Consider the following 182,579-nt stretch of genomic DNA (forward strand, 5'->3'; position numbering starts at 1 on the left):
TCTAGCTTACTCACTAAAGAATATATTTTTTCTCCTCAATAAGTTAGATAAATTGCTATAAATAAATCCAGTTCCGGCTTGATTAGATATTTTATCCTTTTAGTATTGCTTTTATCTTTTTCAGAAGGTTTTTCGCAATCGTTAAAAAACGGCTGCCTGTCTTCCACTGATTATAGATTTAGCCATTTAAGCGTGTCAGACGGCCTTTCACCCGGCTCTATAAATTCCTTCTTTAAGGATAGTAATGGATTTTTCTGGATTGGCACCTCTTCTGGCTTAAACCGGTATGATGGTTACGAAATAAGGACCTTTAATCCCAAAGCCGCAGATAATTCTCAGGTGTACCCTAAGAACTATGATAAGATTTTTGAAGATCCCCTGGGAAATATTTGGACACAGACTTTCTCGGGAATGAAAATTTTTAATACTGAAACTGAACAATTCTCTTATAGGCCGGCACAAATCTTAAAAAAACTGGGATTACCTGAGAAAGAGGTATTGTACATTAAAAAAGATTCGGAAGGAGATTTTTGGTTTATACTGGAAGGAGAAGAAATTTTTAAATATTCGTTACCAGGCCGGAAAGCTGAAGAAGTTCCGTTTTCTAATAATGAACCTGGTAATTCGGTAACGGATTTTCAGGAGGGAAACAACAACAATTTTTGGATAATTTACCAGGATGGAACAATTAAGAACCTGGATAAAAGAACAATGTCCATTACCGGGGAATATCCTCTTTTAGCCAAAAAATTTAATAACCAAATAAAAGATTACAGGTTAACCGTAGATCAGGATAACGACTTATGGATACACTTATTTGAAGATCATGGTGTATTTTATTATAAGCCTGAAATGGATAGCCTGCGTAATTTTAATAGTAGCACCAGCAAAATAAGGCTTAGCAGTGATTTAATTTCAGATATAGTAATGGATCCTGAAGGCAATTTATGGATAGCTACCGATCATGGTGGCATAACATTAATCAATAAAGAAAACTGGAACACTACCTATATTTCCAACAATCCTGAAATTGAAAATAGCCTGTCCCATAACAGTATCACCTCTCTTTATAAAGATGATGATGGAATTATATGGGCAGGAACTTTTAAAAGCGGTGTAGATTACTTCCATAAAAACAGCATCAGGTTTCAGCATCACGAAAATTTGTTTTCCCAATCAAACAGCCTTCCCTTTAACGATGTAAATGTTTTTGAAGAAGATCAGGATGGAAATATCTGGATAGGGACAAATGGAGGAGGACTTATCTTTTTAAACCGGAAAACGCATGAGTATAAACAATTTAAACATAAGGAAAAGGATTCTTCCAGCATTTCCAGCAACATTATTGTTAGCCTCTATCATGACCACAAAGGAGATCTTTGGGTGGGCACTTATTTGGGCGGTTTAAATAAATTAAACCACACAGAAGGCACAACAACCTTCACCAGGTTTACTCATAATGAAGAAAACCCATATAGCCTGGGTGGCAAAAGTGTATGGGAAATTTTTGAAGATTCCAGAGGAATACTCTGGATTGGTACACTTGTTTCAGGACTGGAAATATTTGACAGGGAAAGCGAAAGGTTTTATCATTCCGGCAATACTTCAATGATTCCCAACCTCCATAATAACAGCTACATATCCAGTATTACTGAAGATGTAAAAGGAAATATTTGGATTGGCGGAGTTAGCGGCATTGACATCTTTAATCCTGAAAACGGAAAAAGAGAGCATTTTGACTCCCACACTAACGGAAATAAGGCTCTCCCCACCGATTATATAATTTCTTTATTCCGGGGCAGTGATGACAATATGTGGATTGGGACCGAAAAAGGGCTAAGCCTTTATAATCCTGATCGAAAATCGTTTACTAATTTTTCTGAAGAAGAAGGCCTGCCAGGTAAAAATGTACTTGCAATAACCGAAGATAACCAGGAAGATTTATGGTTAAGCTCCTCATACGGACTTTTTCAAATGAAGAAAAAATATGCTTCAGAAGATTCTGTAAGGATAAAGCCCACTTTCAGCAAATATGATGACCAGGATGGGCTACAGGGGAATTTGTTTAATCAAAATGCACTTTTCAAAAACAGCCGTGGAGAAATTCTGGCTGGAGGTTTAAATGGTTTTAACCTCTTTAATCCTGAAGATTTTAACTTCAATGAGAATCCTCCTAAAGTGGTCTTCACTTCGTTGTACCTGTTCAACCAACGGGTGAGACCGGGTGAGAAAATAAATGATCGGGTGATTTTGAAAAAAGCCATAACCGAGACTCCTTCAATTACTTTAAACCATAATGAAAATTTATTCTCTCTGGAATTTGCTGCGCTGGATTTCTTCCAGCCTTCCAAAAATAATTATCAGTATAAACTGGAAGGATTCGATGAAGAATGGCAGGGATCGCGAAGCGATAACCGCCGGGTAACATATACAAATCTTGACCCGGGAGATTACACCTTTATGGTGCGGGCTTCTAATAATGATCAGGTGTGGAGTGATAGCCCCGCCACGCTCAATATTGAAATACTTCCACCATTTTACAAGACCACTTATGCCTACATCTTTTATGTATTGGTAATAGCTCTAATTCTGTTTATTTCCCGCCAAAGGATAATCCGGCGGCAGCAGGAAAAATTCAGAATAGAACAGGAAAAAAGAGAAGCTGCTCAATTGCACAAAATGGACTTAATGAAAATCAGGTTCTTTACCAATATAAGTCATGAATTTAAAACTCCGCTTTCACTCATTCTGGCTGTTATTGATAAACTAAAGTTTAAAGAAACTGCAAGTGAGAAAAAAGAGCAACTAGAAACTGTAAATAAAAATACCCAACGTCTTTTTAATCTGATTAACCAAATTCTTGATCTTGGAAACATAGAGAAGGAGAAGTTATTATTTACCTCACAGGGGAACCTGATTGAATTTCTGGAAAAAACTTTTAACTCCTTCCAAAGCCTGGCTGCAAGAAAAGATATTACTTACACCTTCAAAACAAATACCGATAACTTTTATACGGCCTTTGACCAGGATAAACTGGAAAAAATTCTCTTCAACCTGCTTTCTAATGCTTTTAAATTTACAGGCACAGAAGGAAAAATTTTAATGGATTGCCGCATCTGTGGAAATACTAAAAAGGATGAAAAAACACTTAAAATAAAAATAAAAGATTCCGGAATAGGAATTCCAGAAGAGGATCAAAAACATATTTTTGACAGGTTTTATAAGGTTGAAGGTACAAAAAGCAATTCTTCTTCTGGAAGCGGAATAGGACTGTCTCTTGTAAAAGAATTTGTAGAGTTGTATAAGGGAAAAATTGAAGTACAAAGTAAGCCTGAAGAGGGAACTATGTTTATCGTGAGTCTCCCGTTCCCTGTTTTAAAAGAAAATATTCCTGAAAAACCTGAAGATGAGGTATCTTCAAAAGAAAGAATTGTTGCACAGGAAAATAACCCCGCTGTTCTTATTATAGAAGATGACGTGGATTTTCTAAACTTTCTTACGGGTGAATTTAAAGCGTTTTACAATGTATTTATAGCCACCAATGGTGAGGAAGGCTGGAAAAAAACACTCTCTGTTAAACCAGACATTATTATTTCAGATTGGATCATGCCAAAAATGGATGGAATTTCATTATGTGAAAAGATAAGGAAAGACCCTCGTACCAGGCATATTCCTTTTATCCTGCTAACCGCAAATAAAAAAGATCAGGAAAAATTACAGGCATTAAAAATTGGTGTTAATGATTTTATTTCGAAACCATTTAATTTAGATGTTTTACTTTCCCGCACAGGTAATCTTATTGAGCAGCGCCGGGCATTTCAGCAGGCATACAGCAAAAAAATAAAGCTTGAGAAAGAACAGCAACCGGTGATCTCCCAGGATGATAAGTTTGTACAGCAGGCACTGCAAATTGTGGACAGGCATTTAGGTGATCCCGAATTCTCTGTGGAAAGTCTTGCATCACAACTTGGTGTAAGTCGTACCTATCTTTACAATAAACTGAAAACAAAAACTGAAAAGTCACCACAGGAATTTATTAAAGACACCCGTCTAAACCGGGGAAAACATTTGCTTGAAAACAGCAAGATGACCATTTCTGAAATAGCTTATGAAGTAGGGTTTAATAATCCGAAATATTTCACAAAGAATTTCAAGAAAAAATTCAAAAAACTCCCTTCAGAAATTAGAGCTGAAGTATCCTATTCCTAACTTCGGTAAGACAAATTTTTTAATACTTTATTCGTCTTCTTCAAGAGAAAGCACCAAATGATTTACTCAAAATTGCCATTTCCATCAATAGCCTTTGAAATTTACACTTATATAAAAACAACATAAAAAGAAGCCAACCTACCCCCTGCCTTCCGAAATCTGCTCTAAAAATTTAGAGACGTTAGAAGTTTGCTTAAAAGAATAAAATTGTTCCCAAACAAATGGAACTTTAATATACCTCCAATATTAAAACAGCTCAATCTCAACATTCATAAGGGTTCAACAATAGGCTTGTGAACAAAACATCCCTCTTAATGATAATTTGACACCCCTACTCAACAGGCTCGAGGTGGTACATTGCATCATCCTTTTAACATATTAAAGCCTGTATCTTGATATGTAAAATGGCAACAGCACTTTAACGTGTAGCTGAAAAAATATTACTAATAGAACATTCAAATTATTAAACATGTTAAAACTCTACCTCAAAATTTTTGAACTGGGAATAACTTTTTGTCATTCTTCCTGAACGCTCTTATTTGTAAGTTTTTCGCAAACGATTGAAACGGTGATAGTGATAAAATCTTAATATCATCAAGCAGAAAAATTAATTAAATACCTAATTCATTTATTATGAAAAGAGAATACAATTTTCATTCATCAATGTTCCTCTTCTGCCTGTCTCTCTTTCTGGGGCTAACATACTTCCAACCAGGTTTTGCACAGGAAGGTACCACTGTAAGTGGAACAATAACGTCTGCCGATGATGGTTTGCCCATCCCCGGTGTTAATGTGACGGTCCAGGGTACCTCTACCGGTACCACTACCGACTTTGACGGTAATTATCAAATACAGGTGGCTGCAGATGCGGTACTTGTTTTTAGCTACGTGGGTTTTGAAACTCAGGACATTCCGGTAAACAACCGCTCCCAAATAGATGTTGTATTAGAAGTGGATGCCGCCGAGCTAAGCGAAGTTGTAGTTATTGGGTATGGCACCCAGAAAAAGAAAGTTTCTACGGCTTCTACCTCTTTGGTAGAAAGCAAAGACCTGGTTCAGACAGCCAGTATAGATGCAACCAGCGCACTGCAGGGGCAAACTTCCGGGGTGAACATTACCTCTACTTCCGGTCAACCAGGTGCGGGTATGGTTGTAAATATACGTGGCGTAGGTACTGCAGGGAATAGTGCCCCCCTTTATGTAGTAGATGGTGTTGTAGTAGATGGCGGGATTGGCTACCTTGATCCTTCTATGATTGCAAGGGTAGATATTCTTAAAGATGCCTCTGCCGCTTCTATTTATGGTGCCCGGGCCGCAAACGGTGTAGTATTGGTTACTACTAAAAAAGGGGAAGAAGGTAAAATTAATGTAAACCTCAACAGCTATACAGGCTACCAATACACTGCTAACAGGCTGGACCTTTTGGACAGCCGGGAATATGCTACAATAATGAATGAAGCCAGGGTAAACTCCGGTTTTGCACCGCTTTATCCTTCAGAAGAAATAGCGTCACTTCCCAATACTAATTGGCAGGATGAACTTGTTAATGAAGGTGCCATTAAGCAAAATCATGCTTTAACACTTTCCGGAGGTTCTGAAAGGGCTACTTTTACAACGGGGCTTGCCTACTACGGGCAGGAGGGCCTTATTGGAAGCCAGATAGACCGCTCCGATTATGAGAGGATTACTTTTAACACCAATATTACTTATGAAGTAATAGAGGATGTTTTGGAAATTGGGGAAAATTTTTCCTTTGCGAACATTACAAGCAGCGGGGTTTCAGATCAGGGAATCTACAGCAATAATATAAGGGGCTTTTTAAATGCACCTCCAACAATGGGGGTTTATAATGAAGATGGAAGCTTCGCACGTTCTAATATAAGTTCTGATATTACAAACCCGTTAGGTGCTTTATATTACAATAATAATAACCTTAGTAAATCCAATCGTGCCGTAGGTAATATTTTTGCTGAAGCCGATGTAAATAATTTCACCTTCAGGACTAGTTTTGGTATCGATTTTAATGATGGCAGTTACCGCTCCTTTAACCCAATTTATGAGCTTTCGGCTAATGCCTTCAATGCTACTTCTTTAGTATCTCAAAATTCTAATAAAGATATTAGCTGGATTTGGGAAAACACCATTCAATACCAGACCACACTGGACGATCTGCATAACATCGATGTGTTACTAGGTACTTCTGCCAGAAAAGCTGTTTATGAATATGCAAATGCTTCTGGAACAGATTTGATATTTGACACTTTTGAACGTGCTTACCTGTCTAATACTACCAATCCCGAACAAAACAGGGTTTCCGGCGGGCGTACAGACTACAGCATCCAGTCTTATTTTGCAAGATTGCTATATGATTATGATAATAAATATCTTTTTACAGCAACGATTAGAAGGGACGGTTCTTCAGAATTTGGACCCAATAATAAATATGCCTATTTCCCTGCATTTTCTGCAGGTTGGAATATAGATAGCGAGGAATTCTTCCCCACAGATTCCTTTATTAACAGCTTTAAATTAAGGGCTAGCTGGGGGCAAAACGGAAACGATCAATTTAATCAACAGTTTGCATACCTGGCTACTATAAGCTCCTATAACAAAAATTACCATTTTGGCACCGGTGATGATGAAATGCCACTAGCCGTAGGTTCCAGTCCAGACAGGGTTGCAAATGCAGACCTGGTATGGGAAACTTCTGAACAGTGGGATATAGGTTTTGACGCAAGAATCTTTTCAGATATAACCCTAACCTTCGATTATTATAATAAAACTACCCGGGACTGGATAGTACAACCGGCTGTTCCATTAATTGCCGGAGCCCTGGCTCCGTTTACAAACGGTGGTGACATTCGTAATGAAGGGCTTGAGTTTAGCGCCAATTACAATACCACATTCGGCAAAGACTGGACTTTTTCCGTTAACGGAAATATCTCTCATAATAATAACGAGGTGCTTCGTATTGCCAATGCAAATGGTATTATTTATGGTGAAGCCAACCTTCTTTTCCAGGGAATAGATGAAATTAACCGTGTTCAGGAAGGCTTCCCCATTGGTTATTTCTATGGATTAAGAACAGATGGAATATTCCAAAATGAGGCAGAAGTTGCAGCCTATTCACAGGGTGGAAATTTGATCCAACCTAATGCCCAGCCGGGAGACGTTCGCTTTGTAGATTTAAACGGCGACGGAAGCATCAATCAGGATGATAAAACCATGATTGGGGATCCTAATCCTGATATTAACTATGGTTTTAATTTAGATGTTACTTACAAAGCTTTTGACTTTTCGGTATATACTTATGGTGTTGCAGGAAATCAAAACGTGTTTGCCGTTCGCTCTAATGAACGTCCTTTTAATAATTATACTACATCTGTTTTTGACCGTTGGACTACTGAAGGGTCCTCCAACACAGTTCCAAGAGTAACTTACGGGACCACTTCAAATGGAAACTATACGCGCTTCTCTGATCTTTATGTCCAGGATGCCGGATTCTTCAGGATAAAAACTGTAAATCTTGGTGTGGACCTTGCGCAATTGAGTGATGATCTGGATTTCTTTTCCACGTTTCGCCTTTATCTAACTGCAAATAACCTCTTTACTTTTACCGATTATGAAGGTATGGACCCTGAAATCGGTTTTGGTAATGTTAACCAATCATGGGCGAGAGGAATTGATGTTGGATACTATCCGCAACCAAGAACATTTTTGGTAGGCTTAAATGTTAACTTCTAATAAAAATCAAAGAATAATGAAAAATATAATTAAAATTTTCGCAGCTTCAGCACTACTTGCCGTAAGTGCCTGTTCTGACGATTTTATAGAAAATGAACCCTATACTGAAAGGGTGCCTGAAAATTTTTACCAGACTCCGGAAGATGCTTATGAAGGCTTGGTAGCAGTTTACGATGCCCTTCAAAGGGAAGGTTATGGTGGTTTCTTAATGAGTACGGAAATCGCTTCAGATAACTGTTACGGGGGCTTTGGTACAGCAGATAACCAGGTAGCGCTGGATTGGGACCGCTTTGAATTTGGCTCAGATTTGGAGATGAATGAACCTGTATGGAGAATATGCTACCTTGGAATCTATCGTGCCAATGTATTATTGGAAAACCTGGACCGTGTAGACTGGGGAGAAAATACAGACCTAAGAACAACTTACGAAGCAGAAGCACGTTTTTTAAGGGCTCATTTCCACTTTGAACTGGCCAGGATGTTTGGCGAAATTGTTCCCCTGGAAAGCACATTGACTCCGGAAGAATTTGAATCTCCAAGAGCTCCTGCTGAAGAAACCTATGCCCTTATCGCCAATGATTTTCTTTTTGCAGCTCAAAATCTTAGTGATGCCAACTATTCCCTTAACAGCAGCCCAAATTATGGAAGAGTTACTAAATGGGCGGCAGAAGCTTACCTGGCCAAAGCCTTCCTTTTTTATACTGACTATTATGAAACCGAAGATCTGGCTGGTGTAGTGAACAAACAGCAGGCAACCGAATATATTAATGATGTGGTTAACAATAGCGGGCATGAACTTTTACCGGAATACGGTTCACTATGGCTTGCTGCCGCAGCTGCCGATACTACAATAACCTATGCCGGGGAAGGCAACAGGGAAATGGTTTTTGCCATACGCTACAACAGCTCCGGGAACGGAGAATGGGCGCTTAATGAAGGTAACCGTTTTACGGTAAATATTGCTCCTCGTGGCAGCAACATTGGCCCTTATGCCTATGGTTGGGGTGGTGCAACGGTAACGCCAGACCTCTACAATGCATATCAGGCAGGAGATACCAGAAGAAATGCTACCATAATAGACTTTGCGGCAGAAGGCCTGGATTTTGATCCCGAAGACAGAGGCCAACGCCAGTATACCGGTTATGCCTGGAAGAAATATGCTCCTATTACTAATGAAGCTGGTGAGGCAGTGGTTGCCGCCGGTGGTGGCGATATTCAGATTGATAATTTTGAAGACTATGCTGTAATCAGGTTTTCTGAAGTACTCTTAATGGCCGCAGAACTTAATATGGGTACAGATGATGCATTTGCACAGCAGGCTTTAGACCGCGTTCGCGAAAGAGCATTTGGTGACGATACCCATGATATTGCGCTAACTAAAGAAAACATTATGATGGAACGTCGCCTTGAACTTGCCCTGGAAGGAAAACGTTATTTCGACCTTATCAGATGGAGTTTAGAAATAGCCGAACAGCAAATAGAAGAGACTGATTTAGGGGGAGAGTTCAATGTGGATTTCAGGCCTGAAACCCAGGGTTGGTTTCCCTTGCCACAATCTCAAATCCTACTATCTAACGGGGCTATAGAACAGAACCCGGGCTGGTAAAACATTATTAACTAAAAACAGTAATTATGAAAAATATAAAAATTGCAATTTTAGCAATCCTGGCCGTAGGATTCCATTCCTGCCAAACAGATGATGAAGATCTTCCTGAAGTACAGCTTAAGGCATCAGAACTTAATTTTGCCGTTATGCAGGAGCCGGGAAGTGATAATCAAATTATTTTACAAAATCATACTGCAGATGTTATTCCATACTGGCATTTTGAAGACAGTGAAGGAAATGACCTGGGACATTCCAATCAGGATACTACAAGTATGACTTTTCCGTTTGCGGGAAATTACTCCGTTTATTATACCGCATATACCCGGGGAGGTGCAGTAGAAGCTGAACCTGTGCAGGTCTCCGTTTCCAAAAACGATGAAGAATATTTCAGCGAAGAAGAATGGAATATGCTTACTAACGGTGTTGAAGGTAAAACTTGGGTATTAGATATGGCTAACCCTGTAGGATGGGCCGGTGTAGATTATCCCGAAGCAGGAGATAACTGGACCTGGTTTCCAGATTATGCCGGAAATGAATGGGTAATGGCGAATAAAAACTGGGGACAAATGACCTTTAATCTTGATGGCGGATACAATGTAAGTGTCACCCAAACCGCTCTTAATTCCAGTGAAGAAACCACAGAGACAGGTTCATTTTCTTATAATGTAGAAGATCATAACATCACCTTTAACGGAGGGGTAGAGCCATTATACGGAGGAGACTACTATGGAGATGTGAGCAACTGGACCTCGGTTAACGTAATAGAATTAAGTGAGAATTCCCTTCGTCTTGGAGTCTTAAGGGATCAGGATAGAGATGGAGAAGGACTTGCCCAAATCGTGTTTCATTATCGTCCTGCGGAAGAAGGAGAAGTAGAATAAATTTTTTAGATCTGCCGTCAGGAACTAAGGCCTGGCGGTAGTATTATTTACCTGCCACAAATAATATGACTCATATAAAAAAAATAAATTCTCTGCTGAAAACTCTTGTTTTATCCTGCATTATCGCAGGTTTTACTGCTTGTAACCATCAGGGCAAAAAAGAAGATTTCAGCTCCAGGAAAATTGCTTTTAATTCGGCATGGCAATTCTACCTGAAGGATCCTGCTCTGGATAAGGATAGCATTTCAGAAAATACCAATTGGAGAACACTGGATTTACCGCATGACTGGAGTATTGAAGGTGAATTTGATGAAGAAAATCCGGCAGGTGTAGGAGGTGGTGCTTTACCCGGTGGTTTAGGATGGTATAAAAAATCTTTTCATGTTAATGCTGAAGACAGCACAAAGCTAACCTTTATAACTTTTGACGGAGCTTACCGCAATAGTGATGTTTGGATCAACGGCCAACATTTAGGGAACCGCCCCAATGGTTATATTGGATTTCAATATAATCTCACTCCTTATTTAAATTACGGAGAAGAAGAAAATGAAATTCTTGTTAAGATTGATAATTCCAATCAGCCCAATTCCCGCTGGTATTCCGGTTCAGGAATATACAGGAATGTATGGCTGGAAACCACTAATAAACTTCATATTCCAAAATGGGGAACATTTATAAGTACTCCCCACGTTACTGCAGACAGTGCTTCGGCCAATATTGAATTAAATATTGCCAATGCTTACGGGCAGGCAAAAACCGCCACTGTGCAAACTTCATTTTTATTAGAAGGGAATGAAATTAATTCGGTTTCAGAAGAAATAGGAATCAGCGCTTCTTCCGAAGAAAAAATCATCCTAAAAACACATATAGAAAATCCGGAATTATGGTCTGTTGAAAATCCTAAAATGTATTCTGCAGTCACTAAAATTTCTGTAGATGGAGAAATTGTGGATCAATATAAAACTCCTTTTGGCATAAGAAGTTTCAAGTTCGATCTAAAGGAAGGATTTATACTGAACGGAAAACAGTTAAAAATCAAAGGGGTTTGCCTTCACCACGACCTTGGAGCGCTTGGCGCAGCTATTAATACCCGCGCCATAGAGCGCCAGCTGGAAATTATGAAAGAAATGGGGGTGAACGGAATACGTACCGCGCACAACCCTCCCGCCCCGGAATTGCTGGATTTATGTGACAAAATGGGCTTTATCGTGATGGATGAGGCTTTTGATATGTGGGAACAAAATAAATCAGAAAACGACTATGCCAATTATTGGGAAGAATGGCACGAAAAAGATCTTACCGATTTAATTGTACGGGACCGTAACCATCCCAGCATCTTTATGTGGAGCATCGGGAACGAAATTCCCGAGCAATGGAATGAGCGTGGCGCAGAAATAGGCCATGAATTGGCCAATATCGTTAAAAACCTGGACAGCACCCGTCCCGTAACCGCTGCGATGAATCCGCCAATAGCAGTAAATAGCGACGAGGATATTACCATCCAGTTTGAAGAAAACAGGGCGCAGCCAAATGCTTTGGCAGGTTCTGGCGCGCTGGATATTATTGGCTACAATTACGCGCACGAAACCTACCCTTATCATTTAAAAAATTTCCCGAATACGCCGTTTATCGCTACTGAAACCACTTCGGCTTTGGCAACACGTGGATATTATGAATTTCCTTCAGACACCACCAAAATCTGGCCGGTAAGCTGGGATAAGGTTTTTGAAGGTGGAAATCCGGATAATACGGTTTCAGCATTCGACCAGGTAAGGACACCCTGGGGCTCTTTGCATGAAGCCACTTGGAAAATGATTAAAAAACACGATTTCCTCTCCGGGTTTTATATCTGGACAGGGTTTGATTATATAGGTGAACCCACCCCATATATCTGGCCTTCAAGAAGTTCGTATTTTGGGATTGTGGATCTGGCTGGTTTTCCAAAAGATTCTTATTACATGTACAAAAGTGAGTGGACCAATGAAGATGTACTGCATATTTTGCCCCACTGGAACTGGGAAAAAGGGCAAACCGTAGATGTTTGGGCCTATTATAACAATGCCGATGAAGTGGAATTATTTCTGAATGGAGAATCCATGGGCACAAAAAGTAAAGAAGGCGATGACCTGCATGTGATGTGGCGTTTTCCTTTTGAAGTCGGAACTTTAAAAGCGGTTTCCCGAAAAGATGGAAAAGTTGTGCTTGAAAAAGAAGTAAAAACGGCCGGAAAACCTGCAAAAATGAAGCTTTCAGCAGATCGCCAAACAATAACAGCAGATAATAATGATCTTTCCTTTATTACCGTTACGATTACAGATAAAGAAGGAATTCTTGCCCCGCGGGCCGATAATCTTATAAAATTCAGCTTGGAAGGCGATGGAAAAATAGTGGGGGTGGCAAGCGGAGATCCTACAAATCACGAGTCTTTTAAAGGCAAAGAACATAGCGCCCTGAACGGGAAAGCCCTTGTAATTGTTCAGGCAGGCAAAAAATCGGGAAATTTAAAGCTTACAGCAACGGCTGAAGGGCTGGAAAGCGCAACTACAAGCATCACTACTAATTAATCTTATAATTCTAACCAATAATGAAAATTAAAAAATTGCAGATGATAAGCTCCCAAAACCTTCTCCGGCTTTCTCTTTGCCTCACCGTTGGGCTTTCGGGAATGGCGGCTGCAAACGCCCAAATTCAGAATGCCGATGTGCTTAACGCCCCGGTAGATGTTAGCCGGGATTTTGAAGATTATTCAAACACCTTTTATTTTGCTGATCAACTGGCTTCTTTTAATCCTGAAACAGGAAAAGGAACTGTAAAATACAAGCGCTACCAGTACCAAACCCGCCAGGCTTTTAACAATATGCTCATGAAGCCGGACACGGTTTCTGCCAATGAATTCCCGGCGACAGAATACGAGGCTTCCCCGGAACTTCCTTTCGAGATCCAGTTTGTTTCAGACAGGACCATTCGCATTAAAATGGCTTCCGGGCCCCAGTTTCACGGGCAGGAAGAATCACTGATGTTGGTGGACGGCACCGCCCCAAATCATCCTGAAGAATGGGAATCTTCAAAAATTGATGGCGGCTACAAATTTACCAGTGCCCATGGTTCCGTAGAAATTCAAACCAACCCATGGCACGTAAAAATCTATGATGAAAACGGGAAATTATTAACCGCTACACTCCATAATTCTGATGTTACCAATACGTATACTCCTGTTTTGCCATTTTCGTACGTGCGCAGAAACAGCGATTATTCCAGGAGCATGGCGCCTGTTTTTACGCTGGAGCCGGGCGAAAAAATCTTTGGTTGCGGGGAATCGTTTACCCAGTTCAACAAACGCGGCCAAAAAGTGGTATTATGGACAGACGATGCCAACGGCGTGCAGAATGAAACCATGTACAAACCGATTCCGTTCTATATGAGCAGCCGTGGCTATGGCGTTTTTATGCATACCTCCTCTCCTATTAGTGTTGATTTTGGAAAGACTTTTAACGCTGTCAATAAGATGATGCTGGGCGATGATGTTGCCGATTTGTTCATTTTTATTGGCGAGCCAAAAGATATTTTAGATCAATATACCAACCTTACCGGAAAGGCCGCCATGCCCCCGCTTTGGTCTTTTGGGTTCTGGATGAGCCGTATCACCTATTTTTCTGAAGAAGAAGGCCGTCAAGTGGCTGATAACCTTAGGAAATATAAAATTCCCAGCGATGTAATCCATTTTGATACCGGCTGGTTTGATGTAGACTGGAGAAATAATTATGAATTTGCCGCCGACCGCTTTGACAATGCTGAAAAAATGCTTTCAGATATGGAAGATCAGGGCTTCCATGTGAGTTTATGGCAATTACCGTATTTTACTCCTAAAAACACTCTTTTTGATGAAATTGTAGAAAACGAGCTTGCTGTAAAGGACTACAAAGGAAATATTCCCTACGAAGATGCCGTACTGGATTTTTCAAACCCCGAAACAGTCACCTGGTATCAAAATAAACTTAAAAACCTTTTTGATCTTGGCGTAGATGTTTTTAAAGTAGACTTTGGGGAGGCTGCACCTGCCAATGGCATTTACCATTCGGGACGCACCGGCTTTTACGAGCATAATCTTTACCCGCTACGCTACAACAAAGCGGTAGCTGAACTTACCAAAAAGGAAAAAGGCTACACGCTAATCTGGGCAAGAAGTACCTGGGCAGGTAGCCAGCGCTATCCTTTACATTGGGGTGGCGATGCCGCAACTACAAATACGGCTATGTCTGCCACACTTCGCGGCGGACTGTCATTGGGGCTTAGCGGCTTTAGCTTCTGGAGCCACGATGTAGGCGGATTTGTAACCAAATCTCCGGAAGATCTTTACCGAAGATGGACCCCCTTTGGAATGCTTTCTTCTCACGTTAGAAGCCACGGCGAACCGCCAACAGAGCCATGGTTGTACAGTGACAGCTTCCTGAAAGATTTTAGAAAGGCCGATAATATGCGTTATCAATTAATGCCTTATATCTATGCGCAGGCTAAGGAAAGTTCAGAAAAAGGCCTGCCTATGATGCGAGCCCTTTTTGTAGAATTCCCCGATGATGCCGGTTCCTGGTTAATAGATGATGAATATTTACTAGGCTCCAGCATTTTAGTAGCCCCACTATTTGAAGAGGTAACCCAAAGAGATGTTTACCTGCCGGAAGGCCAGTGGATAGATTACCAAACCGGAGAAGTATATGAGAGTGGCTGGCATACCATTGAAGCCGGGGAAATCCCGATTATCGCACTGGTAAAAACCGGTACTGTAATTCCTCATATTAGACTGGCCCAGTCTACCCAGGATATGGACTGGAGCAAACTGGAGTTAAAAGTTTATGCTGCGGAAGGCACAAATTCGGCTACCGGAAAAGTTTTTCTTCCGGAAGGCGATGCTTTGCAAACCATTAACCTGACCAGAAAAGGAAACAATTTTGAGTTAGGGCAAAATCCGCTGAACGGTAAAACCACTTTTAAAATAGAATTACAGAGATAACCATTGTTCATCATCAGGCTGAACTCGTTTCAGCTTCTAATCTGTAAGATCCTGAAACAAGTTCAGGATGACGAAATTCAACAGAAATAAAAAATATAATGATCAAGAAATTTATAGCCCTCCCGGCATTGTTAATTTCCCTCGTAGCTTGCAGTCAGCAAAGTGATTCCTATGAGATAGCTTCACCAGATGGCAGGAACAGGATAAACTTTAAATTAGAAAACAACAGTCCCATATATGCCGTAATGAATGGTGAAAAAGAAATCATTTCCCCTTCAAAAATGGGTTTTGTTTTTAAGAATAGTGATTCGCTGTACCAAAACTTCAAAATAACCGGCGTAGAAGAATCTTCTTATGATGAAACCTGGGAGCAGGTTTGGGGAGAAAAGCATGAAATAAGGAATAACTATAACCAGCTTTCTGTAAAACTTCAGGAAAAGGATAGTAAACAGCGCAAGCTGGAAGTACAATTTCGTGCTTTTGATGATGGGGTCGCTTTCCGCTATGTATTCCCGGAGCAGGGAATCAAAGACAGCATTTTTATTATGGACGAGCTTACCACCTTCAACTTAACAGAAGACGGTAAAGCCTGGTGGATTCCGGCTTATGATGAACAGCGCTATGAAAACCTCTTTACGGCTTCCGCGGTTAGCACGTTAGACACCGTGCACACCCCGCTTACTATTGAAAATGAAAACGGGCCGGCCATCAGTTTTCATGAGGCCAATCTTGAAGATTTTGCAAGTATGACTTTGGCGCATATTTCGGGAACCAAACTTAAAGCCGATTTGGTCCCATGGGCCGATGGCATAAAGGTTCGTACCACTAAATCTTTTACCACACCGTGGAGAACCATTCAAATTGGTGAAAAACCAACTGATCTTATTAGTTCTTACCTTATTCTGAATTTAAATGAACCTAATAAACTGGAGGATACCAGCTGGATCAAGACCTTTAAGTACATTGGAATCTGGTGGGGAATGCATATAGGGAAATTCACTTTTTGGGAAGGAGAAAACCAGGGAGCCACTACTGCAAATGCTAAAGACTACATTCAGTATGCCGATACATTAGGGATAGACCATCTCCTAATTGAAGGCTGGAACAAAGGCTGGACTCCTAACTGGTACCAGAATGCCATGCACCAGTTTAGCTTTACCAAAGAAGCCGATAATTTTGATTTAAAGGAAGTAACCGATTATGCTGCCGATCATGACGTTGAAATTGTAGGTTACCACGAAACCGGCTCTAACCTCATCAACTATCTTAAACAAATAGACAGTGCTTTTGCTTTGTATCAAAAGAGGGGCATCCATACTGTTAAAATAGGCCAGGTAGGCTCAAAGTTGAATATGAAAGAGTGGCACCAGGGGCAGTTTGGAGTGAATTATTACCGCTACGTACTAAAAAAAGCTGCAGAATACGGGCTGCAGGTGTATTTCCATGAGCCAATAAAAGATACCGGCGAGCGCCGTACTTATCCTAATATGATGGCCAGGGAAGGTGCACGAGGCCAGGAATATAATGCCTGGAGTGAGGGGAACCCTCCAAACTATACTACAATTTTACCATTTACACGGCTGTTGGCAGGTCCTATGGATTTTACCCCTGCAGTTTTTGATGTGGAAGTTTCGCAGGGTTACCCCGGGAAACGCGTTCATTCCACAAGAGCTAAACAAATGGCCCTTATGGTGGTGCTTTATTCTCCGCTTCAGATGCTTGCCGATCTTCCGGAATATTATGTGGGGCAACCGGAATTTAAATTCCTGGAAGATGTGCCTACAGACTGGGATGATACTAAAGTGCTGAATGGCGAAATCGGACAATTCATCACAACGGTTAGAAAAGACTTTAATTCTGAAGACTGGTTTTTGGGAAGCATTACCAATGAAGAGGCGCGGGATCTGGAAATTTCGCTGGATTTTTTAGAGAAAGGCGCCAGTTATGAAGCCCATATTTATGCCGATGCTGAAGGTACCGGTTACCAAAATAACCCGGCAGAAGTTAAAATCAGTAATAAAAAGGTAAAATCCGGTGATAGCCTCACTTTGCATTTAGGGGAAAGTGGTGGTGCGGCCATCAGGTTTAAAAAACTATAAATAATTGGTTGAGCCTATTCAGATTGGTCAGGCTGAACTTGTTTCAGCTTCTAATCGTTAGATCCTGAAACAAGTTCAGGATGACGATGCAAGGTTTTAAAGCACCTCAACCTGCTCAACTTAATTCTGAAACTATTCAGAAATACAGATTTTAAATAAGAACAATGATTAAACAACTAAAAATACTCATTTTTCTTTTAACTGCGCTTCCAACATTGGCGCAGCAGGATGATCAATATCCTTTCCAAAATCCGAAACTGGATATAGAGAAGCGTATTGATAATTTGCTGCTTGAAATGACCCTGGAAGAAAAAGTGCAGGCCTTAAGTACCAATCCCTCTGTTCCAAGACTTGGAGTAAAAGGCACCGGGCATGTGGAAGGCCTTCATGGACTCGCCCAGGGCGGCCCTGCAGATTGGGGTGGCGAAGAGCATATGCCAACCACCACTTTTCCGCAGGCTTATGGACTCGGCGAAACCTGGGATACGGAATTGCTTCAAAAAATAGCCAGAGCCGAAGCGGTGGAAACCAGGTATATTTTTCAGAAATATAACCGCGGCGGGTTAGTTGTTCGTGCTCCCAATGCCGATTTGGCACGGGATCCACGCTGGGGCCGTACTGAAGAAAGCTATGGGGAAGATCCTTTTTTAACCGGAAAGCTAACCGTTGCTTTTGTAAAAGGACTGCAGGGCGATAATGACCAATATTGGCGTACTGCTTCTTTAATGAAGCATTTCCTGGCCAATTCCAATGAAGACGGCCGCACCTACACCTCATCAGATTTTGATGAACGGCTTTGGAGAGAATATTATGCCGTGCCTTTTAAAATGGGAATCCAGCAGGGGGGCAGCCGCGCTTATATGGCGGCTTACAACAAGGTGAATGGCATCCCGGCTATGGTGCATCCTATGCTAAAAGAGATTACCCAGGATGAATGGGGACAGAACGGAATTATTTGTACCGATGGCGGGGCTTTTAAATTGTTGCTTTCAGACCATAAATATTACGAAACCAAATACAAAGGCGCTGCCGCCGCGATAAAGGCCGGGATCAACCAGTTTTTAGATGAATATAAAGAAGCAGTTTACGGTGCTTTGGCTGAGGCTTATATTACGGAAAAAGACCTTGATGAGGTAATACGCGGCAATTTTAGAGTAATGATCAAACTGGGAATACTGGATCCTTCAGCGAACAATCCTTATGCTGAAATCGGTAAAGGAAAAGGCACTATTGATCCCTGGAAAACCGAAGCCCATAAAGAACTTGCGCTGGAAGCCACCAGGAAATCTATTGTTTTGCTGAAGAATGAAAATGAGCTTTTGCCCCTTCAGAAGAATAAAATTAAAAGTATTGCCGTAATTGGCCCGCGCGCCGATGAGGTTTTACTGGACTGGTACAGTGGGACACCGCCTTACCGGGTTACTCCGCTTCAGGCTTTAAAAGAAAGAGCAGGCGATAATATTGAAATTCTGTATGCTGAAAACAATGCCGATGGGAAAGCGGCTGAAATTGCCAAAAAAGCTGATGTTGCTATTGTTTTAATCGGAAATCATCCTACCTGCGACGCGGGTTGGGCAGATTGCCCGGTGCCAAGTGAGGGAAAAGAATCGGTAGACCGGCAGTCCCTTAATTCAGAATATGAAGATTTGGTGAAACTTGTTTATCAGGCAAATTCAAAAACTATCGTTGGCCTTATCAGCAGTTTTCCTTACGCCATAAACTGGACGCAGGAAAATGTACCTGCAATTTTGCACATGGCGCAAAATAGCCAGGAGCTGGGAAATGGCCTTGCAGATGTAATATTTGGCGATTATAATCCCGCCGGACGTTTAACCCAAACCTGGGTTAAAAGCATTACCGATTTACCGCCGCTTATGGATTACAACATCCGCAACGGCAGTACTTATATGTATTTTGAAGAAGAACCACTTTACGCTTTCGGCCACGGCTTGAGCTTCACTGATTTTAAGTATGAAGACCTTCAAATTAGCAAAGAAAGTCTACAGAAAGGGGAAACTGCAAACATCAGCATTAAAATCACCAATATCGGAAAAAGAGATGGGGATGAAGTGGTTCAGCTTTATGTAAAACATTTGAATTCTTCAGTTAAAAGGCCAAGTAAGGAACTTAAAGGCTTTAAAAGAATCAATATTAAATCAGGAGAGACCAAAACGGTAAAAATTCCCCTTGATGCAAAAAACCTGGAATACTGGAATAAAGAAAAACAGGAATTTCAGCTTGAAAACGCTCAGATAGAAATACAGATTGGCGGGGCTTCAGATAATATTGCCCTGACCAAAACCCTGAATATCAAAAATTAAAATACTACCATGAAAAATAGAATTTTGTCTTTTTCGGCCGCAGTTATTCTTATTGCCTTTACAGCCTGTAAGGAAGAAACTAATACTTCTGAAAATGCAAATAATTCAGAAGAGAAATCAATTTATAAAGGTAATCCCGTCACTCACGAGTACGACACCAAAATTGATAGTCTTATAGCTGAAATGACTTTAGAAGAAAAAACGGGACTGCTGCACGGGAACACGATGTTTGCCACAGCGGCAGTAGAACGCCTGGGGATCCCGGAGCTAAAAATGACCGATGGGCCATTGGGCGTGCGTGAGGAAATTTCTAAAGATTCCTGGGCTCCTGTAGGAGGAGATGATGATTATGCTACTTACTATCCAGCCGGTGGCGGACTTTCGGCTACCTGGAACCCGGAACTTGCCTATACTTTTGGAAACAGTGTAGGGGAAGAATCCCGGGCCCGCGATAAAGATGTGCTTTTGTCTCCTGCTATAAATATTATAAGGACTCCGCTTGGAGGAAGAACTTACGAATATTTTACAGAGGATCCCTTTTTAAACAAGAAACTGGCAGTTCCCTTTGTAGTTGGGGTTCAGGATAATAATGTTGCGGCCTGTGTAAAACATTACGCCGCCAACAATCAAGAAACCCACCGGGATTATGTTAACGTAAAAATAGATGAGCGTGCGTTGCGGGAAATTTATTTACCGGCTTTTAGAGCAACTGTAGAAGAAGCCCACGCCTACAGCATGATGGGTGCTTATAATAAGTTTCGGGGAGAGTTCCTTTGTGAGAATAATTATATGCTGAATGAAGTACTAAAAGGTGAATGGGGATTTGAAGGTGTGGTTATTTCTGACTGGGCTGCGGTTCATAGTACAGTGGAATCTCTTAAAAGCGGACTGGATATAGAAATGGGAACGCCAAAGCCTTTTGATGAATTCTTCCTGGCCCAACCTTTAATCGATTCTGTAAAAGCAGGAAAAATTTCAGAAGCTGAAGTAGACGAACACGTAAAGCGCGTATTACGGGTAATGTACAGCCTTAACGGTGTAACCGGTGAGGATAGGAAAGAAGGAAGCCTGGCCACAGAGGCACATTATAAAGATGCCTATAACATTGCAGCCGAATCTGTAGTGTTGCTCAAAAATGCCAAAAATATACTGCCTTTAAAAACCGACAGCATAAAAACTATAGCCGTAATTGGAGCTAACGCAACCAAGAAGAATGCTTTGGGAGGTTTTGGTGCCGGTGTAAAAACCAAACGGGAGGTTACCCCATTGGAAGGCCTGAAAAACAGGTTACCAGAATCGGTTGAAATTAACTACGCGCAAGGTTACCAGGAGCGCTATTCAAAATCAGAAAAAGCAAAATTTGGCGATGTAACGCTTGAAGGGCCTGTAACTGTTAATGAACTGGATCCACAAATGCTGAAAGAAGCGGTAGATGCGGCTAAAAATGCCGATGCCGCAATTATTTTCGCAGGTTCCAACCGGGATTATGAGACAGAAGCTTCAGACAGGGCAAGCCTGGATCTGCCTTTTGGCCAGGAAGACCTTATTGAAAAAGTGCTGGAAGCAAACCCTAACACCATTGTGGTGATGATTGCCGGGGCACCCTTTGATATTCAAAATATCAATGAGAAAACATCAACTTTAGTATGGAGCTGGTTCAATGGTTCTGAAGGTGGTAATGCTTTGGCCGACGTGTTAATTGGCGATGTAAACCCATCAGGGAAACTGCCATGGACCATGCCAAAAGACTTGAAAGATTCGCCTGCGCACGCCACCAATAGTTTTCCGGGAGACAGCACTGTAACTTATGATGAAGGAATTTTAGTAGGTTACCGCTGGTTTGATACCAAAAACATCGAACCGCTGTACCCGTTTGGCTACGGACTTTCCTATACCAAATTCAATTTTTCTAATCCAAAGGTGAACAAACAGGAAGCCTACTCTTCCAATGAAACCATAAGTGTTTCAGTAGATGTTGAAAACACTGGGAAAGTGGCCGGAAAAGAAGTGGTTCAGCTTTATGTTTCAAAAGCAGATTCAGAAGTACAGCGGGCGGCAAAAGAACTTAAGGGCTTTAAAAAAACTATGGTTCCTGCCGGAGGATCAAAAACAGTAACTATAGAACTTCCTGTTAAGGAACTGTCTTATTACAACGTAGACAATAAAAGCTGGACAGTAGAGCCGGGAACTTATACACTAAAATTGGGTAATTCTTCAAGGGATATTATAAATGAAGTTACAGTTAACGTGGAATAACTTTCCACGGACAGGCTGATATGGACAGAACATTAACTTAAAAATCAACAATTATGAAAAACAACCACTTTAATGCCTTTGGCATATTGTTAATCCTCACCTTGATGTTGGGATTGGTATCATGTTCAGAAGATGATGAAATTGTGCCTTCACAAGACGTGGAATTCGGTGTTTCACCAACTTCCATGAGTTTTCCGGCATCGGGAGGAAACAGCATTATTAATGTAAACAACAACGGGGAATGGGATATTTCTACCGATGCCGACTGGCTAACATTTTCAAATCAATCGGCAACCCAAAGCAGCAAAATTACCCTTACTGCTATGGCTAATAGCGATACTACAGCAAGAACTGCCACCTTAATGGTAAATGGCATTGAAAACTCGCAGGAAATACAGGTAACCCAGGAAGGAGCCGAACCCGAACCTGTTGAACAGGAAATCACCTTTGCCATTCCGCCCGATAATACAGGAATAAGCGACCTTGGCAGTGCTGATTTTGCCGACCAGATGATCATTGGATGGAATCTAGGTAATTCCCTGGAAGCTGTAGGAGAAGAAGGGGAAACTTCCTGGAATAATCCCGTAGTTACTCAAAGACTAATAGATTCAGTTAAAGCCGCAGGTTTTAATGCGGTACGGATTCCTATTGCATGGAGCAAATTTTCAGATGAAGCTTCCTTTACAATAGAAGATGCCTGGATGAACCGTGTGGAAGAGGTTGTAAATTACGTAATTAGCAATGATATGTACGCCATTATAAACATCCATTGGGATGGCGGTTGGATGCAGCCTACGTACGAGGAAGAAGATTATGTAAACCAACGTTTGGATACCATGTGGACGCAAATAGCCACAAATTTCCGGGATTACGATGATCATCTCTTATTTGCCGGAACCAATGAAGTTTTGGTTGAAGGTGATTACGGAACCCCTACAGAAGAATACTATACCGTACAAAACGGCTTTAACCAAACCTTTGTTAACAGCGTTCGCTCTACCGGAGGGAAAAACGCCTACCGGTATTTGGTAGTACAGGGCTTCAATACAAATATTGACCATACGGTTAATTTCTTTGAAATGCCTGAAGATGTAGATATTGCTGAAAACAGGCTTATGGTGGAGGTTCATTATTACGACCCATACAATTTCGCTTTAAATGAAGATGATTCTGTTTGGCAATGGGGAAATGATGCCGAAGATGCTTCTCTTACTGCAGGTTGGGCTAATGAAGATCATGTAGACAACCAGTTTCAGAGAATGCAGACGAATTTTGTTGATGAAGGTGTTGGGGTGATTTTAGGAGAATATGGTGCTATTGCCCGTGATGTGGAAGGGCATGAAGTCTATCGCCTGGACTACCTGCAATATGTAACCCATTCTGCAGCCGAACATGGTATGGTGTCATTTTACTGGGACAATGGGGACATAGATGAAAACGGCTTTGGTATCTTTGATCGTTCTACAGGAGAAACTTTATATCCTGAGGTTGTGGAAACTATTATCAATGCGGCGCAATCTGCAGAATAAATTCTTAATACCGGTAATTTTTCAAAAATTCAGGAATTAAGACGTTCAAAAGTCTGATGAAGGGGGAGGTTTATTCTTTTTAGAGCACCTCCCCTTCATCTTACCTGATAATATTGCCAGCTTTCCATCATCTTATCTTTATTATTAAAAATGCTATATCCAAAAATTTGGGATATATTAAAGGCTAATATCGCTAGTTGCCAAAACTAATTAATACAATGCCCGGCTGATAAATTTAAAATTAGATGAAAAAAGAAATAACCATTACCAATGTTGAAGTACATGATGTACGCTTTCCCACCAGTAAAAGTTTTATAGGATCGGACGCGATGAACGCAGACCCCGATTATTCTGCTGCTTATGTTATTCTGAAAACAAATCATCCTGAGCTGGAAGGCCATGGACTTACTTTTACCATTGGGCGGGGCAATGAAATTTGCGCACAGGCTATTAAACCACTCGCACGATTAATAACTGGCAAAACCCTGCAATCTTTCACGGCTAATATGGGCGCTTTCTGGACTATGATCACCGGAGACAGTCAATTGCGCTGGCTGGGGCCTGATAAAGGAGTGATGCACCTTGCTACGGGTGCGGTTGTAAATGCCGTGTGGGATCTTTATGCAAAAGCTGAAGGAAAACCTTTGTGGAAACTGTTGGCAGATATGTCCCCGGAAGAACTGGTTTCCTGTATAGATTTTAAATACCTAACCGATGCCATTACGCCTGAAGAAGCCCTGGAGATGCTGAAGGAAAAGGAAAATGGTAAACAGGAACGTATAGATCATCTAGCTGAAAAAGGCTATCCTGCTTACACCACTTCGGCCGGGTGGCTGGGATATACAGACAATAAAATACGCCAACTTTGCCGCGAAGCAAAAGCCGAAGGCTGGAAACATATAAAAATGAAGGTAGGCTCCAACCTTAAAGATGACGTTCGCAGGGCTAAAATTATAAGAGAAGAAATTGGCAGTGACCTGAAGTTAATGATGGACGCCAACCAGAAATGGGATGTGGATGAGGCCGTTGAAAACATGAAAGTACTGGCTCAATTCGAGCCGTGGTGGATTGAAGAACCCACCAGTCCCGATGATATCCTGGGCCATGCCAAAATTGCCAAAAATGTTAATCCGGTTTTGGTGGCTACAGGTGAACATTGCCATAACCGTATCATGTTTAAACAATTTATGCAGAGCAATGCGCTGGGTATATGCCAGATAGACAGCTGCCGGGTGGGTGGCGTTAACGAGGTTCTGGCAATTTTGCTTATGGCAAATAAATTTGATATCCCGGTTTGCCCGCATGCCGGGGGTGTTGGATTATGTGAATATGTTCAACATTTGTCAATGATTGATTATATTGCTATCAGCGGAAAGCTTGAGAACAGGGTTATTGAGTATGTAGATCATCTGCATGAACATTTTGAGGATCCGGTAATAATTAAAAATGCCGCTTACCTCCTGCCCAAGAAACCAGGCTACAGTATTACCATGAAACCAGCTTCCCTGGAAGAATATGCTTTCCCCCATGGAACTGCATGGAAACAGATTCCGAAGAAATAATATTATCACAACACCATCAAGAAAATGGAAAAGTTCAGCTTAAAAAATAAAACAGCAGTAGTTACCGGCGGGGCCAGCGGAATTGGCAAAGCCATTACCGAAGCCTTTATTGCGCAGGGAGCTATTGTTCATATCCTTGAAATTAATTCGGAAGCCGGAGAAAATCTTGCTTCGGAATTAAACAAAAAGGAAAAAGTACTTTTTGTTCATTCCTGCGATATTACCAACCAGGAGAAAGTAAAATATGCTGTTGAAGAAATTGCAAATATTGATATTCTGGTGAACAACGCCGGAATTGCCCATGTTGGCAACATTGAAAAAACAGAAGAAGCCGATTTGGACCGGTTGTACAATGTGAATATTAAAGGTACGTACAACTGCCTTAAAGCCTGTATTCCTAAAATGAAGGAAAAGCAAAAAGGCACTATAATCAATATTGCCTCTATAGCATCCTCAGTCGCAGTGGCAGATCGTTTTGCGTATTCCATGACCAAAGGCGCGGTTTTAACCATGACTTATTCCATCGCAAAGGATTATATTTCTCACGGGATACGCTGCAATAGCATCTCCCCTGCCCGCGTTCATACGCCTTTTGTAGATGGTTTTATAAAAAATAATTATCCCGGCGAAGAAGAAAAAATGTTTGAAAAACTTTCGGCTACCCAGCCCATAGGCCGAATGGGAAAACCCGAAGAAGTTGCTAACCTGGCCGTATATCTCTGTTCAGACGAAGCCTCTTTTGTAACGGGAACAGATTTTCCCATAGACGGGGGATATATTAAACTGAATGGCAATTAACCAGAAAAACCAAAGCATGAAATTACTAAGATTCGGAAAAATAGATGAAGAAAAACCGGGAATTGAACTGGAAAATGGAAAACGAATAGATGTTTCCGGTTTTACGGAAGACTTTAATGAAAAATTCTTTGAATCCGGCGGAATCCAGAAGCTGGAAAACTGGCTAAAAGATAATGCTGCTGATTGCCCTAAAGTTTCTCAAGATACAAGATTAGGAAGTCCGTTTTCCCGTCCTTCAAAATTGATCTGCATCGGGCTCAATTATGCCAAACATGCGGAAGAAACAGGCGCGGAAGCACCAAAAGAACCGGTACTTTTCTTTAAGGCAACTTCAGCTATCGTAGGGCCTAACGATAATTTGATTATTCCGAAGAACAGCAAAAAAACCGATTGGGAAGTGGAGCTTGGGGTGGTAATTGGTAAAAAAACCTCTTACTGTTCTGAAGAAGATGCCCTGGATCACGTGGCCGGTTATGTGCTTCACAACGATTATAGCGAACGAGAATTCCAAATAGAAAGAGGCGGCCAATGGGTAAAAGGTAAAAGTTGTGACACCTTTGCTCCTCTTGGCCCATGGTTGGTTACTAAAGATGAAATCAACGATCCTAATAACCTGAACCTTTGGCTAAAATTGAACGGGGAAACCAAACAAAGCAGTAATACTTCAGATTTTGTATTTAATGTTTCTGAAGTAGTGAGCTATATCAGCCAGTTTATGACGTTGTTACCGGGAGATGTAATTTCCACCGGAACCCCTGCCGGAGTGGGAATGGGGTTAAAGCCGCAACGTTACCTTAAAGAAGGTGATGTAGTGGAATTGGGAATTGATGGCCTAGGCAGTTCTAAGCAGCACGTAAAAAACTATAAAGGATGATATTTGACGCTCATGTACATTTCTGGAATTACAATCCACAGCGCGATGTTTGGATAGATAAAAATATGGGCGCCATAACGAGAGATTTTTTGCCTGAAGATTATCTGGAAGCAATCAAAAATCATGAAGTTAACGGCTGCATTGCCGTACAGGCAGATCAATCTGAAGAAGAAACCGAATTTCTGTTAAAGCTCGCTGAAAAACATAAGTTCATAAAAGGAGTTGTGGGTTGGGTTGACCTTACTGCGGAAGATGTTGCCGAAAAACTTAAAAAATTCAGCCAAAACAAAAATCTAAAAGGAATAAGATATGTGCTTCAGGATAAGGAAAATGATTTTTGCCTGAACCAGACCTTTCTCAACGGCATTTCAAAACTTCAAAATTTTGATCTCACTTATGATATCCTTGTAGATCACCGGCAACTGAATTCGGTTATTCATTTGGTTGAAGATTTCCCGGAACAGCCATTTGTACTGGACCACCTTGGAAAACCGGATATCAAAAACATCAAATATCAGGACTGGAAGAAGAACATAGAACGTCTTGCAGAATTTCGGAATGTGCAATGCAAACTTTCAGGAATGGTCACTGAAGCCGACTGGCAAAGCTGGAAACCGGAAAATTTTAAACCTTATCTGGATACAGTTTTCACTTACTTCGGAACAGAAAGGGTCTTTTTTGGATCAGACTGGCCGGTATGCAAACTGGCAGGAGATTACCAGGCCGTGGTAAAACTGATGCAAGATTATACTTCACTATTTAGCAAATCAGAAAAAGAAGCGATTTTCTACAAAAACGCTCAAAAATTTTACAAGATCTAAATCCATGATAAAAAACTTTTCCCGGTTTATAGTACTTATGCTGCTATTAATTTCCTGTGCCGGTCAATCACAGAATTTAGCTTCTGAAAATCTTTTGTGGTACGAAAATCCGGCGCAAGACTGGAATCATGCCCTGCCTGTTGGGAATGGCCGTTTGGGAGCAATGGTTTTTGGCGATCCAATAAATGAAAGAATCCAGCTAAACGAAGACTCCATGTGGCCAGGCGGGCCAGATTGGGAGAACAGCAAAGGTACTCCTAAAGACCTGGCTGAAATACGCCGCCTGGTAAGGGAAGGAAAAGTACATTTAGCCGATAGCCTTCTTGTGGAGCGGTTTTCGTTTAAAGGAGTTGCCAGGTCCCATCAGACCATGGGCGATCTTTTTATTAACTATCAGAATCAAAACATTCAGGATTACAAACGCAGCCTGGACATTGCAAAAGCAGTAGCCAGCTCTTCCTGGATGGCGGGCGGTTATCAGGTTTTACAGGAAGTATTCTCCTCCGCGCCAGATGACGTGCTGATTGTAAGGATCAAAACCGAAAATCCTGAAGGTATCAATTTTAGCCTGAACATGAGCCGGCCAGACGATAACGGGCACCCTACGGTTTCAGTTTCTGCCACTAAGGATAATATTTTGAATATGCAGGGAATGGTCACCCAATACGGCGGTGCAAAAAATTCTGAACCTGTAGTAATAGATTACGGCGTAAAGTTCGAAACTATCCTGAAAGCTGATGTAAAGGAAGGATCGGTAACTTCCAAAAACGATACGCTCCATTTCAAAAATGTAAAAGAAGCCGTACTTTACGTTGTTTGCAGCACATCATTTTATCATGATGACTATGCTGCTAATAACGAAAAAACACTGGAAAAACTTCAGCATAAATCTTACAAAGAGTTGCTTTCTGCTCATATTAAAGATCATCAGCAGTATTTTAACCGCACTTCTTTAAATTTGGGAGAAAAGGAACCGGATACCCTTTCTACCGCAGAACGCCTGCAGCAGGTTAAAGATGGCAAAGCTGATCCTGCCCTGGTGGAAAAACTTTTCCAGTATGGCCGGTATTTGTTAATTTCCAGTTCCCGCCCCGGTACCAATCCCGCAAATTTACAGGGAATCTGGAATAAAGATATACAGGCGCCGTGGAATGCCGATTATCACCTAAACATCAACCTGCAAATGAATTACTGGCCGGCAGGGCCGGCAAATCTAAGCGAGCTGCAGGAACCGCTTTTTGACCTTATAGATCGTTTAATTGAAAGAGGAAAAATACTAGCCAAAGAACAATATGGAATGGATGGCACCGTAGCGCACCAAACCACAGATCTTTGGGCAACACCCTGGATGCGCGCCGAGCAGCCCTACTGGGGTTCCTGGATACACGGCGGCGGATGGATCGTTCAGCATTACTGGGAACACTACCGCTTCACGCAGGATACTACCTTTTTAAGGAAAAGAGCTTACCCCGCATTGAAAGCCTATGCTGAATTTTACGCAAATTGGCTTACAAAAGATGAACGCGATGGAACCCTGGTTTCCTATCCGGAAACTTCGCCTGAAAACTCTTATACCGCGGCAGATGGAGAGAGTGCCGCTGTATCAAGAGGTAATGCCATGGGTCACCAGATAATTGCTGAAGTTTTTGAAAACACCCTTGCCGCGGCTAAAATTTTAGGAATTTCAAATGATTTTACTGAAACCATAGAAAATAAACTGGGGAATCTGCATCCTGGAATAAAGGTTGGCTCAGATGGCAGGCTGCTGGAATGGGACCGGGAATATGAAGAACCCGAAAAAGGACATCGCCATATTTCCCACTTATACGCGTTGCACCCCGGCGACGATATTACCAGCGAAGATCCTGAATTATTTGAAGCAGCCCGGAAAACCATTGAATACCGCCTTGATCACGGCGGCGCCGGCCCCGGCTGGAGCCGTGCGTGGATCATAAATTTCTATGCCAGATTGTTAAATCCTGAAAAGGCCTATAACAATGTGCAGCTTTTTATGGAGCGGTCTATTTATCCAAATTTATTGGATATTCATCCTCCGTTTCAAATAGACGGTAATTTTGGTTTTACAGCCGGAGTTGCCGAAATGCTCCTTCAATCTCATGAAGGTTTTCTAAGAATTTTACCCGCACTTCCGCAGGAATGGCCGAATGGGAATATTAAAGGCCTGAAAGCCCGCGGCAATATTAAAGTTGAGATTATATGGAAAGATGGAAAACTGGAACAATTAAATTTAACTTCAGAAGAAGATAAAATCGTGCAGGTGAAATATGGGGAGAATATGATTGACGTTAAACTAACAGCGGGACAAGCAACTGTTTTAGATAAGAATTCAGAATTAATCAAGCTATAATATGGATTTAGGACTTCAGGAAAAAGTAATAATAGTTACAGGAGGTACAAAGGGAATTGGCGAGGCCATTTCAAAAGAAATTGCTGCGGAAGGCGGCATTCCTGTTTTTATTGGCCGAACCCCGGAAGACGGTGACAAATTGCTGAAAGAACTAGAGGCAAACAGTCAAAATGGTCATTTCATCCAGGCCGACCTAAACGATCCTGAAGCCTGTAAAAAAATAGTTGCTGAAACTGTTAAAAAATTCAGTAGTATCTATGGTTTGGTAAACAATGCCGGAACCAATGACGGGATTGGTTTGGAAAACGGTTCTCCTAAAAAATTTAAAAATTCCCTGAATTCTAACCTGAACCATTATTATGAAATGGCGCATTATTGCCTGGAACATTTAAAAATTTCTAAAGGAAGTATTGTGAACATTAGTTCCAAAACTGCTTTAACCGGCCAGGGAGGGACTTCAGGCTATGCTGCGGCGAAAGGCGCACAACTCGCGCTTACCCGCGAATGGGCATCAGAATTGTTGCCTTATCAAATTCGTGTAAATGCAATTATTCCCGCAGAAGTACAAACTCCACAATATAACAGCTGGATATCCACTTTTGACAATCCGGAAGAAAAATTAAAAAAGATAACTGATAAAATTCCACTAGGAAACAGGATGACCACCAGTGAAGAAATTGCCCATACTGCGGTTTTCCTGCTTTCCGAAAGATCCTCGCACACCACTGGCCAATTATTAGTAGTAGATGGTGGTTATACACACCTGGATCGTTCAATTACCTGAAAATTGGCAAAATATGACCTTAGTTTGTCAAAAGTGCTCTGCTCTAAAGTTTTCTTCAGGTAAAAAGGCAGAAAAACATCAGTGTTTTAAAATGGCAATTATCAGTTTCTGTTTTTAATCCTGGTATTAAAAAATACAGCTTTTTCACTTCTGTAAGGTTTCAGAAACCTTGTAGGTTTGATTTCTTTCTATACCTATAAGGTGTGAAAAACCTTGCAGGAAAATTATTCCTTATAGCCAGAAATTCCTTCCTGTAACCACTCATAATATTCGTCAGGATCTGGAGTGTAAGCAGCCGGTTCGCTCAGCTTTTTACCATTGGTGTTCAAAAGCACGTAAAATGGCTGCGCGTTTGCTTCAAATCTGCTAATCTGAAAGTCGCTCCATTTTTCTCCAACAGTGGTTATTTCCTTACCTGTAGTTTCTGAAGTATAAACTTCATCTTCAGGTAAATCCCGCTTATCATCTACATAAAGCGAAATCAGCACAATATCGTTCTTCAGGATATCCAGAACATGCTGTTTAGGCCATACGTTTTGCTCCATCTTCCGACAGTTTACGCAGGCCCAGCCGGTAAAATCCAACATTACGGGTTTGTTGACTTTTCTCGCGTAAGCCATTCCTTTTTCATAATCATTAAAAGCCAAAATATCATGCGGCGGAAGCAAATGCGCACCTTCGGGAATTTCGGCATTGGTATCAGAATTTGCCGTAATCGAATTTCGGCTATAGCCAACCCCATATGGGGATTCGCTGTATTCCAAAGGCGGCGGGAAAGCACTGATTAAGTTTAGCGGAGCACCCCACAACCCGGGAATCAGATAAATGGTAAAAGTAAGCACCAGAAGCCCCATCAGCATTCGGCCAACTGAAATATGTTCCAGGGGAGAATCGTGCGGCAGGCGTATTTTTCCGAATAAATAGAAAGCGAGCGTCCCGAAAATAGCAATCCAAATGGCTATAAAAACCTCCCTTTCCAGTAAATGCAACTGCAATACCAAATCTGCCTGGGAAAGGAATTTAAAGGCCAGCGCCAGTTCTAGGAAACCTAAAAATACTTTTACGGTATTCAACCAGCCACCACTGCGCGGCAAACTATTTAACCAGCCGGGAAAAGCTGCAAAAAGGGCAAAAGGTAAAGCTATTGCCAAAGAAAAGCCCAACATTCCTACAATAGGAGCGAGCCCGCCGGTAGAAGCCGCCTGCACCAGTAATGTACCTACAATTGGGCCGGTACATGAAAACGAGACAATTGCCAGGGCCAGGGCCATAAAGAAAATGCCAATTATCCCGCCACGGTCTGCCTGGGAATCTACTTTATTTGCCCAGGAATTAGGTAGCATAATATCGAAAGCGCCAAAAAAGGAAATGGCAAAGACCACCAGGATAATGAAAAATGCCAGATTGAACCATACGTTTGTAGCCAGCGCATTAAGAGAATCGGCGCCAAAAATAGCTGTAACGGCCGATCCCAGCAGGACGTAAATCACTACAATGGAAATTCCGTAGATAAGTGCATTGCGGATTCCTTTCGCCCGGTTTTGGCTTTGTTTGGTGAAATAACTTACCGTCATGGGAATCATAGGAAAAACACAGGGTGTAAGCAGCGCTGCGAATCCAGAAAGAAAAGCGACCAGAAAAATTCCCCATAAACCCTTTTCTCCTTCATTATCGGCTACAAAACCGGTTTCAACTTTATTGGTAACTTGGGCCTCTTCGTTTGAGACTTCAGTGGTATCGGGATTTTCTTGTCCAACAGCAGTGGAATTAAAAATATTAGGATCTGCGGAAGCTTCTATTCCTGATCCTGCAGGAACGCTAATGCTGAATTCCTGTACTTCAGGCGGCAGGCAACGTTCATCATCACATACCATAAATTCTACTGAAGCTTCTATTTCAGCCGTTTCCTTCAGCAGTTTTATAGTTTGCCGAAAGCTGGCCTCATTTTCAAAAAATTTAATGCGCATCCCAAATACTGGATCGTCTACCGTTTTTCCCTGCTCTTCTTCAGTCTGTCCGATGATTTCATATGCCTGGTTTTCTCCAAATGAGAAAGTTGTGGGAATAGGACCTCCTTCAGGTACATTTTGGGCATAAAGGTGCCATCCCTTTTCAATTTCCGCAGAAAATATAATTGTATATTCATTTTCAGCCCCGGAAACTTTTTCCACGGAAGAAGACCAGTCCACAGGATCATAAATCTGGGAAAAGCCCTGCAGGAAAATGAGGAGAAACAGGCTCAGAAGAAAATTCTTCATAACGTATTAATTTTGGAACTATTCAAAATTACCAAATCAATTTAGCAACTTCTGAAAAAAGAAAAGCCGAAAATTCACATTATCGGCTTTTAATATTTGTTCATTAAATTTTTATTCAAACAACCACTTATAGATATCGTTCCCGTTGGCATAAAGCACCAGACCAAAAATTAGTATAAATCCAACAAGCTGTGCTATTTCCATGAATTTATCATTAGGTTTTCTGCCGGTAACCATCTCGTATAACAGGAACATTACATGCCCGCCATCCAGAGCCGGGATTGGCAGGATGTTCATAAAAGCCAGTATTATGGAAATTAACGCGGTGGTATGCCAGAAGCCCTGCCAGTCCCATGTATCAGGGAAAAGTCCGCCAATAGCACCAAATCCGCCAAGCTGGCTCGCACCTTTTTTGGTAAAGACGTATTTAAACTGGTACACATAATCCCGAAGCGTCCAATATCCGTCTTCAAAACCTTCAGAAATACTTTCGGCTAAACCATACTCGCGTTTTGCAACTTCAAATCCACGTTTCTGGCGTACTCCTAAAAGCCCTTCCTCATCTGGGGTAACCATAGTACCCATTATTTCTCCATCCCTCTCGTAAACAATCTCAATCTCTTTATCCTTGTTTTCCTGAGTGATAGGTGATATTTCATGCCAATAACCAATTTCCTGCTTATTAATGGAAATAATACTGTCTCCTTTTTGCAGGCCGGCCAAACCGGCTGCCCTTTCAGCAACAACCGTATCCAGTACCGGACGTTGGATAGGAACAAAAGGCTGAAGTACACCGGACTCGAACATGGTGGTTCCAATTTCTTCCGGAAGAGTAAAGGTCTCTTCTTCTCCGTTTTGATGAAGAACAGTAATAGAGTTCACATCTCTCATAAAAAGATGCCTGTTAATATTCAGGCTGTTTTCGAATTCTTGCCCGTTTACTTCAAGAATACGATCTCCATCCTGAAAACCGAATTCCTTAAATTCATCGGCCACCGCAAATCCCTGCGGCATTTGTTCAGGCCCTACATAAGCAGTTCCCCAAACAAACAATATCATCATAAAAATAAGGAAACCAAGTACCAAATTTACGGTAACTCCTCCTAACATAATAATTAAACGCTGCCAGGCGGGTTTACTGCGGAATTCCCAGGGCTGCGGCGGCTGGGCCATTTGCTCCTTATCCATGCTTTCGTCTATCATTCCTGAAATCTTTACGTAACCACCAAGGGGCAGCCACCCGATTCCATAGACAGTATCGCCGATTTTCTTCTTGAAAAGGGCAAATTTCACATCAAAAAACAGGAAAAATTTCTCTACTCTTGTTTTAAATATCTTGGCGGGGATGTAATGCCCGAATTCGTGTAATACAATAAGCAACGATAAACTCAGCAAAAGTTGTATTGCCTTAACTGCAAATGGATCCATTCTCTAATCTTCAAAATTTTAATCGCACAAAAGTAACTTTTTATAAACTCCTAAAAAAGTTTATAAAGCCCGGCGGGAGACAAATTTGAAATTTTAATAATCTAAATGCGACAGTTTGAACGCCAGCCTTTAATTTTGCACCAAATACATAATTATGCTCAATTTTTTTAAGCGCTACAGGATATTTTTTATTGTATTTTCCATTCTCTCGGCTGTTATCCTTTACAGCATTTATTCCCTGCTGAAGCCGGAAAAAAAATTACAGGTATATCAACCGGATATGGTTAATGCGGAATTAGTGGATACCACCGTTCAATACGTGAGGAAATATCATAAAATTGCCGATTTTAAACTGGTAAATCAAAACGGAGATACTATCACCCAGGATTTCTATAAAGATAAAATATATGTAGCCGATTTCTTTTTTACCACCTGCCTTACCATCTGCCCCATTATGACTGATCATATGCTTAAAATTCAGAAGAAAATAAAGGATGATCCTGAAGTTTTTCTGCTCTCCCATACTGTTTTCCCCAAGACAGACAGTGTTTCGGTTTTAAAAAAATATGCTGAAGAAAAAGGCGTTATTGATGAAAAATGGAACCTGGTTACCGGCGATAAAAAACAAATTTACAACCTGGCCAGAAAGTCTTACCTCGCCACAAAAAGCACCGGAGATGGTGGCAAATATGATATGGTGCATACCGAAAATTTTGTGCTAATAGACAAAAATCAGCAAATAAGAGGTTTTTATGATGGCACAGATCCCGAAGCCATTGAAAATTTAATGGCAGATATTAAAGTACTAAAACAGGAATATAAGGACTAGGAGTTTTTGAGCCACAGGCTTTTCTACAAGTTTTATTTATCTTATTTTTGCGTTGTTTAAAATTAATCTAAATAAAATTTGAAGGTTACCGTAGCAGATCTCAAACGGGGGCAACGTGGAATAATCAAAGATTTTTCCGCAGATGTTGTCCCGCTCAAGCTCCTGGAGATGGGTTGCCTGCCGGGTAACGAAGTGGAGCTGGTGCAAATGGCTCCTTTTAAAGATCCCATGTACCTTAACGTGAACGGAAGCCATCTTGCCATAAGGAAAGAAACAGCACTAGAGATTGAAATTGAGTTAATTAAATAGCATGGCAAAGCAAATTAACGTTGCATTAATAGGAAACCCTAATACGGGGAAAACTTCGGTTTTTAACCAGCTTACAGGCTTAAATCAAAAAGTAGGAAATTATCCCGGTATTACGGTTGAAAAAAAAGAAGGGATCTGCAAACTCCCCCGAGGGCTAAGAGCACATATACTTGACCTGCCGGGAACCTATAGCCTTAATGCCTCTTCCCTGGATGAAAATGTGGTTATTGAATTACTGCTCAATAAAAACGATAAAGATTATCCCGATGTTGCCGTTGTGGTAAGCGATGTAGAAAACCTTAAGCGAAACCTTCTTCTTTTCACCCAAATTAAAGATCTTGGAATCCCCACCATTCTTGTAGTGAATATGGCAGACCGTATGGAGCGCAAAGGTATTTCTCTTGATACAGAAGTACTGGAAAACCGGCTGAAGACAAAGGTTGCCCTGGTTAGTGCCAGAAAAAGACAGGGTATAGACGAGCTGAAGGAAATGATTATCAATTACCGGCACATCACCACAGAACCCTGCGTAAATGCTTCGGTTATAGATCCCGAATATTTTGGAAGGCTTAGAAAAGCATTTCCAAACCAATCAATTTACAAACTTTGGCTGGTAATTACCCAGGATGTCAACTTTGGAAATATTAACCGGCAGGAGGTAAACAAAAACAGGGATTTTTCTACAAAATCGGCAAGCGATTTAAAAAGGCTTCAGCAAAAGGAAACCATACTACGCTACCAGTTTATAAACGGAACCCTTAAAGAGGCCATGACGGTAGATATAAATGCCGCCAAAGATTTAAGGACGAGACTGGACCGTATCCTCACCCACCAGGTTTGGGGCTATGTGGTATTTTTCGGAATTCTGCTGCTTATTTTTCAGGCTATCTACAACTGGTCCAGTTATCCTATGGACCTTATAGATGCCGGTTTTGCAAAACTTAGTGAATTTGCCAATAACGTAATGCCCCCCGGTGTTTTTACCGATCTTGTGACAGAAGGTATTATTCCCGGCCTTGGCGGTATAGTCATTTTTATTCCTCAAATTGCCTTTCTATTCCTGTTTATTTCAATTCTGGAAGAAACAGGTTATATGAGCAGGGTTGTTTTTCTTATGGACAGGCTCATGCGCAGGTTTGGGCTTAGCGGTAAGAGTGTTGTTCCCTTGGTTTCCGGTACCGCCTGTGCTATACCTGCTGTAATGGCCACCAGAAATATTGAAAACTGGAAAGAACGTCTTATCACTATCCTTGTAGTACCTTTTACCACCTGTTCGGCAAGGCTACCGGTTTATTTAATCATTATTGCTCTGGTAATTCCCGAAGGCACTTTTATGGGCTTTAATTACCAGGGGTTAACCTTAATGATGCTCTACCTCATTGGATTTGGAACCGCAATCCTTTCTGCCTGGATCCTCCATGGAATTCTGAAAATAAAAACAAGAACATATTTTGTAATTGAAATGCCCAATTACAAAGTACCAATGCTAAAGAACATTGGTATTAATGTAGTTGAAAAAACTAAATCTTTCGTTTTAGGTGCCGGTAAAATCATTTTGGCAATTTCCATTATTTTATGGGTGTTGGCCAGCTACGGCCCCGGAGAAAATTTTAGCAATGCTCAGGAAATTGTTGCTTCCGGCTATAATTCTGAAACTGATGTTCCTGCAGAGAAATTTGAGGAAGATGTGGCTTCCTTTAAGTTGAAACATTCCTATATAGGCATTATGGGAAGGGGTATAGAACCTGTGGTGGCCCCTCTGGGCTATGACTGGAAAATTGGGATCGCCATTATAAGTTCTTTTGCCGCAAGGGAGGTCTTTGTAGGCACACTTGCCACTATCTACAGTGTGGGAAGTGATGAGGAAGAAACCATAAAAAACAGGATGGCCGCGGAAGTAAACCCGATTTTGGGCGGGCCGTTATTTACCCTGGCCAGCGGAATTAGCCTGCTGCTATTTTATGCCTTTGCGATGCAGTGTATGAGTACACTTGCTATTGTAAAACGAGAAACCAATACATGGAAATGGCCAATGCTCCAGTTAATAATTATGAGCGTTTTTGCCTATTTTGTAGCTTTACTGGCATTTCAGCTCCTGAAATAATGTAAGGAAGACGTATTAAACCGACTTAAACAATATGGAATTACTACAACACATTTTAGTTTTTATAACCTTTACAATTGCGCTGGGATATCTTATCACCAAATTCATCTGGAAACCAGCCTTTCTTACTCCTTCTAAAGGAAATAACAACAAAGGAAAGTCCTGCGGAGTCTCAGATTGCGGTTGCCACTAATCTGGCCTATTTTCGCTAATTTTTAGCTGAAGGCTGTATTCTGAAGGCTCTATAGTATCATTTATTTCAGGATAGGGATATACCTTTAAACTTGAAAGGACATTATCTTTTCCGAAGAAATCATTAAAAGGAATATTTATTCCGGAGACTACGTGCTCTCCCAAAGATGTACCATCTTCAAAAAATTCCAGCAATAACTTTACTTCTCCAGCCCATATACAGCTAACCTGTTTAGGACAGCGAGAATCTGAAATTACTTTTTTAAATTTCACGCTACTTCCTCTAAAACTGAAAATTTCTCCCGGACATATGGTCTCCTCAATAGGGGAATATTCCGATTTTTTCTGTTGTGTATTCAGTAAGCTGAAACCAAATAACATAAATCCCATCAACAAATTTCTCATTTGTAACTTTTTGAAAAAGACGATAAAAAGCCTTAGCTGTTACAAAAACTGGATATTTTAAAGAGCATAAAAGATCTTTTTAGATGCTTAAAATGAGTCCTGTTTTTCAACAGACGGTTTCAGGATGAGAGGGTTTATTTTTTTATAAAATATGAATAATCAAAACAAAATTATCCTAGGCCAACATCGAGCGTCATCATTATCATAAATCCGCCAATAAAGCCAAGGGTGGAAATATCGGTGAAATTTTCCTGCTGCGATTCGGGCACTACTTCTTCCACTACAACAAACATCATCGCCCCCGCTGCAAAACATAAGGCATAAGGCAAAACTGGCTGAAAAGCCATAACCGCCCAGGCACCCAAAACAGCGGCAACAGGCTCTACAATTGCAGAAAGCTGTCCAAAATGGAAGCTTTTCCACCTGCTTAGTCCCTGCCCTCTTAAAGGCATGGCAACAGCAAAACCTTCAGGAAAGTTTTGTAGTCCTATCCCAATGGCCAATGCCACCGCACCACCAATGCTTGCACCTTCAATACCTGCCGCAACACCACCAAAAAGTACACCTATGGCCAAACCTTCAGGAATGTTATGCAACGTGATGGCAAGAGTCAATAATACAGATTTATGCCACTGGGTTTTTACTCCTTCTTTTTCACTCATCTGAAAATTGACGTGCAAATGTGGCAAAATCTTGTCCAATCCAAATATGAACAATGCTCCCGACCCAAAACCTACCACCGCAGGGATTACCTTTACAAAACCTTCACCGGGACTCATTGCTATTCCAGGAGCAAGCAGGCTCCAGAAACTTGCCGCCACCATTACGCCTCCTGTAAATCCCAGCATTCCGTCAAAAATCTTCCGGTTCATCTTTTTAAAAAAGAATACCAGGGAGGCTCCCAAAGCAGTCAGCCCCCATGTAAAAAGAGTAGCTAAAAGAGCGGCCAGTACGGGATCCAGTCTCTCAAAAAAAGTAATTATATTTTCCATTTTGTTATAGTGTCTTTATATATAAGTTCATGGCTACCGCCTGTGAAATTCGCAGTTGTTGTTCATTAATATTTATTAGCATACTATTATCAAAAGATTCTTTTTCTATCACCTGCATTTCTTTTCCCAAAACAATTTTATTTTTATCGAGATACCGTAAAAAATCCGGAGAAGAATCTTTTACCCCAATGCAAATTCCGCTTTTACCTTTTTCAAGTTCTGCCAGCAGCATCCTGTTAGAAACATTAAAATTGCCTTGTGCATCGGGAATAGGATCACCATGCGGGTCGCGCCGGGGATATTCCAGAAATCGATCAAGTTCAGTAATTAATTTTTCAGATTTTATATGTTCCAGTTCTTCGGCCACCTCGTGCACTTCATCCCAGTTAAAATTAAGTTTTTCCACCAGAAAATATTCCCACAGGCGGTGTTTTCGAATTACCTCAACCGCAGTTCTCTTGCCGGTTGCACTAAGCTTTACTCCCTGATATTTTTTGTAATTTACCAGGTTTTTTTCTGAAAGCTTCTTCACCATATCGGTAACCGAGGAGGCTTTGGTTTCCATTTCTTCCGCAAGGGCATTTGTGCTTACTCCACCCTGATAATTATGCTCCAGGTGGAATATGGCTTTTAAATAGTTTTCTTCTGAAAGGCTGAACATTCTTTTATTTTAGAGATCTAAAAATACATTTTAAAAATTAAAAAACCTATTTTTAGCCATATCTAAATTTTTAAATATATTTACCTAAATTCTTTTCAGAAGAAATTAGAATTTGAACTCTATGAAAAAACTATTTTACCTTTTAATTTTAGTTACTTCTATTTCCAGCGCACAGGAGCGCCAGGGGACTGTTTCGGGTACAGTTACGTCAAATGGTAAAGTTCTGCCTTTTGCAAGTATCTATATTAAAAATGGATCTATTGGTACTGATGCAGATATTAATGGTAACTATCAATTAGAAATTCCTGAAGGTACAATTACCCTTGTAGCCCAGGCCCAGGGCTATAGGTCCCAAAATAAAAAAATTGAGGTTATAGCAAACAGAAAGCAGACGATAAATTTTACTTTAGCTGAAGATGCACTAGGCTTAGATCAAGTGGTGGTAAGTGCCACACGAAACCGTATTAGCAAAAAGAATGCTCCCGTAATTGTTAATGTACTTAGCCCTAAATTGTTTGAGGCAACGCAGTCTATCTCCCTTGCCGACGGATTAAATTACCAGCCCGGGGTACGGGTAGAAACAAACTGCCAAAACTGCGGTTTTACTCAGGTTCGACTTAATGGTTTAGGTGGGGAATATACGCAGATATTATTAAACAGCCGTCCTGTTTTTAGTGCGCTAAACGGAGTTTACGGTCTGGAGCAAATACCTATTAGCACTATAGAACGTGTTGAAGTAGTACGCAGTGGCGGCTCTGCACTATTTGGTTCTAATGCAATTGCAGGTACGGTTAATGTTATTACCAAAGAACCTATAAACGACAGCTGGGAAGTAAGTTCCAACTTCGCTCTTATAGATGGAACAACGACCGATAGAAATGTGAACCTCAATGCATCAGTGGTAAGTGAAGATCTAGCCAGCGGTGTTACCGTATATGGAATATTTCGGGATCGAGATACCTATGATGCCAATGGTGATGGTTTTAGTGAAATTACAAAGCTCACCAACAACTCGCTTGGCACAAAAGTTTTTCTAAGACCCAGTGATAACAGCCGTATTAGTTTCGATTTTACTGGAATTAGAGAGTATAGACGTGGCGGGGAGCGTATTGATTTGGCACCACAATTCACAGATATTACTGAAGAACTGGATCACAATACCATCTTTACCGGGTTGGATTACGAACTATGGGATGATGAACGCAAAAATACTGGCTCTGCCTATATTTCTGTACAACACACCAATAGGGATAGTTATTATGGTGGTTTGAGTGGTGGCCGTACGCAAGCCGATTCTATTGCAGCCAACAGTGCTTTTGGCAACACTACAGATCTCGCCGTTGTTTCAGGAACAAAATATAGTCATAACTTTAACAATAATGATGTTTTTACTACCGGAGTTGAATATCAACTTAATAAAACAAATGATGCGACTGCCGGGTACAACCGCATTGTAGATCAGGAAGTAAATAGTATTGGCCTGTATGGACAATACGAGTGGAAACCCATTAACAATTTTACGGCGCTCGTTGGGGCACGCTTAGATCATGTAAAAGTCGATGGCTTTTACAGCATACAAGACATAGAACGTTCCTCACAAATTGATGAAACGGTATTGAGCCCACGTATAACTATTTTATATGATATAACAGATGATTTGCAATTTAGGGGTGGATATGCCCGTGGTTTTCGTGCGCCCCAGGCTTTTAATGAAGACCTACATATTTCATCTGTAGGCGGGGAACAGCAATTTGTAATTCTTTCTGAAGACCTGGAAAATGAATTTTCAAATGCTTATACCGCTTCGCTTAATTTTACTAAAGATTATAATAAGGTTCAAACCAGTTTCTTGGTAGAAGGTTTTTATACTTCCCTTAAAAATCCATTTACCATAGTGAGTACTGGAACTTCGCTTCCTAATGGCTCAATTTTAGAAGAATCTCGAAACGGTTCCGGTGCCTATGTTGCCGGAACAAATTTAGAATTTGGCGTATCGCCAAGTACGGCATTAATGTTTCAGGCCGGTGCAACAATTCAGCAATCAATTTACAAAGAAGATCAGGTGCTGTTTGAAGCCGATGGCAATGTTCCCGGTGAAGAAGACGTAATACTGGACGAATTTCTACGTTCGCCCAATGTCTACGGCTTTTTAAATTCCGACTGGTCCATAAATGATGCTTTAAATTTGGATGTTACAGGTAGTTATACAGGCACAATGATCGCTCCTAGAGTTATCAGTGAATCAGGGTTTATAGACCTCGTTGATACGGAAGCCTTTCTTGATATGACCACAAAAATCACCTATCATTTTGACCCAATTGAGAATTTTCACATGGAAATTAGCGGTGGTGTACAAAATTTATTTGATAGCTATCAGGATGATTTTGACCGTGGCCCATTCAGGGACTCAGATTATATTTATGGTCCCAACAGGCCAAGAACTGTATTTGTAGGATTAAAATTTGGGGACTTTTGAAGATGAATTTTATGAAAAAACAGTGTAATTATTTCTTCATTTTTACCTTGGTATTTTCCATTTCAAACGCACAAAACAGCGATGAAATAAATTGGAAAACCTGGCCTAAACTGGAACAGGCATTACAAAACGAGCCAAAGCCGGTTTTTATTTTTTTTCATGCCGAATGGTGTGCCTATTGTAAAAAGATTGAACGGGAAGTATTCACTAATAAAGAAGTAATAAAGAAAATAAATTCAGATTATTACGCTGTAGAAATGGATGTCGAAACTACCGATACTATAAGTTTTGATAACATTGAATTTATAAATAAACAGTCACTTATTCAGCGAAATGGAGTTCACCAACTGCCACTTTTATTGGCTTCTCGCAATGGCGTACCTTTTTCCCTACCGGCAACAGTTATTTTAGATAGGCAATTTGCCGTTAAAAAGCGGATTTTTGAATATTACACCTCAAAACAATTACTGAGTATCTTATAAATCCACACCTCGCTGTAATATAGGGGTATAATTTCAAAATTAGATCTTAAACTTTTTTAGTGATTAGTGTGGTTTTTAGTTCCGAGCGATACCACTTTCAAATTTGGAAGGCGGGATACTTTTTTAATATTACAGCATCCTTTTACATTCCGCGTTCTTTTTGAATCTGTTCATAAGCTTCCTGTACTTTTCTGAATTTTTCTTCGGCACCTTTACGATAAGCTTCGTCCATGTGGCCAAGCTTATCGGGATGATATTTTTTAGCCATGGTCCTGAAAGCCTTCTTTACTTCAGCATCACTCGCACTTTTCTCAATTTCAAGAATTTTATAAGCGCTTTCGGCAGATTTTTTAAAGAACATTGCTTTAATGCTTTCGAAATCCATGGAAGAAATCCTGAGATAGCCGGCAATCTCCTGGATAATTTTGGCCTCGGCAGGGCTTACAGTACCATCGGCCTGGGCAATTCCAAATAGAAAATGAGTAATTTGCAACCTGGTGGGATATTTGGTTCGATGTGAAAGGTATTGCGCAATGCGGTAAGCAGAAAGTTCGCGGTTTTTAATCACATCATTAAACGTCCGAAAAGTGGCGTTTGCCCTCTCCTTTCCATAAGCACTTATAAAATAGGAACGAACGTAATCCAGTTCCCGCTGCGAAACCTGCCCGTCTGCCTTTATTACAAGGGCACAGAGGGAAAGTAGATTAAGTTCGAAATCTCCCGGGGAAACTGTTTGTTTTTGTTGCTCACCAAAGAGGCCACTTAACAGGCCGCCCGATGAGCGGGTATAATTATCAAATAAAGTTCCTATTAAAAAACCGGCAATAGCTCCGGGAATCCTAAAGTACATCAGGCCCAGTATGGCCAGCAACCATTTAATCATGAGGCATTTTCTTTAACAGCAAAGATAACATTTTAAAGAAAGACTGGAGCAGGCAAATCTTTCAAATGGACCGAGAGCTTATAAATTCAACCTATTCACTTATAGGAATTTGAGATGTGCATTCGTAAAGAGAATTTGTATCTTTGTCTTTCAATTAAGTATAATAAAAAATTCAATATATGTATCCAGCAGATTTAGTAAAACCGATGCGTGAAGATTTAACCAATATCGGTTTTGAAGAATTACACACTGTAGAAGAGGTTGATGACGCAATGAAGAAAGAAGGAACTACGTTGGTAGTGGTGAATTCAGTTTGTGGTTGTGCCGCTGCTAATGCCCGTCCAGGAGCCAGAATTTCTTTACAGAACGCAAAGAAACCAGATAATCTATTCACCGTTTTTGCAGGTGTAGATAAAGAAGCTACAGATAAGGCCCGTGGTTATATGGTACCTTTCCCTCCATCATCTCCTTCTATGGCTTTATTTAAAGATGGAGAACTTGTCCATATGCTGGAACGCCATCACATAGAAGGCCGTCCTGCAGAAATGATCGCAGAAAATCTTGCAGGAGCTTATAACGAATTCTGCTAAGATTTTTAGTAAAAAGTATTAAAAGCCGTTCAGAATTAAATCTGAGCGGCTTTTTATCTTTCGGACTCAAATCTTTTTGCACTTTTACATTTTTATAAGAATAAATTATAGCAGATTTTAATATCCCCCACCACCTGAAAAAGTAATGTTTTAAGCACAAATTATGCATAGAAGCAGAAGACGGAATATGCACTTGCACTATGTAGTATTAAAAGCATATTTTTGTGCTTTTAAATTTTAAGATGAAAAACATACTTTCCTACCCGCTTTCGGTAATAAGTTATCTCTTCTTTTTTCTCACATTGGTTATTTTTCATGTGATCCAATGGATTTCGCTTAAGCTCGGCGGGTATAAAGCCCATAAGAAAAGCGTTGATTATTTTACCCTGGTGCTAATGCGCTGCCTGGACATTCTTGGTTCCCGCTTTAGCTTTGAAAATACGCACAATATTCCTGAAGACAAACCCTGCATTTTTGTTTCAAACCACCAGAGCCTATATGATATCCCGCTAATAACCTGGTACTTAAAAAAACATCACCCAAAATTTGTAAGTAAAAAAGAATTAGGTAAAGGAATTCCCGGCGTATCTTTTAATCTCAGGCACGGTGGCTCTGTACTTATAGATCGTAAAAATCCACGGGAATCCCTGGTGAAAATGGCCGAATTTGCCAAATACCTTAAAGAAACTAACCGTTCTGCAGTCATCTTTCCGGAAGGCACCAGGAGCCGTACAGGAAAACCTAAAAAATTTGCCGTACGAGGGCTGCAAATTCTTATCAGGCAAATGCCCGATGCAGTGATTGTACCACTCACCATCAATAACTCCTGGAAATTGTTCCGGTACGGAATGTTTCCTTTAGATCTTGGTATACATTTTAAACTCAAGGTTCATGAGCCCATTCCTGTTAATTCCAGTGATCCGGAAAGCCTTATTGCCTTAACCGAAAGAACCATTATTAAGGATATTGAATAACTTCTATAAAATAAAAATAAACCTCACAGATTTCAAAAACCTGTGAGGTTTTGAATATTAGCCAATGACTTTACAACAACTTGAAATCACCCAAAACACTATTGCTTTTGTAAAAGAGACCCTGAAAAATGCTGAAGGTGGACATGACTGGTTCCATATTCAAAGAGTTTATAACAATGCCAACATGATTGCAAAAGGCGAAAATGCCGATAATTATGTAGTGGCTTTGGGTGCTTTGTTACATGATATAGCCGACTCGAAATTTCATAATGGTGATGAAACCGTGGGCCCGAAACTTGCCAAAGATTTTCTACAATCTCAACAGGTTTCTGCTGAAGTGATAAATCACGTGATAAAAATTATCGAAAATATCTCTTTTAAAGGCGGAAACGTGAACAGGCAATTTAGCTCAATAGAGCTGGATATTGTCCAGGATGCCGATCGTTTGGATGCACTGGGAGCAATTGGTATAGCAAGGACTTTTAATTACGGCGGCTATAAAGGCCGCGGTTTATATGATCCTGAAATTAAGCCAAACCTCAACATGACTAAAGAGGAGTACAAAGCTTCCAACGCTCCAACCATCAATCATTTTTATGAAAAACTGTTATTGCTGAAAGACAGGATGAATACTGAAACCGCGAAGAAAATCGCTAATAAACGCCATGAATTTATGGAACTTTACCTGGATCAATTTTATAAAGAATGGCATGGTGAGGCCTGAAGTTTTATGCTTCAACCAAACATTTCCCTTAACTCCAGGGCATTTTTCGGCGCGTTGGCAGCAACATCATTATTAAAATAAACATACACTTCCCGCGCCCCACAATCTTTAATCTTTTTATACCATTCTTTTAATTCTGACTTTGAATAATGGTAATGATACCAATCCTTGCCCATTCCATGAAAACGTACATAAGCAGCCTTTTTGCGGGTAACAATCATGTCTCCTGGAAAACCGGAAGCTGAAATTGAGCAAAAACTTACGCTGTTTTTTCTTAGAATTTCATAAACTTCTTCATCAAACCAGGATTCATGCCGAAATTCGATTACATTCTTATTTGAGGTTTTGAGGGTTTTACAAAACTTAATAAGTTTTTCATCGTTGCGGTGCAGGTTTGGTGGCAATTGCCAAAGGAGACAGCTGAGCTTAGTCTTCATAACATCAGCCACCTCTTCAAAATTCTTTACGGGTTCTTCCACATCCTTCAATTTCTTCATTTGCGTGATATAACGGCTGCCCTTCAAGGTGAAGTTAAAACTCTTTGGAGCAGTTTTCTTCCATTTTTCAAGTGTTGTATACTTCGGAAACCTGTAAAAGGTATTGTTCACTTCCGCTGTATTGAACTTTTCCGCATAAAATTCCAGCCAGTTCTTTTGCGCCAGCTTTTCAGGATAAAATTTCCCGCGCCATTCTTTGTAATTCCAGCCTGAACATCCAATAAATACCTTCATCACTTTCTTTTATAACTATTACCTGGGTGTCATATCGAGCGGAGACAACCACCCCGGCCTACGGCCACCCCTCCTTGAAAAAAGGAGGGGAACGTTTAGCAATCCATATAACATCCTTGCTATTTACATACTTTCAAGTAGCCATTATTCACTTTTCCTTTTGACAATCGGGGCAGAAATAAGTGCTCCTGCCGGAAACTTTTATCATTTCCACCCTGCCTTTGCCATTAGGACAATCTTTTCCTTCTTTCCTGTGCCTGGAGAGGTAGTTGTCTGGTAACTTGGAACCTTCCGTTTTGGTTTTTATCACCCGGTTTAAAATTTTTCCCATTTCCATAAAAAGGCATTTCTTTTCTTTTTCTGAAAGATTTTCGGTTTTGGATTTTGGATGAATTCCGCATTGGTACAGCATCTCATCGGCATACAAATTTCCAATTCCGGCAATTACATGTTGGTCTGTTAAAGCTGCTTTTATGTTGCCCTTTTTATTCTGAAGCAGTTCCAGAAACTTATTTTCCTTAACATCAAGCGCATGATTTCCCAGCGAATGTTTCTTCTGAAAATCTTCCACTCCTTCCGCCATATAGATTTTTCCGAATTTTCGCGGACAAACAAATGACAGCCTCGAATCATCTTCAAAAACTGTAGTTAACTGCGCGTGCTTTGGAACCTCATCATGCTGATAATATTCCATCTTCCCGGTCATTCCAAAATGAAAAACCAGTTGTTGCCCGGAACTTATCTTCAGAAATAAATATTTTCCCAGCTGAGTGGTTTCTTCAAAACTGCTGTTCTTTAGTGCCTTTTCAAAATCTTTTTGCGCCGACTGAAATAGCTTTGCAGCTCCGGTTTCCACCTTTACAATTTTCTTGTGCAGCGCAGTGGCATCTACATATTTCTTCTGGTAAGCGACTTCGGGTAGTTCTGGCATAACTTTATATCTTGTTTTACCTGAAGTTACAGAATTATTTAAAGATCATACCCATGATTATAAGTAAACGCAACAGAAATACAGAATTTTAAAACAATTTCAATTGCCCATCCTTGAACTGCTCATGCAAATCATGATTAAGCGGCTGGCGATCGCGACCGCTCAAATATTTCTTGCGAGCGATTTTAAACTGCTGCTCCACCTGCTCGGCGAATTTTCCCTCACCTTTCATCCTGGTACCAAATCGGCTGTCGTTCAAACTGCCGCCATGAATATTCTCAATTTGATGCAAAACTTTATCTGCCCTGTCCGGCATAGTTTTCTTAATCCAATCGGTAAAAATCTGACCAATCGCACCATTCAGCTTCACAATCGTATAACCCACACTTTTCGCTCCTCTTTCTGAAATTTCCTTTACCAATGGCATAATTTCATGACTGTTTATAGCCGGAATAATAGGCGCCATCATCACGCTTACAGGAATGTTTTCTTCGGAAAGTTTTTCTACCGTCTCCAGCCTTTTTTTGATACTTGCCGTACGGGGTTCCAGGATCCTGCGCGTCTCTTCATGTAAAGAGGTGATGGAAAGGTTTATGTGCACCAGGTTATCTGCAGCGAGTTCTTTCAAAATATCGATGTCCCGCTGTATGAGGGCATTTTTGGTAATTATTCCCACCGGGTGGCGATATTTTAGAAAAGTCTGAAGCAGGTTTCTGGTGATTTTAAGCTTCTTTTCTATTGGTTGGTAACAATCCGTATTCCCGGAAAGTACAATGGTTTCAGCTTCCCACCTTTTACTGCTAATCTTCTTTTCCAGAAGCTCCACCGCATTGCGTTTTACAAGGATTTTCTGTTCAAAATCCAGGCCTGCACTAAAACCCCAGTATTCATGCGAATTGCGGGCATAACAATAAATACAGCCGTGTTCACATCCCTGGTAAGGATTTAAAGAATAGCCCATTCCCACATCGGGACTGTTTACCTTATTAATAATGGTCTTCGGAAAAGTATCAATCAGTGTGGTTTTTGAATTATGGGCCTCATCTCCTTCAGCAGCACAATAATTGAGAAAATCGTCCCTTGTTTCATGACTGTGTTCATGAAATCTGTTTGCTACATTAACCTGAGCTCCTCTTCCTTTAATAAATTCTCCTTCTGACATAAAACAAAAATAAGGAATATTTCCGTTAATATGGATATATTCCTTATTCTATTATTCTACTTCAGAAGTAATAAATGTAAACGGAAGTTTATTTTCCGGGGAAGTCTGCTTTTCTTTTTTTCAAAAAGGCAGAAGTTCCTTCTTCGAAATCTTCAGTGCCAAAGCACCGTCCAAATTCTTCAATTTCAGTTTCAAAACCATTTACCCCGGCTTCAAAATTGGCATTTATCGCCTTAATAGCAGAACTGATGGCGACAAGGGAATTTTTCATAATTTTTTCAGCAAGGTTTTCAGCAAAATTCAGCAATTCTGGCTGTTCTGTTACATGGTTCACCAGGTTATACTGAAGCGCCTGGTTGGCATCTATCATCCCCGCCGTCATAATCATTTCCATCGCACGGCCTTTCCCCACAATTTGCGGCAGGCGCTGTGTGCCACCATAACCGGGAATTACACCGAGAGAAACTTCGGGAAGGCCCATTTTTGCATTATCGCTGGCAATCCTAAAATGTGCCGCCAAAGCCAATTCCAGCCCGCCGCCAAGGGCAAAACCGTTAATGGCCGCAATGACGGGCTTGGGAAAATTGGCCACATAATCAAATAATTTCTGCTGACCTTCAGCGGCAAGTTGTTTTCCTTCTTCCGGAGAATAATCGGAGAATTCACTAATATCAGCTCCCGCTACAAAAGCTTTTTCGCCACTTCCTGTTAAAATCACTACTTTTGCTTCTTCATCTTCCTTTGCATCGGCAAAAGCTTCGTGCAATTCTGCAATGGTTTCTTTATTTAATGCGTTGAGTTTGGAAGGCCTGTCAATGGTAATTTGCAGAATCCCTTCGCCAATTTCTACGATGATATTGTTATAATCCATAATTAATTTTTTGTTGCTGATTGTCTATTTAGGAAACCTCACCTTAAAGATAGTGCCTTTATCGGGATTAGAAACAAAACTGATGCTCCCGTTATAAGTCTCCACAATATTTTTCACCATGGCAAGTCCAAGCCCCATCCCGCTGGATTTGGTAGTGAATTTGGGCTCAAAAATCTTTCCTTTATTTTCTTCGGAAATCCCTGAACCGTTATCACATATAGTTACGCAAACTTCTTCTTCCTCTTCTTCCACGCTTACCACAATCTTTGGATTTTCCTTTCCCTGAAGCGCCTGCACGGCATTTTTAACCAGATTGGTCACCACCCTTATAAGCTGTGTACGATCAAATTTGGCTAATATTTCTTCTTTTTCTGAAGTGAAAATTATATAATTTTCATTGAAAATATCAAGTGCCAGTTTTACAATTTTAGGCACATTAAGGGTTTCATTTTGCTGCGCCGGCATTTTTGCAAAATTTGAGAAAGCGGAAGCAATAGAACTCATTGTATCTATTTGGTTAATAAGCGTATCACTGTATTCCTTTACTTTCTGCTCAATTTCGGGATCATTTTTGTTAAATTGCCTGTCAAAACTTTGCACACTCAGCCTCATTGGCGTTAGCGGATTTTTAATCTCATGGGCCACCTGTTTTGCCATTTCCCGCCATGCCTGTTCCCGTTCTCCCGTAGCTAATTTCACCGCACTTTCTTCCAGCTCGTCAATCATACTGTTATAAGCTGAAACCAGGGCATAAATTTCTTCGGTGGCATTACTGAGCTCAATTTTCTGGTTTCGCTTATCCAGGCGAGTCTGGTTGATTTTTTCAGAAATAATTTTTAAAGATTTGGTGATATAACTGGAGAGAAAATAGGACATGATAATAGCCAGGAGGAGCATAAAAAGATAAATTTCCCCCATGCGCATCAGGAAGTTGTGAAGGTCCCGGTTTAGCACACTATCATCCTGCAGGTAGGGCAAATAAAGTATGGCCAGCGGTTTAAATTTATGATCGGTAATATAACTATAGGACGACTGGTACTTTTGCCCGTTGACTTCAGTTTTTTTGAGGACTCTTTTTTTTGAAGAAGCATCCAGTTCTTTAACAATTTCAGGATCAATCCGGGTATTGATAGTGTCACGAAAAAAAGATTCTTCAGATTTTACCAGGAGCCGGCCTTTAAGATCATAAATATTAATCTGCATTTCATGCACCGTTGCCATTTCATAGATCTTCTGGCGTTCCTTAAAAATAGAGGGGATATTCTCGGTATTTACGAGGTAAGTGGTACTGGCCAGCACAAACCTGATGTTTTCCTTGATTGCCTGCTCCTTTCGCTCCAGCCTTTCACGGTGGTAATTTTCGGCTTCCTGTTTATACTGATATACTGTGACACCAGCAATAAGAATAGACGCCCCCAAAACCAACAATATCATGGCGATGAAAATACGTGTACGTAAGGAAAGTTTTAAAAGCCTCATAAAAATTTCTTCCTGCTATTGAATCAATTATCACACCAGCCTAGGCATTGGGATTCTTTGTTCGTATTCTTTTGTACATTTTGATGCCCAGCATCAACATTCCTGCCAATACGAATATACCAATAACCCCGTAGATCCAGTTTACGGCATTGCGCAGGATCACCAGGAAAATTACGGCAAAAAGAATAAGAGTAGATCCCTCGTTCCAGAGCCGCATTTGGTTAGACGTCCACTTTACCACATCATTCTGAAGTTCCTTAAAAAGAAGATGAGATTTAAAATGGTAGGCATAAAGTAAAGCCACAAAACCCAGTTTTACCAGCATCCAGTCCTGCTCCAGCCATGCCGGCATGAGAATTAGTAGCCAGAAAGCAAACAGGCTTGCCAGAATTGCGGAAGGCCAGGTGATAATATACCAAAGCCTTTTTGTCATTATTTTAAACTGGTTAGAAAGTATGGATTTTTCCGGCTCGGGCTTGTCCATAGCTTCTATATGATAAATAAACAGTCTTGGAATATAAAAGAGCCCGGCAAACCAGGTAATTACAAAAATAAGGTGCAGGGATTTTATGTAATTATAATATTCTATCACGAATTAAGTTTTTTTGGAAGGATTCTGATGGGTGCTGAAAACCGCTAAAATAACAACTTCATTTTTCCTAAAGCTATAGACAATAACATAAGGAAATTTATTTAATTGGACTTCGCGGAAGCCGGTACTTCTAACCTGAAAATATTCAGGAAAACGGGAAATATATTTTAATTTTAATTCTATTTCATTCAGAAATTTTTCACCTAAACCATCTGACTTAGCTTCATACCATTCAACGCCTTCTACAATATCAGCTTTAGCTTCAGTAGTAACTAAGATTTCAAAAGCCATGTTCTTTTCTGATTTCGGCTATTACATTCTCCCAGGTTTCGGCTTTACTTCCACCTTTAAGATAAGATTGATAACGCTTTTCCAATATCATTATCTGGTTTTCTGTAAGATTCGAAATATCCTCTTCCTTAGAATAATATTGAGGAGCTTCCTTTACTTCAGAAGGAAAAGATTTTAATATCCCCTCCACTTCCTTCAGCAATTCTTCATTATTACAGTTAATGATACCCTGAAGAAGCTCAATTTTCAACTGGTTCATATTCATATCTTCCCGGCTTTGTTACAAATATAATTATAAAAGCCTTACCGCAGTTCCTGTTTTAGGAAGGCCTAAGATTCCTGCGGATTTCCCGGTTTAGGAAATAGCCGGTTACAATTGTTGAAAGTAAATCGGCAACGGGAAATGAAAGCCATACTCCGGTCTCACCATAAATCTGCGGCAGGATAAATACCAGTGGAATAAAAAAGAAGCCCTGCCGTGTTAGTGTAAGCAGAAATGCAGGAATCGCTTTTCCCGCCGCCTGGAAATATGCCGCGCCTATAAGCTGAAGGGCAACAATAGGTGTGGCCGCAAAAACAATACGCATGGCATTGGGGGTTTCGGCAATAATAGTTTTATTATCGGTAAAAATATAGACTATTTCTTCAGCAAAAAACATGATTCCGCTAAACACAAATATTGCAAGAATAACAGAATACAGAATAGCTGTATTAATGCTCTTTCTCACTCTCATATACTTTCGTGCGCCGTAATTGAATCCTGCAATTGGCAGAAACCCCTGGGTAATCCCCAAAACAGGAAAAAGCGCAAACATGAGCATCCTTCCCACAATGGCGTAAACAGTAACAGAATTTTCACCACCAAGTTCAAACAGGATATTGTTCATCAATAAATAAGTAATGCTCACTAATGCCTGCCTTGCCAGAGTAACAAAACCCAAAGAAGAAATTTCCTTCAAAACCGGCATATCAAAACCAAAATCAGCAAAGCTGATCTTCAATTCGGAATTACGGGAAAGGAAGAACCAAAGAATGTAAAAAAAGCAGCAAATATAAGAAGCAGTGGTAGCCCAGGCGGCTCCCATCATCCCCAAATCAAGACGATTAATAAGAACATAGTCCAGAATTAAGTTCCCTACAGAAGGAATAATCATGGCAAACATGGCGAACCGGGGTTTTCCTTCTGCCCTAATTACACTATTGCCCATCATGCATAAAGCCAGAAAAGGAACACCACATAAAACTATACGATAATATACCCTGGCAGGATCAAAAATATTTCCTTTCCCGCCAAAGGCAGGAATAAGTTCATTGGTGTAGAGCAATCCCAGTACAGCCATGCCCAGTGTGAGGCACAGGGTAAGACTTATCTGATTTCCGAAGGCTTTTAAAGCTTTTTGCCTGTTGCTGCTGCCCAATGCCCGGGAAATAATGGAAGAGCCTCCCACTCCTATGGCCATTCCAACGGCTGCCACAAAAAAAGCAATTGGTAAAACCACATTTATTGCTGCAATAGCGGTGGAGCCTATCCAGTTTCCAACAAAAATGGTATCAATAAGAATATTGAGAGACATTACCAGGATTCCCACCGAAGCCGGTGCAGCCTGCCGAATCAGTAATTTACCGATTGGCTCCTTTCCAAGTGCCGCTGAATTTTTGCCGGGCATTAAGCCTCCACCGGCTTTTGATGAGCCCATTCATCAATCCACCTGGAAAGTACATTTACCCAATCTTTACGATCATTTAAACAGGGAACAACTGTAAACTCCTCTCCTCCTACTTCATGAAAAATCTCTTTCCCCTCCATGGCTATTTCTTCTAAAGTTTCCAGACAGTCAGAGACAAAGGCGGGAGTTACTATCGCCAGGTTTTTCATGCCCTGCTTCCCAAAGCGTTCAATCGTCCTGTCTGTATAAGGTTGTAGCCACGGATCAAATCCCAGGCGGGACTGGAACGAAACACTATAAGTATTTTCTTTTAATTCCAAATATTCTGCAACAAGACGGGTGGTTTCAAAACATTGATGCCTGTAGCAAAACTGGTGCGCCGTAGAAGCTGTCTTACAACAGGAACCGTCAATTTTACAATGCGAATTGGTAATATCGCTCTTGCGGATATGCCTTTCAGGCACTCCATGATACGAAAACAACAGATGCTGAAAATTTACATCCTTCAGCTTTTCTGAAATGCTGTTGGCCAAAGTTCTAATATAATCGGGATGATTATAAAAAGGCGGAACGGTGGTAAATTTCATATTTGGAAAATGCTCCTTCCGAAGTTCTTCAGCTAAAACCAGAATAGTTTCTGTAGTTGCCATGGCAAATTGCGGATAAAGTGGAAAAAGCAGCACTTCATCTACACCTTTTTCATCCAATTCCTTAAGCCCGGACAAAATATTAGGTGTCCCATAACGCATGGCAAGGGCTATTGGCACTGAAGTAATATCATCAATTTTTTCCTGAAGCCTTTCAGAAAGAACAATTAAGGGGGAACCTTCGTCCCACCAGATTCGCTGGTAAGCTTCCGCAGATTTTTTAGGGCGGGTATTCAGGACAATTCCTTTAACTAAGATAGTCCTGGCCCAGTACGGCACGTCTATCACTCTTTCATCCATCAGGAATTCCCCAAGATATTTCTTTACATCTTTAGGGTTTGTACTATCGGGAGAACCCAAATTAACAAGGAGCACACCTTTACTCATAATTTTTCTTTTTCACTACAAAAATAAAGCTATAATTTAAGGAGCATGAAGAATAATCATTATACTTTTTTATTGCAGGATAGAAGCCGCACCTATTTTCCCATAGCGAACAAAATACTCTTTAACAGGTGTTGCCGGAATGCAGGATTGGCGTAGGATTCTTTTGTATGTCCACCACCGGTGTAGATAACCCTGCCTCCGGAATCCAGCTCCCTAAACCAGGCGATAGGATGAAAATTCCCATTTTCGCCTCCCTTATAAGAAGTTTCATCCAAAGAAAGCAACACTTCATTTTCAGGATTTAATTGTTTAAAATTATACCACTCATCCTCCCGCTGCCATACTTCCGGTAAATGTTCTACTGTGGGGTGGCTGGGCATTTCCACATGGATTTCTGCATTTTGAATTTGCGGATGGCTCACAAAATAGGCTCCGGCCAGTTCTCCATACCACTGCCAGTCATATTCAGTGTCGGTTGCTGCATGAATTCCGAAGAAACTGCCGCCACTTTCAATATATTTCTGAAAGGCTTCCTGCTCATTTTCAGTAAAAACATCTCCCGTGGTATTCAGGAAAATAATAACGTTGTACTTCTGAATATCCTTAAGAAAAGTTGCCGAATTTTCTGTAGTATCAACTTTAAACCCGTTTTCATCTCCCAGTTCCTGAATAGTTTTAATTCCGGTAGGAATGGAGGAATGCCTGAAGCCCTGAGTTTCTGAAAATACCAAAACCTGTTTTTCCTGTGCAACAATGGAAAATGAAATAAGGAAAACAGCAATAAATAAAGAATATAAAATTTTCAAAATAATTGTTTTAATTAGCTGAAGGTAGTGACATTATGTATTTTTTTGGCGTAGTGCCAAACTTTTTTTTGAACGCTGCTATAAAATGGCTCGAGGTGCTGTAACCCACCTTCAGCCCTACTTCATTTACATTATAATCACCGCTGTCCAGCAATTTTCGGGCAAATTCCATTTTATAATCAAATAAGAAACTGTAAACCGAATCCCCGTAAATCTGCTTAAAGCCTTCTTTTAATTTCTTCAGGCTCAGGTTAATTTCATCTGCAAGATCCTGTAAAGAAGGCGGTTCTGCCATTCGGGAAATCACAATATCCTTGGCTTTTCTAATTTTGAGGATATTTTCTTCGTCGCTTAAAAACGGACATTGCTCCACATCGGGATCTTCAGTCCTGTTGAAGTAAAGACTCAGCAATTCAAAAGCTTTACCTTTAAAATACAAATTTTTAATGCTGGGCGTTAAGTTGAAGTTCATCAATTGATTCAGCACAATTGCCATAGAAGGCGATACGGGCAAATCTTTATAATATTTCTTATCGCGGTTTTCAGCGCTTAAAAAAGTAATATAATCTGCTTCCTGAGAAAACAATGAATGAAATTTTTTAATCGAAATCACCAGGGAGATCAGCCAGGAATCGGCAGCAAGGGACAAATTTAAAGGCAGGTTGCGTTGTGGATTGTAGAGCAGAAGCGAATTTTCTTCTACCAGGGGCAGTTCATAATTGCTGTTATTGAACATAAATTTTCCATGTCCTTTAATACTGAAATGAAACTGAATGAAACTGCTATCTATTTCACGAACAAACTGTTGGGTCTCTTTAGTATCGTTCTGAAATTTCAGTACAAAAAAACCCTCCTCCACCTTTATCTCTTCTGTTAAACCTACAGCGGTATTTTTTTCTCCAGATTCCATGATTTTAAAAGATATATTTTAAATGAAATTAAACAACAAATATTCTATCCTTCCAATATACTATAAAAGTAAGGGTATTTCCAGTTTTGGTATCTTAAATCTTAATAATTATCCCGAATCGACATATTTAGTACCTGCAGCGTTACTTTTTCCTTTTTCTATGTCCTATTTTTGTCTGCTCATACCCTAAATAGGTAAATGGAAGATTATCATATTTCAAAAGGAAGACATTTTTACACCATAGGCCTTAGTTATAAAAAGGCCGATGCCGAGATTAGAGGGCACTTCAGCCTGAATGAAGAAGCTAAGGTGAGACTGCTCGAGCAGGCCCGGTATGAAGGCATAGACGGAATCATCGTGACTTCTACTTGTAACCGGACTGAAATTTACGGTTTTGCACAACATCCTTTTCAACTTATAAAATTGCTTTGCGAACACACTCACGGCACAGTAGAGGAATTCGAAAAGGTGGCTTATGTTCATAAAAACAAGAAGGCAATCTCTCATATGTTTCGCGTGGGGACAGGCCTTGACAGTCAGATCCTGGGTGATTTCGAGATTATTAGTCAGCTAAAACTGGCTTTTACCCGTTCCAAGAAAGTGGGCGTGGCCAATGCTTTTCTGGAAAGGCTGGTGAATGCCGTAATTCAGGCTAGCAAGCGTATAAAAAATGAAACTGAGATTTCCAGCGGCGCAACTTCGGTCTCTTTCGCTTCGGTTCAATATATCCTGAATAACATTGAAAATGTATCAGAAAAAAATATTCTTCTCTTCGGAACAGGAAAAATTGGAAGGAACACTTGTGAAAATCTGATAAAACACACGCGAAACGATCATATTACCCTAATAAACCGAACAAAAGATAAAGCTGAAAAAATTGCCGGAAAGTTTAACCTTGTGGTAAAAGATTATGCCGATTTGCAGGCAGAAATCAGGAAAGCTGATATTCTAATTGTGGCAACAGGTGCTCAAAATCCAACAATTTCAAAGGAATTGATTTACTGCAAAAAAGATCTGTTAGTACTGGATTTATCGATTCCGAAGAATGTTTCCGAAGATGTTCAGGAAATTAAAAATGTGAAACTGGTGCATTTGGACCAGTTATCAAAAATAACAGATAAAACTCTGGAGCGCAGGAAACAGTTTATTCCGCAGGCGGAAGTAATAATCAGGGAAGTTGAAACCGACTTCAACAAATGGCTGGAAACCCGAAAATTTGCCCCCACCATTAAGGCCTTAAAGAAAAAACTTAGAACGATGAAAGATGCCGAACTGGACTTTCAGCGTAAAAAAATAGCCGACTTTAATAACGAGCAAGCTGAAATTGTTAGCAATCGCATTATTCAGAAGATAATGAAGCATTTTGCCAATCATTTAAAGGAAGATTCCAATACTACCGATGAGAGCCTTGAACTTATCCAACGCGTATTTCAGCTTGAAGAGCTTCAAAAATGAACAAAATTATAAAAATTGGCACCAGGGATAGTGAACTTGCCCTTTGGCAGGCAAAAACTGTTCAAACTGCCCTGGAGAAACTTGGCCATGAGAGCGAACTGGTACCGGTAAAAGCTTCCGGGGACCTCAACCTGGATCAGCCTTTATATGAAATGGGCATTACGGGGATTTTCACCAAAACCCTGGATGTGGCCATGATTAAAGGTGAAATAGATATTGCCGTGCATTCGATGAAAGATGTGCCTACCGCACTACCTAAAGGCATAGTGGAAGCCGCGGTGATGAAAAGGGCAAATTTCAAAGATATTCTTGTTCATAAAGGCCTGGACTTTTTAAAATCTGAAGGCACTATCGCTACTGGAAGTCTTCGCCGTAAAGCACAATGGCTCCATAAATATTCCAAACATAAAGTTGTAGACCTCCGTGGGAACGTAAATACGCGCATGAAGAAACTTGAGGACAATAACTGGAATGGAGCAATTTTCGCCGCCGCCGGGCTGGAAAGAATTGATCTTAAGCCTGATAATTTCATCAACCTGGACTGGATGATACCCGCTCCCGCGCAGGGTGCCATGTTGGTGGTTGCTATGGAAAAAAATGATTTTTGCAGGGATGCTTTAAATGCGCTAAACCATAGAAAAACAGAAATTGCCGTTCATATAGAAAGGGAATTTCTTAAAAAACTCGAAGGTGGCTGTACTGCGCCCATTGGAGCGCTGGCTACTGTGGAGGATGAAATTGTGCATTTTAAAGGCTCACTTTTTAGCCTTGACGGAAGCCGGAAATACGAAGTAGAAAAAGAAGTTCCTATTAGTGAAATTCAGGGATTTGGCAGTAAATGTGCTGAAGAGATCCTGAACAACGGCGGCCGGGAACTGATGCTGGAGTTTAAAAAGGTGATGAAAAAGTAAAAAATGCCAACAATACTTTCCACAAAAGTACTCTCTCCATCCCAAAAACAACTTATTTTGAACAGCGGGATTGGTTTTGTGGAGTATGATGCTATTAAGATCGATTTTACAGATTTTGAAGTTCCATCCGTTGTAAATGCGATTATCACCAGCAAAAATGCGGCGAATGCAATCTTAAAAAAGAATATTTCAGTGCAAAATTGCTTCTGCGTAGGTGAAAAAACTTCTGGCCTTTTAAAAAGCAGCGGTTTTGATATTGCTGAAACTTCAGATTATGGCCGGGATCTCGCAAATATTATCATTGAAAAATATAGTGATGAAAACTTCACTTTTTTCTGCGGAAATAAAAGAAGAGATGAAATTCCTTCAGTTTTAAAAGAGCACAATATAGCTTTTAAAGAAATTGAAGTTTATAAAACCAGTCTCAATTTTCAGCAATTTCAGCAGGAATTTGACGGAGTGTTATTTTTTAGTCCGAGTGGTGTAAAAAGTTTTATAAAGGAGATCAAACTGAAGGATTCTGTTGCTTTTTGCATTGGCGAAACCACTGCTTCAGAAGCAAAAAAACATACCGAAAATATAGTTATTGCCACAACACCAGGTATTGAAAATGTAATCGTGCAGGTGGTGAAATATTTTAAAAGCCGATAAGGTAGAAAAACGGAATTAGTAAAATAGATTGAGAAAGAAAGATACACCTACAAGGTCAAAAAAGACCTTGCAGGATGCAGGTCTAAGAAAATTAAAGCTTAAAAACGGGGAAAAAATATAAACATGATCAAAAACGACTTATTACTCAAAGCATTAAAAGGCGAATCTGTAGAACGGCCACCGGTTTGGATGATGCGACAGGCAGGCAGGTATTTGCCTGATTTTATGAAGTTAAAAGAGAAATATGATTTCTTCACCCGCTGCCGCACTCCTGAACTCGCTACTGAAATTACCGTAATGCCCATCAGGCAAATTAGCCCGGATGCTGCTATTTTGTTTAGTGACATCCTGGTGATTCCACAGGCTATGAATATTGAGGTGGAAATGAAACCCGGTGTTGGCCCATGGTTGCCAAATCCTGTACGCTCCCTGGAAGATGTTCAAAAAGTGCGTGTTCCAAATGTCCATGAAGAGCTTCAGTATGTTTTTGACGCAATAAAAATGACCAAACAGGAACTTAATGATGAAGTGCCGCTGATTGGTTTTGCCGGTTCTCCCTGGACGATCTTGTGTTATACCGTGCAGGGACAGGGTTCCAAAAATTTTGACCTGGCCAAGAAATTCTGTTTCAGCAATCCTGCCGCGGCACACGCGCTGCTTCAGAAAATTACTGACACCACCATAGCTTATCTTAAAGCAAAAGTTGCGGCCGGAGTAGATGCCGTTCAACTTTTTGATTCCTGGGGCGGGATGCTTTCCCCTACAGATTATCAAACTTTTTCATGGCGTTATATGCAGCAAATAATAGACGCTCTTAAAGGCCAGGTTCCGGTGATTGCCTACGGAAAAGGCTGTTGGTTTGCATTAAAGGAAATGTCAGAATCCGGAGCTTCAGCATTGGGTGTAGACTGGACCTGCACCGCCAGAAATGCCCGTTATTTAAGCGGAGGAAGGATAACTTTACAGGGCAATTTTGACCCGGCCAGGTTGTATTCCCCTCCTGCCCAAATAAAGAAAATGGTGCACCAGATGATTGACGAATTTGGAAAGGACGCTTATATCGCCAATCTGGGACACGGGATCTTACCCGATATTCCTGTGGAAAATGCCCGGGCATTTGTAGATGCGGTTAAAGAATATAAATAGAGTATATGCTGCGGAAAGGCTTTAAAGACGAAGAAGAACAAAAACGTAACGAGGTTTTTGATGATTTGCTGGAATGGGAAATGGTGCCTGACTTTTGGGAAAAGGAGCAGCGGAAAAAATTAAACAACCGGCTGAAGGAAAAATTTGATCTTGACCTGCAAAAATTAGAAAAATCGGCACCAAAGGAAGTGGTTAAAATATTAAAAGAAAAGGAATTCAGCCCTTCAAACTTTGAAAAACTGGGAGATCTTTTTCTTAAATTAAGTGAAGTGGAACCGGTGGAACTTGAAAGTTCACTTGCACAAAAAGCCTTGGTACTCTACGAGTATTCCCAACAGGAAAGCAAAATATTTTCTTTCTCCCTTATTCAGAAAATAAACGAAGCTAAATCTTTAATTTAATGAAGGAAAAGTTCTATAATTATATTGAAAACCTGCAGGATTCTATTACTTCAAAAATTCAGGAGATAGATGGAAAAACTAGGTTTCAGGAGGACGTTTGGAAACGTGCTGAAGGTGGTGGCGGAAAAACAAGAGTGATAGAAAACGGCGCTGTTTTTGAAAAAGGCGGCGTAAATATTTCTGCAGTTCACGGGCCACTTGCTCCCGCCATGCAAAAATATTTCAGTGTTGGAGAGGTCGATTTTTTTGCCTGCGGGCTCAGCCTAGTTCTGCATCCAAAAAATCCTATGGTACCCACTGTACACGCAAACTGGCGCTATTTTGAAATGTACGATAAAGATGGAAATACCCTAGACCAGTGGTTTGGTGGCGGTCAGGATCTTACTCCATATTATCTTTTTGAAGAAGATGCGGGGCATTTTCATCAGATTTGTAAAAATGCCTGTGACAAAGCGAATCCTAAATTCTATCCGGAGTACAAGAAAAAATGTGATGAATATTTTTGGAATTCCCATCGTGATGAAGCCCGTGGAATCGGCGGACTATTCTTTGATTACTGCAAAGCTTCCGAAGAAATGAGCATCGAAGACTGGTATAATTTTGTGACCGGAGTTGGAAATAGCTTTCTTGAAGCTTATGTGCCTATTGTTGAAAAACGAAAGGATTTATCATATTCCCAGGAACAACGAAAATGGCAGGAAATACGCAGGGGACGATATGTGGAATTTAACCTGGTGCATGATAAGGGCACTTTATTCGGATTAAAAACCAACGGAAGGATTGAAAGTATTTTAATGAGCCTGCCGCCACACGTACAATGGATTTACGATCATCACCCGGAGCCGGGAAGCGAAGAGGAGAAACTGGTAAAAGTGCTGATGGAACCAAAGGAATGGGTGTAAATCGACTTTAGAAGTTAGACGCTAGAAGTTAGAATTACATGTCCCACAGCTTTTAAACAAATTCAAAAAACTTAAAGCCTGAAGCTTATAACTTACAACTATGTTAATACGAAACCGAAGACTAAGAACCGGAGAAGCCATAAGAAGCCTGGTAAGGGAAATCGCTATAACCCCTAATGATTTTATTGTTCCGCTTTTTGTGGTGGAAGGGAAAAATGTGAAGGAAGAAATTGCCTCTATGCCGAATTATTACAGGCTGAGCCTGGATTTGCTGGAAAAAGAGGTGATAGAATTGTGGAATCTGGGACTAAAATCTGTTCTTCTTTTTGTAAAAGTTCCTGAAACCTTAAAAGATAATGCGGGCACCGAAGCCTTAAATCCTGATGGCCTCATGCAACGGGCAGTGAAAACTGTAAAAAATGCCGTTCCTGAAATGCTGGTGATGACCGATGTTGCCCTGGATCCTTATTCCTCTTTCGGCCATGACGGGATTGTTTCTGAAGGGAAAATTCTAAATGATGATTCTGCCGCCGTATTAGCTGAAATGTCTCTTTCACATGCCAAGGCCGGCGCCGATTTTGTGGCGCCCAGCGATATGATGGATGGTCGCATTTTCGAGATGCGTAGTTTACTGGAAGATGAAGGTTTCTATGACACCGGAATTATGAGTTACAGCGCGAAATTTGCTTCGGCCTTCTACGGTCCGTTTCGTGATGCACTGGATTCCGCTCCCGTGGATGCACAGGATATTCCGAAGGATAAAAAAACCTACCAGATGGATCCCGCCAATCGTGATGAAGCGGTAAAGGAAACCCTTATAGACATCCAGGAAGGTGCAGATATTGTGATGGTAAAACCGGGACTATGCTATCTTGATATTGTTCGTGATATAAAAAATGCCGTAAATGTTCCCATAGCCGTTTACCAGGTTAGCGGGGAATATGCCATGATAAAAGCCGCTGCTGAAAAAGGCTGGCTGGACCATGATGCCGTAATGATGGAACAATTAACTGCCATTAAACGCGCCGGTGCCAATATGATCGCCACTTACTTTGCCAAAGATGCGGTGAAACTTATTTCCTGAAATAAAAACTAAAAAATCAAGGCTGTTAACAGGCAGAACCATCAAACTGGGAAAACTTCAGGATGATGAGATTCTTGCTGTTAACAGCTTTTTTTATATTGAAAAATTAAGACTCCGCCTGAACAACGGATTCACTTTCTGCGTACATTTGTATCGTGAAATTCAACAGGTTAAATAGTCTGCTTCCCTTTTTGCTGATATTGCTTTACAGCAATTTCAGTCATGCTACTATTACCCTGCCGCCGGCTTCTGAAGATCTTAATTCCCGGAATTATGATTATTTACAGGCCGATCAAAACCGTAGCGCTGTTTTTCCTGCAGAAAACTTACGGGAAGGCGGTTTTCAGTTTACTGAAGAATTTACTACGGGAGCAGTATCCCTTCTTCAGGAATATCATTATAGTTTACTTAGCGCTGCAATTTCAAACGAAGCTGATTCCTGGATTTACCAGCTCAATTTCCGCAATCTTCTTGAACTTCAAATTTTTCCATTCAATTTCTTTTGGTGAAATACGGGAACTAAACCCGTTTAAAATGACGTATGGCAATCTTGCAGGCAACCCGAAAACCTGAATCAGCTTTTTAAATCCAAAGCTGCAGTTTTCACTGCCCTGCAAATAAATTTCACTCTAAAAAAGTTAAAAAATGGACACACCATCATTAATAATAGGCAGCGTATTGCTGCTGCTATTCGTAGGCCCAATTCTGTACGCTATCTGGATGCAGAATCACAAAGAAAGAAAACAATTAAGAAAGTTAAATGAAATAGGTTCCGGGCAGAACCTGAAATTCGATTATACTGAAATTTCCAATTCACTGCTCCTGGGACTTGATGCCCAGACCAAAAAACTGGTAGTAATTGAGCCAGGCAATAATATGCAGTTTAATATCATAGATCTTAACAAGATTGGTAACAGCAAAATCCTTAAAAAGGCCGTCCCCAATCCCGACAGATCTAAAGGCCGTGAAAGAATTATTCAGATAAGTCTGGAACTATTGGAAAACCATGGAAAGAATAAAGCTACTGAAATTCTTTTTTATGATGAAGATGGAAATGATGGCGCCGATATGTCTACCAGGCTTTTTGTTGCTGAAAAATGGGATAAGCTAATCCATACCAGTCTTTCAGCATAAAATATTTTCAATTTTAAAGAAGGTAGATTCCCCGGCATCTATTCCTGTTAAAGTTTTTCCCCACTGCAACGTTATTTATATAGCTGCCATTCCTTTAAAGGGTGGCAGCTTTTATTTTATTATTTCTTTGGAACAATTGCATTGATAAATACTTAAATTAGTGGCTAAAATTATAAGATCCACTATGGGATTACTCCTCATTTTTGCAGTTCTGTCTATTTTCTTTTCCTTTATGTGTTCTATTTTGGAAGCTGCACTGCTAAGTTTTACACCATCCTATATCCAGATAAAAATTAAAGAGGGCAAATCCTACGCCCTCACATTATCAAATTATAAACAGGATATAGATAAGCCTCTTATCGCTATTCTTACCATTAATACGGTTGCCCACACAGTTGGAGCAATACTGGTTGGGGTACAGGCCGAAAAAACCTTTGGAGATGGTGGTAATGCTGTTGGTGTGGTTTCAGCAATTATGACCATTGCCATTCTTATCCTTTCTGAAATTATTCCGAAGACCATAGGCGCAACTTACTGGAAATCGCTGGGCAATTTTACAGCAAGAGCTCTAAAAATTATGCTTTTCCCGCTTAGATATACCGGTATTTTATGGCTCATGATGCTTACCACACGTTTAATTGGAAAATCTGCCCATGTACATTCCATGAGCAAGGAAGAATTTGCCGCGATTACCGATGCTGCGGAAGAGGAAGGCGTTTTTGAAGAAAGTGAAACTACAGTAATCAAAAACCTGCTGGTATTCAAATCGGTTAAAGCGAAAGATGTAATGACGCCTTTTTCGGTGGCGGTTACCGAAGATGAAACAACCACCATTGAAGTATTTCATGAAAACCATAAGAACCTGAAGTTTTCAAGAATTCCTGTTTACACCGGAAAATCTAATAATATTACCGGATTTATTCTGAAGGATGATGTACTGGAGGAAATGATTGATGAAAAAGGATCGGAACCGCTAAGCAGCCTGAAAAGGGAAATTTCAGTCACTAACTCCAATACTCCTATCCCCGAATTATTTGAAATTTTTGTCCAGAAGAGAACCCATATTTCCATGGTGGTAGATCAATTTGGCAATACCGTAGGGCTGGTTACCATGGAAGACATTATTGAAACGCTGCTGGGCCTTGAAATAATGGACGAGAGCGATAATATAGAAGATATGCAGGTGCTTGCCCGTAAAAATTGGGAAAAGCGCGCGAAACGGCTCGGACTCATGCAACAGAAAGCTCAGGAAAAAGACGGGGATGAAAACAGCAATTCTTAAAACTCCTCTCGGCTTAGCTGAAATTAAAGGCGATGAAGAGGGAATTTCAGAAATTAAAATCCTGGAAGAGCAAAAAGAAACTTCTGTAAATATTCCTGAAGTACTCGCTCCCGCCGTCCGTCAGTTAAATGAATATTTTGCAGGGCAACGCCAGCATTTTAGCCTGAAATTAAATCCTTCCGGAACCGAATTTCAGAAAAAAGTATGGAAGGCGCTACAGGCAATTTCTTTCGGAAAAACAATGTCTTACCTGGAATTATCGAAACAACTAGGTGATATAAAGGCCATCCGGGCGGTAGCTTCAGCAAATGGAAAGAATCCGCTTTGGATTGTGGTTCCCTGCCATCGGGTAATTGGAAGCAACGGTTCTTTAACAGGATACGCGGGTGGCATTCACAGGAAAAAATGGCTGCTGGAGCACGAAAATCCTCCTGTACAACAATCGCTGTTTTAGAATTTTAAAAGAATGAAAAAAGTACTGAAAACTGGAGGTTTTATCATTGCATTTATTCTGCTTGCAATTTTACTTCTTAATTTGCTGGGGTACGGTTATTTGCTTCGGGGAATCCAGGTGACTTATTTGCAGGGCCATAAAACCGCATATATTGATGATTATCCTGAATTTGAAAACAGGATAATTTCAGCTTCCTGTAAGCCCCAGGAGTGGCCCGAACATGAAATTTATAATAATGTTGAAGCCACTGAAGAATTGCAGGAATTAAATGAAGAATTAGGTACGGCCGCTTTCCTTATTATTAAAAATGACAGCATCTGGTTTGAAAAATACTACGGGGAATATGGGTCTGCTTCCAAAACAAACTCTTTTTCCATGGCCAAAAGTATTGTCTCGGCAATGCTGGGAAAAGCAATAATGGATGGTTATAAAAAACCTGTCGCAGCCTGTTTCCGATTTTTTCCCTCAGTTCGATTCCTCTTTAAAAGTTGGCGACCTTGCCTCTATGGCTTCCGGCCTAAACTGGAAAGAAGACTATTATAATCCCTTCGGAATGACTGCAAGGACTTATTTTGATGATAATATACGAGAACTTATCCTGGATCTGGAAGTGGTGGAAGAACCGGGAGAAGAATTTAAATACCTCAGCGGAAACATTCAGCTCCTGGGGATGGTCATCGAAAAAGCTACGGGAATGTCCCTTTCAAAATATTTGAGCCAAAGCTTCTGGCAACCTATGGGAATGAAGGATGATGCTTTATGGCAACTGGACAGCCGGCAAAGCGGTATGGAAAAAGCATATTGCTGCATCGCATCCAATGCCAGAGATTTTGCCAGATTTGGCAAGCTTTATAAAAACTATGGCGATTGGAACGGAAGGCAGGTATTGGATTCAGGTTTTGTAGCCAGATCTATTCATCCCCGGTTTAAAGATAGTCCGCAGTACGGCTACGGCTTCTGGCTTAGCAATTACAGGAATAAAGAGATTTTCTATATGCGCGGTATTCGTGGCCAGTATGTTATTGTTATTCCTGAAGATGACCTAATTATTGTACGACTTGGGCAGGATTTAATAAGAAAAGAAGAAGATGCTGTACATTCCCCAGATTTCTTTATGTATATTGATGAAGTATATCAAATGCTGAAGCGTGCTGGAAAAAATTAATCTGGAACATATTCTTTTCCTGGACATTGAAACTGTTCCGGAAGAAGAATCTTTCCTGAATTTACCTGAAGAAAAGCAATTGCTTTGGGAAGAAAAAACCCGCTATCAATGCAGGGAAGAATTTACGGCAGCAGAATTTTATGAGCGCGCGGGCATCTGGGCAGAATTCGGAAAAATTATATGTATTTCTGTCGGGCATTTTAAGCTGAAAGAGAGCAAAAGAAGTTTTAGGACCACTACTTTTCATGGAAATGAAAAACAACTGCTTCAGGATTTTTCAGCATTATTAAATTCCCACTTCAACAAGCCGGAGCATATGCTGTGTGCCCATAATGGTAAGGAATTCGACTTCCCTTATATCGCCAGGAGAATGATTATAAATGATATTCCCATACCTCAAAAGCTGCATCTTTCAGGAAAAAAACCCTGGGAAGTACCTCATCTGGATACTCTGGAACTGTGGAAATTCGGGGATTATAAGCATTTTACTTCACTAAAACTGCTTACAAACATTCTGGAAATCCCTTCCCCTAAAAACGATATAAATGGAAGTGAAGTTAGAAAGTGTTATTATAACAATGAAATACCGCGGATAATTACATACTGCGAAAAAGATGTAATAGCCATTGCCCAAATTGTGCTGAAATTCCGCCGTGAAAGCTTACTTTCTGCTGAAGAAATTATAAGTGTATAATCTCCTCATATTTAGCAAAACAACTTAAGCAAAACAACCAAAAAAGGCAGTGGCCGATGCCGGTTGGCATGAGTATTTTTCACAGGTGAATGCGAGAGGACAAATTATTCCGCTTAATGAAACATTGAATTCTTAATTACACTTAAACCCCATACCACCGCTATTAATGGTTAAAAGTTTCTCATGGTTAAGCGCGGTATTCTGAACATGCACATGCTTACAGGAAAAAATTGAATTCAAATCTCCACATGTAGATCACCAGAAACACGTTACGTTAGATCCTGAAATAAGTTCAGGATGACTAAAACAGGCCTTTTGATATCTTCGGCTATTTTATAATTTAAAGCTGCATTTCGGGAATTTCTCCCTCAACTATCAGTTTACCTTCCGTGGCTTTTTGTATTTCTTCCACAGAAACTCCCGGAGCTCTTTCCAGCAATTTAAAACCTTCTTTAGTTACTTCTATTACCGCCAGGTTGGTCACAATTTTGGTTACACAGCCCACACCGGTGAGCGGAAGGCTGCAACGTTTCAGCAATTTAGATTCTCCTGCCCTGTTGGTATGCATCATGGCTACAATAATATTTTCTGCGGAAGCCACTAAATCCATAGCCCCGCCCATACCTTTTACCATTTTCCCCGGAATTTTCCAATTGGCAATATCTCCGTTTTCGGCTACTTCCATAGCGCCCAGAATGGTTAAATCTACATGTTGCCCCCGTATCATCCCGAAGCTGATAGCGGAATCAAAAAAACTTGCACCGGGCAGTGCGGTAATGGTTTGTTTCCCGGCATTAATCAGATCTGCATCCTCGGTACCTTCAACAGGAAAAGGCCCCATGCCCAATATTCCGTTTTCACTCTGGAATTCCACTTCAATATCATCCCTCACATAATTGGCTACCAGGGTAGGAATCCCTATCCCAAGATTTACATAATATCCGTCCTTAACTTCCTTTGCGATTCGCTTTGCGATTCCTTCTTTATCTAACATGTTCTTTTTCTAATTAGGAGATTTGAAAATGTGTCAATTTGCTGATTTCTTTTTACTACTGGAAATTATTTTAGATAGAATGGGAGTGATAGATTTCAACTGGTCGAACAATAACTGATTTGGGCCAGGGTAATATTCAGATTTTTCGCAGAGCAGCAGCCAGTACAAAACTTCGTCAGCTTCTTTTGCACCTATTTTGCACTTATGAATAAAATCTGCTCTACTTTCAGCATTTTGTGCTTCATGTACATTAGCACCAATAGAAGTTCCACTTCTAAAAACCTGGGAAGCCATTTCATATTTATTACGTTCTCTCAACTTTTCGGAAAACTCAAAACTTACTTTTAAAATAATATTTTCCTTAGCTGGATTCATCTTCACATTAACACATTAATTAATTTTCACATTACGAACGTACCGTCCTCTTCTCTATCCTCTTTTCATAATTTTTTCCTTCAAAAATACGTTGCACGAAAATTCCCGGAATATGAATCTGATTAGGATCCAGCTCGCCCGGTTCTACCAGTTCTTCTACTTCAGCAACAGTTACTGTAGCCGCGCCGCACATTAGCGGATTAAAATTTCTGGCTGTTCCCTTAAAAATAAGATTTCCGGCTTTATCGCCTTTCCAGGCTTTCACAAAGGCAAAATCTGCCTTGAATGCCATTTCCAAAACATAATGTTTACCATCAAATTCACGGGTTTCCTTGCCTTCGGCTACTTCGGTTCCGTAACCAGCGGGAGTATAAATAGCGGGATAACCTTGTTGCGCAGCCTGGCACCTGGCAGCCAGTGTTCCTTGCGGGATAAGCTCTACTTCAAGCTCTTCGCTAAGCATCTGCCGCTCGAATTCGGCATTCTCCCCTACATAGGAAGATACCATTTTATCAATTTGTTTTTTATGAAGTAAAAGTCCGAGTCCAAAATTGTCCACCCCGGCATTGTTGGAGATACATGTAAGATTTTTAACATTGAGGCGCACCAGTTCAGAAATGGAATTTTCAGGAATCCCGCTAAGGCCAAATCCGCCCAGCATAAAAGTCATTCCGTCTTTAACTCCATTTAAAGCCTCCTGTACATTTTCTACAGTCTTTCGAATCATTTTCAGAAATTTTATCCTGAAAAATACAAAAATTAAAGAGCTGTTACAATGCTATAAAGCTCATTAATTGAATTTTCTTTAAAAAGATGCTGTAAAATCTAAAAGATCCTAAAAATCCAATTCGTCCGGAACTGTGGTATCAGAATTTTCCGTTTCCTGATATTCGCTACAATCCACAGCTATAGAAAGATCTTCCGGCCGCTTAAATTCTTCTTTAGAAACCTTCAATTCATCATCTTCGTAAACTTTTTTCATATACATTCCCCATATTGGCAGGGCCATAGTAGCTCCCTGTCCGTAAGTAATTGTAGGGAAATGTACAGAGCGGTCTTCTGCCCCAACCCAAACTCCGGTAGCCAAATCGGGTACCATACCCATAAACCAGCCATCACTCTGGTTTTGCGTGGTACCGGTTTTTCCGGCAATAGGATTTTTAAAATCATAAGGATAGCCGGTTACCGCACGTTTGTAATGATCAAGATTAGCGGCATAAGTTCCCCTTAGCCTAACACCTGAACCAGATTGAGTAACGCCTTCCATTAGCTTAACAGTCACAAAAGCTGCTTCTTTGCTTAACACATCACGGGTTTGAGGCACATTTTGATAAAGTACCGTACCGTTTTTATCTTCAATCCTGGTAACAATTACCGGCTTTACATAAACCCCTTCATTAGCGAACGTACTGTAAGCCGAAACCATTTCGAAAAGGCTTAAATCTGCTGTCCCCAGCGCAATAGAAGGCACGGCAGGAATATTTCGTGTGTCAATGCCTAACTTATCAATAAGGTCAATCACAGGTCGTGGACCGGTTTTATCAATAAGCCTTGCAGTAACCGTGTTTACCGAATTAGCAAGGGCATCTTTTAATGTCATCATACCTACATAACTTTCGGCATCGTTACCGGCATTTTTAGGTGACCAGTCTTTCAACAACCCATATCTTCCGGCTTCAATCGTAAAGCGGTTTTTTGGAAGCCTATCACAGGGAGATAATTTTAACTGGTCTATGGCCGTAGCATAAACAAATGGTTTAAAGGTAGAACCTACCTGGCGTTTCCCCTGTTTAACGTGATCGTATTTAAAGTGTTTAAAATCTGTACCGCCAACCCAGGCTTTTACTTCGCCACTTTGCGGCCTCATAGACATCATTCCCGCCTGCAGGTAAGATTTATAATATAAAATAGAATCCCGCGGCGTCATTACCGTATCTTTAGTATGATTAGGACTGGCCCAGCTAAACACACGCATTTTCCTTTCCTTTTCAAAGGAGCTCCTGATTTTTTCTTCAGACATCTCTTTAGCCTTCATCTCTTTCCAGCGGGCAGAGCGCTTCATGGCACTTTCTACAATCTGATCTACTTCACTTTCTTCCACATCGCGAAAGGGAGCTGTTGGATTATTTTTGTTTTGCCTGGTGAATTCCTTCTGTAGGTGCGCAATATGTTTTTCCACTGCTTCTTCAGCATACTCCTGCATTTTAGAATCTATGCTGGTGTAAACCTTTAATCCATCCCGGAAAATATTATATTCTGAACCATCAGGTTTCGGATTTTCATCTATCCATTCTCCTAAAAACTTTTGAACATAAGCCCTAAAGTAAGTCGCCATCCCTTCATCATGGCCTTCAGGAGAGAAATTAAGTTTTAGAGGCAGGGATTGGAGGGAATCTTTTTTGGCGGGTGTTAAATATCCGTTTTTTTCCATCTGCTTAAGTACCTGATTTCTCCTTGTTAAAGAATTGTCTTTAAATTCTTCTTTTGCCGGATTATAAAGAATCGGGTTTTTGAGCATGGCTACCAGTACCGCTGCTTCTTCAGTTTTAAGATTTTGGGGCTCCTTTCCAAAGTAAATACGCGAAGCCGAACGAATTCCCACCGCCTGGTATAAGAAGTCATACTTATTAAGGTACATGGTAATAATTTCCTGTTTGGTGTACTGCCTTTCCAGCCTTACTGCAATTACCCATTCTTTCATTTTCTGAAAAACCCTTTCAATTTTACTTTCGGGCACATCAGAAAATAAAAGTTTTGACAATTGCTGAGTAATGGTACTCGCACCACCTTTAGAACCCAGGTAGGCGATGGCCCTTAAAGTACCACGGGCATCGATGCCGGAATGGTGATAATAGCGTTCATCTTCTGTAGCCACAAGCGCCTGAACAAGGTTTTCAGGTAAATCATCATATTTTACAGGAGTACGGTTTTCGTTGTAGTATTTGCCAAGGGTTTCTCCATCGGAAGAAAAAACTTCTGTAGCCAGATTAGTTTCAGGATTTTCCAGTTCTTCAAAAGTGGGCATTTTTCCAAATGCTCCCCATCCTGCCATTAGAAAAAGGATCACCACCACAAGTAATCCTACTCCAAAGAGGGTCCAAAAACCAATTATATAAGACCCTTTACTCTTTTTTGGTACTGCTTTCTTTTTTTTAGACGTCGCCATTAAATTTTACTATTGCTGTGCGCTATTCTCTATGCGAAAGCCCACATGGGTAATACCTTCTAAATTTTCTATGCCTTCAACTTCACCATTTTTTCTCATGGCCTGTTTTATGCGCACTTTATATTCTCCGGGTTCAGGGAAACTTACATTTTCCTTATACCAAAGTTTACTTTCCTTAACGTCACCAAAACCCGTACCAAGCCATGTCCCATCCGGTGCAGCCATTTCATACTCCAGGGTATCGCTAATCACCTTACCGTGCGGAAACTGAATTTGGGTTATTAAAAACAAATTACTGTACCTGTAATTATTGTTATTCCTGATATTTATAAACAAATTGTAAGTCTTCAGGGAATCCAGTTCTCCAGGGTTAAACGTAATAATGGAATCTTTATTCCACGTAGAAACAGATTTATATTCATCAAAAACACGATCTGAATCACAGGATTGTAAACCCATAGAAGTAACTATAAGCAACAATAGAAAAAAAGCTTTACGCATTTTTTGAAGGTTTACCTTTCTTCTTTTTCCTCTTTTTATTTCTTCTTTTTCCCTGAGAGCCTTTAGGTTTATCAAACCTGGTAAGACTATCCTGCCCCACTACATTGTTGAAATCGGGCTTTTTGGTTTCTTCCATTTGCAGCACTGCTTCAAATTCTTCAAGGCTGCCTACAGATTCTTTTTTCCTGTTGGATGCTATGATTTTATTGGCTTGTTCTGCGGTGAGCTTATGCCAGTTCATCCATTCGCCTTCATAAGCATACCAAAGTACGCCCTGAAAAATATCAATTTTCTGGCATACAGCAGTTCCTTTTTTGGTGTACAGTTTGGTATCTGTTCTCGGAAAAGATTTTAGTGCCTCCAGGTAAGTATCCAGTTCATAATTCAGGCAACATTTAAGCTTTCCACATTGGCCCGCCAGCTTCTGCGGATTAAGCGAAAGCTGTTGATATCTTGCTGCGGAAGTGCTTACCGACCTGAAATCTGTTAGCCAGGTAGAACAGCAGAGTTCTCTTCCGCAGGAACCAATTCCGCCAAGTCTTGAAGCTTCCTGGCGTAGCCCGATTTGCCGCATTTCAATACGCGTATTAAACTCGCGCGCGAATTCTTTTATTAATTCTCTGAAATCCACACGATCATCGGCAGTATAATAAAAAGTAGCCTTTGATGCGTCTCCCTGAAATTCAATATCACTTATTTTCATGCTCAGGTTTAGCCTGATGGCAATTTCGCGGGCACGGACCTTCATTTTTTCTTCCCTGTCCCTTGCCTCCTGCCATATATCAATGTCTTTTTGGGAAGCCTTGCGATAAACTTTTAAAACCTCATCACTCTGGGGGGAGACCTTCTTTTTTCTCATTTGCACCCTTACCAGCTCCCCGGCAAGGCTTACCATTCCCACATCGTGACCGGGATTTGCCTCTGTAGCCACAACATCTCCCATACTCAGGCTTAAATTTTCAGTATTTCGGAAAAAATGCTTTCTCCCGTTTTTAAAGCGGACTTCTACAAAATTAAAAGGTTCAGTGCCGTTGGGAAGAGACATATTGGAAAGCCAGTCAAAAACGGTTAATTTATTACAACCATCTGTTCCACAGGTTCCATTGTTTTTACATCCTTTTGGCTGACCGTCTTTACCGGTCGAGCAACTAGTGCAGGCCATAAACTATATATATTGAAACTCCTGCAAGGGCAACTGCCCTGCGGAGTCTTTGGGTTCATAAAAAAATCTACAGTAAAGATACCAATATTAATTGGCTCTACCGTTTATAGAACGGGAAGTTAGACTTTATATTTTAAAACTTCAGACCGTCCTTTTTTGAAAATCTTATTGCTGTTGCCTTTACCCTTTCTAAGCGCCTTCTGTTCCTCATAAGATAATGAATTTATTTTCATGCAGTCTTCAGAACAGCAATTATTCATCTCCATAGCGCATTCTTTACACTGAATAAACAGCAAATGGCAGGCTTCGTTGGCACAATTTACATGCGTATCACATGCTTTCCCGCATTGATGGCAGTGGGCAATAATGTCTTCGGAAATCCTCTCGGAACGCCTATGGTCAAAAACAAAATTTTTACCTAAAAACTTATTTTCAAGATTTTGATTTTCCACCTGCCGCGCATATTCAATAATGCCGCCTTCCAGCTGAAAAACCTTTTTAAAGCCCTTATGTTTATAATAGGCACTGGCTTTTTCACATCTAATTCCTCCGGTACAATACATTACCAGGTTTTTATCTTCCTTGTAATCTTTTAAATCTTCTTCAATAATAGGCAAAGAATCCCTGAAGGTATCCACATCTGGTGTAATTGCACCCTTAAAATGGCCAATTTCGCTTTCGTAGTGGTTGCGCATATCTACCAAAACAGTATCGGGATCGTCCAAAAGTGCATTAAATTTTTCAGCATCTACGTGAATCCCGCGGTTGGTTACATCGAAACTGGCATCATTCAAACCATCGGATACAATTTTTCTGCGCACTTTTACCTTCAGCTTTAAAAATGCCTTGGCATCATGCTCTATGGCAATATTCAGTCTCACATTTTCCAGGAAATAAATTTCGTCCAGAAACTTTTTAAAAGCATCAAAATTCTTTGCGGGGATTGAGAGCTGGGCATTAATCCCCTCGTGCGCTACATAAATCCTCCCGAGAACATCTATCTGGTCCCAGGCGATGAACAAATGATTTCTGAATAATTCCGGATTTCCAATTTTAGCGTAGGCGTAGAAAGAGAGCGTCAACCGGTCTTCCCCGGCTTCTTCAATTAAAGCTTCCCTTTCTTTAGCACTTAATTTATTGTACAGTTGCATGCTATACTAATTATAAGATTTAAAGAAATTTATGCAAAGATAGGAAAAAGATAAACAGACTGCCAATATAGAAGAACACCTTAAAAAAGAGCCAGCACCGCTTTGCTCAAGAAAAATGAACAGGAATTAGTACAACCTGCTATAAATAATTCCTACTTTAAACTCCAGACTTTACCCCACTCTTTCACATCATAAAATTGTGATGCAGCAAAACTTATAGTATTTTAGCAGCAGTTAAAACAGAAAGAAATTATGAGCAACGATAAAGAAAAAGATGCCAAATTAAAAGCACTGAAGCTAACCCTTGATAAAATGGATAAAACCTATGGCAAGGGCACGGTAATGAAGATGAGCGACCAGGCTATTGTAGATGTTGAGGCTATTTCTACCGGTTCCCTTGGCCTTGATTTGGCTTTGGGGGTTGGAGGTTATCCCAGAGGAAGAGTTGTTGAGATATACGGGCCGGAATCCTCAGGTAAAACTACACTTACGCTTCACGCCATTGCTGAAGCACAAAAGTCTGGCGGAATTGCCGCATTTATTGATGCCGAACATGCTTTTGACCGGTTCTATGCTGAAAAACTTGGTGTGGATATTGAAAATCTCATTATTTCCCAACCCGATAACGGGGAGCAGGCTTTGGAAATTACCGATAATCTTATCCGTTCAGGTGCTATTGATATTATTGTAATTGACTCTGTTGCGGCGCTAACTCCAAAAAGCGAAATAGAAGGAGAAATGGGAGACTCTAAAATGGGGCTTCATGCACGTTTAATGTCCCAGGCACTAAGAAAGCTTACATCTTCCATAAGCAAAACTAACTGTACGGTGATTTTTATTAACCAGTTAAGGGAGAAAATTGGGGTTATGTTTGGTAATCCCGAAACAACAACCGGTGGTAACGCGCTTAAATTTTATGCTTCAGTAAGACTGGACATCAGAAGGTCTACTCAAATTAAAGATAGTAACAGTAATGTAATGGGTAACAAAACCCGTGTAAAAGTGGTAAAGAATAAGGTAGCCCCGCCATTTAAAACTGCGGAATTTGATATTATGTATGGGGAAGGAGTTTCTAAAATCGGCGAAATAATTGATATAGGTGTTGATTATGAAATTGTAAAGAAAAGCGGTTCCTGGTTTAGTTATGAAGACACAAAATTAGGGCAGGGCCGGGATGCTGTAAAAACCATCCTGAAAGACAATCCGGACCTGATGGATGAGCTTGAAACCAAAATAAAAGAGGCGATAAAAGTCGCCAACGAATAGCACAAATTTAAAATCCCTTTTTCAAGGGATTTTTTTTTGATCTTAACGCAACCTTCTCTCATTCTTTGCATCTAAGAAGTACAAACTTTAAATAAAATATAAAAATGAAAAAACTTAGTTTATTACTGATCTTAGCTTTAACACTTGTAAGCTGTAATGATGATGATGGTGAAAATATTGATTTTGGTTTTGCTGAAATTACCGGAGAAGACCTTCCGGAATATTTTGAACTTACGGAAGAATATGAAATTAATGTGACCTATGAGCTTCCCGATGCATGCCATACATTTTATGGGTTTACCGGTAGCAATTTTGAAGATGAGGATGATGAAACAATTTATGTTTATGAAATTGTTGCCAACACCTCATACAATCCTAATGAGACAGAATGTGAGGAAGAAGATACAGATCTTTCTGAAACAAAAACTTTGGACGAAGATTTTAAGCTGCCTGCAGCATTCTCTTATGAAACTGTTCGATTTAAATTCCTCACCGGAGTATCTTCTTCAAATGAGGCAGAATTCATGACCGTTGATGTACCTGTTGGTGCTCCTGATGACGAAGATGAAGACGAGGATGAAGACGAAGACAGCGGGGATGATACAGATGACGATTCCAGCGACGAAAGCAGTAACTAATATCTAAAATTGGTGAGTCTAAAGAAGCTCATAAAAAACTGCAAAAAACAGGATATTAGGGCACAGGAAGAGCTATACCGGTTATATGCCGATAAGCTCTTTGGCCTGTGCCTTAAATATTCTTCAAATTACCATGAAGCCGAAGATAACCTTCAGGATGGCTTTCTCACCATTTTTGAAAAAATTGCCCAGTATAAAGATAAAGGTTCTTTTGAAGGCTGGATGAAAAGGATTGTTATAAATACCGCTCTCCAAAAACACAGAAAGACAAAATTTTTACAAATCATCAATGAAAATCAAATTGAAGAACCTATTGTAGAAGTTGATGATGACAGCCTTGAACAAAGTTTTTTATTACAAACTGTTCAGGAGTTACCAGAGCGTTACCGGCAGGTTTTCAACCTGTATGCTTTGGATGGACATTCCCATAAAGAAATAGCTTCAATGCTGGAAATTTCTGTAGGAACTTCCAAATCTAACCTGGCCAGGGCCAGAAATATTTTAAAGGAGAAGATTGAGAATCATCAAAACAACAATTCTGTGCAATCCCTATGACGGCTAAATTTTTAGTCATCGCAAATTGATGAAGATGAAAGAAAGAAAAAACATAGATAGGCTTTATCAGGAGAAATTCAAAGATTTTGAAGCTTCTCCCAGGGAGGAGGTATGGCAAAATATTTCAGCCAGACTTAAAAAGAAAGAGGAGAAGAAACCTCTAATTATTCCTTTATGGTACAAGCTGGGGGGAATAGCCGCCGCGCTTGCTGTAATTATGGGGCTTACCTATTTCCTTAACAATAACATCATTTTAAATACTGGCACAGAGGTGGTTTTTGAAATTGAAGATACCAACCGCCCGAAAATTAAATTTCCTGAAAATAATTCAACACTTCAGAAAGCTATAAAGCTCCTAGATTCTGTACAGGCTGAAAGTGAAAATATCAGAAATACTGAAAATGTCCAATACGCGGCCAATTTAGAAAATTCTTCCCGCGAAAAAGCTTCAGCTTCAGAACTATCAAATATTGACTCCAACAATACGGCTCAAGAAACAAATAACGAGGAGGAAAGCATTGCTTCCGAAAGCAGTCCGAACCCAACTTCCGAAGATAATAAATTTTCAAATCCTCAATCCCAAGAGAGCAATTCTTCAGCAATTGCAGAAAACGAAGAACAAGAAAATAAAGCTACAGAAGAACCTGCTTCAGAAAAAAATATACCGGACAATTTAGATGAAAATGCAGGAAATAATGCTCTTGCCGAGCTTGCAGATAAAAAGGAAGAGGAGAAAGAGTTAATCCCAAAGAACGAAAAAGGAAAAATAAGGTTAAGCACTTTTGCAGCTCCCATTTTCTACGATAATCTTGGCAGCGGCAATGCAATTTCTGCAGAATTCAGTAATAATAATTCTCAGTCCCAGGTAACAATGGCTTACGGACTGAATATTGCTTATCCCATAAATGAGAAATTGAGTATTAGAACAGGAATAAGTAAGGTAAATATTAATTATGATATTGAAGAAATTTCATATGCTCCTTCTGCTTTTGCTCGAAATATTGAAAGTATAGATTACAACACCAGTAATAATTTACAGATACAGGATGATAGTCCGGCAATAAGAATTCCCAACTCGGCGGAGTCTCCATCAGGTTTTAATAATTACTCTGCCGTCTCCCCTGCTTACGTTTCTGGACAAATCAATCAACAATATGGATTTCTTGAAGTACCGGTGGAGATTGAATATGCTCTTATTAACAAAAAATTCGACCTTAATATTATTGGCGGAGGCAGCAGTTTGTTTTTAGATCAGAATACGGTTAGTATTATGGCCAACAACCAGCGAACCGAATTAGGAGAAGCCAACAATATAAATAAGGTAAGTTTTAGTACCAACATTGGATTAGGCCTGGGCTATGAATTTCTTCCCGATTTTAAAATAAATGTGGAGCCGATTTTTAAATACCAGTTAAACACTTTTAAAGGCACCGAGGGAGTGCAGCCTTTCTTCTTCGGAATTTATTCCGGTTTTAGCTTTAAGTTCTAATGAATAGTTGGGTTCTGTAATTCCTGCAAGATAATTTCCCTTGTTTCCTCTCTTAATGCTCTTTTATCTCCAACAATTTTTCCTTTTGTGGGCAAAAAATGATGAATTTTCACCCGAAGTTTTCCCGGGCCTCCACTGAAAAATTTATATGAAAATCTTTTCTTACAATCATGAAAAGTAATAGGCACAACAGGAATTTGATGCTCTATAGCCAATCTGAAAGCACCATCTTTAAAGTTATCTAAAAAAATAGTATGATCATTAGGCACACCTCCTTCTGGGAAAATACATATGCTGTTCCCTTGCTTCAGCCTGCGCTGTGCCTCATTAAAAGCATACTGCCTGCTCCGCTGGCTTTTGCGATCTACAAGAATAGAAGTCTTTCGGTAGAAGTGTCCAAAAAGGGGGATTTTGGCCAACTCCACCTTTCCTATAAAAACAAAAGGATGTTTATTAACAATCAGCATCAACATAATATCCACTATGGAGGTATGATTGGCTATAATCATATAGCTTTTTCCTTTCTGCATTTTTTCAGCACACTTCACCTTTGGGTAAAAGCCCATCCCGTAAATTATACATTTTGCCCATATCCTTGCACAAACATAGAATTGAGGGTAAAAACGTTCAGCAGAAGCAACTACAAGAAGTACCGGCAACATAACCAAAATGGGCAGCCCTAACAGGATGTAGAACCAGATACGCCATAACAGTAATGCGAACTTTTTGAGTATGCCCATAGAAACCAAAAGTACTAAATTGAGTCGACTGAATTCTACAAAAAGGCTAACTTTGTAAAAAATTGAAAAAGGAAATGTCCAGAATACTTACAGGAGTACAAAGCACGGGAACACCACATTTAGGGAATTTATTAGGGGCTATTTTACCTGCCGTTAACATGGCCAATACCCCGGGAAATGAATCGTTCATTTTTATTGCCGATATGCATTCCCTTACTCAAATTAAAGATGCCGAAACTTTAAGGAACAACACCTATTCTGTAGCGGCAACCTGGTTAGCCTGTGGCCTGGACATTAATAAAAGTGTTTTTTACCGCCAGAGCGATATCCCGCAGGTAACAGAACTTACCTGGTATTTAAGTTGCTTTTTTCCATACCAGCGGCTAACCCTCGCCCATTCTTTTAAGGATAAGGCAGACCGGCTGGAAGACGTAAATGCGGGGCTTTTTAATTATCCAATGTTGATGGCGGCAGATATTTTGCTTTATGATGCCGAAATTGTACCGGTGGGAAAAGACCAGCTGCAGCATTTGGAAATCACGCGGGATGTGGCTTCCCGTATTCACTCCAAAATAGGAGAGATTTTTGTGCTTCCCGAAGCCAAAGTTGAAAAGAACACCATGTACGTGCCGGGAACAGACGGGGAGAAAATGAGCAAATCCAAGGGGAATTACATAAATATTTTTCAGACAGATAAAAAACTGAGAAAGCAGGTAATGGGTATACAAACAGACAGTACTCCGCTTGAAGAGCCAAAAGACCCTGAAACCTGTAATGTGTTTGGCTTATATAAACTTGTAGCCGGCGATGATCAAATTGCTGAAATGCGAAAAAATTACGAAGGTGGAAACTACGGTTACGGCCATGCCAAGCAGGCACTATTTGAAGTGCTTAAAGAAAAGTTCCAGGAGCCAAGGGAAAAATATGAACATTATATGAATAACCTGCCGGAACTGGATAAGGCTTTAAGCCACGGCGCCGAAAAAGCTTCTAAAGTAGCCAATTCTGTATTACAGCGGGTTAGGGAGAAAATGGGGTACTAGACTAATTCAAACAACTTTCCCGGCAAAGGTCTTATCACGCCTTTTAGCTCCATATTGAGCAAAACAGAAGCTGCTTTAAAAGTAGGAAAGCCGCAATTAAGGGCAATAATATCCAGTTCTGCTTTGCTACTGTTCCGCAAAAAACCTGCAATTACCTCTTCTTCCGGCTCCAGTTCTATAAATAATTGCTTTTGTACAGGTTTTTCTGAATCGGGAAGATCCCAGTTCAGCAAATAAACTAAATCTGCTGCTGAAGTAAGAACATGAGCATTTTGGGATTTGATAAGATTATTACAGCCTATACTATAATTATCTCCGGGACGGCCGGGAACTGCAAAGACTTCCCTGTTATAGGAATTTGCTATATCTGCTGTAACAAGCGAGCCACCTTTTTCAGCGCTTTCAATAACAATTGTAGCCTCGCTTAAACCGGCAATTATCCGGTTGCGTTTCAAGAAATTATTGCGGTCGAACTTATCGGTACTCCAGAAATCGGTAAAGAAGCCGCCATTGTTTTCTATCCCGGCCATATATTTTCGGTGTGCTTTAGGATAGATCTGATTTAAGCCGTGAGCCAGGCAACCTACGGTTTGAAGCCCGTACTTATTGGCCGCTTTTTGTGCAGTTATATCCACACCATAGGCATAGCCTGAAACAATAACCGGATTTAGAGGAACCAGTTCTTCTATTAATTCTTCGCAGAATGCACTACCATGACTGGTAATATTACGCGTTCCCACAATACTGATTATTTTTTGCCTTTCCAGATTAATATTTCCTTTTTGGAAAAGCAGAACAGGACCATCAAAACAATGCTTCAATTTTTCAGGATAATCCTGATCCTGAAAGTAGGAGACTTTTATATTGTTCCTTTCGATAAACTTCAGCTCATTTTCAGCTGCTTTAAAATGTGCAGAATTCTGAAGTTCGGCTATTCTTGCCTGGCCTACCCCCTCAAGCTTCAGTAAATTTTGCTTCTTTTCTTTAAAAACCGCTTCTGCAGAACCAAAATGTCTGATAAGTTTTTTAGCCGTACTATCCCCCAGATTTGGAACATGTTGCAGGGCCAGCACATAAAAAAGTTGGGAAAGATCCATCTTTTAAAATTACAGAAAAAAACATTTGTTAATAAAAATTCTTTAGGTAATTTTATCCAAAGGCTTGAACCCTTATTTTTGTACCGATGAACATAGCACAGCATATTCAGGATTTACTTTACCGTTACGAATGCGTAATTGTACCCGGTTTTGGGGCTTTTCTTTCCCAGAAACAACCAGCTTTTATAGACAGCAAAACCAGTACTTTTTATCCGCCCAAAAAGGTAGTCTCATTTAACAGGCAACTGGTTAAAAATGATGGTTTGCTCGCCAATTATCTGGCTGAAGCCGAGAATCTTTCCTACAGCAATGCAATTTATAAGATAAATGAATTTGTTGCTTCCCTGGAAAAATCCCTTGAGGAGGATAAACAGGCTGAACTGGAAAACATCGGTAAATTAAGCTTTTCTGAAGAAAATATTTTGCAATTCGAGCCTTACACAAATGTAAACTATCTAACCGATTCCTTTGGACTGGACTTTTTCCAAAGTGGCGTGGTAAACAGGGAAGTTTATAAAAAACAGGTGGAGGAGCTGGAAGAAAAAACACCATTCCTCTTTACTCCTGAAAAGAGAAAATCTGCATCTTATCTTAAATATGCCGCTATAGGTCTTATAGCGCTGGGAATATCAGGCTTTGCAGGATTAAACATTTACAGCAACCAGGTTTCTGAACATAATATTGCAGAACAGCAGGAAGCAGAAAGCCAACTTCAGCAGCAAATTCAGCAGGCAACCTTCATTATCGATAATCCGTTACCGGCAGTAACATTAAACGTTGAGAAACAGTCCGGCGATTATCATATTGTTGCAGGTGCTTTTCGTATGCCTGAAAATGCTGAAAAAAAGGTGGAGGAGCTTAAATCTGATGGATATAAGGCAAGACTGATTGGCGAAAATAAATATGGCCTTCATCAGGTAGTATACGCAAGCCTCCAGACACGAACGGAAGCTATAAATATGTTACGTGAGGTGAAGCATACAAACGAAAGTGCGTGGTTGCTGGTTCAGGAACTTTAATACTTCTTTAACCGCAAAAAGCCCTGATCACCCTTATTTTTGCCGAAAATACAGAATATGCAAGCTAAATCTCCGGCAGAATCCAGAACTACCCTTACTGATCTTGTTTTACCAAGTGAAACAAATCCACTAAATAACCTGTTTGGAGGAGAACTTCTTGCCCGAATGGACCGTGCCGCGAGTATTGCCGCACGCCGCCATAGCCGCAGAATTGTAGTAACCGCCTCTGTTAACCATGTTGCTTTTAATAAAGCTATTCCTTTAGGAAGCGTTGTTACCGTTGAAGCAGCTGTTTCCCGTGCCTTTAAGTCTTCTATGGAGATCTTTATTGATGTTTGGGTAGAAGATCGCGAAAGCGGTCGGCGCTCTAAAGCCAATGAAGCTATTTACACTTTTGTTGCCGTAGATGAAACCGGAACTCCTATTCAAATCCCACCTTTAGAACCGGAAACAGACCTGGAAAAAGAACGTTTTGAGGCTGCTTTAAGAAGAAAACAGTTAAGCCTGGTATTAGCAGGAAAACTGGCACCCAATGAAGCTACAGAGCTTAAGGCATTATTTGTTTAATCATCCCCCGGGATTTTGAAAATGTATTCTTAAGCCAAAGCCCAGTATCAAAAGACTGTGTTTATTAAAATAATCTTCCAGTTCCCGGGGAGCTTTAATATCCATCCTGTCCCATCTCGTTGCAGCTTTAACATATACTGCCATTGTCCTGTCAAACCGAAAAGCTAATTCAGATTGTAACCACGTAGCATCTCCTTCTTCGGTAAATTTATCTTCGGGGGCGCGATTGGTATAATATACAACTCCAAGGCCGGCTGTGGTATGAAGGCTCAATTCCCTGTTAAAGGCATGGTAATAGCCCACATTTATTCCTAAAAGGTTTGTGGTGGTACCACTTATGTTTCCAGTATTCTCCCTGTTTTCCACCCTTCCGCCAAAAACACTGTAATGGGTTCCAAGCGTAAGCTCAGGAATAACAAACCAATTAAAATCCAGAGCAAAGCCCCCGTATGTATTGTACTCTCCCCAAAATGAATCGTTAATACTAACCGGCCGGAAAAATTCAGCATGAAAAAATACGGTTTCCGGATCTTCAGCTATATATTGATTCGCCGGAAGAGTATCGTTTTGAGCAAAACAAAAAGCATATATAAAAATGCCAGTTATTGTTAGTTTAATATTCAAACTCATAGGAGGAATTTGTAATATTAACCGGTATCAACCATTCATTCCAATCTTCATCTTCAGCAAATTTATATTCAAGCACAATTTGTGAGCCTCCGGTAGTTTCAATATTAGTGTTTATTTCTTCTTCATCGGGAAATTTACGAAAATTTGCTTCTGAAGTATTCGCAAGAAACCTGGAAGACCTAAATTCTTCAAATGTATCGAGTTTAAAAAATTTATGTGTCTTTTCGTATTTCAGCTTAAGAAAAAGAGTGTCATTTCTACCGGAGATATTATCTGTTTCTATGGTAAAATTCACAACAGGCTCCAGGAATATTTCACCCAGATCCATATCAATTTCTTGGGAACTTAGAGAATCTATAAAACTCAGGCTGGAATAATGCTCATTATAAAGTTCTGTATCAGGATGATTAATATTAACAGAAAAAAAGCTGTTAGAGCTATTCAGGCTAACAAACGAAAAGATACCGGTATTTAAGGATTTTCCGGTTCCCAAAATAGCTTTGGAATTTATATAAGGCTCTAAATGTTCTGATCCTGCGGATATAACTGAAATATCAGGAACAGCATTTTCAGACCTGTTCAGGAGTTTTCCATTAACCCCTAAACGAATATATTCCTCTATCCTTACTTCATGCCTGTAACATGATGTAAGAAAAAATCCGGCTATGCATATAAAAAGTGCCTTTTTCATCTGGCAACCAAATAAAAGTTGTTCTTGAAAGATACACAAAAACATAAAAGGTTGCGTCTAAGAATTTTACATTTGATAAATCCAGTCGGCTGGATTCATTTTCTGGGTATTCTTAAAAATCAGAAAATGAAGGGTGGTTTTGCCGGTAGTTCGGTTAGTGGCTACTTCTCCTATTTCCTGCTCGGTGCTCACCACGTCTCCCCTTTTCACATAAACCTCATCAAGATTATCATATATGGTAATATAATCCCCGTGTCTTACCATTACCGCTTTGTTTGCACCTTTAAGAAGCTGAACTTCACTTACCGTTCCATTAAATACCGCCCGTGCCTTTCCTCCGGGATCGGTATCGATATTCACCCCGTTATTATTGATAATTGCAGTTTGTACAATAGGATGGCGATGTTGTCCAAAAGACATGGTGACCACTCCAGATCGTACCGGCCAGGGAAGTTTGCCTTTATTGTTGGCAAAATCGGCGGCAAGGGCCTTTGCTGCAGGGGTAAGTTCAAATACATCACGAGAAGTAGATCCGCTTTCTTCATTGGCCTTGGCAATAGACGCCCGCACCATTTCTTCAATTTGTTGATCTATACGATTAATTTCCTGCTGGCGCTCTTTAATTTGGGCTGCAAACTGTCCTTCTTTCTCATTAATTGTAGCCATTAATGCCTGCTGGGCTTTCCTGTTTTCCTCCAGTTGCTGTCTCGTATTCCTGTTTTCGGCAATCAGCTTTTCCTTTTCTTGCTTCTGATTAGCGAGATTCTTGTTAAGACGCTGTAAATCTTCCGTACGGGAGCGTATTTGCTCTCCCTGCTCTTTCCTGTAGTTTGTGTACTGCTTCATATACTGAAGCCTTTTATAAGCCTGTAAAAAGTTTTCTGATGACAATAAAAACATTATCCGGCTTTGTTGGGATTTACTTTTATAAGATTTTTGAATCATGCCCGCATAGTCGTCCTTCAATTGTTGTAATTCTTTCCGAAGAGCGGAAATTTTCTGAGAATTCTCATTGATTTCCTGCGTTAGCAAATTTGCCTGCTGATCGGTAACATTTATAAGATTTTCAGTCTGTTTTATTTGCTGATTAAGATCTTCCACCTGGGTAAGGACAGACTTTTCTTTCTGTTTGTTACTGGAGCGCAATTCATTAATCTTCCTGATCTCATTGCGCAATTCCAACCGCTTTTTTTCCAGCGTCTCACGATTGGTTTGAGCGTATAAACCATGGCTTAGACCGAAAGTGATAAAGAGCAGAAAAATATGCGTAAATTTCTTCATTCTCATCTTACACTGATTTCATCATAACCGGAAGGAATATCAAATGGAAAACTTACTTCCTGATTAAATTCTACAGAGCGATAGGTAATATCAATATTAGTAGATTCGCCGCCTTCGTTGGCAATAATCTTAATATTATCAGGAAAAATTCTGCCATCAATTGTTTGATAGTCGGAGTAGGTAATAGTTACGCTGCGGTTTTCTGAAGTCTGGGCCAATTGCTGGGCTGTTGCTTTATAATTTGTAGGATCAATTAAAAACATTCTTTCTACAGCGCTAACTTCTTCAGGTAGAAACTGATACCCCCTTGCCGATTGCTCCATCCGGTAAGGCTCTTCCCTAAGATTATAAATAGTCTGGCCTATTAAAAGATTCTGAAGTTTTTGAAAGTCAAGCGGTGTACCAAGCCATTCACTTACAAGGCTAAAATCACCATCAAAATAACTTTTGCTGATCTTTTCATAATAACTCACCGAGGTTGGAGTAATATAAACTTTAGCTACAGGAAAACCCAGAACCGTGGCACTCATCCAGATGGCTTTATCCTTTTCCATCCTGAAACTTAAATTTACAGACTGGGTTCTATCTTCAGTTTGATAGACTGCCCGTAATTTACCTGAGGCAGTCTTAAAATCTGCTTCATTATCATAATGCCGGGCGATTACATTGGCTGCTTTGGCATTTTTTGTGGCAATTTCTTTTGTCGCACGGCCTCCTCCACAGGAAACCAGGATTAACGTTAGACAAATAAGGGCTATATTATTTTTAAACATCAGTTTATTTCTTTTAATGTTAATTTTGCTTTCCTGGAAAATTCTGCAGCTTTTTCTTCATTTTCCAGGCCTGCATTTGCCAGAGCCAGTTGAGCATAAAAATCAGACTCAATCTTTTTATCGTCGATTAAAAAATCAAGGCCAAAAGTAAGAATTTCCTCTGCTTCATTAAACTGCTTTAACGCATTTAAAGCTACGCCACGTAGCAGATATAGTATAGGCTGTGCAGGAAAAATTTCTAAAGCTTCTTCACTTAATCCGGCCGCTGCTTCAAATTTGCTAAATTCAAGCTGTAACAAAAGGGCACTCCTGGTAAGTTCAAAATCATCCGGATTTTGTAATAAAGCTTTTTCAAAGAACCCCATGGCTTCCTGTTTGCTGCCGTTTTTAAGGTAGTACTGGCCCAATTCCCGGTACAATTCCGGACGCTCTTCCGCTTCAGAAAGCAACTCTGCCATTTCCATTAAATCTTGCTCATATTGCGGATTTTCGCCTGCAAACAGTAAAAAATCATTTAAAACCTTATACTTGGAATCTGGGTCAATTTCTTCACTGCGGAAGACCTTCTTCATTGAATTTACGGCAGCTTCAGTTTCGCCTTTATCAAGATAGAATTTGTACAAAGCCAGATGAACCAGTGTTGAGGCGGGATTGGTTTTGAGCAATTCCTGGGCGATTTTAAAGGCTTCCTCGTCATTCCCATCCTGACTGTGCACGTAAATAAGATTAAGGTAATTCTGCTCATTTTCAGGATCGGTTGAGATTTCCTCTTGCAGGTTACTTATTTGTGCTTCGGTGTTATTTGTTAAAGCATAAATTTGCCTGCGCATTTTTTCTCTGTAGGAGCTACTTCCCAATTTTCTATCCAGCTCGTCTATAAGTTGTAAAGCTTCGTCATATCGCCCACTGAGCATATACAGGTTTGCCAGATCTTCATTATAAGAATTCTCCAGCGGAATAAGTTCTTTTACAACTAAAACCGCTTCTTCATAATTCTTGCCAAGCATGTATGTATCATAAAGTCCAGCAAGAATTGCTTCCTTTTGTGGAGCAAGTTCCAGTGCTTTTCTAAAATTTTCTTCCGCTAAATTAAAATTTTCAAGAGCCTTATAATTTTTGGCCATTTCAAAGAAAATAACCGGGTTCTGCGGCTGGAGCCTTTCACATTCCTCCAGCGCCGTGATGGCCTTTTCATAATTTTCTATACCTTTTTGCTTAAGCGCTTCAAAAAAGTACTCCTGAAATTCATCGGTCACATTGCCTAAATCATCCTGATTTACCTCCTGTAGAAAACCCTCATTTTCCTGGGCATTAGCCGCAGAAAAGAAAAAGGCGCCTATAATAGCAAATATCAGGATTGGTCTTTTCATTTATTATTAAATTCAGGCCATACTAGACCGGTACTACTAAAAATCCCACAGGTTTGGAAACCTGTGGGATTTAGGTTTAATTATTCTAAAACGGAGTAATCTCCTATACTAATTTCTTTAAACTCACCATTAAACCGGGCAAAGTTACCAATCATGGCGTTATCCAGTTTGGCATTTTTAACTTCAGCAAAAGTTTGAATAAGGGTGTTTTTTATTTCTGAATTTTCAATTTTTGTGCCGTTTCCTACAGAAACATTAGGACCAATTTTAGCATTTTTAAGCTCGACATTTTCCCCGATATAGCAGGGTTCGGTGATTTCAGAATCCACAATTTTCACGGAATCAGACATCAGCTTTTCACCATCCTGATGCAAAAAGTTTAACATCCTGCCATTGGTTTCCACAGTCACATTTTTATTTCCACAGTCCATCCATTCATCTACCTTACCTGGAACAAACCTAAGCCCTTTTTGCTTCATGGCTTCTATGCCGTCATTAATTTGATATTCCCCACCGCGGATGATATTATTGTCTAACACTCCCTGTAATTCATTTTTAAGCACGGCAACATCCTTAAAATAATAAATTCCAATAACCGCAAGATCTGAAACCTGTTCCTGCGGCTTTTCAACAAGATCTGTTATTTCCCTGTTTTCGTTAAGTTTCACTACGCCGTAAGCACTTGGATTCTCCACCTGTTTTACCCATATTACGCCATCGGCCTCCTTATCTAACGTAAAGTCGGCTTTAAAAAGTGTATCGGCATACGCTATTACGGCAGGGCCGTTAAGAGAATCTTTCGCACACATAATAGCATGGCCTGTTCCTAATGGTTTATCCTGATAATAAATGCTGCTTTTTGCACCCAGACTTTCCGCAATTTTATTCAGATCGGTTTCAACTTTTTCACCAAAATCCTCTCCAATAATAAAAGCAACTTCATCTATTTTCTCGTCCAGCACCTTTGCAATATCTTCCACCAGCCGGTGTACAATTGGTTTTCCTGCTATAGGAATTAATGGTTTTGGAACGGTTAAAGTGTGAGGACGGAGTCTTGAGCCACGCCCTGCCATTGGTACAATAATTTTCATTTGTAAATATTTAATTACTTTGTTTATTTCAAAAATCCTCTGTTTCTAAGATCTTTATGAATTGCTTTAATATCTTCAGGAATTTCGGCTTGTAGCAGCCAGTTAACATCCAGCCCGTTATTAATAGCTGCTTTCATTATATATGGATTTTCGCCCATCAAATTACCCAGTTCCCTGAGCCCTTCTTCAAATTCCAGCATATAATCTGTATGTAATTTATCTATTAGCAGCATTATCTTAAAAACCCTGCTTATTACGGCAGTACAGAATTTTCTTGCTTTTCCGGGAGTGGCTGAAAGAATGTTGGGATTGTTGTTTTTCAAAACCTCAGTAAGCATAAGCAAATTTAGGCTGGCCTCGCCAAATTTGTCTTTGGTAATTTTTACATGCTCGGTTATCTCGCCACTTAAATAGCGCACATCCATATTTAAATATCCAACAGAATAAAATGTTTCCTGCATTCGCTTTGCCCTTTCAATAATTCTTTTTTCCAAATCTTCACGTTGCTCCTCGATACTTTTAGTACTTACCAGCTCAAAGTGCAAGCGATTGGCCAGCATTAGGTCCTTTTTTAAAAGGCGCAGGATTAATTTATCTTTCTCCTTATCGGGTAAATGACTAATAGCTTCTTTAAACTCTGGATCGAAGGTCATATCTTGTAAATTTCTTAATAGTACTTATTGATTTCCGGTACTACCAAAACCTCCCTCGCCTCTAGAAGTTTCCCCAAGGAGATCAACCTCTTCCCAGGAAATATGCTCATGTTTGGCAATTACCAGCTGTGCCACGCGTTCCCCGTTTGCAATGGAGAATTCTTCATTGGAAAGATTTACAAGAATCACTCCAATCTCACCGCGGTAATCGGCATCTATGGTGCCGGGTGCATTAAGTACAGTAATTCCTTTTTTTGCAGCCAGGCCACTTCTTGGCCTCACCTGTGCTTCGTATCCCACCGGAAGTTCAATAAAAAGTCCTGTTTTTACAATTGCCCTTTCCAGAGGTTTTAAAACAATTTCTTCTGAAATGTTTGCCCTCAGGTCCATTCCCGCCGAAGCTTCGGTTTCATAATGCGGTAATTTATGAGCAGATTTATTGATGATTTTTATAGTCATTGCTTCATTATTCGTTTTAAATCTTTGCGCTCATTAATAAATGTAATGAGCAGGAACAAAACTACAAAAGCAGAACCAGCCAGATAGTTTTCCCTGAGGAATTTAAAGGAAATTATAGAAAAACCTACAGATAGAATCAGGTAAAAAGCTATTTTTTTTAGATCATAGGGCACTGGATAATATTTCCTGCCCAAAAAGTAGGAAATTAACATCATACTTCCATAAGCAGCCAGGGTTGCCCATGCAGCTGCCATAAAGCCAATAACAGGAATTAGGAGAACATTAAAAAGGATGGTAACTGCAGCACCAAAAAGCGATATGTACATTCCCATTCTTGTTTTATCTGTTAATTTATACCAGACGGACAGGTTGTGGTAGATTCCCATAAACAAATTTGCAAGAAGAATCACAGGAACAATGGCAATAGTAAACCAGTACTCCTCATCCCTGATCACAAGCCTTTTAAAAAAATCTATATATACCACCAGCACCACAAAAATAAGACTGCCGGCAATAACAAAATAATTTAAGATTGTTGCGTAAGTTTCCCTTGCGTTTTCGTTTTTAGAATGATTAAAGAAAAAAGGCTCTGCCCCCATTCTAAAGGCCTGAATAAAGATCATCATAAAAACGGCCAGTTTATAGCAGCCGGCATATGCTCCCATAACTTCATCTGAAATCATTTCTTTTAGCAACAGCTTGTCAAGGTTCTCATTAACAACAAAGGCAATTCCCGCTACCATCACCGGCCAGCCATATTTCCACATTTTTGAAAGCAATTTAAAACTATAATCAATTTTTGTTCTGAAAAAGTATGGCAGGAGAAAAATAAAAGTGATTGCACTGGCAGCCAGATTTGCGATAAAGATGTATCCAACTTTATCTGCCTCTGAATAATTTGACAGTACAATATCTGGAGAAAACTGAGGGAATTCTGATATAAACCAGAAAAAATAGAAGTTAAGGATTACTACAACCGAAATATTCAGGACCTTCACTAAAGCAAATTTTACCGGACGATTTGTAGCCCTCAAATAAGCGAAAGGAATTACCACCAAAGTATCCAGGGCTAAAATTCCCAGCAGGTAATTAAAATAAACAGGTTGAAGATCCACCAGTGCAGTTACCCAACCCCGAAAAATAAAAACCAGAATAAAGAAAGCTACTGTGGTAAAAGTTAAAGTAAGAAAAGAAGTGGAAAAAACCTTTTCCTTCTCTCTGGAATGGCTGAAAAACCTGAAAAAGGAGGTTTCCATACCATAGGTAAGGATCACATTAAAAAATGTTGCCCAAACATAAAAGGTGGTGTTAACAGAATAACCTGCAGGTCCCAGATATTCTGTGTGAAGCGGCACAAGAATAAAATTCATGAGTCGTGGTAACACCGTAGCAAAACCGTAAATTAAAGTATCTTGAAAAAAGCGTTTTAACGTACTCAACGGGTGGATTAATTTTTACAAATATCCTAATAAATAAGAACTTACACCACCTAATTCCTACTGGTAATTCCGGTAATTTTATAATATTTGGTTTCTCCATCGTTCTGCTTAAAGACCAATAGGGCTTCATCCTTAGCGAGGCTTACAGGACTTTTTTCCGGCTTTTGGGGCGGCTTGTTCCCATATTCTACCTTAGGATCGCTGCTCATGACTATAGATGGATCTTTTGTGTTGAATCTGGCCACATATTCTCCAACTGTTTCTTCATTCTGCTTTAAGGGAGAATTCATTCCACGAAAATAAACACTCTCCAGCGAAATACGATTATCCTGAATAGCCACAATGGGAATATGTAATACTAAAGCCGCATCTTTAGAAGTGGTGTAGGCATCTTTTAACTGAACGGGAACTTTTTCCTGAAGCTTCTTGTTGCTCCCGCAATTGATGAAGAGGCTAAAAATAAATATACTGCTGAAAAGGATGTATGAATGCTTCATGATATTGGACTTTATTGATTTTTAAAGTTATGAAATCAAAACAGGTGCCAAAGAAAAACCCACAGGTTCACTGCGGGTTTTAAATTATTTAGCCAATTATCAATTTTCTTTCCTCTATTGCTTCAGATGCTTTTAAGTGGCTGGGATAATTCAGGTGCAAAAAGAGGGATTTTTACCCTTCCGTCATTCCTTCGGAATGCCACCTTCCCTTAAAAAAGGGAAAGAACTCTTGTTCCCCTGGTTTCCCCATTAAAATATCTGGATTTGACTCAGCTATCGCTCCGTCTAATTGCTCAATGCCTCCAAACGGATTGAATTTGACTCCGCTAACGCTCCGTCTAATTACTCAATGCCTCCGAACGGATTGAATTTGACTCCGCTAACGCTCCGTCTAATTGCTCAATGCCTCGGCACCTCCAACAATTTCTAATATCTCGTTGGTAATTGAAGCCTGACGTGCCTTATTATAGGTTAGTTTAAGATCATCCCTAAGCTCTGTGGCATTTTCAGTTGCTTTGTGCATAGCCGTCATACGTGCTCCGTGTTCTGAAGCAAACGAGTCACGAAGTGCTTTATAAAGCTGCATTTTAAGGGATTTGGGAATTAGGTCTTTTACTATTTCAATTTTGGAAGGTTCAAAAATATAGTCCAGTTGTTTGCTGTCTTCAGTTTCAAACTTAGGAATGGGCAGGAACTGTTCATCAGTCACTATTTGGGTGGCCGCATTCTTAAACTGATTATAAACAATTTCAATCTTGTCATAATTTCCATCAAGGAACAACTGCATTAATTCTTCGGCAATTTCAGCTACATTGTCAAAGCTTAAATCATCATAAATGTCATTATTGTTCTTATAAATAGTGAAATTTTTGGTAAGAATATCATTGGCTTTTTTTCCGATAGTATAAAATTCAACATTTTTACCGGAATAATTATCATTAGCCCTTTGCCTTACAGCTTTTATGATGTTGGTATTGAAAGCACCGGCCAAACCTCTGTTGGAAGAAATAGCTACAATCAGCACATTTTTGACTTCCCTTTCTTCAGCAAATTTACTGCTGGAATCATCATCCAGGCTGGCACTTAAATCCTGTAGAAGTTGCGTTAACTTTTCAGCATACGGGCGCATAGCTTCAATAGCATCCTGTGCCTTGCTCAACTTTGCAGCAGAAACCATTTTCATGGCACTGGTAATTTGCATGGTTGAAGAAACCGAAGTAATCCTGCTACGTAATTCTTTTAAGTTTGCCATTCTTTATTAGTATTGAGTATTGAGTATTTAGATTTTACACCAAATACTCAATACCTGCAATTATTATCATTTAAAAATGAGATTTGAGATTCTAATATCTCATCTCTCAATACTCAATACTAGCTCTTATATTTCCCTGAAAGCTCTTTTGCTACTGAAGCAAGAGTATCGGTAACTTCATCTGTAAGCTTTCCGGATTTTAAAGTATCCAGAGTATCTCTGTGCTTGGCATTAAGATATTCAAGATAATCCTTTTCAAATTCTTTCACTTTGTCAACAGGAACGTCCCTCAACAGATTTTTAGATCCAGCAAAGATGATGGCAATCTGATTTTCTACCGGGTAAGGATCATTTTGTCCCTGTTTAAGGATTTCCACGTTTCGCTTACCTTTTTGAATCACGCTTAAAGTAGCAGGGTCAAGATCTGAACCAAATTTTGCAAAGGCTTCCAGTTCACGAAACTGTGCCTGGTCAAGCTTTAAAGTACCTGCAACTTTCTTCATTGATTTAATCTGGGCATTACCCCCAACACGGGATACGGAAATACCCACATTAATCGCAGGTCGAACCCCAGAGTTGAATAAATCTGAAGTCAGGAAGATCTGCCCGTCGGTAATCGAAATTACGTTGGTTGGAATATATGCCGAAACGTCTCCCGCCTGTGTTTCAATAAGAGGAAGGGCGGTTAAGGAACCTCCACCTTTTACTTTATCTTTCAATACATCAGGAAGATCATTCATCTGGCCGGCAATATTATCGTCGTTAATAACTTTTGCCGCACGCTCCAATAATCTTGAGTGAAGGAAGAAAACGTCTCCAGGATATGCCTCACGACCCGGGGGACGACGAAGCAAAAGAGAAACCTCACGGTAAGCCACCGCCTGTTTAGACAAATCATCATACACAATAAGTGCAGGACGACCTGTGTCCCTGAAATATTCTCCAATCGCAGCACCCGCAAAAGGAGCATAAATTTGCATTGGAGCAGGATCTGAAGCATTTGCTGCCACAATTGTGGTATAAGCCAGAGCACCTTTATCTTCCAGTACTTTTGCAATACCAGCAACGGTAGAAGCTTTCTGCCCGATAGCTACATATATACAATAAACCGGCTCCCCGGCATCATAAAATTCTTTTTGATTTAAAATAGTATCAATACAAACAGTGGTTTTACCTGTTTGACGGTCACCAATTACAAGCTCACGCTGTCCCCTCCCTACAGGAACCATCGCATCTATAGACTTGATTCCGGTTTGAAGTGGCTCGGTTACCGGCTCACGGTAAATTACACCGGGAGCTTTACGCTCTAAAGGCATTTCAAAAGTTTCTCCTTCAATAGCACCTTTTCCATCAATAGGATTTCCAAGAGTGTCTACCACACGTCCAACAATACCTTCTCCAACATTAATAGAGGCGATACGCTGCGTTCTTTTCACTACGGAGCCTTCTTTAACCTGCTTATAGGAGCCTAAAAGTACAACCCCAACATTATCTTCCTCAAGGTTTAGAACAATACCTTCCAATCCGCCTTCGAACTGAACCAATTCACCATATTGTGCATTGGACAGGCCGTAAACATTTGCGATACCGTCACCTACAGTGAGTACGGTTCCAACTTCGTCTAAAGAGGCTTCAGCCTCAAAACCTGATAATTGCCTTTTTAATATTGCTGATACTTCAGCAGGATTTACTTCTGCCATAATTACTTATTATATAATAACACCTTAGTGCGTAAATTTCCTAAATTTTTGAAACGAATGTGTTGTCTTTAAATTCTCTTTTCAGGTTGTTAAGGTTTCTGGCAATACTTGCATCGTATTGCAAATCCCCAACCCTTAATATAAATCCACCTATAATACTATCATCAATTACATTTTTGATTATCGCACCAGCACCTGTTAGTTCCTTTATTTTCTTCTGAATTTTATCTTCCAGTTCTTTGGTTATCGGAACTGCTGTGGTTACTATGGCTTGCTGCATCCCGCTGGTACCGTAATATATCTTTAAATACTCTTTTGCAACAGGATTTAAAATGTTAATTCGGTTATTTTCAAGCAGGATATCAAAACTCCCAAGAGTTACAGCATTGCTACTTTTGAAGATTTCCTTCAAGGCACTTTTCTTCATGCTGTTCTTAACCACGGGACTGTTTAGCAAATGCTTTAAGTCATCACTCCCAGTAATGGTTTTTACTATGGAATCCATATCATTTTTAACCTCTTCAGCTACATTATTGTCCCGTGCCAGAGAAATTATTGCTTTTGCATAACGTTGTGCTGCCCTTGTTCCCTTCATGCTTAAACTAGTTTAAGGTAACATCACCAAGCATATCATCTATCATTTGGTGTTGTTTTTCTTTAGTGGACAATTCCTTACGAACTACTTTTTCTGCAATTTCTATAGATAGGCTGGCCACCTGATTTTTAATATCAGCCATTGCCGCTCTCTTCTCCATTTCTATGCTTTCTTTGGCCTGGGCAACTATTTGATCAGCTTTTTGCTGAGCCTCGTCGTTGGCGTCGCTCAAAATCTTTTCTTTTAACTGGCGTGCTTCTTTTAGTATACCATCCCTTTCAGCACGGGCTTCCTTTAAAAGCTTTTCGTTATCAGCCTTAAGGTTTTGCATTTCCTTCTTGGCCTCTTCGGCTGAAGATAATGCTTTATTAATTGACTCTTCCCTGTTTTTAACAGCACCAAGAATAGGATTCCATGCAAATTTTGCCATCAGGAAAATCAACACAAGAAAAACTATTGTCTGCCAGAAAAACAAACCAAATTCAGGAGTAATTAAATCCATATAATTAATTAATAATAGTTACAACATCATTTAAAAAGCACCTTCGCAACCAACCGTTGCGAAGGGCTCCTTTACCGTAATTATCTTAGTACACCAAGCAAAGAGGCAACCACCCCAAAAAGGGCAACACCTTCTACAAGTGCAGCAGCAATAATCATAGCTGTTTGAATTTTTCCAGAAGCTTCTGGCTGACGGGCGATAGCATCCATGGCAGAACCACCGATTTTACCAACTCCAATAGCCGCTCCCACAACTGCCAAACCAGCACCTAAAGCTGCAAGACCTACATACAATAATTCCATAGTTGAAAAATTTAAAAATTAAAATTAATGATGTTCATGTTCCTCTACTGCCATTCCAATAAAGAGGGCCGACAATATCGTAAAAATAAACGCTTGAAGGAATGCTACAAGCAATTCCAGTACTGTTATAAATAGTGCAAAAGGAACAGAAACTCCTGCAACCCCCGCATTTTCTAATATAAATATTAATGAAATTAAGCTCAATATAATAATGTGTCCTGCAGTAATGTTCGCAAAAAGACGAATCATCAAAGCAATTGGCTTAATTATCACGCCGGCACCTTCAACCACTGCCAGGATAGGCTTTACCCAGGTTGGAATCCCCGGCATCCAGAAGGTATGCTTCCAGTATGCTTTATTTCCATTTATAATAATTAGACCCAGCGTAAATAACCCAAGCGAAACGGTTACGGCAATATTACCGGTAACGTTAGCGGCGCCAGGCAAAAGACCTAACAGATTAGTAATCCAGATAAAGAAGAATATAGTTAGCAAAAACGGCATAAACTTCATATACTTCTTCTCTCCTATTTGCGGGATGGCAATTTCATCTCTTACAAAAAGAACCAGTGTTTCCAGAATATTGTTAAATCCTTTTGGAGCATGGGTGTTCTTACGGTGATGACTGGCAAGGCTCCGGAAAAACAACAACATCAAAATAACGGTTATAAACATAGCCGCCACATTTTTGGTAATCGAAATATCCCAAGGCTTACTGGCGTTAACAGGATTATGCTCCGCATCAAACTCTACAGCTTCAGCACCTTCCTCAAGCCGGTAGATTTTTTCATGCAAATTCACAAATTGCATCCCATTTTTTTCAACAACATGATGTCCTTCAGTATCGTGATGAAATTCACTGGACATAAAACTCACCAATCCATTTTCTGTCCATAGAATAACGGGTAGCGGAATAGTAAAGGAATTTTCACCTTCACCAAAGAAATGCCATCCATGTGCATCACCAATATGGTGCATAATCATTTCTGTGGCATCAAATTCTTCTTCAGCTTCTTCAAGAGATTCGTGCTCCTGTGCAAAGGTAAAAAAAGGAAGTATGGCAAAAGCCAGTGCAAAATACACTTTAATCAATAAAGATTTGTGTGCTGTCATAGTACCTGTTCAACTTAAAATTACGGCCTCTAAATTTCGCTGCAAAGGTATACTTTTAATTTTTATGTGAAAGCACCCTGTTCATTTTTTTGACATTATCGCAATTTTTGATAATGTTATTGATATTCAGCCAATTATTTAGGATTTATAAGTTTAACGGCAAAAACGGTTTCAAAAGCCAGAAACAAAAAATAAGGAATAAAAAATGCCAGTACATTGGCAAATGCTGCGTCTACTTTTGCCAGAAGCATGGGCAGAAGAAAAAGCACAGCCGCCAACATTTTTAAAAGCCCGGCACCCATAAAGGCAAATCCGGTTTTATCCTGAAAATTTTTATGTATAAATAACAGCAGCCCATATATGAACAATGTGGAAAAAAGGTGAAAAGCATATATTGAAAAAACGCTATAATACATTTCTTTCTCCACCAGATAGTTTATTATAAGGTACTGGCAGAGAAGGAGTATAAAAGTGAACGGAAGCAAAAATTTTAAAAACAGGAGTAGTTTTATTTTCATCTATTTATCCTTATCCAAATTACTTATCCCGCGGTAAACTTGATATAACGCAATAAATACCCCCAGTAAGGAAATTCCTATGGTAAATGCTGAATATTTATTGGGGAATTTCTCGTCCAGCCAAATGCCCAAAAAAACTCCTGCCGCGATGATAATTCCCATCTGGAAGGCAATATTGATAAATTCCAGATATTTATGCTGATTGTCTTTCATCTTTTAATAATTACCGCTTCAAATTTTGAACCCTTCAGGCATTACATAAATCCGGACTAATCAAACTGATCCAGGTAATTTTGAAGGTTTTTCCTGATTTGTACAATTCTGTAATTTTCATCTGAAATTGCTATAGGCTCACGCTCTACTCTATAATCTTCATTCTTCTGAAGCAACTCCGCAAAGCCCAGGGTGGTCATTTTATTCCGAAGGCCATGAACGGTTACAAAGCTGATTGCCGGATCATAAACATCTACAGAAGTTGATAACCGCCCGTATTCGAGATCTTCCAGGGCTTTATCTATTGTCTCCTGTAGTCCCTGCATTTTTTCCTGTTCTCCTGCTCCAAAAGAATATAGTAATTTAAAACTGGATTGGGAACTGTTTTCAGTAACAAAGTTTAATTTTTCAAGTTGGGGTATCGCAGTATTATACAGCCCCTGGGCTTTCTTCCCTTCTTCCGTCTGGGGATAATCCAATGCAAGTTCATTTAATGCACTCTTATACTCGGCCAGGCCATATAGCCGTCCTGTAGCCATTGCTTTTAAAAGTTCAAATTTGGGTACAATTTCATCCCCGGTGTATAGAGTGATAAGCTCGTTGCTCTTTTCAATAACTTCGGAATATTTCTGATTTTCGAATAATTTGTACACCTCATCATAAGCATCATCCGGAGAATTACCATCTTCAGAGAGACTCTGCGGATTTTCAATATAGGCAGCATATCTTGATTCCGGATAATTCTGAAGTATATCCTGCCTTACAGCCTCCATTTCCCGTATCCTGTTTGTGGCCTGATAAGCTTTGTACAGATTGTATTTTGCCGGCAGCACAAGTCTTTCTTCAGGAGCATTTTCGAGTAGAATTTCAAGTCTTTCCGCAGCAAGCCCAAATTCTCCGTATTTCTCACTGTAAATTATTCCCAATTGATAATAAGCAAAATCCCGGTCTCTTGTAAGACTGTCTAAAGTGTACCTGTCATTAGGAATCTGGCTGATGTAGGTCATCGCATCAAACCGTGGATCGGTTTTTATATCTATCTCCAGAAATTCATTCTGTACCTGCTCTACCCCGACATTTCCATTATTTTCACCCCATCGCCAGTTATCAGCCAGTGGCCTTCTTCCCCATGCTCTAAGGAATTCCCGTGCGCCATTGGAAATCCTGGCAGGATTATAAAAATAAAATGTGTTTACGGTACCGGCTGCCGTTTCAGCAACAGGAATAGCGGGTCCAAAATTATTTTGGGATAACGCGAGGTCATTCTGCCCGGCCAGCACTTCCTGGGTATAGGTTTCTTTTAATTTGTTTGTATAATTTGTAAAATAAGCAATACGCTCTTCCTGGGGCATGTTGGCCAATCTGAGAATACTGTCATTTTCCTGAGCTATATTCTCATATTGGATAATATCTTCCAGATTATCCCTTTTTTTACTGATGCTTCTAAATTCCCGCAAACGTGGAGACATATTTGCCAATGTACTATCAAAATAAAGGCTGGCCGCGCGATAGTTGGAATTATCAAAATTTATATTGGCAAGAATTTCATAGTTGATGGACTTTAGGTATTTATCACTGGAGGGTGCCCGCAGGGATCTGTTATAGTATTCTGTGGCAATTTCAGTAGAATCAAGCTTACTGTAATATTCCCCAATCTGAAAATAGATTTTATCCAGGAACGGCCGGTTTTCCCTGTTTTCTTCCAGTTCGGCAAGCATTTCCCGCAATTGATGATTATTGCCCTGGTTATAATCAAAATTCCGTGCCTTTTGAATATATGCATTAATCATATAAACTCGCGGAGATTTGCGGTTAAGGTCAATAACCTCATCAAAAGCAGCATTGGCGAGCTGCGGCTTATTTAATTGGTTGTGTAACTGGCCCAGGATAAAATAATATCTTCCTTTTTCATTACTCTCCCCGGTTAATTCTGCAGCACGACTTAACGGTGCCGTTGCGCTGTCTAAATGGCGAAGATTGATATAAGCTTGTGCAAGCGTTGCATTGGCATCGGCAAAATCCTGTTCCGTTAGATCGTAGTTATCTAAAATCTTCTTAAGATTGGTTATGGCAAGCCGGTTGTTCTCCAGCCGCATATTTGTTTTTTCCCTCCAGATTTGGGCATGGTTTATATTATCACTTCCCGGATATTTATGCAGTATATAATTAAAGGCTTCCAGCGCAGGAATAAATCGCTGATCAAAATATCGCGCCTTCCCCAGAAGAAGGTACGCCTCGTCAATTTGTGGGTTTTGTTCTTTGCCTTTTATTAGCATAGAATGCCGCTGAATGGCTTTTACCGCTTTTTCTTCAGCATAGCCAAAGTTCTGATTTCGGACGCTGTCTGGCAAGGTGATATTTTCATCAATTTGCATTCTTTCAATGGGAAGAATGTCCCAGTAATTATCTCCGTAATTACTGTTAAGTTCTTCCTGCCCCTGCACCAGCGCAAGATTGCCATTGTAAAGCGTATTATATTCAGTAGTCATCGCATGCCAGTTACGGCTAAGAAAAGTATTTTTCTTTCGTGAACAGCCAAAACCCAGGCACACGATAATAATGAAGAAAAGAATTCTTGTAAATGTATTCAAAATCAGCGATTCTTAGTATCATGAATAACTCAAAAACAGGTACTTTAGTGTGCAAAAGTAAGGTTCTTTTTAGAAACACAAAGATATCGCTCCCGGTTTCAGTCTGCAGGATGTTCTGTCTCAAGCTGATCGCCCGAGAAATATGACTCCAGTTCAGCTAAAGTAGCTTCTGAAGTTTGTATATCTTTTACAATCAGCCCCTTGTCCAAAACCACAATTCTCCCGCAAACTTCTGTTACGTGAATAAGATCGTGGCTGGATATTAAAACAGTAGTCCCCGAAACTTCTGAAAGCTCCTTCAGAATCTTCTTTAAACGAATTTGAGTAGTGGGATCCAAATTCGCAAATGGTTCATCAAGAATTACCACTTCAGGATTACCAATAAGAGCTGCAATTATTCCTACTTTCTTCTGGTTTCCTTTGGAAAGGTCCCGTAAATATTTCTTTCTTCCAATAATTTCTCCATTAAAGAATTCTTCAAATTGCGTCACAAAATTGTCAATATCGGCTTTGTTCCGGCCGCGCAATTCCCCAACAAAATAAAAATATTCCTCGGGTGTAAGATATCCAATAAGAAAACTTTCATCAATAAAAGAGGAAGTAAAAGGTTTCCATTCTTCGCTCTGGCTTACTGTAATTTCTTTATTAAAAATGTTTCCGGAAGTTGGCTCGATGAGATCCAGAAGGAGGCTGAAAAATGTTGTTTTTCCCGCGCCGTTGTTTCCCACAAGTCCAAAATTTTGTCCTGAAGGAATTTCCAGGTGTTCTATATCCAGGACTTTTGTGCCGTTATATACTTTCGAAAGATTGGTTGCTGTTATCATTGTTTCTTAATTTAATCACCGCTTTGTTTAAATCCGCTTATCATTTGATATTTGCGCTTTTTGTACATCCTTACCAGGAACTCCAGGATTTTTTCTCTAAGAAATATTCCTGTTATTCCCAAAACGGCCAAGGCAATTAATGCTGCATCATAATTAAACCATTTATAAAAACCATAAAAGAACAATACCGGTAACGCAATAAGCGGAAGGCTAACCAGCCACTGGCTGGCTCCCATGCCCTGGTAGTTCATAAAAGGGGTTTTATCAAGGTCTATTCTTTTCTTGTTGAAGGAGCCGGCATATAATAATAATGGAATATTCACCCCAATATTGTAAAGCGCGCAAACCATGTTCAGCAGTAAAATTTTCCACCCAAAATAAACATAGGGAGTAGAAAGTATAGCCAAAACCACTACACTAAAAGTGATTAGCCCTGCTTTTGAAGCCAGGTATTGCTTAATCGGAATATTTTGTGTCATGATCATTGGATAGTAAGAAGCGTCCCAGGCAGGGATGAATTGTCCAAAATTAATCATGAAGATTCCTGTAATAAAGATTCCGACGAAAACAAAGAAAGCAGGCATTTCCTGATAAGAATCGTTTGGATAAAAGATCAGGCCATACAAGAGAAAAAAGAACGAAAGATAAATAGTGGTTTTAGGACGCTTATTTCTCCAGATCAATTTTAAATCCTGCTGAAGGAACGGGGCTATACTGCCAAACTTCCTGGTCCATACAAAGTCTTTGGTATCTGCAGTTGTCGCTTTTCCTTTTAAGCCGGCATCCAGATAGAATTTCTTTTCCAGGTTTACCTGATTCCATTTATACAGAAGAAAAAGTAAAATCACTGGTACAACCGCCAGGTACGGATGCAGCACCATATAATCCAGAATGTTTCCAAACCATTGGGTGATGCTGAAAATTTCAAAATATTCCAACCCAACCAGAACGGCCACCACCAAAACCAATGGCAAAAGTGCCTTTAAATTATCTGTAAACTTTTTCTTGATGATGAAATTTGTAAAATTCACGCAGAGGGTAAGCGCAAACATGGCCAGCATCCACGCCAGTATTTCCAATGTTGGATAATCTCCCTCCACGATACAAAATATTCCGAAGGGAATAATTAGAAACAGCGGTAGTACATTATAAAAAGAATATAATGATTTAGCGAGCACAAAGTTTACCACTTTCCGCTTCTTAAGGGGAAGAATAAGCAATGGTTTTATATTGGTGACCGGAAGGGTTTGAAGAAAAAAGCGGTAAAGAAATTCCAGCCCAAGCCACAGCAGCACAAACTTATTTACCACCTCCAGCGGATCCTGTTCAGGATAAAATTTTTGAATACCCGGGTAAAGTGCTATTCCAAATACCAGAAAAATGGCTGCAAAATAAAGCGCCAGGAAGATCAGCAAAATACGGAGTCCCAGGCTTTTTCCAAAACTGGCAGACCTGAAGAAAGATTTCCATTCAAGAGATAAGAAGAGCCTAAACATAATTTGGTTAGTGTTTAATCTACAAGTAGCGAAATTTAGCGATTTGTTACACTTTTAAAATGCTCATACTTTGTATTTTTGCAAACAAATTATTTTTTGATGAGTAAATTTTATCCTCTAAAAGTAAAAGAAGTTATTCGTGAGACCCCCCGGGCGGTTAGTATATCTTTTGAAATCCCACAGGATTTAAAGGAGGAATTCAGCTTTAATGCAGGGCAGTATATCACCATTAAAACTTCTGTAGAAAATGAAGAACTGAGAAGGGCCTATTCTCTTTGTTCCGCACCAGGCAGTGGGGAATTTATGGTAACTGTTAAAGAAGTTGAAGGTGGAAAATTCTCGGCAATTGCGAATAATAAATTACAGGCCGGAGATGTACTGGACGTGCACCCGCCGGAAGGGAAGTTTGTTTTAACTCCTGAAAAAGGTATAAATAATTATGCAGCTTTTGCGGCAGGCAGCGGGATTACTCCGGTACTTTCCATAATAAAAACGGTTTTAAATGAAGAGTCAGAAAGTCGTTTTGTGCTAACTTACGGGAATAAATCTCCTGAAGACACTATTTTCTTCAAAGAACTTCTGGAGCTTCAGGTAGAACATCCTGAACGGCTTTTTATTGAATTTGTGTATAGCCGCTCAAGAGAAGAAAATGCCCATTTTGGAAGAATTGAAAAAAGCACCGTTAATTATGTACTGAAAAACCGGTTTAAAGACCATTCCTTTAAATCTTATTTTCTGTGCGGTCCTGAAGAAATGATCAACCAGGTTACTGAAATCCTGAAGGAAAACGGTGTGCCTGATGAAAAAGTTTTATTTGAATTGTTCTCCAGCAAAGATACAGGGGAGGTAGAAGCCGATCTTGAAGGGCAAACACAGCTTACGGTTTTTGTTGATGATGAAGAAACTACCTTTACCATGGAGCAGGCGCATACAGTGCTTGATGCTGCATTGGAAAATGATCTTGACGTTCCTTATTCCTGCCAGGGCGGGATTTGCAGCAGCTGTATTGCACGGGTAACTGAAGGCAGTGCCAAAATGAGGAAAAATCAAATTCTTACCGATGATGAACTGGAAGAAGGATTAATCCTTACCTGCCAGGCACAACCCACAACTCCCACCTTAAAAGTGGATTATGACGATGTTTAGCCTGAAACCATAAAATCGACAAATACCAAGGTAAGATTGCCGCGCTTCGTTACACTCCGCCCGCCAAAATAAGTAGCATTAATTTTATTCAGGGGTTATATGAGATAATGGACTAAGAAAGTACCTCGACCAGTTTTCTTACTATACTCTCAGGACTTATACTGCGCATTACATTTTCATAAGCTTCGGGAACAGTTTTGCCGTAAATAGAAGTTGGTATTAGCGGGTATTTTTCCAAATCTGGCACAATAGAATTTTCCACAGGCTGATTGAAAGGCACAAATCCCGCGTATGGATGTGTTAAACCCCAAATGCTAATTACCGGCACCTCATACATTGCTGCCATGTGGCCATTCCCGCTATCCATAGACAGCATAGCATCCAGGTTTGATATTAGTGCGAGTTCTTCTTTAAAAGAAAATTTTCCCGCTACGGAATGAACACCCGGAAATTTTTGCTCCCATTCCTGTAATTTTGGAAGTTCTGAAGCGCCTCCTCCAAAAAGAAATATTTTGATATTTGCCTTTTTTTGAAGCTGACTTAGAACTTCTTCCATTAAATCTGAAGGGTAACTTTTGGAAGCATGTTGCGCAAAAGGAGCTATCCCCAGCCATTTTTTATCATGGATTCCGGTAAAGGATTTTATTTCTTCAGAAAGCAGCAGAGGTTGCCTAAATTCATGATTTTTGAGGTTAACAGGATAACCTAAAGCTTCAAAAACATCGGCGTATCGTTGGTGAGTGGATTTAAGCTGACGAAAAATTTTGTTTTCCGTCCGGGTAAGGGCTTTTTTATCACTCCGGCCCTTATCAATTTGCTTTACAGGAATTCCGAAGAGGTAAAAAACAGAGTTTAAAACATTGCTGCGAAGCACGTCGTGCAGATCGGCAACCATATCAATTTCCTCATCACGCAGTTCTTTTGCCAGCCTGCCCAGGCCAATTACTCCGCTATGAACACCGTTTACATCAGCTTCATAAACAGAAACATTAGGAATTCCGTCAAACATGGGCTCAAAAAAACCCCGGGTTAAAATGGTAATTTTTAACTGTGGATGCGTTTTGACCAAAGTGCGAATTACAGGAACCGCCATGGCCACATCTCCCATAGCCGATAACCGGATAACCAGGATATGCGGGGATTTTACCTGCAGATCACTTCCTTTATTTACCGACGCCCGCTTCATAATTTCCGGATTTTAATTTCTCCCGATTTATTTTTTCCGTAGAACAGGATTTAGCTCTTCATCATTATACATTTTCATTTGCTTATACACTTTCATGTATTTATCACCGTTGGCTATATCTTCAAGTAACTGGTTTATTGCTGAAGATAGATCTACCCGCTGCTCGAGAAGAACATCCAGTTTGCCCCTGCACTTCATCATATGTTCCTGGGTGGCATCCTTCCGGTTAGCTTCCTCTTGCATATGAAAAATTTTAAGTGCCAGAATAGAAAGGCGGTCTATAGCCCAGGCAGGACTTTCAGAATTAATAGTAGCATTGGCCTTAGGCTCCACATCTTTAAAAGCTTCCAGAAAATAACTGTCAATAAATTCCACAGTATCAGTCCTGTCCTGGTTGGAAGCATCTATTTTCCTTTTAAGTTGAAGTGCTTCGGAAGGATTAATATTGGTATCGCGAATAATATCCTCATAATGCCATTGTACTGTATCTATCCAGCATTTGCGGTAAAGAAGGTGTTCAATTAAATCCTCCTTCCGGTCATAAGGATTTTCAAAAGGCTGGTCTACAGTATCTTTTTCATGATATTTTTCAATCACTTCCTGGAAAATTTTATTGGCTTTATCTGAAAACATTTAGATTTTGAATTTACTATTTCACTTATTTGCTAAGCCGCAAAGGTATTATAATATTACAAGAGTTACACTTATCACCTGCTTACAAAGCAGTTTTTCATCGTAAAACTTAATCCAAAAAAGGAACCGCCAGGGGCATCAGAATGAGCAAAACAAGCAGGACTTCTTTAAAAATCCGGTCTTTTCTACTATCAAAGTAATTAGAAGCAATAATACTAAGAGGAACAAAAAAGAAGATAAATTCACTGCCATCTTTTTGATGAGAAAGTACAGCCACACAAATAGCCACGGCCATACTAAAAAGCACCAGATTTAAAACAGGTCGCCTGGTAATACTGGCTTGCTGGACTACAGATAAATAAGAAATAAGCGTCCAAAGGAAGAGTGCCAGAATAATACTTGAAGGAACAAGGAGCGCCAGCTCCTGATAATGGCTAAAATTAAGATTTACAGGCTGAAACCAATCTGAAAAGGTGTATAAGTTGTCATATACCAGCAGGTGCAAACATTCTGTCAATGAAAGTACAGCCAAAAAAGCAATTATTGGAATTAGCAGATTTTTTACATAAGAAGCATAAAATATTATTCCCACAAATACAACTGCCAAAAACAGGATACACCAGAAATAGTAGAGCGAAGCTATACAAATCCAGAAGGTGGCATCAAAAATCTTTTGTTGTACAACTTTTCTCGACTTTAGGCTTATAATTCTTCTGAAGGCCAGCAGAACGAATAAATTAGCAATAATAGCCTGGTCATTTTGAAGCAACGCAAAGAAGGAACTGCTGAAAATTGCAAAAAGAAGAATCTTATATGCGCTTCTTTTAGTGAGTTCATTTTTTTTGGCGATAAAATTGAGCACTAATACACTCAGGACAAAACATAATAACACGGCCAGTTTTTCAAAAAATGGCAGCAGTTGAAAGCCTGAAAACCATTCCTGAAAGTTGGCTAAAACAAAAAATGTTGTCATAAAAATCACAACTGCAATAATATTTACGGGAGTTGATTTACCAAAAAAGCTTGTTAGCATTGCCGTTTTTATTATTTTTGTACTTTTAAAATCAAAGTTATGATGATAAGAGACTTGTTTGAAGGAATCGAAAGCCTGTTTGTTGATATTCTTTTTGCGCCACTGGACTTTTTACGTGACCTGGAACTGGATTCCTGGTTCCTTGCCAATCTCCTCAACTTTATTTTCGTAATTGTTGGTTTTGCCGCTTTCCTTTACTGGATGAAGCAGTTAAAAACCTACAATGACAATAATGAAGAGAACAGAGACCCGAAAGCACATTCGTTCTTAGGATAGATCAAATCCTAAGTCTTTTCTATAATACATCTTATCAAAATGTAGTTGCTCTGCATTTTGGTAAGATTTTTTTAGTGCATTTTTGTAATCCTCATCCAGGGAAGTAATGGCTATTACACGGCCACCGCTGGTTAATGTTGTACCATTTTCATTCTTTGTCCCGGCATGGAACACCAGGGAATCTTCTACTTTTTCCAGCCCATTGATTTCTTTCCCTTTTTCATAAGCTTCAGGATAACCACCGGAAACAAGCATTACCGTAGCCGCTGCCCTGGAATCAATTTCTAAATTTACTTCATCCAGCCTGGATTCATACGTCTTTTCAAGAACCTCCACCAGGTCCGACTTTATTCTTGGCAACACCACTTCTGTTTCAGGATCGCCCATTCTCACATTATATTCAATAACATAAGGCTCATTTTCAACTTTAATAAGTCCTATAAAAATAAATCCCTTGTAATTAATATCCTCTTCCTTAAGACCATTTACGGTAGGTTTAACGATACGATCTTCCACCTTCTGCATAAATTCCGCATCTGCAAAAGGAACCGGGGAAATGGCACCCATACCACCCGTGTTTAAACCTGTGTCTCCTTCACCAATACGTTTATAATCTTTGGCGGTAGGCAAAATTTTATAATTTTTACCATCAGTTAAAACAAAAACGCTTAATTCAATCCCGTCCAGAAATTCTTCAATGACCACTTTTTTACTGGCCGCACCAAATTTGTTGCCGGAGAGCATTTTTTCAAGTTCTGCTTTGGCCTCATTCAGGCTATTTAGGATAAGTACTCCCTTTCCTGCGGCAAGCCCGTCTGCTTTTAAAACATAAGGTGCATCTAAAGTTTCAAGAAAATTTTTTCCGGCTTCCAGACTCTCTTCAGTAAAACTTTCATAAGCAGCGGTTGGAATTTTATACATCAGCATAAATTCCTTTGCCCGTTCTTTGCTCCCTTCCAGCAAAGCCCCACGTTTTGAAGGGCCAATAAGTTTTATATCATTAAGTTGTTTATCCTGTGCAAAAAAGTCTGCAATCCCTTCAACCAGAGGGTCTTCCGGACCTACCACCAGCATTTCAATTTCTTTCTCCAGTACAAATTTTTTAATCGCTTCAAAATCGGTAACTTTCATAGCTACGTTTTCAGCAATTTTTCCCGTACCAGCATTGCCCGGCGCAACAAATAATTCATCACATTTAGGGCTTTTTGAAATCATATGAGCAAAAGTATGTTCACGGCCACCGGCACCTAGAATTAAAATTTTCATCTGGAAATATTTTAGTTATGGAGTCAAAAATAATTGTTTGTAAATTGAAGCACCAACAATTTCACATAAAAAAGAAAATTAAGATTGGAATGGTTCAGGCTTTCTTTGCAGCTTAACAATTTTCCCATTAACCGGGCTGAAAAATTGTTACGCCAAATCCAGGATATTCCTGAGAATAAGTATCAGGAATATCTTGATGGCAGGCTCGATTCCATTTTCAAATTTCATTTGGAAAATAATCCTTTTTACGGCAGGTTTTGTAGAACCGGAAATTGTGAAAAATGGAGCGATGTGCCGGTAATGAAAAAAGCAGATCTTCAGCAGCCACTCAAAAACAGGTTAACCAAAGGTTTTAACAACCGCAAAAAAACTTATGTGGGGAAAACCTCAGGAAGCAGCGGCCAGCCTTTTATTTTTGCCAAAGACCGGTTTGCACACGCACTTACCTGGGCCGGGTTTAACAACCGTTATCAATGGCACGGCATAAATTTGAATAAATCTTTACAGGCCAGGTTTTACGGGATTCCGCTGGATTTCTACGGAAATTTTCAGGAGCGCGTGAAAGACCGTATCAGTTTAAGGCGCCGTTTTAATATTTTTGACCTCAGCGACAAAAAAATGGAGCATTTCCTTAAGCGTTTTGAAGGCTCACCTTTTGAATATATTAATGGCTACACCAGCGCTATCCTGATGTTTGCCAAATTTCTGCGGAACAAAAATGTAATCCTGAAAGATATATGTCCCTCTTTAAAGAGCTGTATTGTTACTTCTGAAAGGTTGTTTGAAAACGATAAAATTTTAATGGAACATGCTTTGGGCGTGCCTGTGATAAATGAATATGGAGCCAGTGAGGTTGGCCTGATAGCTTTTGAAAGTTCTCAAAACGAGTGGATCCTGAATTCTGAAGACCTTTATGTGGAAATCCTGGATGAGGAAAACAACATTCTTCCGGCCGGACAGGAGGGACGGGTGGTGGTAACTTCGCTTTACAATAAGGCACATCCCATAATTCGGTATGATATAGGCGACACCGGAATTTTTTCTAAAGAAGGGAATTTGAAGCGGCCAAAACTGCAAAAACTTATAGGGCGAACTAATGATCTTGCACATTTAGCCGATGGAAAAGTGGTACCGGGCCTGACATTTTATTATGTTACCAAAACAATTATAGCCGACAGCGGGAGCATAAAAGAATTTATAATTATTCAAAAAGCCCTGGATACCTTTAAAATTGAATATGTGAGCGACCGCGAATTTACTGAAGAACAGGTACAAAAGATTCTTGCTGCAATTCAAAAATATGTAGGTAAAAATCTCAACGTCAGTTTTGAAAGAAAAACACTGCTCATACGCAGTAAAAGCGGAAAACTTAAACAATTCACCTCCCTTATTTAATCCGCTTTATTTGCCGGTTCTTAATCATAAATTGTTCACGCAGGAACACCACCATAGATTTAAGGCTTTTCCAGAGCCCAAAATCAAGCACTTTATGATAAATATTAAAGTTATAGGCCAGCATTTCCAGTTTATTTCCTGAAATGCTGTTTCTCCTTATCCTGTATAATGCCAGCGGTTCCTGTATTCCTTTTGCTATCCCGGCCCTTCTTACCGCTTCCAGCCATAATGCCCAATCCTGCCTTTTACGGATTTCAGGAGTGTAAATTTTACCAATTTTCGAAACATTATAAACCCCTGTAAGGTTTCCGATGTAATTTGCTTTTAGCAGTTTTTGAAAGGTAAGGTATGGTAAGGCTTCAACGATCTCTTTTTTTTGACCATTTTCATAGATACGTTTATAACTGGAAAAGCAAACACTAACATTGTTATTAATCATAAAATTCAGCTGTTTTTCCAGCTTATCTGGCTTCCACAGGTCATCTGCATCTAAAAAAGAAATAAAGTCGCCCTCAGCGGCCTTAATTCCCCTATTCCGACTATAGCCTGCTCCTCTGTTCTCCTTATTTTTTATTATTCTAATCCTGCAATCTGCCCGGGCAAGGTTTTCAATTTGTGACAGGGTGAAATCTTTGGAATTATCATCAATTACAAAAAGTTCCCATTTGGTGTAGGTTTGTTCCTGTACAGATGCAATGGCTTCAGTAATAAATTCTGCCGCATTGTAGGCGGGCATAATGACAGAAACCAATACGGAATGTTTCATAAATTTTCTTTCTCCCGTTTGGACGCTATTTCCAAATCATAAAGGCCTTTTAAACTCTCCTTCCAGTGCGGCATTTCATAATTAAGATTATTCCTTAACTTGGTTTTATCCAGCACACTATACGCTGGTCTTTCTGCCACGGTTTTATAATCATTGCTTTTTTCAAGTTTTACAGCTTCAGTATTTCCTGAAATTTTTAAAATTTCTTCCGCAAAATCATACCACGTAGCTTCGCCTTTATTGCTGAAATGATAAACTCCAACCTCATCATTTTCCGAAGCGATTAATTTCATAACAAGCTTTGCCAGGTCATTGGCATTGGTTGGAGTTCCTTTTTGAGCGGTGGTGATTTTAAGATGTGCCCCTTCTTTTGCCTTGTTGAGAATAGTACGGAAAAAATTATGGCCAAATTCTGAATACAGCCAGGAAGTTCTGAAAATAAAATATTTATCGGCTACATTCCTTATATTTTCTTCTCCTTTCAATTTTGAAGCCCCGTAGTTATTTATAGGGTCTGTTTTGTCCTTTTCAGAATAGGGCGAATTTGCCTTTCCGTTAAAAACATAATCTGTGGAAAAATGAAAAAACATTGTTCCTGAAGCCTGACAAATTTCTGCCAGATTCTTCACCGCTTCAGCATTTACCTGAAAAGCTTTCTGTTGTTCAGATTCAGCTTTTTCAACATTGGTATAAGCGGCGCAATTAATACAAAAATCAAAATATTTTGCTCCAAAAAGCTGGTGAAGTTCACATTTCTTGGTAATATCAACTTCTGAAGAAGTAGTGAAAAAAAAGTCAAATTGTGGATAATCAGAAGATAATTTTTCAAAACATCTCCCTAACTGTCCTGAAGCCCCGGTGACAAGAATTGTTTTCATGCAAAAAGTTTTTGAAAAGTTGGCTGTTGTAAATCTTTATCGGAAATAATCATTTCTTCTTCAGGAAATTCCCAGTCAATAGCTAAATCGGGATCATTATAAATAATTCCCGATTCTGCTTCCGGATTATAGTACCTGTCACATTTATAAGCAAAGACCGAAGTTTCCGATAATGTCAAAAACCCATGGCCAAACCCTCTTGGAACATAAAGCTGACAGAGATTTTTATCATCCAGAACTGCTTTATATTTATGTTTAAAAGTAGGCGAACCGGGACGTAGATCTACCACCACATCAATCACTTTACCGTAGATAACGCGCACAATCTTGGCCTGGGCGAATTTGCCGGTCTGGAAATGAAGGCCTCTTAAAACGCCCCGCCCGGAAACTGACTGATTATCCTGAACAAATTCATCTTTTACACCGGTAATTTCAGCAAAAGTTTTCCGATTATAACTCTCCAGAAAGATTCCCCGCTTATCTTCAAAAACAGAGGGCTTTAAAAGGTAACAGTCTTTTAAGGGTGTTTCTTCTGCCTGCATAAAAATGGTTTATGAATTAAAAATTTGTTCCAGGATCTTTTCTGTAATGAGGTAAGTTGGTTTTACTCCCGTGGTACCCAATCCACCTGAAGCCAGTGTACTACCTGTTTCTAAAGGATTATCTGAGGCGTAATAGGCATATCTCACCTTTACATCTTCGTCTATATTACCGCGTAACTTTGCTGCTGCCTGTATCGCTTTTTGATAATGCGCCCCTTCCATCTCCAGCCCACTCACATTCCAAGTGGAATCATGAAAAAATCTTAGAATATCCTTATTCTGAAGAGACGTTCCCAATACTGTGATCATACTGCCGTCTACAACACTAATTCCATTTCCTTCAAGGTCTTCTTTGGAAAGTTCATTTTTAAAAGGATAATTATCTGCCGTACCTTCAAAAAGATGTGCCGTAGGAATCATAATATCACCTTTGGCGCCTTCCAGAATTCCTGCTTTTCCCATTATAGAAATGGATTTCACATTCATTTGAATCTCATTTTCTTCAAAATTGTAAGGCTTTAAAAGCTCATCCATAGTTTCATATGCCTGTTCTCCAAAAGCATAATCCATTACCAAAATTACCGGTTTTTCATCTTCAGGTTTTTCAGCAAAACCTTCTATTTTGTAACCATTTTCAATTTTGGCAGTGTCAAACACCTGAACGTCTATATTTGTACCGCTTTCATCTTCAATAAACTTCATGCCTTTGCTAAGTGCAACCTTGGCTACTTTAGTTCTTAATGCTCCATTGCCACTGTCACTCAAATCTTCATAAATCCCCAGCGCCGATTTCTTTTTCATTTCAGCTTTCAGGGCAACCGGTGTGTACAATGTATTCATCACGCTGTGCATATTGGCACTGATAATATGGATTGGCCGGTGAGTAAGATTTTCGCTAAGCAAATATTGCTTTATTTTATCTGCCCATATTTCCCCGTGAATATGCTGGCCAAGGCGTTCCCGAAGCACCTGGCTAAAGGTGATAATGCGTTTGTTGTTTTCAACTATTTCAGAAATGGCAAGTTTTCCAAGCCAGTAAATAAGGCTTAAAAAGCGCTCCTGATTTTCAGGAATGGTAAATTTTGGATAAATACCGGTCACCTCATTAAAAGTCCTTCCAAGAATATTGGCTGTATGAGTGAGCGCAACTTCTCTTTCGGCCTGAGTTAATTCCTCTTTTTGAAGAACAGCTTTTTCCAGTTTTTGCCAGTCGCGAGTCACATTACCTTCCTCATCAATTACCACGCGCCGCATGATTTTGTGCGATTCGATAAATAAAAAAGTAAGGTGGGTTAAAATATCATAAATTTCAGAACGCCCGCGGGTGATTTCAATGTTCATTTGCTCCTCATCAATCCGGTAGCAGTTCCTTCGTCTTTTGGGCGGAATAATTGGCTTAAAGTGGGAATTACCGTAGCCTTCGTCACTGGTAAGATTTATAAAACGACATTCTTCAATTCCCTTTGGAAGGCGGTCTATCACATATAGGAGTCCGCTTAATTCGGCCTTATCATCGGCCACAGAACCATAAATTTCGGGGCGCAAGATAAGCAGGGCTTCCCTTAAAGTTTCTCCGGAAACCCCCATAGGTTTATAAAAGCCGCGGTTAAAAAGATGGCGCATGGTTATATACATGCGCTCAATGGCACTGGAACTTTCCTGCGCCCGGGTGCGGCCCTGTATTTTTAAATTAGGCATATTGGTCAATTAATTTTTAATCAGTTTTTGCAGTTTACCGGCAATACTTCTGTCGTTAGAGAGACGCGGAAGTTTATTCTGCCCGCCAAGTTTTCCTTCAGATTTCATGTATTGCTGAAACTTCTCCTGCGGAACTTTGGTGATCTTCAAAGGTTGAAGAATTTTTCCTTCAATCAAATCAAAATAATAAGAATTTTGTTTTTGCATGGCTTTATCCAGAATAGTGATAAAGGACTGCATGTCCTGTGGCTCTTTTTCAAATTCTATGAACCACTCATGATAAGGAAGCTGTTCTCCTTCAGGATTTATTTGCGGGGCAACTGTAAATTCACTTATTCGGGTTCCGGTTTGAAGTAAGGCTTCCTGCATGGCTTCTTCCACCTCTTTTGCAATCACGTGCTCACCAAATGCTGAAATATAATGTTTAATTCTACCGCTCACTATCACCCTGTAAGGTTTTAATGAAGTAAACTGAATAGTGTCACCTACATTATATGCCCAGAGGCCGGCGGTTGTTGAGACGATCATTACATAATTTATTCCCTTCTTGACTTCGCCAATAGTAAGGCGGGCAGGGTTCTCATCAAAAAACTCATCGGCTTTTATAAATTCGTAGAACATACCGGAATTAATCTGCAGCAACATGCCTTTTTCCTTCTGCTTGTCCTGAAAGGCAAAAAAGCCTTCGGATGCAGGGAAAAGTTCTATGCTGTCTACTTTTCTGCCAATAAGGTTTTCAAATTTTGCGCGGTAGGGTTCAAAATTCACTCCGCCGTAAATAAACAGGTTAAAATTTGGAAAAAGATCACCTACTTTTTTCCCTGTTTTCTTCTGCAGGCGTTCAAAATACATTTGCACCCAGGAAGGAATCCCGCTAATCACGGTCATACTTTCATTTCGGGTTTCCTCTATAATAGCGTCCACTTTGGTTTCCCAATCTTCAATGCAATTGGTTTCCCAACTGGGCAGCCGGTTTTTCTGAAGATAACCGGGTACATAATGAGCAACAATGCCCGAAAGCCGGCCAAGTTTTACCCCTTTCTTTTCCTCCATTTCGGGGCTGCCCTGTAAAAAAATCATTTTTCCGTCTACAAAGGAAGCGTTTCCGGTTTCTGCGATGTAACATAAAATAGCATTCCGGGCAGCTTCAATATGCGTTGGCATGGAGTCTTTTGTAATGGGGATATATTTGGCGCCACTTGTGGTACCGCTGGTTTTAGCATAATACAAGGGCCTGCCCGGCCAAAGTACACTTTCTTCCCCGGCCAGCATCCTTTCTACATAGGGTTTTAATTCTTCATAATCCCGTACCGGAACATTATCGGCAAATTCACTGTAGGTCTTAATCCTGGGGAAATTATGATCTCTTCCAAAAGAGGTGTATTTTCCTTTGGCAATAATCTGCTGAAAAACCTTCATTTGAGTGTCTTCAGGATTGGAAGACCATTTCCTGATTTTACGCTGAATTTGTTTGGCAAATACTTTTGCTCCAAGAGATTTTAACGACATAATTTAATTGAAATCTATATATTCTGTAGGATCCACGGGGGTTCCTTCATTCCAAAGTTCAAAATGTAAATGCGGGCCGGTGGTAAACTCACCTGTAGAACCGGCAGTTGCAATCACCTCTCCTGCTCTAACCACATCTCCCTGTTCTTTAGTAAGAGATGCATTGTGCTTATATACGGAAAGAAGATCGTAACCATGTTTTACAATTATCACATAACCTGTTTCAGCGGTCCATTCTGAAAAAATTACGCGCCCATCTGCTACTGATTTGATAGGAGAATTTTTTGCGACCACCACATCTACGGCAAAATGCCTGTCTTCAGCATTAAATCCTTCTGAAATTGATCCTTTTACAGGAGGTATCAATGAAAAATTGATATTTTCAGTAGCACTGGGCAAGATATTGTATTTATCTTCCTGGGCCACTTCTTCCCTCAACAGCGAATCTGCACGGGAGGGAGTGACTTCCTCAAAATATTCATCATATTCGGAAGGTGGCAAAACAGAATCCCGGTTAAGAGTATTGGTTTCCAGATCTCCGGTTAAAACGCCTTTTATAGAACCAAGGTACTGGTTGTTCAGTTTTATTATATTCTGAAGGGAATCTGAAGTGTAGGCTAGATTGGCTGCTTTCTCCTTAAGCTCTGCCGATGAATATCCCGGAATGTATTCTTTTAACGGAGTAAATGCTATGATGTAAGTGGTGGCAGCAATTAATAAAATAGCACTTAGCGTGATGGTTACAAATACATTTAGCTTTGTTAGCTTGAAAGAAAGCTTTTCTTCAAAGGTGTCTTCATTAAGAATTACCAGCCTGTATTTATGTAAAAGCTTCCGCGCGAATTTATTTTTGTTCTTATCTGCCATTTTTCACATTAGTAATACAAAGATAGGGTAAATTTTAAGGGAGCATGAAGCCTCTAATTTAAAGGTAGGTTTACTTAATCTCTGTTTTTAACACGTAACCTCTTCTGTTTCATCGTTAAAAACAGGTGGATACAAGTTAAATTTATATATTTTATTTCTTCTTAACGCTTATATTGCTTTATTCTTGTTAAGTTTGTAATATTAAAATACATAGACATGACTGCATTCATATTACCATTAATGATAGGAGCACCACAAATTATATTGATTGTGATTGTGGTATTACTTCTATTTGGAGGACGAAAAATTCCGGAATTGATGAGAGGACTGGGAAGTGGAATAAAAGAGTTTAAAGATGCTTCCAAGGATGACGAGGAGGCACACCGAAACCCGGATGCCAACAAAATTCCTGAAGACAGAAAATAGTAAATTTCTAAATACATTAAAAACCCCAACCTTTATCAGGTTGGGGTTTATTTTTTATTCAATTTTGGCCGATTGTAGAATTGCATCCAATTCAAACATATTGTCACGCTTAGACATAGAAGGATAGAATAGAAATCCTTCCAGAATAACATACCGGTTATTTTCTTTATCCCTTACTGCATAGTTTACAAAAGGACCGGCCATAAAAGCATTTTTCACGTCCCATGTGCCGCGGGTTTCATAGGCAAAATTTCCGTCAATCTCTGTTTCAAATAAATACGGCGCATATGCTTCTTCTGTTTGCATATAACTGCCTTCCATAGGACCGGGAATATACTTTTCTCCTATGGAATCACGCATCCGGATGATATTTCCAATTACATTGGTGTCTTTATCTATAGTAGAAAGAGGCACTTCGTAGATTAGAATCTCCATTAAACCTTTAGGAATTTCTTTCCGGATCCAGATAAAATCCTCTTCTTCCATGGCGTAACGATAGGCCGTTGGAAACCTTAGAGAAACCCCCAACTCTTCTTCCAGTTTTTCGTCGCCTTTAAGAGATTTTCCAATTCTTCGCTGCTTTTCCTTTAATTCTGTTCTTTTTAAAAGGCTGATAATACTATCAGAATTTTGTCTAACAACTTCTTTTAATTCTTCATTATTTTGACCGCGAACAATAACCCCTGTCTGAGGACTGGCATATTCTTCCCTTATAACCTGAAAACCTTTTTGTTTGCCTTTTTCAACTAAAAAAAACAAACGGTTTCTGCGAACAAAGCCTGAAAAGGTTTGAGGTGGAATCTGGCTAAGCGAAAAAAGCGGCTCATCCTGCGGTAATCCGTCTACAGGGGCGGCCAGTTCATCTCTTACCACCTCCCCTACTTCACCTTCCCACAGATTATTATCCATAATTACAGTTACCTGATTGATATTCCCGGAAGAATCGGCTAATATTCTTTCATTTTCTTCAGAATTATTTTTACAAGAAATAAAAAGAATGAAGCTGAAGAGGAGAATTAATTTACTTTTCATTTTTTTTGTTTTGGTTTAGAATCTATCCTTTGGAAACTTTAAGTTTCATGCCAGGCCGGAGGTTGTTACCACTCACTTCATTCCAAACTCTCAAATTCTGTACCGTAACTCCCGGAAATTTCTTTGAGATGCTCCAAAGTGAATCTCCATTCTTAACTGTATAGGTTTTAGGATTGTTATTGTTACTGGAATTTCCTTTCCTGTCATTCTCTGCCACCGCATTCCTTCTTGGGTGGATGGTTAGATATTGTCCTATACGCAAAGTATTACTTCTTAAATTATTCCATCTTTTAATTTCACTAACACCAACCCCATATTTTTCAGCAATCCTGCCAAGATAATCTCCGCTTCTAACCCTGTACCTGATCCTGTCTTCTGCCTTAACATATTTTGGAAGTCCCTCTTTTTTCTCTGTAAGCTCGTTTTCCACATATTGATAAATAGCCGCTTCATTTGCTACAAAAATCCCTGTGGAAGGCCTAGGCAGTCTTAGAGTATAGTTCTCTCCTTTTACAAAGGGAATTATATCCAGTTTATAACTCGGGTTTAAAAATTGCAGCATTTCTTTATCTACACCCGTTATTTTGGAAATATGCTCAAAATCAAGCATTTTCTTAACCCTGACTGTATCGGTTTCAAAATATGCAACATCAGGCCGGTTGGGTTGAAAATTATGTTCCTCTGCATATTCAAAAAGATAAAGAGTGGCCAGGAATGCCGGCACATAGCCTGCGGTTTCTCTTGGCAAATATCTTCTTAAATCCCAATAATCAACTGAGCCTCCACTTCTTCGAATTGCTTTTGAAACATTTCCGGGGCCCGAGTTATAAGAAGCCAGTACTAGATCCCAGTCTCCAAATGTTTTATAAAGTGCCGCCAGATATCGTGCAGCAGCTTCAGTAGATTTTACGGGATCCATACGCTCGTCTACATAGGAACTTACATCAAGATCGTGCATTTTACCTGTGGCAAACATAAATTGCCATAATCCTGTAGCCCCAACCCGGGAGCGTGCCCTTGGATTTAAAGCCGATTCTACTATAGCAAGGTATTTGATTTCCAGCGGAATATTATACTTATCCAGTTCCTGTTCAAAAAGCGGAAAATAATAGTCGCTAAGCGCCATAAGCCGTTCCATAGCTTTTTTATTGCGCTTGAGATAAGATTTAATAACACTTTCAAGAATAGGATTATACTCAATGTTGAAAGGGGTGCGGGAATTAAGATCTTTAAGCCGTGCCTTTAGCGTATCTGTAGGCAAATCTTTATAGACTACTTCAGAATAATCCTGTTCCAGAATACCTTGATGGATAGTCTCAAAAAGATCGGAATTCAGCAATTCAGATTTCCAGATGGAATCAATTGTTCTTGCCCGCGGCAAATCTTTTAAAGCTACAACCGAAGAATCCCGAACTACAGCCGAGATCGGGATTCTGTTTTTAAATTCGGGGTCAGGTTCTGCAAGTTTTATTTCAGTATCACGGGATTTCTGAAAAATCTGGACTCTGAAATTCGCTTTCTCTACCTGTTTTTTGGATTTTTTCTCCTGGGCAGAGCCGGAGAGCGCCAAAAGAGAAAAAACCACTAAAATTCCCCTTTTTATCATGATATGTATTTTCAAGGTTGACCTATGCTAACGCAAAATTCATTCCTTTTATTTTCCGATGGCTTCAATTCCCGGAAGGGATTTACCTTCCAGCATTTCAAGCATGGCACCGCCTCCCGTAGAAACATAGCTTACTTTATCTTCCAGTCCAAATTTCTTAACAGCAGCAACCGAATCTCCGCCGCCTACAAGAGAAAACGCTCCTTTAGAAGTAGCATCTGCAATAGCTTCTCCAAGTTGAATAGTTCCTTTTGCAAAAGTATCCATCTCAAAAACCCCCAAAGGACCATTCCAAAGGATAATTTTTGATTCTGAGATTACTTTTGAGAAGTTTTTTATTGTTTCAGGCCCTACATCAAGCCCCATCCATCCTGCGGGAATACTATCGACTTTCTCCGTTTGCATACTGGCCTGTTCAGAAAAGCTATCGGCAATAAGGGAATCTACAGGTAAATGGACCTGCACTCCTTTTTGTTTGGCTTTTTCCAGAATTTCAAGAGCAAGCTTTTGCTTATCTTCTTCAACAAGTGAAGCACCAATATTTCCTCCCTGTGCTTTTATGAATGTATATGTCATCCCACCACCAATAATTAAATGGTCAATCCTATCAAGAATATTTTCGATAACAGTGATTTTTGAAGAAACCTTTGCGCCACCGAGTACAGCAGTTACAGGCTTTTCTTCACTGTGAAGAACCTTATTAAGACTTTTAATTTCTTTGGCAAGAAGATAGCCAAAACATTTTTCTTTAAAGTATTTCGCAACAATTGTTGTAGATGCGTGAGCGCGGTGGGCAGTTCCAAAAGCATCATTCACATAAATATCGCCAAGTGTGGACAACTGTTTGGCAAATCCTTTATCTCCCTCTTTCTCTTCTTCATGAAACCTGAGATTTTCGAGTAAAAGAATTTCACCGGATTTAAGTTCATCGGCTGCTTTTTTCACATCCTGCCCTACGCAATCTTCAATAAATTTTGGCTCCACTCCCAAAATTTCAGCTACTTTTCCAACAATATTGCGAAGAGAGAATTTTTCCTCTTTTCCTTTTGGTCTTCCCAGGTGCGACATTAAAACGACACTTCCACCGTCTTCAAGTATTTTCTGAATAGTGGGTTTTGCAGCTTCAATTCTTGTCGCGTCGGAAACTTCCAGATCCTCAGTAAGTGGAACATTAAAGTCTACCCTAATTAATGCCTGCTTATCTTTAAAATTGTAATCGTCTAATGTTTTCATCAAGAAATTATTTTTTTGGCCAAACCTTCAGAAAAGCTGTAAGCGGCCTGTTGTTAATGGTCCCTTCAGGACAGGTTCATTACAAATATAATTTTTTCCTGAGATATAAAAGTGTATATAAATTATATATTTGCTTATGCTTTTTTCAGATATAATAGGTTTACCGCACCTTAAAAACCACCTCACCACCACTGCCAAACGGAACAGGATTCCGCACGCACAGCTTTTTGTAGGAAAAAGCGGCAGCGGTACTTTACCTATGGCTATTGCATATGCGCAATACATTTTATGTGAAAATAAAAATGATGAAAATATTAATGGAAACGCTTCCTGTAATTTAAAATTTTCAAGCCTGTCTCATCCCGATTTGCATTTTGCTTTTCCTGTGGCCACAAATAATAAAATCAAGAGCCACCCCGTTTCTTCCAATTTTCTGCCCGAATGGAGAAAATTTATTCTTTCCAATCCTTACGGCAGGCTACTGGACTGGTATCACGAAATAGGAATAGAAAAAAAACAAGGTCAAATAGGGGTAGATGAAGCCCAGGATATCGTAAAATCCCTTTCATTGAAATCTTACGAAGGCGGTTTTAAGGTAATGCTTATCTGGATGGCAGAAAAAATGAATACAGCGGCTGCCAATAAACTGCTGAAGCTTATAGAGGAGCCACCAAACAAAACTTTGTTTCTTCTTATTACTGAAGATGAAGAGCAAATTATTCAAACTATTCGTTCCCGTTGCCAAACGCTCCATTTCCCCCCGCTTACGGAAGCTGATATTGCCGAAGCTCTTGTAAAAAATGAAAACTGTGATGAAAATGAAGCTTTACAACTCGCTCATCAGGCTAACGGGAGCTATACCAATGCACTGCATCTTTTCCAAAAAAGTTCCGGAGATGAACAATTTGAAGAATGGTTTATACAATGGGTAAGGACTGCTTTTAAAGCCAAAGGGAACAAAGCCACTGTTTTAGAATTAATTTCCTGGAGCGAAGAGGTTGCCGGCATGGGAAGGGAGCTTCAAAAAAGTTTTCTTCAGTATTGTATCGATTTTTTTCGCCAGGCTTTAATGCTGAATTATAAAGCTGATAAACTGGTTTATCTTTCCCCCCGAACATCAGGCTTTAAAATTGAAAAATTTGCACCCTTTGTGCACGGAGGAAATATTATGCAGATTACAAAAGCTCTTGAAGAGGCAATTTATCATATTGAAAGAAATGGAAATGCTAAAATTATCCTCACAGATCTCTCTATTAAACTAACCCGGTTTTTACATAAAAAAGCAGCCTGATATGGAAAATCTCAGCACCTACCCTACTGAAATTTTAATCCTCCTCTTTATTCTTATTACATTTCTCCAGTCAGGAATAGATAAGGCCACAGACTGGAATGGAAACAACGCATGGTTAAAAGAACATTTTTCTAAAACATTTCTCGCTGGAATGGTGCCTGCAATGGTGGGAACTATTCTTATTCTTGAAATTATAACCGGGTTACTGGCCGCGGGAGGTATACTGGGTTTGATTGCCTATGAAGACTCCAGCCTAGCGCTATATACCTGCATACTGGCAGCAATAGTACTACTTATGCTCCTGTTTGGGCAAAGGGTGGCTAAAGATTATGCAGGTGCATTTACCCTTACCGGCTACTTTATTGTGGCTATATTTGGTGTTTTTCTCCTTTCTTAACATTGCAACTTCTGGTATAAGCTTATTTAAAAGGTGTAAAATATAAAACCAGAAGGAAATGTGGAGTATTTTCTGAAAATGAAAAAAGCTGCCTCAAAATTAATGAGACAGCCCTCTTATCTTATACTTTAAAACTGCACTTATTAATTTGTGCTATATTCTGCATTAAGTTTTTCAAGAATCTCTTCAGTAAGATCTTTTCCATCTTTAGCATACATTATACTGGCAGATTCATTAGAACCAAAGATATAAGTATAGTTATTTTCCTGACCATAATCCTTTACGTAATCCTTAACCTTGGTTACGATAGAATCAATTACGGCATCACTCTGCTCTCTTAACTGGCCGCCCTGCATTTGCTGTTGCTGCTGAAGCATTTGCTGCTTTTGCATAAGCTCCTGCTCCTTTTCCTGACGGTCACTCTGGCTCATAGAATTCATTTCGGCCTGGTAAGCCTGTACTTCCTGCTGAAAAGCTCTTGCAGCAGAATCCAGTTGTGCCCGTACAGAATCTGATTTTGAAGTAAATTCTGCTTCCACTTCCTGCATTTCTTTATACTCCTGAATCAGCTTTGTGGTATCAACATATGCTGTTTTTTCTTTGTTGCATGAAGTAAACAAAACTCCAAATACTAAAACCGCTAAAAAATTTTTCATTGTTCTTGAAATTATTATTTCCGCAAATGTAATAAAGTTAAATTACATAAAGAATTTTTCCATTTCATTAAGTTATACCAGAGTATTATTGTAAATATTTATGAAATCAAATTATTATTATAATTAAATCTTATAGAAAATGACGTTAAATAAAGCATTTTAAGGCTCTTTAAATAAAAAGCCAGAGTATAAATCCATCCCATGCATTAAAATCTTTTCTGAAGAATCTAAAGCCCGTTTTTACTTTTTCTGAAGAAATATACCAGAGATGAGTACTCTGTTGATGTTTTAGCCTTAATATTAGATTTTAATCCGTTATAGAAAGCTTTAATGTAATTTGAAGAACCTGTTTTATTTTTTTCTGAAAGAAGGCTTACATAAAACGAATCGAAAATTAATGGCTTTTTGGATAATAATTCAAAACCTCCTGCAGTGAAAAGTGATTCTATTCCCTTTTGGGAAAAGTGAAAAAGATGACGTGGCACATCATAAGCAGCCCAGCATTCTTTATAATGTTGTGCATCAAAACTTTTAAAATTTGGAACTGCAATTACAAGTACTCCATCATCATCCAGTAATTCAGAAAGTTTTGCAATTCCCTCTTCCGGCTCTTTTATATGTTCGAGAACATGCCAAAGAGTAATCACATCATAATTTTTGATTTTCAGTTCCTGGTAATCTTTTACTAAAGAAACATCTTTTCGAATAGCCATTCCCCTGGCAGTTTCATTTGGCTCTGTTCCAAAAATTTCAAAATGGTGCTTTCTGGCAGTTATTAAAAAGTCTCCTGTTCCCGCACCAACATCAAGAATTTTCCCCGAAGTTTTGTAATTTTTAATCCAGGAAATTTTTTTTCCCATCATATAGTTTTTTACCTGCTGATATAGTTTTTCGGTAAAATTCTCTTTAGAATCGGTGTGGGAAATATATCTGTCACTTGAATAATAGAAAGGCAGATTTACAGGAACTGGTTTTGTTTCTAAAATTTCATGTTCCTTATGCCAGAAAAGATCAAACTCTTCTCCAGAAACAAGGTAGTCTTTACAGGAAAGAAAATGTCTTTGATTAGCCATTAAAAATAATTTGGATCCGGATGTTCTTCTGAAAATTTTAGGAATTCTTTTTCCATCTGTAATAGAGATTGGTACACCTTTTCCCTAAAAATAGAATTGCTGCTTAAATGGTCTTCACCAAAGGTATCGCTTATTCTTATGGAAATAAAAAACTTTATAGGGCCCTCCTGCGTTTCTACCTCCTTATCTTCACCTAAAAGATCGGTGAGATAAATAGTTTCCTGGCGGTCATGGGATAAATCTACACTTATCCAAAAAGTATAATCTACATCTGAAAGTAATTTAACTTCTGAAAGTACCAGATCATCATTATCGGGAAGACCAAAATAATTCCTAAGCCATTTCCTTGTTTTTTCCTTTCGCAGTTTACTCTGAAACTTGAAAACCCTTGTTCCATTTTTAGTATCAGGAGCAAAAACTTTAGAATGCTCCATATTGTCAACTTTATGGGTTATAATACAACCACAATGAATTAAAACAAATAAGACCAATAAAATTTTTTTCATTTAAACTAAAGTTCCACGTGGAACATTTTGGTTTATCGACCCATATACACCAACAAAACGGAAACATCATTTGGACTAACCCCACTTATTCTTGAAGCCTGAGAAACTGATGTTGGCTGAATTTTATTTAGTTTTTCTCTTGCTTCAAAAGACATTGATTTTATTTTGCTGTAGTCAAAGTTTTGAGGAATTCTTACTTCCTCAAGACGATTTAATTTATCTGCATTATTTTTTTCCTTTTCAATATATCCTGAATATTTTACCTGAATTTCAGTTTGCTCCAGCATTTCTAAATCAAGTTTATTTTCCTTTATATATTCTTCCACACCCGGAAATTGCCTTATATCATTCATACTGATATTGGGCCGCGAAAAGATTTTAAATATCTTATCACTTTGTTTCACTAAAGCAGAATTATTATCCTCCAGAATGGGATTGGAAAACTCCGGGGTCACGCTTTTATTCTTCAGAAAATCCACAAAACCAAGGGATTTATTCTTCTTCTCTTCCATTTTTCTCATCCTGTCTTCCGAAGCCAATCCAAGGTTATAAGATTTTTCAGTTAACCTAAAATCAGCATTATCCTGTCGCAGTAGTGTTCTGTACTCTGCCCGGGAAGTAAACATGCGATAAGGTTCCTCAGTTCCTTTGGTGATAAGATCGTCAATTAAAACACCCATATAAGCTTCATTCCGCTTCAGGATAAATTCATCTTTCCCCTGCACTTTTAAGGCAGCATTAATTCCAGCCATTAATCCCTGACAGGCGGCTTCTTCGTATCCGGTTGTTCCATTAATTTGCCCTGCAAAATAAAGGCCTTCCACAAGTTTGGTTTCAAGGCTGTGCTTTAATTGTGTAGGTGGAAAATAATCATATTCTATAGCATAACCCGGGCGGAAGAACTTCACGTTTTCAAATCCTGTTACAGACCGTAATGCTTTAAACTGAACATCCTCCGGCAAAGAAGTAGAAAAGCCATTTACATAAACCTCAACCGTGTTCCATCCTTCAGGCTCTACAAAAAGCTGATGCCTGTTCTTATCTGCAAACCTGTTTATCTTATCCTCTATAGATGGGCAATACCTTGGGCCAATACTTTTAATTCTGCCGTTAAACATTGGAGATCTGTCAAAGCCTTCCTTTAATATTTCATGCACTTCATTTGAGGTGTAGGTCATATAACAAGACCTTTGTTTTTGCAGGGGTTTGGTTTCATCGGAATATGAAAATTTTCCAGGAATATCATCCCCGGGTTGTTCGGTCATTTTAGAATAATCCAAAGATCGTCCATCTACCCGTGGTGGGGTTCCTGTTTTCATTCTTCCCACTTCAAAACCGGCTTCAATTAAGTCCTTAGTGATTCCTGTTGCAGCTCTTTCTCCAGCCCTTCCCCCTCCAAAGTTTTTATCGCCAATATGGATCAACCCGTTTAAAAAAGTACCATTTGTGCAAACAACGCTTATTCCTTTTATTTCTAAACCAAGTGAAGTTTTTACTCCGGTAATTCTTCCATCCTCAATTACGAGTCCTGCCACCATTTCCTGGTAAAAATCCAGGTTAGGAGTTTGTTCCAGTCTAATTCTCCAATCTTCAGAAAAACGCATCCTGTCACTCTGCACCCTGGGACTCCACATAGCCGGTCCTTTAGATTTATTCAGCATTTTAAACTGTATGGCACTGGTATCACTCACCAATCCGCTGTAACCTCCCATAGCATCAATTTCACGAAGAATCTGTCCTTTGGCAATTCCACCCATAGCAGGATTGCAGCTCATTTGTGCGATATTTTGTAAATTCATAGTAACAAGCAGGGTTTTACTACCCATATTTGCCGCGGCTGCCGCAGCTTCGCTCCCGGCATGTCCTGCACCAACAACTATTACATCATATACCTGTTCAAACATCTAAAACTTCATTTTAATTGTTATTGTTCCACGTGGAACAATTTCATTTTTTCGTTTTCTTTCTGTCGCATCAAAGCACTGTCACTTTCAGTTTTATCTATATATCCACAGAAGTGTAAAATACCATGAGCCATTACACGTATTAATTCCTCCTCAAATCCTACCTTATACTCCCGTGCATTTTCAGCAACACGTTCTGTACTAATAAAAATATCACCCTGAATCTGATTTCCCATGGAATCATCAAAACTGATAATATCGGTATAGGTATCGTGATTTAAATATTGAAGATTTATTTTATGCAGATATTTATCATCGCAAAAGATATAGCTAATCTCTCCGCACTTTTTATCCTCGGAAAGAATTACCCTTTTTATCCAGTTCTTAAAAGAAGCTTCTGAATCTAGTTTAAAGCTGTTTTCTGAATAAAAATTAATCTTCTCCTCCATCAAAATATTCCTTTACTTTTACTTTGTAAATTTGGCGCAAAGGTAATACTTGTCTGTTTAAAATTTCGGTAGCGTTGAAATAATCTTTGGCCCTGGATAACTCCTCTGCTTCTTCGTTAGAATATTCCTTTTGATTAGTTTCTGAAGTTCTGGAATTATCTTCTCCCTGTTGTAATTTTGCATCCTGAAATTTCATTAATTCATGCTGAAGGTTTATCATTTTTTCCAGATTTTTAGGATCAAATTTTTTATCCAGTAACTCCTCCTCCAACTCTTCCATTTTCTCTTTTACAGCTTGACCATTCTCTCCGGTTTCCTTTTCCTTCATTAGTCTTTCCAGTTGCTGCCTTAACTTTTGCTGTTCCTTATAAATTTCGTACAGATCCCCATTAAGTCCTTCTCCGGAACCATCTCCCTTTTTCCTTTCTCCCTCATTGCGCTCTTGCATTCCCTTTTGCATTTGTTCCTGTAATTTCCCCTGTTTTTTTATAATATCCATTAGCTGCGTTTCTTCCCCCGGACTTCCTTTACCCATTTTTGGATTGGCCATTTGCTGCATGGAAGATAATATCCTGCTTAACAAATAGGCGAGATTATTAGACCTTGTTACCACATATTGCTGACTAGCTACTCCCTGAGGAATTTCATTCTCTGATAATCGCTCTAAAGCCTTATTAATATCAAATTCAATATCGGTTAGATTTTCTGTGATTTCTTCATTAATCATTTGGTTTCGAAAAGCCAGGCTATACAAACTATCATCAATATGTTCAAAATGTTCTCTAAGCACATTCTGCTTTTTCAATTTACTGGCATAAACAGGGTTCTTTTGATCCAGTTCTCGAAATTGCTTCAGAAGATCTTCCTGTTCAAAGGAGAAGCTAAGAAGATTATCCAGGATTTGCCTTAGCGTTTCAATATCAGCATCCAATTGTTCGCCTTGTTGCTGCGCACTTTTCATTTTCATCTGCCGGCTCATTTCTTTCATTTTTTCAGCGGCATTTTTCTGTTTTTCCCCGGCCTTTATTGTTTCTCCTTTCTCCAAATTGTCTTCAGCTTCCTGCTGGTCCTTTTTTATACTCTCTTCATCTACCTCTTCCCTACCTAAATCTTTTGGAGACTTCATATTTTGATTTTCTTTTTCAAGCTCATTCAATTGCTTTTGAAAATCTTCAAATTCTTCAGATAACTCCTTTTGGTCATCTACATTGCTTTTTTCTTCCTTGCTTAAATCCTCCTGTTTTTCAGAGAGGTTCTCTAAGTCCCGGGCCAATTTCTGTTTCTTTTCCTCAACATAATATCGTTTGGTCAATTCTAATAGCTGTTCAAGGTTTCTTTTATCAGATTTACTTTTCCGGGACATCTTTTCAAGTTTTTCGCCAAGCTCTTCCCGGTTTATTTTTTCGGCTAATTTTTCAAGCTCCTCAAGCAAGGCTTCATTTTCCTTTAGGCGCTCTTCGTTCCTATCAATCCGCCTCTGCAGTTCTTCAGCACCGGAATCTTCTTTATTTTTATCAGGATTCTTAAAACTGTTTTTTAATTTCTCCGAATAATTACGCATCAGCTCGTTTTGTTCCTTCTGCCTTTTAATAAAATTATTCAATTTCTTTCGCTGATTATAGTCAAGGTTTTGATTCTCCTTCTGAATTCGGGAAATTTCTTCAAGTTCCCTCTCATTATTTCCCATATCTTCCAAACTATTGTTCATTTGATCTATGGAAATATTCTGCTGTTGTAAGTTATCTTCTGTTAATTCCTGTACTGACTTTTCCCTATAGGAAAATACCTCACTTTTACTATATTTAGCTCCATTTACTGCATCATTATCAAAAACCTGGAAGTAATACTCATAATTTTTACCTCTTTCAAACTGAAGGTTTCCAGGGAAAGTGAAAAGAAATTGATCCATTGCTCCACGGGAAATTTCCAGGGGTATTTTATTCATTTGATCCTTCTCCCCTTCCTGATAATAAATTAATAACAATTTTGATAATCCGTAATCATCAGAAACAGTGCCTTTAAAATATCTTGTTTGATTATTTACGCTATCAGTTTTTTGCTTTACATCAATACGGGGAAATTCATCTTTTTGAACCTGAAGTTTGTAAGAAAGTTTTTCATAATTTGAAACTTCATTATTAGAAGTTCCTATTTCATAATTAAGATTCGCATAAACAGGGCGGCTGTAAGTAAAAGTATTTCCGGAATTATTAATGGAAATTGTACTATCTGAAATATTAAAATTTATAGTGCTGGTTTGTGCAGTTTCAAGGTTCCAGCTTACCGTTGTGCCCTCAGGTATATGGGCATTCCCGGTTCCGCTTATTCTTTCATCCTTTTTTCCGGTATAACTTGGATAATCTAGCAGCATTGCAAAATTCAATAATTTAGGAACCCTGTTCACCTTTAGAACATAACTGCCGGAAATTACTTCATTGCTCTCCAGCCTGAATGATCTGTTTTCTTCTAAATTTTTAAAGACATAGGTGAATTTTCCAGGTTCAACATTCTTCATTAAATATTTATCCCCATTATAAATCACAGAAACTTCTGCAGGAATAACCTCTCCCAAAGTTTCAATTTTAAGCGTGAAATCCTTATTTTCATTAACTTTCAAGGAATCATTTTGCAAAATAAAAGCAAACGGTGCCGGTGGTTCGTATGATTTATTATAATGACTTACCCTATTATAACTTTCAGAAAAAAAGGAAGAATTACCTGTAAAAAATAATGCTGCTATTATAATTACTGGGAAGGCTGCAAATTTTAAATACTTTACGTTTCCGCGGAAGTTGACTGCCGCGGTAAAAGGAACAGGTTGTAAATTCTTAGCTTTTTGATCAATGCTCGCCAAAAGAAGATCTGACTGATTTTTATCATTTTGAAGTTGAAGTACATTCAGAAGCTTATCATTTACTTCCGGAAAGTGAAGGCCTATCAATCTGGAAGCTTCAACTTCATCTAAGCCCTTGGAGAGTTTCAATAGCTTTAAAAACGGTATCCCTATAAGCTTAACAAGAAGAAAAAATTCTACTGCCACAAACAACCAGAATAAAATTGCCCTTCCTGTATTACTTAACCAGAAATAATATTCAATTCCCAGCGTAAGCAAAAAATACAGAAGCCCAACTGCCACAAACAGAATAACACCACGAAGCAGCCGGTTTAAATAAAACTTACGGATAAAACCTTCAAGCTTTTTTTTAAGTATTTTAAAATTATTCATCTTCTCCATCATATCAGGCATAAAAATACAATAATTTAGATCAACCGGCTCAAACTTAATGTTCTAAGCTTCATCACCAAACTCGACGCATTAGATTTAGAATTGCTTCAATAAGGTTGTATCTTTGATCCAAAATTTGAAATTATGTCAGCTAAAGTGCGTGTACGTTTTGCTCCCAGCCCTACCGGCCCATTACATATAGGCGGAGTTAGAACAGCTTTATTTAATTATCTATTCGCAAAAAAACATAATGGTGATTTCGTATTGCGTATAGAAGATACAGATAAAAACCGCTATGTTGAAGGTGCCGAAGACTATATAATAGATGCCCTTAACTGGTGCGGGATTCATTTTGATGAAGGTCCCGGTAAAGGAGGCACTTACGGACCTTACCGCCAGAGTGAAAGAAAGAATATTTACAAAGAATATGCCGATATTTTGATCGAATCCGGCCAGGCATATTATGCATTTGATTCTGCCGAAGATCTTGATGAGCATAGAAAAGACCACGAAGCGAAAGGAAAAACTTTCATTTATAACTGGCATAACCGGGAGAAATTAATGAATTCCCTATCTCTTTCTGAAGAAGAAGTAAAAGAGAAAATTGAGGCTGAAAAGCCTTATGTTGTTCGCTTTAAATCTCCCGAAAAAGAAATTCTCCATATAAATGATGAAATACGGGGAGAAATGGAAATTGATACAAGCATTCTGGATGATAAAGTATTATATAAAAGTGACGGAATGCCAACCTACCATTTGGCAAATATTGTAGATGACCGGTTGATGCAAATTACACATGTTATTAGAGGTGAAGAATGGTTACCCTCCCTGGCACTTCATATAATGTTGTACCGCGCCTTTGGATGGGAGGCTCCAAAATTTGCCCATTTACCGTTAATATTAAAGCCCCAGGGAAAAGGAAAATTAAGCAAAAGGGATGGCGACAAATTAGGATTTCCTGTTTTTCCATTGGAATGGAAAGATCCAAAATCGGGAGATATTGCCAGCGGCTATCGTGAAGAGGGTTATTTTCCCCATGCTGTAACTAACATGCTCGCTTTTTTAGGCTGGAATCCGGGAACAGAAAGAGAATTCTTCAAAATAGATGAACTGGTACATGCATTTGAACTTTCGCGTGTGCACAAAGGTGGCGCAAAGTTTGATCCTGAAAAAACAAAATGGTTTCAACAACATTATTTCCAGGAAGCAGATAATTCTTATTTAACTTCAGCCTTCCAGAAACTATTACATAAAAAAGGAATTTCTGCAAAAGATGAGTATGTAGAAGAAGTTGTAGATTTGGTAAAAGAGCGTGGAGTTTTTGTAAAAGATCTTTGGGAACAGGCTTACTTCTTTTTTATATCTCCTACCTCCTATCACCCTAAGACAACTAAAAAGGCATGGAAAGCAGACACTCCTGCTTTAATGGAAGAACTGAAAGAAGAATTAAAGGAGGTAAATATCTGGACCTCTGAAAATCTTCAAAATGAAGTAAAAATCTGGATAGGGAAAAAAGAAGTTGGGTTTGGCAAAGTAATGCAACCTCTACGACTTGCTTTAGTGGGGGTTCTGCAAGGACCAGATTTGTATAAAATAGCAGAGTTAATAGGCAAAGAGGAGACTATTTCAAGAATAAACAAAGCTGTAGAAACAATCTAAAATATATAAAACCCTGAACATCTATTAATGTTCAGGGTTTTAAATTTATTTACACCTAAGATTGGTATTAACATTCCCTTTCCCGTTAATATTAAATATAAGTTCTTTTTAAGGCACTTTGGGCGCATAAGATGTAATACCATAATTATTCATTAAAAGTTCTTTAGATCAACTAGAATGGAATAGAAGTTAATAGTAAAATATTATCATCTAATGGAGTTAAATAAAAAAAGCCTTTGAAGTTTTCAAAGGCCTGAATTTATATTAACAAAGCAATGTTCTATTTAGAAGAAACAAGTTTTCGAAGACCAAAAATTTTGGAAGACGCTTTTAATATTAATGCACGCTGTACCACACTACCAAATAAACTACTAAATAAAGATGCAGGTGAGATATTCGATTTCACCTGATCAATACTAAGTTTAACTTCTTCCTTATCAATTTCAGTTTGAAGCTTTAAAATCTTTAAGTCTCTATCTATTTCCGCGAAGTTTGTATATCTTTTCTTCTTCATATAATTTACTTAGTTAAAGAAAGCTTCAGATGCTTTAGTCAGAATTAATTTACCTAATTTCTTTCTAAACAGCAATATGAGAATTATAAGAAACACATAAAATCCGGCTACTATCCAATAGCCTGCACTGGGAGTATCCATTGCTGCGCTAATAGCCACAGCAGCCGCAAAGGATAAAAATAACAATGCAAAAACTCCAAAGAAAAACAGAAGTAATGCATTTACCAATCCAATGGCACCCTTGATACCCTGCTTGAAGAATTTTAATTTGAAATATTCAGCATTGCTTTTGGAAAGCATCTGAACATTCTCATTCAATTCTTTTATACTGTTGCTCAGTTTCTCAAATGCCATATATTATACTATACTATCGCCTGGTTAGCTTTACCTTTAGATCCTCCTTGACCCTGTGTATCTTTTTCCTCATTTTTGGCATCTTTTTGAAGTTTGGCATTTTGCTTCCTAAGCTCCTCAAGTTTAGATTCCATAGCAGTTAGGATATCATCTGCCTTATAACTGGCTGAAGAAAGGGTTTCCTCAAGACGTGTTTCAAAATCAAATCTTGCTTTCTTGGCTTTTTCAGACAAGTTAGAGGATGTTTCTTTGTACTTCTTATTGAAATTCTTCTGAGCCCTATCTGATTCTTCCCTTATTTTCTTTCGGGTCTCCTCACCGCTTTCGGGTGCGTATAACATCCCAAGGCCTGCGCCAATTGCAGCTCCGGTTACCAACGCAAGTAAAGTACTTCCTGTATTTGCCATAATTGTATATAGTTTAAGTTTATAGTTCTAACAAAGATAACCTAAGACTGCTTCTACGGCTGTTAATAACCGGTTAATATGTTAAAATTCAATCTTAAAATACTCTTAAAAAGAGGAGTTATAAAGGAATAATTATTTACCAGCTTTTTTTGTCCAGGAATCCCGGAGTGTAACGGTGCGATTAAACACCTTCTTTTCATCGGTAGAATCTTTGTCTACACAAAAGTAACCAATCCGCTGAAACTGAACATGATTTAAAACCTCAGCATCTTTAAGGCCTGGTTCAAGAAACCCGGTAATCACCTTAAGCGAGTCCGGATTAATAACATCAACAAAATCCCTCTCTTTATCGGCATCGGGTACTTCTTCAGAGAAAAGACGGTCATATAGCCTTATTTCAGCTTGAAAAGCATGTTTTACAGAAACCCAGTGAAGCGTCCCTTTCACCTTCCGCAGTGATTCCTCAGTGCCGCTTCCACTTTTGCTTTTAGGATCGTACGTACAATGTACCTCTAAAATATTATCATTATCATCTTTGATAACCTCTTCCCCTTTGATGATGTAAGCATTTTTCAATCTTACTTCTTTTCCAAGGGTAAGACGGAAAAATTTCCGGTTAGCCGATTCTTTAAAATCTTCTCTTTCAATGTAAATTTCCCTGGAAAAAGGCACTTTTCTAAAGCCGGCATTTTCATCTTCCGGATTATTTTCTGCATCCAACCACTCCTCTTTACCCTCTTCATAGTTGGTAATAACAAGCTTCACAGGATCTAAAACTCCCATAACCCGGGGAGCTGTTTTATTTAAATCTTCCCTTACACAAAATTCCAGATGAGCAACATCAATTATATTTTCCCTCTTCCCTACTCCAATAGATTCCGCAAAATTACGAATGGAAGCCGGGGTATATCCTCTCCTTCTCAGTCCCGAAATAGTAGGCATCCTGGGATCGTCCCATGAAGTCACAATGCCTTTTTGCACCAACTGAAGAAGCTTCCTTTTGCTCACTACGGTATGGCTTAAATTTCTCCTGGCAAACTCCCTTTGTTTCGGTTTAAAATCATTAGGATTACTAATTTTTTCAATAAACCAGTTATAAAGTTCCCTATGCGGCAAAAATTCCAGTGTACAGAAAGAATGGGAAATACTTTCTATAAAATCACTTTCACCGTGGGCCCAATCGTACATAGGATAAATTTTCCATTCATCATTGGTTCTATGATGGCTTTTGTGAACGCAGCGGTACATTACCGGATCCCTCATAATCATGTTTGGGGATGCCATATTAATTTTTGCCCTAAGCACATGTGCTCCTTCAGGAGTCTCACCATTTTTCATTTTTTCAAAAAGCTCCACGTTTTCTTCTACCGAACGGTTTCGGTACGGACTTTCCTTTCCGGGTTCTGTAGGAGTTCCTTTTTGATCTGCTATTTCTTCTGAAGCCTGACTGTCTACATAAGCATCTCCGCTTGTAATTAACTCCACAGCCCAGTCATATAACTGCTGAAAATAATCTGAAGCATAGCATTCTTTTGCCCACTTAAACCCAAGCCACTCCACATCCCGCTTAATGGCATCTACATATTCACTTTCTTCCTTTATTGGGTTGGTATCATCAAACCGCAAATTAACAGGTGCGTTATACTTCTCCCCCAGCCCAAAATTAAGACAGATTGAAGAGGCATGGCCAATATGCAAATAGCCGTTTGGCTCGGGAGGAAACCTGAATTTCAATTCTTCTTTTCTGTAACCAGATTTCAGGTCTTCTTCTATAATTTGCTCAATAAAATTGAGTGATCTTTTTACTTCAGACATAACAGTTATTAAATAATGCGCAAAGTTATCAAAAATAAGGTGGCTATAAATATTTTCCCTGCTTATAAGAATAGTTAATTTTAAGCATTGGAGATTGATTCTCTTAACCTCAGAAACTATCTTTGCCAAAAACATAGCATTGGGAACAATAAAACTTAGAAATATAAGGATTTTTGCCTATCACGGCTGCCTGGACGAAGAAAGTAAAATTGGAAGTGATTATCGCGTGGATTTAAGTGTAAAAGGAGATTTATCTCATTCTTCCAAAACAGATTCACTGGCAGATACCATAGATTACGTCCATCTAAATAAAATAGTAAAGCAAGAAATGGCAATTCGCTCTAAACTTCTTGAAAATGTGGCAGAAAGGATTCTCAACAGAACGCTGGAAGAAATTATTTTGGTACAGAAAGTAAAGGTGGAAGTTTCAAAAATTAACCCTCCAATTGGAGGCAATGTTGCCATGGTAACTGTAAGCCGAACTAAATCCCGTTAATTTTTTGATTGCAGAGATTAAAATTTTATTACATTTGCAAACCGAAATGGCATCGTGGCCGAGTGGCTAGGCAGAGCTCTGCAAAAGCTTGTACAGCGGTTCGAATCCGCTCGATGCCTCAAAAGCTTCCTTGAGAAAGGGAGCTTTTTTTATACCCGAGGGATTTAAAATAATAACTCCAACAAATATTTACCAGAACATTTGATATCCAATTTAAACCTGCTGCAGATATTAAAGGTAGATAATTGGTGATAACTACTCAGTATTTTCTATTTCTCCAACACTGGTAATAGAACTTATATTTTCAATTTGTTCTTTAATTCCATTTACCTGATTAGGAAATACTCCCTGAAACATCAAAATACACCCAAAGATTATAAGCAGCACACTTATTCCCTTTTTCATCCGGTAAATCCTGGTTGGGGTCAATTTCCGGTTAAGCTTTTTGGCCAAAAGAATTTTTGCAATATCCACCAAGAGATAAGTTCCCAGGACCGATGCGAAGAAAATCACAATCCTGTTGGTTTCCATCCCCATCTTTGGTGTAAATACAATCACCAGGCCTAACCAGAAACCCAGCACTCCAACATTTATAAAATTCAGTAAAAAACCTTTGGCCGAAAGTCCCAGATAATCACTTTTACTTAACTTCCTTATTGCAGGAGTTTCCTCTTCTTCACGCTTAAAGACTTTTTTAGTCTGAATAAAACTCATCAGCCCATATGTGGTTAAAATAGCCCCTCCAAAAATAAAGAGTGCAGGATCATCCTTAATAGAATTAAGAAGTTTACTAGTGCTGAAATATGCTATAAAAAGAAAAACAATATCTGCCAGAATAACTCCCACATCTAAAGCAAAAGCTGCTCTAAATCCCTTAATAGCTGCCGTTTCCAACAATACAAAAAAGACAGGTCCAAACAGAAAGGCAAGAAAAAAGCCTAACGGTACACCCGCTAAGATATCCTGTAACATAGAGTTATTATGTACTGCAAAGGTAAAGTTTTAGTTTTTGCTGACCACTTTTCCGCCAAAAAGCGTTTGCTGATCTATTACTTCAGGGTTTCCATAAACATTTACCACACCGCCTGCACGGACTTTTGCAGCAACTTCTTTAGAAGCATTAACATCTGCAGCTCCACCCATACTTATTTCAACCGTGGTGTTACGGCTGCGAAGGGTTCCACCATAGAATTTGCCTCCGGCCCTTACAATCACATCCTGATGGCCTGAGGTTCCCTCTACGTCTATTTCTCCACCGGTTAAAGCTTTGGCCTTTAATTGGTTTACTTCTATAGTGGCATAAATTTCAGCTCCTTCCTGCGTTTCCAGTTCCAGGCTTCCCTGCTTCATAGGATTTTTTACCCTTATAGTGGCATTTTGAATGGCATTAAGCCTTTGCACATCTGTATAAAAAACTTTGATGTTTACATCTTCATTTTTCCAGATGTTATCAATGCTTTTTTTTATTTTAAGCACCCCATTATCATTATTAAAATCCACCTCTTCCCTATTCTTTCCGGTAACCACGGCTTTGTTAATATCGGCTTTAGCCAGTATTATTTCAAGACTATTATAAACTTTAATTTCTTCAAAATTTTCAAGATTATGAACAACCTCCTGGGCTCCTGCATAAGTACAGCAAAAGAGCATGAGGAGTAAAGCGTAATTTTTCATAGTAACATTATTTATTTTCATATTCTTCACGCGATCCTAACAAGGTGAGATCCAGATGGCGTTTAAGTAAATCGGCATTTTTTACCCGCACATAAACTTCATCTCCAAGTTGATAAGTTTTGCCCAATTTACGTCCTACAACAGCATAATGTTCTTCATCAAACTCATAATGATCATCCTTCATATCCCGAAGCCTAATCATTCCTTCACATTTATTTTCAATAATTTCAACAAAAATACCCCATTCAGTAACACCGGAAATCACGCCAAGAAAATCTTCGTTTTGATGATCCTGCATAAACTTAACCTGCATGTATTTAATAGAATCCCTTTCAGCATTGGTTGCCAGATTTTCCATCTCACTGCTGTGGTGGCATTTTTCATCAAATTCTTCTTCGTTTGCAGAGGGTTTATCATCTAAATAGCGCTGTAGCAAACGATGTACCATTACATCAGGATAACGACGTATTGGCGAAGTAAAATGCGTATAATAATCAAAAGAAAGTCCGTAATGCCCTATATTTCCAGTTCCATAATAGGCCTTACTCATGGTTCTAATCGCCAGGGTATCCACAAGATTTTGCTCTTTTTTACCCTGAACATCCTCCAATAAGGAATTAAGGGATGAAGAAACTGTTTTTTTATCCTTCAAATTCAGCTTGTGCCCAAACTTGGCTACTAAATTTTGAAGAGAAGCAAGCTTGGTATCATCAGGCTCATCATGACACCTATAAACAAAAGTTTTTTTCTGCTTTTGCTTTCCTATAAATTCAGCTACTTTTCTATTGGCCAGCAGCATAAATTCTTCAATTAATTTATTGGCTTCCTTAGCAGTTTTAAAGAATACTCCAATAGGCTCATTTTCTTCATCCAGCTGAAATTTAACCTCCACCTTGTCAAAAGAAATAGCACCTTCGCGCATTCGCCTTGATCTCATAATCCTGGCCAGATCGTTTAGCTGTAAAATAGCTTCCACAATACTGTCATCGGCCTTATAAGCTTTATCCTGAATAGAAACTTCTTCAGGGATTTCTCCTGCTTTTGTTTCTATAATATGCTGTGCTTCTTCATAGGCAAACCTGGCATCAGAATAAGTGACCGTTCTTCCAAACCAATGATTTTTTACATTCGCTTTTTTATCGATTTCAAATACTGCGGAAAATGTGTACTTTTCTTCATTAGGCCTGAGGGAACAGGCATTATTTGAAAGAATTTCCGGAAGCATGGGCACCACCCGGTCTACAAGATAAACTGAAGTAGCCCTTTCATAAGCCTCCTCGTCTAAAATGGTTTCTTTCTGAAGATAATGCGAAACATCGGCAATATGGATACCTACTTCAAAATTGCCATTTTCAAGCTTTGTAAAACTTAGTGCATCATCAAAATCCTTGGCATCTTTAGGATCTATGGTAAATGTAAGATCTTTACGCATGTCCCTTCTCTTTTTAATCTCCGATTCCTGTATGGAAGTGTCCAGCTGATTGGCAAATTCCTCCACCTCTTTTGGAAATTCGTAAGGCAAGCCATATTGAGCCAGGATCCCGTGGATTTCTGTATGATGTTCTCCCGGGGTACCAAGAACTTTAGTTATTTTTCCAAAAGGAGAATCGGCTTTCTCAGGCCATTCTTCAAATTCTACCACTACTTTGTCTCCATTTTTTGCATCAGCAGTCTTATTCCGCTGCACAAAAATATCAGTATACATTTTGGGATCATCAATTTTCACAAAACCAAAGTCATTTTTCAGATCAAGAATACCAACAAATTCAGATCGTTTTCTCTTAATTACTTTAGTTACTTCCCCTTCAGATTTTTTTCGTCTTCGTTTGTCGTAAATGTAAATTTCTACTTCGTCACCATGAAATGCAGTATTTAAGCAATTCGCGGGAATAAAAACATCATCCTCCAGTTCCTCAACCATCACATACCCAAAACCTTTGGTGGTCATATCCAGCTTACCATGATAATAACTGTTACTGGCTTCAATTTTAAATTTTCCGCGTTCAACCTGAAGAACTTGTTTTTTGGCTGCCAGTTGCGCCAGCTTTTTTGTAATCTCATTGCGACTACCGGGATCATCAACTCCCAGTATGGAAGCTATTTGTTTGTAATTATAAGTTTTACCTGAATTTTTTCGTAGAATATCTAATATTTTCCTGGATAAATTACCAAGATTTGGTTTGGAATTTTTTTTCTTCTTTTTCTTCATTTGAATGTATAAATGATAAAATTACAGCTTAAAAGTTACATTATACATCTTTGAATATAAAGTTTTAAATAAGGAAACTGCTTTCCTATTCTTTTATACGGCTGCATCAAACTCATTTTCAGAAAAGTGAACATCATGATTTGGGATAAAACAAATTTTTAAAACGTTATAAATAACTTAAAATTTTCTTAAATTTGTTTTTTTGTATAGTGCCCAATGTTTTAAAAAAACTTTTTATATGGGTTTGAGTAAATCTAATAAAATTTCCTTTTTATTCTTCTTTATCTTCCTTCTGGGAGTAATTGGATTTATAGCATATATAAATATTTCCCTCAATAAAAATTCTTATGCAGATCCTCTTTTTTCCACTGAACACGTGGAAGATATCTCTTTAACAATTCAGGATTAAATATTATCTTTAGTAGGCTGTATTACTGCCTCTATGAAGAACTTCGTTTGCATTGCAACATTTACCTACGTCTATGAATATCTTGTTATTCAACCAATTCTTAATCAGGAAAATATTCGTTATATTTTTGAAAATGAAACAATTATAGGGATTATTCCTTATTATTCAAATGCGTTTGGAGGCATTCGGCTTCTGGTTCATCCTAATGATATTACCGAAGCACAAACAATTCTGGATTCTTTTCAGGATCGTTCTTCCCATCTCAAAATTGTATAGTTGTTAACAGCTATATTATATTTATTCGTTTCTTCTATTTTAAAAAATTAAAAATGGATGTTATTATAGTGTGTTAATTTGTAGAACAAAAATGATCAGGAATATTTGGTATTTCAGTTATTAGCTTTTTATAATATCTTATCAACAGGTGTGGAGAAAGCTAACTTCCTGACTAGCATACCACGTTAAGGTTTACTTAACAAATTTAGGAAACAAGATGTTAAGATATATTCTTAATTCTTTTTATAATTTAAGTTGTTGACAATGCAATTTCTGCTGCTGATAACTTCCTGAAAAATCCTAAACTTATTTCTTGATTTTTAAGATTTGATTCTGGTATTGCAATTTATCTCCACTCCTGCAAATAAGATTATAACTTTATCATCAAGGTTTATCCACAGCTTACTGTCAATTACAATTACCTGTAAATAAAGGTATTCAATAAAGTAATTAACAATTGAAATGTTCGGAGTTAATAAGCCCTTTTTTTACCTTTGTTTTTCTAAATATTCAAATATGAAAATAGCAATTGGAAATGATCATGCCGGTACTACTTACAAGGAAAAAGTGGTACAATACCTTGAAAATAAAGGGATAAAAGTTATTAACTACGGTACCGATTCTGAAAAAAGCGTGGATTATCCCGATTTTGTTCATCCCGTTGCTGAAGATGTTAGTGATAAAAAAGTAGATTTTGGTATAATTATTTGCGGCAGTGGCAATGGTGCAAATATGACCGCTAATAAACATCAGGCAGTAAGATCTGCCCTTTGCTGGACTTCTGAGATTGCTGAATTGGCAAGGAGCCATAATAATGCTAATATATTAAGTGTGCCCGCAAGGTTTGTTTCTATTCAACAAACCGTAGATATGGTAGAAACTTTTTTAAACACCGAATTTGAAGGTGGGCGCCATCAAAATAGAATAGATAAAATACCGGCAAAAAGAAGCTGTTAACGCACTTTAAAAATTTTACCTGAATTCTTTGAGTGCAGGTATTTTGTGATTTGTTTTGAAGATAGAACAACTGAATGGAAATAGAAATAAAAAATTTTTCTGAACTTAATACTGAAGAACTATATGAGATATTACAATTACGTTCTGAAATTTTTGTGGTAGAACAGGATTGCGTGTACCAGGACATAGATGGAAAAGATCAGAAAGGACTTCATATTCTAGGGAAAAAAGGGGGAAAACTGGTCGCTTATACCCGGTGCTTTAACAAGGGTTTTTATTTTGAAGAAGCTGCTATAGGCCGTGTGCTTGTTAAAATTCAGGAACGTAAATATGGCTATGGGCATCAGATAATGCAGGCATCAATTAAAGCCATAAGGGAACTTTTTAAAACAGATAATATTAAATTATCTGCCCAGCAGTACCTGGTTAAGTTTTACGAAAGCCATGGGTTTTCAACAACCGGGGAAGGTTATCTTGAAGATGGAATTCCACACATAGCAATGGTGAAAACCGCCTGATTTAATGCAGGATCTCTGAGTATTCTGAAGGCTCATTTAAAATTTCCTCAGCTTTATTTATTTCGGGGTTATGAACAACATAATAATCATAAAGTCCTTCTTTATAAAAATAGCGTTTTATAATTTCATCGGTAATCAGGCTGGTTATCTCAGCTTTTTTCTCCTCCAGTTCCTGCTTTTTATGCTGTTCAATTTCAGTGGAAATATCTTTATAATTCTGAAGGATTTCATCTTCAAATCCTTCTTCCTGAGCAGTTAAAAGTACTTCTTCCAGTTCCTGCTCAGTGGTAGTTTTATACTGAAAATCAGTCTTATTCAGGAATTTTTTAAAGTCTTCATATTCTCCGTCATTTAAATTAAAGTTCTGCAATTCCGGTTTTTCATGAGAATAATAATATTGAGTGGCGAAATCAAAAATGGCATCCTCCACTAATAAAGCGTGTGTTATACCGGTGTATTCAGAAGTTTTTAGACGCACATCCGGTAAAATTCCGCCGCCGTCAAACACCTTTCTTCCGTTTCGGGTTTTAAATTCATTATAATCTTCTGTTCTGGTCCTTATGGCATTTCCTTCTTCGTCCCTGGTACGATAATCCAGTGCCTGTATACACCTTCCGCTTGGCGTATAATACCTGGAAATGGTTATTTTAAGCTGTGTCCCGTAAGCCAATTCCTTAGGCCGTTGTACGAGCCCTTTTCCAAAACTTCTTGCACCTACAACTACTCCCCTGTCTAAATCCTGAATTGCACCTGCAACTATTTCGCTGGCCGAAGCACTTCTGCCGTCTACAAGTACTACTAAAGGTATTTTTGTGTCTATAGGTTCCTTTTGAGTAAAATATTCCTGATTATATTTTTCAATAACCGATTTGGTGGTAACAATCAGCTCATCTTTTGGAACAAAAATATTACTCACATTAATAGCTTCGGAAAGTAAACCACCAGGATTTCCTCTAAGATCCAGAATAATCTTTTCGGCACCTTTATTTTTTAAATCTTTTAAAGCTCTCTCAGTTTCTGATGAGGCCCTGGAATTAAATCTTGAAAGTACAATATACCCACTTTTATTATCGAGTAAGGTATGGTAGGGAACAGCTTTAAGAGTAACAGATTCCCGGGTTAATGTAGTGGTTTTTATTTCTCCCTGCCTCCTAAAGGTGAATTCTACACTGGAATTATCGGCACCATTAAGAAGTTCTCCCGCATCTTCCTGAAAATCGACCACATTTAGATCTCCAATCTTTATAATCTCGTCTCCGGCTTTTAATCCGGCTTTATCGGCGGGATAATCTTTATAAGGTTCCAGGATAGTAATAGCATCCTTGCCCATTTTTACGGCAGCTCCAATTCCTGTGTATTCACCGGAATTATTGATTCTGGCCGCTTCCACATCCTGCTCGTTCCAGTAATTGGTATAGGGATCCAAATCCTGAAGCATCGCTTTAATGGCAGTATCCATAAGCTCGGCAGGATTAGTTTCATCAACATAATTCATGTTGATTTCCTTAAAAAGCGTGGTAAATATCTCAATTTGCTTGGCAATCGCGAAAAAATCTGATTTAAAGGAAACGGTACCAAAGAATATTCCCGCGCCTATTATCACCACTGCTATTTTTTTTGCTGAATTTCCCATTTTTCTTTCTCTTTAAATTTTTCCAGTAACTTCTCCATTTTTATAAAAAGTTCATCATAACGCAATTCTTTGGGAGAGGTGTAGATAAACATGAATACATAGGGAGAAGAAATTGTGCTGTTCACAAGATACTTATTTTTTCTATAAACCTCACGCAGCAAACGTTTTATCCTGTTTCGCTGTACAGCAGTTTTCATTATTCTTTTTGGAACCGAAACTCCTGCCTGTAGTTGTACTTTTTGCCCTTTGGGAAGTTTGATATAGATAAGGCGTATGGGAAAATTTTTTACCGACTTTCCCTCCTGAAAAAGCTGTTCTATAAGTTTCTTGCTTTTTAATTTCTCCTGTTTTCCGAAGTTTTCTTTCATGAGCCAAAAGTAATGATAGTATTATATATGGAATAACAGGATCCAGAATTGTGAGAGTACTGCCCCTACCAATCTAGGATAATAGAATTATTAAAATTATTAGCTAAAAATAGTTGTCGACTTTGCTCAACCTGGCGATAAATTGATAAATAAAAACCCTTTTCACGGCGGAAAAGGGTTTTCTAAAAGCTTCTTTCAAAAAGAAATTATCTTCCCTGCCCGGTTTCTTCTGCGGAATTTGTTCCTGAAGTAGCTGGAAATTTATTGTTGCTTCTGTCTATATCTGCCATTAATCCTGAATCATCTATAACTATAGATTGAATCTCAGATTTTGGAGCATCAATGGTTAAATTATATGTAGGTTGGGCCCAGGACCAGTCTTCTTTAACCGTTCTGTTTAAATCTCCTGAAGCAGTTTTTTCCCAGCGCATCATTTGCAAAGGCATATAGAACAATTCCTTCTCACCATCATTATAAGTTACCGTGACTTCAACAGGCATGGGCATATTGCCAATTCTTTGAAGATTAATTCGGGTAGAATCACCTTCAGCTTCAACAGATTCTACAGCGTAATCTATGGTGTTTGTTGTCCTGGTCCAGTCGGTTAAATACCAATCCAGCTCTGCTCCTGAAATTTTTTCAGCAATTCTTATAAAATCATTAGGAGTGGGATGTTTAAATTTCCATTGATCATAGTAGCGGTTAAGCGTTTTCTGAAGATTTTCTTTTCCTATTATGTAACCAAGCTGCGCAAGAAAAACTGCTCCCTTGGAATATGCTGCCGCACCGTAGGCAAAATTATAATTATAACGATCTGCATGTGTGGTTTGCGGCTGTTCCACCCCGCTTTGCACCAACTGGTTATAACCTCTGTAGGACCCGGAATGGGGATTCTCCTTTTCAGAATTCATTACCACATTCATAGCTTCGTCTGAAATGTAAGAGGTGAAACCTTCATCCATCCATTCATTTTTGGACTCATTGGTGGCCATTAAATGCTGGAACCAGGCATGTGCAAATTCATGAGCGGTTACACCAACCAGGCTTCCAAAGCTTCTTTCACCTGTAATAAGCGTTAGCATGGCATATTCCATACCACCGTCTCCACCCTGGACTATAGAATACTGATCCCATGGGTAAGGCCCAATGTGCTCGTTGTAAAACAACAAAATTTCTTCTGTTTTTGGCTGCAGATTTTTCCAATTTTCCTTTATTTCAGGATTATCCTTATAAAGAAAATGAAGAATTGTACCATCTTCTGCGGTTAATTTATCATGGATATATTCCGGATCTGCCGCCCAGGTAAAATCGTGTACCTGCGGTGCTACAAAATGCCAGGTTAGTTTATCTCCTCTTTTACGCTTTACATTAGTGCCTTCTTTTTCATAACCGTAACCAATTTCCTGCGGATTTTGAAGATATCCTGTACTTCCCAGGATGTAGTCTTTATCAATACTGATTTTTACATCAAAATCTCCCCAAACACCATGAAATTCACGTGCGATATAAGGATCGGCATGCCAGCCTTCAAAGTCATATTCAGCTAATTTTGGATACCACTGGCTCATAGAAAGTGCCACACCTTCAGCACTGTTTCTCCCTGAACGGCGGATTTGTAAAGGTACCTGCCCTTTAAATTCCATATTGAAAGTAGCTTTTTCGCCGGGCAGAACAGGATCGCTTAGCTTTACTTCAAGAACAGTCCCTACTTCTTCATAATCCAACGCCTGCCCATCCTGAGTTAAAGAACTTACTCTTAAATAACCAATTTCATCAGGCTGAAGTTTGGCTATCCGGCTTTCATATTCTGGATTTTCCCTGGTACCCAGGTTATTTACCATCCTGCCATCGGGATCGGCAATATTTTGCAGCCTCATGTCCATTTCACTTCCCGGTTGAAAAGCATTGAAATAAAGATGATAAAAAACTTTGTTCAACGTATCGGGGGAGTTATTGGTGTACACCAATTCCTGGGTCCCGGTATATTGATAATTTTCCACATTCATATCAACATCCATATCATATTTTACATGTTGTTGCCAGTAGGAGGAATTATTCTGGGCGTTAACCCAGCTCACTGCAAATACAGAAAGGCTTAAAAGTATTTTCTTCATTTAAATGATTTTTTTATTGAATTTTATTTTAAGAAGTATGAAAATTTTTGCTCTTACAATTCTATATCTCCATGTGAAACTTTATCGGCAAGGATCAAAGCATTGTATAAGTTGACCATTTTTCCTGAAGTGGAAAGTTCGCTAAAATTTTTAGTGCTTTGCCCCTGTTCTCCTACCATAACCATAGTTCCGGTTGAAAGTCCGCTGTTCATAATAATGCTTTTAACCTGGGCAGCACTTAATTTTGGATAATATGATCTTATCATGGCTGCAACCCCGGCTACTGCAGGAGAAGCCATAGAAGTTCCCTGAAGGAATTCATATTCGTTATTTGGAGTGGTAGACCAAATTTTACTTCCAGGCGCAAAAACATCTACATTCGTTTTCCCAAAATTTGAAAATCCGGATACCAGGCCGGATCCATATTCAAAATTTAATGCTCCAACCGTTAAAAAGCTATCACTTATTTCTTCGGGAGCTTCAGGATACTGATCATTGGGAAAAACACGGTTCTGGTCAAGATCAATACTTTCGTTACCTGCTGCATTCACTATTAAAACGTCATTTTCCGCAGCATATTTAAGGGCATCTATCACCCATTCCGGGTTTGGAGAAAAATATTTTCCAAAGCTGGTATTAATTACTTTTGCTCCGTTGTCTACGGCATAACGAATGGCCAGCGCAATATCTTTATCATATTCATCTCCATCGGGCACGGCGCGAACAGCCATAATTTTAACATTGTTGGCTACGCCATTGATACCAATACTATTATTTCTTTCCGCAGCGATAATACCGGCCACATGGGTTCCATGTGTTACATCCTCCTTATCTTCTGTTGGGCCGTCCACATCATTGTTGCCGTAATCGGTATCGGTAATATCGTATGGATCGTCCCCAACAACAGCTCTTCCGTCAAGTTCCAGGTTAAAATGTGACGAAAGCCGGTTTTCAAAATAATCTATGGTATCTGCCAATTCCTGAAGGGCATCAGGAATACTTTCATCTACATTATTCTGAATTTGACCCAGCATTCCTTTATACTGTGCCATTTGCTGGGTAGAAGCTTCCATTGCAGAAAGTTCATCTTTAGTATAATTTTCTTTTCCCAATCTATTGGAAACAGCGGCATGAGCAGCTACCAATTGTTCCTGTATTTGCTGGTACTGCTGAAGGTTTTGCTGAACTTCGCCCATCTCTTTTTGATACTCATCCTTGGCGCGCTGGTACATGATGAATTCTTCCCTGTCTGCAGTACTTATGGAACTGGCGGTTTTACCTTCGTATTTTGGCTTCAGGCGTTTGAATATCCTAACATACTCAAGATTTTCCTTTACGGCATCACCAAGAAAGTTCCAGCCATGAATATCATCTACATAACCATTGTTATCATCATCTTTATTATTGCCGGGAATTTCATCAGAATTCGTCCATATTACTGCGTCCAGGTCTTCATGTTCAATATCTACCCCACTGTCTATCACACCAACAATAACGGTTTTTCCTTTTTTGTTCTGAATAATCTCATTGTAGGCTTTGCGAACAGACATTCCGGGAATGGTATCCGTTTGAAGATCGGCGCCGCTCCAGTCTTTCAGCTGCACCTCGGTGAGCGGTTGCACTTTAAGGGGGATGGAATCTATTTTCTCAATAGGAGTAGAAACAAGCCGGGGAGCCGTACTACCACAAGCGGTTAACATTGCGGCCGCTGTTACGGTAAGCAGCGGCTTAAAAACTGGTATTCTCATATTCTATTTCTAATTAAAAACTTCGTTGAATGTAAATTTTTCGTTTAACCTCACTCCTTTTTCCGTATGCTTAACAGTTATAATTTCATTGTGGGCATCATGCTCCATGAACAAATAATAATCTTCATCTGCTGCCTTGTCCAGAAATATTTTTTTCTCCGGAAGCGTTAGCAAAGGTCTTGTGTCGAAACCCATTACGTACGGCAAAGGGATATGGCCCGCAGTGGGCAGCAAATCTGCCATAAAGACAAGGGTTTTATCTTTGTATTTAATATGCGGGATCATTTGCTTATCGGTGTGACCATCTACAAATAATACGCCAAAGCCAAAATAATCGGAATCAGTATAATTTTGCATGTCGCCGTTTCGCTCCAGAAAATGCAATTTTCCGCTTTCTTCCATGGGTAAAATATTTTCCTTTAAAAAAGAAGCTTTTTCACGTGCATTGGGTTGTGTGGCCCATAGCCAGTGATCTTCATTGCTCCAGAAACGTGCATTTTTAAAAGCAGGTTCATATCCGGTGTGGTCCTTATTCCATTTAATACTTCCGCCGCAATGGTCAAAATGAAGGTGTGTCAGAAAAACATCGGTAATATCGTCTCTGTGAAAGCCATGTTTTTTTAAAGATTTGTCTATGGAATGCTCTCCCCAGGGATAGTAAAAACCAAAAAATTTATCATCCTGCTTATCCCCCATTCCCGTATCTATAAGTATTAGTTTATCGCCGTCTTCAATAAGTAAACAGCGTGCGGCCATATCTATCATATTGTTAGAATCGGCTGGATTTGTGCGGGACCATAAAGATTTTGGAACCACTCCAAACATTGCTCCTCCATCAAGTTTAAAATTGCCGCTTTCGATAGGATATAATTTCATGTTGATTTTTTTTCTTATTCTTGAATAATCGATATGCAAAATAGAAAATCTAAACAGCACTAAAAGATAAATTGTAAGGTTTTAACAGCTTTATGACTATATAGCTGTTTTAAGGATAACTTCCTTTTTTATTACTTTTAGCTTTTTAAAAATCAAATAGAATAACATGGTAGAACTGGCAGGAATAATAATATTAGGAATAATGGCACAATGGGTGGCATGGAAGTTTAAAATTCCGGCTATTTTACCATTAATTCTTATTGGCCTGGCAGTAGGTCCTGTGGCAACACTTTTTACCGAAGATGGGCAAAAAATTATAGAGCCTATCTGGAACGGCGAATCGGGACTTTTTCCCGGTGAGAGTTTATTTTATTTCGTATCCCTGGCTATTGGGATAATCCTTTTTGAAGGTGGGTTGACCCTCCGTAAGGGAGAAATTTTAAATGTGGGACCGGTAATTGTAAAACTAATAACCATCGCAGTAGTGGTTACCTTTATTGGTGCGGGGATAGCAGCATATCTTATTTTTGACCTTTCATGGCAAATTTCATTCTTATTTGCAGCTTTAATCATTGTAACAGGACCTACCGTAATTACGCCTATTCTGCGAAATATTCCTTTAAAGAAAGATGTTTCGGCAATTCTTAAATGGGAAGGGATTTTAATAGACCCTATTGGTGCCCTTGTTGCCGTTTTGGTTTTTGAATTTATTTCTGCGGGTGAAGGCAGGGAGTATACGGCCACTGCAATGGTAGATTTTGGAAAAATTGTGCTTTTTGGCTTTACCTTCGGCTTTACTTTTGCTCACGCGCTGGCTTTTAGTATCAGAAAAAATATTGTTCCACATTATCTCATGAACGTTTTTACCCTTGCATCGGTATTGGGTGTGTTTGTGTTATCAGATCAGTTTGCACATGAAAGCGGACTTTTAGCCGTGGTGGTGATGGGTATGGTAATGGGAAATATGAAACTGCCAAATTTAAAGGAACTGCTTTATTTTAAGGAATCGCTAAGTGTTTTGCTTATTTCTATCTTATTTATACTGCTTGCCGCAAATATGAATATCCAGGACCTGTACTTAATGTTCAACATAAATGCATTAATTCTGTTTGCTGTTATAGTTTTTGTTATCCGGCCTCTGGGGGTATTTGTAAGTAGTATTAATTCTTCCCTTAAATTTAATGAGAAATTGTTTATTAGCTGGGTGGGACCGCGCGGAATTGTTGCTGCGGGTATTGCTTCCCTCTTCGGAATAAAACTTGCCAGCCAGGGCGTTGAAGGAGCAGAATATATCACTCCACTGGTATTTATGATTGTACTCGGAACTGTGCTTCTAAATGCAACAACTGCAAGACTTTTCGCCCAGCTGGTTGGTGTTTTTCTGAAAAACTCCTCCGGAATTCTAATTATTGGAGCCTCCTCCATGCCGCGTTTAATCGCTGCTTATCTGAAGAAAAACAATCGCCATGTGGTTTTGGTGGATAATAACGGAAGCAACATTAACAAAGCACGGGAAATGGGAATAGATGCCATACAGGAAAATGTTTATTCAGATGATTTGCTGAATAACATTGAACTTAACGATATTGGTTATTTAATGGCCATGACCAGTAGTAGTGAAGTCAATCAGAATGCCATAAAGAAATTTGGAAAACATTTTGGTGAAAATGGCTTTTTCAGGGTAGTTTCTCCTGAAGAAATGCAGGATCCAGAAAGAAATCCAAAAGAAGGATTATTTTCCCAAACCGATGATTATGTGAAATTGACTAATCTGGTAAGGAGATATCCCAGCATTAACGAAATTAACCTTAATTCCAAGGAGCATTATGAGGGCCTTATAGAGATTACAAAAACAGAGGGTGATATTATTCCGCTTTTTGTAAAAAATAATGAAGGAGACCTTAGCATAATCCCATCAAACAGTATGGATGTTGAGATTGATGAAGATTACAAACTGGTGTACCTGGGAAAAGAAATTGAAGTTTCAGAACCTTCAGAAGAGGTTGAACATGAGGAAAGCCTTAAGGATGAAGAAAAAGAAGATTGATATCAATCTTCTTTTTCCATCTCCTCAATTAATTCTTCAGTAATTTCGAGGTTATGGAAGACATTCTGAACATCATCATCTTCCTCAAATTTATCTACCAGCGCAAGTATTTTCTTAGCATCTTCCACCGGGAGTTCAGTAGTATTAAGAGGAATTCTTTGTACGTCTGAACTCTTTGATTCAATTTCCAGTTCTTCCAGCTTGGAAGACATTGATCCGAAGTCGGTAAATTCTGTATAAACAGTTATGTAATCTTCTTCCTTTTCAATAGTTGTGGCACCGCCTTCAATTAACTCAAGTTCCAGCTCTTCCATATCCCGTTCTATCTTTTCTTTTTCGAGTACAAAGACCCCCTTTTTATCGAATAAAAATTCCAGGGAACCATTGGTACCAAGACTTCCGCCATTTTTAGAAAATATAGATCTTACCGAAGCTACGGTGCGGTTTGTATTGTCTGTAGTACATTCAACAAAAATGGCAATTCCATGGGGTCCGTAGCCTTCAAAAGTTACCAGTTCATAATTATCGGCATCGGCACCACTGGCTTTTTTCACAGCACGTTCAATGGTGTCTTTGGGCATATTTACACCCTTTGCATTTTGAATGGCGTTTCTAAGTGCAGGATTAGACTCTGGATCTGGTCCTCCTCCGTCTTTTACGGCAACTGTAATATCTTTGATTGCCCTGGTAAATTGCTTTGCTCTTCGTTTATCCTGTGCTCCTTTACGGTGCTTGATATTTGCCCATTTGCTATGTCCGGCCATTGTCTCTAGTTTTTAGTCTATAGGCAGTAGACTGTAGAAAAGGCTACCGCTTGATTTGATGTCACTACAAATTTAAAAAATGAATTATGAGTTAAGAACTTATACAAACATGTATTCTTCAATTTAAAGTTTTTTATAGATCTAAATAAGTAGGAAATTGGAAAATTTGATTTTGAGGAACTTAAGGTTATTAAAAATCCTTAATATTAGTAGAATAAGATTTATGCGCAAATCAGGAAATTTCCAATGAAGTTTTATGGACTAAATTCACAATTTCGAAGAGCTGCCATCTATATCTCTTAAATATAACCTAAGGTTCAGGTAGTTAAAATCCTTAGATTCCGACATTATATTTAAATTTCTTTTAATTCAGTTAAAGATGCGTGGTGTGTGCAGAAATTGCAAAACGCAAATGTTATTTTTAACCTGAAGAATCACAAGACTTACAGAAAAGATCTGGCAGAATTGCTAAAATGATTGCTTCATTAATTAAATATCCTAGTAACAAAGGAGAAATCAATTTCTAAAGCCTAGATTATTAAAAGAGTTCGCTGTCTACAATTGTAGCTCTTAATCTTAGTTATTTTCTGAAAATACTACTAAAGTCTAAAGACTATAGTCTAACCACTAATTTTAGTCATTTAACTTCAAAACTGCCATAAAAGCTTCCTGGGGGATTTCCACATTTCCCACCTGGCGCATACGTTTCTTACCTTTTTTCTGTTTTTCCAGAAGTTTACGTTTTCGGGAAATATCACCTCCATAGCATTTTGCAGTAACGTCTTTACGCAATGCTTTTACCGTTTCACGCGCAATAATTTTAGCGCCTATGGCCGCCTGAATAGGAATATCAAACTGTTGTCTTGGAATAAGCTCCTTCAGTTTTTCACACATTTTCTTCCCAATATCATAAGCGTTATCTATATGTAACAATGCAGAAAGCGCATCTACGGTATTGCCGTTTAGCAGAACATCTACTTTTACAAGCTTAGACTCCCGCATTCCTATTGGGGAATAATCAAAAGAAGCATATCCTCGGGAAACTGTCTTTAGACGGTCATAGAAATCAAATACAATTTCTGCAAGCGGCATATCAAAACTTAATTCTACCCTTTCGGTGGTAAGGTAAGTCTGGTTAGTAATTTCTCCCCTTTTTTCAATACAAAGCGACATTACATTTCCCACATAATCTGCTTTTGTAATAATTGTAGCTTTTATAAAAGGCTCTTCAACACGGTTTAAAGTAGAAGGTTCAGGTAAATCTGAAGGGTTATTTACCAGTAGTACTTCATCGGGATTTTTGTTGGTGTAAGCGTGGTATGAAACGTTTGGAACCGTGGTAATTACAGTCATATCAAACTCGCGCTCCAGCCTTTCCTGAATAATTTCCAGGTGCAACATTCCCAGGAATCCACAACGGAAACCAAATCCTAAAGCTGCGGAACTTTCCGGGGTAAATACAAGGGAAGCATCATTTAACTGAAGCTTTTCCATAGAAGCCCTCAATTCTTCATAATCTTCTGTATCTACAGGGTAAATACCTGCAAAAACCATTGGTTTTACATCTTCAAAACCTGCAACCGCTTCAGTAGTGGGATTTTTAGCATCGGTAATAGTGTCACCAACCTTTACTTCCCGGGCATCTTTAATCCCCGTTATAAGATATCCAACATCGCCGGTTTTAATCTCTTCCCGGGGAAATTGTTTCAATCTTAAAGTCCCTACCTCATCTGCAGAATAATTTTTACCAGTAGCTACAAATTTGATGTTCTGGTTCTTCTTTATAGAACCGTTTATAACCCTAAAGTAAGTTTCCACACCCCTAAAAGGATTATAAACAGAATCGAAAATCAGCGCCCGCAAAGGAGCATCTATTTTGCCGCTTGGAGCCGGAACTTTTGTAATAATTGCAGCCAGAATTTCTTCAATTCCGAGTCCGGTTTTTGCACTGGCAGGAATAATATCAGAGTGATCGCAGCCTAAGAGATCAACAATATCATCACTAACTACTTCGGGATTTGCACTTGGTAAATCTACTTTATTCAATACCGGAATGATTTCAAGATCATTTTCCAGCGCCAGGTAAAGATTTGAAATTGTTTGTGCCTGTATACTCTGGGCGGCATCTACAACCAGCAATGCCCCTTCACAGGCAGCGATAGACCTTGAAACTTCATAAGAAAAATCCACATGGCCGGGAGTGTCAATTAAATTCAGCACATAATTTTCACCTTCATAAATATAGTCCATCTGGATGGCGTGACTTTTAATGGTGATCCCGCGTTCACGTTCAAGGTCCATACTGTCAAGGAGCTGTTCCTGCTTTTCACGATCGGTAACAGAGCCGGTAAAATCCAGCAGGCGATCGGCCAGGGTACTTTTACCGTGATCAATATGGGCGATAATACAAAAGTTACGTATGTGCTTCATGTGTCATTTTCGTAGCTGATTATACAAATAATCAACTTTATTTAATGTGAGCAAATATAGTTTATTTACAAGTTTTTAAAGAATTTTTCTATAGCCTCCTTAAATCTGGGAATCTTCTTCTAGAAGCTGAATAATACAACAGTAAATATTCTTTCATAAAATTTTTATAAAAGTATTTGGATATTATTAAATAATAATCATACTTTGTACATGTTGCTTCGGAATTTTACGAAAGATGTATTTCGAAAAAGCGGTCATCAACCAGAAGAAATAATGGAGAAAAATATTGTTGCTGTTGATATAGGTGCAACCAAAATTCACATTGGAATTGTGCGGGGTTCCCATATTGTGAAAGAAGTGAAATTCCCCACTAATGCCGGCACTTCAAAAGAAGATATTGTAAACAACCTGATTAGGGGAATAGAATCGCTGGAGGTAAAAGACTTTCAGGGAATTGGAATTGGCGTGCCGGGACTGGTGGATGAAAAGCAGGGAATTGTTTACGATCTTGTAAATATAGCTTCGTGGAAAGAGGTGCATTTAAAGAAATACCTGCAAGATCATTTTCATAAACCTGTTAGGATTACTAATGATGCCAATGTATTTGCATTGGGAGAAAAAATATTTGGGCAGGGTAGTAGATTTCAAAATATAGTTGGCATAACTATGGGAACTGGCTTTGGTACGGGAATAATAGCAAATAACCGGCTTTATTCCGGAAGTTTTTCCAGCGCCGGAGAACTGGGAAGCATTCCTTATCTGGACGCCACTATTGAAGATTATTGCAGCGGAAAATTTTTTAAAAATCAGTATCAGATTAGTGGAAAAGAAGTTTTTGAAAGGGCAGAAGAAGGAGATAAGCTTTGCAGGGATATTTTAAATGAATTTGGAAAGCAACTGGGGAATGCCGTAAAGATCCTTCTTTTTATACTTTCTCCTGAAGCTATTTTTCTTGGAGGATCGGTAAGCAGGTCTTTTAAATATTTTGAAGATGAACTTCAAAAATCTATTAGTACTTTTCCATTCAAAAAGGTATTGAACAAACTGGTGCTTCAACCTTCAGAAATGTCAAATGTGGCAATTTTGGGTGCTGCAGCCCTCATTGTTTCCGAACTATCTGAAGAAAAAATATCCGCTCCAAAAGTCAAAAAAGAAATTATATCCTAAAAATTAATTCTCAAAAATGGCAAATTCAGTCGCAACAGAAAATGGTAAGCCTTCCCAAACCAATGGAAATACCGGTCGCTCCATAATTATAATTGGAGCTTTATTTTTCATCTTCGGATTCGTTACCTGGCTCAATGCCCTATTGATCCCTTACCTCAAGATTGCCTGTGAGCTTACCACTTTTCAGTCTTACTTTGTGACTTTTGCTTTTTATATAGCCTACGTGGTCATGGCACCGGTTTCTACCAGAACGCTTAATTACTTCGGATTTAAAAAAGGAATGTCGGTTGCGCTTATTTTAATGGCTGTAGGCGCACTCCTATTCATTCCGGCTGCAATTACGCGGTTTTATCCGCTTTTCCTTACCGGGCTTTTCATTATGGGTAGCGGACTGGCAGTTTTACAGACCGCTTCCAATCCTTATGTGACTATTGTAGGCCCCGCTGAAAGTGCGGCGAAGCGGATAAGTATTATGGGAATTTGTAATAAGCTGGCAGGGGCGGCTGCTCCTATTATCATTGGTTTTTTTCTTCAGCTGGAAAAAGCTGAAGAACTTGCGGGAACCACCAATGAAGCTGCTCTTGATGAGATGGCGCTAAGAGTTATTCCTCCATACATAGGGATAATTGTTGTGCTGCTTATTCTGGCCTTTTGGGTGTACAAATCAAGCCTTCCGGAAGTTGAGGCAGAAGAAGATGATGAGAATGCTGTTAAGACGAAGAAAAAGGTTACAGATTATCCACACGCCATTCTTGGGGTAGTTACTCTTTTTATTTACGTAGGCGTTGAAGTAATTGCTGCCGATACTATTATTGATTATGGCATTTTTCAGGGATTTGACTTTGAAACAGCTAAAAGTTTTCCAACAGGTACGATGGTATCGATGATTGTGGGTTACCTCATAGGTATTGTAGCCATTCCTAAATATATAAAGCAAGAAGATGCCTTAAAAGTGTGTGCTCTTCTGGGAGTTGTTTTTACGCTTATTGCCATCTTCACTTCAGGATTTATATCTGTAGCTTTTATTGCCCTGCTGGGATTGGCAAATTCCCTTATGTGGCCCGCTATATGGCCTTTAGCTTTGGCAGATGTGGGAAAACTCACAAAAAAAGTTTCTTCCCTCCTTGTTATGGGGATCGCAGGGGGAGCTGTTATACCATTATCCTACGGAGGTTTGGCAGGAGTGTGGGACAAACAGGAAGCTTACTGGATTGTTGTGCCCCTATATTTATTTATCCTTTACTATGCCACCGCAGGCCATAAAATTAGGGCATAAAGCTCAAAAAAGAGAGGGTTATAATAATATCCGATTTTAAAGGTGCTCAAATGAAATTAAGAAACTTCATGGTGCTGTTTTATCAGATTTTAATCTTAATTCTAAATTTTAAACTATTTTAGATAATTTTATCCGCTGAATTGATCCTCAAAACAAATTGAGGAATGATATTATATTTTAAAATGGAAAAAAAATTTACCGATACCGAGGAAAATTCCAGGTATGATGATTTGGAGAAAATGAGCACCGAAGCCCTTTTAAATAATATAAATAAGGAAGATAAAACAGTTGCTGAAAGTGTTGAAAAACAAATTCCGGAAATGGAGGCCCTCGTGGATGAGGTTGCGTCCAAGATGAAGACTGGTGGCAGGCTTTTCTATATAGGCGCTGGAACTAGCGGAAGATTAGGTGTACTCGATGCATCGGAATGTCCGCCAACATTTGGAGTTTCAGATCATATGGTAATAGGTTTGATTGCCGGCGGGGATATCGCCCTAAGGAATGCAGTGGAAAATGCTGAAGATGATTTGGAGCAGGCCTGGAAAGATCTTCAGGAATATGATATTTCAGAAAATGACGTTTTAATAGGAATTGCGGCTTCTGGAAGCACCCCTTATGTAATAGGAGGTATAAAAAAAGCCCGGGAATATGGAATTTCTACCGGTTGTATAACCTGCAGCTCTAACAGTCCATTAGCAGAAGTTTCTGAATTTCCCATAGAAGTAATTACAGGTCCTGAATTTGTAACAGGAAGTACAAGAATGAAAGCCGGAACAGCGCAAAAAATGGTTTTGAATATGATTTCTACCAGCGTGATGATAAAATTGGGGAAGATAAAGGGCAATAAAATGGTAGATATGCAACTCTCCAATAAGAAGCTGGTTGGTCGTGGTACCCGAATGATTATGGAAGAATTAAATATTGATGAGGCTGAAGCCGCTCGATTACTTCAACAATACGGTAGTGTAAGAGAAGTTATTGCCCATTATCAACTTTAATAACAAGGATTTCCGACCGATTTAAAGCTCGGCAAAGTTGGGAGCTCGAAAAGGAACAGGATATTTAATTATCTGAATATCAATTTATTTTGCTAGCATTTATAAATTAGATTACCGGTTAGAAACCGGTATTGAGATCTTTTTATTCTATCATAATAAAGTTAAACCGTGTTTAGCATAATTTTCAAGATAATGTGAGTCAGGTTCTAATTCAGTGATCAAGGTATCTACGGCATTTATTTCACAAATTTTAAACCGGTTAGATGTATTTAATTTTTTGGAGATGGTAAGAGAGACCAATCTCTTGGAAGCTTTTATCATCGCCTTTTTCATTTGGGCAATCTCCCAGTCAATTTCTGTAATACCCTTCTCAATATCCATATAGCCGGTACCTAAGAAACAGATGTCTGCCGTAATTTCAGACAGCATATTTATTGAACTTCCTCCTATAGCCAGTTGCGAGCCCTGGGATAATTTTCCGCCAATAAGATGCACCTCAATGTTTTTTGATGCGTTGTTTAATAACTCAACAGCCATTGGCAGGCTGGGAGTGAAAAGTGTAAGTTCCATTTTTTTTGGAAGCAATTTTGCCAATTCCAGGTTTGTTGAACCGCCGCTAATCAGGATTACATCCCCGTGGTTTAAAAGGGAAATTCCTTTCCTGGCAATAATAGATTTATTCTCATATTCATAAATTTCCCTGCTTTGGTCTGAATGAATATTAAATCCATTTGAAACCGCTCCACCATGAACCTTTTTTAGATTATCAGATTTATCCAGTTCTATAAGATCTCTGCGCACTGTGTCCATGGAAACATTCAGTATATGAGCCAGGTCGCTTAAGAGTACCCTGTTGTGCATATGAACTTCATTTAATATTATTTGATGGCGTTCTGATTTCCTCATATAATTATTTTGATATTTCTCTAAGCTAATTATAATGTTAAATTTTTTTGATGCAATCCCACTTTAAGAGATCAATAATTATTTTTCAAAATAATAAAAATGCAATAAAAACCTGCAGTTTTAAATTTAGTAATAGTAATAATCGCATAATAAGGAATTATTTGCAGCTTTAAATTGCTTTTAATCAATTAATATAATAAGTTTGTTTGGATACTAATTGTTAACGGAATATTATGAAAAAAAAATTACGTAACTCAATTTTGTTAATTCTGTTATTGTTTTCGGTGCAGGTATGGGCACAGCAGCGGGAAATAGCAGGAACGGTGGTAGATGAAGAAGGTGTGCCTTTACCAGGTGTGAATGTATTAGTAAAAAATACTACCACAGGAACAGTTACCGATTTTGATGGAAATTTTAGGCTCGAGGTTCCAGATAAGGATAATACCATCCTGGTTTTTTCCTCTATAGGATTTGCTGAACAGGAAATCATGATTGGCGAAAAAAACAATTTCAACATTTCCATGGCAGTAGATACCGAAAGCCTTAATGAAGTAATTGTTACCTCTTTTGGTATCGAAAGAAATAAAAAATCCCTGGGATATGCCATTCAGGATATTAAAACTGAGGAACTCCAGGAAGGAAATCAAAAGAATATAGTTAGTGGGCTACAGGGTAAGGTAGCCGGGGTTTCTATTACTAATTCAGGTGGAGCTCCAGGTTCTTCTGCAAGTATTTATTTAAGAGGGGGTACCTCAATTACAGGAAATAACGAGCCATTATTTGTTATAGATGGTGTCCCAATGGATAATTCCACAGGTGCCAGCACCTCTGTTCCAAGTATTAACCGGGCTGCCGACTTAAATCCTGAAGACATAGAAAGCATTTCAGTCCTTAAAGGGCCTGCCGCTGCAGCATTATATGGGATTCAGGCTTCTAACGGAGCGATAGTGATTACCACCAAAAATGGAAAACCAGGAGTAAGCAGCATAACCTATTCAGGAACTTTTTCTGTTGATAATATTTTGGGAACACCAGATGTTCAGCAGGTATATGGCCAGGGCCAGCAGGTTTTAAGTACCGATGGGTTTAGTTATGTTACAGAATCTGAATTTAGCTGGGGTCCGGAGGTACCTTCAGGAGAGCAGGTTTATGACCATATTGATAATTTTTATCAAACCGCCTTTACCCAGGATCATAACGTAAGCTATTCCGGCGGTACTGAGAAAGGTACTATGTATCTTTCCATTGGTGATTTATCCCAGGATGGCGTTATAGAAGGTACGGGATATGATAAAACTTCCTTTAAAATAAATACATCCTCAAATGTTACAGATGATTTAACTGTAGGCGCATCTGCTAACTATATTGTAACAGAGATTGAAAATACGCGCCAGGGAAGTGTCTCCGGGAGTAGTTTTAATAGTTTATTATCTTACCCTGTAAATGTAGATATTACCGATTATTTAGATGCGGGTGGTTCTCAATCAACATTTTATAACAATCAGCAATTTGATAATCCATACTGGAGTTTAGCCAATAGCCCTAATAACAATAAAGTTAATCGTTTATTGGGTATTTTAAACGTGAGCTATAATTTCTTAGATGATTTTAATATCTCATATAAGCTTGGTACAGATTATTACAGAGAATTTAATAAAAGAGTTATAGGTGAAGGTTCTCTTATTGAAAATAGATCGGATGGTTATATTGACCAGTCTGAAAGAGAATTTAGGAGAACTACTTCCAATTTAATTTTGCGTTATACCAAAGACATAACAGAAGACTTTGGGGTAGAGGCCTTAATAGGGAATACGGTGGAAGACGAAAAAAATCATTATATTTTTACCTATGGTGACGGTTTTTTAGCACCCGGTATAATCTCTATAAATAATGTAGCCCAGGAAGATCAAAGTGTAACAGAAACAATCTTAAGAAGAAGAAACATAGGGGTTTTTGGAGAATTGAAATTAGCGTATCGTGACGCATTATTTTTAAATTTTACAGGTAGAAATGACTGGACTTCAACTTTACCAAAGTCAGATTGGTCTTTCTTCTACCCATCGGTTGGGGGATCTGCAATAATCACAGAATTATTTGAGCAAAATGGTAATGACATTACTTCAGATAATGGGTTATCTTATCTAAAATTAAGAGCAACATATGCTCAGGCTGGAAAAGATGCGCTAACACCTGGTTTATTACAAACCCTTATAAGTACCAATATTAACCCACTGGCAAGTTCTGCTTATAGTTTTAATGGGGTAGATGTTGGTAACCCGGAATTAAAACCTGAATTTACCGATACCTATGAAGTAGGTTTTGATGCCCGTTTTTTTCAGAATAGAATAAGCTTGGATTTTGGTCTTTACTATACTAAATCTACAGATCAGATATTACGGGATATTAGAGTACCTCCATCCTCGGGAACGTTTTATTCAACTTTAAATAATGATGGAGAGATTGAAAATAAAGGTCTTGAAGCCTTACTAACAGCCAGCATATTTCCAAGAGAAAATGAGTTCCAATGGGATATGACCTATAATCTTGGTATGAATAAGAATGAAGTTTTGGGCCTTCCGGGGCAGTTAGATGAGGTTTATTTATCTGATTCCTGGGCGTTTGGCAATAATGCTGCCGGTGCAGCCATTTTAGGGGGTTCTCTTTTTGGTTTAAGGGGTTACCGTGCCGTGAGAAATGATACCGGAGAACTGGTAATTGGATCCGACGGCTTTCCGCAGCTGGAAACTGTGGTATTTGAAGATGTAAACAGGTTGCCGGACTGGACCTTGGGAATTACCAATTCCTTCTCTTATAAAAACTTTAATCTTCGCTTTTTACTGGATCTTGTACAGGGACAGGATGCCTATAATGCTACTAAATCTGCTTTGGCTTATTATGGTTTGGCGGAAGAAACGCTTAACAGAAATTCTGAGGGCACACGGGTAGTGGAGGGCGTTATGGCAGATGGTAGCCCCAATACAACAGTAGTTTCAGAAATGGACTATTATCAACAATATTATTCCCAGGATGCGGAGAATTTTATAGAGGATGCTTCTTTCACCAGGCTTAGGTATGCAACCTTAACTTATAACCTGCCATCAAATTTATTAGATAGACTTAACATTGCTTCCGCTCAAATTTCAGTTACCGGTAGGAATTTATTTACCATAACCGATTATTCCGGGGTTGATCCTGAAGTAAATACTTTTGGTGCGGGAATTCAAGGAGCAGGTTCAGTAGGAATAGATAATCTGGGAACTCCAAATACCAGGGGATTTGATTTAGGATTAAGATTTAAATTTTAGAAATTATGAAGTATATATATAGATTCCTATGCCTTATAGGCATAATAGCAACCTTTAGTTGTGAAGACTATTTAGATGTAAATGATTCCGTAACCAATCCAACAAATACAGGTTTGGCGCCACAGTACCGTATTGAAGGAGCTATAGAAAACACCGTAGCTACCGCACAATATCGTGGAATCCGGGAGGTATTGGGAGTAGTACAATATGGTTCCCAAAATACCCCGGCATATTATTCAGAATCATGGAACACTTCTTTAACTACAGGTAGTTATTTTCTTTGGCAAAACGTATATGTTTATGCATTACCAAATACTGCAGATTTAATTTATTTAGGAGAAGAATATAATTCCCCGCATTATACCGCAGTGGGTAAAATCCTTAGGGCATACCTTTTTGGAATGGCTACAGATCAATATGGAGCTATTGTTACTTATGATAGTTATGATCCTGAAAGAACAATAGAATTGGAACCGGAATTTGTTTCTCAGCCTGAAGTTTATGAGCTGATATTTACACTTTTGGATGAAGCGCTTTCAGAACTGGATATGGAAAGTGAAATTTCATTAAATGCTGCAGAAGGGGATATTCTTTACAATGGAGATCTTGAGCAGTGGAAACGCTTTGCTTACTCCCTTAGAGCAAGATATTTAAATCATCTTATCAAAAAATCATCTGGCGAATTTGCTTACGATCCACAGGCCGTTATAGAAGCTGCAGAAAATGGGTTCATTTCCAATCAGGATAATGCCTTAATTACGTACGGGGGAGGAAATGCTTCTAACGATAATCAACCATTTAGTGTGAATGGTTATGGTTCCACCAGATTCGATTACTTCTCTGAATTTTTTGTAGAGCTTTTAAAAGATCCATTAAATACGGAGAGCGAATTTAGAGATCCAAGATTACCTGTTATAGTTCCTGAGGCTGTTAATGGTGGTTACCAGGGTGTTGTTACAGGTGCCGGGGTAGAGAATGAGGAAGAAGAAGGTGATAATTATTCCGTTGGTTACGGGGGTTTTTATACTTCTCCCGATTCGCCTACTTATATGATGACATATAGCGAAGTTAAATTTATTGAAGCTGAAGCAAGGTTTAGAAATGGAGATGTAGCAGGTGCATATGCGGCTTATAAAACAGGAGTGGAAGCAGATCTTGAAAAATTAAATGTCCCTTCTGAAGAGATTTCAGGCTATTTAAACCAGATAGATGAAGAAATTGGTCAATCAAATTTTGGACTTTCTCAAATATTTGTGCAAAAATATATCGCCAATATGCTAAACCCTGAAACCTGGGTAGATTTTAGAAGAATGGATTATAACGATGAAATTTATCCCGGCCTTGAACGTCCGGAAAATGTAAACGTAAGCCTTTTCCCGGGGGAAGACGACTGGCTGGAAGCCATGATGTATGAATATAATGAAGAGGATCGTAACTATGAAAATATGCCAGATAATGATCCAGCTACCAGGCTTACCACACCATTATGGTGGGATACTGAAGAATAAAAATTTTTGAAGCTTTAATAATCTGGAAAACCTGAATTTTTATATTGGGTTTTCCAGATTTTTCTTTAAATAATCGCAGGCATTTTTCGTTATTAAGTTTTTACTTATTTATCTCATGACTGGAAAAAGAAGCTATTACCTGTTGTTTCTAATTTGTTTTTTAAGTCTTAACAGCTGCAAAACCACTCAATCTACAGCACCTGTAAAGCAGCCGCCAGAGGTTGAAAAATCAAATGAAGTTTCACCGACAGAAGATAAACCATCCTCGGAAATTCCTTCTATAGAAAAAGAAGAAATTCAACCTGTTCCTGTTGCAAAAAAGGAAAAAGTAAATTTTCCGCAGGCAGATCGGGAATTTCGTGCTGCCTGGGTGGCTACTGTAGCCAATATTAACTGGCCCAGCCGCCCCGGGCTTAATTCAAAAGAACAACAACGGGAAGCAATCGGGCTTCTTGATTTTTTAAAGAATCATCATTTTAACGCGGTAATTTTACAGGTAAGGCCACAGGCAGATGCTTTATACCAAAGCGACCTGGAACCCTGGTCCTATTTTTTAACTGGAAAACAAGGCCAGGCTCCTGAACCATTCTACGATCCATTACATTTTTGGATAGAAGCAGCGCATGATCGCGGGCTGGAACTGCATGCCTGGTTAAACCCATACAGGGCGCATCACACTACCGGTAAAGAAATAAGTGAACAATCGGTTATTAAAACAAATCCGGAGCTGGTGGTGAAGCTTGAAAACGGCATGTGGTGGATGGATCCTTCAAAAGAGGGAACTAAAAAACGCACCACTAATGTGGTGATGGATCTTATAAAACGATATGATCTGGATGGAATTCATTTTGATGATTACTTCTATCCCTATGCTTCCTACAATAATGGTAAAGATTTTCCTGATGATGAGACCTGGAATATTTACCTGAAGCAGAGTGGAAAACTTTCCAGAGCGGACTGGAGGCGGGAGCACGTTAATTCTTTTGTAGAAAACCTTTATAATAAAATTAAAGCTGAAAAGCCTCGCGTGAAGTTCGGGTTAAGTCCGTTTGGAATCTGGCGCCCCGGTTATCCTGAATCCATTGCAGGTATGGACCAGTACAACGAACTATATGCAGATGCAAGATTATGGCTAAATAAGGGCTGGATAGATTATTATTCGCCACAGCTTTATTGGAGAATTAATAAGCTTCCCCAAAGTTTCCCCGTGCTACTAGGCTGGTGGTCTGCTGAAAACACCAGAAATAGGCATTTATGGCCGGGTATAAATGTGGGGCTAAGCGCAGAGGATAATAATCCTCACGAGACAATTAGCCAGATTATGATTACCCGCGGAATGTTACCTGAAAGTCCAGGGGTGCTGCACTGGAGTATTGCTCCGCTCATTAAAAACCCTTCTCTGGCGACAGGAATTTTAGAAGGTCCTTATCAAAAAGAAGCTTTGGTACCGACCACGCCCTGGCTGGATAATGAACCTCCAAAATCTCCTGTTAGCGTTTCTGAAATTGTAGGAGAAAAGTTAAAAATTACCTGGGTGCCTGCTAATCCTGAAAATATTTTCCGTTACGTGCTCTACTACAGGTATAATGATAACTGGAATTACAAAATTTTGAATAGAAAAGATAATATCCTTGAACTCCCGGCCTTCATCAGGAATAAAAATTCAGAAAAAATAAATATTAAGGCTGTTGCGGTAACAGCTGTTGACCGCATGGGAAATGAAAGTGACTTTCAGGAGGTATTAATTAAGAACGCAGCCTTTAAATAAACCTTATGTCACCATTATTGGTTTTTAGTATTATAGCGGGTTATTTCCTAATCTTACTGGTGATAAGTTATTTTACCTCCGGAAAAGCCGATAATGCGACTTTTTTTACTGCGAATAAAGAATCTCCCTGGTTTTTGGTGGCATTCGGCATGGTGGGAGCCACTCTTTCCGGCGTCACTTTTATCTCAGTTCCCGGAGAAGTTGGAAATTCAAACTGGACTTATCTTCAGTTCGTAATGGGGAATATGGTAGGTTATGGGGTTATTGCCCTAATTCTTATTCCTTTATTTTATAAGCTGAATTTGATCTCTATTTATGAATATCTTAGAAATAGGTTTGGTCAAAAAGCTTATTTAACAGGTTCTTCTTTTTTTATCATCTCTCAAACCATAGGAGCTTCTTTTCGTCTTTTCCTGGCAGCACTGGTGTTGCAAATTGCTTTTTTTGACACTTTTGAAATCCCCTTTTTTGTCACCGTACTCACCACCATTTTACTAATATGGCTATATACCTTCAGGGGAGGTATAAAAACTATTGTATGGACAGATACACTGCAAACTACCTTCCTTTTGCTGGCTGTGATTATTAGCATGTATATTATCTTAAATCATCTGGAACTTTCTATTCTCCAGATGGTAAAAGTAGTATCCGAAAGTAAAATGTCTGATATTTTTGAATGGAATTGGCGTTCAGATCGAAACTTTTTTAAAACTTTTCTGGCAGGAATTTTTATCACGATTGCCATGAATGGTCTGGATCAAAACGTGATGCAGAAAAACCTCACCATCAAAAGAACTAAAGATGCGCAAAAGAATATCCTCTGGTTCGCTATTACTTTTTTTATTGCCACAGTGCTTTTTCTCACTTTGGGGATTTTGCTATATAAATTTGCCTTTGACACAGGAATCACCATTCCCGATAGCACGGATGATCTTTATCCAATGCTCGCTTTAAACCACTTCGGAATAGCTGCCGGCATTGTTTTTCTTCTAGGTATTACTGCCGCTGCTTTTTCAAGTGCAGATTCGGCCTTAACCGCTTTAACCACTTCATTTTGTGTGGATATTTTAGACTTGCCTTCCAGAAAAGCTAAAGGACAACAAAAAACAAGGCTTGCAGTTCATCTTGGTTTTACCGCTCTTATGTTTTGCGTTATTATGGTTTTTAATCAGATTAATGATAGTAGTGTGGTAAATGCAGTTTTTAAAGTGGCGGGATTCACCTACGGGCCATTGCTTGGTCTTTTTAGCTTTGGTTTACTTTCCAAAAAGCAGGTAAAGGATAAATTTGTGCCGCTTATTTGTATAATTTCTCCTATTATTTGTGTTATTCTCGACCTGAATTCTGCAACCTGGTTCTACGGTTACAGTTTCGGATTTGAAATCTTGCTGGTAAATGCGCTGCTAACCTGTTTTGGACTGTTTATGATTAGAAAATCGACTATTTCAAAAAATAATTATGGAACTTAGAACATATGCTTTAGATCTCGAACTAAAAGATCCGTTCAGGATAAGCCATAGCTCACGTAATGTGCAACCAACGCTTATTGTGGAACTTAAACATGGCGAATTTACCGGGTATGGCGAAGCAGCGGCAACTTCCTATTATGGGATGAGCACCAAAGAGATGAGCAGGCAAGTAGAAAAAGTTATTCCTGTACTTTCTGAAAACATTCATAAAACCCCTGAAGAAATTTGGCAAATTACGGCTCCATATTTTAAAGATAACTCCTTTGCCCAATGTGCACTGGATATTGCGGTGCACGATCTCTACGGAAAAACCAAAAGCATGCCTCTTTATAAAATTTGGGGTCTGGAATTAATAAACCTTCCTGTTTCAAATTATACCATCGGCCTTGGTAGCGTAGAAGAAATGGTACAGAAAATGACGAATTTTCCATGGCCTTTATACAAAATAAAATTAGGCACTAACGAAGACGTTCAAATTGTAAAGGAACTGCGGAAGCACACCAATGCTGCATTCAGGGTAGATGCTAACTGCGCCTGGACAGCTGAAGAAACGATTAAAAATGCCGTTTTGCTGAAGGATTTAAATGTAGAATTTCTGGAACAGCCTTTGCCGAAAGATGATTTTGATGGTATGAAGAAGGTTTTTAAAGAATCGGTATTGCCGGTTATTGCCGATGAAAGCTGTATTGCTGAAGCCGATGTAAGAAAATGTGCGGGTTATTTTCACGCCATTAATATAAAACTAACCAAATGCGGAGGGCTTACCCCTGCCCGGAGGATGATTGCTGAAGCAAAATCCCTTGGATTAAAGGTTATGGTAGGTTGTATGACCGAGTCTACCGTGGGGATTTCGGCCATTGCGCATCTATTGCCTTTATTGGATTATGTAGATATGGACGGGGCTTTACTTCTTAAAAATGATATAGCCGAAGGGGTAAAATTAAAAGATGGAAAAGTACATTTTCCTGAAAGGAACGGTACCGGAGCAAAATTGATTAAATTTACATAAAATATACAATGAAGATGAAAAAGATATTGAAATTAGCCTTTTTGTCCCTGTTTTTATTGATGCTGGGCAGTTGTAATAATGGTGAAAATGAAAATTCTGAAGCCCCTAATAAGGCTGAAAATGTGATTGCTGAGGTTCGGCAGGAATATGCGCCGGATAAACGCGTAGCACTTTTTGATGTTCAGGCAGAAGAAAATAAGGAAGCTTTTATCTTAAAAGGAGAATCTAATCTTCCTGAAGCCGTTAAAAATTTAAAAGAAAAACTGAAGTCTCAAAACATCAATTATAGGGATAGTATTCAAATGCTTCCGGAAGAAGAGCTGGCTAACAGTAAAGGAATTATTAAAATTTCCGTGGCTAATCTAAGGGGAGATGCAAGGCATTCTGCCGAGCTGGTTACGCAAGCTACGCTTGGTATGCCGGTAAATGTTTATAAAAAAGACGGGAACTGGTACCTTATACAAACTCCAGATGATTACCTGGCATGGGTAGATGGCGGTGGAGTACAGATTTATTCCGAAGAAGAATATAAAAACTGGAAATTTTCAGAAAAACTAATTTACCTTCAGCCTTTTGGAAATTCTTTTGCTGAAGCAGATTCAGGTTCAGAGATAGTATCTGATCTTGTTGCGGGTGACATTCTGGAATTAACAGGTACCGAAAATGACTTTTTTAAAGTTGAATATCCTGATGGCAGAACGGCTTTTATTCAGCAAAATGAAGCGAAAGAATATGAAGAATGGTTAAATAGTTTGAATCCTGAAGGAGAAGATCTTATTGCGACTTCCAAAAAGCTGATGGGACTGCCATATTTATGGGGTGGAACTTCTCCTAAGGGAGTAGACTGTAGTGGATATACCAAAACCATTTATTTTTTAAACGGAATGGTGATACCACGTGATGCTTCCCAACAGGTGCATACGGGAAGACTCGTAGATTCCACTAGAAATTTTGAAAACCTGATTCCGGGAGATCTGCTTTTCTTCGGAAGACCGGCTACAGATTCCACTTCAGAAAGGGTGGTACACGTGGGTATGTGGATTGGGAACAACAGGTTTATTCATTCTTCGGGCAGTGTGCGTATTAGTAGTATGGATAAAAATGCTGAAGATTTTGACAAGGGTAATCATGACCGATATTTAAGAAGCAAACGTGTGCTAAACGAGGAAGGGGAGGGGCTTACCTATCTTCGGAAAAAAGATATTTTTACCACAGATGCTGCTTCTGCAGAAGCTTCAGAATAAATTACCTTTTGAAGATAAATCATTGGAGGGATTTTCTATAAAGATCGTATAGTACTTTAAGGTCATGTTCGCTTAGAATTCCATTTATATCTTCCTGGATGAAATGTAATTCAAAAGCCTGAATGGCCGAAGACAGATTTGAAGTATCGTATCCAATAATCTTCAGCGCATCCACATAATTAAAATCTGAAGGAATTACTGCAGGAAAAAGAAGACGGTCCAGAAATGGCAGTTTTTGAGTGAGTGAATTTAATTGTGTAATAAGCAATTGGTTCTGCGTATTGAAAAATGCTTCTTCCATCTGGAGATTTTCAACAATTTCCTTGCTATACCACATCCCATAACCTTCTTCTGCTAATTTTTCCCACGGAAAATAAACACTGGGATCTACCTTTCTGGAAGGTGCGATATCGGAATGGCCAATGAAATTCTCAGCGGGAATTTTATATTTCCTCTTCAGCATTTCCAGTACGTCCAGCAGACTTTTAATTTGAGCATCGCTGAAATCCTCAAAACCATTATTATCGAGTTCTATCCCAATAGAAGCAGAGTTAAGATCATTGGTAGTTCCCCAGCTGCCAGCGCCTCCATGCCATGCACGGTAATAATCATTCAGCATATGATATACTTCTCCATCCCGGCCAATCACATAATGGGAGCTAACCTGCGTGCGGGGCAGCGTAAAGGTTGTTAAAGTCTGTTCTACTGAATCCTGTGCAGTATGATGGATTACTACATAATTGGGCTTCCTGAGGTTAAAATTAGTGGTCCCAACCCAATTTTTTCCATACTGTATTTTGGATGTATCTGATAACTCCTCTTCAGGAGAAATCCGTAGTTCTTTAGCGTACGCCTTCGTTTGCTTCTTATAAACCCTGTTGGTTTTGGAGTAGGGATTGGAACTGCATGAAACCATAATACATATGGAGGCAAGCAGCAAGGAAGCGGTAAATATCTTATTCATATTATATATTATTTATAATCTCCCAGAATTCTTCTTGAGGCTTAGTTTACTAAAAAAGTGGAAATTTACTTTTGGGATTCCGCGAGGGGGAATTTCCATCTTACAAATGCTTCCATAGCTTCATAGTTGGCGAGCCCCAATTTATGATAATCTGCTGCTGTTTCCCGGTTCCTTTCCTGCGCCCTCACCCAAAATTCCCGCTCATCATCTCCCGGAAATACCGGACGGTCTTTTTGGGACTGATGCTGAAAAATGGCATTTTTCTTACGTTCCACTTCCTGAGGGGATAGCGGTACGGCCATTTCAATCTCATGGGTTTCAAATTCATGCCATGCGCCTCTGTACATCCACAGCCAGGTTTCTCTGGCCCATTCTTCAGTTTTACGCAGTTTTTCCATGGCTGCCACAACAATTTTAAAACATACCAGGTGCGTACCATGTGGATCTGCAAAATCTCCCGCAGCAAATATCTGGTGAGGTTTTATTTTCTGAAGGAGTTCAATGGTTAATTCCACGTCCTTATCGGTAACCGGATTTTTTACAGTTTTTCCGGTTTCGTAAAAAGGCAGCGCCATAAAATGGATATTTTTATCCTGAAGTCCGGCATAACGCGCTCCTGCAATGGCTTCGCTTTTTCTAATAAATGCCTTTACATTCCGCACCTCGGGAAGATCAATTTGATTTGGCTGTTTCTGCTTAATAAAATTTCGCATTTGCTCATAAACCCCTTCTGGTTTTAAAGTGTCTTCCCCAATGCTCTTATTAAAATCTATGGCAAATTCCATATATCTCAGCACATCAGTATCCCAAACTGCGGTGTTTCCTGAAGTCTGGTAAGCCACATGCACATCGTGTCCCTGGTCTACCAATCTTATAAAAGTCCCACCCATAGAAATTACGTCATCATCGGGGTGGGGAGAAAAAATTACAGACCTTTTTTTTGCGGGTTCAGCCCGTTCGGGACGCTGTGAATCATCAGCGTTGGGTTTTCCACCCGGCCAGCCGGTAATGGTATGCTGCAACTGATTAAAGACATCAATATTAATATTATAAGCAGGCCCTTTTTCCGTAGCAAGCTGGGCCATACCGTTATTGTTATAATCTTCGTCCGTTAATTTCAGAATAGGTTTGTTCACCGCACCAGATAACCAGATGACGGCTTTTTTAATAAGATGCTTGTCCCAGATACAATCCTTTACCAGCCATGGGGTATTGAAGCGGGTTAATTCTGAAGCCGCATCTTCATCCAGGACAAATTCGGTATTATCTGAAAGTTGCAGGTAAGTGGCAGGAACTTCGCCTGAAATTTCACCTTCCACTGCCTTTTTAATTATGGAAGCTTTTTTGGTGTTCCACGCCATCAGGATAATTTCACTGGCTTTAAAAATTGTCCCTATGCCCATAGTAATGGCCTTGGTGGGCACATTTTCCTTTCCGCCAAAATCCCGGGAAGCATCACGCCTTGTAAGATCATCAAGTGTTACCAGCCTGGTGCCGGAATTGGGGGCAGATCCCGGTTCATTAAACCCGATATGCCCTGTTCTACCAATTCCAAGAATCTGAAGGTCCAATCCTCCCAGTTCCCCTATTTTATTTTCATAAGCAATACAATAGTCAGCAATGTCCTCTTTATTTAAAGTTCCATCCGGTATATGTATATTTTCCTTTTTTATGTCTATATGATCAAAAAGGTTTTCATACATAAAAGTAACATAGCTCTGCCTGGAATCGGGTGTCATCGGGTAATATTCATCCAGGTTAAATGTCACCACATTGCTGAAGCTTAGCCCCTCTTCCCGGTGCATTCTAACCAGTTCAGCATAAACTTCTACGGGAGTAGCCCCGGTGGCAAGGCCAAGTACGGCAGTTTCTCCGTTTTTCTGCTTTCTTTTAATGAGATTAACAATACGGTTTGCTACATTTTTTGAAGCAATGTGCTGATCTTTATAAACGTTTACAGGAACTTTTTCAAAACGGGTTTCCTCAAGAAGGTTTAATCTTGCCATAGGGTTAGAGATAATTGAATTGTTTTATAATTATTTTTTGTTTTCTAGACAGTGTTTGCTGTATTAATCTGATTTTCAAAAATGTTTTTCATCACCGTGGCAACAGATCCCAACAGTACCGAATCGTCACCCAATGTAGACAGGGAAATTTCAGTTTTTTCCCTTAGTTGGGCCATACAATAAGTGTTGATGGATTGTTGAATAGGAGTGGTTATAAATTGTTTTGCATCTGCAAATTTTCCTTCCAGTATTACGAGCTCAGGATTAAAAAGCTGGATTAAAATGGCAATTCCTTTACCCAGGTTGATACCAACTTCAGATAGTATATTAATAGCAAACTGGTCTCCTTTATTAGCAGCATCAATAATAATTTGTGGCTGAATCCCCTCTATTTCCTTATCAGGCAGCCTGCTCAAGATAGAACTTGCACCTGCTTTAATTCCTTCTTTTGCCATACGGGACAGGGCAAGGCCGGAAGCTACTGTTTCCAGGCATCCCCGTTTTCCGCAGTGGCAGAGCAATCCATCATCAATAAGCGGGATATGCCCAAACTCCCCCGCAAAACCGGTTGAACCCTGGTGCATTTTTCCTTCTATTATAATTCCCAGCCCAATTCCCCAGTCCATAGAAATTACCAGGACATTCTTTTTATCGCTGGCGAGGCCAAAATTGAATTCGGCCAGACAGGCACTTTTTGCATCATTAAGAATGAAAACAGGCTTATCAAATTTTCTTTTAAGAGCTTGCTCAAGGGATTCCGATTGTTCTTCATTCAGGAAATAAGTAAAATTCTTACCTTCCCGGGAAGAAACCAAGCCGGGCATACTAATGCCAATTCCAAGCAAATATTCAGCATCTATTCCTGATTCCTTTATAAGATTGCCAGTGGTTTCAAAAAGATGATCTACGATGCTTTTTTCTTCTTCGATTTTGAAGGGAATATCCTCATACTCCACAATTTTATTGTTGAGGTTATCGAAAAGGGCCATCTTTATCTTAAACCTTTCTAATTGTACTCCAACAATATAGAATTTTTGTTCCCGAAGCGCGTATAGCTCGGGTTTGCGACCGCCCACAGATTTTCCGCGGCCATCTTTTTTAATCCATTCTTCCTCTATTAATTGGTTAAGAAGCCGAATAGAAGTAGGCGAACTGATGTTGAAATTTTCACAAATTTCAGTATTGGTTTGCGGACCTTGAAAATAGATATTCTGAAGAATTTTTATTTTTTGGAGATGTTTCTTTCGCTCGACATTACTGGAATTTACCAGATGCTCTTTTTCAGTCAATAATTCCAGGTTTTTCATATTTTTTAAAACAAAATGTTGTAATTAGATTTTGGAGCTAATAAAAGACTTTTTGCTGATTTAAAAATAGATTAAAAATATCTTTTCTCAAAAACTTATATAAAAATTTTACAAAAGATTATTTATTTATAATAAATTTATATTTTATAATATGTTGTCAATTCATTATTTGCTTCTATATTGATCCATTATTCTTTATTTCCTATTCATAAATTTACATGCGAATTTCATTAAATAATAAGCTAAATGTTACTTTGCAGATGATATCAAAAAGAATAAAACGAGTATTAATGAAGTGGCTGCCTCTTAGAAATACATATAACATTATCAATTTATCAGAATGAGAATAAAATCAGCTTTTGTAGTCGTTTTGGCTGCAGTTTTTTTTAACCTTCAGTTAAATGCCCAGGATACAACTTCGGTTCAACCTGAATTTCTTCAGTATCAAAACAGCAAATGGGTAGATTCAATTATGGAAAGCCTGACTCCCAATGAACGCATCGCCCAACTTATAATGGTGGCGGCATATTCCAACAGGGGAAGAGAGCATAAGCAGGAAATTCTCGAATTGATTAAAGAGCAAAAGATTGGCGGACTCATCTTTTTCCAGGGCGATCCTAAAACCCAGGTGGAATTGATGAATGATTATCAGCAGGCGGCGCAGGTTCCGCTTTTAGGAGCCATAGATGCGGAATGGGGGCTGGGGATGCGCCTTGATAACACCCTTAGCTTTCCCTATCAAATGGCACTGGGAGCCATTCAGGATGATAAGTTGATTTATGAGATGGGGCAGGAGGTGGCCCGGCAGATAAAAAGAACCGGGTTGCACCTGAACTTTGCACCGGTGGTAGACGTAAATAATAATCCAAATAATCCCGTTATCAACTACCGCTCTTTCGGCGAGGATAAATTTAATGTTACTGAAAAAGGCATTGCTTATATGAAGGGGATGCAGGATGCAGGGTTACTTACCACTGCAAAACATTTTCCCGGCCATGGCGATACCGATACCGATTCTCATTACGCCCTGCCGCAGATTAACCATCCGTTTGAAAGGTTGGATTCCTTGGAGATGTATCCATTTAAAAAATTAATAGAAGAAGGAATTGGCGGAGTAATGGTTGCACATTTAAACATTCCCGCGCTTGATTCCACCGGAGTGCCTTCAACTTTATCCAAAGAAATTATCACCGGAATTTTAAAAGAAAGGTTAGGTTTTGAAGGGCTAATTGTTACCGATGCCATGAATATGAAAGGCGTCACCAAGGGTAATGAACCGGGAGTGGTGGATAAAATGGCAGTTTTGGCCGGAAATGACTTGCTGGAATTTACTGAGGATGTACCCAAAGCGATTGCTGAAGTACGCAAAGCCATAGCGCAAGGCATAATTAGTCAGGCGGAAATTGATAAAAGATGCCGAAAGATTCTTGCCGTAAAACAATGGGTTGGACTGGATGATTATAAGCCGTTGCCGGTAAAGAATATCATGAAGCAGCTAAACACACCTAAGGCACTTACGCTGCAAAGAAAATTAGTGGAGGCTTCGCTCACCGTTCTTAAGAATGAGGGAAATTTACTGCCTTTAAAAAGACTGGATACTTTAAAAGTAGCTTCGGTTTCTATTGGAGCTAAAAATACAACCGAATTTCAGGAAGCTTTAAGGCTTTATAAAAAAGTCAGGCATTTCCAGTTACGCAGAGATGCCAAAACTTCAGAAATAAATAAAATAAAAGAAGAGCTGGAAAACTATAATCTTACCGTTGTTGGAATTCATGATGACAGTAAATATCCGCGGAATACGATGAAGCTTTCAGAAGAAGTCCGGGATTTTATAGGTGAACTTTCCGCAGAAAATAATACTATCATCAGCTTTTTTAAAAATCCGTATGCGCTTAATAAAATCGATAATATCGAGCAGGCGCCGGTATTGATTGAAACTTACCAGGATTCTGAAATTACTGAAGAACTGGCCGCCCAGCTTATTTTTGGCGGAATAGATGCCAACGGTAAACTACCGGTTAGGGTTGGGGAAAAATTTAAAGCCGGCCACGGGATTAATGTAAATGGAGGAATCCGATTTAAATATACCACTCCCGAAGATGCCGGGATGGATTCTAAAATATTATTAGGCCAGGTAGATTCTTTGATGAACGAGGCCATAAATGCCAAGGCAATTCCCGGAGGACAGATTTTTGTGGCCAGGGACGGGAAAGTGGTTTTGTACAAAGCCTACGGCCTTCATCGTTACAGCGATACCGTGAAAGTTGAACGTACAGATTTGTATGATTTGGCTTCGGTGACTAAAATTTCTTCAGCTTTACCGGCTTTAATGCAGTTGTACGATGAGGAACAATTCAGCCTTGAGGCAGGAATTGATGATTACCTGCCGTATTTCAGAAATTCCAATAAAGCAGAAATTCCATTTCGGCAAATTTTAACCCACCAGGCAAGGTTTAAGCCGTGGATCCCTTACTGGAAAAACACCCTTAGAAAAAACGGAAGCTATAAATGGAATACTTTTAAAAAGGATTCTTCAGCCAGGTTTCCTGTGAAGGTAGCCGATGATATGTGGTTGCATCGCAATTACAAGAAGAAGATTTTTAAGGCCATCAGGAAATCCCCGCTGGAAGAGGAGGCAAAATATAAGTATTCCGGTTTGGCCTTTTATCTGCTGCCATCTATAGTTGAAGAAATTACAGGCGAAGATTTCAGAAAGTTTATAGATGAGAATTTTTATGATAGGTTGGGTGCAACAACTTTAACTTATAAACCTTCAGAGAAATTTCCGGTGGAAAGGATTGTCCCTACAGAAAGTGATTTTTTGTTTCGGCATGTTTCAATTCATGGCAGCGTGCATGATGAAGGTGCGATTATGATGGGCGGAATTTCTGCTAATGCCGGACTTTTTGCCAACGCCAATGACCTGGCAAAACTGATGCAGATGTATTTAAACCGCGGTGTTTATGGCGGGGAGCGTTTTATTGAAGCCTCTACTTTAAATGAATTCTCCAGAACGCAGTTTCCTGATAATGACAATCGCCGTGCCATAGGTTTTGACAAACCTTCCCTGGAATATAAGGGAGAAGATAGCAACACAGCCAAAGATGCCAGCAAGGATAGTTTTGGCCATACCGGGTTTACCGGCATTTATGCATGGGTAGATCCTCAGGAAAACCTGCTCTACCTTTTTCTTTCTAACCGGGTGCTGCCTACCAGGGAAAACACCAGGCTGTATGCCTTGAATACCCGTACAAAAATTCAACAGGCTCTTTATGAGGCTATCATGAATTAAATTTTTATTTCTTTTTTCAAAAGCAGGTATTTTCAGAATTTCCTCTTAGGAATAGAGATTTCTCCACTATTATTGAAATATCTTTCACAGATTATCAATAATGCAAAATAACCTCTATTTCCGCAATATCGATTGAATAAAAGAATAGAAGTAATAAAAAATTCAACGTTTATTCAGGAAATATTATATTTGTTTGAATTTTATGAAATAAGAAGCCAGCTTTTATGTTCAAAAAACGTGTTGCCCCACTGTTTACCCTACTCCTTTTTATATTTAATCAAACTTATTCCCAGAGCGAGGTGAAAGGTGAACTGGTAAGCAATGATGAGCCGGTTGCATTTGCCAATGTTATCTTATTGGATGCTGAAGATTCTACCTCTGTCTATAAGGGTGCGGTTTCTGATGAAAATGGAGTTTATCTTTTAAACGGTATAGAAGATAACAGCTACTTAATGAAAGTTAGTTTTGTGGGCTATCAGGAATACCTGCAAACTATTGAGGTAAATGGAAATACCAGTTTAGAAACAATTGAGCTGGAAGAGGTCTCGTCTAATCTTGATGAAATAACGGTAAATGCCAGGAGGCCAAAAGTAACCCGTAGTATTGACCGCCTTACCTTTAATGTGGAAAATTCTACCTTATCCACAGGAAACACCTATGATATCCTAAAAAGAACCCCGGGCGTAATAATTAGTCAGGGAGAACTTTTGGTTAGGAACCGTCCTGCCACCGTCTATATTAATGACCGCAAGGTTTATCTTACCAGCCAGGAACTGCAACAATTGCTGGAAGGGTTTTCTGGCGACAATGTAAAGTCCGTAGAGGTTATTACTAACCCCCCGGCCAGATATGATGCCGAGGGTGGTGCTATTCTGAATATAAAAACCAGTAAAAACTTATCTATTGGCTATAAAGGAAGTGTAAATGCTTCAAATACTATTGCTATTGTTCCAAAATATAATGTTGGTACCAGCCAGTATTATAAGAATGACTGGCTGAATGCTTTTGCCAGTTACAATTTCAATTCCAGGTACGATTATAAAAATGATGAAAGCCGTATAGTTTTCTATGAGCTTGATGGCGAAGTAGACTCCCGCTGGTACAACGATTTTGAAAGAAATACCAGGACAATTTCCCACAGCCTTAATACCATTCTGGATTTCACCTTAAGTGATATTAGCTCCCTTAGCCTTAGCGCAAATATCCAGCTTACTCCAAAAACTGATTCTGATATAGACGGGCGTACAGAAATATATAATCCCCAAAATCAGCTGGACTCCCTTTACACTACGGACAGTAAGGTGGAAAATGATCAGGATAATATATTATTAAGTTCTACTTACACTACTTCTGTTGGTGAAAAAGGAGCTTCCCTTTCGGCCGTGGCCAATTATATACTTTATGATGATGACCAGGCGCAGGATCTTTTGACGCGGTATATTTCCGCAGAAGGAAATTTACTGAACGATAATTCTTTTAATACAATTTCCGGCCAAAAAAGTCATATTTACACAGGAAGAATAGATTTAAGCTCGCCCTGGGGAAGCACAAATGTGGAGACCGGATTAAAATATTCCGGAATTACATCAGATAGCGGACTCGATTTTTTCAATACCGATTCCGGAGCAGGACAATTTGTAGAAAATCTTTCCGATGAATTTAATTATGATGAAAATATTTATGCCGCTTATGCCAGTATTTCTAAAGATTGGGAACAATGGAGCATTAAAGGAGGCTTACGCGGAGAGTATACCGATATTGAAGGGATTTCAAATAATCTTGGGGCTGTTAATACCCAGGAATATTTTCAATTATTTCCAACCTTTTATTTGATGTATAATCAAAATGAAAATAATTCTTTCAGCATAGATTATAGCCGAAGGATTGTAAGGCCGCGTTTTGAAAGCCTTAATCCTTATTTGTACTTCTTAAATGAGAATATTTTTAACGAGGGAAATCCTAATTTAAGACCGGCTATTTCTAATAAAATTAACTTCAATTATACCTATAAAAATCAATTATCTTTCGATTTGTACTGGGACAGGGCAGATAATGCTACGGCCGTTCTTCCTTTTCAGAACAACGAGGAGCATCTCCTAAGGTCTGTAAATGCAAATATGAATTACGAGCAGCAGTTTAGCCTGGATGTAATGTACTACGGGTATCCTAAGGACTGGTGGTATATGTATTTTTACGGTTCTCTCTACTATATGGAAAATGAATTTATCGCGTATGAAAGCGGTAATATGGAAGTGACCAATGATGTAACAAGTACGTATCTACAAATGTTCAACCAGTTTACTTTATCTAAAAACGGTACCTTTATAGGAGAGCTTAGTGCCAGCTACAATCCTGATTTTATTGCCGGATCTTACAACTTTGAAGAGCCGCAATTTGGTATTGATATTGGTCTTAGGAAAAGCTTCTTTAATAACAGGTTGGTAGCAACCATAAATGCCGAAGATATTCTCAACACCATGAATATTCCACTCTCTTCAAAATATTTAAATCAGAATTATTCCTTTTTCGCCAAGCCGGAATCCAGGAAGATCAGGTTTGGTGTAATTTATAAGTTCGGGAACTTTAAACTGCGAGACAATAGCCGTTCTATTGATGCCGAAGAAAGTGTTCGTCTGGAGGAAGCGAGCGCTCTTTAATTTCTAATTGCCTGGAAACTTTAAAGTCGTTTTTAGATTCATAACTCGTAGTCGTAGCCCGTTGGATCTTTCTTCGGAAGATTAAGATCAGGTTTATTTGATTTTAGACAATTTTTTCAGTTTAGCGGGTTAAATGGTTTTTCTTAATTTAGCACTTTAAAAGAAAATTGTTGTGGCAAAAATTGGAGATATAGAAGTAGGAGAATTTCCGTTGTTGTTAGCGCCGATGGAAGATGTAAGCGATCCACCGTTTCGTGCACTTTGCAAAGAGCAGGGTGCAGATGTGGTTTATACCGAATTTATTTCTTCTGAAGGCCTTATTCGCGACGCGGCAAAGAGTGTGATGAAGCTTGATATTTATGAAAAAGAACGGCCTGTGGGAATTCAGATTTTTGGGGCCAATCTTGAGTCTATGCTGCAATCTGTTGAAATTGTGGAAAAATCCGGCCCTGATATTATTGATATTAACTTTGGTTGTCCCGTAAAGAAAGTGGTTTCCAAAGGTGCCGGAGCCGGTATTTTAAAAAATATAGACCTGATGGTTTCCCTGACTGAAGCCATGGTAAAACACACCAAGCTTCCGGTTACTGTAAAGACCCGGCTCGGCTGGGACAACGACTCCATTAAAATTGTAGAGGTGGCTGAAAGGCTTCAGGATGTAGGTTGCAAGGCTATTTCCATTCATGGCCGCACCAGGGTACAAATGTATAAAGGTGAAGCAGACTGGAATCCTATTGCTGAGGTAAAAAATAATCCGCGGATGCATATTCCTGTTTTTGGGAATGGCGATGTTGATTCCCCCGAAAAAGCAGTGGAAATGCGTGATAAATTTGGCCTGGATGGCGCTATGATAGGCCGCGCAAGCATAGGCTACCCATGGTTTTTTAGAGAAGTAAAACATTATTTTCAAACCGGTGAACATCTGGCACCGCCAACCTTACAGGAGCGTGTGGATGCGGCGAGAAGACATTTGCAAATGGCAATCGACTGGAAAGGAGATAAATTAGGTGTTTTTGAAACGCGCCGCCACTACACAAACTATTTTAAGGGAATCCCGCATTTTAAGGAATACCGTATGAAAATGGTGACCAGTGATGATGCAGCTGATGTTTTTACCGCTTTTGATGAGGTGGAAAAAGAATTTGCGGGTTACCAATTTGCTTAACGCGCCAGCGCTTTTTTGCTTCGGCCCGCTGCAATATAAGAGGCAATAAGGCCTAAAATTCCTATAGTTACAATCACAATCAGGATGTTTTCCGCAGTAATTGTTACCGGGTAGGGCAGGGTAGGAGTAATCATCACCAGATCATATTGCAGCTGAAGATAAATAAGCAGCAAAGAACATCCCAGGCCTATTATTCCGCCTATAAAGCACATCAGCATTCCCTGCAAAAAGAAAATGTTCTTAATCTGGTTTGGTGTGGCCCCAAGGCTAAACAGCGTTTTTACATTTTCCCGCTTATCCAGAATTACCATTATTATAGAACCTACCACGTTAAAAAGTGCAATAATAAGTACCAGGGTAAAAATAAGGTATACCGCCAGGTTCTCGGTATTCAGCATTTTATAAAGCACCTCATTAAGCTGTGCCCGGTTCTTTATTATAATTTCTTCAGAAAATACCTGCTTTATTCTCTCTGAAACAGCATCAGGTTCGGATCCCGGAGTTAACCGGAATTCCATCGCTGTATAAGTGCTGTCACTTAAATTCAATAAATTTTGAGCAAAACTGATGTTTGAAAATACATATTTGCTGTCCAACTCTTCATTTACGCTGTAAATTCCGCTTATAATCACCTGTTGCCGGTTAAAGGCATCGGTAGGATTAGTAATCTGGCCTTTACCTGGTTTGGGTACCAAAATATGCAGTAGTTCATTATAATTAAAAACACTTAGGCCCAGCAACCTGCTTATTTCCGCACCAACTACCACCTGGGGTTCACCTTTGGATAGCCAGGTACCATCATAAATTGCATTTTGAATGTTATTAACCTGCTGGTAATTCTCATCAACCCCTTTAATAAAGGCAGTATGATTTTTTGAGCGGTAATCCAGGAATATCCTTTCCTCTATTACTTTAGAAAACTGAGCCACACCTTCAATTTGGGCAATTTCGGCAGCCCGTTCTTCAGAAATTTGAATGGTTTTTCCATTGGCGGGGAGGACTTTTAGGTCGGGATCGAATTCATTGGTAAAAGAAAGGCTGAAATCCCGCAGGCCTGAAAATCCCGAGAGAACTATAAAAAGAGAAAAAGCACCGGCAAACACTCCAATCGCGGCGATAATGGTAATAATATTGATCGCGTTATTGCTGCTTTTGGTAAAAAGGTACCGCTTTGCGATGTAGAATGAAAATTTCAAATTAAGACTTTTTCCTTCTGTCCAGCAGGTCGGGATTGGAAATAGGATCTTCGTTTCCTTTCATAGAATCTTCAATTCCTTCTATATATTCCAGGGAATCATCAATATAAAAATTTAAATCGGGCATTTTACGCAGCTGATTTTTGGTACGCTGTGCCATTTCATGCTTAATTTTTGGCTTTACCGCCTCAATTTCTTTTAATATGTCGTTGGCGTTTTTCGACGGAAAAATACTTATGTAAGCCTTGGCAATGGAAAGATCTGTAGTGACCTTTACTTTGGAGACAGATATCAAAATCCCTGTTTTACCTGCCTCCCTTAGGTTGTTCTGAAGAATATCAGCTAAATCTCTCTGCAGTACGCCTCCTATTTTCTTTTGTCTGTTTGTTTCTTCCATAGTACAAAAATAGCATATTTAAAGATTATAGTATTTTTATCTATTTAAAATTGTAATACAGAAGCACAAAATGAAAAAGATTGAACATATAGGGATAGCCGTTAAAGACCTGGAAGAAGCTAATACAACATATGCCGCCCTGCTGGGAGCCGAAAATTATAAAACTGAAACCGTGGAAAGTGAAGGTGTTTCAACTTCATTTTTTAAAATTGGAGAGAGTAAAATCGAATTAGTGGCAGCTACAAATGAAAACAGTCCGGTCGCGAAATTTATCGCAAAAAGGGGGGAAGGTATTCATCACATGGCTTTTGCCGTAGACGATATTGAAGCTGAAATTAAACGACTGGAAGCTAAAGGCTTTCAATTGATTAGCAAAGAACCCAAAAAGGGCGCCGATAACAAACTGGTTGCTTTTTTACACCCGAAATCTTCGAATGGAGTATTGGTAGAATTATGCCAGGAAGCTCCAGCCCGGCCCTCTTAAGAGATAAAGGAGGTTTGATCTTACGTCATCCTGAACCTGTTTCAGGATCTCATGTTCAGAGGAGATATACTATTTTAAGAGACAGGGAAACTGGGACGAAAAATATATAAAGAAATTGTTTGTGAGGTAATATTCAATTATCTAAATTTGCGCTCCTATAATTCCTTCGGGAACGGGTCCTATAGCTCAGCTGGTTAGAGCACTTGACTCATAATCAAGGGGTCCCTGGTTCGAGCCCAGGTGGGACCACCAGCAAAATCAAGCCTTACAGAAATGTAAGGCTTTTTTGTTTCTTCTTGGGTACAACATATATACAACATTTAGCTAATTATTTTCTACCTATAGATTGATCCATTTATTTTGCACAATTAATTAAAGCGGCCTTTATAATAACAACTGATTTTTCTTCCTCTGGTTCAGTTCATCCTTCCCTTTTGCATAATGATCTTCAGGGGTCTTGGTAGCCTCGGCAAGGCTATCTTAGGTACACGAGGTAAAATTGAATAATCCGGCCATAGTTAAAAGT

Annotated in this window: 157 protein-coding genes, 2 tRNA genes and 1 pseudogene; 73 read left to right on the top strand and 87 right to left on the bottom strand. The window is 39.2% G+C overall.

What is annotated here, in order from left to right; translation table 11 throughout:
- Positions 1–192: 192 nt before the first annotated feature.
- From RM539_RS01505 to RM539_RS01580, 16 genes are all read left to right on the top strand, one after another.
- Entirely contained in the window at positions 193–4,209 is a 4,017-nt protein-coding gene (locus RM539_RS01505) for a hybrid sensor histidine kinase/response regulator transcription factor (protein WP_311501708.1), read from the top strand.
- A 633-nt stretch (positions 4,210–4,842) separates the two neighbouring features.
- Entirely contained in the window at positions 4,843–7,953 is a 3,111-nt protein-coding gene (locus tag RM539_RS01510) for a SusC/RagA family TonB-linked outer membrane protein (protein WP_311501709.1), read from the top strand.
- 16 nt (positions 7,954–7,969) lie between these two features.
- Positions 7,970–9,559 (top strand): RagB/SusD family nutrient uptake outer membrane protein, encoded by a 1,590-nt coding sequence (locus tag RM539_RS01515; protein ID WP_311501710.1) that lies wholly within the window; start codon positions 7,970–7,972, stop codon positions 9,557–9,559.
- A 26-nt stretch (positions 9,560–9,585) separates the two neighbouring features.
- A complete protein-coding gene (locus RM539_RS01520) occupies positions 9,586–10,440 on the top strand; it encodes a hypothetical protein (protein ID WP_311501711.1) in 855 nt (284 codons plus the stop codon).
- 65 nt (positions 10,441–10,505) lie between these two features.
- Entirely contained in the window at positions 10,506–13,004 is a 2,499-nt protein-coding gene (galB, locus tag RM539_RS01525; protein ID WP_311501712.1) for a beta-galactosidase GalB, read from the top strand.
- 101 nt (positions 13,005–13,105) lie between these two features.
- A complete protein-coding gene (locus RM539_RS01530; RefSeq protein ID WP_311501883.1) occupies positions 13,106–15,448 on the top strand; it encodes a glycoside hydrolase family 31 protein in 2,343 nt (780 codons plus the stop codon).
- A 98-nt stretch (positions 15,449–15,546) separates the two neighbouring features.
- Positions 15,547–17,547, top strand: a complete 2,001-nt coding sequence (locus tag RM539_RS01535) for a glycoside hydrolase family 97 protein (protein WP_311501713.1) — start codon at positions 15,547–15,549, stop codon at positions 17,545–17,547.
- 164 nt (positions 17,548–17,711) lie between these two features.
- A complete protein-coding gene (locus RM539_RS01540; RefSeq protein WP_311501714.1) occupies positions 17,712–19,868 on the top strand; it encodes a glycoside hydrolase family 3 C-terminal domain-containing protein in 2,157 nt (718 codons plus the stop codon).
- A 9-nt stretch (positions 19,869–19,877) separates the two neighbouring features.
- Positions 19,878–22,124 carry a glycoside hydrolase family 3 C-terminal domain-containing protein gene (locus RM539_RS01545; RefSeq protein ID WP_311501715.1) on the top strand — a complete coding sequence of 749 codons (2,247 nt, stop codon included), beginning with the start codon at positions 19,878–19,880 and terminating at the stop codon, positions 22,122–22,124.
- 53 nt (positions 22,125–22,177) lie between these two features.
- The gene (locus tag RM539_RS01550) at positions 22,178–23,653 is read left to right on the top strand and encodes a cellulase family glycosylhydrolase (protein WP_311501716.1); all 1,476 of its coding nucleotides are present in this window, start codon (positions 22,178–22,180) and stop codon (positions 23,651–23,653) included.
- Positions 23,654–23,898: 245 nt separating this feature from the next.
- Positions 23,899–25,215 (top strand): L-fuconate dehydratase, encoded by a 1,317-nt coding sequence (locus RM539_RS01555; RefSeq protein ID WP_311501717.1) that lies wholly within the window; start codon positions 23,899–23,901, stop codon positions 25,213–25,215.
- 24 nt (positions 25,216–25,239) lie between these two features.
- A complete protein-coding gene (locus RM539_RS01560; RefSeq protein WP_311501718.1) occupies positions 25,240–26,013 on the top strand; it encodes an SDR family NAD(P)-dependent oxidoreductase in 774 nt (257 codons plus the stop codon).
- Positions 26,014–26,029: 16 nt separating this feature from the next.
- On the top strand, positions 26,030–26,887 hold the full coding sequence (locus RM539_RS01565) for a fumarylacetoacetate hydrolase family protein (RefSeq protein ID WP_311501719.1): 858 nt from the start codon (positions 26,030–26,032) through the stop codon (positions 26,885–26,887).
- The gene (locus RM539_RS01570; RefSeq protein ID WP_311501720.1) at positions 26,884–27,708 is read left to right on the top strand and encodes an amidohydrolase family protein; all 825 of its coding nucleotides are present in this window, start codon (positions 26,884–26,886) and stop codon (positions 27,706–27,708) included. Before RM539_RS01565 ends, RM539_RS01570 begins: the two co-directional genes overlap by 4 nt.
- A 4-nt stretch (positions 27,709–27,712) precedes the next feature.
- Entirely contained in the window at positions 27,713–30,076 is a 2,364-nt protein-coding gene (locus RM539_RS01575; RefSeq protein WP_311501721.1) for a glycoside hydrolase family 95 protein, read from the top strand.
- A 1-nt stretch (position 30,077) separates the two neighbouring features.
- Positions 30,078–30,860: an L-fucose dehydrogenase gene (locus RM539_RS01580; protein WP_311501722.1), complete on the top strand. Its 783-nt coding sequence runs from the start codon at positions 30,078–30,080 to the stop codon at positions 30,858–30,860.
- A gap of 224 nt (positions 30,861–31,084) precedes the next feature.
- Here the strand turns inward: RM539_RS01580 and RM539_RS01585 are convergent, their stop codons facing one another.
- A complete protein-coding gene (locus tag RM539_RS01585) occupies positions 31,085–33,118 on the bottom strand; it encodes a protein-disulfide reductase DsbD family protein (RefSeq protein WP_311501723.1) in 2,034 nt (677 codons plus the stop codon).
- A 111-nt stretch (positions 33,119–33,229) separates the two neighbouring features.
- Positions 33,230–34,546, bottom strand: coding sequence for an RIP metalloprotease RseP (rseP, locus tag RM539_RS01590; protein ID WP_311501724.1), 1,317 nt, complete (start codon positions 34,544–34,546; stop codon positions 33,230–33,232).
- Between the two features lie 154 nt (positions 34,547–34,700).
- Here rseP and RM539_RS01595 point away from each other — a divergent pair, with 154 nt between their 5' ends.
- From RM539_RS01595 to RM539_RS01610, 4 genes are all read left to right on the top strand, one after another.
- Entirely contained in the window at positions 34,701–35,375 is a 675-nt protein-coding gene (locus tag RM539_RS01595; protein ID WP_311501725.1) for an SCO family protein, read from the top strand.
- A gap of 78 nt (positions 35,376–35,453) precedes the next feature.
- Positions 35,454–35,684 carry a FeoA family protein gene (locus RM539_RS01600; protein ID WP_311501726.1) on the top strand — a complete coding sequence of 77 codons (231 nt, stop codon included), beginning with the start codon at positions 35,454–35,456 and terminating at the stop codon, positions 35,682–35,684.
- Position 35,685: 1 nt separating this feature from the next.
- Complete coding sequence (gene feoB / locus RM539_RS01605) at positions 35,686–37,788, top strand: ferrous iron transport protein B (RefSeq protein WP_311501727.1); 2,103 nt, start codon at positions 35,686–35,688, stop codon at positions 37,786–37,788.
- 34 nt (positions 37,789–37,822) lie between these two features.
- The gene (locus RM539_RS01610; RefSeq protein ID WP_311501728.1) at positions 37,823–37,981 is read left to right on the top strand and encodes a hypothetical protein; all 159 of its coding nucleotides are present in this window, start codon (positions 37,823–37,825) and stop codon (positions 37,979–37,981) included.
- On the opposite strand, the gene RM539_RS01615 is transcribed toward RM539_RS01610, so the two are convergent.
- From RM539_RS01615 to RM539_RS01625, 3 genes are all read right to left on the bottom strand, one after another.
- Positions 37,978–38,385, bottom strand: a complete 408-nt coding sequence (locus RM539_RS01615; protein ID WP_311501729.1) for a hypothetical protein — start codon at positions 38,383–38,385, stop codon at positions 37,978–37,980. The two genes, RM539_RS01610 and RM539_RS01615, sit on opposite strands and share 4 nt — an antisense overlap.
- A gap of 170 nt (positions 38,386–38,555) precedes the next feature.
- Complete coding sequence (locus tag RM539_RS01620; RefSeq protein WP_311501730.1) at positions 38,556–39,377, bottom strand: ZIP family metal transporter; 822 nt, start codon at positions 39,375–39,377, stop codon at positions 38,556–38,558.
- Between the two features lie 4 nt (positions 39,378–39,381).
- Entirely contained in the window at positions 39,382–40,038 is a 657-nt protein-coding gene (locus RM539_RS01625; protein ID WP_311501731.1) for a metal-dependent transcriptional regulator, read from the bottom strand.
- A 121-nt stretch (positions 40,039–40,159) separates the two neighbouring features.
- Here RM539_RS01625 and RM539_RS01630 point away from each other — a divergent pair, with 121 nt between their 5' ends.
- Both RM539_RS01630 and RM539_RS01635 read left to right on the top strand, forming a co-directional pair.
- Positions 40,160–42,514 (top strand): TonB-dependent receptor, encoded by a 2,355-nt coding sequence (locus RM539_RS01630; RefSeq protein ID WP_311501732.1) that lies wholly within the window; start codon positions 40,160–40,162, stop codon positions 42,512–42,514.
- Between the two features lie 11 nt (positions 42,515–42,525).
- Entirely contained in the window at positions 42,526–42,996 is a 471-nt protein-coding gene (locus tag RM539_RS01635) for a thioredoxin family protein (protein ID WP_311501733.1), read from the top strand.
- A 142-nt stretch (positions 42,997–43,138) separates the two neighbouring features.
- On the opposite strand, the gene RM539_RS01640 is transcribed toward RM539_RS01635, so the two are convergent.
- Positions 43,139–43,879 (bottom strand): TerB family tellurite resistance protein, encoded by a 741-nt coding sequence (locus RM539_RS01640; protein WP_311501734.1) that lies wholly within the window; start codon positions 43,877–43,879, stop codon positions 43,139–43,141.
- Between the two features lie 179 nt (positions 43,880–44,058).
- Between RM539_RS01640 and RM539_RS01645 the strand changes: the two genes are divergently transcribed.
- From RM539_RS01645 to RM539_RS01655, 3 genes are all read left to right on the top strand, one after another.
- The gene (locus RM539_RS01645; RefSeq protein ID WP_311501735.1) at positions 44,059–44,469 is read left to right on the top strand and encodes a BrxA/BrxB family bacilliredoxin; all 411 of its coding nucleotides are present in this window, start codon (positions 44,059–44,061) and stop codon (positions 44,467–44,469) included.
- Between the two features lie 242 nt (positions 44,470–44,711).
- Positions 44,712–45,443: a lysophospholipid acyltransferase family protein gene (locus RM539_RS01650; protein ID WP_311501736.1), complete on the top strand. Its 732-nt coding sequence runs from the start codon at positions 44,712–44,714 to the stop codon at positions 45,441–45,443.
- Between the two features lie 64 nt (positions 45,444–45,507).
- The gene (locus RM539_RS01655; RefSeq protein ID WP_311501737.1) at positions 45,508–46,167 is read left to right on the top strand and encodes an HD domain-containing protein; all 660 of its coding nucleotides are present in this window, start codon (positions 45,508–45,510) and stop codon (positions 46,165–46,167) included.
- 11 nt (positions 46,168–46,178) lie between these two features.
- Here RM539_RS01655 and RM539_RS01660 read toward each other — a convergent pair whose 3' ends face one another.
- The 12 genes from RM539_RS01660 to RM539_RS01715 form a co-directional block, all read right to left on the bottom strand.
- A complete protein-coding gene (locus RM539_RS01660) occupies positions 46,179–46,898 on the bottom strand; it encodes a DUF72 domain-containing protein (RefSeq protein WP_311501738.1) in 720 nt (239 codons plus the stop codon).
- 148 nt (positions 46,899–47,046) lie between these two features.
- Positions 47,047–47,829, bottom strand: coding sequence for an Fpg/Nei family DNA glycosylase (locus RM539_RS01665; RefSeq protein WP_311501739.1), 783 nt, complete (start codon positions 47,827–47,829; stop codon positions 47,047–47,049).
- 88 nt (positions 47,830–47,917) lie between these two features.
- Positions 47,918–48,991: a PA0069 family radical SAM protein gene (locus tag RM539_RS01670; protein ID WP_311501740.1), complete on the bottom strand. Its 1,074-nt coding sequence runs from the start codon at positions 48,989–48,991 to the stop codon at positions 47,918–47,920.
- Positions 48,992–49,079: 88 nt separating this feature from the next.
- Positions 49,080–49,862, bottom strand: a complete 783-nt coding sequence (locus tag RM539_RS01675) for an enoyl-CoA hydratase/isomerase family protein (RefSeq protein WP_311501741.1) — start codon at positions 49,860–49,862, stop codon at positions 49,080–49,082.
- Between the two features lie 24 nt (positions 49,863–49,886).
- Positions 49,887–51,341: a sensor histidine kinase gene (locus tag RM539_RS01680; RefSeq protein WP_311501742.1), complete on the bottom strand. Its 1,455-nt coding sequence runs from the start codon at positions 51,339–51,341 to the stop codon at positions 49,887–49,889.
- Between the two features lie 40 nt (positions 51,342–51,381).
- Complete coding sequence (locus tag RM539_RS01685; protein ID WP_311501884.1) at positions 51,382–51,930, bottom strand: CopD family protein; 549 nt, start codon at positions 51,928–51,930, stop codon at positions 51,382–51,384.
- Between the two features lie 6 nt (positions 51,931–51,936).
- Positions 51,937–52,224: a type II toxin-antitoxin system RelE/ParE family toxin gene (locus tag RM539_RS01690; RefSeq protein WP_311501743.1), complete on the bottom strand. Its 288-nt coding sequence runs from the start codon at positions 52,222–52,224 to the stop codon at positions 51,937–51,939.
- Complete coding sequence (locus RM539_RS01695) at positions 52,214–52,489, bottom strand: hypothetical protein (protein ID WP_311501744.1); 276 nt, start codon at positions 52,487–52,489, stop codon at positions 52,214–52,216. The genes RM539_RS01690 and RM539_RS01695 overlap by 11 nt, the downstream gene beginning before the upstream one ends.
- A 55-nt stretch (positions 52,490–52,544) precedes the next feature.
- Positions 52,545–53,921, bottom strand: coding sequence for an MATE family efflux transporter (locus tag RM539_RS01700; protein WP_432264604.1), 1,377 nt, complete (start codon positions 53,919–53,921; stop codon positions 52,545–52,547).
- Entirely contained in the window at positions 53,891–54,925 is a 1,035-nt protein-coding gene (gene hemH, locus RM539_RS01705; protein ID WP_311501745.1) for a ferrochelatase, read from the bottom strand. The genes RM539_RS01700 and hemH overlap by 31 nt, the downstream gene beginning before the upstream one ends.
- Positions 54,926–55,017: 92 nt before the next feature.
- Complete coding sequence (locus tag RM539_RS01710; protein WP_311501746.1) at positions 55,018–55,731, bottom strand: ThuA domain-containing protein; 714 nt, start codon at positions 55,729–55,731, stop codon at positions 55,018–55,020.
- A gap of 10 nt (positions 55,732–55,741) precedes the next feature.
- Positions 55,742–56,641, bottom strand: a complete 900-nt coding sequence (locus RM539_RS01715) for an AraC family transcriptional regulator (protein WP_311501747.1) — start codon at positions 56,639–56,641, stop codon at positions 55,742–55,744.
- A 198-nt stretch (positions 56,642–56,839) separates the two neighbouring features.
- Between RM539_RS01715 and hemA the strand changes: the two genes are divergently transcribed.
- The 14 genes and pseudogenes from hemA to RM539_RS20050 all read left to right on the top strand — a co-directional run bounded on the left by hemA (position 56,840) and on the right by RM539_RS20050 (position 68,056).
- Positions 56,840–58,096 carry a glutamyl-tRNA reductase gene (hemA, locus tag RM539_RS01720; RefSeq protein WP_311501748.1) on the top strand — a complete coding sequence of 419 codons (1,257 nt, stop codon included), beginning with the start codon at positions 56,840–56,842 and terminating at the stop codon, positions 58,094–58,096.
- Complete coding sequence (hemC, locus tag RM539_RS01725; protein WP_311501749.1) at positions 58,093–59,007, top strand: hydroxymethylbilane synthase; 915 nt, start codon at positions 58,093–58,095, stop codon at positions 59,005–59,007. Before hemA ends, hemC begins: the two co-directional genes overlap by 4 nt.
- Positions 59,008–59,010: 3 nt before the next feature.
- Positions 59,011–59,658, top strand: a complete 648-nt coding sequence (locus tag RM539_RS01730) for a uroporphyrinogen-III synthase (RefSeq protein WP_311501750.1) — start codon at positions 59,011–59,013, stop codon at positions 59,656–59,658.
- A gap of 123 nt (positions 59,659–59,781) precedes the next feature.
- Complete coding sequence (hemE, locus tag RM539_RS01735; RefSeq protein WP_311501751.1) at positions 59,782–60,804, top strand: uroporphyrinogen decarboxylase; 1,023 nt, start codon at positions 59,782–59,784, stop codon at positions 60,802–60,804.
- A 5-nt stretch (positions 60,805–60,809) separates the two neighbouring features.
- The gene (locus RM539_RS01740; protein ID WP_311501752.1) at positions 60,810–61,205 is read left to right on the top strand and encodes a hypothetical protein; all 396 of its coding nucleotides are present in this window, start codon (positions 60,810–60,812) and stop codon (positions 61,203–61,205) included.
- The gene (hemF, locus tag RM539_RS01745; protein WP_311501753.1) at positions 61,205–62,107 is read left to right on the top strand and encodes an oxygen-dependent coproporphyrinogen oxidase; all 903 of its coding nucleotides are present in this window, start codon (positions 61,205–61,207) and stop codon (positions 62,105–62,107) included. Before RM539_RS01740 ends, hemF begins: the two co-directional genes overlap by 1 nt.
- Before the next feature lie 100 nt (positions 62,108–62,207).
- Positions 62,208–63,191, top strand: a complete 984-nt coding sequence (hemB, locus tag RM539_RS01750) for a porphobilinogen synthase (protein ID WP_311501754.1) — start codon at positions 62,208–62,210, stop codon at positions 63,189–63,191.
- A 191-nt stretch (positions 63,192–63,382) separates the two neighbouring features.
- On the top strand, positions 63,383–63,700 hold the full coding sequence (locus RM539_RS01755) for a hypothetical protein (protein ID WP_311501755.1): 318 nt from the start codon (positions 63,383–63,385) through the stop codon (positions 63,698–63,700).
- A 136-nt stretch (positions 63,701–63,836) separates the two neighbouring features.
- Positions 63,837–64,325, top strand: a complete 489-nt coding sequence (locus tag RM539_RS01760) for a hypothetical protein (RefSeq protein WP_311501756.1) — start codon at positions 63,837–63,839, stop codon at positions 64,323–64,325.
- Positions 64,326–64,509: 184 nt separating this feature from the next.
- The gene (locus RM539_RS01765) at positions 64,510–65,607 is read left to right on the top strand and encodes a CNNM domain-containing protein (protein WP_311501757.1); all 1,098 of its coding nucleotides are present in this window, start codon (positions 64,510–64,512) and stop codon (positions 65,605–65,607) included.
- A complete protein-coding gene (locus tag RM539_RS01770) occupies positions 65,588–66,061 on the top strand; it encodes a methylated-DNA--[protein]-cysteine S-methyltransferase (protein WP_311501758.1) in 474 nt (157 codons plus the stop codon). Before RM539_RS01765 ends, RM539_RS01770 begins: the two co-directional genes overlap by 20 nt.
- Before the next feature lie 12 nt (positions 66,062–66,073).
- Positions 66,074–67,226, top strand: a pseudogene (locus RM539_RS01775) (serine hydrolase domain-containing protein).
- Positions 67,210–67,920, top strand: a complete 711-nt coding sequence (locus RM539_RS01780) for a 3'-5' exonuclease (protein WP_311501760.1) — start codon at positions 67,210–67,212, stop codon at positions 67,918–67,920. Before RM539_RS01775 ends, RM539_RS01780 begins: the two are co-directional and overlap by 17 nt.
- 49 nt (positions 67,921–67,969) lie before the next feature.
- Positions 67,970–68,056, top strand: coding sequence for a DUF6616 family protein (locus tag RM539_RS20050; protein ID WP_432264606.1), 87 nt, complete (start codon positions 67,970–67,972; stop codon positions 68,054–68,056).
- A gap of 204 nt (positions 68,057–68,260) precedes the next feature.
- Here the strand turns inward: RM539_RS20050 and RM539_RS01785 are convergent, their stop codons facing one another.
- The 7 genes from RM539_RS01785 to trhO all read right to left on the bottom strand — a co-directional run bounded on the left by RM539_RS01785 (position 68,261) and on the right by trhO (position 75,269).
- A complete protein-coding gene (locus RM539_RS01785) occupies positions 68,261–68,914 on the bottom strand; it encodes a CoA transferase subunit B (RefSeq protein ID WP_311501762.1) in 654 nt (217 codons plus the stop codon).
- Positions 68,915–68,947: 33 nt separating this feature from the next.
- On the bottom strand, positions 68,948–69,289 hold the full coding sequence (locus tag RM539_RS01790; RefSeq protein WP_311501764.1) for a four helix bundle protein: 342 nt from the start codon (positions 69,287–69,289) through the stop codon (positions 68,948–68,950).
- 31 nt (positions 69,290–69,320) lie between these two features.
- Positions 69,321–70,016, bottom strand: coding sequence for a CoA transferase subunit A (locus RM539_RS01795; protein WP_311501767.1), 696 nt, complete (start codon positions 70,014–70,016; stop codon positions 69,321–69,323).
- A gap of 108 nt (positions 70,017–70,124) precedes the next feature.
- Entirely contained in the window at positions 70,125–72,455 is a 2,331-nt protein-coding gene (locus tag RM539_RS01800; RefSeq protein ID WP_311501769.1) for a penicillin-binding protein 1A, read from the bottom strand.
- A gap of 9 nt (positions 72,456–72,464) precedes the next feature.
- Positions 72,465–72,956, bottom strand: coding sequence for a gliding motility lipoprotein GldH (locus RM539_RS01805; RefSeq protein ID WP_311501771.1), 492 nt, complete (start codon positions 72,954–72,956; stop codon positions 72,465–72,467).
- Positions 72,949–74,118 (bottom strand): PSP1 domain-containing protein, encoded by a 1,170-nt coding sequence (locus RM539_RS01810; RefSeq protein WP_311501772.1) that lies wholly within the window; start codon positions 74,116–74,118, stop codon positions 72,949–72,951. Before RM539_RS01810 ends, RM539_RS01805 begins: the two co-directional genes overlap by 8 nt.
- A 119-nt stretch (positions 74,119–74,237) precedes the next feature.
- On the bottom strand, positions 74,238–75,269 hold the full coding sequence (gene trhO, locus RM539_RS01815) for an oxygen-dependent tRNA uridine(34) hydroxylase TrhO (protein ID WP_311501773.1): 1,032 nt from the start codon (positions 75,267–75,269) through the stop codon (positions 74,238–74,240).
- 252 nt (positions 75,270–75,521) lie between these two features.
- Here trhO and recA point away from each other — a divergent pair, with 252 nt between their 5' ends.
- From recA to RM539_RS01835, 4 genes are all read left to right on the top strand, one after another.
- Positions 75,522–76,535 (top strand): recombinase RecA, encoded by a 1,014-nt coding sequence (gene recA, locus RM539_RS01820; RefSeq protein WP_311501774.1) that lies wholly within the window; start codon positions 75,522–75,524, stop codon positions 76,533–76,535.
- A 104-nt stretch (positions 76,536–76,639) separates the two neighbouring features.
- On the top strand, positions 76,640–77,173 hold the full coding sequence (locus tag RM539_RS01825) for a hypothetical protein (protein WP_311501775.1): 534 nt from the start codon (positions 76,640–76,642) through the stop codon (positions 77,171–77,173).
- A gap of 12 nt (positions 77,174–77,185) precedes the next feature.
- The gene (locus tag RM539_RS01830; protein ID WP_311501776.1) at positions 77,186–77,728 is read left to right on the top strand and encodes an RNA polymerase sigma factor; all 543 of its coding nucleotides are present in this window, start codon (positions 77,186–77,188) and stop codon (positions 77,726–77,728) included.
- A 34-nt stretch (positions 77,729–77,762) separates the two neighbouring features.
- Positions 77,763–79,217, top strand: coding sequence for a hypothetical protein (locus RM539_RS01835; RefSeq protein ID WP_311501777.1), 1,455 nt, complete (start codon positions 77,763–77,765; stop codon positions 79,215–79,217).
- Here RM539_RS01835 and RM539_RS01840 read toward each other — a convergent pair.
- On the bottom strand, positions 79,214–79,957 hold the full coding sequence (locus tag RM539_RS01840) for a lysophospholipid acyltransferase family protein (RefSeq protein ID WP_311501778.1): 744 nt from the start codon (positions 79,955–79,957) through the stop codon (positions 79,214–79,216). The genes RM539_RS01835 and RM539_RS01840 overlap by 4 nt on opposite strands.
- A 74-nt stretch (positions 79,958–80,031) precedes the next feature.
- Here RM539_RS01840 and trpS point away from each other — a divergent pair, with 74 nt between their 5' ends.
- Complete coding sequence (gene trpS, locus RM539_RS01845) at positions 80,032–81,000, top strand: tryptophan--tRNA ligase (protein WP_311501779.1); 969 nt, start codon at positions 80,032–80,034, stop codon at positions 80,998–81,000.
- Here trpS and dprA read toward each other — a convergent pair.
- Positions 80,997–82,097, bottom strand: coding sequence for a DNA-processing protein DprA (gene dprA, locus RM539_RS01850; protein ID WP_311501780.1), 1,101 nt, complete (start codon positions 82,095–82,097; stop codon positions 80,997–80,999). The genes trpS and dprA overlap by 4 nt on opposite strands.
- 86 nt (positions 82,098–82,183) lie before the next feature.
- Between dprA and RM539_RS01855 the strand changes: the two genes are divergently transcribed.
- Entirely contained in the window at positions 82,184–83,116 is a 933-nt protein-coding gene (locus RM539_RS01855; protein ID WP_311501781.1) for an HU domain-containing protein, read from the top strand.
- 57 nt (positions 83,117–83,173) lie between these two features.
- Positions 83,174–83,683, top strand: coding sequence for an acyl-CoA thioesterase (locus tag RM539_RS01860; RefSeq protein WP_311501783.1), 510 nt, complete (start codon positions 83,174–83,176; stop codon positions 83,681–83,683).
- Here the strand turns inward: RM539_RS01860 and RM539_RS01865 are convergent, their stop codons facing one another.
- The 21 genes from RM539_RS01865 to RM539_RS01965 form a co-directional block, all read right to left on the bottom strand.
- A complete protein-coding gene (locus tag RM539_RS01865; RefSeq protein WP_311501784.1) occupies positions 83,684–84,313 on the bottom strand; it encodes a hypothetical protein in 630 nt (209 codons plus the stop codon). It abuts the gene before it with no gap.
- A complete protein-coding gene (locus RM539_RS01870; RefSeq protein WP_311501786.1) occupies positions 84,297–85,004 on the bottom strand; it encodes a hypothetical protein in 708 nt (235 codons plus the stop codon). The genes RM539_RS01865 and RM539_RS01870 overlap by 17 nt, the downstream gene beginning before the upstream one ends.
- A gap of 66 nt (positions 85,005–85,070) precedes the next feature.
- Complete coding sequence (locus RM539_RS01875) at positions 85,071–86,291, bottom strand: murein hydrolase activator EnvC family protein (RefSeq protein ID WP_311501787.1); 1,221 nt, start codon at positions 86,289–86,291, stop codon at positions 85,071–85,073.
- Entirely contained in the window at positions 86,288–87,058 is a 771-nt protein-coding gene (lolB1, locus tag RM539_RS01880; protein ID WP_311501789.1) for a lipoprotein insertase outer membrane protein LolB1, read from the bottom strand. Before lolB1 ends, RM539_RS01875 begins: the two co-directional genes overlap by 4 nt.
- Positions 87,058–88,428, bottom strand: coding sequence for a tetratricopeptide repeat protein (locus tag RM539_RS01885; protein ID WP_311501790.1), 1,371 nt, complete (start codon positions 88,426–88,428; stop codon positions 87,058–87,060). The genes lolB1 and RM539_RS01885 overlap by 1 nt, the downstream gene beginning before the upstream one ends.
- Positions 88,429–88,508: 80 nt before the next feature.
- A complete protein-coding gene (locus RM539_RS01890) occupies positions 88,509–89,519 on the bottom strand; it encodes a sugar phosphate nucleotidyltransferase (RefSeq protein ID WP_311501792.1) in 1,011 nt (336 codons plus the stop codon).
- Between the two features lie 23 nt (positions 89,520–89,542).
- Complete coding sequence (locus RM539_RS01895) at positions 89,543–90,172, bottom strand: hypothetical protein (RefSeq protein WP_311501794.1); 630 nt, start codon at positions 90,170–90,172, stop codon at positions 89,543–89,545.
- Between the two features lie 24 nt (positions 90,173–90,196).
- A complete protein-coding gene (gene dut, locus RM539_RS01900) occupies positions 90,197–90,631 on the bottom strand; it encodes a dUTP diphosphatase (protein ID WP_311501796.1) in 435 nt (144 codons plus the stop codon).
- Complete coding sequence (locus tag RM539_RS01905; RefSeq protein WP_311501797.1) at positions 90,628–92,070, bottom strand: lipopolysaccharide biosynthesis protein; 1,443 nt, start codon at positions 92,068–92,070, stop codon at positions 90,628–90,630. Before RM539_RS01905 ends, dut begins: the two co-directional genes overlap by 4 nt.
- A 50-nt stretch (positions 92,071–92,120) precedes the next feature.
- Positions 92,121–92,567 carry a hypothetical protein gene (locus RM539_RS01910; protein ID WP_311501799.1) on the bottom strand — a complete coding sequence of 149 codons (447 nt, stop codon included), beginning with the start codon at positions 92,565–92,567 and terminating at the stop codon, positions 92,121–92,123.
- A gap of 391 nt (positions 92,568–92,958) precedes the next feature.
- Entirely contained in the window at positions 92,959–93,819 is an 861-nt protein-coding gene (atpG, locus tag RM539_RS01915; protein ID WP_311501801.1) for an ATP synthase F1 subunit gamma, read from the bottom strand.
- A 119-nt stretch (positions 93,820–93,938) separates the two neighbouring features.
- A complete protein-coding gene (gene atpA, locus RM539_RS01920) occupies positions 93,939–95,519 on the bottom strand; it encodes a F0F1 ATP synthase subunit alpha (RefSeq protein WP_311501803.1) in 1,581 nt (526 codons plus the stop codon).
- Positions 95,520–95,559: 40 nt separating this feature from the next.
- Positions 95,560–96,114, bottom strand: a complete 555-nt coding sequence (atpH, locus tag RM539_RS01925; RefSeq protein WP_311501805.1) for an ATP synthase F1 subunit delta — start codon at positions 96,112–96,114, stop codon at positions 95,560–95,562.
- A gap of 7 nt (positions 96,115–96,121) precedes the next feature.
- Complete coding sequence (locus RM539_RS01930; protein WP_311501807.1) at positions 96,122–96,616, bottom strand: F0F1 ATP synthase subunit B; 495 nt, start codon at positions 96,614–96,616, stop codon at positions 96,122–96,124.
- Positions 96,617–96,696: 80 nt separating this feature from the next.
- Positions 96,697–96,918, bottom strand: a complete 222-nt coding sequence (gene atpE / locus RM539_RS01935; RefSeq protein WP_311501808.1) for an ATP synthase F0 subunit C — start codon at positions 96,916–96,918, stop codon at positions 96,697–96,699.
- A 24-nt stretch (positions 96,919–96,942) separates the two neighbouring features.
- Positions 96,943–98,031, bottom strand: a complete 1,089-nt coding sequence (gene atpB, locus RM539_RS01940; RefSeq protein ID WP_311501809.1) for a F0F1 ATP synthase subunit A — start codon at positions 98,029–98,031, stop codon at positions 96,943–96,945.
- Positions 98,032–98,165: 134 nt separating this feature from the next.
- Positions 98,166–98,549 carry a hypothetical protein gene (locus tag RM539_RS01945; RefSeq protein ID WP_311501810.1) on the bottom strand — a complete coding sequence of 128 codons (384 nt, stop codon included), beginning with the start codon at positions 98,547–98,549 and terminating at the stop codon, positions 98,166–98,168.
- Positions 98,550–98,762, bottom strand: coding sequence for an AtpZ/AtpI family protein (locus tag RM539_RS01950; protein ID WP_311501811.1), 213 nt, complete (start codon positions 98,760–98,762; stop codon positions 98,550–98,552). It abuts the gene before it with no gap.
- 56 nt (positions 98,763–98,818) lie between these two features.
- Complete coding sequence (porW, locus tag RM539_RS01955) at positions 98,819–101,353, bottom strand: type IX secretion system periplasmic lipoprotein PorW/SprE (protein WP_311501812.1); 2,535 nt, start codon at positions 101,351–101,353, stop codon at positions 98,819–98,821.
- A gap of 98 nt (positions 101,354–101,451) precedes the next feature.
- Positions 101,452–102,177 carry an ABC transporter ATP-binding protein gene (locus RM539_RS01960; RefSeq protein ID WP_311501813.1) on the bottom strand — a complete coding sequence of 242 codons (726 nt, stop codon included), beginning with the start codon at positions 102,175–102,177 and terminating at the stop codon, positions 101,452–101,454.
- A gap of 11 nt (positions 102,178–102,188) precedes the next feature.
- Complete coding sequence (locus RM539_RS01965; RefSeq protein ID WP_311501814.1) at positions 102,189–103,673, bottom strand: DUF5687 family protein; 1,485 nt, start codon at positions 103,671–103,673, stop codon at positions 102,189–102,191.
- 99 nt (positions 103,674–103,772) lie between these two features.
- Here RM539_RS01965 and RM539_RS01970 point away from each other — a divergent pair, with 99 nt between their 5' ends.
- Positions 103,773–104,819 carry a 2Fe-2S iron-sulfur cluster-binding protein gene (locus RM539_RS01970; protein WP_311501815.1) on the top strand — a complete coding sequence of 349 codons (1,047 nt, stop codon included), beginning with the start codon at positions 103,773–103,775 and terminating at the stop codon, positions 104,817–104,819.
- 112 nt (positions 104,820–104,931) lie between these two features.
- On the opposite strand, the gene RM539_RS01975 is transcribed toward RM539_RS01970, so the two are convergent.
- The 3 genes from RM539_RS01975 to RM539_RS01985 form a co-directional block, all read right to left on the bottom strand.
- Positions 104,932–106,005 carry a glycosyltransferase family 9 protein gene (locus RM539_RS01975; protein ID WP_311501816.1) on the bottom strand — a complete coding sequence of 358 codons (1,074 nt, stop codon included), beginning with the start codon at positions 106,003–106,005 and terminating at the stop codon, positions 104,932–104,934.
- Between the two features lie 27 nt (positions 106,006–106,032).
- A complete protein-coding gene (locus tag RM539_RS01980; RefSeq protein WP_311501817.1) occupies positions 106,033–106,638 on the bottom strand; it encodes a DUF4254 domain-containing protein in 606 nt (201 codons plus the stop codon).
- 109 nt (positions 106,639–106,747) lie between these two features.
- Entirely contained in the window at positions 106,748–107,671 is a 924-nt protein-coding gene (locus RM539_RS01985; RefSeq protein WP_311501818.1) for a DUF6427 family protein, read from the bottom strand.
- A gap of 45 nt (positions 107,672–107,716) precedes the next feature.
- Between RM539_RS01985 and RM539_RS01990 the strand changes: the two genes are divergently transcribed.
- Entirely contained in the window at positions 107,717–107,947 is a 231-nt protein-coding gene (locus tag RM539_RS01990; protein WP_311501886.1) for a DUF6341 family protein, read from the top strand.
- Here the strand turns inward: RM539_RS01990 and purD are convergent.
- Positions 107,939–109,213 (bottom strand): phosphoribosylamine--glycine ligase, encoded by a 1,275-nt coding sequence (gene purD, locus RM539_RS01995; protein ID WP_311501819.1) that lies wholly within the window; start codon positions 109,211–109,213, stop codon positions 107,939–107,941. The two genes, RM539_RS01990 and purD, sit on opposite strands and share 9 nt — an antisense overlap.
- Before the next feature lie 84 nt (positions 109,214–109,297).
- Here purD and RM539_RS02000 point away from each other — a divergent pair, with 84 nt between their 5' ends.
- Positions 109,298–110,608, top strand: a complete 1,311-nt coding sequence (locus RM539_RS02000) for a phenylacetate--CoA ligase family protein (RefSeq protein WP_311501820.1) — start codon at positions 109,298–109,300, stop codon at positions 110,606–110,608.
- On the opposite strand, the gene RM539_RS02005 is transcribed toward RM539_RS02000, so the two are convergent.
- From RM539_RS02005 to RM539_RS02030, 6 genes are read right to left on the bottom strand one after another with little or no spacing between them, the layout of a single operon-like run.
- Positions 110,601–111,374, bottom strand: coding sequence for a glycosyltransferase family 2 protein (locus tag RM539_RS02005; protein WP_311501821.1), 774 nt, complete (start codon positions 111,372–111,374; stop codon positions 110,601–110,603). The two genes, RM539_RS02000 and RM539_RS02005, sit on opposite strands and share 8 nt — an antisense overlap.
- Positions 111,371–112,252: a dTDP-4-dehydrorhamnose reductase gene (gene rfbD / locus RM539_RS02010; RefSeq protein WP_311501822.1), complete on the bottom strand. Its 882-nt coding sequence runs from the start codon at positions 112,250–112,252 to the stop codon at positions 111,371–111,373. The genes RM539_RS02005 and rfbD overlap by 4 nt, the downstream gene beginning before the upstream one ends.
- On the bottom strand, positions 112,249–112,794 hold the full coding sequence (gene rfbC / locus RM539_RS02015; RefSeq protein ID WP_311501823.1) for a dTDP-4-dehydrorhamnose 3,5-epimerase: 546 nt from the start codon (positions 112,792–112,794) through the stop codon (positions 112,249–112,251). The genes rfbD and rfbC overlap by 4 nt, the downstream gene beginning before the upstream one ends.
- 9 nt (positions 112,795–112,803) lie before the next feature.
- Complete coding sequence (locus tag RM539_RS02020) at positions 112,804–114,492, bottom strand: DUF6909 family protein (protein WP_311501824.1); 1,689 nt, start codon at positions 114,490–114,492, stop codon at positions 112,804–112,806.
- A 9-nt stretch (positions 114,493–114,501) separates the two neighbouring features.
- The gene (locus RM539_RS02025; RefSeq protein ID WP_311501825.1) at positions 114,502–116,001 is read right to left on the bottom strand and encodes a GH3 auxin-responsive promoter family protein; all 1,500 of its coding nucleotides are present in this window, start codon (positions 115,999–116,001) and stop codon (positions 114,502–114,504) included.
- Positions 116,002–116,004: 3 nt separating this feature from the next.
- Positions 116,005–116,868: a murein hydrolase activator EnvC family protein gene (locus RM539_RS02030; RefSeq protein ID WP_311501826.1), complete on the bottom strand. Its 864-nt coding sequence runs from the start codon at positions 116,866–116,868 to the stop codon at positions 116,005–116,007.
- 216 nt (positions 116,869–117,084) lie between these two features.
- Here RM539_RS02030 and RM539_RS02035 point away from each other — a divergent pair, with 216 nt between their 5' ends.
- On the top strand, positions 117,085–117,294 hold the full coding sequence (locus tag RM539_RS02035; protein WP_311501827.1) for a twin-arginine translocase TatA/TatE family subunit: 210 nt from the start codon (positions 117,085–117,087) through the stop codon (positions 117,292–117,294).
- A 54-nt stretch (positions 117,295–117,348) separates the two neighbouring features.
- Here the strand turns inward: RM539_RS02035 and RM539_RS02040 are convergent, their stop codons facing one another.
- The 3 genes from RM539_RS02040 to RM539_RS02050 are packed head-to-tail and all read right to left on the bottom strand — an operon-like array spanning position 117,349 to position 121,165.
- Complete coding sequence (locus tag RM539_RS02040; protein WP_311501828.1) at positions 117,349–118,326, bottom strand: DUF4837 family protein; 978 nt, start codon at positions 118,324–118,326, stop codon at positions 117,349–117,351.
- A 22-nt stretch (positions 118,327–118,348) separates the two neighbouring features.
- Positions 118,349–119,932 carry a LysM peptidoglycan-binding domain-containing protein gene (locus RM539_RS02045; protein ID WP_311501829.1) on the bottom strand — a complete coding sequence of 528 codons (1,584 nt, stop codon included), beginning with the start codon at positions 119,930–119,932 and terminating at the stop codon, positions 118,349–118,351.
- 48 nt (positions 119,933–119,980) lie between these two features.
- Positions 119,981–121,165, bottom strand: coding sequence for a phosphoglycerate kinase (locus RM539_RS02050; protein WP_311501830.1), 1,185 nt, complete (start codon positions 121,163–121,165; stop codon positions 119,981–119,983).
- A gap of 136 nt (positions 121,166–121,301) precedes the next feature.
- Between RM539_RS02050 and RM539_RS02055 the strand changes: the two genes are divergently transcribed.
- Positions 121,302–122,456, top strand: a complete 1,155-nt coding sequence (locus RM539_RS02055; RefSeq protein ID WP_311501831.1) for a DNA polymerase III subunit — start codon at positions 121,302–121,304, stop codon at positions 122,454–122,456.
- A 1-nt stretch (position 122,457) separates the two neighbouring features.
- The gene (locus RM539_RS02060; RefSeq protein ID WP_311501832.1) at positions 122,458–122,853 is read left to right on the top strand and encodes a DoxX family protein; all 396 of its coding nucleotides are present in this window, start codon (positions 122,458–122,460) and stop codon (positions 122,851–122,853) included.
- A 143-nt stretch (positions 122,854–122,996) separates the two neighbouring features.
- Here the strand turns inward: RM539_RS02060 and RM539_RS02065 are convergent, their stop codons facing one another.
- The 6 genes from RM539_RS02065 to RM539_RS02090 all read right to left on the bottom strand — a co-directional run bounded on the left by RM539_RS02065 (position 122,997) and on the right by RM539_RS02090 (position 130,688).
- Complete coding sequence (locus RM539_RS02065; RefSeq protein ID WP_311501833.1) at positions 122,997–123,509, bottom strand: OmpH/Skp family outer membrane protein; 513 nt, start codon at positions 123,507–123,509, stop codon at positions 122,997–122,999.
- A 227-nt stretch (positions 123,510–123,736) separates the two neighbouring features.
- The gene (locus RM539_RS02070; protein WP_311501834.1) at positions 123,737–124,582 is read right to left on the bottom strand and encodes a class I SAM-dependent methyltransferase; all 846 of its coding nucleotides are present in this window, start codon (positions 124,580–124,582) and stop codon (positions 123,737–123,739) included.
- On the bottom strand, positions 124,582–125,016 hold the full coding sequence (locus RM539_RS02075; RefSeq protein ID WP_311501835.1) for a hypothetical protein: 435 nt from the start codon (positions 125,014–125,016) through the stop codon (positions 124,582–124,584). The genes RM539_RS02070 and RM539_RS02075 overlap by 1 nt, the downstream gene beginning before the upstream one ends.
- A gap of 104 nt (positions 125,017–125,120) precedes the next feature.
- On the bottom strand, positions 125,121–126,992 hold the full coding sequence (mnmG, locus tag RM539_RS02080) for a tRNA uridine-5-carboxymethylaminomethyl(34) synthesis enzyme MnmG (RefSeq protein ID WP_311501836.1): 1,872 nt from the start codon (positions 126,990–126,992) through the stop codon (positions 125,121–125,123).
- Between the two features lie 20 nt (positions 126,993–127,012).
- Entirely contained in the window at positions 127,013–127,441 is a 429-nt protein-coding gene (gene ybeY, locus RM539_RS02085) for an rRNA maturation RNase YbeY (RefSeq protein WP_311501837.1), read from the bottom strand.
- Entirely contained in the window at positions 127,425–130,688 is a 3,264-nt protein-coding gene (locus RM539_RS02090) for a coiled-coil domain-containing protein (RefSeq protein WP_311501838.1), read from the bottom strand. The genes ybeY and RM539_RS02090 overlap by 17 nt, the downstream gene beginning before the upstream one ends.
- Before the next feature lie 123 nt (positions 130,689–130,811).
- Between RM539_RS02090 and gltX the strand changes: the two genes are divergently transcribed.
- A complete protein-coding gene (gene gltX / locus RM539_RS02095) occupies positions 130,812–132,326 on the top strand; it encodes a glutamate--tRNA ligase (RefSeq protein ID WP_311501839.1) in 1,515 nt (504 codons plus the stop codon).
- Between the two features lie 280 nt (positions 132,327–132,606).
- Here the strand turns inward: gltX and RM539_RS02100 are convergent, their stop codons facing one another.
- The 4 genes from RM539_RS02100 to RM539_RS02115 form a co-directional block, all read right to left on the bottom strand.
- Positions 132,607–132,840 (bottom strand): DUF6327 family protein, encoded by a 234-nt coding sequence (locus RM539_RS02100; protein ID WP_311501840.1) that lies wholly within the window; start codon positions 132,838–132,840, stop codon positions 132,607–132,609.
- A gap of 9 nt (positions 132,841–132,849) precedes the next feature.
- On the bottom strand, positions 132,850–133,194 hold the full coding sequence (locus RM539_RS02105; RefSeq protein ID WP_311501841.1) for a phage holin family protein: 345 nt from the start codon (positions 133,192–133,194) through the stop codon (positions 132,850–132,852).
- Positions 133,195–133,202: 8 nt separating this feature from the next.
- Complete coding sequence (locus RM539_RS02110) at positions 133,203–133,601, bottom strand: YtxH domain-containing protein (protein WP_311501842.1); 399 nt, start codon at positions 133,599–133,601, stop codon at positions 133,203–133,205.
- A gap of 132 nt (positions 133,602–133,733) precedes the next feature.
- Positions 133,734–135,416, bottom strand: coding sequence for a glutamine--tRNA ligase/YqeY domain fusion protein (locus RM539_RS02115; protein WP_311501843.1), 1,683 nt, complete (start codon positions 135,414–135,416; stop codon positions 133,734–133,736).
- 139 nt (positions 135,417–135,555) lie between these two features.
- Here RM539_RS02115 and folB point away from each other — a divergent pair, with 139 nt between their 5' ends.
- The gene (folB, locus tag RM539_RS02120) at positions 135,556–135,912 is read left to right on the top strand and encodes a dihydroneopterin aldolase (protein ID WP_311501844.1); all 357 of its coding nucleotides are present in this window, start codon (positions 135,556–135,558) and stop codon (positions 135,910–135,912) included.
- A gap of 48 nt (positions 135,913–135,960) precedes the next feature.
- Positions 135,961–136,031, top strand: a tRNA-Cys gene (locus tag RM539_RS02125).
- Positions 136,032–136,167: 136 nt separating this feature from the next.
- Here the strand turns inward: RM539_RS02125 and RM539_RS02130 are convergent.
- Genes RM539_RS02130 through rnr form a run of 3 tightly spaced genes read right to left on the bottom strand, consistent with a single transcriptional unit; the run spans position 136,168 to position 139,795 of the window.
- Positions 136,168–136,884, bottom strand: a complete 717-nt coding sequence (locus RM539_RS02130) for a LysE family translocator (RefSeq protein WP_311501845.1) — start codon at positions 136,882–136,884, stop codon at positions 136,168–136,170.
- A 30-nt stretch (positions 136,885–136,914) separates the two neighbouring features.
- Positions 136,915–137,586, bottom strand: coding sequence for a head GIN domain-containing protein (locus RM539_RS02135; protein ID WP_311501846.1), 672 nt, complete (start codon positions 137,584–137,586; stop codon positions 136,915–136,917).
- 7 nt (positions 137,587–137,593) lie between these two features.
- Positions 137,594–139,795, bottom strand: a complete 2,202-nt coding sequence (rnr, locus tag RM539_RS02140; RefSeq protein ID WP_311501847.1) for a ribonuclease R — start codon at positions 139,793–139,795, stop codon at positions 137,594–137,596.
- A 442-nt stretch (positions 139,796–140,237) separates the two neighbouring features.
- Here rnr and RM539_RS02145 point away from each other — a divergent pair, with 442 nt between their 5' ends.
- The 3 genes from RM539_RS02145 (at position 140,238) to RM539_RS02155 (ending at position 141,955) form a co-directional block, all read left to right on the top strand.
- Positions 140,238–140,480: a putative signal transducing protein gene (locus RM539_RS02145; RefSeq protein ID WP_311501848.1), complete on the top strand. Its 243-nt coding sequence runs from the start codon at positions 140,238–140,240 to the stop codon at positions 140,478–140,480.
- Positions 140,481–140,996: 516 nt separating this feature from the next.
- Positions 140,997–141,437 (top strand): ribose 5-phosphate isomerase B, encoded by a 441-nt coding sequence (gene rpiB, locus RM539_RS02150; protein WP_311501849.1) that lies wholly within the window; start codon positions 140,997–140,999, stop codon positions 141,435–141,437.
- 74 nt (positions 141,438–141,511) lie between these two features.
- Complete coding sequence (locus RM539_RS02155) at positions 141,512–141,955, top strand: GNAT family N-acetyltransferase (protein ID WP_311501850.1); 444 nt, start codon at positions 141,512–141,514, stop codon at positions 141,953–141,955.
- A 1-nt stretch (position 141,956) separates the two neighbouring features.
- Here RM539_RS02155 and RM539_RS02160 read toward each other — a convergent pair whose 3' ends face one another.
- From RM539_RS02160 to RM539_RS02180, 5 genes are all read right to left on the bottom strand, one after another.
- Positions 141,957–143,588 (bottom strand): S41 family peptidase, encoded by a 1,632-nt coding sequence (locus tag RM539_RS02160; protein WP_311501851.1) that lies wholly within the window; start codon positions 143,586–143,588, stop codon positions 141,957–141,959.
- Positions 143,564–143,956: a ribonuclease P protein component gene (gene rnpA, locus RM539_RS02165; RefSeq protein WP_311501852.1), complete on the bottom strand. Its 393-nt coding sequence runs from the start codon at positions 143,954–143,956 to the stop codon at positions 143,564–143,566. The genes RM539_RS02160 and rnpA overlap by 25 nt, the downstream gene beginning before the upstream one ends.
- 206 nt (positions 143,957–144,162) lie before the next feature.
- Positions 144,163–146,070 (bottom strand): M1 family metallopeptidase, encoded by a 1,908-nt coding sequence (locus tag RM539_RS02170; protein ID WP_311501853.1) that lies wholly within the window; start codon positions 146,068–146,070, stop codon positions 144,163–144,165.
- A 53-nt stretch (positions 146,071–146,123) separates the two neighbouring features.
- Entirely contained in the window at positions 146,124–147,818 is a 1,695-nt protein-coding gene (locus RM539_RS02175; RefSeq protein WP_311501854.1) for a S8 family peptidase, read from the bottom strand.
- A 9-nt stretch (positions 147,819–147,827) separates the two neighbouring features.
- Complete coding sequence (locus tag RM539_RS02180) at positions 147,828–148,694, bottom strand: MBL fold metallo-hydrolase (protein WP_311501855.1); 867 nt, start codon at positions 148,692–148,694, stop codon at positions 147,828–147,830.
- A 166-nt stretch (positions 148,695–148,860) separates the two neighbouring features.
- Here RM539_RS02180 and RM539_RS02185 point away from each other — a divergent pair, with 166 nt between their 5' ends.
- A complete protein-coding gene (locus tag RM539_RS02185) occupies positions 148,861–150,741 on the top strand; it encodes a cation:proton antiporter (RefSeq protein ID WP_311501856.1) in 1,881 nt (626 codons plus the stop codon).
- A gap of 2 nt (positions 150,742–150,743) precedes the next feature.
- On the opposite strand, the gene RM539_RS02190 is transcribed toward RM539_RS02185, so the two are convergent.
- Together RM539_RS02190 and lepA are read right to left on the bottom strand one after the other, a co-directional pair.
- Positions 150,744–151,505, bottom strand: coding sequence for a YebC/PmpR family DNA-binding transcriptional regulator (locus RM539_RS02190; protein ID WP_311501857.1), 762 nt, complete (start codon positions 151,503–151,505; stop codon positions 150,744–150,746).
- A gap of 633 nt (positions 151,506–152,138) precedes the next feature.
- Complete coding sequence (gene lepA / locus RM539_RS02195; protein ID WP_311501858.1) at positions 152,139–153,935, bottom strand: translation elongation factor 4; 1,797 nt, start codon at positions 153,933–153,935, stop codon at positions 152,139–152,141.
- A gap of 273 nt (positions 153,936–154,208) precedes the next feature.
- On the opposite strand from lepA, the gene RM539_RS02200 reads away from it, so the two are divergent.
- From RM539_RS02200 to murQ, 3 genes are all read left to right on the top strand, one after another.
- Entirely contained in the window at positions 154,209–155,102 is an 894-nt protein-coding gene (locus tag RM539_RS02200; RefSeq protein WP_311501859.1) for an ROK family protein, read from the top strand.
- A gap of 16 nt (positions 155,103–155,118) precedes the next feature.
- On the top strand, positions 155,119–156,378 hold the full coding sequence (locus tag RM539_RS02205; RefSeq protein WP_311501860.1) for a sugar MFS transporter: 1,260 nt from the start codon (positions 155,119–155,121) through the stop codon (positions 156,376–156,378).
- Between the two features lie 182 nt (positions 156,379–156,560).
- On the top strand, positions 156,561–157,376 hold the full coding sequence (gene murQ / locus RM539_RS02210; RefSeq protein ID WP_311501861.1) for an N-acetylmuramic acid 6-phosphate etherase: 816 nt from the start codon (positions 156,561–156,563) through the stop codon (positions 157,374–157,376).
- A gap of 150 nt (positions 157,377–157,526) precedes the next feature.
- Here the strand turns inward: murQ and RM539_RS02215 are convergent, their stop codons facing one another.
- On the bottom strand, positions 157,527–158,282 hold the full coding sequence (locus RM539_RS02215) for a DeoR/GlpR family DNA-binding transcription regulator (protein WP_311501862.1): 756 nt from the start codon (positions 158,280–158,282) through the stop codon (positions 157,527–157,529).
- A 233-nt stretch (positions 158,283–158,515) separates the two neighbouring features.
- Here RM539_RS02215 and RM539_RS02220 point away from each other — a divergent pair, with 233 nt between their 5' ends.
- The 6 genes from RM539_RS02220 to RM539_RS02245 all read left to right on the top strand — a co-directional run bounded on the left by RM539_RS02220 (position 158,516) and on the right by RM539_RS02245 (position 168,585).
- Positions 158,516–161,587, top strand: coding sequence for a SusC/RagA family TonB-linked outer membrane protein (locus RM539_RS02220; protein WP_311501863.1), 3,072 nt, complete (start codon positions 158,516–158,518; stop codon positions 161,585–161,587).
- A 5-nt stretch (positions 161,588–161,592) separates the two neighbouring features.
- A complete protein-coding gene (locus tag RM539_RS02225) occupies positions 161,593–163,095 on the top strand; it encodes a SusD/RagB family nutrient-binding outer membrane lipoprotein (protein WP_311501864.1) in 1,503 nt (500 codons plus the stop codon).
- A gap of 115 nt (positions 163,096–163,210) precedes the next feature.
- Positions 163,211–164,863: a glycoside hydrolase family 10-like protein gene (locus RM539_RS02230; protein ID WP_311501865.1), complete on the top strand. Its 1,653-nt coding sequence runs from the start codon at positions 163,211–163,213 to the stop codon at positions 164,861–164,863.
- Positions 164,864–164,868: 5 nt separating this feature from the next.
- Positions 164,869–166,332, top strand: a complete 1,464-nt coding sequence (locus RM539_RS02235) for a sodium:solute symporter (RefSeq protein ID WP_311501866.1) — start codon at positions 164,869–164,871, stop codon at positions 166,330–166,332.
- The gene (locus tag RM539_RS02240) at positions 166,322–167,341 is read left to right on the top strand and encodes a dipeptide epimerase (RefSeq protein WP_311501867.1); all 1,020 of its coding nucleotides are present in this window, start codon (positions 166,322–166,324) and stop codon (positions 167,339–167,341) included. The genes RM539_RS02235 and RM539_RS02240 overlap by 11 nt, the downstream gene beginning before the upstream one ends.
- 14 nt (positions 167,342–167,355) lie before the next feature.
- Entirely contained in the window at positions 167,356–168,585 is a 1,230-nt protein-coding gene (locus RM539_RS02245; RefSeq protein WP_311501868.1) for an NlpC/P60 family protein, read from the top strand.
- A gap of 19 nt (positions 168,586–168,604) precedes the next feature.
- Here the strand turns inward: RM539_RS02245 and RM539_RS02250 are convergent, their stop codons facing one another.
- The 3 genes from RM539_RS02250 to RM539_RS02260 all read right to left on the bottom strand — a co-directional run bounded on the left by RM539_RS02250 (position 168,605) and on the right by RM539_RS02260 (position 172,862).
- Positions 168,605–169,549 (bottom strand): N-acetylmuramoyl-L-alanine amidase, encoded by a 945-nt coding sequence (locus RM539_RS02250; RefSeq protein ID WP_311501869.1) that lies wholly within the window; start codon positions 169,547–169,549, stop codon positions 168,605–168,607.
- 65 nt (positions 169,550–169,614) lie between these two features.
- Complete coding sequence (gene nagB / locus RM539_RS02255; RefSeq protein WP_311501870.1) at positions 169,615–171,555, bottom strand: glucosamine-6-phosphate deaminase; 1,941 nt, start codon at positions 171,553–171,555, stop codon at positions 169,615–169,617.
- 44 nt (positions 171,556–171,599) lie between these two features.
- A complete protein-coding gene (locus RM539_RS02260) occupies positions 171,600–172,862 on the bottom strand; it encodes an ROK family transcriptional regulator (RefSeq protein WP_311501871.1) in 1,263 nt (420 codons plus the stop codon).
- Between the two features lie 340 nt (positions 172,863–173,202).
- Between RM539_RS02260 and RM539_RS02265 the strand changes: the two genes are divergently transcribed.
- From RM539_RS02265 to dusB, 3 genes are all read left to right on the top strand, one after another.
- A complete protein-coding gene (locus RM539_RS02265) occupies positions 173,203–176,154 on the top strand; it encodes a serine hydrolase domain-containing protein (RefSeq protein ID WP_311501872.1) in 2,952 nt (983 codons plus the stop codon).
- Positions 176,155–176,378: 224 nt separating this feature from the next.
- The gene (locus tag RM539_RS02270) at positions 176,379–178,811 is read left to right on the top strand and encodes an outer membrane beta-barrel protein (protein WP_311501873.1); all 2,433 of its coding nucleotides are present in this window, start codon (positions 176,379–176,381) and stop codon (positions 178,809–178,811) included.
- A 172-nt stretch (positions 178,812–178,983) separates the two neighbouring features.
- Positions 178,984–179,976, top strand: a complete 993-nt coding sequence (gene dusB / locus RM539_RS02275; RefSeq protein WP_311501874.1) for a tRNA dihydrouridine synthase DusB — start codon at positions 178,984–178,986, stop codon at positions 179,974–179,976.
- On the opposite strand, the gene RM539_RS02280 is transcribed toward dusB, so the two are convergent.
- Together RM539_RS02280 and rbfA are read right to left on the bottom strand one after the other, a co-directional pair.
- Entirely contained in the window at positions 179,973–181,172 is a 1,200-nt protein-coding gene (locus RM539_RS02280; RefSeq protein WP_311501875.1) for an ABC transporter permease, read from the bottom strand. The two genes, dusB and RM539_RS02280, sit on opposite strands and share 4 nt — an antisense overlap.
- A gap of 1 nt (position 181,173) precedes the next feature.
- The gene (gene rbfA, locus RM539_RS02285; protein ID WP_311501876.1) at positions 181,174–181,569 is read right to left on the bottom strand and encodes a 30S ribosome-binding factor RbfA; all 396 of its coding nucleotides are present in this window, start codon (positions 181,567–181,569) and stop codon (positions 181,174–181,176) included.
- Between the two features lie 70 nt (positions 181,570–181,639).
- On the opposite strand from rbfA, the gene mce reads away from it, so the two are divergent.
- Complete coding sequence (gene mce / locus RM539_RS02290) at positions 181,640–182,053, top strand: methylmalonyl-CoA epimerase (protein WP_311501877.1); 414 nt, start codon at positions 181,640–181,642, stop codon at positions 182,051–182,053.
- A gap of 175 nt (positions 182,054–182,228) precedes the next feature.
- A tRNA-Ile gene (locus tag RM539_RS02295) sits at positions 182,229–182,305 on the top strand.
- Positions 182,306–182,579 lie beyond the last annotated feature (274 nt).

The sequence above is a fragment of the Autumnicola musiva genome, assembly GCF_031846585.1.
Lineage (GTDB): Bacteria > Bacteroidota > Bacteroidia > Flavobacteriales > Flavobacteriaceae > Autumnicola > Autumnicola musiva.

Coding starts and splice junctions, on each gene's coding strand:
- mce (WP_311501877.1), top strand. CDS start 181,640: ATGAAAAAGATTGAACATATAGGGATAGCCGTTAAAGACCTGGAAGAA.
- RM539_RS02050 (WP_311501830.1), bottom strand. CDS start 121,165: ATGAAAACATTAGACGATTACAATTTTAAAGATAAGCAGGCATTAATT.
- dut (WP_311501796.1), bottom strand. CDS start 90,631: ATGACTATAAAAATCATCAATAAATCTGCTCATAAATTACCGCATTAT.
- RM539_RS02045 (WP_311501829.1), bottom strand. CDS start 119,932: ATGATAAAAAGGGGAATTTTAGTGGTTTTTTCTCTTTTGGCGCTCTCC.
- RM539_RS02100 (WP_311501840.1), bottom strand. CDS start 132,840: ATGAAGAAGAAAAGATATACAAACTTCGCGGAAATAGATAGAGACTTA.
- RM539_RS01550 (WP_311501716.1), top strand. CDS start 22,178: ATGAAAAACAACCACTTTAATGCCTTTGGCATATTGTTAATCCTCACC.
- atpE (WP_311501808.1), bottom strand. CDS start 96,918: ATGGAATTATTGTATGTAGGTCTTGCAGCTTTAGGTGCTGGTTTGGCA.
- RM539_RS01680 (WP_311501742.1), bottom strand. CDS start 51,341: ATGAGGCTTTTAAAACTTTCCTTACGTACACGTATTTTCATCGCCATG.
- RM539_RS02160 (WP_311501851.1), bottom strand. CDS start 143,588: ATGGGAAATTCAGCAAAAAAAATAGCAGTGGTGATAATAGGCGCGGGA.
- RM539_RS01540 (WP_311501714.1), top strand. CDS start 17,712: ATGATTAAACAACTAAAAATACTCATTTTTCTTTTAACTGCGCTTCCA.
- RM539_RS01625 (WP_311501731.1), bottom strand. CDS start 40,038: ATGTTCAGCCTTTCAGAAGAAAACTATTTAAAAGCCATATTCCACCTG.
- RM539_RS02260 (WP_311501871.1), bottom strand. CDS start 172,862: ATGAAAAACCTGGAATTATTGACTGAAAAAGAGCATCTGGTAAATTCC.
- rnr (WP_311501847.1), bottom strand. CDS start 139,795: ATGAAGAAAAAGAAGAAAAAAAATTCCAAACCAAATCTTGGTAATTTA.
- hemF (WP_311501753.1), top strand. CDS start 61,205: ATGAAGGAAAAGTTCTATAATTATATTGAAAACCTGCAGGATTCTATT.
- RM539_RS01615 (WP_311501729.1), bottom strand. CDS start 38,385: ATGAGAAATTTGTTGATGGGATTTATGTTATTTGGTTTCAGCTTACTG.
- RM539_RS01640 (WP_311501734.1), bottom strand. CDS start 43,879: ATGATTAAATGGTTGCTGGCCATACTGGGCCTGATGTACTTTAGGATT.
- rfbD (WP_311501822.1), bottom strand. CDS start 112,252: ATGAAAACAATTCTTGTCACCGGGGCTTCAGGACAGTTAGGGAGATGT.
- RM539_RS02185 (WP_311501856.1), top strand. CDS start 148,861: ATGGTAGAACTGGCAGGAATAATAATATTAGGAATAATGGCACAATGG.
- RM539_RS01810 (WP_311501772.1), bottom strand. CDS start 74,118: ATGGCCTGCACTAGTTGCTCGACCGGTAAAGACGGTCAGCCAAAAGGA.
- RM539_RS01575 (WP_311501721.1), top strand. CDS start 27,713: ATGATAAAAAACTTTTCCCGGTTTATAGTACTTATGCTGCTATTAATT.
- RM539_RS02030 (WP_311501826.1), bottom strand. CDS start 116,868: ATGGCAGATAAGAACAAAAATAAATTCGCGCGGAAGCTTTTACATAAA.
- RM539_RS02170 (WP_311501853.1), bottom strand. CDS start 146,070: ATGAAGAAAATACTTTTAAGCCTTTCTGTATTTGCAGTGAGCTGGGTT.
- RM539_RS01565 (WP_311501719.1), top strand. CDS start 26,030: ATGAAATTACTAAGATTCGGAAAAATAGATGAAGAAAAACCGGGAATT.
- RM539_RS01530 (WP_311501883.1), top strand. CDS start 13,106: ATGGCGGCTGCAAACGCCCAAATTCAGAATGCCGATGTGCTTAACGCC.
- RM539_RS02240 (WP_311501867.1), top strand. CDS start 166,322: ATGGAACTTAGAACATATGCTTTAGATCTCGAACTAAAAGATCCGTTC.
- atpA (WP_311501803.1), bottom strand. CDS start 95,519: ATGGCAGAAGTAAATCCTGCTGAAGTATCAGCAATATTAAAAAGGCAA.
- RM539_RS01655 (WP_311501737.1), top strand. CDS start 45,508: ATGACTTTACAACAACTTGAAATCACCCAAAACACTATTGCTTTTGTA.
- RM539_RS02110 (WP_311501842.1), bottom strand. CDS start 133,601: ATGGCAAATACAGGAAGTACTTTACTTGCGTTGGTAACCGGAGCTGCA.
- RM539_RS01890 (WP_311501792.1), bottom strand. CDS start 89,519: ATGAAAATTATTGTACCAATGGCAGGGCGTGGCTCAAGACTCCGTCCT.
- RM539_RS01520 (WP_311501711.1), top strand. CDS start 9,586: ATGAAAAATATAAAAATTGCAATTTTAGCAATCCTGGCCGTAGGATTC.
- rfbC (WP_311501823.1), bottom strand. CDS start 112,794: ATGCAGGCAGAAGAAACACCCTTAAAAGACTGTTACCTTTTAAAGCCC.
- RM539_RS01860 (WP_311501783.1), top strand. CDS start 83,174: ATGCAAGCTAAATCTCCGGCAGAATCCAGAACTACCCTTACTGATCTT.
- RM539_RS01825 (WP_311501775.1), top strand. CDS start 76,640: ATGAAAAAACTTAGTTTATTACTGATCTTAGCTTTAACACTTGTAAGC.
- RM539_RS01885 (WP_311501790.1), bottom strand. CDS start 88,428: ATGAAAAGACCAATCCTGATATTTGCTATTATAGGCGCCTTTTTCTTT.
- RM539_RS01645 (WP_311501735.1), top strand. CDS start 44,059: ATGTATCCAGCAGATTTAGTAAAACCGATGCGTGAAGATTTAACCAAT.
- RM539_RS01985 (WP_311501818.1), bottom strand. CDS start 107,671: ATGCTAACAAGCTTTTTTGGTAAATCAACTCCCGTAAATATTATTGCA.
- RM539_RS01910 (WP_311501799.1), bottom strand. CDS start 92,567: ATGAAGCATTCATACATCCTTTTCAGCAGTATATTTATTTTTAGCCTC.
- RM539_RS01595 (WP_311501725.1), top strand. CDS start 34,701: ATGCTCAATTTTTTTAAGCGCTACAGGATATTTTTTATTGTATTTTCC.
- RM539_RS01790 (WP_311501764.1), bottom strand. CDS start 69,289: ATGAATCCAGCTAAGGAAAATATTATTTTAAAAGTAAGTTTTGAGTTT.
- nagB (WP_311501870.1), bottom strand. CDS start 171,555: ATGGCAAGATTAAACCTTCTTGAGGAAACCCGTTTTGAAAAAGTTCCT.
- atpH (WP_311501805.1), bottom strand. CDS start 96,114: ATGAAGGGAACAAGGGCAGCACAACGTTATGCAAAAGCAATAATTTCT.
- recA (WP_311501774.1), top strand. CDS start 75,522: ATGAGCAACGATAAAGAAAAAGATGCCAAATTAAAAGCACTGAAGCTA.
- RM539_RS01795 (WP_311501767.1), bottom strand. CDS start 70,016: ATGATTCGAAAGACTGTAGAAAATGTACAGGAGGCTTTAAATGGAGTT.
- RM539_RS02105 (WP_311501841.1), bottom strand. CDS start 133,194: ATGGCATTTGAGAAACTGAGCAACAGTATAAAAGAATTGAATGAGAAT.
- RM539_RS01560 (WP_311501718.1), top strand. CDS start 25,240: ATGGAAAAGTTCAGCTTAAAAAATAAAACAGCAGTAGTTACCGGCGGG.
- RM539_RS02265 (WP_311501872.1), top strand. CDS start 173,203: ATGAGAATAAAATCAGCTTTTGTAGTCGTTTTGGCTGCAGTTTTTTTT.
- ybeY (WP_311501837.1), bottom strand. CDS start 127,441: ATGGAGGAGAAGATTAATTTTTATTCAGAAAACAGCTTTAAACTAGAT.
- purD (WP_311501819.1), bottom strand. CDS start 109,213: ATGAAAATTTTAATTCTAGGTGCCGGTGGCCGTGAACATACTTTTGCT.
- RM539_RS02035 (WP_311501827.1), top strand. CDS start 117,085: ATGACTGCATTCATATTACCATTAATGATAGGAGCACCACAAATTATA.
- RM539_RS02090 (WP_311501838.1), bottom strand. CDS start 130,688: ATGCCTGATATGATGGAGAAGATGAATAATTTTAAAATACTTAAAAAA.
- RM539_RS01620 (WP_311501730.1), bottom strand. CDS start 39,377: ATGGAAAATATAATTACTTTTTTTGAGAGACTGGATCCCGTACTGGCC.
- RM539_RS02215 (WP_311501862.1), bottom strand. CDS start 158,282: ATGAGGAAATCAGAACGCCATCAAATAATATTAAATGAAGTTCATATG.
- RM539_RS01635 (WP_311501733.1), top strand. CDS start 42,526: ATGAAAAAACAGTGTAATTATTTCTTCATTTTTACCTTGGTATTTTCC.
- RM539_RS01765 (WP_311501757.1), top strand. CDS start 64,510: ATGGGATTACTCCTCATTTTTGCAGTTCTGTCTATTTTCTTTTCCTTT.
- RM539_RS01670 (WP_311501740.1), bottom strand. CDS start 48,991: ATGTCAGAAGGAGAATTTATTAAAGGAAGAGGAGCTCAGGTTAATGTA.
- RM539_RS02235 (WP_311501866.1), top strand. CDS start 164,869: ATGTCACCATTATTGGTTTTTAGTATTATAGCGGGTTATTTCCTAATC.
- RM539_RS01950 (WP_311501811.1), bottom strand. CDS start 98,762: ATGAAAGACAATCAGCATAAATATCTGGAATTTATCAATATTGCCTTC.
- murQ (WP_311501861.1), top strand. CDS start 156,561: ATGGAAAAAAAATTTACCGATACCGAGGAAAATTCCAGGTATGATGAT.
- RM539_RS01930 (WP_311501807.1), bottom strand. CDS start 96,616: ATGGATTTAATTACTCCTGAATTTGGTTTGTTTTTCTGGCAGACAATA.
- RM539_RS01610 (WP_311501728.1), top strand. CDS start 37,823: ATGGAATTACTACAACACATTTTAGTTTTTATAACCTTTACAATTGCG.
- RM539_RS01835 (WP_311501777.1), top strand. CDS start 77,763: ATGAAAGAAAGAAAAAACATAGATAGGCTTTATCAGGAGAAATTCAAA.
- RM539_RS02270 (WP_311501873.1), top strand. CDS start 176,379: ATGTTCAAAAAACGTGTTGCCCCACTGTTTACCCTACTCCTTTTTATA.
- RM539_RS02020 (WP_311501824.1), bottom strand. CDS start 114,492: ATGCCTAATTTAAAAATACAGGGCCGCACCCGGGCGCAGGAAAGTTCC.
- galB (WP_311501712.1), top strand. CDS start 10,506: ATGACTCATATAAAAAAAATAAATTCTCTGCTGAAAACTCTTGTTTTA.
- hemE (WP_311501751.1), top strand. CDS start 59,782: ATGATCAAAAACGACTTATTACTCAAAGCATTAAAAGGCGAATCTGTA.
- RM539_RS02040 (WP_311501828.1), bottom strand. CDS start 118,326: ATGAAAAGTAAATTAATTCTCCTCTTCAGCTTCATTCTTTTTATTTCT.
- feoB (WP_311501727.1), top strand. CDS start 35,686: ATGGCAAAGCAAATTAACGTTGCATTAATAGGAAACCCTAATACGGGG.
- RM539_RS01630 (WP_311501732.1), top strand. CDS start 40,160: ATGAAAAAACTATTTTACCTTTTAATTTTAGTTACTTCTATTTCCAGC.
- RM539_RS01865 (WP_311501784.1), bottom strand. CDS start 84,313: ATGAGTTTGAATATTAAACTAACAATAACTGGCATTTTTATATATGCT.
- RM539_RS01545 (WP_311501715.1), top strand. CDS start 19,878: ATGAAAAATAGAATTTTGTCTTTTTCGGCCGCAGTTATTCTTATTGCC.
- RM539_RS01975 (WP_311501816.1), bottom strand. CDS start 106,005: ATGAAGCGGGCGTCGGTAAATAAAGGAAGTGATCTGCAGGTAAAATCC.
- hemC (WP_311501749.1), top strand. CDS start 58,093: ATGAACAAAATTATAAAAATTGGCACCAGGGATAGTGAACTTGCCCTT.
- RM539_RS01960 (WP_311501813.1), bottom strand. CDS start 102,177: ATGATAACAGCAACCAATCTTTCGAAAGTATATAACGGCACAAAAGTC.
- RM539_RS02065 (WP_311501833.1), bottom strand. CDS start 123,509: ATGAAAAATTTTTTAGCGGTTTTAGTATTTGGAGTTTTGTTTACTTCA.
- RM539_RS02220 (WP_311501863.1), top strand. CDS start 158,516: ATGAAAAAAAAATTACGTAACTCAATTTTGTTAATTCTGTTATTGTTT.
- rbfA (WP_311501876.1), bottom strand. CDS start 181,569: ATGGAAGAAACAAACAGACAAAAGAAAATAGGAGGCGTACTGCAGAGA.
- RM539_RS02155 (WP_311501850.1), top strand. CDS start 141,512: ATGGAAATAGAAATAAAAAATTTTTCTGAACTTAATACTGAAGAACTA.
- trhO (WP_311501773.1), bottom strand. CDS start 75,269: ATGCAACTGTACAATAAATTAAGTGCTAAAGAAAGGGAAGCTTTAATT.
- RM539_RS01660 (WP_311501738.1), bottom strand. CDS start 46,898: ATGAAGGTATTTATTGGATGTTCAGGCTGGAATTACAAAGAATGGCGC.
- rnpA (WP_311501852.1), bottom strand. CDS start 143,956: ATGAAAGAAAACTTCGGAAAACAGGAGAAATTAAAAAGCAAGAAACTT.
- RM539_RS01675 (WP_311501741.1), bottom strand. CDS start 49,862: ATGGATTATAACAATATCATCGTAGAAATTGGCGAAGGGATTCTGCAA.
- atpG (WP_311501801.1), bottom strand. CDS start 93,819: ATGGCAAACTTAAAAGAATTACGTAGCAGGATTACTTCGGTTTCTTCA.
- RM539_RS02060 (WP_311501832.1), top strand. CDS start 122,458: ATGGAAAATCTCAGCACCTACCCTACTGAAATTTTAATCCTCCTCTTT.
- RM539_RS01570 (WP_311501720.1), top strand. CDS start 26,884: ATGATATTTGACGCTCATGTACATTTCTGGAATTACAATCCACAGCGC.
- RM539_RS02250 (WP_311501869.1), bottom strand. CDS start 169,549: ATGAATAAGATATTTACCGCTTCCTTGCTGCTTGCCTCCATATGTATT.
- dprA (WP_311501780.1), bottom strand. CDS start 82,097: ATGGATCTTTCCCAACTTTTTTATGTGCTGGCCCTGCAACATGTTCCA.
- RM539_RS01770 (WP_311501758.1), top strand. CDS start 65,588: ATGAAAACAGCAATTCTTAAAACTCCTCTCGGCTTAGCTGAAATTAAA.
- RM539_RS02225 (WP_311501864.1), top strand. CDS start 161,593: ATGAAGTATATATATAGATTCCTATGCCTTATAGGCATAATAGCAACC.
- RM539_RS02245 (WP_311501868.1), top strand. CDS start 167,356: ATGAAAAAGATATTGAAATTAGCCTTTTTGTCCCTGTTTTTATTGATG.
- rpiB (WP_311501849.1), top strand. CDS start 140,997: ATGAAAATAGCAATTGGAAATGATCATGCCGGTACTACTTACAAGGAA.
- RM539_RS01665 (WP_311501739.1), bottom strand. CDS start 47,829: ATGCCAGAACTACCCGAAGTCGCTTACCAGAAGAAATATGTAGATGCC.
- RM539_RS01895 (WP_311501794.1), bottom strand. CDS start 90,172: ATGACCTTCGATCCAGAGTTTAAAGAAGCTATTAGTCATTTACCCGAT.
- lolB1 (WP_311501789.1), bottom strand. CDS start 87,058: ATGTTTAAAAATAATATAGCCCTTATTTGTCTAACGTTAATCCTGGTT.
- RM539_RS02070 (WP_311501834.1), bottom strand. CDS start 124,582: ATGGCTAATCAAAGACATTTTCTTTCCTGTAAAGACTACCTTGTTTCT.
- RM539_RS01760 (WP_311501756.1), top strand. CDS start 63,837: ATGGACACACCATCATTAATAATAGGCAGCGTATTGCTGCTGCTATTC.
- RM539_RS02190 (WP_311501857.1), bottom strand. CDS start 151,505: ATGGCCGGACATAGCAAATGGGCAAATATCAAGCACCGTAAAGGAGCA.
- RM539_RS01715 (WP_311501747.1), bottom strand. CDS start 56,641: ATGGAATCTGGAGAAAAAAATACCGCTGTAGGTTTAACAGAAGAGATA.
- RM539_RS01510 (WP_311501709.1), top strand. CDS start 4,843: ATGAAAAGAGAATACAATTTTCATTCATCAATGTTCCTCTTCTGCCTG.
- RM539_RS02180 (WP_311501855.1), bottom strand. CDS start 148,694: ATGAAATTATATCCTATCGAAAGCGGCAATTTTAAACTTGATGGAGGA.
- RM539_RS02205 (WP_311501860.1), top strand. CDS start 155,119: ATGGCAAATTCAGTCGCAACAGAAAATGGTAAGCCTTCCCAAACCAAT.
- RM539_RS01805 (WP_311501771.1), bottom strand. CDS start 72,956: ATGCGTAAAGCTTTTTTTCTATTGTTGCTTATAGTTACTTCTATGGGT.
- hemA (WP_311501748.1), top strand. CDS start 56,840: ATGGAAGATTATCATATTTCAAAAGGAAGACATTTTTACACCATAGGC.
- gltX (WP_311501839.1), top strand. CDS start 130,812: ATGTCAGCTAAAGTGCGTGTACGTTTTGCTCCCAGCCCTACCGGCCCA.
- RM539_RS01585 (WP_311501723.1), bottom strand. CDS start 33,118: ATGAAGAATTTTCTTCTGAGCCTGTTTCTCCTCATTTTCCTGCAGGGC.
- RM539_RS01580 (WP_311501722.1), top strand. CDS start 30,078: ATGGATTTAGGACTTCAGGAAAAAGTAATAATAGTTACAGGAGGTACA.
- RM539_RS01555 (WP_311501717.1), top strand. CDS start 23,899: ATGAAAAAAGAAATAACCATTACCAATGTTGAAGTACATGATGTACGC.
- RM539_RS02115 (WP_311501843.1), bottom strand. CDS start 135,416: ATGTCTGAAGTAAAAAGATCACTCAATTTTATTGAGCAAATTATAGAA.
- hemB (WP_311501754.1), top strand. CDS start 62,208: ATGTTAATACGAAACCGAAGACTAAGAACCGGAGAAGCCATAAGAAGC.
- RM539_RS01970 (WP_311501815.1), top strand. CDS start 103,773: ATGAGTAAATTTTATCCTCTAAAAGTAAAAGAAGTTATTCGTGAGACC.
- mnmG (WP_311501836.1), bottom strand. CDS start 126,992: ATGTTTGAACAGGTATATGATGTAATAGTTGTTGGTGCAGGACATGCC.
- RM539_RS02005 (WP_311501821.1), bottom strand. CDS start 111,374: ATGAAACATTCCGTATTGGTTTCTGTCATTATGCCCGCCTACAATGCG.
- RM539_RS01840 (WP_311501778.1), bottom strand. CDS start 79,957: ATGGGCATACTCAAAAAGTTCGCATTACTGTTATGGCGTATCTGGTTC.
- hemH (WP_311501745.1), bottom strand. CDS start 54,925: ATGAGTAAAGGTGTGCTCCTTGTTAATTTGGGTTCTCCCGATAGTACA.
- rseP (WP_311501724.1), bottom strand. CDS start 34,546: ATGGATCCATTTGCAGTTAAGGCAATACAACTTTTGCTGAGTTTATCG.
- RM539_RS02055 (WP_311501831.1), top strand. CDS start 121,302: ATGCTTTTTTCAGATATAATAGGTTTACCGCACCTTAAAAACCACCTC.
- RM539_RS02075 (WP_311501835.1), bottom strand. CDS start 125,016: ATGGAGCATTCTAAAGTTTTTGCTCCTGATACTAAAAATGGAACAAGG.
- RM539_RS01690 (WP_311501743.1), bottom strand. CDS start 52,224: ATGGCTTTTGAAATCTTAGTTACTACTGAAGCTAAAGCTGATATTGTA.
- RM539_RS02130 (WP_311501845.1), bottom strand. CDS start 136,884: ATGTTACAGGATATCTTAGCGGGTGTACCGTTAGGCTTTTTTCTTGCC.
- trpS (WP_311501779.1), top strand. CDS start 80,032: ATGTCCAGAATACTTACAGGAGTACAAAGCACGGGAACACCACATTTA.
- lepA (WP_311501858.1), bottom strand. CDS start 153,935: ATGAAGCACATACGTAACTTTTGTATTATCGCCCATATTGATCACGGT.
- RM539_RS01980 (WP_311501817.1), bottom strand. CDS start 106,638: ATGTTTTCAGATAAAGCCAATAAAATTTTCCAGGAAGTGATTGAAAAA.
- RM539_RS01800 (WP_311501769.1), bottom strand. CDS start 72,455: ATGGCGACGTCTAAAAAAAAGAAAGCAGTACCAAAAAAGAGTAAAGGG.
- RM539_RS01965 (WP_311501814.1), bottom strand. CDS start 103,673: ATGTTTAGGCTCTTCTTATCTCTTGAATGGAAATCTTTCTTCAGGTCT.
- RM539_RS02145 (WP_311501848.1), top strand. CDS start 140,238: ATGAAGAACTTCGTTTGCATTGCAACATTTACCTACGTCTATGAATAT.
- RM539_RS01695 (WP_311501744.1), bottom strand. CDS start 52,489: ATGAATATGAACCAGTTGAAAATTGAGCTTCTTCAGGGTATCATTAAC.
- RM539_RS02175 (WP_311501854.1), bottom strand. CDS start 147,818: ATGAGAATACCAGTTTTTAAGCCGCTGCTTACCGTAACAGCGGCCGCA.
- RM539_RS02135 (WP_311501846.1), bottom strand. CDS start 137,586: ATGAAAAATTACGCTTTACTCCTCATGCTCTTTTGCTGTACTTATGCA.
- RM539_RS01700 (WP_432264604.1), bottom strand. CDS start 53,921: ATGGGCTCATCAAAAGCCGGTGGAGGCTTAATGCCCGGCAAAAATTCA.
- RM539_RS01650 (WP_311501736.1), top strand. CDS start 44,712: ATGAAAAACATACTTTCCTACCCGCTTTCGGTAATAAGTTATCTCTTC.
- RM539_RS01945 (WP_311501810.1), bottom strand. CDS start 98,549: ATGAAAATAAAACTACTCCTGTTTTTAAAATTTTTGCTTCCGTTCACT.
- RM539_RS01870 (WP_311501786.1), bottom strand. CDS start 85,004: ATGAAAAAGGCACTTTTTATATGCATAGCCGGATTTTTTCTTACATCA.
- RM539_RS01785 (WP_311501762.1), bottom strand. CDS start 68,914: ATGTTAGATAAAGAAGGAATCGCAAAGCGAATCGCAAAGGAAGTTAAG.
- RM539_RS02230 (WP_311501865.1), top strand. CDS start 163,211: ATGACTGGAAAAAGAAGCTATTACCTGTTGTTTCTAATTTGTTTTTTA.
- RM539_RS01730 (WP_311501750.1), top strand. CDS start 59,011: ATGCCAACAATACTTTCCACAAAAGTACTCTCTCCATCCCAAAAACAA.
- RM539_RS01855 (WP_311501781.1), top strand. CDS start 82,184: ATGAACATAGCACAGCATATTCAGGATTTACTTTACCGTTACGAATGC.
- RM539_RS02025 (WP_311501825.1), bottom strand. CDS start 116,001: ATGTCGTTAAAATCTCTTGGAGCAAAAGTATTTGCCAAACAAATTCAG.
- RM539_RS01740 (WP_311501752.1), top strand. CDS start 60,810: ATGCTGCGGAAAGGCTTTAAAGACGAAGAAGAACAAAAACGTAACGAG.
- RM539_RS01535 (WP_311501713.1), top strand. CDS start 15,547: ATGATCAAGAAATTTATAGCCCTCCCGGCATTGTTAATTTCCCTCGTA.
- RM539_RS02200 (WP_311501859.1), top strand. CDS start 154,209: ATGGAGAAAAATATTGTTGCTGTTGATATAGGTGCAACCAAAATTCAC.
- atpB (WP_311501809.1), bottom strand. CDS start 98,031: ATGACAGCACACAAATCTTTATTGATTAAAGTGTATTTTGCACTGGCT.
- RM539_RS01515 (WP_311501710.1), top strand. CDS start 7,970: ATGAAAAATATAATTAAAATTTTCGCAGCTTCAGCACTACTTGCCGTA.
- RM539_RS01875 (WP_311501787.1), bottom strand. CDS start 86,291: ATGAGAATGAAGAAATTTACGCATATTTTTCTGCTCTTTATCACTTTC.